Here is a 227,752-nt window from a genome sequence, read left to right as displayed (position 1 = left end):
GCAGGTGCGCTACCAGGCTGCGCTATACTCCGTCACTGGCGCAGGCCCGAAAGGCCTTGCGATGCGGCGGGTTATACCCGCGCTTCCCCTCCCGTTCAAGCGCTTCCACAGGCGAATTATCCTTGGCTCCGTCATTATTGCGAAGCACCCACAAACCGTGTAGGAACCGCGCCAGTTGGGGCGTCGCCAAGCGGTAAGGCAGCGGCTTTTGATGCCGCCATTCCCAGGTTCGAATCCTGGCGCCCCAGCCAACTTTTTCTAAGCTTTGAAATTAATGATAAAAGTACGCTCTTCTGCGCCGTAGTTTAGTCAGTGGCACGCCATTGGGGGACACGGGTAGGCCACAGACGCTTCCAATGGCAAATTCGAGTCGCGAAAGTGGCTGGTTGTTCGTCTGATGAGCAGCGCTGGGCGAAGTCGCCTTCGGTTGTGTTTGCAGACAAACGAGCCGGCAGAGGCGCGGTTTCTGGCGTCGCAGTGATGCGAACGCCGATCAGGTTCTTATGGCCGGGCCAAAGTCGATGACCATGGCGCTCATATCGTCCGCTCCAAGCGCCAAGACCAAATTGGCCGCAACCGCGATGGGAGCCACCGTCGCGAGAACTGCGGCTCTCAACGCACTTGGTTCCTTTGCTGGCGGCTGCGCAGCGGTCTTTAGCCGGCGGTTGTGACCGGTCCCAGACGTCCCAACTACTTCAGCAGCCCGGGTGACACTGAGCCCTGTAGCTGGCGCTGGAAGATGATGTAGGTGACGAGCACCGGCAGCACCGTGATCACCACCGCCGCGAACAGGGAGCCAAAGTTCACCGCATAGCCGGCCTGCGAGGCGAACGAGGCCATGCCCTGCGACAGCACGTAATTGTTGGAATTGGTGTTGAGTGCGATCGGCAGCAGGAACTGGTTCCACAGCCCGAGGAAGTTGAAGATCGCCACCGATGCGATGCCCGGCTTGGCCATGGGCAGCATGATGGTGAAAAAGATGCGCCACGGGCCTGCGCCGTCGATCATGGCCGCCTCCGCGACCTCTTGTGGCAGCGTCTTGAAGAAGGCGAACAGGAAGAACACCGTGAACGGCAGCGCGAAGGCCACATAGGTGATGATCAGGCCGGGAAAGGTGTTGAGCAGGCCAAAGCCCTTGAGCGTCTGGAACAACGGCACGACGGCCAGAAAGACCGGGAATGTCAGGCCGGCCAGCATCAGATAATAGATCACCTTGCTGCCCTTGAACTCGTAGCGCGCCAGGTAATAGGCACACATCGAACCGAGCAGCATGACGATGACGAGCGCGCAGCCAACGACGATGACCGTGTTGAAGAAATAGGTGCCGATGCTCGCCGAGGTCCAGGCCGACACGTAATTGTCGAAGTTGAAGCTGGTGGGCAGCGTGAAGGGCGACTGGAAGATTTGCGAGGTCGTCTTGAACGAGCTCATTAGCACCCACAGCAATGGGGCGCAGATGACCAGAACCCAGACGATCAAGGCGACGTGCGAAATCGTGGCGACGGTCGTGTCCGTCCAGATGGTTGCGCGCGTCACCGCGCGCTTGAACGGGACAGCAGCTGTTACCGGCGTCGCGACAGGCACGGTCCGCACGACAGGAGCAACCCGAACGACAGGCTCGGCTACCGTGCTCACCCTGACCGATTTGGGGGGGCGACCAGTCCACCAGAATACGAAGAACACCAGCGCGGCGAAGACCAGCGTGATGACCGCCAGCGTTGCGCCCATCGATGTCGCGTAGCCGAACTTGCCCTTCTTGAAGGCCGTGTTCAGCAGGTGCTGGGAAATCACCACGGTGGAATTGGCCGGGCCGCCGCTCGGGTTCAGCGCCTGCATGTAGACGAATGCGTCAAGCGCGAGGATGCCAAGATAGACATAGGCCGTGCGGATGCTGTCGCGGATCATCGGCACGGTGACACTGATCGCGGTGCGGAAGCGCCCGGCGCCATCGACGCGCGCGGCTTCATAGATCTCGGACGGGATGCCTTTGATGGCGGCGATGAACAGCACCATATAGAAGCCGACCATCGACCAGGTTATGACGAAGATCGAGGCGCCCATGGCCGTGCGCTCATCGCCGAGCCAGGCGAAGGACTTGAAAAAATCAAAGCCCATGCCGGTCAGAATGCCGTTCAGCAGGCCGCTGGACGGATCATACATCTGCGCCCAGAGGATGCCGATGACGATGGCGGGGACCGTGTACGGGAAAAACGAGATGACGCGGTAGATGCCGGAATGCTTGAGACCCCGGATTTCTCCACGGTTGGCGCCGCCGATGGTCACGAGGGTCGCCAGCGTCAGCGAGAGGATAATGACCAGCGGCGGCAGCACCAGGACCAGCACGATACTGTTATAGACAGCCTTGATGAAGACTGGGTCATGCATAAGCGCGACATAATTGGCCAGGCCGACGAAGTTCATTGACTTCGAAAAGCCTGACCAATCGGTCATGGAATAGTAGAAGGCCTGCACGAATGGCGAGATCACGAAAATAACGTAAATCGCAAGCGGCAGCCCGAGGAACACCAGCATGAAGCTGGCGTTCTCGAGGTTCCGCAACTTCCACCGTCGCTTGACGGCGGGAGCTCTCGCCATTGTGCCATCCATCACTTCACGACTACCTTAGTGACCGATGCGTCGTTGTAGACGGCATCGGTGATCGCCTGCAGCGCGGCGGTGAAGGCCGCCACATCGAGCTTGCCATCGAGGAAGCTGTTCCACGCCACTAGTTCGTCCTGGTTGGTGCCGTAGAGGTCGAACGAGTTCCAGGAAAACACGTCGTTGCCGGCATCGGCCAGCAGCTTGCTCTGCGAGACCAGCGCGGACGAGCCGAAACCGTCGGCGGGCACAGTGTCCTTGACGATGGTTGGCGCCAGCTTGGTCTTGGCGAAGTTCGCTGCCGCTTCCTTGGACAGCATGGTGCGGAGCAATTCCTTACCACCAGCAAGATTGAGGGCACCCAGCGGAATGATGAACGGCTCGCCGGCCGTGGAGTGAACGGCGGTCTTGGGCAGCTTGCCGTTGTCGGAGACAGAGAGCTCCGGCATGCCGGTCATCTTGAAGCCTTCCTTGGTGGCCGACTTCATCTCGTTCTCGATCCACGAGCCCGAGGGATAGAGCAGGAACGACTGGTCGTTCGACCATTGCGCCTGGGCAGCGGTAAACTGCGTGCCTGCGCCGCCCGGCTTGACCATGCCGCCCGAGATGATCTCGTACATCGCGCTCAAGACAGACTGCATGGCCGGAAGCGACCAGCAGCCGGGGGTGAAGTTGTCGATGGCCAGGCGCACTTCATCACCGCCCTCCTTGATCGCCGAGGCGACTGCGGTGGTGCGGTAATAGGTGGCGGCTTCCTTGCCCCAACCAAACAGGTAGATGTTCTTTTCCTTGGCCTTCTTGCCCAGTTCGATCGCTTCGGCCCAGGTGGTCGGCGGGGTCCAGCCGTTGGCCTCGAACAGGCTGGCGGAATACCAGATCGCGTAAACCGTCATGACGTAGTTGAGCGCGACAAACTTGTCGCCAAAGGTGCCGGGCAGTTCGACGCCGCCGACTAGCGTGTCGCGGATCTTGACGCCTTCCAGGTTCGGCGCATCGAGCACCGAATTCATATCCTCGAGCTGGTCGATAATGGCGCTGAAGCCGATAGCCTGGGCGCCGGAGTTGTCGATCAGATCAGGCGGGTTGCCGCCGAGGAAACGCGGCTGCAATTCCTGGGCGATCTGCGTCGACGGCGAGACCTTCACAGTGACGTTCGGGTGGTTCTTCTGCATGAGGGCGGCGGCGAACTCGACATAATCGATGCCGTAGCCGCCGTTGAAGATCACCGCATCGACGGTCGAGCCGTCGGCAAGGCCGAACGGATTGGCCGCGTCCTGCGCAAATGCGGCGGTGCTGAACGCCGTTGAACCGAGCAGGCCGGCAAACGGCGCCGTCGCTACAAGTGCCGTCGTTCCCTTGAGGAACGAGCGGCGATCGAAAGTGTCATTCATCCTAGTTCTCCCTGTTATAATTATTGGACTAGTTCACTCCACGTCGAACGCTCCCGCAAGCTGGTTATGCCTCCCTGCGGATTCGCGCGCCGTACAGATTCTCAAGAGCGGTGTTGTGCTCGTCGCCGCCCGGAATGTTCGCGGAAATGTAGACCGGGGGCGTTTTACCGCGTTGGCGCATCGTCTCGGCGACGCCGATGGTGATGCGCTGGGCGATAAAGGCTGCGGTGAGCGAGGATACGGCGCCGATGCCGATCCCACCCTGGAGCACCATCGTGCTGTCGCCGAAGGGCGCCAGATTGTCGATGGTAACGTCGGCGACCTCGCTGAGGCGTTTGCCGCTCGGATGCTTGGGCGTCACCTTCATGGTGTGATCGAGGCTGGTCAGCGCGATCACCTTGTGGCCGCGCGCCTTGGCGGCGAGCGCTACGCCCAGGATCGATCCGTTGACGCCGGAATTTGAGGCGATCATGAAAATATCGTTCGGCTGGACGTCAAACAACGAAATCAGGTTCTCGCCGACATTGGGGTCACGCTCGAATTCGGCGCCGCCCAGCGCCGAAATATCGCGCCCGCCGCGCAGCACCAGCGTGCGCAGCGCGATACGATTGGTGGCGATCAGACCGCCGGCGCGACCGGCAATCTCCATCGCGAAGGCCTCGGAGTGACCGGTGCCGAAGGCCTGAATGACGCCACCGGCCTCAAGCGCATCGGCGGTGAGCCTGACGGCCTCGTCGATCGCCGCATTCGGGCCCGCAAGGCGCTCGAGGCGGGTCGTGACTTCATGCAGAAACTGGGCGGTAAGGGTGGTCATAGTGAACTCGGTTCCTTGGGGCGTTCGGCCACCGCAAGACCTGCGGCGGACTGGGAAAAGGCGCCGCGGCGGAACGGCCGGCGCCGGGGCGCTACAGCGGCGCCGGAGGCGGCAAGCAGGCGGGTGGTGCGATCGTAGTCGAGCTGCGCGATCAGCAGATAGAGCAGGTCGACGACAAACAGCTGGCAGTGTCGCGCGGACAGGTCGGCGGGCTGTAAATAGCCATTGGGCGAGGCCGCGATGAGGACATCATGGGCAAGCTTGGCCAGCGGCGACGCCGGGTTGGCGGTGATCGCCACCGTATACGCACCGGCTGCCTTGGCGACCGCCAGCATCTGGATGGTTTCTTCGGTGCGGCCCGTGTTTGAGATACCGATGGCGACACAGTGCTGGTCGAGAATGGCGGCACTGGTGAGCCCGTCGTGGATTTCCGACCACGCGTGCACGCCGATGCCGATGCGATAGAGCCGCGCCTCGGTTTCAAGCGCGGTCAGTGCGCTGCCGCCAACGCCATAGACATCGAGGTGGCGCGACGCAACGATGGCCTTGGCGATGCGAACGGCGGTGGGGATGTCGATCAGGCCGGCCGTCGTCTGGAGTGACAGCATATGGGTGTTGAACAGGGCGTCGCGGATGTCCTCGGGTGGATCGTCCGGGCCAAAGGAACGGCCGATATCGGCGATCCAGGCGGCTTGGGAGCCACCCCGACCGACATCTTCGGCGATGCCAACACGCAGGTCGGAGAAACCCGCATAGCCAATCAGCCGGCAGAAGCGGGTGACGGTGGCTGCGGAAGTGCCGGCGCGCTTGGCGAGCTCGGTGATCGACAGAGCCAGCGGGGCCCTGGGATCAGCGATAAGCACCGCCGCAATCTTTGCCATCGTGACCGGCATCTGCGACTGATACGTCACGATGCGGTCCACCACGCTGAACGTCTTTGCTGCCCCAGTCATCGCATGTTACGAGCCTATATTGAAAATCAATCTCAAGACGGCCGACAATCGCTGAAAACAATTCTTACCCAGCAAGTATAGTGCTGGCAAGCGGGTGGATAGCGAAATGATCACAGCTCTGTTGGCCCTCGACATCGGCGGTTCGACGTCCCGCGCGACGCTGGTGGACATGGCGGGCAACTGCCTCGGCCAAGGCAAGAGCCGCGGGGGCAATCCTGGCTCGAACCCGCCGGACCAGGCTGCCGCCGCGATCATCGCTGCCGCCGAAGCCGCCGTCGCCGATGCCGGCGTGCCGCTCAACATCGTCGTGGCATTGCTCGCCATGGCCGGCCCCAACGTGAATGCCGCACGGACGCGGATTGAGGCGGCCTTTCGCGCGCTCGGCCTCAGCGGTCCGCTGGTTTTCAGTGGCGACCTCAACGCCCTGCTGCCGTCCGTAACCGCCGCGACGAGCGGCTATTGCGTCGTCTGCGGCACCGGCGCGGGCGCGGTGCGCGTCCGTGACGGCGAGATCGAGCGCGTCGCCGACGCGGCCGGCTGGCTGCTCGGCGACCTGGGCTCGGGCTATTGGCTCGGGCACCAGGCCGCCATCGCCATCACCGCCGCGCTCGAAGGCCGCGGTCCCGAGACTGCCTTGACCAAGGCCATCCTCGGCGCCCTCGACATTCCCCTTACCGGCGAGCGCGCTTTCGATGGGCGTCCGCTGCCGCTGCGCCTGCTGATTGACGCCATCTATGCGATGCCGCCGATCGAACTCGCCAAATTTGCGCCATTGGTGATCGCCAACCGCGACGATGCGGTTGCAGCGGGGTTGCTGGCCCAATCCGAGCGTTACCTGCTCGCCGATTTCCAGCAGGTGTTCAACCCCGGCATGCCGGGGCCGGTGGTGTTGGCTGGCGGCATTGCCGCCCATCTCACCGGCCTGCCCGCAGCTATCGCGCAGGTGATGCGCACTGCCGGCCACGAGCCGGACATCCGCCTTTCGGGGGACGGTTCGGTCGGTGCAGCGGTGCTGGCGCTCCGCCACCAGGGAGTGACCGTCGACGAAGCGATGCTCATCGCCATCGCCGCATCGGTAAAAGCCCGTGCCGCCAAGGCGATCACGCCGGCTTAAGTCTCCTCGATCTCGTGCATGCGCAGGTTGAGCGCGCGGGGCACCGGATGGGTTTTGAGGTCGGCCTTGATCTCATCAACGGTAGCGGGACGTTTGAGCTGCGCCTCGAGCCGCCCGCGGCGGAGGCGGATCCACAGATCGGACAGCAGCGTCTCTCCTTCGCGAATGGTCGCAAAAGGTCGATCAAAGAGCAGGCGTTCGAGTTCGTCGAAATCACCGTCGTTGGCCGCGACGGCAGCACGGGCGAGGATGATGCGTTCGTTGGCCCGGATGTGTGCCGGCAGCCCGTCAACGAAGGCTTTGAGTTCACCCGAAAGCCGCGTGGTCACGAAATACTGCGCGATTTCGACTGCCAGCTCCGGCGGCGCGTCGCTGGCGTTCCACGCGCGCAGATAGCTGCTCGATGCATCCCCTGCATCGTTGGCCAACAGGGCTTCGAGGCGATAGGCGGCCCAGCTTGGCTTGAGCGCGAGGGACTGCGCCACGTGCTCGCGTGCCGCTTGGCGATCATTGCGATCGAGCGCGGCGGTGGCCAGGGTCAGTTCGCCCAGCCATGTCGGCGCATTGGCTTTGAGCCGCTCGATCCACCGGGGCGACAGGGCGACGCCGTCAGGCATGTCGCGCAGGTTCGAGGCGGCGATGGCGGCGCCACGCGCCAAGTCGTCCCAGAAGTCGTTGGCCCCGTCCACGCTGAAGTCAAGACCGGCTGCGAGGGTTTTGCCGATCAGGCGTTCCTCTCGCGCGCCCCAGCGCTCGCCAGCCGAGTGGCGAACATCGAGAGGAAGACGGGCCTGTTCGGCCAAGAAGGCGTCCACCTGCGCCAGTTCATCGGCGGGTATTGCCCGCGCGATGGCGTTGGCAGCATGGGTGGTCGCCGCCCGATAGTCGGGGTCGTGGGCTGTCGCGTCGAGCTGGAGCGGCGTGAACGCCTCCGTCCATTCGCGCTCCTCGTGCGCACCAAGTTCGAAGCGCTGGTTCTGCGTCGGCGTCATGCCGCTCTGGATTTCGAGATAATTGCCCTCGCCGGGCCTGGACAGATAATCCATCCAGTTCTGACCGCCGGCCCCGCTGCCGAAATAGAAGAACTTCCGACCCGGCATTTCGCGCGTACTGCATTGTTCCAGGCCGTAGCCATCGCGATCGATGGATGCAATGAAGAGGCGCGGCGCGGACGGCGCGCGGAAGAACACCGACGTCGCGTTCTCCCAGTTCTGCGGATAGGATGCGTCCCAGTCGTCACGAGGGAAGTCGCAGCGGCCCAGATTATTGCCGGGCCAGATGTGCTCGATCGAATAGTCTGCCGGGCTCAGCACGCGCGTGCCCGGCGTCATCGGCACGGCGACATTGGTCCACCAATAAGCCAAGCGGGCGGTGTCCGACGGGTTGACGATACGGCCATGAGCGAACAGGACGGCGGAGTCCGCCGGCAGGAACAGATCAATCTGCCAAGTGGCTTCCACGATGCGGTCGAATTCGTAGAGCCGCAGGACGGGCCCGCGCGGCGTCTCACGCACACCCGCAAACACCGGCGCGCAGGTGAACGGCGTATGCCCGGGAATGAGACCATTCCACTCGATGCCGCCCGAGAACCAGGCGTTGAGCGACGCGAGGTTGGCGGGCTGCAACACCGGATTGCGAAACACCAGATCGCGGCCTGTGCTCAGGTCCTTGAGCTCGAGCAGGCGACCGCCGAGCGAGGGCGCGATAACGGCCCGAAGGCGCGCGTTTTCGATCACGAGGACCTCGAGCGTGCCGGGCTTCAGGTCGCGATCGTAATCGTCGGATACCTGGTAGGGCAGTATCGAGTCCTTGCCCCAGCTGAAGCCGTGACTGCTCTCATCGGCCGAGAGACCGAAGTTCGGTGGCGTCTCCGTGTCGGGTATGGGTTGTTGCCAGCGGAAGCGTGGAACATTGCTCGGCCGGCCCAGGCGCGATGCAGGCAGGCTCAATGTCTCGGCGTGAATAGAGGTCGTCATTGGATCATTCGTCCTTTGAGGATCAGTTCAACGATCATCCTACGACGTCGGGCTCCTTGAACAGGGGGGTAAGCGGTGTCCGCCCCCGATTCTCGCCAGCGAATTCGGTTAATTGACCCACGTCCCGCTGGCACTGGTCGGGCTTCAGCTCCATTTTTGCGGAAGCCCGGTTCCGGTCCGCGAGTGTACAAGACGCTTCAGGCGCCGGTGACGTCGATGGTCCACAGGACGGTCCACGGGCCCAACCGGTGTTCGTCGACGAAGCCCTGCAGCCACAGGCGGCGGCCGACGATCGGGGGGACATCCTCCTGCGCCTCGCTGCACAGGTTAAGGTAAAGCCGCAGGATCGAGCCGTCGCCGAGGCGCCAGTCCACCAGCACGGAATTGTCGCCCAGCACTTGGTGATGACTGGAAAATCCTTCCATCCGCACCAGCCGGGGCGCGATCTCCATGTGCCGCAGGTCGATTAGCGTACGGTAATAGTTCAGCCAGTCGCGGTGTTCGGGCTGCCGCAGCGCGGCCCAGTCCAGCTTGGCTGAGGCGAAGGTGTTGGGGCTGGTTGGATCGGCGGTTTTGCTGACATCGGCCTTTTTGGGGTTCTCGTGCTCTGGCGTCTGTTTCAACTCCTCCTGCCGCCCCTCGCGCGTGATCTGGCGCAGGCTGGCGGGAACGTCAGAAAAGAACGGAAATGGCTGCTTGGCCGCCCATTCCTCGCCCATGAACAGCATGGGGATTTGCGGGCCGAGGAGGTAGACCGAGATCAGCGCTTTGACGGCGTCGGGGCTAGCCAGTTCCGTGATCCGGTCGCCCATGATGCGGTTGCCGATCTGGTCGTGGTCCTGGATATAGGTCACGAAGGCGGTGGCGGGCAGGCCGTTGCTCGGCTCGCCGCGGGCCATGCCTTCGCGCTTCTTGAACTCGCCCTGATAGGCAAAACCCTCCGCCAGCGAACGGCCCAGCTTGTCGCAGCGCGAGCGCAGGTTGTCGAAATCGGAATAGTAGCCGGTGTTCTCGCCGGTCGCGGCGGAATGGAGCAGATGGTGCATGTCGTCGTTCCATTGCGCCGTATAATGCACCGGCTGCAGGCCGCTATTGCGCTTGAGCCAGCGCTCCTGGTTTTCCGAATTCTCCACAATCAGATGGGTGTAGCGCTGCGGGCGGGCCGCCAATATCCGCGCGGCGAGAATTTCCAGTATATGGGTGGTGCTGTCATCCGTGATGGTGTGCACGGCGTCGAACCGCAGTCCGTCGAGATTGAATTCGGTGACCCAGTAGAGCGCACTTTCGATCGCCAGTTCGCGCACCACGGCGGCGCCTTTGCCGTCGAAATTGATGGCCTCGCCCCAGGGGCTCTTATGGGCCTTGGTGAAGATCGGTGCGATCGATGGCAGGCTGTTGCCCGTGGCGCCGAAGTGATTGTAGACCACGTCGACGAACACCATCATCCGGCGCTGGTGCGCGGCGTCGACGAAGGCTTTCAGATCTTCGGGTCGCCCATAGGCCGACGAGGGTGCGAACCACAGCACGCCATCGTAGCCCCAGTTATAATCGCCATAGAACTCGGCCAGTGGCATCAGCTGGATCGCGGTGATGCCCAGCGCTGCAAGATGATCGAGACGCTGGGCGGCGGCAGCGAAAGTGCCGGCCGGGGTGAAGGCTCCGACATGCAATTCATAGATGACAGCCTCCTCCCAGGGCCGTCCGGCCCAGTGCGTGTCGGCCCACACGAAAGCGGTCGAGTCGATGACTTCGCTGAAATCCTCGACATTGTCGGGTTGGTAACGGGAGGCCGGATCCGCAATCTCGGTGCCATCGGGCAGCACATATTTATAGCGCGTGCCCGCGCCGGCATCGGGCACCTCCAGGCGATGCCAGCCATCGCCCTGGGGCAGCAAATCGAGGACCTTGTGGCGGCCCTTGAGCTTGAGGCGGACCGATTTGCAGAGCGGAGCCCAGAGCTTAAACCGCGTTGTTTCGGCCCGCACTTCAGCGCCGAAACGCATTTTGTGGGCGCGGGCGATATAAGGGGAACGCCGAGAATTCTGATGCACAATGAAGGCCTATAGCTGGAGGGTGCCGAAGGATCACGACAAGGACGACGCGTGAACTGAGGCAACATGGTCGCCAATGTTGCCGAAGCGTCCCTGGTTCCCTTACTCGCGAAGCAAATTGACAATATCGACGCTTTGCTTAGCGAGGGCAGGGAGCCGTTCGAGGTGAACGCCGTGGCCAGCGCCGACCCGCACGCCTAGATCGTTCTAGTGCCTTGGAATTCGCTTACGCTCTCTGCAACTGCGATGATCGGCGAAACGCCAATGAACTCGCCTCCGACCGCCAAAGCCGCGGGTCGAGTGAGTAGACCTGAGGTGTCCGGGATCGAACAGGCGCTTCCTGCGCCCTTGCATATTGTGGTCCACCTGTTAAACTGAACTACATGGTTCAGTATCATCAAACTCGCTTCGACGCTTCCTTCGCCGCGCTCTCGGACGCCACCCGCCGGGGCGTTCTGGAACAGCTTGGCCGTTCGGACGCTTCGATCACGGACCTTGCCGAGAAGTTCCACATGACGCTGACGGGCATGAAGAAGCACGTCTCCGTGCTGGAGCAGGCAGGGCTCGTCACCACCGAGAAAATCGGACGCGTGCGCAAATGCAGGCTTGGCCGGAGCCGGTTGGAGGAGGAGGCGGGGTGGATCGAGCGCTATCGCCAGCTTTGGGACGCACGCTTCGACGAGTTGGACAAGATTGTCGAAGAACTTAATCAGAAGGAGAAGACCGATGGACGCAATAAGTGAACGCACGAATATCGAACGCACCTCCGAGCGCGAGCTGGTCGTTACGCGAACCTTTGCCGCTCCGGCCCACATCGTATTCGAGGCGTGGAGCAAGCCCGAGCTGTTCAAGCGGTGGTGGGCACCGAAATCGATCGGCATACCCCTGCTGTCCTGCGAGATGGATGTTCGCACCGGGGGCACATACCGTCTCGAATTCGGCCATGATGCGTCGACCTCCTGGGTTTTCTACGGCAAGTACATCGAAGTGATCCCAAACGCGCGGCTGGTCTGGACCAATGAAGAAGCTGCGGACGGCGCCGTGACTACGGTGACCTTCGAGGAAAAGGACGGAAAGACGCTGCTGGTGGTGCACGACCTCTATCCCACAAAGGACGCTCTCGACGAAGCAGTGGCCTCCGGCAGCACGGGTGGGTTTGGCGAGCAGTTCGAGCAACTGGACGCGCTACTCATTGCCTTGGGGGCAATCCCCGTGGAGCGCTAAAGTCCCTGCGGTGGCTGGGATTCCCAGCCGGTCAGGGCGCCCTCCCAGCCGGGAAACCATTCCAGCAGGACGATCTGGGCTGTACGGTCCCAGCCCAGCCAAATGGCCAGGCCCGTCAGCACCAGCACGATGCCGAAGACGCGCTGGATCGCCGTCGCATGGCTCTGGAACCAGTTGAGCCGGCGCACCAGTTGCCTGCCGCCGAACAGCACCGCCGCCATGGGCAAAGCTGTGCCCAGCGAGAAGGCAAGCGTGATGGCAATGGCCCCTGGTCCGACGGCCTGGTTGAGCGCCAGGGTGATCACCGAGGCCATCATCGGGCCGACGCATGGCGTCCAGGCCAGGCCCAAGCCCACGCCCACAGCGAGCCCGCCCCCGAAGCCGGCGCCGGCAGGTGCCGGAGCGCGCCCGGCCAGGTTGCCGGTCCAGCGCTCGAACGCTAACTGCAGGCCCGGCACGATCAGCACCAGTCCCAGCACGGCCAGGACAATTGCGCTCAGGGTGCGATTGACGTCAGGCGGTACGCCCAGCGTGCGCACCAGCAGGCTGAGCGCCAGCGTGGCTGCGCTGAAAGCAGCGACGAAGCCGAGGATGACGCCGAAGGGCCGCGCCCTGCCGTCCTGCGTCGCTGTCGCCAGAATCATCGGCAGCAGCGGCAGTACGCAGGGCGAAAGGATAGTGATGACGCCGGCAAGAAAGGCGAAGGCCAGGGTCAGCGCCATGCCGATCAGAGGCTGGCGTGCTGGTTAAGGCCGTTAACGCCGCCACTGTTCCAGACGTCCACGCCCTTGCCGGTATTGTCGAGCAACACGAAGGTGTCCTGATAGGTGACGCCGAACTTGGCCTTGAGCGCCTGCTCCTTGTCATAGTCGGCAATGACCAGGGTCAGGCCCGGGGTAACCTCGCTCCAGCGCGCGTTCAGCTCGGTGACCGTTGCACGGCAGTTGGGGCACCAGGCCGCATAGAAGAAGACGACCGTCTTGCCCTTGGCGGCGAGGGCGTTGAGCTGGGCCTCGTTTTCGAAGGAGATCACAGCGGCGGCCGGCGTGGCGGTTGCGGCTGCGTCCTCGGCCATGGCGGGGGTCAGCGTGACAGGCAGGGCGAGCAGCAGGGCGGCGAGCAGGAGGCGGGCGAGGAAGGTCATCAGGATATTCCGAAGATTGTGCCGGCATTATCGCCCGGCCCGCCGGATATGCCTATGGCATCCCCGAGAAATTGATTGTCGTGCATCGGGCATAGTTAGGATCGAAAGTTTCCGGCGCGGCCTCGATTTGGAATGGTGTAGGCAGCCTTGGTGGGAGCGAGGCCCTATGATGGCGCCAGTTCAATTCCATTGGGATCCTCCAAATGCGTTTCAACATCCTCGCCACCGCGCTCGTGCTCGGCCTTGCCGCAGTCGGCAGCGCGCATGGGGAGCGCCTCACCGATCAGCCCCTGGTTGACGCCACCTGGCTCAACAGCCAGCTTGGCCAGCCCGGCCTCGTGATCATCGACATTCGCGACAAGCCCAAGGACGGCACCGCCCCCTATGCCGCCGGCCATGTGCCCGGTGCCGTGGAAGCGCAATATTCCGCCTATGGCTGGCGCGCGAGCATAGACGGTGCGCCCGGCATGCTGCCCAAGCTCGATGACATCACCGCCAAGATCGCGGCGCTCGGCGTCAGCAACGACACCCAGGTCGTTATCATTCCGGCCGGCAGCGATGTCAGCGAATTCGGCGGCGCCACCCGCGTCTACTGGACCTTCAAGGTGCTGGGGCACGACAACGTGGCCATTCTCGATGGCGGCTACAAGGCCTGGACCGCAGCCGGCGAGCCGGTCTCGACCGATGCCGTGACCCCCGGCACAGGCAGCTTCACCGCGGCCCCGCGGCCAGAGCTGCGTGCAGCGGTGGCCGAGGTGCAGGAGGCGATCGCCAGCGACGTGAACCTGATCGATGCTCGCACCGTGGCGCAGTTCATCGGCAAGGAGAAGACCGCGACCGTGAAGGAACTCGGCACTATCCCAACTGCGGTCAATCTCAACTTCGACAGCTTCTGGGACAAGGATAACGGCCGCTTCGCCAGCAAGGCGACGGTGGACGCTCTGGTGAAGGCGGCCGGGGTCACCGACACCAACGGCATCATCACCTTCTGCAATACCGGTCACCTGGCGTCCATCGCCTGGTTCGGCCTGTCCGAGGTCGCCGGCCTCAAGGGCGTGCGGCTCTATGATGGGTCGATGTCGCAGTGGACCCTCGATCCGCAGCGCCCTGTCGTCGTGCAGAACTAGCCATTGCTGCAACTAGTAACAGCGCCCGGGATTGCGGTCCCGGGCGCTGGCGTTTAGAAAATTCGCGGCCCGGCTCGGCCGTTACTCCAGGACCAGTTTGCCCGTGACCGACTTCAGCGCATCCCCATCGTCGCCCTCGTTTGCCTGGCCCAAGCTCGACCGCGGGCCTGTCGTGGTGGCTCTTGGGATGCTGGTGATCGGCACTGTGTTCATCGCGCAAATCGTCGACCTGCGGCAGGCCGCGCTGTTCCTGATCGGCGGCCTGTTTGGGGCAACGCTCTATCACGCCTCGTTCGGCTTCACCGGCGGCTGGCGCCGGCTGGTTGTCGAACGCCGTGGCGGCGCGGTGCGGGCACAGATGCTGATGGTGGCAATCGCCGCGGTGGTCTTCATCCCGCTGCTGGCGCAGGGCAGCGTGTTCGGTCAGCCGCTCGCCGGCGCGGTAGCGCCGGTAGGCGTATCGGTGCTGGTCGGCGCGGCGATGTTCGGCCTGGGCATGCAATTGGGCGGCGGCTGCGGCTCGGGCACCCTGTTCACCGTGGGCGGCGGCAGTGCCCGTATGCTGGTGACGCTGGCGTTTTTCATCCTCGGAGCATTGGTGGGCACCGCGCATTTGCCGTGGTGGCTGACGCAGCCATCGCTGCCGACGATCAGCCTGGGCACCAGCCTTGGCGCACCGGTCGCGGTGGTGGTCACGCTGGTGGGATTGGCGGCGGTCGCCGCGATCACTGCGCTTATTGAAAGGCGGACGCATGGTGCATTGGAGCGTTCCCCCAAGCCGAAAACGCGCGGCCTGTCGCGACTGCTGCAAGGGCCGTGGCCGCTGGTGGGCGCCGGCGTGCTGCTGGCGCTGCTCAACATCGCCACGCTGCTGATCGCCGGGCATCCGTGGTCGATCACCTATGGCTTTGGGCTTTGGGGCGCCAAGATCGCCCAATCGGTCGGAGTTCCGGTGGCGAGCTGGGAATTCTGGAGCGCACCAGCCCAGGCGCTGGCGCTCAACCGCAGCGTGCTGTTCGATATTACGTCGGTGATGGATTTCGGCACCCTGCTTGGCGCGGCACTGGCCGCCGGGCTGGCGGGAAAGTTTGCGCCGAAGGCCGACCTGCCGCTCAAATCGGCGCTTGCCGCCGCGATCGGCGGGGTGCTCATGGGTTACGGCGCACGCCTATCGTTTGGTTGCAATATCGGGGCGCTGTTCAGCGGCATCGCCTCGGGCAGCGTGCACGGCTGGGTGTGGTTTGCCGCGGCGTTCCTCGGCAGCTATGTCGGCATCGCGCTGCGGCCCGCCTTTGGCATGGACGGATTCAAGAAATGAGCGGCACGCGAAACACCATACTGTTCGGCGCCGCGCTGCTCGCGGCGACCGCGGCGGTCGCTGCGGATCAGGTTACGCGGGGGAGCGGCGAGGCAGCGCCAGCGGCCATGGCGGCCGGAGCTGATGCGGTGCCGACGAGCGATGCCGCGGCCAGCCCCTGCGCTGCGAACGCACCCTGCGCTGCCGCTTCCCCCTGTTCTGCCGCTGCACCTTGCGCGGCGGCTGCACCCTGTGCCGCAGCAGCACCGTGTTCTGCCGCTGCGCCCTGTGCTGCAGCAGCCCCTTGTGCCGCGGCCGCTCCGTGCGCGGCGGGCGGCGTGTAATGCCTGTGGACGACGATCTGGTTCGGGCGGCGCAGGAAGCGTTGTTCTGCGAACAGGTGCTATCGAAGGGCGGCGAAACTGTGCTTCGCGCGACGCTTCGGGATGCGCCCGTGGCGGCATGGACGCACTATCCCGCCAATGATGTGTTCGACCCGGTCTCGGGCGGACAATGGTACTATCATTGCCACCTGCCGCCGGCAGAGGCCGAGCATGGACATTTCCATTGCTTCGTTCGACCCGACGGCAAGGATGGGCCGGTGCATCATCTGGTGGCTGTTGGCGTTGATGCTCATGGCCGGCTGCAGCGACTGTTCACGGTCAACCAATGGGTCGTGGGCGACACATGGCTCGATGCCGAGCCGAGCATTGCCCTGCTTGAACGCTTCGACATGCAGATGCCGCAGCCATCATACCTGACCAACCGTTGGCTCACCGCGGTCGTGCGGCTCTATGGGGCAGAGATCGCCACCCTCATCCGCCAGCGCGACGTCGCCCTGGCCGCCCACCCTACAACAGACGGAACTCCGGCACGCGAAGATCGGACGCTGGAAGTGACGTCGGAATTGCGGGTTGATCTGATGTCCAGGGTCAACGATCTCGGCTTGTAGCGCGCGGCAAGCGGGCAAGAGTGACGGTAAGCTCGTCTATCCCGCCGCCAGCACAAGCTCGGCGGCGCGTTCGGCGATCATGATCACGGGCGAGTTGGTATTGCCCGAAACGATAGTGGGCATGATCGAGGCGTCAACCACGCGCAGGCCCGCGAGGCCATGGACTCTGAGCCGGTCATCGACCACGGCCATCGGATCGGCGCCCATCTTGCAGGTGCCCACGGGGTGGAAGATGGTCGTGGCGATGTCGCCGGCCTTGGCGGCGAGCTCGGCGTCGCTGGCGAAGTGAGGGCCGGGCAGGAATTCCTCGGGCTCAAACCGGGCCACGGCCTTGGTTCGCATCAGAGCTCTGGCATGGCGGATGGAATTGGCGGCCACGAGCCGGTCGTTCGGCGTCGTCAGGTAGTTGGGCCGGATCTTGGGCGCCTGCGCGGCGTCCGGGCTCTCCATGTGGATTGAACCGCGGCTTTCGGGACGCAGGTTGCAGACCGAGACTGTGACGGCATCAAACCGGTGCAGCGGCTCGCCCAGCCGATCGGTGGAGAGCGGCTGCACGTGATATTCCAGATCCGGCGTGGCGAGCCTGTCATCGGACTTGGCGAAAATGCCCAACTGGCTAGGTGCCATCGACAAGGGCCCACTGCGCTTGAGGGCATATTCGAGCCCCATGCCGGCTCGCGATAGCAGGTTGTGGTAGCGAGTATTGAGTGTCTGCGCATTGCGCATCTTGAAGACGGTACGAATTTGCAGGTGGTCCTGCAAATTTTCGCCCACCCCATCCAGCCGATGCTGGACCGCGATGCCGAGCGGACCCAGAATGTCCGGCCGGCCGATGCCGGACAGCTCCAGCAGTTTGGGTGAATTCACCGCGCCAGCCGAGAGCAGCACTTCCCGTCCGGCCGTGGCGGTGACAATCTTGCCATTATGGCGGATGCGCACGCCGGTTACCCTTGCGCCTTCAAGCACCAGGGCTTCGGCCTCTGCATTGGTCAGCACGCGCAGGTTCGGCCGCTTCAGCGCCGGCCGCAGGAAGGCCTTGGAGGTATTCCAGCGCACGCCGCCGCGCTGGTTGACCTCGAAATAGCCCGAACCGAAATTGTCGCCGCCGTTGAAATCGGCAACGCGCGGAATGCCCAGTTCTTCCGCCGCGGCCTGGAAGGCATCCAGCACCGGCCAGTTGAGCCGTTGCTGCTCCACCCGCCATTCGCCGTCCGCCCCATGCCCGTCGCTGGCCCCGCCATGATGGTGCTCGGACTTGCGAAAATAGGGCAGCACATCGTCCCAGCCCCAGCCGGCATTGCCCATTTGGCGCCAGCCGTCGTAGTCGGCCGCCTGTCCGCGCATATAGATCATGCCGTTGATCGAGGAGCATCCGCCCAGCACCTTGCCGCGCGGATAGGGCAGGGCCCGGCCATTGAGGCCCGCCTCGGGCTCGGTCTTCATCATCCAGTCGGTACGCGGATTGCCCATGCAGTAGAGATAGCCGATGGGGATATCGATCCAGTGATATCGGTCGCTGCCGCCCGCTTCGAGCAGCAGCACGCTACGCCGCGGATCGGCACTCAGCCGATTGGCAAGGACGCAGCCGGCCGAGCCGGCGCCGACGACGATATAGTCAAACGTACCCAGATCGTCGATCACGGCCGACCCATTTCCGCCCAGATCGGGCCCATCGCACGGGCGAGCTTTCCATAAAGGCCATAGCGTCGTCCATAGTGCGAGCCGGCTTCGGTGACAGGCTGATACTGGCGCGCCGGCGCGGTCATCGCCGCGACCCCTTCCGCATAGTCGGCAAAGAGCCCAACGCCCGTACCCGCCGCGATGGCGGCGCCGAGTGCGCCGGTTTCCTGGCTGCGCGCCACCGTGACCGGCAGGTCCAGCGCATCGGCGAAGATTTGCGGCCAGATGGCGCTTCGCGAGCCGCCGCCCGACAGCGTCGCCGAAGCGATGCTCGCCCCGGCACCACGCAAAACATCAACGTGCCGCTTGTGCTCGAACACCACGCCTTCGAATAGCGCACGCACCAGGTGCGCCTGCGTATGCCAGCCGCCAATGCCGTAGAATCCGGCCCTGGCATTGCCATCCTGCTGGGCGCCGTAGAGGAAGGGATGGTAGATTGGCACGTCGGCCGATGCCGGAACCGAGGCCACCATATCGCCGGCCCGGCCAAAGGCATTGCCCTCGCCGTGCCCCATGAACTGGTGCACCAGCCATTCGAGATTGGCAGCCGAGGTGGCGCTCGACTCGATGGCCAGCCACCGGTCGCGATCGAACGTCGAGAGCATGAAAACCGAGGGGTCACACAGCGGTTCGTCGCAGACCACCTGGTTGATGCTCCAGCTACCCGCGATGATCGAGGCCGCTCCGGTGGCTTGCACCCCCGAGCCGAGCGCACTGGCTACCACGTCGAACAGCCCGGCCACCACCGGCGTGCCGGCGGCCAGTCCGGTCGCCTTGGCCACCTCCGGCGTTATCCACCCGGCGATGTCGGCGCTTTCCAGAACCTCTGGCAGCATGGGCATGGCATCGGCCAGCCCGTAGGCCGCCAAGAGATCGGCGGAGTAGCGGCGGTCGGGAATGCCAAGCAAGCCGCAGCCCGACATATCCGAGGTGTCGGTGACGCGCGCGCCCGTCAGCCGGCCAACCACGAAGTCCTTGCACAGCAGTACCGTGCCGATCTCACCATAGAGGTCGGGCCGATGCCGCTTGACCCAGGCCAGCAGCGTCGGGGTCTGCGCCACCCAGGGTTTTTGCAGGCAGATCGGATAGGCTTGCTCGCCCACCGCCTCCGCGGCCCATTCGGCTGTGATACCAGTGGCCCGCGTATCGAGGGACTGTATGCCGATCAGCGGCTTGCCGGCCCGGTCAAGCGCGTAAAGGCCATTGCCGTGCCCGGCGCAGCCGATCGCCCTTATGTCACGGGCGTCGATGCCGGCCTTGGCGATGCAGTCGCCGATGACGGCGACGGCGTTGGTCCACAGTTCATCGAGATCGCGCTCGACATGGCCGGGAGCCGGCATGGTGGCGCGGCCATCGCGAACCGCATAGGCCAGCTCACGCCCATCGGCAGCATCGAACAGCACGGCCTTGATGACGGTATTGCCCGCATCGAGCCCCAGAAGGTAGTCGGTCATTGATCAGCCTTTTTGGTAGGTCGCCCAGGCTTCCGCCCCGCTGGCGCCATCGTGGATCAGGGTCATCAGGGCGCGCACGACGGCGGCCGGGTTGGCGTGCTGGTAGATATTGCGGCCATAGACCATGCCGTGGGCACCCTGGCCCATCAGCGCGGCCGATTTGTCGAACACCGTATTGAGGTCTTCCTTGCCGCCGCCGCGAACCAGCACCGGGCAGCGCGCCGCCTCGACCACCTTGTGAAAGTCCTCGGCATGGGTGGTGGGGTCGGCCTTGACGATATCGGCGCCCATTTCGCGAGCCAGGCGGGTCAGGGTCACGATCTTTTCGGCGTCGCCGTCGACCATGTAGCCGCCGCGTTCCGAATTGCCCAGCATCACCAGCGGCTCGATCATCAGCGGCATGCCGTACTTTTCGCAGTCCGCGCGGACCCGCGAGATGTTGCCAACGCACTGCCTGAACAGCTCCGGCTCGTCGGGCAGCATGAACAGGTTGAGCACGACGCAGGTGGCGTCCATCTGCAGCGCCCCGATCAGCGGCTCCGCCTCGTTCTGCAGCATGGCCCACATGCTGCGGTGGCGCTGCTTGTTATAGGGATTGCCCATGTCCAGCCGCATCACCAGCGCGGGCTTGTCCTTGCCCGGAACGGCTTGCAACAGGTCGGCCTGGCCATAGTTCATCTGGATGGCGTCGGGACCGGCGCTGACCAGCGCCGAAACCACCGCCGGCATGTCTTCCAGCCCGTCGAGAAAGCTCGGCTCGTTGCACACGCCATGGTCGATCGCCACGTCGAGGCATTTGCCCTTGCCGAACAGGCGGTTGAGGCGAAACTTGTGGCTGGTCATGCGATAGTCCTTTGGTCGCGAGAAACAAGCGTGGCGCGGTCGAGGCCGTGCCGGGTCAGGAGTTCGGCGAGAAACGCGTCGCGTGCCGTTTCGCACTTGCTGGGAGACCAGCCTTTGGCCTCTGCCAGCAGGGCGAGACAGGTGTCGATCACGCGCAGCGAAAGCGCGCCGGTGATGGCGATTGTGGTGCGGCGCAGCAGCAGGTCGGCGAGCGTCTCGACGTGTTCGCTCGTCACCAGGAATTCCAGCTCCGCGCGGGAATGGCCGGCGATGTCGTCACTGGAACCGGCGATTTCGGCCATGGAACCCGCCGCCGAGCCGTAGCGGTCCAGCAGGGCCGCGACCCGGCTCGTTGACAAGCCGGTGCGGCGGGCAGTCGCCGCAATCCAGGCCGCGGGCTCGTCCGGAAAATCCTTGCCGCCACCGATCGGCAAATTCTCGGTGTCGACAGTCCGTGCATGCCCCAACCGGTCGAAGACCATGTCGGCGGCCATCGCGCCGAACGAGCGGAACGTCGTCCATTTGCCGCCGATCATGCACAGCACGGGCGGCTCGCCCTCGATCACCTCGCAGAAATGATCGCGCGGAATGCTGCCCGTCACGGCGGCATCGCTGGTTGGCAGCGGCCTTACGCCGGCGAACTGGAAGACGATCTCCGCCGGGGCGATGGCAATGGAGGGGAACACGACGGCCAGCGAGGCCAGGATATAGGCCTGCTCCTCGGCCTCCCACCGCACTGTATCGGGATTGTCGACGCGTACATCGGTCGAGCCGACCAGCACATTGCCCAGATACGGGAAGGCAATGCAGATGCGCCCGTCCTCGTTCTCGTAGTAAATCATGTGGCCGTCGAGCGCTTCGGAAAGCGCCCGGTTGGCGATCACCAGATGCGAGCCCTTGGTGCCGCCCATCAGCTTCTGGCTGGTCGCTCCGATCTCCACATTCGTGAGGTCGATCCAGCCGCCGGTGGCGTTGATCACCAGATCGGGCGCCACAGGGATGTCCTCGCCGCCGATGGCGTCGCGCAACATCAGGCCGTCATTGGTCCGCACGACTGCTGCGTGGTTGAGCGCCAAGCCCCCGGCCGCGATCCCTTCCTGCAACATCTCAATGCCCAGGCGCTCTGGGCGGCTGACCCAGGCGTCAAAATACGTTGCCGAGGCGCGGACCGCGGGGTTCATGGCTGGCCAGCGGCGAACCGTATTGCGGCGGCCATGGAACTGGTGCGGCGGCAGCACCCTTCGCCCGCCAGTGAAGAAATCGTACAGCGTCAGCCCCGTCTTGATGACGACGGCGCCGCGCCGGCCCTGCCGTCGGGTCAATCCCAGGAAGCGCAGCGCGCCATGCGCGAGGCCGGCAAAGGTGTCGAAAATCGGCACCGTCGTCGGCAGCGGCCGCACGAAATGGGGCGCGTTGGCGAGCAGTCGATCCCGCTCCAACAGGCTCTCGCGGACCAGCTTGAACTCGCCGTTCTCAAGGTAGCGCAATCCGCCATGCACCATGCGCGACAGGGCTGCGCTCGCGCCCGAGCAGAAATCGTCCTTGTCGGCCAGCACGACGTCGATGCCGTTGAGCGCCAGCTCGCGAAAAACCGAGATACCGTTGATGCCGCCACCGATGACGAGCACGGTGGTCCCCGGCCGATCCTTGAGCCGTGCAATTGTTTCCGGGCGGATCATGGAATTGCCGACAGATAGCTCGTACGCGCCGCGTCGATGGCCGCCAGTTCGTCGGTGGCGAGCGTGAGCGTGCCGGCTCGCGCATTGTCCCGCGCCTGGCGAGGGTCGCGCGCGCCACAGAGCGCAAACGTAATGCCTGGCTGGCACAGCGTCCAGGCGATGACGAGTTGCGAGATGCTGGCCTGGTGCTGGTCCGCAAGTGGCCGCAACGCCGCCGCGAACTGCGCCACGAGCTGCCGGTTTTCAGCCGAAAAGCGCGGATTGCCCAACCGCTGGTCGTCTCCCTCGAACTGCCGGTCCGCACCAACCTTGCCGGTCAGCAGCCCCAGCGCCAGCGACGAATAGCTCAGCGTCGATGCGCCCGCCGCCGTGGCGATGGGCAGCAGCGTCCCCTCGATTTCGCGATCGAGCATGGAATAGCGCTCCTGGATAGCGTCGAGCTGCCCGGCCGCCGCATAAGCGCGCAGATCGTCTTCGCTCAGGTTGCTGGCGCCGATGGCCCGGATTTTGCCCGCCTGCTTGAGCCGCACCAGCGCCTCCATGGTCTCGGCGACCGGCGTCGTCGGGTCCTGCCAGTGCGTGATGTAGAGATCGATATAGTCGGTCCCCAGACGCCTCAGGCTCTGTTCCACCTCGAACACGATGCCGTCGGCGCCGAGGTAGCGGTGCACCGGCTTGCCGGCTTCGTCGAAGAAATGGTTACCCTTGCCGTGATGCCAGTTGAGGCCGCACTTGGTGGCAATCACCACACGGTGGCGCTTGCCCCGAATGGCCGTGCCGACCAGTTCCTCGCTATGGCCAAGGCCGTAGGCGGGCGCCGTGTCGATCAGGGAAATGCCGGCGTCGATGGACGCTTCGATCGCCTCGATGGCGGCGGCTTCGTCGGTGCCGCCCCACATCCAGCCACCGATGGCCCAGGTCCCCAGTCCCACCGCCGAGGCGGTTATGCCCGAGTGGCCGATTTCGCGTGTAAGCTGGTTCATGCTGCTTCCGCCAGGTCGATGATTTTGCGGGCGGTGGCCTCGTCGGTCACCAGCGTGTCGAGATAATTGCCGCGCATCGCTGCCAGCACTGGCCACGCCTTGTTGGGTCCGCTGGCAATGCCGATGGTGCGCGGAATAGCCGCCAACTCATCGAGCGTCAGCGCCACCAGCGAACGATTGGGTGCGTAATCGGCAACCTGTCCGTCGCCGTCCACCAGATGGGCTAGCAATTCGCCGGTTGCCTTGGACTGCTCGATGGCATGGCGATCTGCGGACGACGAGGGGTGCAGGTCGTAATAGCTGCTGTCGTCCGACAGGATCGAGCCAATGCCCACGATGGCGATAGTGGCTTCCCGCGCCCGCCGGAACACGTCGGCCACCGAGCGCATGTGCATCACCATCTCCCGCTCCTGCGGGCTGTCGGCGAACAGAGGCGCATGCATCTGGTAGGAGCGGCCGCCCAGCCGATCGGCCAGCATCGTCGCCACGTGATTGACGTCAGTATAGTGCTTGCCCTGCACCAGCCCCGTGGCCGGCACGACCTCCACGTCGTAGCGCCGAGACGGCGTCAGTCCCGCCACGATCGCGCTCACGCCCTTGCCGCCGCTGATGCAAATGCGGTCGCCATCGACGAGGCTCTCGAGCAGCAGATTGGCCCCCAGCGCGCCGACGTCCAGCAGCGTCGTCTCGACATTGTCGCTCACCGCCGGCGCCACCACGGCGCGGCTGATGCCGCCGATGGCCACCAATTGTGCCTCGACGCCGACGAGATGCTGGATCGGCGATTTCACCTTGATCTCGACCAGCCCTAGCGCCCGCCCGCGCTTGATCAGGCGGTTGACCGTGGCATGGCTGAGGCCGAGCACCTTGGCGATCTCGGCCTGGGTCTGGCCCTCGATGAAATGCAGGACCAGCGCCTGGTGCATCTGCCGCGCGGCCGTGATGTCGTCGTTTGTGGGAGGCATGGAATGGACCTTCGTGAACAGAGACGCGAGGCGTCAGGCCGACCGGCCGCGATGCAGGAAATGATCGATGGAAACCGCCGATAGCAGGATACAGCCGCGGATGACGTCCTGCCAGTAAACCGGCACATTGAGCAGGATGAGCGAGGAGGTGACCACCGAGAGCAGCCCGATCCCCAGGATCGCGCCAAAAATGCTGCCCGAGCCACCCGTCAGGGATGCGCCGCCGATGACCGCCGCGGCGATGATATTGAGCTCCATGCCCACCCCGAACGTGGGCGTGGCCGAGCCGAAGCGGCTCATGTAGACGATCCCCGCCAGCCCAGCGAGCGCCGAGCACAACACCGTCACCCAGAACTTCACCTGGTTCGTCTTGATGCCGGAATACTGCGCGGCCTTCTCGTTGCTGCCGGTGTAGAACACCTTGCGGAACGCCGTGGCCCGGCGCAGCAGGAAATCGAAGATCACCACGACCGCAAGGAAGATGATGATGACGATGGGAATGCCGTAGAACTCGCCCTGGCCGATCGCCTTGAATTCGGGCGGCAGCGTAAACAATGACAGCGGTGTGCCCTTGGTGATCAGCAGGCACAGGCCGCGCACGATCACCATCGCGGCGAGCGAGGTGATGAAATGGCTGAGGCCCACCACGGTGACGAAAAAGCCGCTGACCGCGCCCACCATGGCGCAGGCGCCGATGGCAATCAGGCTGGCTGTCCAGGGATCGAGGCCCATCAGGAACAGCGATCCGCCCACCACCATGGCGAGGCAGACGACCGAGCCGACGGCCAGATCGATGCCGCCCACGATCAGCAGCACGGTCATGCCCACGACGACGATCCCCTCGACCGAGAAGCTCATCAGCATGGCGCGCACATTGCCCCAGGTGGCGAAGTAGGGCGAGGCGAAGCTCATCGCCACGCACATGGCCACGATGATGGCGATGAGCCCGGCTTCGCGCATCGAGCCCAGCGATCTCAGCGAGAAGCGGGGCGGATTGAGCGGCGCGGCAACCATTGGCCGGTCCCCCTGGCTAAGCGACATGGTGTAATTCCTCCTTGAGGCCTGAGGCGAGGCGGATCACCGCTTCCTCCGTTATGGTCTGGGCCAATTCGCCGGCTACCTGGCCCTCGCGCATCACCAGCACCCGATCGGCAATGCCGATCAGTTCGGGCAGCTCGGACGAGATGACGATGATCCCGGTGCCGGCATCGGCGAGTTGCCGCAGCAGTTTGTGAATTTCGGACTTGGCGCCGACATCTATGCCGCGCGTTGGCTCATCCATGATGATGACCTTGGGCTTCACCGAAAGCTGCTTGGCGATGGCGACCTTCTGCTGGTTGCCGCCGGAGAGCGAGGCAACCTTATCGGCAATGCCCCCCATCTTGATCGCCAGCCGTGTCGCCAGCGAAATGGCTTGTGCGGCTTCGGCACGCCGGTCGATGAGGCCGCTACGGGTGAGCTTGCCGAGGTCGAGCACCGATATATTCTGGGCAATCGAAAGGTCGAGGAACACACCGGAATGCTTGCGATCTTCGGACAGGTAGACGAGGCCCTGGCGAACCGCGTCCGCATAGGTGCCAATGTCGACCGCTTCCCCGGCCAGGCGGACGGAGCCGCCCGTCTTGCGTGTCAGACCACAAAGGGCCAATGCCAGTTCCGTCCGGCCCGAGCCGATGAGGCCGCCAATGCCCAGGATTTCGCCGCGCTTGAGCGCCAGCGACACCGGGCCGACATCGTCCGACACCAGGTTGTCGACCGCCAGCAGCGTCTCCGCGCCGATCGCCTGCGCCTTGGGTGGGTACATCTGGGTGATCTCGCGTCCGACCATGCGGCGCACGACATCGTCAGGTGTCATGTCGGCAACGCGATCGGTCGACACATGGCGTCCATCGCGCAGCACGGTGACGCGGTCGCATAGCGCGAAAATTTCGGCCATGCGGTGGGAAATGTAGATGATCGAAATGCCGCGTGACTTGAGTTCGCGGATGATCCCGAATAGCGCCTGGGCTTCGCTTTCAGTCAGCGCCGCTGTCGGTTCGTCAAAGATCAGCACGCGGCAATCGAGCGTCAGCGCCTTGGCGATTTCGACCAGTTGCTGATTGGAAATGGAAAGCTCTGCCACGCGCCGGGTCACCGGTATGGGCGCGAGACGGTTCATCACCTGCTGGGCGTCGGCATTGAGCTGGCGGTAGTTCATCAGCGGCGCGCGGCGCGCATTGGTGGCGGGCATCAAGATATTTTCGGCCACCGTCGCATCGCGGCAGAGCGCGATTTCCTGGTGCACGAGGCCGATGCCGAGCCTTTGGGCTGCGGCCGGCGAGGCGATGGTCACGGCTTGTCCGTTGAGCACGACATTGCCCGAACTCGGTTGCAGGATGCCGGCGATGATATTCATCAGCGTCGACTTGCCGGCGCCATTCTCGCCGCAGAGCGCGTGAACTTCACCTGGCGCCAGCGAGAAGGACACGTCGGTGAGTGCCTGGACCGGACCGAAATTCTTGGAAATGTTGCGGATTTCGAGAACGCTTTGGTCGCTCATGATCGTCCTCCCTGTTGAGGTTCCCGGGGCGTCGTGGCGCTCCGGGAGTTCGTGGCTGGATTACTCTTCGATACCCTTGGTGCCGCGGCGCTTCAGATAATCGTCCCAATAGAAGTCGTCCGCGTTTTCGGCGGTGACGATCGAGAAGCCGTTATCGACGAAGGGCACGGTCATCGCATTGTCGCCGGAACGGGCATAGTCGTTCATCGGATCGATCAGCTCGGGGTGAGCGGCCATCCACAGCAGCATGAAGCCCATATAGCCCTGCATGCCCTGGTTCGGATTGACCGAACCGAAGATGTCGCCGGCCTTGATCATGTCCAGGATGTTCTCGTTGACGTCGGCCAGCATGACGCGGACCTTGCCGCCGCTTTCCTTGCTGGCCTGCGCCGCGCCGATTGCCGAATTGGCTTCCGGCATGAACACTGCGCCCAGGTTCGGATTGGCCTGGATCAGGCTGAGGACAGCCTGGTAGGCTTTGGCGGGATCCTGGTTGGAGGCAGCGCGGCCGACCAGCTTCATGTCGGGCCACTTGGCTTCCATGCGGGCGATAAAGGCGGAGACGCGCTTGTCGTGGTTGTCCTGGCCCGGATTTTCGAGCACGGCATATTCGCCCTTGCCGCCCATGTCTTCGGCAACGGCGTCGGCCGCATAGGTGCCTTCAGCCAGGTTGTCGGAGGTGATGAAGGAGGTGCGCTTGGAATTGGGCGAGTCGGCTGCGAAGGTCACAACGGCCACGCCCTGGTCGACGGCGCGATTGATCGGCTCGACGAACGGGTCAGAGTTCATGGGATGGACCAAAATGCCGGCCGGGTTCTGTGCCAGTACCTGGTCGAAGCTGGCGATCTGCTTGTTGACGTCATATTCGGTCGTGCCGGTATATTCGGTCTCGCAACCGAACTGCTGGCCGGCCTGCTTGAACATCTCATAGACCGGGAACCAGTATTCGACGCCCGAGACCATCACGTTCATGACGTATTTCTCGCCCGGTTCGCACTTGAACGGATTGACCGTCTGTGCGGCGGCGTGCCCGGCGCCGAGCCCCGAAGCCATTGCCGTCATTGCGAGCATGCTCAAAATTTTACGCAAGATTCCTCCCCACGGCCGAAGCCGTTTGCGAAATTGACCTGCCGCCAGCGCGTGCCGGCAGCTGATATCTGAAAACCTCGGCTCCTCCGAACCTCAGCGAGCGGACACTTGCACGAGCAAAATACGAGCGTCAATAAAATTCATCACGTGAAATATCTTTCACAGTATGGCGCTGTGATTGCCCGCGGTGGCACCGGCTTTGGTGCTGATCCGCCCCCTCTGAATCGTTGGTCGACGTATTGTGAGAGTTACGACAGGGCCGGGGCGCGCGTGGCCTAGGCGGTCGACTTGTCGGGTTCACGCATTGGCGCCGAGTCCCCTCGGCCGAACTTGGCAAAGCAATTTCGGGCGCGGCACCTCGCCCCGCCGAACAGCTACAAGTCGCGCAGGAGCCGAGCCGGTCGCGAGGATGCAGCGCGCAGGATCGTCATGGATCCCAAAAGGGCTGTGATGATCGCTGCCACGGCCAGAACGGCCAGCAGGGCATCGGCGTCGAGCGTAAAATCGACCTCCAGCATGACCAGTCCTACGAGCCATGCCAGACCAGTGCCAAGGACCGCTGCGGGGATGGCGGCAAGCAGCGCCAGGATGAAATACTGCACGAAGGCGGTCGCCAGCAGTTCGAACCGAGTGGTGCCCAGCACCTTACCGATCACTGCATCGGCTTCGCGCTGACGCCTCCCGGTCGCGAGGCTCCCGATCAGCACCAATAGGCCATTGCCCACGGCCAAGCCGCCGACCAAGGTCGCCGCGAAGGACAACTGACCCAGCGCATTGGTGATCTGCTCCAGCGTGTCGCCGATGGCGACGAAGCGGATATCGGGCAGGGCGGTTGCAAGAGCACGCTTCACGGGCTCGTCACGCCCCGGTGCGGCCGTGACCGCGGCAAACAGTGTTGTCGGATAAGCATCGAGCACGCCCGGCGAGAACGTGGCGAGGAAATCGATGCCGCCCTGCCAAGAGTAATCGCGGAAGCTGGCGACTTTGACGGTCACCGTGTCCCCGAAGATCGCAAAGGTCAGTGTATCGCCAAGATTGACGCCGAGCCCGGAACGCAGGCTCTGATGCAGCGACACAAGGCCCGGACCCGTATAATCGGCGGGCCACCACTGCCCATCCACCAGCTTGGACGATGCCGGCATTTCCTGCCGGAACGTCAGCGGCACTTCGCCCGACAGCAGGAACGTGGCCTCGGGACCGCGCGTGCGGATGGTATCGACCGGCACCCCGTTGATCTGTGTGAGCGCGCCGCGCAGCATGGGGGTAGACACGAACTTGGTGATGTCCGTGCCCGGACCTGACATGGCCGCGAGCGTATCCACCTCGTCGGGGAACAGGTCCGAGGCCACGAAGGTCGGAACGTCGAACGACGAAGCGCCCAAAAATTCCTGCCGCAGATTGCCCTGCAACACCAGCACGACCGTGAGCATGGTCAGCGCCATGCCGGCCGCCACCACGACCGCCGCGGTATTGGAGCCGGTATTGGCAATTCTGCGCAAGGCGTGGCGCAGGATGCGGTTGGACGGCGTCGGCACGCGGCGCAAAGCCCATTGTGCAAAGCCGACGAAAAGCTGGAACACTAGTACGGCAGCGGCGCTGGCTGCAGCAAATGCCCCCACCAATGACACGTCGCCCGTCATGGCAAATGCCAGCAGCAGGAACGCCACGAGGGCCACCACCATGGGCAATACCTGCCAGGACGTCAGCAGGCTGCGCCACTCCACCGGCGGAGCCGAGAGCCCCTTGGAGCGGAACAGATGTACCGGCCGGATGGCCTGTGCCTGCTGCAGCGGCAAATACGCAAAGCCGAATGCCGTCACGAAACCCGCCGCGGCGGCGACCACCAGAGGCTGCAGATGCAGCGCCGGCAACAGGCTGATACCGACAGCCTGCCCAACCAGCGGCAGGATGCCATAGGCAATGCCGCCGCCGACCAACAGGCCAATGCCCACGCCGATGGCGGCCAGCATGGCAACCTGGGCGAAGAAGTGCACGAACACCCGCCAGCGATCGGCCCCCATGCTGCGCAGGATGGCGATCACCGTGGCGCGCTCGGCAATATAGGCCTGCATGCCGGCCCAGACGCTGACACCTCCTATCAGCAGGGAGCCCAAGCCGACAATGAGGAGGAAGCGCATGAACAGATCGTAATAACGCACCATTGGCCCCAGCGCATCGCGCGCCGAGCGCACGGTCCAGCCGCTATCGCCGAACTGGGTTTCAAGTGCCGCCTTGGCCTCATCCGCATCGCGCCCGTCGAGCAAAATCTTGTAGCGGAACCAGCTCCCCAGGCCGGGCAGGGGCGAGGTGCGGTCCGACACCATCGAAAACCCCTCGGCGGTGATCAGCGTCGTCAGCCCGAGCCGGAAACCGCGCACCGGTGCATCCGGCAATTTCGCCAGCGTGCCACGCGCCTGGAACGTCGTACCGCCAAGCTGGAACTCGTCGCCAACCGCAATGCCGAGCTGGTCCAGCATCAGCGGATCGACCAGCGCTCCGGGCACTTCGTCGCGGAGCCCGAGAAGCTGGGACACCGACGTGCCGGCCGGCAATTCGGCGCTTTGAACATGCCCAACCAGCGGATAGGTGTCACCCGCTGCCGCCAGATCGACGAAGGCGTCGCCCTTGTCCGTCTGCGCGCGTAGATTGGTATCGACCACCGAGGCGATGGAACCGAACCCGGCCATCGCCTGTAATTCGTCGCCATTGGCCGGCCGGTCCGCGCGGGACAGTTCCAGATCGCCGCCCATCAATTCAGCCGCGCTGGCGTCGATGGCCTGCGCAATGCTGGTGCCCACCGAGTTGACCCCGGCGATCAGCGCGGTGCCCACCGCCAGGCACACCACCAGCAGCACGAAGCGCCGAATATCGCCGCGCAGGTCCAGCAGGCCGACGCGGATCGCAGCCCAAACCGCGCGCATCAATGCGCCGCCGTGGTTTCGGTCAATTCGCCGCTGGTCATGGTGAAAACCCGGTCTGCCCGTGCGGCCAGGCCCGGATCATGGGTAATCAGCACCACCGCAGTTTTTTGCTGGCGCGCCAGGTCGAACATCAGATCCACCACGACGGCACCGGTCTGCTGATCGAGGTTCCCCGTTGGCTCATCAGCCAACAGCAGTGGCGGATTGGTCACCATGGCCCGGGCCAGTCCCACGCGCTGCTGCTCGCCACCCGACAATGCCGTCGGGCGGTGATCGAGGCGCTCGCCCAGCCCCACGGCACGCAAGGCTTCGGCGGCGGCCTCGTGGGTTTGCTTCAGGCTCAATTCGGGGGAGGCAATCTCCAGCGCCAGCGCGACATTGTCGAGCGCCGTCAGCGACGGGATCAGGTGAAAACTCTGAAACACGATGCCGAGCGACTTGCGGCGAAAGCGCGCCAGATCGTCCTCGCCAAGCTGCGACAGGTTCTGCCCGCGAACCTGCACCAGTCCGGACGATGCGCGCTCCAGTCCCGCCAGCAGCATCAGCAACGAAGTCTTGCCGCTGCCCGAAGGGCCGACGATCGCCACCACTTCGGCCGGCGCCACGCGCAGCGATACGCCTTTGAGAATATGCAATGGCCGGCCGCCGATCTCGAGGCTGTAGGTTACGTCGGCGGCGTCGATGATCGGGGTCTCAGTCTCGGTCACGGCAGGCAAATCCCTCATGCCAGCACATGCAACCGGCGCATGCGCACTATGATCGGTTATCGGGCAAAAGGAACAGAGGCTCGCAGCACATCCCCGGAATTGTTGAATTCGACCTCGAAATTGACCGTAATGTTGCCGTTTATCAGCATGATCTGCGAGCCGATCCGAACATCGCTGCCGCTACGATCCTTCTGGCGCTCTTTCAGATCAAACGTAATATCATCGCCGCGCAACCTGCCGACCGCCAGACCGGTAAAACCGGCATTGGAACTCATTGCCGCTTCGTATTGATCTTGCGCATCGTTGAAAGCGATGGTGCCGCTGATCGACAGGTTGGCGCTGATCAGGCTGCATCGCCCCGTATAGGTCACTTTCGACATGTTGCCCTTGGCGATCGCCAAACGGCAGCGGAACGGCTCCGGCTTGTCGCCGCCCACCAGGGCGCCTTCGCCCTGCCAGTTCCCGATATAGGACGTCAGGACGGCCAGCTCGGTCTCACCGGCGGCGACCTGCGAGGCGCCCAGCGTCGTCAACTGCAACAACAGCGCGACCCCGACTACCTTGAAAAAAGCATGCATTACTATCCGCCCTGTCTGTTTGATTGGTACCAGCTTCATGTTTGAAAAGGTAGCGGCCGTCCTCGAACCTATGAATCAACTCTTACACGTCAGTGGGCGCCGATTTCTACTGCCAACTTTGGCCAATCCACTCCACAAGTTTATGCGCCAGATCTATGCCATTGCACGGACCGAAGACCACTGCGACGGCCAAATCACCGGTTGCCCCATAATTGTCCATCATGCCCGGCGCCGGGTGACCCTAACCCGATCTCGCAAACCCGGCGGGTATGCCACGGCTAGTTTCTGGCACGTTCCTTGAAGTACATCCAATCCCGGGTCTATTGCTGGGCTGCGGCGATCAGCTCGAACGAGCGCAGGCGGGCAGTATGATCGTAAACGTCCGAGACGACGATCAGTTCATCGACGCCGGTCTCGGCCACGAACGCCGCCATTCCTGCGCGCACCGTATCGGGGTTCCCGACAATCCGTCGCGCCAGCATCTGTGAGGCCTGCGCCTTCTCCTGTGGCGTCCAATAGGTCTCGATATCGTCGATCGGTGGCTGGCTCAAACCCCGCGCGCCGCGGAAAATATCGGCAAACGACATCAATTGGGTCGTCGCCAGCCGGTGCGCCTCGGCATCGGTATCGGCGGCCACGATATTGACGCCGGCCATCGCATAGGGCTCCGCCAATTGCTCGGACGGCTTGAACCGCTCCCGGTAGAGCGCCAGAGCGGGCATGAGCTGTGCCGGAGCGAAGTGGGAGGCGAACGCATAGGGCAGGCCAAGCTCCGCCGCGAGCACCGCGCCGAACGTGCTCGATCCCAAAATCCAGAGCGGCATCTCAGTTCCTGCCGCCGGCACGGCCTGCAACCGCTGGCCGGGCACCGCCGGCGCGAAATAGGCCTGCAATTCCAGCACGTCATTGGGGAAATTCTCGGCATTCTCGGGCGAGCGGCGCAGCGCGCGCACGGTCATCTGATCGGTGCCGGGCGCGCGCCCCAGCCCAAGATCGATCCGCCCCGGAAACAGGCGGGCCAGCGTGCCGAACTGCTCGGCGATAATATAGGGCGCGTGGTTGGGCAGCATGATGCCACCCGAGCCAACACGGATGGTCTTGGTGCCGGCGGCGATATGGGCGATCACCAGCGCTGTGGCGGCGCTCGCAATGCCGGGCGCATTGTGGTGTTCGGCGACCCAGAAACGGCGATAGCCCCAGCCTTCCGCATGGGCCGCGAGATCGCGCGAATTGTCGAGCGCGCCGCGCGCATCGGTGCTCTCGCTGATCCGCACCAGATCGAGGATGGACAAGGCAGTCATGGGGAAATTCTCCGAGGTCGGAATGCTTATATCGGCAAACGACGATGCGTCTACGTAAACCTCTGGCGCATATGGGGCGGGGCGCACGCGTTTGCCACCGCAGGCACCAAATTAACCCGCTGAGCCGGAACATTTCCGACGTGCCCAGGTTGCAGCAGTGTCCCGGCTGGGCCATTCCAGGTTGCAGCAGTGTCCCGGCTGGGCCATTCTAGAATATCACACAGAGTATCCCGGTGACCGAACGCGCTTCGCCTCTCGCCCCTTTCGCCCATCCTACTTTCCGCAGCATCTGGCTGGCCAATCTGGCGTCCAGTTTCGGCGGGCTGATCCAGAGCGTCGGCGCCGCCTGGTTGATGACCTCGATTGCCTCTTCGGTGGACATGGTGGCGCTGGTCCAGGCCTCGATTTCCTTGCCAATCATGCTGTTTTCGCTGGTGGGCGGCGCCATCGCCGATAGCTTCAATCGCCGCCGCGTCATGCTGGCGGCCCAGTGTTTCATGGTGGCCGTGTCCGCTGCCCTGATGGTGCTGACCTATCTGGGCATGATGTCGCCCTGGGTGTTGCTGGCGTTCACCTTCCTGCTCGGCTGCGGCACCGCCATCAACAATCCATCCTGGCAAGCCTCGGTGGGCGATCTGGTGCCACGCGATCACCTGCCCTCGGCAGTGGCGCTCAATTCCATCGGTTTTAACCTGTCCCGTAGTGTCGGCCCGGCCGTAGGCGGCATCGTGGTGGCAGCGGCCGGCGCGGCCGCGGCCTTCGCCATCAATACGCTGAGCTATCTTGCACTGATCGTCGTGCTATTCCGCTGGAAGCCCGGCAATGCCGTGGCGTTGCTGCCGCGCGAGTCCATGGGCGCGGCCATGCTGTCGGGCATCCGCTATGTCGCCATGTCGCCCAATATCTACCAGGTCATGCTGCGCAGCTTGATCTTCGGCTTCACCGCCATCGCGGTGATGGCGCTGCTGCCCGTCGTGTCGGCGACGCTGCTTGGCGGCGGGCCGCTGACCTACGGCCTGATGCTGGGCGCGTTCGGGCTGGGTGCGGTGGGCGGCGCCTTGCTGGGCAATCGGCTGCATCAGCGCTTCAGCAGCGAGGCCGTGGTGCGGATGGCCTTTATCGGCTTCGCCGTCTGCGCCGCCGTCACCGGCATCAGCACCTCGCCCTTCTTGACCGGTGCCGCTCTGCTCATTGGCGGCGCCGGCTGGGTGCTGGCTTTGTCGCTGTTCAATGTTTCGGTCCAACTGGCCTCGCCGCGCTGGGTCGTGGGGCGGGCGCTATCGCTCTATCAGACAGCGACTTTTGGCGGCATGGCGCTGGGCAGCTGGCTCTGGGGCGTCGTCGCTGAGCTTTATGGCCTGCAGCTGGCGATGGGCGGGGCAGGGCTGTTGATGCTGGTTGGGGCCGCTCTTGGCCTGTTCCTGCCGTTGCCGCAGCGCTCGACACTCGATCTCGATCCGCTCAATCGCTGGAAGGAACCGGCGCTTGAACTCGACCTCGAAGCGCGTAGCGGCCCGATCGTGATCCAGATCGCCTACATCATCAAACCGCAGCATCTGGCCGAGTTCCTGCGCGTCATGGCCGACCGCAAGCGCATCCGCCGCCGCGATGGTGCCCGCCACTGGACCCTGCTGCGTGACCTCGGGCATCCTGACGTATGGGTCGAGCGCTACCAGACGCCCACCTGGACCGAATATGTGCGCCACAACCTGCGCATGACCAAGGCGGACGCCGAAGTTGGCGACCACGTGCGTGCTCTGCATGAAGGCCCCGATGCACCGGTGGTCACGCGCTTCGTCGAGCGCCCGACCGATTGGCTGACCGCCATCGCCGAGCCGCGCAGTACCATCGATCCGCCGTGAATATGGAGGCCTCGCCCTGGACTTGAACCAAGGGTGTGGGGAGTTGCAATCCCCCGCGTAACGCTCCGCCACGAGGCCATGGCGCACACTAGTCCCGCGTGTGTTATTTAAGTCTTTAAAGTTACCCGCAGATCATGACTTGGAACTGACGCCGCTAACTTGCGGCGATCAGTTCGCGCGTATAGCTCTGGGCAATATCGCGGCTGCGCAACTGCTCGCGACTGAGCGTCTCCACCGCCTCCGCATTGCGCATCACCATTAGCCGGTCGCACATGTAGGAAATCACCGCCAGATCATGGCTGACGATGACGAAGGTCAGGCCCAGCTCCTTGCGCAACTGATTGAGCAGGTTAAGAATTTCTGCCTGTATCGATACGTCCAGCGCCGAAGTCGGCTCGTCCAGCAGCAGGATTTTCGGGTTGAGCGCCAGCGCCCTCGCAATCGCCACGCGCTGTCTCTGCCCGCCCGAAAGCTCATGCGGGAAGCGGAAGCGGAACTGCCCGGGCAGGCCGATCAGGTCCAGCAATTCAACCGTGCGCTTCTCCGGATCGGGCAGCTTGTTGATCCGCATCGGTTCGGCAATCGCCTGGCCGATGACATAGCGGGGGTGCAGCGACGCATAGGGGTCTTGGAACACCATCTGCGCCCGCCGCGCCAGATCGGTGCGGCTGGTCGATTTGGTGTCCTGCCCGTCAATCTTGATCGAGCCGGACCAATCCGGATTGAGCCCCATAATGGTGCGCAAAATTGTCGACTTGCCCGATCCGCTCTCGCCGACCAGTCCAAAGCTTTCGCCTTGTGCCACCGAGAAGCTGACATCGCGCACAGCCACGGAAGGCCCAAAATTGACCGTGAGGTGATCGACCTGGATCATGGCCGCGCCTCCAGCCAACTCGCCTGGCGTTGCAGCACGGGCAGGGGGTCGAGCGGCCCGTCGATGGTCGGCAGGCAGGCGAGCAGGCCGCGTGTATAGGGATGGCTCGCCTCGTTCAGCCGATCGGCGCGCAGCGTTTCGACGATCTGGCCGGCATACATCACGATCACCCGGTCGCAGAACCGCGACACCAGCCGCAGGTCGTGGCTAATGAAAATCAGCCCCATGCCACGGCGGGTCACCAATTCATCGAGGATGGAGAGAACTTGCGTCTGCACGGTGACGTCTAGGGCAGAAGTTGGCTCGTCGGCGATCAGCAGGTCGGGCTCGCGCACCACCATCATGGCGATCATCACGCGCTGGCCCATTCCGCCCGAAAGCTCATGCGGATAGAGCGAAAACACCCGCTCGGGATCACGGATATGCACAGCCTCAAGCACGGCCAGCGCCTGCTTGAACGCCTCGCGCTTGGGCAGCTTCTTGTCGCCAATACGAATAGCCTCGACGATCTGCAACCCCACCCGCATCACCGGATTGAGCGAGAATTTGGGGTCCTGCAGAATCATGCCCATCCGCCCGCCGCGCAGCGAGCGGCGCAGCTTTGGCGAGGCGGCGGTCAGGTCGATGCCGTCGAAGACCATCTTGTCGACGCTGATCTTGGCATAGGACGGCAGCACGCCCAGCAGCGCTCGGCCGGTCAGGCTCTTGCCCGAACCGCTCTCTCCCACAATGCCCAGCTTTTCCCGCCCCAGCGACAGCGACACGCCACGCACGGCGTCACTCATGCCGCCCTCGCGCGGAAAAGCGATGCGCAGGTTTTCAATCTCGACCAGGTTCTCGCTCATCGGCGCTGCCTCAGATGCGGATCGAGCAGGTCGCGCATGGCGTCACCCAGGAGGTTGAAGCCCAGGCTGACGATGAAAATGGCAAAGCCCGGCACGGTCGCCACCCACCACTGATCGAAGATGAACTTGCGCCCCGTCGAGATCATCGCGCCCCATTCTGGCAAAGGCGGCTGGGCGCCGAGGCCGATAAAGCCGAGGCCTGCCGCGGTCAGGATAATGCCCGCCATGTCGAAGGTCATGCGCACGATGACCGACGACAGGCACATCGGCATGATGTGGTAGACGATGATGTGAAAGTCCGATGCACCGGCGAGCCGGATCGCATTCACATAGTCCGAATTGCGCACAATCAGCGCCTCGGCCCGCGCCAGCCGCGCGTAGGGTGGCCAAGCCGTGAGCGTGATCGCCAACGCGGCGTTGACGATGCCCGGTCCCAGCGCCGCGACGAAGGCCAGCGCCAGCAGCAGCTTGGGAATGGCGAGGAACACGTCGGTGATGCGCATGAAAATGCGGTCGACCCAGCCACCGTAATTGCCCGCGATAGCGCCGATCACCAGCCCCACCGGCGCCGACGTAACGATCACCAGCCCCACGATCAGCAGCGTCAGGCGCGAGCCATAGATGATGCGCGAATAGATGTCGCGGCCCAGCTCATCGGCACCAAACCAGTATTCGGCACCCGGCGCAGCCAGCCGGTCGCTCAAAGCCGGCAAATAGGGATCATGTGTCGCCAGGATCGGCGCCAATGCGGCGCAGACCAGCAGCGCAATGACGATGACCAGCCCGACCATGCCGAGCGGGTTGCGCATGAAGCGGCGGGCGAAGCTTTTAAACTCGGCAATCCGCGCGGCGCGGAGGGCGCGCTTGGGATCGATGATGGGATCGGCAATAACGCTCATGGTTCCCTCCTATCGCGAACGCGGATCGAGCGTGCGGTAGAGCACGTCCGACAGCATGTTGAGGAACACGAAGACCACGCCGACCAGTAGCGTGCCGCCGAGCACCGCATTCATGTCGGCCGCGAACAGCGACGAGTAGATGTAATTGCCGATGCCAGGCCATGAGAAGATCGTCTCGATCAGCACCGAGCCTTCGAGCAAGCCGCCATAGCTCAGCGCGATAACGGTGACCAGCGGAATGGCCGCGTTGCGCAGGGCATGGCCCATGACCACGCGGAATTCGCTGGCGCCCTTGAGGCGCGCCGTCAGCACATATTCGCGCGTCAACTGGTCGAGCATCACCGAGCGGGTCATGCGCGAAATATAGGCCAGACTGTAGTAGCCGAGCAGGATGGTCGGCAGCGTCATGTGGCTGATAGCGTTGAAGAAGATTTCCCACTGGCCCTGCAGCGCGCTGTCGATCAGGATCGAGCCGGTCCAGCGATCCACCACGCCGACGAAAAACACATCGAGCTGGCCCGGACCCGAGACCCAGCCGAGCCGATAATAGAACACGAATAGCCCCACCAGCCCGAGCCAGAAGATCGGCACCGAATAGCCGATCAGCCCAACGATGCGGATCAGATGATCCGGCCATTTCTCATGCCAATAGGCCGAGGCGACACCCATGGGCACGCCAAGCACCACGCCTAGCAGCAGCCCCAACGTCGACAGCTCCAGCGTCGCGGGGAAGAAGTTGAGCAGGTCGGTGAGTACCGGCCGCGTTGTCGAGAACGACGTGCCGAAATCGCCGCGCAGGATTTTGGTGATGTATTCCCAGAACTGCTGCCAGAGGGGTTTGTCGAGCCCCAGTTCAAGAAATACGCGCTGATAAACCTCGGGCGACGCCTTTTCGCCAACGATCTTGAGCACCGGGTCGATCGGCAGCACGCGCCCGATAAAAAACGTCAGCGCCGCCAGCCCCAGCAGCGTGATGGCCACGGTGAGCAGCCATGAGGCAATGCCGTAGATTATGCGGAGCGATCGGGGAAGAGGTTTGTTCAAGCGGTCTGGCCGATCATTCAAAGAGGAACCGGGGACGCGAACGCCCCCGGCGAATAGTGCAGATTATTCCTTGGTCACCGCGCCATAGCGGTCGTCCGAGAAGGTGATGCCGAGCACGACGCCCTTGACGTTGGAGCGCATGGCAACCTTGCGGCTGTCCTGGAACATGTAGACGAACGGCGAACTGTCAGTATGCGCGCGCTGGATAGTGTCGTACATGGCCTTGCGCTTTTCGACGTCCTGCTCCTGCACGGCGGCGAGGACTTCGTCCGACAACGGACCCGAATCCCAGCCGAAGCGGTCGGCGAGGTTGCCGTGCTGGCCATCGGGATTGGCCTTGTCGTTGACCGTGAACGCCTTGGCATTGGAATGCGGATCGGGATAATCCGGACCCCACAGACCGAACCAGATATCCAGGTCATGGCTGCGATAGCGATCCAGCCACTGGCCGCCATCGACAACCTGCAGGTCCAGTTCGATTCCGGCCTGCGCCATGGTCGCCTGAACGGCCTGGGCATATTCGGTATAGGGCGAGGTATTCCACACCACGGTGGCCAGCTTGATCGGCAGCGCGACGCCGCTCTCGGCGATCAGGGCCTTGGCCTTCTCGACGTTGAGCGAATAGGGGTTGTAGTTGATGTTGCCGCCCAGGAACCCATCAGGGATCATGGTCTGGTGCACCTTGACCGTGCCGCGGCCGATGCTGTCGGCAATGCCCTGGTAATCCACCAGGTACTTCATTGCTTCCACGACCTTGGGATTGCTGAGCGCGGGATTCCGCACGTTCAGGCCGAAATAATAGATGGTCGAGGAATTGCCTTCCATGATCGACACATCCGGATTGGCCGAAACGGCGCCGATATCGTCGGGACCCAGCTTGTTGGCGATGTCGATATCGCCCTTTTCCAGCGCCAGGCGCTGTGTCGCGCTTTCCGGCATATGCTGCAGGAAGATGCGCTCGACGCCGGGCGCAGCACCCCAATAGTTCTTGTTGCGCGACAACAGGATCGAAACCTTCGGATCCCACTTGGTCAGCTCATAGGGGCCCGAGCCGGCCGAATGCTCGCTCTTGAGCCAGGCATTGCCATAGTCGTTGCCGCCAGCGGCCAGTACGCCCTCATGCTGCTTGACCAGCACGGAGTCGACGATGCCGCCGGTATAGGACGACAGCACGTAAAGCACGAAGCTCGGGGAATATTTCTGGTCGACCTTGAGCACCAGCGTCTGGTCATCGGTCGCCTTGATATTCTCGGCGACGTTGTCCTTGGTCAGGCCGAACTGCGTCAGGATGAAGGAAATACGGCTATCGATCAGGATAACGCGCTGCAGCGAATATTCGGCGTCGTGCGCCGTCACCGGATTGCCCGAGGCAAACTTGGCGGCCGGGTTCATCTTGAAGGTAAAGGTCTTGCCGTCTTCCGAAACGGTCCAGCTTTCAGCGAGCACGCCGAAAATCTTGGTCGCATCGGCGGGGTCGAAACTGACCAGCGGCTGGTAGATCTGCTGGCTGGCAAGCACGCCGCCAACTTCGCTGACTTCACCCGGATCGAGGGTGATGATATCGTCGATCGCGTCCGCGATCACGAGGGTATTCTTGGGCGTCTCGGCTATTGCTCCGGAAACGGTCAGCACCGCTCCGAAGGCGACAGCCGCGAGCGTCTTGAACAGGCGCATGGCAGTCTCCCTGGTTGTAGGATTGTCGGTCCGGCGCGAGCGGCCGGTTGCAGGCGCGTACATCATCGCTCGCTGATCCCCTCAAAGGTGAAGATGAGCGCGGCAATGGGCAGAAGAGTATTGATTTCGGCAAGGATCGCCGGGGTGAAAATGCCCGCGTCGCCCAGCAGCGCCACCACGCCGCGCACCTCGCCGGCGATGATGACGGGAAAGCACGATGTCGCCCCGTAACCCATGGCGACCAACTGGTCGGTTTCGGGAATGAACGCCGCCATGCCGGGCACATCGTTGCCGATGACGGGCTGCCGGTCGCCGAAGATGCGCCGGTTCCAGGCACCGTCGTCGATCGGATCGACATTGCCGACCGGGAAATCAACTGGATTGGAGGTGCCGATGCGGTGGGTCACCGAATGGTCCGGCGCCGTGGCGATAAAGGTCGCGGTGCGGATGCCCGGGATGATCGTAAGCAGCTCGGACAGCACGACGAACAGTGCCTGCGGTCCGGCAGCCAGCGCTTCGGACAATTTCGCCGCAATAGCTGGATTGAGCACGGTCATTCCGGAAACAGCCTCATCGTGCCAACCCACAGTTCGACCGCGGTCTCGGTCCCGATATTCGCACCGCGATGCGGCTTGTGCGAGTCGAAATGCAGCGTATCGCCGGGGCCAAGCAGATAGGTTTGGCCATCGACCTCGTAACGCATCGAGCCAGAGACAAGATAGACGATCTCCTCGCCCTCGTGGCTCATCATTTCGGTCAGATGACCGGGCGGACAATGCGACAAGCAAGCATTCAGCTTGGCCTCAGGAAAGCCGCGCTCGAGAAATTCATAGAACCGCGCCGTGCCGCCGACCCTGTAGATCTGGCGCTGGCCCGAATGGCTGACAACGCTATGGCTGCGCGCCGGGGCTTTGGAGACGAAGTGATCGACGCTGGTTTCGAGCGCCTTGGCGACATTGTACAGCGAGGCCAGCGAGGGGGTGGAAATGCCGCGCTCGATCTGGGAGATAAAACCCACGGTCAGGGACGATTCCGTGGCCACCTGCTGCAGGGTCTTGCCGATGGCCTTGCGGCGGGCTCGCAGCCGCTGGCCGAGCGTCATATCGACGGCAGACTCGGCTTTCGCCCCACGCTCGGCAATCAACTCCGACAATACACACCCCAGGCAACAAAGATTTTAGCCAGACTAAATTATGGCGAGACTTTGTCAACGCCCGTGAGTCAGTTTTGCGATAGCTCCCACGCAATGGTGCGCTCCAGCGCCGCGCGCTCGCTGATCGTTTCGGCATAGCCAAGCTCGGCCCGGATGCGGGTGCTGTCCAGGGTCAACGGATAATCCATGTCGGACGCTTCCGCGCGGTCGAACATGATGCCCTTGGCATCCGGCGAAACCTCGGAGATCTCGGCCTCAACCCCCATGACATCCAGGATGGTCTGCGCCCATTGCCGCACCGTGCGCAGATGGGCCTGGGCGGCATTATACGTCCGTCCGGCCGCCGCGGGATGAAGCGCTCCCAGCGCCAGCGCCTCGGCCATATCATCGATATAGCCATAGGAATTGAGCGCCCGAGCCGCCCGCGCGTCGATGGCGAACGGCTCGCCCGCCGCCGCGTTCTTGATTGCCCAGGCGAAGCGGTGCTGCTTGTCCTCGGGGCCAAAAATCATCGGCAGGCGCAGGATCGTGGTCTCGAAACGTGGATCTGCACGAGCTGCATCTTCGATGGGGATCTTGTCATATTCGTCGAACAGGGCGTCATCCACGCCCGTGGGCCGGCGGGGATTGCCGCGATAGGGAAATCGGATTTGGCGCAGCGGAGAGTCTTCGGTTGCTGGCTCCAGCCGGACCGCCGGATTTTCCTTTTTCAGCAGCCCGGCATAATTGGAATAAACGTCAGTCGAACTGACCATAACGTAGCGGCCACCGACGGTGCCGACCGCGTCCAGTACCGGTTGGGTATTGCGCAGGCTGAGCGTGAAAATATCGATGACGGCGGTGACGTGATGGGCCTTGAGCAGGGGGGCAATGGCTGCCGAATCCATCCGGTCGGCTGCCGCGAAGCGCACTTCGGGGGGCAGTGCGACCGGCTCGTTGCCCCGCGCGATCACCAGCACGTCCTGCCCATGGGCCAGGAGACGCTTTGCCACCGCCGTGCCGAGAAAGCCGGTGCCGCCAATAATCGCAACCGTCAAGATGTCACTCCTCGATAAAGTGCCGCCGCAGTTCCCCGCGACGGCACCAACATTTCAGGCGTTTATTCGGCGATCTTCGCGTCGCGGAAATAGGGCACGTTGAGCGTCGAACGCCAGAAGCCGGTCACCTTGGGGCTCATCATCATGTAGTTGTTGCGATGATACTCGGGCAGGATGATGTGCTCGTTCATCACGATCGCCTCGGCGGCGCGCATGTCCTTGAGCGACTCGGCTTCATCGCCCGTGGCCTTGGCTGCGGCGACGTCGGCGTCATATTCGGCGTTGGACCAGCCGGCGAGATTGTTCGGGCTGCCGGTGACGAAATTGTCGAGGAAGGTCATCGGGTGCGGATAGTCGGCGCCCCAGCCCATCTGCGCAATCTGGTACTGCACCTTCTGCACTTCGGGGTAAAACACCTGCCACTCGCTGGCCTGGATTTTCACGTCGATGTTGAGGTTCTTCTTCCACATCTGCTGAATGGCTTCGAGCAGCTTCTCGATCGGCGGGGACGAATAGGTGACGAACACCGTGTCGGGGAACCCCTTGCCATCCGGATAGCCGGCCTCTGCGAGCAGTGCTTTGGCACCATCGACCTCGGCAGTGGGCGCCAGGCCAAAGGTATCGCGACCCTCGGTGAATTCCTGACCGTCCACGATCATGCCCGGCGGCACGACGCCCATGGCCGGGATATCGGCCGATTGCAGCACGAACTCGACGATTTCCTCGCGGTCGATCGCCATCGACAGCGCCTTGCGGACGCGCACATCATCAAGCGGCTTCTGCGCCGGGTTGAAGAACGCATAAGTGGTGCCGAGCGCCGGCACGACCATGAAGGCGTCGCTCTCGACCGACAGGCGGGGAATTTCCGGGGCAGGCACCGCCTCGATGCCATCGACATCGCCCGCTTCCATGGCGGCCAGAGCCGTTGCGGGATCGGGGATCAGCCGGAACGTGAGCTTGTCGAGGCTCACTGCCGCGGCGTCGTAATAGTTCGGGTTCTTCTCGAACACCACCGACTCGCCAGCATTGAACTGGGTGACACGAAATGGTCCGGTGCCGATAAAGGTCGCCGGATTGCGCGTCCATCCTTCTGGATCGGCCGTGACCACATCTTCGCGCACCGGGAAGAACGTCGTGTAAGTCAAAAGCTGCATCATGTAGGGGACGCGGGCTTTGAGCGTGAAGGTCAGCGTCTTGTCATCAGGGGCGGAGACCGAGATGTCGCCCTTGCCGGCGGCATTGTAATGCTCCTCAGCACCCACGATGGGGTAGAGCATGGCCGAATTCATCGCCCCGGTCGCTGGATCGAGCACGCGGGTCCAGGCGTAGACGAAATCGCCGGCAACCACCGGCTTGCCGTCGCTCCACTTGGCGTCGCGCAGGTGGAACGTATAGGTCAGCCCGTCCTCGGACACTTCCCATTTTTCGGCCAAAGCCGGGACAATCTCGCCCGCCTTGTCGAAGCGCACCAGACCTTCGAACGTGTTGCCGATGATCGGCGCCGCAAAGGTCTCGGCGGTGGTGCCTGGATCGTATTTGGCGCTCTCATTGTTGACCACATAGGTCAATTCGCCCGCGGCCATCGCCCAGGCGGTGCTGGCCAGCAAGGCGGCTGTCACCAATGGCAGTATCAGCTTGTGCATGCGTCTCTCCTGTTGTTGGCCGGTTCGATCCGGCCTGGTTGATGGCGGGCTGCGATCACGCAGCCTGTCCCGTTTGCATGGCCGTGTCACCGGCATAGTGGCAGGCGGCGAGGTGCCCCCCGCCGATATCGCGTAAAGGTGGCTCCTGCGCCGCGCAGAGTTCGGTCGCCAGCGGGCAGCGCGTGCGAAACCGGCATCCCGAGGGAATATCGATCGGGCTGGGGATTTCCCCGAGCATCGGCTCCGCCGCGCTGCGCACTGTCGGATCGGGCACCGGAATGGAGGCCAGTAGCGCCCGCGTATAGGGATGGCTGGGCCGCGCATAAAGATCGTGATTGCTCGCCAGTTCGACGATCTTGCCCAGATACATCACCCCGATGCGGTCCGAGATATGCCGCACCATCGACAGGTCATGGGTGATGAACAGGTAGGTGAGCCCCAGTTCGTCCTGCAAATCCTCCAGCATGTTGACCACCTGCGCCTGGATCGACACATCCAGCGCCGAAATCGGCTCGTCGCAGATCACCAGGTCCGGATTGAGGGCGATGGCGCGCGCAATGCCGATACGCTGGCGCTGGCCGCCGGAGAATTCATGAGCAAACCGCGTTGCATGATCGGGATTGAGCCCAACCCGCCGGAGCAGTTCGAACACCCGTTCGGTCCGGCTTTGCGGCGTGCCGATCCGCGCGATTTCCAGCGGCTCCGCAATCAGGTCACGCACCGTCATCCGCCCATTGAGCGACGCATACGGGTCCTGAAAAATCATCTGCATCCGGCTGCGAAACGGTGCTAGCGCCCGCTCACTCAGCGGCGCGATATCGGTCCCGTCAAACACCATTTCCCCAGCCGTTGGCCGATAAAGCCGGATCAGCGTCCGCGCCAAGGTCGACTTGCCGCAGCCGCTTTCACCGACGAGGCCCAAGGTTTCGCCGCGGCGGATATCCAGATCGACGCCGTCCACGGCACGCAGGACGGCGCGGTTGCGCCCGAGCAGGTTGCCGCCGAGGTGGAAATGCTTCTTGAGGTTGCGCAGGGCAACGAGGGGCGCGCCAATATTGCTCACAAACGCCTCCCCATATGCGATCCAATCCCCTGCCCCTTGAGGGGAGGGTTAGGGTGGGGGTGTCGGCCTGTCCAAGGAACCGGTGCTAGAGGCGAACACGACACCCCCACCCCAGCCCTCCCCTCAAGGGGGAGGGGGCAGACTGCGCCTGTTGCAACATCAGTTCTCACGCCGCCACCCCGCCAGCATTCACCCCAACCACGCGCGGCGCTTCGGGATGCTGCAACCAGCACCGTGCCCCGTCGAACAGCGGCGGCGTCACCGCGACGCACTGCCGCATCGCATGCGGACACCTTGGCGCGAACGGACACCCCTCCGGCGGATGCGCCATATCCGGCGGCGACCCCGGGATCGGCGTCAGCCGATGATGCGTGTCATCCCGCAAATCCGGCACTGCCGCGAGCAGCCCTTGCGTATAGGGGTGGCGCGGACGGGCGAACAGGTCGCGTACATTGCCCTGTTCCATCACCATGCCGCCATACATTACCACGATGCGGTCGGTGACTTCGGCGATCACTCCTAGATCATGCGTTATCAAAATCACCGCCATGCCCAGCCGGGTCTGCAATTCCTTCAGCAGCATCAGAATCTGCCGCTGGATCGTCACGTCCAGCGCCGTCGTCGGCTCGTCGGCGATCAGCAGTTTCGGATCGCAGCTCAGCGCCATGGCGATCATCACCCGCTGCCGCATGCCGCCGGAAAACTCATGCGGATACGACTTGAGCCGCTGCGCCGCAGAAGGAATGCGCACCAGCTCGAACAGCTCGATCGCCCGCTGCCGCGCCTGCGCCCGCGTCACCCTGCGGTGCCGCAGGACAGTCTCGATGACCTGCTCGCCCACCGTCAACGTCGGGTTCAGGCTCGTCATCGGGTCCTGGAAGATCACGGCGATGTCGTTGCCGCGCAGGTCGCGCATCGCGTCTTCATCAAGCTTGAACAGGTCGCGCCCGTCGAACAGTGCCTCGCCCCCCTTGATCCGCCCATTGGCCTTGAGCAGCCGCAAGATCGACATGCAGGTGATCGACTTGCCCGAGCCGCTTTCCCCCACAATGCCCAGCATTTCGCCAGCCGCCACATCGAAGCTGACCCCGCGCACCGCCTGCACCTCGCCGCGCTGCGAAAAGAAGCTGGTGCGCAAGTCTCTTACCGACAGGATCGGACCACTCATTTGCGCAGCCTCGGATCGAGCGCATCGCGCAGCCCATCACCCAGGAAATTGAACGCAAACATGGTCAGGCTGATTGCCGCCGCCGGAAAGAACAATTGATGCGGATAGGCCCGTAGCGTCTCCACGGCTTCGGAGGTTAGCGTCCCCCAACTCGCCAGCGGCGGCGTCACGCCCAGCCCGATAAAACTCATGAAGCTCTCGATGAAAATCGCGCTCGGGATCAGCATGGTCAGCGTGACGAGGATCGGCCCCACCGAGTTGGGCAACAGATGCTTGGTCAAAATCCGTCCGGTCCCCGCGCCCATGGTCCGCGCCGCCGCCACATAATCCTGGCTCTTGAGCATCAATATCTGCCCGCGAACCATCCGCGCCATATCCACCCAAAACACCGAGCCGATGGCCACAACAATGGAAATCAGCCCGCTATCGAGCACTACCATCAACAGGATCACATACAGCGTCAGCGGAATGGTCGAGATGATCTCGACGATACGCATCATCACCGCGTCGGTCTTGCCGCCGATATAGCCCGCAATGCCGCCATAGAAGATGCCGATGAAAAAGTTCACCAGCGTCGCCACGAACGCCACGGTCAGCGAAATCCGCGCCCCGATCATCTGCCGCACCAGTACGTCGCGCCCAAGCTGGTCGGTGCCGAACAGATAGGTCATGTTCCACTGCAGCCCTTGCGGAAGCAACACGCTTCCGTCGGCGTTCAGCAGCTTGGCCGGCAGGCTGGAATAGTCCAGCGTGATCGCCTGATCCCCGAATTTGAACGCCTGCTGCTTCTTGAGCATGTCCTTGCGCTCGCCGCGGATGATCCCCTCCACCTGGCCGCCTTCGGACACTTGGTAGAGGTTGAAATTGGACGCATTGAGGAAAAACCGGGTCGACGCGCCGCTGCTATCGGTAACCCGATACGGCTCGAACACCGGCGGCAAGTTCGCCAGCTTCAGGTTCTGGTCGGAATAGGAAAACGGGCTGAAGATCGGCCCGAAGATCGCGGCCAGGATCAACAGCACGATAAACCCGATGCTGACCACTGCCGGTTTATTCGCCCACAACCGCTTCCGCACATCCTGCCAATAGGTCAGGCTCGGCGTGGCGATTAGCTCGGTCTCCGACGCCGAGCGATCCAGCTTCTCCCACATGGCCGGGGCGATCGTGTCCTCGCTCATGCCGATTGCCTTGAGAGTTTGATGCGCGGATCGAGCCACAGATACAGCAGGTCCACGATCAGGATCATCACCATCAGTAGCGCCGCATAAAAAATGGTGATGCCCATGATCGCCGTATAATCGCGATTGGTGATCGACAGCACAAAATGCCGTCCGATGCCGGGCAGGGCGAAAATCTGCTCGATCACGAACGAGCCGGTGACGAGATTTGCTACCACCGGCCCCAACACCGTCACCACCGGGATCAGTGAATTGCGCAAGCCGTGCTTGAACAGCACCTGGCCGGGCCGCAGCCCCTTGGCGCGCGCCGTGGTCATGTAGTCCTGCTCGAAGGTTTCGAGCAGGCTCGACCGCGATAGCCGCGCGACGAAGGAAATCCAGAACCCCGCCAGCGCCAGCACCGGCAGTATATAGCCGCGCCAATCGTCCAGCCCGAAAGTCGGTACCCAGCCGAGCTTGAACGCGAACACGTAAAGCAGCACCGTGGCGATGACGTAAGACGGAATAGCGACACCCATCGTGGCCAGCAGCATGACGCCGGTGTCCGGCCATTTATTGCGGTTCAGCGCTGCCACAATCCCCATCGGCACGCCCAAGGCCACCACGCAGATCACCGCCAGCAGGCCCAACCGCAGCGTCACCGGCAGCCCATCTGCAATCATCTGGTTGACCGACACGCCGGGATATTTGAACGACGGCCCCAGATCAAACATCGCAATGCCGCGCAGGTAATGCAGATATTGCAGCCAGATCGGATCGCTCAGCCCGAACTTGGCATTGAGCGAGGCCTCGATTTCCGGCGCCAGCATGCGCTCGGACACGAACGGCCCGCCCGGCACGGCATGCATCAGGAAAAACGTTAGCGTGACGATGGCGAACAGGGTCAGCAGCATCAGCCCCAGCCGCTGGATGACATAAGTTGCCATCTAGTGCGCCTGCCCGACTGCCCATTGGGCAATCGCGTCGGGCAGCAATGGTCGGGCAGGGGATAGCGGGCTAATCATGCCGCCATACCAGCACCTTAGGGGCCGCGGTTCAATAGACCCGGCACAAAATTTTAGTGTGCCTAAAGCGTAAAATGCCTGCGCAGAATCAGAAACGTGACAACGGCTGGCACGATCAGCGCCTGTGCCGCCTCGGCCTTGTCCGCCGTATAGCGTCCTTCGGCGTCGAGCGCATTGATGGTCCCGAGGAGCTCATTGCCCGCCATTGCTGGCACGCTGATCGAGGCGTTGCAGCCCAGCGTGCGGATAAGGTCGAGATCGCCGAAGTTGCCTTCCATCCCAGCGGCGGTATTGATCACGTCGATCGCCCGTTCCGTCCGCATCCGCTCGAACCAGTCGTCGATCTCCAGCGGCTTGGTGCCGAGCAGGGGATAGACATCCTCATGGCTGGAATAGACCCGCCGCACGTGGCCCGCTTCCATATTGATCGCCGTGAGCGTGAACACCTTGACCCCGATCACCGCCTCGGCCAACCGATGCAGCGCCGCGCCAACCTCAATCGGATCAGTGTAGCGCGCCAGGGTTTGCTCAAAGGTACGCAGCACGGAAGCAGTGGTCATAAGCGATGTCTCGACGGTTCGATTCGACAGGCGATATACCTATGGCAACTGGCGCAATCGCTCAACCTGCCATGACGAAGGCGTCTGCGTCGAACGCCACCAGGCGGTCGCGACCCTGCGTCTTGGCGGCATAGAGGCGCCGGTCGGCTGCGGCAATCAGGTCGTCGGCCTCGCCGCCGGTTCCGGCAGCCAGGCCGATGCTGGCGGTGACCCTGAGGTCGGCGGCGATGTCGGACCAATCCGTATCGGCAATGGCCATTCGGATCGTGTCGCAAAACACTGAGGCGTTGGCGGTGACTGCGCCAGGAAATATCAGCGCGAATTCCTCGCCACCCAGACGGACCGCGTGACCATGCACGCCGATCTGCTCCACCATGATTCGCGCCACCCGACGCAGCACGGTATCGCCGACCTGATGCGAGAAGCGGTCATTGACCGACTTGAAATGGTCCAGGTCCAGCATGCCCACCGCATAGGGAGTGCCATCCAGCCGGCTCAGGATTTGATCGAAACACCGCCGATTGGCGATGCCGGTCAGCGGGTCGAGCATGACCTGCATGCTCAGTTCCTGGGCCCGCGCCCGCAAGTGTTCGCTCTCGAGCTGGATTTCGGCAATCTTGGCGCGGCGCCGCGTGGTTTCCCCCGATTGCCGCACGTAGAGGGCATGAAAGCGCCGGTGCAGCCCCAGCGCCGTCTCGAATTGCCCCAATGCCTCGTGCACGTCGCAAAGTCGCTGGACGGCGTTGAGCTGATGGTCGACCTGGTTGCCCATTTCGGCCTGGGCCAGCGCTTCGGCACAGGTATTTCGCGCGTCTTCCAGCCTGCCGACCCGCAATTGCACGTCGCCCAGCGTATAAAGATAGTGGATGCGCAAGCCAGCGCCCGGATCGCCCGGCAACGCCGCCCAAGCATCGAGATACGCCATGGCCTGGTCCAGATTGCCGCTCCGGGCCTGGTATTCGGCCCCGTTGGCCAGCGCAGTGCGTAATGTCCAGGCATCGCCACACAGCCGGGCGGCAGCGATGGCGGCGTCATTGGTTTCAATCGCCAGGTCCAGCCAATGACGGCCCTCTGACGCTCGCTCGCTCATCTCGGCATCGTCGACGAGTTGAATCTGGCAAAAACCCAGATTGAGCAGATGAAAGGCGCGGTCGGTTTCCTCATTGGCACCCTGCGTCAGCGCCACGGCGCGCTCCAGCAGCTTGGCGCCAAGTTCCGGCTGTCGGCACAAGGCGAGGATCACGCCCTTGACGTTATAGGCAAACGCCGTGGCGGTATCCTCGCCAGCCGCTTCGGCACTGGTGACAGCCAGTTCGGCGGCCGCGAAGGCCTCGTCGCTCAAGCCCAAATCCAGCAGCAGAAAGGCCTCGATCGCATGGGTCCGCGCTTGCTCGTCGCCATCGTCGCCGCGCTGATCCAGCCGCCTGGAACCGATCAGGCAATCCAGCCCGGTTTCGGGATCGCCAAGCCTCATGCAACACCAGGCGAGTTGCACCAGCGCGCGTGACATCAGCGCCTTGTCACGGCGGTTTTCGGCTTGCGCAAAAACTTGTTTGGTGGCGGCCAGCGCCTCCACGCACTGCCCTTTGGCCAGCAAATGCCGGGCCAGGACGAGTCCATCGTGATGCGGGGCGGAGGCGATGGGCAAGGGCGATACTCTGGTCAGTGTGAGGACAAGTCTAGATCGATTCTATCGACTAGTTCCTAATGCATGGCTGGTTTCTGATCACGCCTGAGTGGCCTTGGAGCAGCACCCACAAGCAATTTTGTAGGGGCAGCGCGCGGCGCGGTTTGCAGTTGGCCGCCATGCCTGATAGGCACGCGCACCCATCAGAACCAGGAGCCGAGCCCCGTGTCCCCCACCAAGGTTATTTTCGATACCGATCCCGGCATCGATGACGCAATGGCGCTGCTGTTCCTCAAATCCTCGCCGGCGCTGGACCTGCTGGGGATCACCACCGTGCTCGGCAATGCCTCGATCGAGACCACCACCCGCAACGCCCTGTTCCTGCGACAGCACTTCGACATAACCGCGCCCGTCGCCCGCGGCGCAGCGGCCCCGCTCAACGGCGTTATCGCCGACGTGCCCGAAATGGTGCATGGCGCCAACGGCCTCGGCGATATCCCGCTGCCCGAAGTCGACAATTCGGGCCTGCACGCGCTGGACGCCGCCCATTTCCTCATCGAAACGGTGCGCGCCAATCCGGGCGAAGTGACCATCATCGCCGTCGGCCGCATGACCAACCTGGCGCTGGCGCTGCGGCTCGATCCCGATTTCGCCCCACTGGTCAAATCCGTCGTCATCATGGGCGGCGCTTTCGGCTTCAAGGGCCATAGCGGCAATGTCACCCCCGTTGCCGAAGCCAACATCCACGGCGATCCACTCGCCGCCGACGAAGTCTTCGCCGCCAACTGGAAGGTCGTCGTCATCGGCCTCGACGTCACCCAGGAAGCCCTGATGACCAATGCCTATCTGGCTCAATTGCGCGATGGCGCCGGCGCCAATGGCCAGTTGATCTGGGACATGACCCGGCTCTACGCCAAGTTCTACAACGACGTGACTGGCGTCGATGGCGTCTTCGGTCATGACTCGCTGGCCGTCGCGTACGTCATCGCGCCCGAGCTGTTCACCACCCGCTCCGGCCCGATCCGTGTGGTCACCGAAGGGCTTGCCGAGGGCCAGACCATCCAGCAGCCCGATATCCGCAAGTTCCCGCCCAGCCCGTGGAGCGGCCTGCCATCGCATGATGTCTGCATCGACTGCGACACGCCCGCCATTCTCGATCTCTACATGAAGGCCATTGTGGACGCGGCTTAGAGCCCGCTATCGCTCAATACCGCGGACAACCACGCAACCGCCTCCCTCCCCCTTGAGGGGAGGGATTGAGGGTGGGGGTGTCGGCGGCTCAGCAATCTGATGGCGATGAGTGTGCTCGACCCTCGACACCCTCACCCTAACCCTCCCCTCAAGGGGAAGGGACAGATCGCGCCTGATCCTAATCCCGCCCCCTAAACCGGCGCTGATAATCCGGATCGTATAACGCACTCTCGCGAAAATCCTCGGACGAGAGACCCGGGCCGACAAAGATGATCGCCGTCCGCTCGATCGGGTCCGCGGCAACCTTTGCCTCGATGTCCCCCAGCGTCCCCCGCACCACGCGCTCGTCCGGCCACGATGCCCGGGCGACTATCGCCACCGGGCAGTCGGCCCCATAAAGCGGCGTCAATTCCGCCACTACCCGATCCAGCGCATGGATCGCCAGATGGATCGCCAGCGTCGCCCCGGTCGCCCCAAACCTCGCCAGTGTTTCATCTGCCGGCATCGGCGAAGCCCGCCCGGAAACCCGCGTCAGCACCAGGCTTTGTGCCACGCCCGGAATGGTCAGCTCCCGCCCCAGTGCCGCCGCTGCCGCCGCAAAAGCCGGCACACCCGGTGTCAGCGTATAGCCAATCCCCAGCCGCTCAAGCCGCCTGATCTGCTCGGCCACCGCGCTCCACACCGACAGATCGCCCGAATGCAACCGCGCCACATCCTGCCCAGCCGCCTCTGCCGCCGCATATTCCGCCTCGATATCATCCAGCGACAGCGGCGCCGTATCCACGATTCGCGCGTCGGACGGACAATAGGCCAGCAATTCTTTGGGCACGATCGAGCCGGCATAGAGACACACCGGACACCGCGCCAGCAGGTCCCGCCCGCGCACGGTAATCAGATCCGCCGCGCCGGGCCCAGCGCCGATGAAATGCACCGTCATGGCTTGATCCAGCTCCACTGCGTAATCGGCATCGCCGGCCGCCACCCCGTCATGCCGCCAATCGGCGCCGCGCGGTCGATGGCGATGCGCGTCAGTTGCCCACCGAGTTCGGCATGCCGGGCTAGCAGCAGCGCCTCCATTTGTGTGGTCACCGCATTGGCCACCAGCCGCCCGCCACAGGGCAGGGCCGCAATAGCCGCCTCAACCACCCCCGGCTCCGTGCCGCCGCCGCCAACAAAAATGGCCGCCGGCTGCGGCAGGTCGGCAAGCGCCTCCGGAGCCGCGCCATGAACCACAAGCAAATCCGGCACGCCGAACATCACCGCATTGCGCCCGATCCTGGCCACCCGCTCGCCATCGGCCTCGATAGCGACGGCGCGCAAACTCGGATCGGCCAGCATCCACTCAATACCGATCGAACCCGAACCCGCGCCGATATCCCACAACAATTCGCCCCGTCGCGGTGCCAGCGCCGACAAGGTCAGCGCCCGCACCTCACGCTTGGTGATCTGCCCGTCGTGCTCGAACAGCGCATCGTCCCGCCCGATTGTAAGCGGCAAAATTCGCGCGCCCGATGCAGCGGCAACCTCGATTGCGCAGATATTCAGCGGGTTGATGTGGAGCAGGCCAAACCGCGCGGCCGTTGCCATCCGCACTGTCTCCTCCGGCCCGCCCAGCGCCTCCAGCACGGTGACCGTCGAACCGCCAAACCCGGCCCCATCAAGCAATTGCGCCAGCATTGCCGGCCCCGCTTCATCCGACGTCAGCGCCAGTATCCGCGCGCCAGGGTGTAGATGCGGCCGGATCAGGTCGAGCGCGCGCCCATGCAGCGACAGGCAAATGACATCCTGCAACGGCCAACCCATGCGCCCGGCTGCAAGGCTGAATGAGGATGGATGCGGAAACACCTCCATTTCGCCTGCCTCGACATGGCGCGACAGCGTCGCCCCAACGCCGTAGTGAAACGGATCGCCCGAAGCCAGCACGCAGACCCTACGCCCGCGTTCCGCCAGCACCGCCTCGATCGAGCGGATGAATGGGCTGTCCCACGACCGCCTCTCCCCGGTGATGATGGCGCCCGCCAATTCCAGATGCCGTGCCCCGCCAAAAACGATATCGGCGTCGGCAATGCGCTTACAGGCAGCTTCGCCGAGCCCCGCAATCCCGTCCTCGCCAATCCCCACAATGGCCAGCCATCTCACGGTGTCGCTCCGCTCGAACGCGGTGAATACACCAGCGGTTGCCGCCCCGGCCGCTCGATGAGGCGGGTCTCGGGCGAGCCGATGATGACGCATGTCGCCATGTCGGCGCGCGCCGCGTCGGCATCTGCCAGCGTGGTCACCGCAATCGCTTCGTCCGGCCGCCCCGCCGCCCGCCCAAAAATAACCGGCGTGGTCCAGGGCAGCACTTCGCGCAGAATGGCGAAGGCCGAGCCGAGCTGCCACGGCCGCGCACGGCTGATTGGATTATAAAGCGCGATCACGAGCCCGGCCGTCGCCACCGCGCGTAGCCGCTGCTCGATCACCGCCCACGGCTTGAGGTTATCGGACAGCGAAATCGCGCAGAAATCATGCCCCAGCGGCGCCCCCGCTCTCGCCGCCACTGCCAGCATTGCGGTCACGCCAGGCACCACTTCAAGGTCGATTTCACGCCAGGATTCCACATCCTCCTCGATGGCCTCACACACCGCCGCCGCCATGGCGAAAACCCCCGGATCTCCCCCCGAAACCACACAAACATGCGCTCCGCCCGCCGCCGCATGCAGCGCTGCCTTGGCGCGGCTCAGCTCCTCGCGATTATCCGAAGCAACGCGTTTCTGGTCGGGCCGCAGCGCCAGCCGGTCGAGATAGGGCCCGTAGCCGAAAAACACTTCGGCGGCCGCGACGGCCGCGCTGGCCTGCGGCGTGATCTGCTCCGGGTTGCCCGGCCCGAGCCCAACGATAACCAACTTCCCATTCATGGCCGCGCCGCCCAACCGGGCAACAGGATCAGCGCAAAATAGGGCGCCTCATCATCCGGCTTGTCAGCGAGCCGCATCGAATGCCCATTCGCCATCGTGCCGCGCTCGACGTAAATCGCGCTATCCAGCTTGCCGGCCTCCGCGATGGCACGGCGTATCTTCGGCAAGTTCCGCCCCACCTTCATGATTACCGCCCCGCCGGTATCGCCCAGCCGCCGCGTCAGTTCGGCCTCGCCCAACGTGCCCGGCAGCACGCTCAAAATATCGTCGCCCTGCACCAGCGGCATCCCCGCCTGCGACCAGCATCCCGACATGGCGGTGATGCCCGGAATAACCTCCGTCTCGAACCGCCTCGCCAGCCGCACATGCAGATGCATATAGGAGCCATAAAACAGCGGATCGCCCTCGCTCAACACCGCCACCGTGCGCCCGGCGCTCAGATGCCCCGCCACCCGCTCCGCCGCCTCGGCGTAAAATCCATCGATGGCCGCGCCATAATCGGCATGATTCCGCGCAACCTCCGTCGTCACCGGATAATGCAGGGGCTCCTCGATCTGCCCCTTAAGCAGGTCGGCAACGATGGCCCGCGCATTGCTGGCATTGCCGCGTTTGGCGAAATACGCCACCACATCGGCGTGCTCGATGGCCCGCACCGCCTTGAGCGTCAGCAATTCCGGATCGCCCGGCCCGGTGCCGACCCCGATCAACTTTCCGCTCATAGTCCCGGCCTCGCCAGTGCATTGAGCGCCGCCGCGGTGATGGCGCTGCCCCCCAACCTCCCGCGCACGATGGCGAACGGCACGCCATAGGAATTATCCGCCAGCGCATCCTTGGACTCGGCCGCGCCCACAAACCCCACCGGCATTCCCAAAATCGCCGCTGGCTTGGGCGCGCCATCGCGCAGCAGCTCCAGCAGATGAAACAGCGCCGTCGGTGCATTGCCGATGGCCACCACCGAACCCTCCATGCGCTCAACCCACAGCCGCAACGCGGCGGCCGAGCGGGTATTGCCGATCTCCGCCGCCATACCCGGCGTACGCGGATCGCGCAGCGTGCAGATGACTTCGTTATTCGCCGGCAAACGTGCTGCGGTCACGCCCCGCGCCACCATTTCGGCGTCGCACAGGATGGGTGCGCCACCCTGCATTGCTGCCCGCGCCGCCGCCACAAATCCGGCTCCGAACACGAACTGCCGCGCCGCCTCCACCAATCCGGCGGCGTGCACCATGCGCACGGCGATATCGGTCTCCTCCGACGAAAAGCCCGAAAAATCGGCCTCCGCCCGGATGATTGCGAACGACGCCCGATAGATCGCGTCACCATCCTTGATGTAGTCGTAGTCTGTCATTGCCGTCCTTGCCGAACCGTCGCGGCGATCGAGGCCGCGCCGAGCCGCTTGAAGCACGAAGCGACGGATTCTCCCAGCTTTCGTTCGTCGCGCCACAGCGTTGCCAGCCGCTCCATGGCAAGCGGCACGGCGTCGCTCGCCATGCGCAACGCCGGCGCGCCTTTGGCGTTGCCATCCACGACCAGATCTACCCCGTCCTCACTGCCCACCAGCGTCAGCAGCGACGGACCCGGATGCGCACAGCCCTTGCCACACCCCGACACATGCAGCGCAAACGAGCCGTCAAAGAAATGCGGCTCGGCCCGCGCCAGCGTTTCCGCCACGCGCCGCGCCGCGATCGTGCCTGACGCACAGCCCTCGCTGCCAATGCAGGCGCTCACCGTACGGCGCGGATCGGCCGAGGCAGTGATGAACCCCAGCGCCCCGGCCGCCTGCGCAAAGCGCGCCGCATCCGCCTCCGCCGCGCAGATCGCTATCACCCGATGCTGCGGCGCCAGATGAAACTCCGCTATGCCGACCGCCTCCGCTGCATTCGCCAATGCCGTCAACGCCGCCGCATTTGCCGCGCCAAATGCCAGGCCCACAGCCGCGCCAACGCGCCCATCGACCAGCTCGATCCGATCCTGCATCGGCCGGGCAAGGGGATGTTGCGGCGCCTCGGCAACGAGGATCGGCGCGAGGGCCTGTTGCATGGCCCTCCCATCCAGATCGCGTCCTCGCCCACGCGGCCCGAGCCTGGCGATCAAACTGAGTGCCGCCCAAACCGCACCGGCAGCATCTTCAGCCCGAAGCAGCCCGATTCCGCTCCCGCCCACCTCAAGCGCCCACATCGGCGCATCCGCAGAACCTACCGCCGTCAGCCGAACATCAGCCGACAGCGCTTCGCGCCCGACGCGACCGCCACCATCAACCACCACTGTCACTTTCGGCCCCAGCGCCGCTTCCAGCGCGCCATTGGCAACCGCAAGCCGGATCGCCTCCGCCAGCAGCCGTGGATCGGCAATTTCATGCCCATCAAGCCCCGCCAGCGGCGATGTCTCGATCACCAACCCGCTTTCAATCGCGACGACCGCCTCGATACCCCGCGCGAACTCCGCTACGACTTCGGCCGTCACCCCCCGGACCTGCATATTGCCGCGTGCGGTCACTTCAATCTGCCCATTGCCGAAGCGTTCGGCCAAAGCCGCTACGGCCCGCAACTGGCCCGGCGACATCACCCCGCCCACCGGCCGCAACCGCGCCAATAACCCATCCCCAGTCTGCATCGGCTCGCGCAAGGTCGGGCAAAAGCCGCGACGCTGGTCGTGGGCAGGGATCGACGCCGATGCTGCAAGGTTAAGCTGAGTCAAAGGGGGAGGTCCGGCAGATTGGGGTTCAATCTTTATACGATCCTACGGTCGCCACAAAGTCGCGCGTTACTCCCGCTCCCGCAGCAGATACGTATCCATAATCCAGCCATGCCGCTCACGCGCCAACCGCCGCGTCTCGACAATGCGCTCCGCGACATCGCGCAGCCGGCCGCTGATCAGCAGCTCATCGGCCGTTCCCAAATACGCACCCCAGAAGATATCCAAATCGGTATCGACGCCAGCAAACGCCGTCTGCCCATCGAGCATCACTAGCGTATCTCCGTGCCGGTCGCCCTGCGCCAGCCGCCTCCCGGTGGTGATATGCACCGGCTCGCCAATCCGGTTCAGCGCAATCCCATGCGCGGCCGTCAGCGCCTGGATGCTGCTGATGCCCGGAATAATTTCGAGACCATAGGCATCCGGCGCATCGGCCTGCAGCCGATCGAAAATCCGGATCGTGCTGTCATAAAGCCCCGGATCGCCCCACACCAGAAACGCCGCAATCCCGCCATCGCCAACGTGCTGATCCAGCAACTGCCCGAACTGCCGTGCCAGCTCCCCATGCCAATCCGCCACCCGTTCGGCGTAATCGGGCGTACCCGCATCGCGCACGGGGGGCGCAAATTCCACCGATCGGCTCGCCGGATTGGTGACATACCGCCCCACGATATCGCGGCGCAACTGCGCCAGCTCGCTCTTGCTCTCGCCCTTGTCGGGGATCAGCAACACGTCGGCACGGTTAAGTGCATTGATGGCCTGGATGGTGACATGCTCCGGATTGCCGGTGCCGACGCCCACGAGCAGAATGGTCTTCACAGCTTGCTTTCGGGCTCTTCGTCGGCGGTGGCGGCGAGGAAATCGCCCAGCCGGTCCAGCCGCTTGACCCAATTGGTGCGGCGCTCGTTGATCCACTGCTCGGCCTGGCTCAACGCCTCCGCCTCGATGCGCACCGTGCGCACCCGCCCGACCTTTTCCGAACTGACCAGCCCGCTGGCCTCCAGCATCTGCAAATGCTGCACCACCGCCGGCAAGCTCATCGCGAACGGCCTGGCCAATTCGCTGACCGACACGGGACCCTGGCTGAGACGCTCCACCATGCCCCGTCGCGTCGGATCGGCCAGAGCCTGGAACATGAGGTCGAGATTCGGATGCGACTGTTGGTTAAGCATAGTCTTAACTAACAATTCTGTCCCATTATGTCAATGCGAATGCGCGTGAACCTGCGGCACCGCCTGGGGCAGGGGGCAGGTGCCAACCGAACCGCGCCAGTCGATTTCCACCGTGGCATGCCCGATGGCGTAGCGCTCCGCCAGCACCGCCTTGACCCGCTCGGTCGTCGCCGCCGCGTCGGCGCCGTCGGCGAGCGACAGTTCCAGCGTGGCCGCCGGCTTGCCCGAGGTGATCGACCAGATATGCATGTGCGAAATCGCCTTGACGCCCTCGACCGAGGACAGCGCGCCGCGCACCTCATCGACCACGACATTGCCCGGCACACCCTCCATCAGGATATTGAGCGAACTCTTCAGCAACGCCCAGCCGCTGCGCAGGATCAGCGCCGACAGCAGCACCGACAGGATCGGATCGATCGGCGTCCAGCCGGTCAACCAGATCACGATCGCCGCGCCGATGGCTGCCACCGAGCCCAGCAAGTCGCCCACCACATGCAGCATGGCGCCCTTGATATTGATGTGCTCCTTGTCGCCGCGCGTCAGGATAAAAAACACCAATCCGTTGACGACGAGCCCCGCAACCGCGACCGCCAGCATGGGGCCGGCCAGGATATGACCCTCGCCCGACAGCAGCCGCATCGCCGCCTCGTAGACAATCCACACCGTCAATCCAAGCAGCGCCAGCGCGTTGACAAACCCCGCCACCACTTCGAACCGCAGATAGCCAAACGTCCGCTTGCCATCCGAGGCGCGACGCCCGAGCCGAAACCCGGTCCAGGCCAGCGCCAGCGCCGCGGCATCGGTCAGCATGTGCCCGGCATCGGCAATCAGCGCCAGCGAGCCCGACATGGCACCGCCGATGATTTCCACCACCATGAACCCCGCCGTCAGCACCAGCCCGGCCAGCACCACCTTTTCGTTGGTGTTGCTGACGGCAGGCGCGTGGCTATGCCCCTCATGGCCATGATCATGGCCAGCGTGATCATCCCCCCCATGGTCGTGCCCAGAATGGTCATGGTCGTGGGTGCTGTGGTCGTGAGCGGTCATGGTCGATCCGTTTTGCTTCGTGACATATGAATACACGTTCATATGATTTGTTCAACCCACGCACTGTTCTGCGGCGAAAAACTCTGGCGCTCCGGCGGGCTTGACCTTCCCACGGGTCAACACCGCACAACCGCCGCACCATCCTAAAAGGAGAACGCCCATGAAACCCCTGCTGCTCGCATCCGCTCTCATCCTGGCCCTCGTTCTGCCCGCCGCGGCGCAGGAGATGAAGATGGATCATGGCGCCATGGCCACCGATAGTGCCGCGACCACGGCCTACAAGGCCGCCAACATGGATATGCATTCCGCTATGGAGATCGACTATTCGGGCGACGCCGATATCGATTTCGTCCGCGGCATGATTCCCCATCATCAGGGCGCTATCGCCATGGCCAAGATCGTGCTGGAGCACGGCGCCGACCCCGAGATCAAGAAACTGGCGCAGGAGATCATCACTGCCCAGGAAAGCGAAATCGCCTGGATGCAGGACTGGCTGACGAAACATCCAGCGAAATAAGAAGCCGCCTTCCCAAGGACCAAGCTCTCCCACTCACACGCCCCCGGCGTCATTCCCGCGAACGCGGGAACCCATTCTCTCCCGATCAGCCGAGAATGGGTTCCGCCTGCGCGGGAATGACGCCGTGGGGTATGGAAAGCGAAGTCCAGCTACCGCTCATACCCCGGCCGGCTAACGGAGTTCCGCACAATCAACTCGGCGCGAAGCAGCACTTCCGGTTCCTTCGGTGGCTTGCCTTCCAGCAGCGCCAGCAGCAAGTCCATCGCCTTCTCGCCAATTTTCAGTCGCGGCTGCTTCATCGTCGTCAGCGCGGGCGTCACAAAGCTGGCGAAGGAAATATCGTCGAAGCCCATGATCGAAAAATCACGCGGCAGGTCATACTTGCGCGTGTTGAGCGAAATGATCACCCCAAGCGCCGTCGCGTCGTTGACGCAGAGGAACGCGCTCGGCAGCACGTCGCGCACGAACATATGCTCGGCCGCCGCACGCCCGCTTTCCGTCGTGCCGTCCCCATCCAGGATCATGCGTGGATCGACCTCGATCCTGGCTGCCTGCAGCGCCGCGCGATACCCCTTTTCGCGCAACATGTTGACCGCCTTGCTGGTCGAGTGCCCGATAAAGGCGATGCGGCGGTGCCCCTGTGAAATCAGATGCTCGGTGGCCACCCGCGAGCCCTCGAAATTGTCCACCCCAACGAACGGCACGTCCGCATTGGCCACCGGCTCGTTGACCGCCACCATCGCCGGCAGCCGCGCTTCGCCACCCTCCTGGCCGAAGCCATAGGGCAAGTGGCCGGTGAACAGGATCAACCCGTCGGCCTGGTTGGAACTGATGAAGCGCAGATAGTCGGTCTCGCGGGTCGGATCGTTTTGCGTATTGCCGATCAGCACCCCATACCCGCGCTTGCTGGCCTCGGTTTCCAGCCCGACCAAAATATTGGAAAAGTTTGGGTCGCCCACGTCGGGCGCCAGAATCAGGATCATTTTGCTGCGCCGCATCCGCAGCGAGCGCGCCATGGCATTGGTGGTGTAGCCGGTCTTGGCGACCGCCTCCGTCACCTTGCGGCGCGTGGCGTCGGCCACCTTGGTCGGCTCGTTGATAGCCCGGCTGACCGTGGCGATCGACACGCCGGCCAGCGCCGCGACATCCTCGATGGTGGCCAGTTTCTGGTGCTGCACGCTGCGCTCCACCCCGCGCGGTCTCGTGTCGGGTTGGGGCACCCATCGCGGCGCGAGCCTCTTAGCAGGCCCTTTAAACCGCGCGACATCAATTGTGCGAGGCTTATACAGATTTGCCTCTATGTAAACCTTTACATGATTCATGAAAACCTTTACATCGATGATCACGGGACGAATGAGCAGGCGCCAAGCCAGCCGCGTCAGGGGAGGGGTTCAGGTCAATGGCGAGCAGTGTCGGCGAAAGCGCGCCCATCATTTTGGCCGCCAGCCGCGTCAGCAAATCCTTCGGCGAAATCCCGGTGCTGTTCAGCATCGACTTCGATATTCGCCCCGGTGAAGTGCATGCCGTCATCGGCGAAAATGGCGCCGGCAAGTCGACGCTGATCAAGATCCTGTCCGGCCTCGAACAGCCCACTTCTGGCTCTATCATCTATGACGGTGAGACCGTGGTACTGCCGCCCAATGGCGCCGCCGAAGCCATGGGCATCGTCCTCATCCACCAGGAAATGAACCTGGCCGAACACCTGACGGTGGCGGACTCGATCTTTCTCGGCCGCGAACTCAAGAAATTCGGCTTCCTCGACGTCCGCGAGATGCGCAAGCGCGCCGCTGCGGTCATGGAAACGCTGCACGTCCATGTCGATCCAGACGCGCGCATCAATACGCTCTCGGTCGCCGACAAGCAGATGGTGGAGATCGCCAAGGCCATCAGTCGCGACGCTCGCGTGCTGATCATGGACGAGCCGACAGCCGTGCTGTCCGTCGGTGAAACCCAGACGCTGTTCGAGCAGATCCGCCGCCTCACAGCGCGCGGCGTCGCGGTGATCTTCATCTCCCACAAGCTTAACGAAATCATGGAACTGGCCCAGCGCGTCACCGTGCTGCGCGACGGCCAGTTGATCGCCACCGTGGGCACCGAGGCGCTGACGCCAGACTCCATCGCCCAGATGATGGTTGGCCGCGAATTGTCCAACCTTTATCCGCCCAAGCACGAGCCCGATGTCGACGCGCCCGCCGTCCTCACCGTGCGCAATCTCAGCGCCGCTGGCGTCAGCGATGTCTCCTTCGACCTGCGCCGTGGCGAAATCCTTGGCTTTGCCGGGCTGATCGGCTCCGGTCGCACAGCTGTGGCCGAAGCGATTGTCGGCCTGACCCACCGCACCGGCGGCGATATCACGCTTGACGGCAAGCCGGTCGATTTCACCCGGGTGGTCCAGTCGGTCGATGCCGGCCTCGCTTACATGACCAAGGACCGCAAGGGTAAGGGCCTGCTGCTCAATATGGGCCTGCGCCCCAACCTGACCCTGCTGACGGTCAAGAAACACCTCCGCGCCGGCTTCCTCGATAGCGCCAGCGAAACGCGCGCGCTCGAACGCGCCGTCCGCCGCTTCGACATCCGCGCCCGCGACGCCTCCGTCGCCGTCGGCCGCCTCTCGGGCGGCAATCAGCAAAAGCTGATGCTGGGCAAGACCATGGAGAGCGAGCCCGACATCATCATCATGGATGAGCCGACGCGCGGCATCGATGTGGGCACCAAGCAGCAGATTTATCACATCATCGCGGCGCTCGCCGCCGAGGGTAAGTCAATCATCCTCATCTCCTCGGAGCTGCAGGAAGTGATCGGCCTCAGTCATCGCGTGGTGGTCATGCGCGGAGGGCGCCTGGCTGGCGTGCTCGAAGGCGCCGAGATCACCGAGTCCGAAATCATGCGGTACGCCGCGGGCATCAAGCAGAGTGGAAACGATGAGCGCATCAGCGCCTGATACAGCGGCAAAGCCCCGGCGTGGCTTCCGCATTGATTTGAAAACAGCCGGCCCGCTGCTGGCGCTGGCTCTGCTGGTGCTGCTCGGCATCACGCTTAACGAGAATTTCCTGAGCTACAGCAACCTCACCAACGTGCTGGCGCGCTCGTCCTTCATCGGCATCATCGCCATCGGCGCCACCTTCGTCATCACCGCCGGTGGGCTCGACCTGTCCGTCGGCTCGATGGCCGCGGTCATTGCCGGCGTCATGATCATGGTGATGAACTGGCTGATCCCCACCATGGGTATCGGCTGGGGCGTGGTCCTCGCCGGCATGTTGGCGGGAATCCTGCTCGGCGGCGTCGCGGGCGTCTTCAACGGCTTGATGATTACCCGTGGCCGCATCGAAGCCTTCATCGTCACGCTGGGCACCATGGGCATTTTCCGCTCGCTGGTCACCTTCCTCGCCAATGGCGGCACGCTGTCGCTCAATTTCAACGTCGCCGACGTCTACCGGCCGGTCTATTACGATGGCGTTCTGGGCGTGCCGTGGCCGATCATCGTCTTCGCCGTGGTGGCGATTGCCGGCGAAATCGTCATGCGCCGCACCGCCTTCGGCCGCTACTGCGCCGCCATCGGCTCCAGCGAGCAGGTCGCCCGCTATTCCTCGATCAACGTCGATAACGTGCGCCTGCTGACCTACATCCTGCAGGGCGTGCTCGTCGGCGTCGCCGTGCTGCTCTATGTGCCGCGCCTTGGCTCGGCCTCCAGCACCACCGGCGTGCTCTGGGAACTCGAAGCCATTGCCGGCGTGATCATCGGCGGCACCACCCTCAAGGGCGGCTATGGCCGCATCTGGGGTACCGTGGTTGGCGTCGTCATCCTCGGCCTCATCGGCAACATTCTCAACCTGCAAAGCCTGATCAGCCCCTACCTCAATGGGGCGTTCCAGGGCGTCATCATCATTCTCGCCGTGCTGCTGCAGCGCGAACGCCGCACCAGTTAAGCGACCACAATTTTACATCGCCCAAAACGGGCACTTACGGGAGGACTGCAATGAAACTGGCAAAAACTCTATTGGCGGCGGCGGTTGTCGTCGGCAGCCTCGGCGGCATCGCCGTGGCACAGGACAAGGTCGTTATCGGCGTTTCCGTACCGGCTGCCGATCACGGCTGGACCGGCGGCGTCAACTATTTTGCCCAGCAGGCTATCGATCGCCTCAAGGTGACCTATCCGAACGCCGAATTCGTCTTCGCTTCGGCCCCTGATGCGCCCAAGCAGATCGCCGATATCGAAGACATGGTCGCCACCCGCGGCATCGATGCGCTCGTTATCCTGCCCGGCGATCCGGACGCGATGACCTCGGCCATCAAGCAGGTCAAGGACGCCGGCAAGTTCGTCACCGTCGTTGATCGCCAGCTCTCGATCAATGGCGTGGAAAACCTCTACGTCGCCGGTGACAATCCGGGCCTCGGCGCCAATGCGGCTGCCTACTTCAAGGAAGCTCTGCCGGATGGCGGCAATATCGTCATCCTGCGCGGCCTGCCGATCCCGATCGACCAGCAGCGCTTCGACGGCTTCATGGCCGGCATCAAAGACACCAATCTGAAGGTGCTGGACGACGAATTCGCCAACTGGAACCGCGATGACGGCTTCAAGGTGATGCAGGACTTCCTGACCCGCTTCCCCGATATCAAGGGTGTGTGGACCCAGGACGACGACATCTCCCTGGGCGCTATCGAAGCCATCAAGCAGGCTGGCCGTGACAAGGACATGTTCGTCGTGGGCGGCGCCGGCATGCAGCAGATCATCCAGGCCGTCGCCGCTGGCGACAAGCTGACCCCCGTCGACGTCAGCTACAGCCCGGCCATGATCGCCACCGCCATCGAGCTGACCACTGCGCACCTCGTCAGCGGCGTTCAGGTTTCGGGCCGTTACGTGCTCGACTCGACCCTGATCACCAAGGACAACGCAGCCGGTTTCCTCGACGCCTCCAGCCCATTCTGATCGGGCAGGATCAGAGTACGGAAAGGGCGCCTTGGGGCGCCCTTTCTTTTTGTGCAGATACCTCAGAGATCCCTACACCGCCTCCGGCGTATACCCCGCTTCGCGAATAGCCTCGGCGCCCTTCGCCGCATCCCCCACGAACTCCGCCCGATGCGTCGCCAGATCTACCGAAACCTCTGCCCCTGGAAATGCCTCCTCCAGCGCCCGCTTCACCGTCCCGACGCAGTGACCACACGTCATGTCGTTCACTGCAAAAACCGTCTTCCCGCTCATCTCAATGTCCTTTCGTCTTGATTGCTTCGCCCGCCAGATCGTCCAGGATCGGGCAATTCGGCCGCTCGTCGCCGCCGCAGCAATGGGCCAGGTGTTTCAGCGTCTTCACCATGCTTTGCAGCTCGACGATCTTGGTTTCCAGCGCCCCGATATGGCCTGTGGCGATGGCCTTGACCTCGGCGCTGGCGCGCTCCTTGTCCTGCCACAGCCCCAGCAGCGTCGCCGTCTCCTCCACCGAGAACCCCAGCGTTCTTGCGCGCTTGACGAAGCGCAACGTGTGCACCTCGTCGCTGCTATAAACCCGGTAATTGCTCTCGGTGCGCAGCGGCGCCCGGATCAGCCCGATGGATTCGTAGTAGCGGATCATCTTGGCCGACACGCCCGTGGCGCTCGAGGCCTCTCCGATATTCATAGCTTTGCTCCTTTCACGCCACGCAGGCGTTGCGCATTGCCCACCACGAAGACGCTCGACAGCGCCATCGCCCCGGCCCCGATCATCGGCGACAGCAGGATGCCGAAAGCCGGGAACAACACCCCCGCCGCCACCGGGATCAACACCACGTTGTAGCCAAACGCCCAGAACAGGTTTTCCCAGATGTTCTTCATCGTCGCCCGGCTCACCGCGATGGCATCGAGCACACCCTTCAGATCGCCGCCCAGCAGCACCACGTCGGCGCTCTCGATCGCCGCATCCGTACCCGTCCCAACCGCGATCCCGATATCGGCCGCCGCCAAAGCCGGCGCATCATTGATCCCGTCCCCCACATAGGCGACCTTTCGGTCCCCCTCACGCAACGAGTTCAGCGCTTCGATCTTGCCCGCTGGCAAAACTTCCGCCCGCACTTCATCAATGCCCAACTGCCGCGCAATGGCTTCAGCCGTGCGCCGATTATCGCCCGAGATCATCGCCGTCTTGATGCCCTTGGCATGCAGCGCCGCGATCACCGCCTTGCTGCTTGGCTTGATCGTATCGGCCACCACGATTGCCGCGGCCAGCTTGTCGTCAATCACCGCAAACACCGGCGTCTTGCCCTCATCGGCCAGCTTTTGTGTCGCGGCGTCGAAATCGGCGAAATCGAGATGCGCGAACTGCCGCTGCGCCCCGATGGCGACCAGCCGTCCGTCCACGCGGGCCTGCACACCCCGGCCCGGCAAGGAATTGAACTCCGTCACCTCACCTAGCCGCAGCCCAGCCTTCTCCGCCGCCGCCACGATGGCCGCACCGATTGGATGTTCCGACCGCGCCTCCACCGCCGCCACCAGCGCCAGCACCTCGTCATGCTCGAAATCATCATCGAGAATGATGTCGGTCAGCTCCGGCTTGCCCTTGGTCAGCGTCCCGGTCTTGTCGAACGCCACCACCGTCACGTCGCGCAACTGTTGCAGCGCTTCGCTCTTGCGGAACAGCACGCCCAGCTCAGCCGCGCGGCCCGTGCCGACCATGATCGAGGTCGGCGTCGCCAGTCCCATGGCACACGGGCAGGCGATGATCAGCACCGCGACCGCATTGACCATGCCGAACACATAAGCCGGCTCCGGCCCCCAAATCGTCCACACACCAAAGGTCGCCACTGCCAAGGCGATCACCGCCGGCACGAACCAAAGGGTGATCTTGTCCACGACCGCCTGGATCGGCAACTTGCCGCCCTGCGCTTCCTCCACCATGCGGATGATCTGCGCCAGCATGGTGTCCCCGCCCACCTTGGTGGCGCGGAAATTGAAGCTGCCCGAGGTATTCAGCGTGCCGCCGACCACCAGCGCGCCGACGCCCTTGGAGACGGGCAGGGGCTCACCCGAAATCATGGATTCATCGATATTGCTCTGCCCGTCGACAATCTCGCCATCGGTGGCGATCTTCTCGCCGGGACGCACCACGATGATATCCCCGGCCACGACCTGCTCGATCGGCAGTTCAACAGTTTGCCCGTTCCGCTGCACCCGCGCCGTCTTGGCCTGCTCGCGCACCAGCCGTTGAATAGCTTCGCCGGTGCGCCCCTTGGCCAGCGCTTCAAGCAACCGCCCGACCAGGATCAGCGTCACGATCACGGTGGCCGATTCGTAATAGACATATTGCGTCTGCGCCGGCAGCCATTGCGGCGCGAACGTCACCACCACCGAGAACAGGTAAGCCGCGCCGGCCCCCAGCGCGACCAGCGAGTTCATCTCCGGCGCCCCGCGCAGCAGCGCCGGAATACCGATCTTGAAAAAGCGCCAGCCGGGCACGAACAGAACGATGCTGGCCACCACGAAATACGCAATATACAGCGCCTGCTGCGGCACCAGGCTCAGCAGCGCCATGTGGAAGTCCATGAAGAAATGGCTGCCCATTTCCAGCACGAACAGCGGCAGCGTCAGCACCGCGGCGATTGTCACGTCGCGCTTGAGCACGCCGGCGTCCTCGTCATGGTGCTGGTGGCCGCCATGCATATGCTGGCTGTGATCGGTCTGCTTGCCCGTATAGCCGGCCTTTTCGATTGCCTTGAGCAGCGCGTCCACATTGCTGGTATCGGCCAGTTGCACGGTGGCGCGCTCGGTCGCCAGGTTGACCGATGCGGCGGTCACCGATGGCACCTTGAGCAGCGCCTTTTCCACCCGCGACACGCAGGAGGCACAGGTCATGCCCTCGATATCGATGGAAATGGGTCGGGTTTTTAGCTCTATGTCAGTCATGATTTCACCTCGTCCCACAGCATATAGAGGTTCCCATCATGGGAAGGTCAAGGGCCAGGGCGAGGATTAGCGGATTAACCGGATTAAGGGTGCGTTAACCTTCGAATAGTGCATAGCTGGGCTGACGTAACTCTATCTACTCGGTCGGCAATAACGGCCCTAGATATAAGTCACCAAACAGAAGGGGAAATTGAAATGAACATCCGCCAGAAACTTGCCCAGTTCGCTCAGTATCAGCAGACCGTGCGTGAGCTCAACGCTCTCGACAACCGCCAGCTCCACGATCTCGGCATCAGCCGCACCGATATCAAGGCTGTTGCCCGCGCTGCTCGCTAAGCCGAACACTCTCTACCAAAGCTGAAGATGAAGGCGTCCATTCGGGCGCCTTTTGTCTTTTCAGGACTCTAAAACCTGAATCCAGTGTGAACGTCCTGCCTCATTCCTGTGCACCAAATGCATAATAGATGTGCATAGAGTCCATCTTCTAATCACGACCCCACGGCTATAGATAAGGGCCATCAACCGAAGGGGAAATGAAAATGACCATCCGCCAACGCCTTGCACAATTCGCCCAGTATCAGCGCACGATGCGCGAGCTCAGCAACCTCGACAACCGCCAGCTCAACGACCTGGGCATCACCCGCGCCGATTTCAAGGCGATTGCTACCGGCAAGCTTGCTCAGTAATCACTGCTGATTTTAGTGCTGTAGATGAAGGCGTCCATGCGGGCGCCTTTTGTCTTTTCTGGGATCAGCGGATCACATCCGCCGGCTTCGCTTCCAGCGCCGCAATCGCGTCCTCAGGCTTCATGCGCACCTGTAAGCCGCGCTTCCCGCCATTCATGAAAATCTCTTCAAGCAGCACCACGGTTTCTTCGATCACCGTGGGCACCTTGCGCTTCTGCCCGAACGGGCTGATGCCGCCGACCTTGTAGCCTGTCAGCCGCTCGGCATCGACGGGCTTCATCATTGCCGCATGCTTGCCGCCAACGGAAGCGGCGAGCTTTTTCATATTCACTTCCTCGTCCGACGGCACCACGACACAAACCGGCTTGCCGTCGACTTCGGCCATCAGGGTCTTGAATACCACGCCGGGCTCCACGCCCATGGCCTCGGCCGCCTGCAGTCCGACGCGGTCAGCATTCGGGTCGTAATCGTAACTGGCCAGCGTGAAGGGCAGGCCCGTTTTGGTAATGGCGACGGTGGCGGGCGTGGTCTTGTGCATCGCCCATTTCTAGCCGATTGCGCCACCCGATCAAGCGGCGCACTACCAGCGGCGCTCGGTGAAAGTCAGCTTGTCGAGGCCAAGATCACGCTGCAAACTCTCCGAGGCAAACCGCAAATCGACCGTTGCTCGCCGCTGACGGCGGGTCGGGCGGGCGTCCAGCCACGCCTTGACGCGGGCGAGCAGGGTGGGCTTGCAGGGCTGGGCATGAGATGATGCAATCAAGGTCATAGCTCTAACGGCCCTTATGCCGGGCCGCCTCCTATCCATTCCGATGCACCAGATTTATGGCTAACCAGGCTGTTTATCCAATCGAAGCTCGACTACCATGCATAAGGAGAGGTTATGCATCATGAGCCAGTCGCTGCCGCCATTAACCGCCATCCGCGCCTTCGAGGCGACGGCCCGTCACCTCAGTTTCACCAGGGCCGCCGACGAGTTGGGCATGACGCAGGCCGCCGTCAGCTACCAGATCAAACTGCTCGAGGAGCGGGTGGGCGCTCCCTTGTTTCTCCGCAAGCCGCGCCAGATCGCGCTCAGCGAGCTGGGCGCAAAACTGGCCCCCGAAGTGACGCGGGCCTTCGATACAATGCGCGAGGCTTTCGCCGATACGCGCGGCCGCGCCGACGGCACGCTCGCCATTTCCTCGGTGCCCATCTTTGCCAGCCATTGGCTGGCGCAGAACGTCGGCCTGTTCCAGGTCGATCATCCCGACATTGCGGTGCGTATCGAAAGCGATGTGCGGCTGACCGATTTTGCCGCTGACGAGATCGACGTGGTCATCCGTGGCACGCGCAAAATCCTGCCCGGCCTGGTCGGCCACCTGCTGATCAAGGCCGATTTTACCCCCATGCTCAGCCCCGGCTTGGCCGCGACCATCGGCGGTATTCGCGAACCGGCGGACCTGTTGAAACTGCCCTTCGTCAACAGCGGGGACGACTGGTTCGAGCTGTGGTTCGAACAGGCCGGTGTCAAGGATCGCACCGTGCCCCAACGGCCAATTAGCCTTTTGGGATCGCAGAATCTGGAGGCCGCCGCAGCCATTGCCGGACGCGGTATTGCCATGCTGTCTGCCGGGTTCTACCGCGATGAACTGGCCTCCGGGCGCCTCATCCAGCCCTTCGACCTGCTGGCCACCGATGGCCATGGCTATTATCTGGTCTATCCCGAGACCCGGCGCAACTCCCCCAAGATCCGCGCCTTCCGTGATTGGATCGTGGCGGCCACCGCCCCGCTTCGCGCGGAGGGCTAATCAAGCGAAAATCGCCCGCTCCCGCGCCACGACTTCGCTCAGGAATTCGGCCACGACAGCCACCCTGCGGATCATCCGCAGATCCTCGTGCACCACGGTCCAATAGCTGCGCTTGAGCGTGTGCTCTGCCAGCACCGGCACCAGCGCCGCGTCGCCCCGTGCCATGAAGCCGTGCAGAATGCCGATTCCCGCGCCCGCCCGAACCGCCTCGGTCTGCCCCATGGCCGACGACACCGCAATGCTGGAGCGCCAGTCCTTGAGGAACTCGGCCGTGTAGTCGAGTGATGCGGTGAACAACAAATCCTCCACGTACCCCACCAGCCGATGCCGCCCCAGATCGGCCAGCGTCCTTGGCTCACCATGCCGCGCCAGATAATCCGCCGAAGCATACAGCCCCAGCCGATAATCGGTCAGCTTGAGCGCCACCAGTCGCCCTTCGCTCGGCCGCTCCAGCGTCACCGCGATATCCGCCTCCCGCCGCGACAGCGAAAACGTGCGCGGCACCGGCACCAGCTCGATCCGCAACCCCTGATGCCGCTCCACCAGTTCCCCAATACGCGGCGCCAGAAACGCGACCCCAAACCCATCCGGCGCCCCGACCCGCACCGTCCCCGCAATCCCGCTATCGGCCCCCGCTGCCTCGCGCGCCGCCAGCATCTCGCTTTCGATCCGCTCGGCATGGATAAGAAATTTTTCCCCCTCCGATGAAAGGTCGCTGCCATTGGTCTTGCGCACGAACAGCCGCGCGCCCAGCGCTTCCTCCAGCGCGGTCAGCCGCCGCGCCACGGTGGCATGGTTCAGCGCCAGCGCCTTCGCGGCCCCCAGAATTTGTCCCTGCCGCGCCACGGCCAGGAAAATCCGCACGTCGTCCCAATTCATCGCGCTACACTTTCCGCACAACCGATGGCAAATCTATCGTGTTGCCCCGCAAAATTTATAGCCTCATGACTCCTCCCCAACAAGAGGAGCTCTTATGCGCACCATCGGCCATTTCATCGACGGCGTCGAAACCACCGGCCACAGTGCCGAATACCAAGACGTGTTCAACCCTGCGACCGGCGAAGTGCAGGCCCGCCTGGCCCTCGCCACCGAGGCCGATCTGGACGCCGCCGTCGCCTCGGCCCTCGCCGCGCAACCCGGCTGGGCCGCCACCAATCCGCAGCGCCGGGCCCGGGTGTTCTTCAACTTTGTGGCCCTGCTCAATCGCGATATGGACGCCCTGGCCGAACTGCTCAGTGCTGAACACGGCAAGACCTTCGACGACGCCAAGGGCGACATCATGCGCGGCCTCGAAGTGGCTGAATTCGTCACCGGCGGCCCGCACCTGCTCAAGGGCGAATTCACCGAAGGCGCCGGCCCGGGCATCGACATGTATTCCATGCGCCAGCCGGTCGGCGTCGGTGCCGGCATCACGCCGTTCAATTTCCCCGCGATGATCCCGCTCTGGATGCTCTGCCCCGCGATCATGGCCGGCAACGCGTTCATCCTCAAGCCCTCCGAGCGCGACCCCTCCGTGCCCGTCAAGCTGGCCGAACTGATGCTCGAAGCCGGCCTGCCCAAGGGCATTCTCAACGTCGTCCACGGCGGCAAGCCCACCGTCGACGGCATCCTCGCCCATGAGGGCATCGCCGCCGTCTCCTTCGTCGGCTCCACCCCTATTGCCCGCTATGTCTATGCAACCGCCGCCGCCCACGGCAAGCGCGTCCAGGCCTTTGGCGGCGCCAAGAACCACATGATCATCATGCCCGATGCGGACATGGAAAAGGCCGCCGATGCGCTGATGGGCGCCGGCTATGGCGCCGCCGGCGAGCGCTGCATGGCAGTCTCCATCGCGGTCCCCGTGGGCGACGCCACCGCCGACAAGATCATCGCCGCGCTGCGTCCGCGCATCGAAAAGCTCAAGGTCGGCCCCGCCACCGACCGGGCCACCGAGATGGGTCCGCTCATCACCGCCGCCGCCAAGGAACGCGTCCTCGGTCTCATCGACAAGGGCGTGGAGCAGGGCGCAACCCTGGCCGTCGATGGCCGCGGCCTCTCGCTGCAGGGCTATGAAGGCGGCTACTTCGTCGGCGCGACACTGTTCGACAACGTCACCGCCGATATGGACATCTACAATGAAGAAATCTTCGGCCCGGTCCTCTCGGTGGTGCGCACCAAGACCTACGAGGAAGCGCTCAAGCTGACCATGGACAACCCCTATGGCAACGGCACCGCCATCTTCACCCGCGACGGCGACGCCGCCCGCGATTTCGCCACGCGCGTGAATGTGGGCATGGTGGGCATCAACGTCCCGGTCCCTGTGCCTGTCGCCTATCACAGCTTCGGCGGCTGGAAGGCCAGCTCGTTCGGTGACCTCAACCAGTATGGCACCGACTCGATCCGGTTCTGGACGCAGATCAAGACCGTCACCGCCCGCTGGCCATCCGGCATCAAGGACGGCGCGGAATTTCAGATGCCGGTGATGAAGTAGGGCGGCGCACACGACCTTCACCTCTCCCTGGGGGGAGAGGTGAAGGTCGTGTGCGCCGGGTGAGGGGGCCTTTACTGGGCTCGGTGTTTGAGAAAGGCCCCCTCACCCGCCCCGAAGGCGGGTCGACCTCTCCCCCAAAGGGAGAGGTGACAAAAGGCCCGGTGATCTCTCACCGGGCCTCCGTATTTCATCCAAGGTCAGCAGATCAAACGATCCCGCTCGACCCCGCCTCGATCGCCGGCCGGATCGCCCCGACCTTCGCCCGATACCCAGCCTGACGATACGCCGCCACCGGATCGATCGCGCCGCCAGCTTCCAGCCGTGCCATCGCCAGGATCGGCTCGACATCCGTGCGGAACGCCTGCTTCAGCGTCTGCGTCGCAGCCAGCGCGTCATTGCCGGTCTGATAGCCTTCCAGCGCCTTGCGATCAACAATCAGCGACTGCGCATAGGCGCGCTGAACTTCGGTGGCGCTCAGCATCAGCGACTCGATCGGATCGGTGACATTGTGCGACTGGTCCAGCATGTGCGCCGGGTTGAAATCGGGATACCGGTTCTCGGCATCCACCAGCTCGTTGAACACCAGGAACAGCCGATACGGATCGATCGAGCCCGCATCCAGATCGTCATCGCCATACTTGCTGTCGTTGAAGTGGAAGCCACCCAGCTTCCCAAACTGCGCCAGCCGCGCCACGATCATCTCGATATTCACATTCGGCGCATGATGCCCCAGATCGACCAGGCAATACGCCTTGTCGCCGAGTTCCTTGGCGATCAGGTAATTGGTGCCCCAGTCCTGCACCACCGTCGAATAGAACGCCGGCTCATACATCTTGTGTTCGGTGTAGAGCCGCCAATCGTCCGGCAGCTCGGCATAGATCGACTTCATCGCCTCGAGATAGAACTCGAACTGCTTGGTGAAATTGACCTGCCCGGGGAAGTTCGAACCATCCCCGATCCACACCGTCAGCGCCTTAGAGCCGATGGTCTGGCCGATCTCGATGCATTCCAGATTATGCTCGATCGCCTGGCTGCGCGTCTCTGCCTGATAAGCCGCCAGCGAGCCGAACTTGTAGCTCTGCAACTGCCCCTTGGCATCGGCAAAGGTGTTGGAATTCATCGCATCAAAGCCCAGGCCAAACCGCGATGCTGCCTGCTTGAGCCGATTGGGATCGGCCTTGTCCCACGGAATATGCAGCGACACAGTCTTGGTCGCCTGCGTCAACTGGGCGATGACGGCGCAATCCTCGATCTTGTCGAAAATATCGCGCGGCTCGCCAATGCCGGGGAAGCGGGCAAAGCGCGTCCCGCCGGTGCCGACACCCCAGGACGGGACGGCCACCGAAAACGCCGCGATCTTGGCCTTGATGTCGTCGATAGCGACCCCGCGCCGGTCAAGCCGCTCGCCAAGCGTGTCATAGTCGACATTGAGGTCGGCCAAGCGCTCGGCGTTGCTGGCTTCGACGGTGGATTGGTCGATGATGGTATCGGTCATGTGTTTCCTCCCTAATGGCCGCCCCACCGATAGGCCCCCTCACCCGGCCCAAGAGGGCCGACCTCTCCCCCAAAGGGAGAGGTGAAGAGGCGCTCGATGCCCACCTCTCCCTTTGGGGGAGAGGTCGCCGCATAACGGCGGGTGAGGGGGCCTTGTTGTTACTTACCGTGTGAAACTCTGCGCGTTGCCAGCGTCCACATTGATGATGTTGCCCGTCGACTTCGCCGACATGTCAGACGCCAGGAAGTAGATCGCTTCAGCGATATCTTCCGGGAACACGCTCCGCTTGAGCATCGAGCGCTGGCGATACATTTCCTCCAGGCCATCCTTGTCGGTCTTGTAGGTCGATGCGCGCTGCTCGAGCCATTCGCCCGCCCAGATCTTGGAGCCTCGCAGCACTGCGTCCGGGTTCACCGTATTGACGCGGATCTGCTCTTCCGCGCCTTCCAGCGCCAGGCACCGCGCCAGATGGATTTCCGCCGCCTTGGCCGTGCAATAAGCCGCCGCATTCGGCGAAGCGGCCAAGCCATTCTTGCTCGCCACAAACACCACATTGCCGCCGATCTTCTGCTTGCGGAACAGGCGGAAGGCCTCCCGGGAAACGAGGAAATAGCCCGTGGACAGGATGTCCATGTTCTTGTTCCACAGCTCCAGCGTCGTCTCCTCGATGGGTGCCGACGAGGCGAGGCCGGCATTGGACACCAGAATATCCAGCCCACCGAATTCCACCACCGCATGAGCGAAGCCGGCGATCACTGCGTCTTCCTTGGTCACGTTGATATTGACCGGCCGCACGAAGTCCACACCGAACGCCTTGCCGAGCTCGTCATTGGCCGCAGCCAGCGCCGTCTCGTCGATATCCGCCAGCACCACGCAGGCGCCTTCGCGCAGCAACCTGGCGGCCGTCGCCTTGCCGATGCCGCCAGCCCCGCCGGTAACCAGCGCGATCTGGCCCGCCAGCGATTTCGGCTTGGGCATCCGCGCCAGCTTGGCCTCTTCAAGCAGCCAATATTCGATATCGAAGGCTTCCTGCTCGGGCAGCCCCTGATAGGTCGAAACCGTCGAAGCGCCGCGCATCACGTTGATGGCGTTGACGTAGAACTCTCCGGAAATCCGCGCCGTCGCCTTGTCCTTGGCGAAAGTGAACATGCCCACGCCCGGCATCAAATACACCACCGCATTCGGATCGCGTACGGCCGGCGAATTGGCGTGCTTGGAGCGGTCGTAATAGGCCTGATAATCGACTCGATAGGCGGCGATGTCCTCGGGAATCTTGGCGATCACCGCGTCAACATCGGGATTGGCCGGATCGAATTCGATCACCAACGGCCGGATTTTCGTGCGCAGGAAATGGTCCGGGCACGACGTACCCAGCGCCGCCAGCGGCCGCAGATTGTTGGAATTGACGAATTCCAGCACCGCCGCCGAGTCATCGAAATGCCCCAGCTTGTGGCTGTCTTCCGAGATTAGCCCGCGAATCTTCGGCATCAGCTTGGCCGCGATGGCCCGACGCGCATCGGCATCCAGCGACTTGACCGCTTCACCACCAAAAATGGTCTTGCCCGAGGTCTGCCCTTCAAACCATTCGATCGCCTGGTTGATGATGGCGATGGTCGTTTCGTAGCATTCCTTGGGGGTGTCGCCCCAGGTGAACAGGCCATGCGACTCAAGGATCAGCCCCTTGGAGTTCGGATTCTCCTCGCAATACTTGCCCAGCCACAGGCCCAGCTCAAAACCAGGCTTCTTCCACGGCAGCCAGCCTATGGTGTCGCCAAAGATCTGCTTGGTCAGTTCCTTGGAATTGACCGATGCCGCGATGGCGATGATCGCGTCGGGATGCATGTGGTCCACATAGGCATGGTTCACATAGGCATGCAGCGGCGTATCGATCGAGGCGGCGCGCGGGTTCAGGTTGAACGTGGCGTGGGGCAGGTAGCCCACCATTTCGTCTTCATAATCCAGCCCACGATAGAGCCCCTTGAGCGCCCGCAGCTTGTCCATATAGAGCGTCGAAAAGCCGTCGAGCTTGATCGAGGCGCTGTCGCCGCCCGAACCCTTGACCCACAAAACCTCGACCGTCTCGCCCGTCAGCGGGTCCTTCTGCATGATCTTGGAGGAGGTATTGCCGCCGCCGTAATTGGTGACGCGCTTGTCGCTGCCGAGCAGGTTCGAGCGGTAGACGAGACGCTCGGGCTCGCTCATGGCGGCCGCTTTTGCGTCGTCCCAGAGGTTGGCGAGGCGCTTGGGCGCGGTGGTGGACATGGGGGCTCCTCCAAGAGATTGGCAGCAAAATTGTTGGCCGGACATGGCCACAGATCGTCGCAGGCTGTCAATCACAAACGATCAGGTTCAATCATGACGTTAGTATAACAATCAGAAACGGCAAAATCATGATTGACACTGATTGGAATTGATGGGAGCAAATGGCCAGGGAGAACGCCTTTGCACGAAACCGAGCGCCACAGAGTCATTCTGGCTGCCGTCCAATCGCGGCCGCTCGCAACCGTGACTGATTTGGTCGACATGACCGGAACGTCTGAGGCGACGATCCGTCGGGACATCGCGGCTCTGCATGTGCAGGGCCAATTGCGCCGGGTGCGCGGCGGCGCCGAGGCGGTCAATCCCCCAGAGCAGGGCGGGCTGATGGGCCGTCCGTTTTCGGTCAACGAAACCATCAACATGACCGCCAAGCGCGCCATCGCCCGCGAAGCTGCTGCTCTCTGCAAGGATGGCGAGCCGATCATCATCAATGGCGGCACCACCACCTACCAGATGGTGCATCACCTCGCCTCGCGCCGGCTCAGCGTCTTCACCAACAGCTTCGCCATCGCCGAGCACCTGATCCACAATTCGCGCAATTCCGTCGTCATTCCCGGCGGCACCGTCTATCGCGAGCAGAACGTCATTCTCTCGCCCTTCGGCGGTGTCGTTGCCAGCCACTTCTATGCGCGCAAAATGTTCATCGGCTGCCAAGGCATCGGCCAGCACGGGCTGATGGAAGCCGATCCCATGGTCGTGCAGTCCGAGCTTGGCCTGATCGGGCAGGCGGACGAGCTGATCGTGCTCGCTGACTCATCCAAATTCACCTCTCATTCGAGCCTCATCCTGTGCGGGCTCGACCGAATAGCCACCGTCATCACCGACGGCGGCATACGCGACGAAGACCGCCAAATGCTCGAAACGGCAGGCGTGCGGCTCATCGTGGCGGACACCAGCGCCCAGAGCGATCGCCAAGCCATCGCCTGAGCCAACTAAAACCAAAACTATCCCAGGGAGGGATCCTCATGAAACTGCTCAAGACTCTGGCCATCACCACCGCGCTCGCCGCGCTGTTTGCCAGCCCGGCCTTCGCCCAGACCCGCATCGCGCTGGTCGTCAAGTCGCTCGGCAACGGCTTCTTCGATGCCGCCAACAAGGGCGCCCAGGAAGCCGCCAAGGAACTCGGCGATGTCGAAGTCATCTATACCGGCCCGACCGCTGCCACTGCTGAAGCCCAGATCGAAGTCATCAACTCGCTGATCGCCCAGCAGGTCGACGCCATTGCCATCTCGGCCAACGATCCCGACGCGCTGGTTCCGGTCCTCAAGAAGGCCATGGAACGCGGCATCAAAGTGATCTCGTTCGACTCGGGCGTTGCTCCCGAAGGCCGCCAGGTTCACCTCAATCCATCCGAAACCAACCTGATCGGCGAGACCATCATCAAGCTTGCCTCCGATTATCTGCCAGATGGCGGCGACGTAGCCATCCTGTCGGCATCCTCAACCGCGACCAACCAGAATGCCTGGATCGAAGCCGCCAAGGCTGCGCTTCCCAAGGAATTCCCCAAGATCAACCTCGTCGCTACCGTTTATGGCGATGACGACTCGGTCAAGTCGACCGACGAAGCCAAGGGCCTGATCGCGTCCTACCCCAACCTCAAGGCCATCATTGCCCCGACCACCGTCGGCGTCGTGGCTGCCGCCCAGGTCGTCACCGACATGGGCCTGATCGGCAAGGTCAACGTGACCGGACTCGCTCTCCCCTCCGAGTTCAAGCAGTTCATCGACAATGGCGCGAGCCAGGCCGTTGCGCTGTGGAACCCGATCGATCTGGGCTACTCGGCCGTGATGATTGCCGATGACCTGGTCAAGGGCGGCGAAGCCAAGCCGGGCGCAACCTTGGCCATCGGCCGCATGGGCTCGATCACGCTCGACGACACCAACTCCGCCGCAATGGCGCCTCCCTTCACCTTCGACAAGTCCAACATCGAAGAATTCTCGAAGATCTATTGATCTTCTTCACCTCTCCCTCTGGGGGAGAGGTCGACGTGAAACGTCGGGTGAGGGGGCCTTTCCAAGTGTAAGAAGGCCCCCTCACCCTACCCCTCTCCCCCAAAGGGAGAGGGGACCAGATCGAGCGCGTGGCTAGTTTTCGTTCACGCGAAGGAAATCCATATGACCGCACCCGTCCTCACCCTCTCCGGCATCACCAAAACCTTCCCCGGCGTGCGGGCGCTCCACAACGTCTCGCTGGAACTCTTCGCCGGCCAGGTCACCGCCCTGATCGGCGAAAACGGCGCGGGAAAATCCACCCTGGTCAAGGTCATGACCGGCATCTACCAGCCGGACGCTGGGGAAATCACCGTCGCCGGCAAGCTCGTCACGCTCCCCACCGCCCACGCCGCCTTCGAGGCCGGCGTTACCGCCATCCACCAGGAAACCGTGCTGTTCGATGAACTGACCGTGGCTGAAAACATCTATCTCGGCCACGCGCCGCGCAATCGTTTCGGGATGATCGATTGGCGCAAGATGCGCGCCGAGGCCCGCGAGACGCTGGATTCCATGGCCGCGGGGATCGACCCCGATATCAAGCTCAAGGAACTCGGCATCGCCAAGAAGCACCTCGTTGCCGTGGCGCGGGCGCTCAGCATCGATGCCCAGATCGTCATCATGGACGAGCCGACCGCCGCCCTCAGCCAGAAGGAAATCGAGGAGCTGTACGTGCTCATCGAACTGCTCAAGCAGGACGGCAAGGCGATCCTGTTCATCTCCCACAAGTTCGATGAAATCTATCGCATCGCCGACCGCTTCACCGTCTTTCGCGATGGCGAAATGGTCGGCACCGGCCTCATCCAGGACACGACCCAAAACCAGATCGTCCAGCTAATGGTCGGCCGCTCCGTCGACCACATTTTCCCCGCCCGCAATGCGGTGATCGGCGATACCGTGTTTGAAGCCAACGGCCTCAGTCACCCCACCGAATTCGACGACATCTCCTTCGCCGTCCGCAAAGGCGAAATCCTTGGCTTCTATGGCCTCGTCGGCGCTGGCCGCAGCGAGGTCATGCAGGCCGTCTTCGGCATGACCACGCTATCCTCCGGCTCCATGACCTTGGACGGCCAACCGATCGCCCCCAAATCCGCCGCCGACGCCGTCGAAGCCGGCATCGTCTATGTCCCCGAAGAACGCGGCAAGCAGGGCGTCATCACCGGCCAGCCGATTTTCCAGAACGTGTCGCTGCCCTCGCTCAAGAAAACCTCCAGCAACGGCTTCCTGCGCGCCGCCAAAGAGTTCGACCTCGCCCGCACCTATACCGAGCGCCTCGACCTGCGCGCCTCCTCCCTCAGCCAGAACGTCTCCACCCTGTCGGGCGGCAACCAGCAGAAGGTGGTGATCGCCAAATGGCTGGCCACCAACCCCAAACTCATCATCCTCGATGAACCCACCAAGGGCATCGACATCGGCTCCAAAGCCGCCGTGCATGGCTTCATGGGTGAACTCGTCGAGCAGGGGCTGTCGGTCATCATGGTCACCTCCGAGCTGCCCGAAGTGCTCGGCATGGCCGACCGCATCGTCGTCATGCGCGAGGGCCGCATCATCGCCACCCTCGAAAACAAGGGTCTCAAGCCCGAAACCCTGGTGCGCCTCGCCGCCGGTATCGCCGAGGAAGCCGCAGCATGAACCGCCTCCTGAAACACCGCGAAATCTTCCTGGCTCTGGCCATCCTGCTGCTGCTCGTGCTGGTCACCGCGCGTTTCCCGCGCTTCGCCGCGCCCGGCAACCTGCTGACCATTTTCAACGACACCTCGATCCTGATGATGCTGGCCCTCGGCCAGATGACTGTCATCCTCACCCGCTCCATCGATCTATCCATGGCCGCCAACCTGGCGCTCACCGGCATGATCGTCGCCATGACCAACGCCGCTTTCCCCGGTGTGCCGATCCCGCTGCTCATCGCCGGCTGTGTGATCGTCGGCGGCATCCTGGGCGCGTTCAACGGCGTGCTGGTGTGGAAGCTCAATATTCCCCCCATCGTTGTGACGCTGGGCACGCTGACCATCTATCGCGGCCTGATCTTCGTCATTTCCGGCGGCGCCTGGGTCAATGCCGCCCAGATGAGCCCCGATTTCGTCGCTCTCCAACGCGGCGCCTTCCTCGGCCTGCCGATCCTCAGCTGGTTCGCCATCGTCGTCGCGCTGCTGTTCTGGCTGCTGATGACGCGCACGCCCCTCGGCCGCTCGCTCTACGCCATCGGCGTCAATCCCACAGCCTCGGTCTATACCGGCATCGATGTCGGTCGCACGAAATTCCTCGCCTTCACCATTGCGGGCGCCGTCTCGGGCCTTGCCGGGTACCTCTGGATTTCCCGCTACGTCATCGCCTCCACCGAAGTCGCCAGCGGTTATGAACTCACCATCATTGCCGCCTGCGTCATCGGCGGCGTCTCCATCGTCGGCGGCATCGGCACCGTCACCGGCGTCCTGCTTGGCGCCCTCTTCCTCGGCGTCATCAACAACGCCCTGCCGGTCATCAATATCTCGCCCTTCTGGCAAATGGCCATTTCGGGCAGCGCCATCCTCCTCGCCGTCATCCTCAACGCCCGCGGCGAACGCCAAAAAGGTCGCGTGATTTTGAAGAAGGCGGAGGGATGATGGGTCAGCGTTTGATCCACCCCCACCCTCATTCCCTCCCCACAGGGGGGAGGGAAGCCTGTTCCTTGGCTCGCTTGTTTCCGAGCAAACACCATGCTTCGATTGAGCAGAGGACGCGCAGCCATCGTCTCCCTCCCCCTTGTGGGGAGGGACGGCGCGCAGCGCCAAGGGTGGGGGTTCGTTTGAGCATCGAACGCGCGCGAGAACTCCGCAAACGCATGCCCGCACCCGAAGCCAAATTGTGGAACGCCCTGCGCGAAATCCGCCCGCTCGGCTTCCACTTCCGCCGGCAAGTCCAACTCGGCCCGTACTACGCCGACTTCGCAATTCACGCTCAACGCCTCGTCATCGAAATCGAGGGCGACACGCACGGCTCGCAGGCGACCATAGCCTATGACACCCGGCGCGACGCGCTTATCGCCTGCCAAGGCTATCGCGTGCTGCGCTTCACCAACGAGGACATCATGCGTCACCTTGATGGTGTGATGACCGTGATCTTGGGTGCGCTCGAGACCCCCACCCTCACTCCCTCCCCACAAGGGGGAGGGAAGCCCGCCCGGCGTTTGCTGGACGATGAAGGCCAATCCAAATGACCGATACCCCCGCACCCCGCCATCTCCCCAACCGCCTCGATAACCCCCTCCGCTCATCCATCCTGAGCTGGGAGAGCCTCCTCATCGCCGTGGCGGTGGTGATTTTCATCATCAATTCCTTCGCCTCGCCCTATTTCCTCAACGCCTATTCGCTGAGCGACCTGACGTTCAACTTCACCGAAAAGGCGCTGATCGCGCTGGCGATGGCATTGCTCATCATCTCGGGTGAAATCGATCTGTCGGTCGCGGCAATCATCGCGCTGGCCTCCACCCTTATGGGTTTTGCGCTGCAATTCGGCGCCGATACGCCCGTCCTCGTCGCCATCGGCATCGGCACCGGCATCCTCTGCGGCGCCTTCAATGGGTTTCTGGTCACCGGGCTCAAGCTGCCCTCGATCGTGGTCACCATCGGCACCATGAGCCTGTTCCGCGGCATTTCCTTCATCATCCTCGGCGACCAGAGCTACAAAGGCTATCCGGCCAGCTTCGCCTGGTTCGGGCAGGGCTATGTTTATTGGGTCATCTCGTTCGAGCTGGTGCTTTTCCTCGTCATGGCCGTGCTCTATTACGTGCTGCTACACCGCACCAATTTTGGCCGCCGCGTCTATGCCATCGGCAATAACGACATCGCCGCGCAATTCTCCGGCGTCCGCGTCGCCCGCACCAAGTTCATCCTGTTCTGCCTCACCGGCGTCATGAGCGGCATCGCCGCCGTGCTGCTAACCGCGCGCCTCGGCTCCACCCGCCCCTCCATCGCCGAGGGTTTCGAGCTGGAAGCCATCACCATGGTGGTGCTCGGCGGCGTGTCGATCCTTGGCGGGGCAGGGTCTATCCTCGGCGTGGTTCTGGCCGCGCTCATCGTCGGCCTCGTCACCTTCGGCCTCGGCCTGCTCAATGTGCCCGGCATCGTCATGACCATCTTCACCGGCTCGCTGCTGATCGTGGTCATCGCCCTGCCGATCCTGTTCCGGCAGTGGCGAAACCGGCGTCCAGCTTAGGACTGATAGTTTCCAACGCCGCAACGGCCACCGGCCTGCCTCCCTCCCCCTTGAGGGGAGGGATCGAGGGTGGGGTGTCGCGGGCCGCGCAAACTCAAAGCCCGCGAGATTGGCGAGCCTCCGACACCCCCACCCTAGCCCTCCCCTCAAGGGGGAGGGTACTGATCGGGGCTCTCCGGCAGCATGCCTAAACCTTCCCCGCCAAAAACGCCCCCAGCCGATCCAGCCGCGCGATCCACTCAGCTCTGCGGCTTTCGATAATCTGATGCAAAAGTGCAGCCATGGCGTCACCTCCTGATCGTTTAAGCATACGCTTAACCGATCGACGCTTCAACGCTTAAATCATCACTTAAGCGTTGGCGGCACGTGCGAATTACGCACCGCCCGCGCCATCAGCCACACCGCGAGCACTACGAACGGCGCTGCAATCGACAGCGTCATGGTCTTTTCAAAGTGCCATTCCTCCAGCGGCCCGGCCAGCAGGTAGCTCAATATCCCCAGCAGGTAATAGCTGATCGCAATCGTCGACAACCCCTCGACCGTCCGCTGCAGGTGGAACTGGCTGTTGGCCGTTTGCGCGATATTATCCAGCACCGACTTGTTCTGGATCTGCATGTCCAGCCCGATGCGCACATTGAGCAGCCCGATAGCGCGCTCGATCTTGTCCGACAGCACGCTCAGCCGCTTTTCCATCGCCGCGCAGGTGGCCAGCCCCGGATCAACCCGATTGCCAATATAATGGGTCAGGCTCGAACCGGCTCCGGTCGAGCTTTCCCGCAACCCCGCCAGCCGCGTCCGCAAAATATCCCCATAGGCATGGCTAGCGGCAAAGCGATAGCCCAGCCGCTCCGACAATTGCCCGGTCCGCACCGACAGCGCATGCAGCGCAGCTAGCGCCGTCTGCACCGTCTCCGGCGTGGTCGCGGTGGATAGCGTTTCGATCAGCGCCGTCAATTCTATCTCGGTGGAGCGCAAGGCGGGCGATTGCTCGCGCGCCAGCGGCAGGCCAAGCAGCGCCATGGTGCGATAGGTTTCCACCTCCAGCAGCCGCCGCACGATGATCGAGCGGCGCAGCACGCTCAATTGCCCGGCGGCCAGCTCGAACCGCGTGAAGTTTTCCGCGTCCGGCACGAAGTCGGTCGCCACCTGCGCGCGGCCAGTATCGAGGTCGGAGACGCAGAGGCTCGCCAGCGCGAAGCCGGGCAACAATCGTTCGGGCACCTGCGCATCCGCGATCACGTCGAGGCGCATCGCCCCAATCAGCAGGCTTTCGCCCAGCGCCTGCAGGCCGATATCCTCGGGCCAGTTCTCCATATCGTGCAGGTCGGCGCGCCAGGTCACCGTGACGAACTCGGTGTGGAATTCCCAAGTCACGTGGCGCGCGCCGATGTCGAAGCCATATTGCCGGCTGGCCACGGCGGGCGTCGGCACGCCGGCCTCGTGACAAAACTGCTCGAACCGGGCAAAAACCTTTGTCATCGCGCCAGCCTCTGGCGGCATGACAAAGACCAGCCGCCGAATACGGCCGGGGCCGGGGACGATTTCCACCGGGCGCGCGTGCACCTCGTCCATGATGGCATGGCGATAAGGATGATCGATCGGGCGCGGCAAGGCCATCTGAGTCTCCGAAAGCCAGGATGCAACGGCTGTCACATATGACAAGAGCCACGATCGTCCGGTTTGGCAATGCGACCTTCGCGCAGGCGAGACAAGGCGTCGCAGGCTCAGCCGCCCTCGATCATGGCCGCGATCGCCTGCGCTATGCCCTTGCCCCCCCTGGGCCAGCACAGCCAGAAATTCATGTCATAACGCGGGGGCAGGGCCACCTGCCGCAAGTCCCCCGCGATACGCGCCACCGAGGCCTGCGGCAGCACCGAGACGAAGCCGTGATGCAGCACCATATTGAGGATGACCGGGATCGAGTCGATTTCCACCAGCCGCACTTTCGCGCGTTCCGCGGGCGTCATGGTCTCCTCGATGATGCGGTTGATGCGCTGCCGCAACCCGCTGCGCGAACTCGGCACGGCGAGCGGTGCAGAGAGCAGGGCGGTGGTGCTATCCCCAACCGCCGCGCCCACGATGGCCAACGATGTCCGCGTAATGATCCGGCCATCGAGGTCCGGTGGCAATTCCTCGGTATCCAGCAGCGCCGCGTCGAACTGCCCGTTCTTGAGCCCGCGCAACAGGTCCTCGGCCGTAGTCGAACTCACGAACAGCGGAATCCGTGGTCGCTCGTTATGCCACCGCGCCACGAGGCTCGCCAGCAGCCGCGCTATTTCGCTTTCATACCCCAGCGGAATGACCGACCCCAGCCGCGCCGTCGCCGCGGTCTTGCGAAACCGATCCTCCGACGCCAGCGACAGCCGCCGCCACGCCTGCAGCAGCGTCGCGGCCCGTTCGGCCAGCGCCATCCCGTCGGCGGTCAACGACGAGCCATCACGGCTGCGCTCCAGCAGCACCGTGCCAAAAGCCAGCTCGAACTGTGCCAATTGCCGCGTCAACTGCGGCTGCCCCAATCCCATCACCCGTGCCGCCCGCCTGATGCTGCCCTGCGCCGCCACCTGGGTAAATCGCTCCAGCGTCTCCAGCTTGATCGTCCCGCTCGCTCCAAGCTCGCGCGCCAATAGCGCTGCCGCCGCAATTTCCGGCCCTAGCCGCACCGCCTCCAGCGTTGTCACCAGCCCGGCACCGGCGCGCTCGACCAGTTTCACCGAGATTTCGCCCTCAAGCCGCGCTATGGAAACCGCAATGCTCGATACCGGCCGGCCCAAGGCGCGCGCGGCCCCGCGCACGCTGCGCTCGCGCAGCACCACATCCATGGCGATCAGGGTCGCGGTATCCATTGTCCACCCTTTGGGCAGGCGGTGCGGTTGCCTAAGAAACCCGCATAGGCCTGTTCAACAATTGGGATATCCCATGAACCAGAACTATCCAATAGCGTGCTGATATGAACCACGTTGCGATCACGTCGACCGGTCCCGCCATTCGCCTCAACGGCAAGCCACTGAGCTTTTCCGATATTGCCCGCATCGGCGCCCGCCGCGCTCGTCTCGTCGCCGACGAAGCCGCCCTGCAGCGCGTCGCCGAAGCCCGGATCGTGGTCGAGGACGCCATCGCCGCCGGCCAGCCCGTCTACGGCTCCACCACCGGCGTCGGCGCCATGAAGGATGTGGAGTGGTCCGCCGACGAGCTTGACGCTTTCAATCTCGGTCTCGTTCGCGCCCATCATTTCGGCACCGGCGAAGCCTTCCCCGCCGACGTCATCCGCACCGCCATGGCCATTCGCGTCAACATGGCGCTGACGGGCCGCGTCGGCTGCACCGTCGATCTGGTCGAAGCCTATCTGGCCCTCCTCTCCAACGATGTCGTCCCCGTGGTGCGCCGCACCGGCTCCATCGGCTGCGCCGATATCGGCTTGATGGGCCAGATCGGCGCTGTGTTGACCGGGGCGGGGGAGGCCCAGTTCAAGGGCATCCGCATGCCCGCCGAAGACGCTCTCGCCGGTGCCGGCCTCAAGCCCTTCAAGCTCGCTCCGCGCGACAGTCTGGCCTCCATTTCCACCAACGCGGTGGGCTATGCCGCCGCCGCCAATGCCCTGCGCAGCGCCGCCGACGTCACCCGCGTTCTCCTCGCCACCGGCCTCACCACCGCCGGCGCGCTCGGCGCCTCGCGCGACCCGTGGAAGGCAGTCGCCCATGTCGGCACCGATCGCGAAGCGGGCATCGGCGCCTGGCTCTATTTCAACGCCAAGGGCTGGGACTGGCCCAGCGCTACCCACATTCAGGACCCGCTCAGCCTGCGCATGATGAGCCAGGTCTTCGCCACCGGCTTCGAAACCCTCGTCGTCGCCGGCAAGACCCTGCTCGCCGCCACCGGCCGCACCGACGACAATCCGGTCGTCGCGGGCGGTCAGGTGCTCACCTCCGGCGGTTCGCTCCCCCTCGACGTCAGCGTCTTCATGCAGACCGCCCAATTGGGCCTCACCCACATCGCCCGCAATTCGTTCAACCGCTGCGTGCTGCTCGGCAATGGTGGCCGCCGCGACCTGCCGGTCAACCTCGTCCCCCACGGCACCATCGCCACCGGTTTTGGCCCCATCATCAAGCTGGCCGGCGAGCTCTACACTCGCGTGCTGACCCTCACCAATCCCATCTCCGCCAATTCGCTCGTGGTCGCCGGTGGCCTCGAGGATGAGGCGACCTTCCTCCCCCTGATTGTCGAGCGTCTCGAGCGTCAGGTGCTGGCGCTTCGCCGCCTCGCCGCGATCGAGGGCATCCTTTCGGCCCAGGCCATGGACATCTCCCTTGACCGTCCGGGCAACGTGCCGGGCATCATCTACAACCTGGTCCGCCAGCATGCTGACAGCTATTGGCAGGACCGCCCGCTATCGGCGGAGGTGGAGGCAGTTGAACTCGCTCTGGGCTCCGATGACCTGATGAGCGAACTTATTTCCCACTCGAAGATTATGGAGTTGGACGAGTTTTTCGCCCTGGGGCCGGTTGCGTAGTATTTTCCGCCCTAGCTGAATGCCGACAAGACGATAGGTTAGGGACAGACCGGGTGGGAATCCGGACAACAAGGAGAATTCAATGCGCCTCTCTACCAAAATCCTGAGCGCCGCTCTCGCGCTCGCCATGACGGTGACCGCCGCGCAGGCCCAGGTCGTCGTTTCTTCCAAGATCGATACCGAAGGCGGGGTGATCGGCAACATCATCAAGCAGGTGCTTGAAGCCAACGACATCGCCGTCACCGACAAGATCCAGCTGGGCACCACCCCGATCGTGCGTGCCGCCATCATTGCCGGCGAAATCGACATCTATCCCGAATATACCGGCAATGGCGCTTTCTTCCTGACCCAGGAAGCCGGTGCCGATCCGCTGCTGTGGAACGACGCCACCAAGGCCTACGAAGAGGTCAAGAAGCTCGACTACGAGCAGAACAAGATCGTCTGGCTGCAGCCCTCGCCCGCCAACAACACCTGGGCCGTCGCCATCCGCAACGACGTCGCCACCGCCAACAATATCAAGACCTTCTCCGATTTCGGCAAATGGGTTGCCGGTGGCGGCGAAGTCAAGCTGGTCGCCTCGTCCGAGTTCGTGAACTCGCCCGGCGCCCTGCCCAAGTTCCAGGAAGTCTACGGCTTCACCCTGAAGCCCGAACAACTGGTAACGCTCTCCGGTGGTGATACCGCCGCCACCATCGCCGCCGCTGCCCAGCAGACCAACGGCGTCAACGCCGCCATGGTCTACGGCACCGACGGCGGCATCGCCCCCTCGGGCCTGACCGTGCTGGAAGACGACAAGGGCGTGCAGCCCGTGTACCAGCCCGCTCCGATCATCCGCGAAGCCGTGCTGAAGGAACACCCGGAAATCGAAACCCTCTTGGCCCCCGTCTTCGCCAAGCTTGATCTGGTGACCCTGCAGACCCTCAATGGCCGCGTCCAGGTCGGCGGCGAAGCCGCCGCCGCCGTCGCGACCGACTTCCTGACCACCAATGGCTTTCTGAAGTAAGCAGGCTTTGGGGTGGAGGTTTGCCCAAGCGGACCCCCACCCTTAATCCTCCCCACAAGGGGGGGAGACAGATCGTGCCGCGCTATCATCCTGCCCATCCGCCGACGCGATGGGATTTCCCTCCCCCTTGTGGGGAGGGGTTAAGGGTGGGGGTTCCTCCCCGCAAACACCAAGCCAAGGGAGCCACATGAGCATCGCCATCACCGCCGCTCCATCCCGCCCCGCCTGGCTGTCGCTCGACAAACTCGGCGTCCTCATCGCCCTGATCGCCGCCTTTGGCGCGACCCAGCCCTTCGCCCTGTTCCGCGCCAACCGCATCGTCCTCGGCGAACCCCGCACCCCACTCACCGCGCTGCCGGAATCCGCCGCCACCTTCGTCGCCGCAGTCCTCGTCATCGGCTTCATCATCGCCCTGATGCGCTTCCCCACCCTGGTCAAGCTGATCGGCGGCTTCCTCGTGCTGGCGGTCCTCTTCATCTCCGTCGGCTGGTCCGGCCGATATCTCACCCCCGAAGGCGACACCTTCGCGCGCATTTCGCCCGGCTCCGGCTTTTGGCTCTTCGTCTTCGCTTTCGCGCTGCTCGTCACCGATGCCCTGACCCGCCTGCGCCTGAAACCCTGGCCGCGCATCGCCATCCTCGTCGGCGTCGCCCTCGCGCTCGGCCTGCTGCTGTGGAGCGGCGCCTGGAACGACCTCTCCATCCTCAAGGAATATTCCACCCGCGCCGCCCCGTTCTGGCAGGAGGCGCGCACCCACCTGATCCTGGCCTTCGGCTCCGTCGCCGTCGCCACCATCATCGGCGTGCCGGTCGGCATTCTCTGCTACCGCGTCAAACCCGTGCGCGCCGCCGTGCTTAACGTGCTCAACATCGTCCAGACCATTCCCTCGATCGCGTTGTTCGGCCTCCTGATCGCACCCCTGGCCTGGGTCGCCGCCACCGTGCCCGGCGCCAAGTCCATCGGCATTTCCGGCATCGGCATCGCGCCCGCTCTGGTCGCCCTGTTCGCCTATTCGCTGCTGCCCATCGTCTCCAACACGGTCGTCGGCCTGCAAAGCGTCTCCCCCTCTGCCATCGATGCCGCCAAGGGCATGGGCATGACCGGCCGCCAGCGCCTGTTCGGCGTCGAACTGCCGCTGGCCTTCCCGGTGATCCTCACCGGCATCCGCATCGTCTTGGTACAAAACATTGGCCTCGCCACCATCGCCGCCCTCATCGGCGGCGGCGGCTTCGGCGTCTTCGTCTTCCAGGGCATCGGCCAAACGGCGATGGACCTCGTCCTGCTCGGCGCCGTCCCCACCGTGGCTCTGGCCTTCGCCGCCGCCGTGGTGCTGGACGCGGCAGTTGAAATGACTTCAGCGGGGATGCGCGCATGATGGCCGCGACCCCCACCCTCATTCCCTCCCCACAAGGGGGAGGGAAGCCTGGCCAGTGCTTAGCCGATATTGTGCCACTGGCCGTCGTCCCATCGTCTCTCTCCCCCTTGTGGGGAGGGATCAAGGGTGGGGGTATCTCGCCACATATGCCGGAGTTGGTGCCATGATCGAAATCGAAGACATCACCAAGATCTACGGCGAAACCGCCGTCGTCGACCGCGTTTCACTGGTCATCGATCCGGGCACCATCTGCGTCATTGTCGGCACCTCCGGTTCCGGCAAGACCACCCTGATGCGCATGATCAACAAGCTGGTCGAGCAAACCTCCGGCGCCATCCGCATCGATGGCGAGGATATCGCCGGCATCCCCGCCTATGAACTGCGCCGCCGCATCGGCTACGCCATTCAGGGCCACGGCCTCTTCCCCCACCGCACCGTCGGCCAGAACATCGCCACCGTCCCCAAACTACTCGGCTGGGACAAGAAGCGGATCGCCGACCGCGTCGAGGAACTGCTCACCCTCTTCCAGCTCGATCCGGCCCAGTATCGCGATCGTCTGCCCAATGAACTCTCCGGCGGCCAGCAGCAGCGCGTCGGCGTGGCTCGCGCGCTGGCGGCCAAGCCCAACATTCTCCTCATGGACGAGCCCTACGGCGCGCTCGACCCGGTCATTCGCGCCAAGGCGCAGGAGGATCTGCTCGCCGTCCAGCGCCAGTTCGAGACCACCATCGTGCTGGTCACCCACGACATGGAGGAAGCCATCCACCTCGGCACCAAGATCGCCGTGATGGACAAGGGCAAGCTGCTGCAACACGACGTGCCGCAACAGATCATCGCCAATCCCGCGACCCCCTTTGTCGCCGAACTCATCGGCAGCGCCGAACGCCCCTTCCGCCTGCTGTCGCTCGGCAAGGTCGCCGATCATATCGAGCCCGGTGAAGTCACCGGCACCCCGCTCGATGCCGGGGTCACCCTGCGCGATGCCTATGCGGAACTGCTCTGGTCGGGCCGCCCGGCGCTTCCGGTCACTCGTGATGGCAAGGTGATCGGCCAGGTAACGCTCGCCCAATTGGCGCGGTTGGCGGCGCGTCCGCAATGAGGATCGGCCTGCTCATCCGGCTGATTGTCCTGGCGGTGCTGCTGGTGTTCCTGTTGCGGCCGGAGACGTTTGCCGGCTTCTTCAGCCTGTTCGCCAAGGCGGGACAGCCGCCCATCTACAATCAGGGCAGCCTGCTCGATATCACGCTCAACCACCTCGCCATCGTGCTGACGGCGACCGTGGCCTCCACCGTCATTGCCGTGGGCCTCGCCATTGTGGTCACGCGCCCCTTCGGCGCTGAATTCCTGCCTTTGTCGCGCTCGCTCGCCAATGTCGGCCAAACCTTCCCGCCCGTCGCCGTCCTGGCGCTGGCCGTGCCCATGCTCGGTTTCGGTACCGCCCCCACTTTGGTGGCGCTCTTCCTCTATGGCCTGCTGCCCATTTTTGAGAACACCCTGACTGGGCTCACCAATCTCCCGCCCGCCGTCACTGACGCCGCCAAGGGCGTCGGCATGACCGGCTGGCAGCGCCTGCTCAAGGTCGAATTGCCGCTGGCTTTGCCGGTCATCCTCGCCGGCATCCGCCTCTCGACCGTTATTTCGCTGGCCACCGCCACCATCGGCTCCACCGTCGCCGCCCGCACTCTGGGCGAAGTCATCATCGCCGGCCTCACCGCCAACAACACCGCCTTCGTCCTCCAGGGCGGCCTTATCGTCGGCGTCCTCGCCGTCTTGATCTACGACGCCCTCTCCGCCCTCGAACGCTTCCTCATGGCCCGTACCGGCCAACTCGGCAGGGCCGCAGCGTGAGCCCACTCGCCAAACCATCGGCTCCTGCGTCTCCCTCCCCCTTGTGGGGAGGGACGGCGCGCAGCGCCAAGGGTGGGGGTTCTCTCCGCCCACTCGATACCGACCACACCCCCACCCTCACTCCCACTCCGAGTTTGTGGAAGCAATAAATGTCCGATTTCGACCTCGTCCTCTCCGGCACCATCGTGCTGCCCACCACCATTATCGAAAACGGCTACGTCGCCGTCCGGGACGGCAAAGTCACCCATGTCGGCGAAGGCACGCCCCCGTCCGCCCGTGAACGCCACCTCCTCGGCAACGCCCTGATCCTGCCCGGCGCCATCGACGCCCAAACCCACTCCCTGAGCCAAAAAAACCAGGAAGATTTCATCTGGTCCACCCGCTCGGCCGCGGCCGGCGGCGTCACGACCATTGTCGACATGCCCTATGACGAGGGCAATCTCGTCGCCTCCGCCGAAGCCGTGCGCATCAAGGTCGGCCACGCGTCGCCGCAGGCTCGCGTCGATTTCGCCCTCTATGGCACCGTCAACCCGGAGGAGGGCGCCGCCCGCATCCTCGAACAGGTCGAAGCCGGCGTCGCCGCCTTCAAATTCTCCACCTTCGGCACCGACCCCATCCGCTTCCCCCGCATCCCACCCGCTTTGCTCGAAGAATGCTTCGCCGCCATAGCCCCCACTGGCCTCACCGCCGGCGTCCACAACGAGGATGACGAAGCCGTCCGCGCCGCCATGGCCAAGGTCAAGGCGCTGGGCATCACCGATTATCGCGCCCACGCCCTCAGCCGCCCCCCGCTGACCGAACTGCTCGCCTCCCTACAAATCTACGAAACCGGCGCCGCCACCGGCTGCCCCGCCCATGTGGTGCACTGCTCCCTCGGCCGTGGCTACGACATCGCCAAAAGCTACCGCGACCAGGGCTTTGCCGCGACCATCGAGTGCTGCATCCACTATCTCGTCCTCGACGAGGAACACGACGTCGCCCGCCTCGGCGGCAAGGCCAAGATCAACCCCCCCATCCGCCCCCGCGCAGAAGTCGAAAAGCTCTGGGAACACGTCCGCGCCGGCAATGTCACGCTGGTCTCCACCGATCACGTCAGCTGGTCGGAAAACCGCAAGACCAATCCCGACATGCTCGCCAACGCCTCCGGCGTCCCCGGCCTCGAGGCCATGGTGCCCCTCTTCGTCAAGGGCGCGCTGGAGCGCAACATCCCCCTGACCTGGGCCGCCAAGCTCATGGCCGAGAACCCGGCCCGCCATTTCCGCCTCGACCACGTCAAGGGCGCGCTGACCGCCGGCAAGGACGCCGACATCACCGTCCTCTTCGATCGCCCCAAAACCTACGACGCCGCCGCCAGTGGCAACAACGTCGTCGGCTGGTCGCCCTACAACGGCATCGAGCTCCCCTGGACCGTCGGCCTCACCTACCTCCGCGGCCAACTCGCCTTCGATGGCACCACCGTCCTCAGCCAACCCGGCACCGGCCGCTTCGTTCGGCCGGAGCGACGCGCATGAGCAAGGCTACCCCCATCCTCATTCCCTCCCCACAAGGGGGAGGGATGCGCAGAGCCGGACCTCTTGTGGAAACACCGACCGTCGTCCCATCGTCTCCCTCCCCCTTGTGGGGAGCGATCAAGGGTGGGGGTTTCTCGGGTAGCATGCGGAAAGCAGTATGATCCCCAATTCCCCCATCCGCCCCGACCGCATCGCGGCCAACATCGACGCCCTCGCCGCCATCACCGAACCGGGTCGTCCCTACACCCGTCGCGCCTTCACGCCCAAATTCCTCGAAGGCCGCGCCTGGCTGCAACAAGAAATCCAGCGTGCTGGCTTTTCCAGCCGCATTGACGCCGCCGGAAACCTCATCGCCACCATAACCGGGACCCGCCCGGACCTGGGCACGATCATGCTCGGCTCCCACTCCGATACCGTCCCCGACGGTGGCCGTTTCGACGGCGTTGCCGGCGTCGTCGCTGCCCTCGAAGTTGCAAGAGCCCTGAAAGACCAAGGCATTACACTCGAACACACGCTTGAAATCGTCGATTTCCTCGCCGAGGAAGTCTCTATCTTCGGCGTCTCCTGCATCGGCAGCCGGGGGATATCCGGCACCCGCCCGCCCGAATGGCTCGCTCGCAGCAACGATGACCTGACCCTTGAGACCGGCATCACCCAAGTCGGCGGCACCCCCGCCATCGACGCAAAGCGCAATGATATCAAGGCCTTCCTCGAACTCCACATCGAACAAGGCCCGGTCCTGCAGGACGAATATCTCGATATCGGCGTCGTCACCGCCATCGCGGGGATAACCCGCATAGAAATCATCGTCACCGGCCGTGCCGACCACGCCGGCACTACCCCCATGGGCTCCCGGCAGGACGCCCTGACCACCGCCGCCTGGATCGCGCTCGGCGTCGAAGAACTCGGTAAAGCCTTGGCGCAGAACGAGTTTCACTTCGCCGCCACGGTTGGCGAATTCGTCATGGAGCCCAATGCGGCCAATGTCGTGCCCGCCAAAGTCCGCATGCTGATCGACGCCCGCGCCGAATCGCGCCCGGACATGGAGCGCTTCATCGACGAACTGGGCCGCGGCGTCGCCGCCATCGCGGATAAAACCGGTGTCACCGTCTCCGAACCGCGCATCGTCTCCGACAATCAGCCCACGCCCTGCGACGAAGACTTGCTCGATGTCCTTGATATTGCTTGCGATACTGCCGGTGCCACGCATCGGCGCATGGCCTCTGGCGCCGGCCACGACACCGCCTGGATGGCGAGGATAACGCGAGCAGCCATGATCTTCATCCCCTGCCGCGACGGCCGCAGCCACGCGCCGGACGAATTCACCACCACCGAAGCGATCGCCCAAGGCGCCGCTGTCCTGCTCGACGCCGTCGTCGCGCTCGACAAAAATCTGCAAGAGGATCAATAGCATGGGTCGTATTCTGACCGAAAAAGACGTCGAGCCCGCAGTCAAGGGCGGCTCCGTCTACGCCGCCGGCGGCGGCGGCTGGGCCGATCATGGGCGCATGCTAGGCTATGCCGCCGTCGGTATCGGTAAGCCAGAACTCGTTGATATATCAGAGCTTTCCGACGACGATTGGGTTGCCACCGCCGCCGCCATCGGCGCTCCCGCCTCAACCACCCCTTGGGAAATGCAGGGCGTCGATTACATCAAAGCCGTTTCGCTCCTCCAGGACACCCTTGGCGAAAAACTCAGCGGCCTGATGGTCGGCCAGAATGGCAAATCTTCGACCCTCAACGGCTGGCTCCCCTCCGCCGCGCTGGGAACCAAGGTGGTCGACGCCGTCGGCGACATCCGCGCCCACCCCACCGGCGACATGGGCAGCATCGGTCTGGCGGGTTCGCCCCTGCAGATGATCCAGACCGCCGTAGGGGGTAACCGCGAAGAAAATCGCTATATAGAGCTGGTAGTTAAGGGTGCGACCGCCAAGGTGTCGCCGATCCTGCGCACCGCCGCCGACCAGTCCGGCGGCTTCATCGCCTCCTGTCGCAACCCCGTCCGCGCCACCTACGTCCGCGACCACGCAGCCCTTGGCGGCATCTCTTTGGCACTGACTTTGGGTGAGGCCATCATCGCCGCCGAAGGCAAGGGGCCGGGCTCGGTGATCGACGCCATCGTCAAAACCACCGGCGGCACCATCCTGGCGCGCGGTACGGTCACCGCCAAGGACGTCGTCTACACCAAGGACGCCTTCGATATCGGCACCATGACGCTGGGCGAGGGCGACACCGCCTCGACGCTGCATTTGATGAATGAATACATGGCAGTAGATAATGCCGGCGGCACGCGGCTCGCGACTTTCCCCGATGTCATCACCACCCTCGACGCCTCCGGCACGCCGCTCTCGGTGGGCCAGGTGCGGGTCGGCATGTACCTCTTCGTCCTGCACGTCCCTAAGACCATAATCCCATTGAGTTCCAGCGTGTTAGATCCAACTGTCTATCCCTATGTCGAAAAATCCATGGGCATCGAGCTGGCCAAATACGCGCTGGATGGGGCCAGTCGCTGACATGGCACGCGACGCCGGCCTCGAGGAACTGGTCTGGGAGGACCTCGGCGGCCTGACCGGGCTGACCACCAAGGTCATGTTCGGCGGCCTCGCCTGGATGCTGGACGGCCACCTGCTCTGCGGCGCCCGTGATGTCGGCCTGATGGTCCGGCTCGGCAAGGGCAACGACACCTGGGCGCTGGACGAGCAAGACATCGAACCGCTTTCCATGTCCGAAAAGTCCATGCCCGGCTGGGTGCGCGCGGGTCTCGATACCTGCGCCGACGACGACTTGCGCAAGCGCCTGCTCGATGCGGCGGTGGCGTTCGTCAGGACACTGCCGCCCAAGCTTTGACGGCGGCGCACGATAATTACCGAGGTTTTCAACATGCCCACACCCAATCCGCGCCACCCCAATTTCCCCATTCCCGGCGGCTCCGAACTGCGCGCCAAGGGCTGGCGGCAGGAGGCACTGCTCCGGCTGCTGGAGAACGTGCTGGCAGTGGGCGAAAATCCAGACCAGATTATCGTTTACGCGGCTTTGGGCAAGGCGGCGCGCAATTGGGCGAGCCACAAGGCCATCGTCGAAACCTTGCTGCGCATGGACGAGGACCAGACGCTCATCATCCAGTCGGGCAAACCGATCGGGCTGCTAAAAACCCACGCCAAGGCGCCGCTGGTCATTATGGCCAATTGCAACATTGTCGGACAATGGGCCAAGGCCGAGGTGTTCTATGAACTGGAGAAAAAAGGCCTGATCTGCTGGGGCGGGCTGACCGCCGGCGCCTGGCAGTATATCGGCAGCCAAGGCGTTATCCAGGGCACTTATGAGATTTTCATGCGCATCGCCGAGAACCGCTTTGGCGGTTCGCTGGCCGGTCGGTTCATCCTGACCGCTGGCCTTGGCGGCATGGGCGGGGCCCAGCCGCTGGCCGGGCGCATGGCGGGGGCGGCTATTCTGTGTGTCGATATCGATGCCGAGCGAGCCGAGAAACGCAAGCAGATCGGCTATCTGGAGGAGATTGCACCGGATCTGGATACGGCGTTGGCGATGATCGACAGGGCCGTCGCGGAGAAGCGGGCCACCTCCATCGGGCTGGTCGGCAATGCCGCCGAAATCTATCCCGAGATTTTCCGCCGCGGCATCGTGCCGGACATCGTCACCGACCAGACGTCGGCGCATGACCTAGTCTATGGCTACGTGCCCAAGGGCATGTCGCTCGCCGAAGTGCGGCGCCTGCGCGAGGAAGGCCCGGCCCAGTTGATGGCCGCAAGCCGCGCATCTATCGTCGATCATGTGCGCGCCATGCTGGCCTTTCAGCAGGCCGGGAGCGAAGTGTTCGACAACGGCAATCTGATCCGCACCCATGCCAAGGCCGGCGGGGTCGAAAACGCCTTCGATATCAAGATCTTCACCGAGGCCTATCTGCGGCCATTGTTCGCCAAGGCCATCGGCCCGTTCCGCTGGATGGCGCTGTCGGGGGATCCACAAGACATCGCCAAGATCGATGACAAACTGCTGGAAATGTTCCCGGACAATCATATTGTCACCAACTGGATCGCGTTGGCGCGGCAGCATGTGCCGTTCGAGGGTCTGCCGGCCCGCATCGCCTGGCTTGGCCACGGCGAGCGCACGGCATTGGCGCGGGCGGTTAACACCATGGTGGCGGATGGCACGCTGGCCGGGCCTGTCGCCTTCAGCCGCGACCACCTCGATGCCGGCGCCATGGCGCATCCCAATATCATGACCGAGCGGATGAAGGATGGCTCCGACGCCATCGCCGATTGGCCGCTGCTCGATGCCATGCTGCTGTGCTCGTCCATGGCGGATCTGGTAGTGGTGCATTCGGGTGGCGGCGGCTACGCGGGCTACATGACGTCAGCCGGCGTTACCGTAGTCGCCGACGGCACCGAAGCCGCCGATGAACGGCTGGAGCGGGCGCTGACTAATGACACCGCGCTCGGCGTCATGCGCTACGCGGACGCGGGGTATGAGGAGAGCTTCGAGGAGATCGCAGCGAAGGGGATCGGGCACATCAGGGTGGATTGAAATTCTGGTCAGACCTGCTATATTCTAGTCAGAACGGAGATGTGCGATGACCACTTGGCAGGTGCAGCAGGCAAAGAGCCACTTCAGCGAAGTGATCGACAAAGCCCAGCATGAGGGACCGCAGACGATCACTCGGCATGGAGTGGAGACGGCCGTAGTGCTTTCGATGGAAGAATATCAGCGGATCATTGGCGAGCGACCGCGTACAATCATCGATCTGCTGTTGGGGGGACCTAAGTTCGACGATAGTGAAATGCCCGATTTTAGCCGGCAGAAAGACTTGCCGCGCGATATCGACGGCCTTTTCGACGACGAATGAATTATCTTCTCGATACCAACGTGCTTTCTGAAACGCGTCGCAAATCAGGCAATGCGAAGGTTCAGGCCTTTGTCGCCGGACTGCAGCAAAGCAAAGTTCACCTTAGCGTTCTCACGCTTGGTGAGATCCGGCGCGGCATCCTGGCCAAACAAAAGGCTGATCCAAGGTTCGGAACTCAGCTTACTGAGTGGGTTGCTGAGATCGAGCGTGTGAACGCTGGGCGAATTCATGCGGTCACACTCGACATTGCTTACCGATGGGGTGAACTTACCTCAGGCCGGACGCGAGCGGGGACCGATGCGTTATTAGCCGCTACGGCGTCTGTGCACGGCCTGACGGTGCTTACTAGAAATGTCCGGGATTTCGAGGATTTCGATGTCCCTGTCCTAAACCCGTGGGACGTCTAGACCTCGTTCCGCCAGCTATACTGCGGCGAATAGCCCAGCATGCGCTTGGCTTTTTCGATGCTCAACAGCGTGCCGTTCTGGGTGAGATTGCCCTTGGTGGGTACACCGGGAAACACCTCGGCCAGCAGGGACATGTTGGAGCGGCTCATCACCGTATCGGCATTGGCGATGATGAAAGCCTCAAAGCCGGTGAAATCGGCCTGGATCGAGCGGCGGACGGCTTGGGCGCCGTCGCGGGCATCGATATAGCCCCACAGGTTCCACTTGCGGCCGCGCGGATCGGCATCGAATTTGGGGAAGGCGGCGTAGTCTTCGGGGTTCATCACATTGGAGAAGCGCAGGCCGACAATGCGCAATGACGGGTCCCAGCGGCAGAACTGGGCGGCCATCGTTTCATCCAGCAGCTTGCCGAGCGAATAGGCGCTTTCGGGGCGGGGGAAGTATTCCTCGTCCACCGGCGCGTAGGGCGGCGGCGTATCGAACGGTAGGCCGAGTACGGTCTCGCTGGAGGCGAAGACGATGTTCTTGATGCCGGCGAGGCGGCTGGCCTCGAACACATTGTAGGTGGTCGGCACGTTGTTGGCGAAGGTCTTGGCGTTGGCGGCGAGGCCCGGCGCCGGAATCGCTGCCAGATGCACGACGGCCTCGAACGGCCCGCCGCGCTCATCGACGCCGCCCAGGATGGTGCTGGCAACCTGGCCAAAATCGGTCAGATCGACGCGGACGCTTTTGCAGATCGGCTCGGGCAAAGCCTGCTGATCGATGTTGAGAACATCGTAGCCATGGGCGACGAGGTCGCGCAGAACCGCTCGTCCAAGCTTGCCGCTGCCGCCCGTCACCAGAACCTTGGCCATCGTTTCCTCCAGTTTTTTGAAGCACTTGGCTACGTGCCTTCCCATCAGCTTAGGCTCGAATAGCAGTGCTGCCAACCCGGCTCAACTGTAAACGAATTATGAACGGCGCCCTCAGAAGGGGTTCAATGCCGAGGGCGCTTTATGACGATCAAGGGCGGCCAGGCGGTCGCCAGAACCGGCCGGTGCTCCAAGTGGGCGCCGCCACCAGAGGAGCCTCAAATGCAAAAATTCGCAATTATCACCGCCATCGCCACCCTGACCATGGCCTTCACCACGATCGCCAGCTCGGCTGCCATCGTGCGGCCTCGCCATCCTGCAGCCCCGTCGCAGACCAGCCATACCGAATGCATCGAGAGCCTGGGCCATTTTCGCAGCGTTCACCGCGACGATATCGATGCTATCGACGGCCAGTCCGTCATGGTGATCCATATCTGCGACGAGAATTCCCTGCTCAGCGACGCCTCCTATGGTTCGCTGTTCATCGACGGCAATGTCAACACGTTGCGCCGGCCGATCGCCCACAACTACACACTGATGAGCGCTCTCGATGAGGAAGGCCTCGACCAGAATGACGTTGTCTCGCTGCGCTTTGGCGGCAATGACTCCATCGTCCTCTACGTCTACGACCGCGATATGCGCTAGGCGGCAATCGGAGAGTTTGCCGCCCCAGATGAACACTTTCTGAACAGCAATTTCAGCATGGGTTCAAGGCGAGTGCGGCAAACTCCAATCATCGATACCACCACGCCGCTGAGGGAGACATGACATGAACAAGCATCAGGAAAAAGTTTTGGTCGCCACGCTCTGCGGCCTGGTTATCACTGCCGCCGCCGCTTTTGCCGTGCAGCCTGCAATGGCCGCCGGATATGGCGTCGATCAGCTGGCCCAAGTCAGTGGCGTCGCCGGCTGGGATCATCTGAACGTGCGCAAATGGCCCGCTGCCTATTCGCAGAAAGTCGGCGCGTTTGATGCACAAACCCACGTCTGGGTCGATCGCTGCATCGAAGTTGCCAATAGCGCCGATTGGTGCCTGGTCGATCGTGCTGGGCTCAAGGGCTGGGTCAATTCGAAATTCCTCACCCTGGCAAGCGACGACTGGGACATCTGACCCTGCTGCCTGCCCCCGCCGGGGCGGTGGTCCATCTGCCGGATCAAGCGATCTTCGCCGCACGATCCGCAAAGTCCGTGTAGATGGACTTCCACCCCTACGGGTTCTGCCACGTGCCTGCCTCTTCCCAAGTCTTGTTGACTTTTCCGGTCTGGTGCTGTTCGCAAGACAGCCTGGACCGGAGTTTTTTTATCATGGACGCCAATCCCATCCTGGCCGAGCTAACGCGCGGCAACTGGGTTGAGAATATCTTCCGCGGCGCTTTCGCGGTGGTCGATGCGGACGGCACCATCATCGCTGCCGCCGGAGATATCGAGCGGGCGGTGTTTCCGCGCTCGGCGATCAAATCCATGCAGGCACTGCCGATTTTCGCGCGTCACGCTGAGGACAAGTTCCATCATAGCACCGAGGAACTGGCGCTGGCCTGTTCATCCCACCATGGGCAGGACGTCCATGTGGCGGTCGCGTCTGGCCTGCTAAGCCGGCTGGGCCTTTCGGCGGCCGATCTGGAATGCGGCGCCCATGCGCCAACCAACGCGGCGGCGCGCGAGGCCTTGCGGGCAAGCGGCGGCGAGCCCAGCCCGCTGCACAACAATTGTTCGGGCAAGCATTCCGGCATGCTGAGCGTGGCGCTGGCCATGGGCGTGCCCACCGCCGGCTATGTCGGTCGCGAGCATGAGGTGCAGCGCGCCGTGCGCACGGCAGTCGAGACCGTGATCGGGGAGAACCTGACCGAAGGCAAATGCGGCACCGATGGCTGCTCCATCCCCACTTACGCTGCGCCGCTGCGAGCCTTCGCCTATGGCTTTGCGCGCATGGCGACGGGCAAGGGCCTGCCGGCCGAGTATGCCAATGCGGCGCAGCGCCTGTTTGACGCGGCGACAAGCCATCCGCAACTCGTGGCGGGCACAGGCCATTCCGACACCCTGATCATGCAGGCCTTCGGCGGCCGCGTGATGCAGAAAATCGGCGCCGAAGGCGTGCAATGCGGTGCCATCCGCGACAAGGGCTGGGGCTATGCGATCAAATGCGACGACGGCAACACCGCCGCCTCGCAAGCCATGCTGGCCGGCCTGCTGCTGGCAATCGCCGATCCCGACGAAGCGCAGCGGGCTGTGCTTGAGAAATTTGCCAACCAGATCATCCGCAGCGTGCGCGGCGCCGATGTGGGGATGCTGGAATCGCGCATCGCGGTTTAATTTTGCAGTGTTCCAACAGTTATCCGGAGGTTTGCTGGAAACTGTTGGAAAGGCCGAACGAGTTGTGCCAATCCTGTTCCAACAGTAATTCAGTAAAACTAGGTCAAGTGTTGGAACTTCGCGGGATAGAAGAGTTCAACAACGATCAGCGGCGAGAATTCGTCAATACCCAGCAACGCTTTAGCGCCTGGACGTCAGCGCGGCGTCGCTTGCTGGAAACACGGGGGTCCATGGTCTGGCAGGCCAAAAAAGGGTCCGATTACCTTCTGCGCAGCTACTATGACAAATCCCGTCTACGCCGCCAACGCGGCTTGGGCGTGCGGTCGGAGCAAACTGAAACGCTCAAACGCGAGTACGAAAACAGTCGCGATGAAGCCAAGGCACGTTTCAAGGAGATAGACGCGGTGCTGGCCCGGCAGGCGGGGATAAACCGCGCGTTGGCGCTTGGGCGCGTTCCGATGCCGACCGCTCGGATCATGCGAGCGCTGGACGACATCGGTGCATTGGGCGCTGGCATCCGGGTCGTAGGCACGAACGCCATCTACGCCTATGAGGCGGCCGCTGGGGTCGTTGTTGATGCTGGCATCACCGCCACCGGTGACATCGATCTGTTGTTCGACAGCCGCGGGGGACTGCGTTTCGTTATTTCCGACGATATTTCGGAACCTTCCCTGCTTGCCGTGCTCCAAGGCGTGGACAAGACCTTCCATTGGACTGCTCAGTCCTTCCGCGCGGAAAACGCCGAAGGTTACATGGTCGATCTGATCAAACCGATGCGCAATCCACCCTGGAAGCCGGATAGGACGACGTTAGGGGGCGATGACGCCGACATAGTCGCTTCGGAGATCGAAGGCTTGGTTTGGCTGGAGAATGCCCCGGTATTCGAAGCGATCGCCATCGATGAACGTGGCTTTCCGCTGCGGATAGTCGCCGCCGATCCACGCGTGTTCGCTGCGCATAAACACTGGGTGTCGCAGCGGGTTGATCGCGAGCCGATCAAGCGGCGGCGAGACGCGGATCAGGCGGTGATCGTTGGTGGTATCGTCGGGCAATACCTGACCTATCTGCCGTTCGAGATGGCGGATTTGAAGATGCTGCCCAAGACAGTCGCCAAAGCGGCCGAGCATCTGCTCGCCACGGCATAGGCGAGCGCAAACCAGCCGCTACACGCCCTGGACTTCGCCTACTGTATTGTTGGCGATCGTCAGCAGGGGGTATTTGGCGGCGTTGGCGATGAGGTCGGGTTCCACCATGTCGGCCCAGGCCATGCCGACGACGGCGTGTTCAGGGTCGAAGATCATGTTGTTGGCGATTTGTGCGTTGCCCGCGCCGGGGGCGACGCTGACGGCAATCCCGATCAAAATGTCGTACATGACATTGCTCGCGATCAGCACGTTGCTGAGATAGGGGCCGTAACCCGCAACGAAAGCCGGGCCGGGAACGCGCGTGACCGTGTTGCCGGTGACGGCCGCCTCGGCTTCGGCGGCGATGCCGAATGGCGTCGTATCTGGGTTCACCAGTGACTTGGGCGCGATGTTGCGCACGATATTGCCGGTGCATATCGCGAGATGGCCGCCCTCGTTGTAATTGGTCATCGAAATGCCGCCAGCGGCCCCATCAACGATGTTGTTGGCAATGACCGAGCCGGAAAAGGCGAACTCGGAAAAGATCGCGACTTCGCCCGAGTTGAGGCAGGTATTGCCGCTCACATGCGTGTTGTTGGTGGTGTTGAGCCGCACGGCGGTGAAGGCACAATCGGCGATGTGATTGTCGCTGACGATGACCTCGTCGGCCTTGAACACGTTGATGCCATTGCCGTTTTGGCCGTCGCCGCCGTCATTGGCCTTGATGTCCCAGATGCGGTTTTCGCTAATGATCGAGCCATCCGGCCCACTCTGAATGCGCCAGATGCGGATGCCGGCATTCCCGCAATCGCTGATGCGGTTGCCGGTTATCAGCAGGCCTCGATTGTCCAGCGCATGGATGGCTGCGTCGGCATGGCCGCGGAAATCGCAGTCGGAAATGGTGACGGCCGAATCCGTGATGAAGAGGCCGGTAGTCAGGCTATCGAAGAAGCTGCACTGCGTGAAGCTGACAGACCGGCTGCTCACCACCGCTAGGATGGCGCTCAAGCCGTTCGCCGCGTCGCGGGTGCCACCGGCGAAGATCACATTGGCGACCTTGGCGTCACTGACACTGGTGAACGCGCCGATCGAGCCGCCATTCCAGCCGGTGAGCTGGGTGGATCCGGGCGTGCCCTCGATGGCGAGCCGACCGGAGAACGCGATATTGGCCACGAAGATGGGGCCGGGCGGCAGGACCAGCTTTTGCCCGCTCGCCGCAGCTGCCAGGATTGCGTCCTGCAGGAATTTGCTCTGGTCATCGGCAATGCCGGGGACAACGCCGAAATCGACGGCATAGAGCGCGTCGCCAGCACGGGAGAGGGCCGGTGCAAGAACCCCGGTGGCGCCGAGGCTGGCGAGGAAACGGCGGCGGGTCAGGTGTGTCATGGCGGCAGTGTGCCGCGATGTCTGCAGCGAGGGAAGAGGCGAGGGGCGGGATGGTAAAGCAGAGGGATTATTGGGCGTCGCCATCACACTGCCTTGTCCCGCGTCGTCGCGAACGGCTATAAGCCATGCGAACGATTTGACGGGGGCGCCGGCCATGCTGCTTGATGACAAGATCTACCTCGGACAAAGCACGCGGCCGGAATATCTGGCGCTGAAATATGGCAATCGCCATGGACTGATCACCGGGGCGACCGGCACTGGCAAGACGGTGACGCTGCAGGTGCTGGCCGAGGGCTTTTCGGCCGCCGGCGTTCCTGTGTTTGCCGCCGATATCAAGGGCGACCTGTCGGGCGTCAGCAAGATGGGCAAGGCGCAGGGCTGGCAGACCCAGCGGGCGCAGGACATCGGCTTCGACGATTACAAGGACGACGTGTTCCCGGTGATTTTCTGGGACCTGTTCGGCCGCCAGGGGCACCCGATCCGCGCCACCATTTCAGAGATGGGCGCGCTGCTGCTCAGCCGGATTCTGCAGCTCAACGACACCCAGGAAGGCGTGTTGAACATCGCCTTCAAACTGGCCGACGACGAGGGCCTGCTGCTGCTCGACCTCAAGGATCTGCGCGCATTGCTGGTGGATATCCAGGAGCGGGCCAAGGATGTTTCGGTGCGTTACGGCAATGTCACCACCGCCTCGATCGGCTCGGTGCAGCGGGCGCTGCTGGTGCTGGAACAGCAGGGCGCGGAAAACTTCTTTGGCGAGCGGGCGCTGGAAATCGCCGACCTGATGCGCACCGACCGCGATGGCAAGGGCTTCATCTCGATCCTGGCGGCGGACGAATTGATGCGTGCGCCGCGCCTCTACGCGACGTTCCTGCTGTGGCTGATGTCGGAGCTGTTCGAGGCGCTGCCCGAAGTGGGCGACCTGGACAAACCCAAGCTGGTGTTCTTCTTCGATGAGGCACATCTGCTGTTCGATGACGCGCCCAAGGCGCTGGTCGATAAAGTCGAGCAGGTGGTCAAGCTGGTGCGCTCCAAGGGCGTCGGCGTCTACTTCGTCACCCAGAACCCGGTCGATATTCCCGAGGCCGTGTTGGCCCAGCTCTCCAACCGCGTGCAGCACGCGCTGCGCGCTTACACGCCGCGTGAGCAAAAGGCGGTCAAGGTGGCGGCCGATACTTTCCGCCCCAATCCCGCATTCTCGACCGCCGAGGTCATCACCCAATTGGCCACCGGCGAGGCGCTGGTTTCGGTGCTGGAGGACAAGGGCATTCCCTCGATGGTCGGACGCACGTTGATCCGGCCGCCATCGGCGCAGGTTGGCCCGATCCTTCCCGAGGAGCGGCGCGCCATCATGGCCAACTCGCCGGTGGCGGGGCTCTACGACACCGTGGTCGACCGCGACTCGGCGTTCGAAGTGCTGGCGCGCAAGACGCGCGACAAGCAGCTGGCCGAGGAAAAGCAGCGCCAGGACGATGATCTGGCCAAGGCGGCCAAGACCCAGCGCGCCGAACGCACCTATGACGATCGCCCGCCCGCGCGCCGCGCCTCGACCCGCCAGAGCCCGGCCGAAGCTGCGATGAATTCGCTGGCGCGCACCATGGCAAATCGCCTGGGGAGCGCCCTGGTGCGCGGCATCCTTGGCGGCCTGAAGCGCGGTCGCTGAGCATGGCGATGAGCAGCCCGGTATTGGCGGTTTTTGCCTCGGACAAGGGGCCGGGCGATGCCGAGCGCGCCAGCATCATGACGCAGGCCGGCATGTATTTCGCCCGCCATGGCGCCAGCATCGTCTGCGTCGCCGAAAATCGCATGATCCCGGTGCCGCTGCTGACCGCAGCGCGGGCGGCGGGCGGCGCGGTGCAGATCATCGCCGATGAATCGATCGTGCTGCCATCGGCCCTGGCCGACGTGGCCATTGAAGTGGTGGGCGACCAGCCCGAGCGCATGCAGCGGGTTGCGGCGCTGGCCGATGCCTTCGTGGCGCTACCGGGCTCGCTCGCCTCGGCTTCGGCGCTGTTCGGCGCCTGGAGCGCCGGCAAGGCGCTGGGCAAGGCCGCGCCCGTGGTGATGCTCAACCGCCATCGCGCCTTCGAGGTCATGCGCGGCTATGCGGGGGACGTGCTGTCCCATGGCCTGCCGGGATATGAGCGCTCGGTACAGTTCGCCGATACCATCGAGGACCTGTGGAGCCGGGTCAGCCGGCTGATCGGCGAGCGGTAGTCACGCCTCTGCTTCGCGCGCCCTCAATTCGGCAAGATAGGTTCGCAGGAGCACGGCTCGTCGGGGGCGGAAGCTGGTTCCTGCAGCGCTGAGATCGATGATGCGTTCGACGCGGAACATCCGAAATGCCTCGCGTAGGCAGCACCAGGCCAGCACGGTCAGCGCCCGGTCGGTATAGACGATCGCCAGGGGAAGGATGGTGCGCTCGGTGACCGCGTGGCCCTTGTCGGCGTAGCGGATCACCAAGGCTTCCTCTTGCCAGCAGGCCTGCCTTATGGCGTCCAGATCACGTGCTTGGCTGTAGCGCGCATCGGGGCGATAGACCTGCGAGATGGCATGGAACAAGTGCTGCTCGCGATCATCCGGCAAGGTAGCGGCGACCTTGGCCAGCACCGAAATGGCGGCCTTCGCCAAAGCCGGATCGCCCATGTGCTGAACCTCGGCCAAGCCGAGCGCAATGGCCTCGATCTCGGCGCGATCGAAAGTCTGCGGCGGCAGCGCATAGTCCTCGATCAGCCGATACCCATAGCCGCGCTCGCCCTCGATACGGGCACCGGCTGCGCGCAGGCTGTCGATATCGCGGTAGAGCGAGCGCAGCGACACGCCGGTTTCCTCGGCCAGACGCGCGGCGGTGATCGGCGCGGGCATGACGCGCATCGCCTGGACCAGTCGGAAAAGTCGGTCGGATCGGGCCATCACTCAACTGTCGGAAACTGGCAGTTGGGCTCGGATATAACAGCTCCATCAGTTCAAACAAAGGAAGCTGTGATGACCGTTCAATCGACGACCCATTTGAATTTCCGGGGCGATGCCCGCGCTGCTCTGGCTTTCTACCAGTCCGTGTTCGGGGGGCAGCAGATGGTGATCTCCTATAAGGACGCCGCGCAGGTCCAGGACCCGGGCGAGGCCGATCAGGTGATGTGGGGTCAGCTGGCCGCGGATAGTGGTTTCCGGGTGATGGCCTATGACGTGCCGTCGCGCATGGGGTGGAACCCGGGCGAAATCCCGTTCTTCGTCTCGGTGCGCGGCAGTGCCGCTGACGAAATTACGGCGTACTGGGGAAAACTCGTCGACGGCGCGACTATCGTGCAACCGCTGGCGCCCTCAGGCTGGTCGCCGCTCTATGGCATGCTCAAGGATCGTTTTGGCGTGACCTGGGTGCTGGACGTCGAGAGCGCTTATGCAGCCTGATAGGCGGTGATTGAGGCGGCGCATGATCGATGCGCCGCATTCTGCCTGCTGGAGCTAGTGCTCCAGCCCAGGATGTCTCGGCTTACGTCGGTCGGGAAACAGCTGCACCACATTGTCCGAGGCGCGACGGCCTTGCTGGACCAGTGGCAACAGAGGTGGAACCCGGTTGCGCCGCTCAGGGCCGCGATAACCGCTCGGCGTGCTGATGACCGGGCGGGCGCGCAGGCGCGCCTGCACACGCTGCAGCAGGTGGCGCGGCGACATCGGCTTGATCAGCACTTCATCGATGCCAGCGCTGATCGACTGGTGGCGCATCGGCGGGGTGATGGTGCGAGTCAGGGCAATGACCTGCACGTCCTGCGACTCTATAGAGTTATCGAGGCGAATGCCTTCGACCATCTCATAGGCGGGTCGGCCTTCGCGGTCGAAATCGCAGACCAGCACATCGACCGGGGCCAGTCGCATATAGGCCAGCAGCGCCAGATCGCTATCGAACTGGCGCACGCGCAGCCGTGCATCGCCGGCCAGCACCATTGTGAGGATGGACGATAGCGCGGGCGTTGCGGCGATGACGGCGACGGTCTTCAGCGAGTCAGGCACCGATGTCCCCCAATGGTAAACAATCGGTTACCATGGGCGAGGGCAGGGCAGAAGAGGCGAGATTGGGGAATGGCTAACGAGCGGGGGATATCTGGGAAGTCTTCACCTCTCCCTTTGGGGGAGAGGTCGGCGCGCAGCGACGGGTGAGGGGGCCTTTACTGGGTGCGGTGCCTACGGAAGGCCCCCTCACCCGACCCAAGAGGGTCGACCTCTCCCCCAAAGGGAGAGGTGAAGAAGCCTCAGACCTTGACCACCTCCACGGCGAAGGCGAAGCACATGGCGGTTTCCTTGAGGCGGTCGAAACGGCCGGAGGCCCCGCCATGGCCGGCGCCCATATTGGTGCGCAGGTAAAGCGGCGCGTCGCCGGTGCGGGTGGCGCGCAACTTGGCAACCCATTTAGCGGGTTCCCAATAGGTGACGCGTGGATCGGTCAGGCCCGCCAAGGCGAAGATCGGCGGATAGTCCTGAGCGGCGACCTGCTCGTAGGGCGCGTAGGCGGCGATGCGGGCATAGTCGTCGGCGGAAGCCAGCGGATTGCCCCATTCGGGCCATTCGGGCGGGGTTAGCGGCAGGGTCTCGTCGAGCATGGTGTTGAGCACGTCCACGAAGGGCACCTGGGCGATGATCCCGGCCCAGAGATCGGGGCGCAGATTGGCGATAGCGCCCATCAGCATGCCGCCGGCCGAGCCGCCTTGGGCGACGATCTTGCCATTGGACGTGAAATTCTTGGCGATCAGCATTTCGGCCGAGGCGATGAAATCGATGAAGGTATTGGTCTTGTGCTCGCGGCGGCCCTGCACGTACCAGCGATAGCCCTTTTCCATGCCCCCGCGAATGTGGGCGGTGGCGTGGATGAAGCCGCGATCGACCAGCGACAGTGCCGAAATCGAGAACGCGGCGGGCATCGACATGCCATAGGCGCCGTAGCCGTAGAGCAGGGCCGGTGCGGTACCGTCGAGCGGCGTGCCCTTGCGGTAGAGCACGGTGACGGGGACCTGCTCGCCGTCGGCCGCGGTGGCGAAGAGCCGGCGCGTGACATAGTCGTCCGGGTTGTGGCCGGAGGGCACTTCCTGCTCCTTGAGCAGGGTGCGGGTGCCGGTCTCGAGATCGACATCATAGGTGCGTGACGGGGTGGTCGGCGAGGAATAGGTCAGGCGGAACACCGAGGTATCGAACTCGTAGCCGACCGACATGCCCAGGGAATATGCCTCCTCGTCGAAGTTCACGGTCTGCTCAGCATTGGTGCGCAGGTCGTGCACGATGATGCGGGGCAGTCCCTCATAGCGTTCGAGGCGGAGCAGGTGGTTCTTGATGACCACGGTATCGAGGATCAGCACGCCCTGCTGATGCGGGACAAGATCGGTCCAGTGCTCGGCGCCCGGCGTGGCGACAGGGGCCGTGACGACCTTGAAGTCCTCGGCGCCATCGGCATTGGTGCGGATGAACAGCACGCCGTCGCGCTCATCGATATCGTATTCGCGATCGGTGAGACGCGGCGCGACGAGGCGGGGCGCGCCGCCGGTTTCGGCATCGATAAGCCAGGATTCCGAAGTCTGGTGGTCGTGCGCGTCGATCACGATGAACTTGTCGCTGAGGGTACGGCCCACGCCGACGAAAAAGCCGGGATCGCTTTCCTCGAAGATAATCGCGTCATCGTCCTGCGGCGTGCCGATAATGTGCAGCTTGACGCGGAACGGGCGGTGGTTGTCGTCGTACTCAGTGTAGTAGATCGCCGAGGAATCGTTGGTCCACACATAGGAGCCGGCGGTTTCGGCAATGACTTCCTCGCTGTCCTTGCCGGTTTCCAGGTCACGGATGATGATGTCGTAATATTCCGAGCCAGCGCGATCGGCGGCCCAGGCTAGGTAGCGGTGGCTGCGGTCGTGCTCGGCGCCGGCAAAGCCAAAATAGCCCTCGCCCGCTTCGATATTGCAGTCCAGCAGCACGGTTTCCGGTCCGCCATCGCGCGGCGTGCGCACGACTTGGGCGTATTGCTTGCCCTCGAGCATGCGAGAATTATAGGCGAACGGCCCGTCATTGCTAGGAATGCCGCTATCGTCCTCTTTGATGCGGCCGCGAATTTCCTTGTAGATCGCGTCCTGCAGCGCCTGGGTAGGCTTGCCGAAATGCTCCTCGAAATAGGTGTTCTCGGCATCGAGATAAGCGCGGATTTCGCCGTCCAGCGTCTCGGGGGACTGCATCACTTCCTGCCAGTTTTCTGCGCGCAGCCAATCATACGGGTCCTCGCGGACGATATTGTGGTGCGTGGCGGAATGCGGCTTGCGGGCCGCGATGGGGGGATTGGTCATGTGCTGGGTCCAGTCAGGAGGCAATGTTGGCGCAGATGTAAGCGGACAGGCGGGAGAATGCTACCCGGCCGGCTGGCAAAGCATGGTCGAGCGTGGCAAATAGCACTACCGAACACGGAGAACGCGATGCGATCCTGGGACCCTATGCGCAATTTTCCCGAACTTGACGCGCTGCCTTATGCCGAGGCCAAGGCGCTGGTGATCAAGACCCAGCGCGAGGTATCGCGGCGACCGATGGTGTTGCTCGGGCTGTTTGTCACGCTAGTGGTTGCGGGCGTCGCTATCTTCTATCTGGTGCCGCTGGGTGGCCTGACCGGTGGGGCCATCATGGGCGCATTGGTGGCACTGTTCGGCATCGCCTATATGGTCGCGGTGATCAAACCCCGCATGCAGGCAGAATTCCGCAAGCAGGGATTTCCGCGCTAGGACCGGCAGAACTGTTGCCCTGTTGTGACGATGAGCATCGAACGGTGGACACCGGGTCGCATGCTCCCGTTTTGACTTGTCCTTGACTGCCCAGCCGCTAGTTTGATTGCGGGCCGGCCTTCAGAATCGGTCAATGCGAGAGCCATGATTTGGGACTGTCCCTCGACGCCAGCATAGTGCTGATGGCGCTAGCGCCATTCGCGGCTGCCCTCCTGGCGCCGCTGGTGCAGCGCATTGCTGCCCCGTTCGCGGGCTGGGTTCTAGCTCTGGTTCCCGCTGCGGTCTTTGTGTTCCTGCTCGGCTTTGTCGAACCGATCGCCGCGCACCGCTTCGTGCAGGCGGGCATTGACTGGGTGCCGGCCTATGGGCTGACCCTGTCGTTTTTCATCGACGGATTGAGCCTAACCTTTGCGTTGGCGATTTCGGGGATCGGTACGCTGATCCTGATCTATTCGGGCGCCTATCTGCGCGGCCATCAGCATCTGGGGCGGTTTTTCGGCTTCATGCTGGCCTTCATGGGCGCCATGCTGGGGCTGGTGCTGGCTGACAACATGCTGGCGCTGTTCAGCTTCTGGGAGCTGACCACGGTAACGTCATTCCTGTTGATCGGTTTTGACCATTCCAGGCAGGCGGCGCGGCGCGGCGCGATCCAGGCGTTGGTGGTAACCAATATCGGCGGCATGGGGCTGCTGTTCGGCGTGATCCTCGCCCAGCAATTGACCGGGCAGTGGAACCTGAGCGGGCTGCGCGACTTTGGCGACGCGATGCGCCAAAACCCGGTTTACCCGGTGGTGCTGATCGCGTTTCTCGCCGCCGCCTTCACCAAATCGGCACAGTTTCCGTTTCATTTCTGGTTGCCCAACGCCATGGAGGCGCCGACGCCGGTGTCGGCGTTTCTGCATTCGGCCACCATGGTGCAGGGCGGGGTCTACCTGCTGCTGCGGCTGACGCCATTTCTGGGCGGAACACCGGCCTGGACGATAACCTTGGTGGCGTTTGGCGGTTTTACGCTGCTGTGGGGCGCGCTGGGGGCGATCCGCCAGACCGATCTCAAACAGGTGCTGGCGCAGAGCACGATTGCCTCGCTCGGGCTGCTGGTGCTGCTGATTGGGCTCGGCACCGAATTGGCAATCACCGCGGCGATCCTCTATTTCATCGCGCACGCAGTGTATAAAGCCGGGCTATTCATGGTGGTCGGCAATGTCGATCACGGCAGCGGCAGCCGCGATATCGTGGCGCTGGGTGGCCTTGGCGATCCGATGCCGGTTACCTTCATCGCGGCGGCCCTGGCAGCGCTGTCAATGGTCGGGCTGCCGGTGACTGCCGGGTTCCTCGCTAAGGAAGAGATGTATTTGGGGCTACTGGGGCCGGATTGGCCGCAGATCCTGGTGGTGATCGTGTTGGTCATCGGCAATGCGCTGTTGGCCGGCGTGGCGCTGAGCATTGCGATCCGGCCGTTCCTCGGCGCCCTATTGCCGAGCCCGAAGGTGCCGCATGAGGCCCCGATCGCCATGCTGGCGGGGCCGGTGGTGCTAGGCGCGGCGGGGATACTGCTGGCGCTGAACGCTGGTCGGTTGGGGCACGATATCGTGGTGCCGACGATCGCCGCGGTGCTTGGCGTGGCGGCGGAAAGCCACCTTACCCCGGCGGTCGATTTCACCAGCCCGGCGCTGTGGCTATCGGCAGCAACCATTGCGCTGGGCATTCTGGTGCATCTGCAGATGGCGGCGATCCGCAGCATCTTGCGCCGGATTGGCACGGCGCTGGGATGGACCTTCGATCACGGCTTCGATGTCGCCATGTTCGGGCTGATCCGTTTCGCCGGAGCGATAACGCGGCTGCTGCATCACGGGCGGCTGGAGCTGTATCTGGTGCTGGTGTTTGCCGGCTTTGCGCTGGCGGTGCTGGTGCCGGTCTTCGGCATGGGTGGCCTCGAAGCGCTGCTGCCCAATGCTGAACTGGGCGATTGGTCGGCCAAGCTGGCCTGGCCACACTTGCAGGTGCATGAATGGGCAGTGCTGGCGCTGGCGGTCGTGGGTCTGGGTGCGGTGCTGTTTGCCCGCAGCCGGCTGGTGGCGATCCTGGCGCTCGGTGTGCAGGGGGCGGCGGTAGCGCTGATTTTCCTGTCATTCGGTGCACCGGACCTGGCATTCACCCAGTTCATGGTGGAAATCCTCTCCGTCGTCATCCTGGCGCTGGTGATGACGCGGCTCAAGTTGGACGAGGCCGATCACCGCCAGTTCGAGGATCTGGCACGCGACGGCACCCTGGCAGTGGTCGGCGGCGCCGGTGTCAGCCTGTTGCTGATGGTCGTGCTCGCAGGAGCCTTCGATCCGCGCCTCGGCGATTTCTTTGCGACCACCAGCGTGCCCATCGCCCACGGAGCCAATATCGTCAATGTCATCCTGGTCGATTATCGCGGCTTTGATACCCTAGGCGAAATCTCGGTGGTGCTGGGCGCGGGGATTGCCATTCTGGCGCTGTTGCGGCGCCGGGGGGCGAGCACATGAACACGCTGATTTTCCGCACCATGGCGGGGCCGATCGTGACCGTCATGCTGATCTTTTCGGTGTTCATCTGCCTGCGCGGTCACAATGCGCCGGGCGGCGGCTTTATCGGTGGGCTGATCGCGGCGGCAGCCCTTGCCGTGTTGGGCATTGCGGGTGGCACAACGGCGGCGCGCCAGGCCTTGCGGGTTGATCCGCTCGCCATTGCCGGGTTCGGCGTCGTCATCGCGGCGCTGTCGGGACTGGCCTCAATGTTCACCGGTTCGCCCTTCCTGACCAGCATCTGGGCTTATTGGCCACTCGGGGAGGTCACTGTGCCGCTGTCGACGCCGATGATTTTCGACATCGGCGTCTATTTGGTGGTATTCGGCGCCATTGCGGCCATTATGCTGGCGCTGGCGGAGGATGGACCATGAACTTCGTCCTCGCCGGCCTCGTTGGGGTGTTCATCGCGGTAGCGATCTATTTCCTGCTGTCGCGCTCCTTGATCCGCATGTTGCTGGGCATGGTGGTGCTGGGCAATGGCATCAACCTGCTGATTTTCACCGCTGGCCGTATCAGCAATGACCCGCCGCCAATCGTACCGGGCGGGCTGGAGCAGCCAGTGGGCGCCATTGCCAATCCGCTGCCGCAGGCGCTGATCCTGACGGCCATCGTCATCGGCTTTGCCATGTTCAGCTTTCTGCTGGTGCTGGCATTCCGGGCCTATCAGGCGATGGACGCCGACAATACCGATAGCATGCGGCTGGCTGAGCCGGAGGACGCCCCGCGTCCGCCACTGAGCTATTAGGGAAGGGGCAGCGCTATTTTCGACCTTTCCAAAGCCATGTTTGCCGGAACCACGGCGCTGGCCGATTGGGTCATCGTGCTGCCCGTCGTGCTGGGGCTGCTCGGGGCCGCGCTGGCGCTGATGCTGCGGCGCGCCGGGGCCGGCATTGCGCTGGTGGGCGTGGTCGCGATCATCGTTTGCGACGTCTTGCTGGTGCAGCGGGTGCTCGATGGTGGACCGCTGAGCATGACCATGGGGCGCTGGCTGCCGCCATTCGGCATCAGCTTCGCGGTCGATATGTTCGGGGCTGGCTTTGCGCTGGCGGCGGCCCTGGTGACGCTGGTCGTGCTGGTCTATTCCCTCGGAGAACGGGCGGAGGATGGGTTCTATCCGCTGGTGCTGCTGCTGCTGGCGGGGGTGAGCGGGGCGTTCCTGACTGGCGACCTGTTCAATCTCTATGTCTGGTTCGAGGTCATGCTGATTGCCTCGTTCGGGTTGATCGTGCTGGGCGGACGACCGCTGCAGCTCGATGGCGCGGTCAAATACGGCTTCATCAATTTTCTCGCCACCAGCTTTTTCCTCGCGGCGCTCGGGCTGCTATACGGGCTGGTCGGCACGCTCAATATGGCCGATATCATCGGGCGCGCGCCCAGTGCCAACCCTGCGGCGATAGCCGGTGTGGCTGCGTTGATGGTGCTTGCCTTCGGCATCAAGGCGGCGGTGTTTCCGCTCAATGCCTGGTTGCCGGCCAGTTATCATACGCCGCCGGCCGCGGTTTCAGCGCTGATGGCGGGCCTGCTGACCAAGGTCGGCGCCTATGCCATGCTGCGGGTGCTCGTTATGCTGCTGCCGGCGGCGCGCGAACAGCTTGATTGGGTGCTGGCGGCGCTGGCCATTGCCACGCTGGTGATCGGGCCGCTAGGCGCAATCGCGGAGACCAATCTGCGGCGGGCCATAGGCTTTCTGGTGATCGGCGGTATCGGCGCCATCATGGCGGGCATTGCCATGCCGAGCCTGCACGGCGTCGGCGGCGCAGGACTCTATATCGTGCACGCCATGCTGACGCTGACGGCGCTGTATCTGGTGGCCGGGCTGGTGGAAAAGCTGACCGGCCAAATCGACACCCGCAAGATGGGCGGGCTTTACGCGGCGCATGCCCCGGTCTCCATCCTGTTCTTCATCCTGGTGCTGGCGGTGGCCGGCGTGCCGCCGTTCCTGGGCTTCTGGCCCAAGCTGCTATTGCTGGAGGGCGGGTTGGGCGATGCCGACCTGCGCGGGGCAGGGGAAGCGGGCGTGGACTGGTTGAGCCTGACGATCGTTTTCGCGCTACTGGTCAATGCGGTGCTGACGCTGATCGCCGGCACGCGGCTTTGGGCGCATATCTTCTGGCGCGAAGGGCAGGAGGGGCAGCATTCCGAATACCGGAGCGAGCTCCTGAACGTGCTACCGGTACGTGAGCGCTGGTTCGGCTTTGGTGCGGTGGTGGTGCTGGTGGCGGTAATCGTACTGGCAGGGCTGTGGCCGGACTGGTTGTTCCAGGCGGCCCTGAGCGGCGCAGGCGACATTGTCGAGCCGGCCGGATATATCGCCGCCGTCGGGCTGGCAGGAGGCGGGCCATGAATTTCGCGCTGCTGACGATAGTGCTGGCGCTGCTCTGGGCCGCTCTAACCGGCAATTTCAGTGGGCCAAACCTGCTGCTGGGTGCGGCGATCGCGCTTGCGTCACTGCTCCTTTTGCGTGGCCGCATCGGCCAGCCAAGCGGCCTGCGCCGGGTCATTCCGGCGATCCTGCTGGCGGTGGTGTTCCTCCACGAACTGCTGCTCAGCGCCATAAAGGTGGCACTGGTGGTGATGGCGCCGAACCTGCGGGCGCAGTTGCGGCCAGCCATCGTGGCAGTGCCGCTGACGGTGAAATCGGATCTCGAAATCACCCTGCTGGCCAATCTAATCACGCTGACGCCAGGAACGCTCAGCATTGACGTGTCCGACGACAAGAGTGTGCTCTATGTCCATGTGCTGATACTCGAGGACCGTGCCAGGCTGATCTCAGGGATCGCCCAAGGCTTTGAAAAGCGCATCATGGCGGTATTCGCATGAGCGGCGCAGAGGCAATAGCGACGGCAAGTCTGATCGCAATGGTGCTGTTGGGTGCCGGCTTGTTGCTTTCGACCATAAGAATCATAATCGGACCGACTGTGGCGGACCGCGTCCTCGCTTTGGACTTATTGACAACGGTGGCTTTGGGCTTTGTCGGCGCGCTGACGATCCGCACCGGATTTACGCTCTATCTCGACATCGCCATCGCGCTCGGCCTGCTGGGATTTTTGGCGACCATCGCTTTTGCCCGCTATATCCTGATGCGCTCGCGCCCTGTTGCTGAACAATCGAATCAGGAGCAAGCACCGTGATGGCCGAAATCGCGCTCTATGCCGGCGCTGTGCTGCTGCTGGCCGGCGCTTTATTTAGCCTTATTGCAGCTTTGGGTGTGCTGCGCCTGCCTGATCTCTATACGCGCATGCATGCCGCCTCCAAGGCGGGCGCCGTTGGCGGGGGTATGATCTTGCTGGCGGTGGCATTGGTGTCGTTTGACGGGGCCATAACAGTGCGGGCGCTGATCGGTATAGCGTTTTTGCTGCTGACCACCCCAGTAGCGGCCCATCTGCTCGCGCGGGCACATTATCAATCCGGGGGGCGGCCGGGGCAGATCACTGTCAGCAACGACCTCGATATTGTAAATAAGGCGGCCCGCGACAATTAATCCAGGTAGTTGGTAACATGTTAATTTGACATGCCGGGTTGCACGGAACAGTAAAGAACCGTACAAAAACACATGGCCTCGACTGCCCTCGTCCCGGCCCAATAAAAACAATGAAAGGTTGAATTATGAACGACACCGCTGGCGCGGCGACCGGTTACGAGAGCGACTTGATCGAACTCAGCACTGAAATCGTCTCAGCCTATGTTAGCCATAACGCCGTGAGCCCGACCGATCTGCCCAAGCTGATCGCCGAAATTCATGGCGCCCTTCGTGCCTTGCAGACCAACGAAGCACCGGTTCCGGTTGAAGAGTTGAAGCCTGCTGTCCCGGTCCGCAGGTCTGTTGCGGCCGACTACATCATCTGTCTCGAAGACGGCAAGAAGTTCAAATCACTGAAGCGCCATCTTCGTACGCACTATAACCTCTCGCCCGAAGAATATCGCGAGAAGTGGGGCCTGCCGGCCGACTACCCGATGGTTGCCCCCAATTATTCGGCAACCCGCTCCAAGCTCGCCAAGGATAATGGCCTCGGCCGCAAGGCAAGCTGACGGGCGCTTTTCCCGGATACTGCCCCGCCGCCGTCCCCAAGGACCGATGCGGCGGGATTTGTTCTGTCGATCAAACGGCCGCTCAGTGAGCGGCCGTTTGATTTTCACGACCGTCCGGCCGGAAACAAATTAAGCTATCCCACTTATCCCCGTCTGGCTTTCTCGACCGCAATGTGTAGGAATAAATTCCTTGATTGCGGTGGAGACTGACGATGTACGAGATGATGGGGAACGCTGGTGACGGGCGCTCGAGCCGTAGCGTCACTGGGCTGGCCCACGGCCACGACGCGCAGTGCGATACGGTTATCGCATTGGTTGCACAGGAGAAACGTATTCCGATTCGTCTGCTGATGCACAAATCACGCTGCCGGATGGGTGCTGCGCGGGCTCGGCAATTGGCGATGTATCTCTGCCATGTGACCTTGGGGCGCAGCCTTCAGGAAGTAGGGGATATCTTCGGCCGAGATAGGACAACAGTCTCATATGCCTGCGCGTTGATGGAAGATATGCGCGATGATCGCAGTTTCGACGACGCCGTGGCGGCGCTCGAACTTCGGATCGAGGCGGCTGTAGGAGCGGACGATCATGGCACGCGCTGATGTCCGTGCGCTGCGGTTCGTGCGGGCGTTGCTGCCCGACCATGCGGCGCGGATTGAAAATGGCAGCTATTCGGTCGAACGGACGGATCGAGTAGCACGGCTCGATCGCGGAGCGGCGGCGGAACTCGCCGGGGCAGGGGTGCTGATGCTGAGCGAGGCGATCTGCGTAGCCGGGCCGCGAGCACGCGATTGGCTGGCGGCCGAGGGACGCGGCAAGAGAGATCTGCCGCCCGAGGCCGCGCCCGACGTGGCGCCATCGGTGTTGTATTCGCTGGATGAAAGTCCGTTGGCGCGGCTGGCGGTGGCGCGGGATGGGGAGGTGGCCTTCCTGCTGGCGCATCAGGTCGCGGCGGGTGAGCGGGTGCGGAAACTGGTGGAGCGGGCGCGGCTCAGCCCACGAATGACGATGAGTTACGACGCCAACCGTATCGCGGGTGGCGGCGGGCCGGCGGCGGCCAATGACCTGTCGGACAGCGCCGTCGATGCGCGGCGCAAGCTCGACGCGGTGGCTGCGCTGCTACCAGCCGATTGCCGGGGCGTGGTGTTTGATGTGTGCGGACTGCTCAAAGGGCTGCAGACGGTGGAGACCGAAAGGGGCTGGCCGCGTCGTAGTGCCAAGATGGTGCTGAGGATCGGGCTGGAGCAGCTTGCTGTGTATTGGGGATTGTCGGCGCATGCGCGTGGAAATGAGAGCGGACGGGTCGGCGGCTGGCTGGAGGCGAGACTGCCGCTGTTCGGCGACTAACCCCGCTCTAGCTCAGCGCCTTGGCCTCGTTGCGGATGCGGTTGACCATGGCGACCAAGCCATTGGAGCGCTGGGTGGTCAGGTGTTCACGCAGGCCCATCTTGTCGAACAGCGCGATAGCGTCGGTTTCGGCGATTTCCCTGGCCGGGCGGTCGGAATAGAGCGCCAAGAGGATTGCGACCAGGCCCTGCACGATCATGGCATCGCTCTCGCCGCGATACTTGAGCATCGTCTGGCCATCGCGCGGCTCGGTCTGCGCTGCCAACCACACCTGGGAGACGCAGCCGTTGACCTTGTTCTCGGCGGTCTTTTCGGCATCGGTCAGCTTTGGCAGGGCTTGGCCCAATTCGATCAGATAGCGGTAACGATCCTCCCAATCGTCGAGGAAGGAGAGGTTTTCGGCAATGTCCTGGAAGGCTTGGGGTTCGCTCATGGTCTGTACTTAGTGCAACCGTGGCTCAACTTCCAGACGGCTTCGGTCGGACTGGCGCGACAGGTCGCGATGGGGTGTTGGTCGCAAGCCAAATGACATGACGCGAGCCCCGGCTCTTGCCATTGGCGCGGACCCGTTCTTCCTCGACAGCGAAGCCGGCGCGTTGCAGGCGCTGAGTGAACGCGCGATCGGGCGCCGAGGCCCAGATTGCCAGCACGCCGCCCGGACGCAGCGCCGCCTTGGCCGCTTTGAGGCCGGCCATGCTGTAGAGCGCGTCATTGGTCTCGACGGTTAGCCCATCGGGGCCGTTATCGACGTCGAGCAATATCGCGTCGTAGGTCGCCTTGGCGGAATTGATGACGCGGCGCACGTCATTAACCTTGATATCGACGCGCGGATCATCGAGGCAGTCGCCAAAGATGGGGGCCATCGGCCCGCGCGCCCAAGCGACAACAGCAGGCATCAGTTCGGCAACGGTAATCTTGACCGTTGCCGGCAGTTCGGCGAGCGCGGCACGCAGGGTGAAACCCATTCCCAGCCCGCCGATCAGCATATGCGCTTTAGGGCGATCCTTGATGCGGGCCCAGGACAGGCCGGCCATGGCTTCTTCGGAGCCGCTGAGGCGGCTGTTCATCAGCGCGATCGTGCCCAGCATGATCGAGAATTCGTCGGCCCGCTGGATCAGGCGGATGTCGCCACGGCCATCGGGCAGCGGCACGGTATCGATCAATACCCAGGGGTTCACGGCGGCGCTTTCGACGAGAAGATTTGTGCCCTGTCTCTATCGGCGGTGCGTGGTCCGGCGCAAGCAAAAGCCGCGTCCGGACCGAGGAAGCCTCACCGGTTCTTGAACACCAGGAGCAGCGAAGGGCGCAACCCAACCGCGATGGGCAGCTTGATGTTGACTGGAGCAGGTCAGCCATTGCTCGGCGCGCTTCGACACAATCCTAAAGGCGGAGGGAATTCTCATGAAACACTGGATATTTGCAGGCACACTCTCATTGGGTGCGCTGATGACAGCAGCGGCGGCCATGGCGCAGGACGCCGCGCCGTTGACCGGCAAGGACGCTTATGGCGATTGGGAAAAAGATGCGCCCGGCGTGACCCGGCATCTCGTGCCCAGCGACCTGGAAGCGCCGAACCTGACTAAGTCGGCATCCAATTCGCCCTCCACCGTACCCATGCCCGAGGGCGCAATGCCCAAGGTGCCTGATGGCTTCAAGGTGGAAATGGTGGCCAGCGGCATCGAAAATCCGCGCGCCATCCGCTTCGCGCCCAACGGCGACCTGTTCGTGGGCAATTCGGAAGCCGGCAATGTGCTGGTCTATCATTTCGAGAACGGCGCGGCCAAACCGGCCTCGGAGGGCGTGTTTGCCGAGGGGCTCAACCAGCCCTACGGCGTGGCGTTCTATCCAGCGGGCAACGATCCTCAATGGGTCTATGTGGCGGAAAGCAACGGCTTGAAGCGCTTCCCCTATAAAAGCGGCGACATGAAAGCCAGCGGCGCGCCCGAGACGCTGTTCGACAATATCAACCCGGATCATCACTGGACCCGCGACGTGACATTCTCGCCGGATGGCAAGACGATGTATTATTCGGTCGGCTCTGGCTCAAATGTCGGCGACGGCACCATGGACCCCGAACCCAAGGGTGGCGTCGATGCCTGGGCGTCAGCCCATCCGCTCGGTGTTGCCTGGGGCGAGGAAGAACGCCGCGCGGCGGTGCTGGCCTTCGACCCGGATGGGAAGAATGAGCGCTACTTCGCTACCGGCCTGCGCAATTGCGCCGGCATGACCATCCAGCAATCGACCGGCGCACCATGGTGCGTGGTCAACAATGTCGATGAACTGGGCGACAACGTCCCGTTCGAGTTCGCCACCTCGGTGAAGGACGGCGCGTTCTATGGCTGGCCCTGGTACTACAATGGCGACAACCCAGATCCGCGGTGGAAAGACAATCCGCGCGAGGACCTGAAGGGAAAGGTCACCGTCGGCGACGTGCAGTTCCAGGCGCACTCGGCGCCGTTGAATATCACCTTCTATGACAATGATGCCTGGGGCGCCGACTATAAGGGTGACGCATTTGTCGCGATGCACGGCTCGTGGAACCGCGGCCAGCGCACCGGCTATAAGGTGGTGCATCTGAATTTCGACGCCAGCGGCAAGCCTGACGGTACCTATGACGACTTCATGACCGGCTTCGTGATCGATGCCAACAGTGTCTGGGGGCGTCCGGTGGGTGTCGCGGTGGCGCCAGATGGTGCGCTGTTCGTTTCCGAAGATGGCAGCGGCACGATCTGGCGAGTCACCAAACAGTAGTTAACCAATTATTACAGTGAAACCCGGGTGGTGCCCGGGTTTTTCTTCGTCATGCTCAGTAGCAATGTGACACGCAGGCCAGCAACTGAAAAGCATTTTTCAAACAGCCATCGTAATTTAAGTAGCGATTAACCATTCTATTGCACTTTGAATTAACCATAAAAGTTAATCCAGGGTCGAGTAGATGAGTGTGAAATTGTACGCCGTGCTGCTGTCGGCATCTCTGGCGTCTACTGCGGCTTTCGCTCAGGATGCTCCGGCGAGTGCGTTCGGTGCCACGCTTGGCGCGACGTTTTTCACCATGCCCCATATCGACAAAGGCATCGCCTTTGGGGCTCCGGGGGCGACGTCCTCGTCAGTAGGCGGCGGCGGTGTCGGCGCAACCTTCGGGCTGAGCGGGGGCCTGAGCGTTGGCAAGTTCGGCGCTTTCGACGCCGCGATCGGCCTGTCCAGCTTTGCGACCATCGGTCAGTCAAATTCAACGGTCGTGGACACCTTCACCGGTCCGGGTACAGTCGCCATCGGTGGCTATACGACGCCGGCAAACGCCAATGTCGTGCTGACGACCAACAGCGCCCCGGGCAACTCCGCTGCGAGCTCGGTTATCACGCATACCAATCCTCAAGGTGGTGGCGAGGCGATCAACGTAAACAATCCAGTCAATGCGGGTGGGGTCGTGAACAACTATGCCGCCTCCGTTGCGGCCGGCAACAATAGCTTCGCCTTGGGCGGTGTTGTGACCCAGCAGGGCGCCGTGAACAGCGCCGCCGCTTATGCAGCAGTGGCTGCGTCGGATGGTGGCGTATTTTTCGCAGCGGGTGATTTGACCGGGCTCGCGATAACGACGAATGTCAGGCGCAATGTCGTCTATACGGGCGCCGATCTAAGCGTTGCCATGTCCACCAATACAGGCGGAATGGCTGTTCAAGGCTATGCCGGACCCAGCTATCGGCTGCTCGACCAATCGAGCAAAACCACCATCAGCGTGGACATCCCCGAGGCGAGCCCTGCTGCGACGACCTTCCCGACCTATTCGATGGCTCGCGACGAGCAACTGACCTCGAACTATTTCGGCGGCGTGGTCGGTCTTAACCTCAGCAAGCCGATTGCGGACAACATGACATTCTCACTGGGCGTCGAGGGCGGCGTCTACTATGTGCATGACAATATGGAGGGCCGCGAAAGCTACTCCATCGCCGGTGGGGCGCCCACATCCGTGCCGCTGACCACCGTCAACAACGCCAATGGCATCGGCATGGAGGCTGATGGTGTGGCCTGGTCGGCCAAGCTCGCGCCGTCGATTACCGTTGCCTTGGCGTCCAACCGCCAACTGACATTCGGGGGTACTGTCGATTATTTGTCGCGTGTCGCATCAGTGGCGCGGGATGGCTCGGTCGCCTCGGCCACCAATACCTATGCGGGCACCGACGACGGTACTCTCAACTATAGCGCGTCATCGCAGACGGCACACTCGCTGAGTTTTGCGCCAATGTGGAGCTTTACGCCGACGGTATCCTATACCGGCCAGTTCTGAGCGTCAGACGCACCTTAAGGCAATACGGCGGGGCAGGACCCCGCCGTATTGCTTTTCGAGTATGGATCAGTAGGCAATCTGGGTCGTCGTCGAGACGTTGCCAAGGCCAGACTGGCTGACCGAAGAATAGTTGTTGCCGCCGCCAGCTGCTGCCTGGTTGGTCAGCGACAGGTTGGCAATACCGGTCTGGATCGTGGCCGAGTAATTTTCGCCGCCATTGATGGCCAACTGGTTGGTCTGCGCCTGGTTAAACAGGCCCAACTGGTCGATGTCGGCCTCGTTGAAGCCCTTAAGGGCTTGCTGGTTCAACTGTGCGTTGTTGAGCACGCCGGTCTGGTAGGTGCCGCCCAGGTTGACGCCATCAAGTGCGGTCTGGTTCACGTTGGAAGCATTGCGTGCACCGTTCTGGCCGACGTTGAGCCAGTTGTAGCCGGCCGCGTTAGTCTGAGTTTTTGTCGAGTCGTTCAGAAGCCCGTGCTGATCGACGGCCAGATCATTGTGGCCTGCGAAGAAAACGGTAGGCTTGGTGAGCAACGCAATATTGGCTGCATTTGCAGCGGTTACACCAAAAGCCAAAACGGTTGCGGCGATTAAAATGGTACGCATAACTCTTCCCTTAATTTAAACAATGACGCAGGGTTTCCCCATCCCGCGGCCTCGCCATGGGTAAGCAGAGATGCGCAGATGTCCGAAAATAAAGGAAGTCTTAACTATGTAGTACTGCGGGTAAACGATTATTAACCTTACCTATGCAATATGTGATTAATAGATACGGTTTGATTTAAATTTTATATTGTCTAGTGTGCAAAATCGACTGGCGGCGGCGCACAAAAGTGCTGCGCTGTTAATCGGCGCCGGTTTAAACAATGTGCGCGACTTTGCTCCGACCCCCGGCCACGAAGTTGGGCCCTTGGTGCCAGACATAGACTAGGCTTGGGCCTAGCGACGCGATGGTCTTTGCACGAAAAAGAAAAGCCGCAAGCACGGGGCAGCGTGCTTGCGGCAGGGGCCAGGGTCGCTGGGCGTCTGGGGAAGACGCGAGCCCTGGGTTGTTGGCGAGCGCTTTGGCCGCTCGCTATCCCGCCCGGCGCAGACGTGGCATGGGGTATGGCACATCCTTGCCTGTCGGCTGCTCCTGCATGGTGGGGCCGACTGGCGTTGTATCTGGAAGGCTGGGCAGCACGGAGGCGAGCACGGCTTTGCCCCCGAAGCACTGCAAATTATCGCACTGAATGGCATCGACCTGTTCGGATACAAGCTGCTGGCCAGCGACCATGGCCTGATTGGCGGCGGCATGGGGATCAAAATCCATCCCGGGCCGGATCACCATATAGGCCACCAGTAGCCAAAACACTGAACGCACCAAAAACATCGTCTTATCCGAATCAGAGGCAGGCGAACTCGTCCTGCCGCACCAAGCTAGGCAGCCCGGTTTAAGCGCTGCTGCGCCAATTCGATAAAATTTGAAACAAATACCCACGATGTCCTGCTGGGTCAGGGCAAGACCTTGTTTACGCTAATCGGGGAAAGGCCGCGTTGTGGGCCCTCGATCGAGCTTGGGGAGTGTCGCATTTAAGGCCGTCTTAGTGTGTCGGACGCAGTGTGATCACCAACAAGACCTGAATCCAATTCAGGCAATTGCAGGCGAATGCCTGCCTGTGCGGCGTTGATTGGCACAGCAGTACAAGGCGTCGTGGAAGTGAGTATTGTGTATGCGTAGCCTGTTCTCTTTCGGCGCGAGCAAAGAGATGAGCCTAGCCGTCGCCGGCTCCGGTCACCGACCGGAAATGCTGCGGCGCAAGACTCTCGCCACCAATGCGCGCCTCGGCATTATCGCCAGCGCGATCCTCATGCTGCCAGCCATCATCTGCCTGGTCATGGGCACGGCACTGCCATTCGTCATCGCGGCGATCGGGCTGGCCGCCGGCATGATCAGCCTCGCCATGCACCAGCGCGCCCAGTTTGAGCAGGCCGTCGCGGCGCAAGTGTATGCCATCATGGCTATCGGGTTGATCCTGACGCTGGCCGACCCTCACCTGGCCGATGCGGGCCTTGCCATCGCGGTATTGGGGCCGGTCCATGCCTCGCTGCTGGCGCGTAACGTCATGCGCCGCCAGAGCTGGGTAGCGCTCGCCGGCATCGGCATGTTGGCATTCATCGCCTCAAGCTTTGGGTTGCAGGCGATCGCTGTTGGCGTGGCCCCGCTGATGGCCACCTGCGTGCTGGCTTTCACCGTTTGCGCCGGGATCGTGGCTCATTCGGCCAACCGGATTGGCGCCGCTTATGAAGTTTACGACCGGTCCCAAGTAACAGCGTACCGGCACCTCATCGAGCATGTGCAGGACGCGGTTTTGAGGTTTTCCAGTAGCGGCGAAGTGCTGCTCGCTTCCAAGACGTCGGAGGCCCTGTTCGGCTGCCCGCGTTATGAGCTGACCGGCTCCGGGCTTGGCGAGCGGCTGCATGTGCTGGACCGGCCCAGCTATCTGACGGCTTTCGCCGATGCCAATCAGGGTGGCAAGACGCGCATGATCGAAGTGCGGATGCGCCAGGATGATCCTCGGTCCAGCCCACGCGTGCCCCATTTCATCTGGGTCGAAATCAGCCTGTCGCCGGTGATCGATCCCGATTCGAATGACCAGCGGCACGAAGTCGTGGCGCTGTTTCGCGATGTGACCGAGCGCAAGGACACCGAAGCCGCCATGACGGAAGCGCGGCGCGTTGCCGAAGACGCTTCCAACGCCAAGTCGCATTTCCTCGCCACCATCGGGCATGAACTGCGCACGCCGCTGAACGCGGTGGTGGGCTTCTCCGAAATGATGACTACGGGCATTGGCGGCGACTTGTCGCCGACGCACAAGGAATATGCCGGCCTTATCCACCAAAGCGGCAAGCACTTGCTCGAAGTCGTGCGCATGCTCCTCGACATGTCCAAGATCGAGGCCGGCAAGTTCGAAGTGCAGACCGAGCCATTTGCCCCCGATACCCTTGTCGAAACATGCTTCAAAATGGTCGAGGGGCTGGCGCGCGAGCGTAATATCAAGCTTGTTGCCGATATCGCCAACAATCTGCCCGCGCTGGTGGCCGACGAACGCGCCTGCCGCCAAGTGCTGCTGAACCTGCTGTCGAACGCCATCAAGTTCAGCCATGACGGCGGGACCGTGACCGTGACCATGAAGCGCCAAGGGCAGAGTCTGAATATCTCGGTGGCCGATAACGGCATCGGCATGGCGCCTGAATCGCTGCAGCGCGTCGGCGAGCCGTTCTTCCAGGCCAATGAGGGGCTGTCGCGCCGCTATGAAGGCACGGGGCTGGGCCTGTCCATCGTCAAGGGTCTGGTCGATCTGCACGAGGGCACCTTGCGGGCGATGTCGGAAATTGGGGCAGGGACAACCATGACAGTTTTACTTCCTATAAACGGTCCGGCAATAAAGACGGAGGACAGTGCAGTGGTAACGCCGCTGCATCGTGAACCGGCCCCATTGCAAGCGACCCCATGGCAAAACGAAAAAAGAAAAGCGCAATGACGGATTCCACGCTCACACGCCTGCCACTGCTGGCTGGTGGCGCTGTCGCGGCCTCGCTGAGCCGCGCCGGTCTCTGGACGTTCTCGCGCTATATGCGAGCCCCTCTTGCCTCCACGGCCCTGTTGGCCATGGTGACGCTGACGGCGCTGGCCGGCAGCAATGCGCTGTATTTCCAGACCGCGCGTCATCCCGCGCCGTTGTTTGCCCCAGCCCCCGACGTGCCGGAGACGGCTGCTATCGAGCAGGTGCCCGAAGCGCCGGCTTTGCCACAACTGCGCCAAGCCGAAGTGCCGCAGCCGATTTCTCAGGAAACCACCAGCAGCGTGGCGCAGCCTGCGCCCGTGGTGCCCGATGCCCCCGTCGGCAACGCCCAGGTTTTCGAGCTGCAAAAGAAGCTGACCGAACTCAAACTGTTCGATGGCACCGTCGATGGCTTTTACGGACCCATGACGGCTCGGGCGATCCGGGCGTTCGAGGAACATAACGGCATGACGCCCACCGGCGCCATCTCGCCCGGCCTGGTCGACGCGATTCTGCGCGCCGATACCATGGGCATGGCGCCGCAACGCGTGCAGGTGGCCGAAGTCGCGCCGCAGCCCGCGCCTGTGCGCACGATTCGCGCGGCCAAGGTGCAATTGCCGCCGATGCCGTTGGCACCAGTCAACGCCGTACAGGCCCCGACGCCGGTGGAAGACGCGTTCGACACGGTGACCAGTTCGGCGGCGCAGACGATTGATTCGATCGTCGCAGCTGTCGATGGTAGCCGCGTCACCCCTGCGACTGCAACTCTTCGGCCGACGGCGGCGCTACCCTTGATGGCCGCTACGGCCCAGCCGATGCCGGCGCCGGTGCAGCATGTCGCTTCATTGGAGCCAGTTGCTCCCCCCGCCGTTATCATACCGCAGCCGGAAGCCACCCGGCAGGCCGCAATTGCCCCTGCTGCGGCGGCTACCCCCACCAGCAATGCTCAGTTAATCGAACAGGTCCAACGTGGTTTGGCGAGCCTGGGCTTCCTGCAGGGCGCCATCGACGGCAAGCCCGGCGAGGCAACCGCCAAGGCTATCCGCGCCTTCGAGATTTTCCACAACTACGCCCCCACTGGCGAAGTGAACCCCCAACTGGTGGGTCTGCTACGAGACGCCGGCGCCTCGATCTGATGAGCGCGCTGCGCAGCGACCTATGGTGCGCCGCTTTTGTGCGGCGGCACAATGATCTGGGCCATATGTGCGTGGTCTCACGCCTCGGCGACCCCATCGCTGGACAGGTGTGGATCGAGGTCGATCACCTGAATGGCAGCGTCTCGCTGTTTACGCCGGCCCCTTTGGCCAGCCGCACCGATGATACGGCGGGGCTGGTATTTCAGCGCCGGTTTGCCCGCGTCGAGCCGGGCAAGGTTCGCGACCGCATTGCCCAGGAAGCAAGGTTCGACCCCGATTTCTGGGTGCTGAGCATCGACCTGCGCAGCGACGATGTCGGGATCGACGTGATCGCTTAGCTGGCGCGTTTGACGCCGATGCGGGCCAGGGCCTCGATGGTCTGGTTGATCACCGGGTTTTGCGATGCCGACAATGGCGTACGGCGGCTGCTTTCGGTGAACGGCTTGTATTCGGGCTTGGCCAGCTCCAGCAGGTTCACTTCGCCGCGCCAGGCGCTCATCAGATAGGCCATGGCGTCAGGCTCGACGCTGCCGAACATGGTGGCGAAATCGGCAAGCGCGCGCGAGCGCTCGCTGTCATGTGCAGTGGCGTGGATCAGCACCTTGAGCCCGTCATAGGCGCTGCACCCGAAGGCGCGCAGGATAACGAACAGCGAAGCCCCGGTGACGTCGTGGGCAATCTGGCCGCACCGCACTTCGTCGAGGCCGGTGATCTGGCTCAACAGCTTGGTGACTTCCGGGCGACGATTTTCGGAGAACAGCTTCATCAGCGCCTTGGTCAGACCCTGGGTCGCCACGGTAATCTGCTCGATGGTCTTCTTGATTGGCGCGACCGGGGTCTGGCGATTGGCAAAGGCCTTGATCACCTTGATGCGATGATCGTCGGAAAGGTCGAAGAAGGCCGGTGCCAGAAGCGCCGCGTCGAAATCGTCACGACCAGCCAGCGATTCGGCGACCATGTAGTCCATCTGGGCCGAGCGGGCCAAGGCACTGAGATAGGCGCCCCGTGGCACGATGGCTGTGTTGGCGGCCAAGGCGCGGTACACCTTGCGCGAGTTCATCTGGAACAGCTTGGCCAGCACCACATTGGTGAGGTCGGCGCGACGGGCCATGGTGGCCGCCGCTGCGATATCGTGACGCGCGATCACATCCAGCATGGTCGCTTCAGACAGCGCGGGAGCGGCATCCAGAAAGCCGTTGAGATCTTCGCCGATGTGCTCGACTACCAGCGCTTCGAGCACCGGGGAGAGGGCTTCGGCACGTCCCAGGATGGCGGCGCCCTTGGCACGAGCCTGCGGGCCGGCAATGGGAAACAGACGGGTGGCGAGGGCTTCGAACTGCTCGGCCTCGGGCGCCGTGGGCCGGCCGCGGCGCGCATAAGCGTCGCAAGCTGCGATCAGCAAAGTGTTGGTGCGGTCCACACCGCCGGTTTCGATCAGGAGTTGGAAGGTTTCGTAAGGTTGAAAACCAAGCATGTTTTGGGGACCGTCGACTCAGAGAGCACCTCTATTAGGCGCATTTATACTCTTGCCGGCAATTCGTTAGCAGACTGTTAACCTTGACGATCTCTTAATGCACAGGCGTGTGGGGCGTCGCGCGCTGTCATTTTGATACATGTTGCTTCCGGTAGGGACGGAAGAACTGCATTTTTGGAGGCAAGCTTGGGAAAGCTCGTCAAATTCGATAGTCGCCGCCGGCCCGCCAGCGGAGCTTTGCAGCCAGCAGGGAACGCCCAGATTCTTATTTTTACCGGAGTACGGTATGAGCGCGGTACGCCTGTGGCGCCGAACAATCGCATCGATCCGCCAAGACCAAAGCGCAAGCGTGTCTGAACGTCTCCGCCAGTTTTTCGGCGCCGCGGTCATCATTGGTGTCGCGGCTTTGGCCGCGGGCTGCGTTTCGCGCCCGGTGGGAGATTTCGGCCGGGCCGATCCCAGCTTCTCCCACGACGTGATGATGCCCACCATAGGCAACTCGCTGGCCAAGGGGCATCATGAGCCGGTTTCCAATTTCAATCAGACCGATCAGGAAAAGGAGATGCACAACCGCGTCTGGCGTTTCCTGGTCGCGCCGCATGCCAAGGACTGGTTCTACGATGTCGCCGTGGAGCTGCAGCGCACCAGAATCACTGGCGAGACCGACCTGCGGTTTTCAATCGACCGCTATTACACCTGGCTGAAGCGGGCGGACTACGGATCGTCACGAACGCGCTATTCGACCGTTGGTCGCCATATCCAGGCCGATATCGATACGATACCGACGACCTTCATCTCGATCTGCCAGGTGCAGGAGGTCGATCGCCAGCGCGGCGTTGCCGAGGACGGATTGAGCGGGCTGGAACCCGATGTCCGGCGGGACGTCGCCGCGCGGCGTGCCGAGAACGACATGCACATCAACTGGTTCGTAAGGGCCCTGGATTATCGCTACCAATCCTACGACTACGCGCTGAACCATCTGCTGGTTGAAACGCCCCATGAGCAGTCATTGGCGGTGGACGATGCGCTGGCGCAGATGAAGGTCTATCTCGATCGCGCCACTCGCGGCGATTTCTGCAGCGGGCAGGGGCTCATCATCGGTAGTCAGCAGGCGGTGATTCCGTCGCGCTACGGTTCGCGCAACTACGGCGTCGAGCACGTGGACCTGAAGTAGGCGTCAGGCTGGATTGGCTCGGACGATGCCGACCCAGCGCCCGAACGCGGTCATGAATTTGGCCAGGAAGGCCGCAGTGTCTTCGTTGATAAGCGCGCCGGTCTCATCGAACAGTTCGCCGGCCCCGCCGATATAGGCCTCGGGCTGCTGCATCGGCAGCAGGTTGAGGAAGACGAAAGTCTGGCGCAGGTGGTGGTTGGCGCCGAAAGCGCCCAGCTTGTAGGGCGTGATGCTGACGACGCCGGCAGGCAAGCCATCGAAAACGCTCTTGCCGGCCGGGCGCGAGCCGACGTCGAGCGCGTTCTTGAGGCCGCCTGGCATCGAGCGGTTATACTCCGGAGTGACGAACAGGATGGCGTCGGAACTGGCGATATCCGCGCGGAAACGCGTCCAGGTGGCGGGGGCGTTAGCCTCGAGATCCTCGTTATAGAGCGGCAGGTCACCAATTTCGACGATGCGGCAGTGCAGTCCATCAGGGGCCTTCGCCATCAACGCCGTGGCTGTCTTGCGGCTGAGGGAGGCAGCCCGCAGGCTACCAACGACGATGGCGACTGAATGGGGCTCGCTCATGGTGCTCTCCGATGTTGAGGCAGGAAGAATGTGCGGCGGGCGGCATTCGTTCCGGTTCGGATGCGTTCACCATGACGCCGCCTAGGGGGCCGTGTTAAGATTGCATCCCTGCAGTAGCGCTGCCGCTTGAGCGCCTAGGAACGGAACTGACATCATGACTCCGCTGGTCGGGCTGCTCATTATCATCGGCCTGATCGGCGTCAGTGTCGTCATTTCGCTGTCGGAAATTGCCTTTGCGGCGGCGCGCGAAGTGCGCATTCGCGCGCTGGCGGAAGCGGGGAACAGGCAGGCGCAGCGCTTTGTGGCGTTGCGGGCGGATGCAGGGCGGGTAATCACCGCGCTGCAAATCTGCACCAACGCGATTTCCATCCTGGCCGGCGTGGTCGGTGACGGTTTCCTCGGGCCAATCTTCTCGGAAATCTTTGTTCGGCTGGGCGCCGGGGAGATGGCGCCCAATGCCGGGGGCATCGTCGCCTTCTGCGTGGTCACGGCGCTGTTCGTGCTGTTTGCCGATCTGGTGCCTAAGCGGATTGCCCTGCTGATCCCCGAGGAAGTGGCGCTGTCGGTGGGCTGGTTTCCACAATATGCGGTGATTGTGCTGCGTCCGCTGGTGTGGGTGTTCAGTGGCGTTTCCGACTGGATCATCGCCCGGCTCGATCTGCATCCGGCGGTGCCGCACGATCACGTCACGACCGAGGATTTCCGCATGATCCTGGCGGGCGGCGAGGCTTCGGGCGCGCTGATGAAGAATGAGCACCGGCTAATCGAGAACGTGCTGGCGCTGGAACTGCGCAGCGTCACCTCGGTGATGACCATCCGCGACGATATCGTCTATCTCGACATGCGCGATCCGCCGGAGGTGCAGCGGGAGAAAGTGCAGCGGCGGCCGTTCTCCTATTATCCGATTTGCGATGGCGGCATCGATGCGGTGATCGGGTGCGTGCGGGCCGAGGACGTGCTGGCGACCTCGATCGAGCAGCCGGGACCGATCGATTTCGGCAAAGCACGGCGCGACGTGCTCAGCGTGCCCGACAGCCTCAATATTTGGGAAGTGCTGGCCGAGTTCCAGGCCCAGAGCACCGGCTTTGCGCTGGTCGTCAGCGAATATGCGCTGGTCGTTGGGGCGGTGACCTTCAAGGATTTGATGGGCGCGCTGATGCACGGGCTAGCCAATCCGTTCGAGGAGGAAGCCATCCTGCGGCGCGACGACCTGAGCTGGCTGGTCGATGGCGTGGCGCCGCTGGTGGATGTTACCCGCACGTTGGGCCTCAAGACACTGCCCGAAGGACCCTATGAAACCATTGGCGGTTTCATCGTGCACCGGCTGCGCCGGGCGGCGCGCAAGGGCGATAAGGTCGAAGAGTCGGGTTTTGTGTTCGAGGTGGTCGATGCCGACCGCACCAGGCTCAACCAATTGTTGGTGACCAAGGTCGCGGCCAAAATAGCACCCAAGGTGACGGCCAAGTAATTTGCAGCGACGGCGCGTTGCCAGAGGCAGGATTTGCTGGCAAGTTCGACTTGCGAGTGTGGGATGGGCTGTAACATCGACGCGGGCGTAACAGCCCGCGGAAGGAATGCTATGCGCACTTTTCTGGTCTTCGTTTTTCTCGCCCTGTTCCCCACTATGGTGTTCGCTCATCCCGATCCGCTGCACGCAGTGGGTCTGGTGCATGGCTTCGAGCATCCCCTTGGCGGGCTGGATCATATCCTGGCCATGGTAGCGGTCGGCGTCTTTGCCTTCGTGCTGGGCGGGCGCGCGCTGTGGCTGGTGCCGCTCAGCTTTATTGCCATGATGGTGGTTGGCTTCGCGCTGGGGATCAATGGCGTCGACCTGCCATTCGTTGAACTGGGGATTGCGCTATCCAGTGTGGTGATCGGTGGGGCGGCGGCCTTGAAGGCGCCAATGCCCGTTGCTGGCGCCATGGCGCTGGTCGGGGTGTTTGCAGTGTTCCATGGCCACGCCCATGGCGCCGAAATGCCGGAAAGCGCCGGTGGGCTGCTCTATGCCGCCGGCTTCGTGGCAGCCACGGCGGCTTTGCATGGCGCCGGCATTGGCGCGGCGCTGGGCGTCAGCAAGCTGGCTGGCAAACATGGAGCAATGGTCGCTCGGATCGCTGGCGGCGCTTTCGCGCTTGGCGGTATTGGTGTGCTGTTCGGCTGGCTCTAAGCCACCGCCGCGTCGATGAATTTCTGCTTGGCGTCCGTATAGGCGGCGCGGTTATCGGCAAACTCCACGGCCAGGCGGTCCTTGAGAGCCTCGTAGTCCCGCGCCAGCGCGGCATCGGCCAGCAGCCGGTCCCGGAAGCGGATATTGCGGTGCCATTTGGGGCCGTCATGGGCGACGACATGCAGCAAATGTGTGCGAGGCTCGCCCTTGCCGAACACATGGTTCGGCACTCCGGCATTGGCAACGTATTCGTAGCCGATGCCAGCAAGGACTGGCGCTAGCAGTGGGCCCTGATCAAAGTCTGCGATGCCGAGCATGACATCGAGGATGGGCTTGGCACGGATGGTGGGAATGGACGTGCTGCCGAAATGCTGCAGGTCGATGACTATGGGGCCGACAGCGGCGCGGATGCGTGCGTCTTCTTCAGCGAAAGCCTGCTGCCAGTCGGGGTTGTGATCGACCAAGAGCACGATGCCCTTGCGCAGACCAAGGCCCCATTGGTTCTTCTCGTTCATGCCAATCTCCTCAAGAGGAGTTTGCCCTTGGGGCGCGGTCGAAGGCAACAGTCTCAAGCCGGCGCTGGCGCCGGGGTCTTGATGCCGCATTTAACCTTCGCCAACTCGTCTTCGAAACGCTGGCGCATCGCCTGGTGGGGAGGGGCGAGGCGGACCAGCACGAAAATATCGTCGTCAACCGACTCGACCACCAGCAAGCCCTCGGCAATATCGAGCTGTTGCTGGGCCAGCAGCCGCGTCTGGTCGGCGTTGAAAATGCCCATTTCGAGTGTCTGCCCGATGCCGTCGCGATTAGTGGTCGAATAGGTGATGATGCCCTGCTTGTTGAACAGCGCCACCGACCAGAACGCATCGGGCATGATGCCCGAAAGATAGGCCGGGCCGGCATTGAGGTCGATCTGGCAGACGCCGTAGGCAACATCGGGGTCCAGTCCAAGCGGATTGGGCTCGCCGGGCACGACCTGGGGCAGGATCACCATTTTGTTTTGCGCCTTGAGCGCGGCGATGCGCGTCCAGATGGTGTCTTCGGCCAAAGCCGGTAGGGTCAGGATCACCACGAGGTGGATGATGCCGCCCAGCATGGCGCCGCCGAGCAGCCAGAGCAGGGTGCGGATCATGCGCAACCCTCGCGCTGGATCGACGGCATGGTCTCGCCCCCGGTGCCGAAACCGGAAAATACTGCGGTGTCGTAGAGCGTCAGCACCAGCCGGAAATTGCCGGTGCCGGTGAGTTCGAGCCAGTTTTGCGGCGCCAATTGCTTGCCCACATAGATCAGGATGGCGCCGTCATGGGCACGCGCGATGGCGTTCGAGCGCATGGCCGCATCCTCGCCGGGGCGGGCGAGATTGACGCCGTCAGCATCGAGGGCCACCAGGGTCCAGAACGTCGCCAAAGGGGTCTTGCCAGCGATGCGATAGGTGCAGGCCAGCGATAGGGTGTCCCCCGCGCTATCTGTGGTGGCGGTGAACTGCAGGCCTTCGCTGAGGCCGAGTTGTAACCCGGCGGTACGAGTCAGGTGACCGCGCGTATAGGGATTGGGCGCCGCGGTGCCGACATCGGGCCAAGCGATCCAGGGACCAACCACAGCGGCGCCGAACAGGCGGCCATCGGTCAGCGCGTAATAGCTCAGCCCGAAGCCAATGCCGAGCGCGACCGTAACCAGCAGCAGGAGGTGGATGACGAAACGCAAGGATCAGGTGTCGAAAGCGGTGGGAAGGGACATGGATGGCCTGGTCGCTGCAACTTTAGGTATTGGCTATAGCAATGGGTGGCGGTGGGCGGAAGCGGGATTTGAATTGCGTCAGGGTTGGGGGCTGATTTAGCCCGACCCAACACCTACAACCCGTTCGTTTCCGCCGGGATCGGAGTGCTGGCCTGATCGGTGAGCGGCATAGTGGCGCGGAGCGTCGTGCGCAGCATGTCGGCGACATCGACGAGCTTGCGGGCAGCGGCGGGCTTGAGGGTCGGTGGCCGCTCGGCGGGCGGCTCCTCGACCTGGCTGGGATCGGTCGCGGCGATGATAACCTTTTCGGGCACGAAATCGACGCCGAACACCGGCAGGATCTCGATATTGGTGTGGGCATAGGCCATGAATTTCTGCCAGGCGATTGCCGGTAGAGTGCCGCCAGTCAGCGTTTTGGTGGCGTGGTAATCGTCATTGCCGAACCAGACTGCGGCAACGTAATTGCCGGTGAAGCCGCAGAACCAGGCGTCGCGATAGGACGAGGTGGTGCCTGATTTACCCACCGTGGGGACGCCCTCGATTTTGGCCCTGGTGCCGGTGCCGCCGGTAACGACGCCGCGCAGCATCTGGTTCATGCCCTTGACCGTGGTTTCGCTCAGGATGCGCTCGCGCGGGGCGTCCGGATGGGCCTCGAAAATCACCTCGCCGGTCAACGAACTGATGCGGTTGATGCCATAAGCAGGGGTTTTGTAGCCCTCATCGGCTAGCACGGCATAGGACGAGGCCATGTCGAGCACCGAAACCGAGGCCACGCCGAGCGCCAGCGAGCGGGTCACGGGATAGTCGGCGCGTAGGCCCATGCGGTGGCTCAACTCGGCAATCGAGTCACGGCCGGTCTTGATCGACAGCGTGACGGCGACCGTATTGAGCGATTGGGCCAGCGCACTGGCCAGCGTGACCTGGCCTTTGTAATTGCGGCCATAATTCTGCGGGCACCAATCGCCGATGCAGACCGGGCGATCGGTAATCAAGCTCTGCGGCGTCAACCCCAATTGTTCGAACGCCTCGGCATAGACGAAGATCTTGTAGGATGAACCGGGTTGGCGGTTGGACACGATGGCACGGTTGAACTGGCTCTTGCCGTAATCCACGCCGCCCACCATGGCGCGCACGGCGCCCTTGGTATCGGTGACCACCATGGCGGCCTGCTCGACATCGTAGCGTTCCCCGCTATCGCGAATGGTCGAGGTGACGGCGTCCTCGGCGTACTTCTGCAGCGTGGTATCGATGGTGGTGCGGACCACGAAATTGTTGGACGTGTGCCGGGACCCTTCGATGATGGTCTTGGCCTCCTCGAAGGTCCAATCGAGGAAATAGTTCGGCGAGTTGACATCGGCGGTGCGGTCGACCGGCGAGGCGGGGTGGCGGCGCGCGGCGGTGACCTGGCCCTCGGTGAGGAAGCCGGCGGCCACCATATTGGTCAATACCAGATTGGCCCGGGCACGGGCGGCTGCCAGATCGACATGGGGGGCATATTTGGTGGGGGCCTTGAACAGGCCCGACAGCATGGCGGCTTCAGCAAGACTGATGTCCTGCACCTTCTTGCCGAAATAGAAGTCCGAGGCCGCGACGACCCCGAAATTGCCGCCGCCCATATAGGCGTGGTCGAAATAAAGCTTGAGAATCTGGTCCTTGGAATAATGCCATTCCAGCCAGACGGCGAGGAAAGCCTCGATCACCTTGCGCTCGATGGTGCGCTCGGAGGAGAGAAACAGGTTCTTGGCCAATTGCTGGGTGATCGACGAGCCGCCCTGCGTGCCGCTATCGCCCGAGGCATTGCTGGCGATGGCGCGCAACGTGCCGACGACGTCGATGCCGAAATGCTCGTAAAAGCGCCGGTCTTCGGTGGCGAGGGTCGCCTTGATGAGGTAGTCGGGCATGTCGGCCAGCGCAACACTATCGTCCGAGCGGATGCCGCGGCGGCCGATTTCGTTACCGTAGCGATCCTGGAAGACGACGGAATAATCCTCGGCCTTGTTGAATTCGCCGGTGGCGGTGGCGTCAAAGGCCGGCAAAGCCAGGGCTGTCAGCAGCACTGCGCCGATGGCGCCGAAGGTAAAGGCGTCCGACAGCAGTTCGACAAACAGGCGCATGATGCCGCGAACGCGGAAGACGGACATGATGTCCTGGAACTTGGTCCAGCCGCGACCGGCCGACTGGCCCATGTCGTAGAGCGAGGAATCCAGCCACGCATCGGCAGCCAGCATGCTGGATTTCTTGACGCGCTTTTCTTTGGTATAGAAGGGATCCTGCACGTCGATCCTCGCTGGCGGGGTCACGGACCTTTGTCCGTGATTGTCCCCATAGGCAACACAATCGCTGGAATATGATTGCCCTTGGCACCGCACAAGAGCAAACCGGCAACACCATAAACTGGCTCAGGTTAAAATGGCCTTCTGGGAAGAAAAATCGCTAGCCGAGATGACCCCGACCGAGTGGGAGTCGCTGTGCGACGGCTGCGGTCGCTGCTGTCTGATCAAACTGGAGGATGAGGACAGCGGGTTGCTGATCACCTCCGACGTGCGTTGCCAGCTATTGGACGGCGATACCTGCGCCTGCACTGACTATCCGGGCCGGCAGAAGAAGGTGCCGGACTGCATCAAGCTTGATCCCGAGAACGTCGTCTCGATCAAGTGGATCCCCACCACCTGTGCCTATCGCCGCATTGCCGAGGGAAAGGGGCTGGCCTGGTGGCATCCGCTGGTCTCGGGCGATCCGCAGACGGTGATCGATGTCGGCGTCTCGGTGAAGGGGCGAACTTTCCTCGAAACCGATGTCGATCCCGACACTTGGGAAGAGCATGCGGTCGATTGGCCGGAATGGGAACCACCCGAAAGCCTCTAGGGGCAGTGCTTAGCGGTGCGATAACCGCCGGTTAACCGCAGTTGTAAACCGACTGTTAACCATGATGTGGCCAGATCGTGGCACGCGCAGCGTATGGCGAGCCCAGAACAGGCATCAACATGACCGATACCGTGACGATGAAGGTAACTGCCGATCCGTTCTGGACTCGGGTCCGCATGGCATTGGGCGCCGCGCGCCCAGCACCACAGGAGCGGTTGCCAGCTTACGGCAAGGCCGCGATGGCGCGTTCGATCGGCATGAAGCCGCGATTGGGCACCCGGCTCGAGGAAGAGCTGGTGATGGCCTGGATGCGCTCGGCCGAACGCAAGGTGTCGTTGAGCCTGCTGGTCATCGAACTGGACCGCTTCAAGGAATATTGCACCGCCTATGGCAAACTCGAAACCGAGGATTGCCTGATGTCGGTGCGCGACGCGATCCGTGCGGTGCTGCCGCGCGAGGGCGATAGCGTGCTGCGGTTGGGGCAGGCCTCGTTCGTTGTGGTGCTGCCCGATTTTCCCGTGCTGATGGCGCGGGCCACGGCACAGAAGATCGCCAGCGCGGTGCGCGATCTCGGCCTTGCGCACAAGGAAAGCCATGCGGGCATCGTGACGACCGGCATTGGCCTGGCCGTCGGCAATCCGCGCGGCAATTATGATCGCAAATTCTTCGAGACGGCAGCCGAGGCGCTGATCAAGGCGCAGAAGCGTGGTCTGAACCGGATCGAAGCGGTCGACCTGAGGCCGGCACAAGAACGCAAGCGCAAAGCTGTATAGTGGGCGGAGGGGTTCCCTCCGCGCCTCTCAGCCTCTAAGAAGCCCGTCCTTCTGCCGCCCGGCGCGCGGCGCAATGCACGGAAATCCTCATCATGGCCACCGCTTGCGGGCTCGACTTCGGCACGTCCAATTCGACCATGGGCACTGCGACTCACCACGGCGGTCCGCGCCTGCTGGCGCTTGAGGACGGCAAGCCGACCATTCCGAGCGTGCTGTTTTTCGGCTTCGAGGATGACACTATCCATTTCGGCCGCGCCGGTGTCGCCGAATATGTGACCGGCGCCGAGGGACGGCTGATGCGCTCGCTCAAGAGCGTGCTGGGCACATCGCTGATCGGCGACAGCACGCGAGTGAAGGCGCGCAGCTATGGTTTTGTGGAAATTCTGGGGATTTTCATCGCCGAATTGAAGCAGCGCGCCGAGACCGAACTGGGCGAGCCGGTGGACAGCGTCGTGCTGGGGCGGCCGGTGCATTTCGTGGATGACGATGCCGTGGCTGATGCCGAAGCCCAAAAACAGTTGGAAGGCGCCGTGCGGGCGCAGGGTTTCAAGCACATCGAATTTCAGTTCGAGCCGATCGCGGCGGCGCTCGACTATGAGCGGCAGGTGAGCGACGAGCAATTGGCTCTGATCGTCGATCTGGGCGGCGGCACGTCGGATTTTACCGTGATCCGGGTGTCGCCGGAGCGATCCAAAAAGCCGCAGCGCGCCGACGATATTCTGGCGACGGCCGGCGTGCATGTCGGCGGCACCGATTTCGACCGGCTGCTGTCGGTGGCCAAGGTGATGCCCGAACTGGGGCTGGGCAGCGAAACGCGGGACGGCAAGCGCTACCTGCCGGTGGCGCCGTATCATGAATTTGCCACCTGGCACCGGATCAACCGGCTGTATCACGCCAAGCCGCTGCGCGACCTGATCGGGACGCGCAACGAGGCGCGACGGCCCGACCTCGTCAGCCAGTTCATCGCGCTGGTCGAGGAGCGGCAGGGGCACCGGCTGGCCGGGGCGGTGGAAGCGGCCAAGATCGCATTGTCGGATGCGGACGAGTACCGGTTTCACTTTGAGGGACGCGGCGCGAAGATTGATGCGGTGATGACCAATGCCGACCTGGCGCGGGCGCTGGACAATTCGGTGGAACGCATCACGGCGACGATCGACGAGACGCTGGTGCGGGCAGGGGTGGGCGCCGAGGCGATCGATAGCCTTATCCTGACGGGTGGCTCGACGCTGGTGCCGGTCATCGTGGCGCGGTTGCGGGCGATGTTTCCCGATGCGGCGCTGGTGCGCACCGACGTGCTGGGCAGCGTGGGTTTGGGACTGGCCATGGAAGCGTCGAGGCGTTTTGGCTGAGCGCGCGTGGTTAGCAGCTCGTTCACCAGAACGATGGTATTTGCCGCGTCCAATCACACATCGGCCTGAATTCGGCGTCACCGAGCGCGGCAACGCGATCCGGTGGACATGTCCCCGAGGCTCAAGGAAGACATATGACACTTTTGCAGACCTCCGCCGCGCTGCTACTCGCCCTCGGCATGGTTGCGCCCGTGGCGGCGCAGGATCTGAGCCCGGTTGGGACCTGGCAGACCACGACCGGGGAGTCGCGCTATAAGGTGAGCCTGTGCGGCGACGGCACACAACTCTGCGCCAAGCTGACCTGGCTGCGCGCCGATGCTCGGACGCCGAAAAACCTGGCGATGCTGAACAAGCTGGTGGTGCAGAACGCCAAATCGATTGACGAGAACAAATGGCGCGGCATGGTGAAGTATGACGGCCATGAGGTTTCGGGCTCGGTGACGCTGGTGAATGCGAACCAGATGAAGCTGTCGGGATGCCAATTGGTGGCGTGCAAGCAAGTGGACTTCGTAAGGCTGTAAGCTTGGGTTTTGGCGAAGGTTTGGCCCCGTTCTGCGAAAGCAGGGCGGGGTTTTTATTGGCTGGCGCTCGCGAGTGTTCCTCCCAGACGCGACGTCATCCCCGCGCAGGCGGGGATCTATTCTTGGGTTCGCTGGCACCCAAAGAATGGGTTCCCGCCTGTCCGGGAATGAGGCTGTGGGTGGGACTGAACAGCGTAAGGCCGAACAAACTTATGCAACAAATCCCCGCGTGACGGTGGCGTGTTAGCTTTTGGGCATGATCGAGAAATTGGGTCAGGCAGCGATGATGCAGGACGGCGACGAGAGCATCAGCCCCCGCAGTTGGCCGCATGTTCGCGAGGCGTATGAAAGCGGCGACGGCACCATCGACGACGTTTGCGAGCGTTTCGGGGTGACCAAGGGCGCCCTGGAATATCATTGCCGGCGTGACGGCTGGCTCAAGCGATCGGAACGCGATCCGACCGCGCGTTCGCTGCTGCTGGGGCGCATGTTCAAGGTGTTGGATCAACACATAACCAGACTGGAGAATTTGTCGATGGACGAACAAGACGGCAAGGAGGTCGGCCTGCTGAGCGTGGCGGTTCGTACCTTCGAGAAGCTGGACGAGCTCAATCGCGGTGAGCCGGGCAATGTGCCCAAGCAGAAGAAGGATATGCGCGATCTGCGCGACAAGCTGGCCCGGCGCCTTGACCAGCTCAAGCAGCGCTGAGTCAGTCGCCGAAGTCGCAAAGCTGACCGATAAACAGGCCGAGGCGAAATATTATGGCTGGGCCCAAGTGTGGGCCCGAGCCGATCAACTTGCGCCGGACGGCGACTGGACGACCTGGCTCATGCTGGGCGGGCGCGGCTCGGGCAAGACCAGGGCCGGTGCTGAATGGGTGCGCTCCCTGGCGGCGGCGAAAGTGACGCCGATCGCCTTGGTGGGCGAAACCATGACCGAGGCCATCGCCGTGATGGTCCGGGGTGAGAGCGGGCTACTGAACGTTCACCCGGACGAGGCACGGCCGGTGCTCAAGGGCACCAGCCTGATTTGGCCCAACGGGGTCGAGGCGATGGTGATGTCGGCCTCCGATCCGGACCGGTTCCGGGGGCCGCAATTCGCGGCGGCCTGGTGCGACGAGGTGGCCAAATGGCCTGATGCGGAAGCGGCGTGGGACATGCTGCAGTTCGGCCTCCGGCTGGGCGACAAGCCGCGCCAACTGGCCACGACCACGCCCAGGCCGACGCGGCTTCTGAAACGGCTACTGGCCGATCCGCTGACGGCGGTGACGCGGGCGAAGACGGCGGATAACCGAGCGCATCTGGCGCCAAGTTTCCTCGACGCGGTGGTGGGGCGCTATCGGGGCTCGGTGCTGGGGCGGCAGGAGCTCGATGGCGAGATGATCGAGGACATGCCAGATGCGCTGTGGCAGCGGGGCATGTTCGTGCCGGTGGGGCCGGTTTTGTCCGAGCGCATCGTGGTGGCGGTCGATCCGCCGGTGACGGGCAATGAGCGCTCGGACGCCTGCGGGATCATCGTGGCCGGACGGGTTGGCGAGGGCGCCGTGGTGCTGGAGGACCGGACGCTGAAGCCGGCGGCGCCGCTGGCCTGGGCCCGGCGGGCGGTGGCGGCGTTTCATGCCCATGGGGCCGACGCCATTGTGGTCGAGGTCAATCAGGGTGGCGACCTGGTCAAATCGGTGATCGCGCAGGTCGATCCCAATGTGCCGGTGCGAGCCGTGCGGGCGACGCGGGGCAAGTGGCTGCGGGCGGAGCCGGTGGCGGCGCTTTATGGACGAGGGCTGGTGCGGCACCTGGCGGGGCTGAGCGAACTGGAAGACGAGATGTGCGCATTCGGCAATGACGGGCGCAGCGATGGGCATTCGCCGGACCGGGTGGATGCGCTGGTGTGGGCGATCACGGAGCTCTTGCTGGTGGATATGACGCCGCGCGTTCGGCGGATTTAGCAAAACAAGGAATTTGACATGCCGAACTGGTTCAACCGCCTGACCGGCGGGCGCGACAACACGCCTGCCGAACGCAAGGATTTTGCCGGGCATTCGGTGCTCAGCCTTAGTCAATTGGGCGCGGCGAGCTGGAGCAATCGCGGGTTTGCGAGCCTGGTGAACCAGGGGTTTGCGAAAAATCCAGTGGTCTATCGCTGCGTTCGGTTGATCGCCGAGGCGGCCAATCGGGTGCCGTTGGTGATCGAGGAGAACGGGCGGCTGGTGGATGAGCATCCACTGGCGAGCCTGCTCGGGCGGCCCAATGGGCGGCAGTCCGGCGGGGAAATGCTGGAGGCGGTGTTTGCCTATTTGCAGACGGCGGGCAATGCCTACTTGCAGGCCGGCGTGGTGGACGGCGAGGTCAAGGCGCTGTTCTGCCTGCGGCCGGACCGGATGCGGGTGGTGGCGGGCGGCGACGGTTGGCCGGTGGCCTATGATTACACCGCGGGCGGCAAGACCACGCGGCTGCGGCAGGACAGCTTGCCGGTGCCCGATGTGCTGCACATGGCGCTGTTTCACCCGCTCGACGACCATTACGGCATGGGACCGCTGGAGGCGGCGCAGACGAGCCTCGATATCCACAATGCCGCCGGGCAGTGGAACAAAGCACTGCTCGATAACGCGGCGCGGCCAAGCGGGGCGCTGGTCTATTCGGTGGCGGGCGGGAATTTGACCGCCGAGCAGTTCGAGCGGCTCAAGACCGAGCTGGAGCAGGGGTTTTCCGGGGCTTCGAACGCCGGGCGGCCGATGGTGCTGGAAGGCGGGCTGGATTGGAAGACCATCGCGTTGTCGCCCCGCGATATGGATTTCATCGAGGCCAAGAATGCGGCGGCGCGGGATATCGCACTGGCCTTCGGGGTGCCGCCAATGCTGCTCGGGATACCGGGCGATAACACCTACGCCAATATGGCCGAGGCTAATCGCGCGTTATGGCGGCAAACGCTAATCCCGCTGGTGCTGCGGGTCGCGGAGGATTTGAGCAATTGGCTGTCGCCGGCTTTTGGCGGCGCGGTGATCAAGGCCAATTTCGACGATGTCGAGGCGCTGGCCGAAGATCGCGCGGCGCTGTGGGCGCGGGTGGGTGGCGCGGAGTTTCTGAGTGACGCGGAGAAGCGGGCGATGCTGGGGATTGGACCATGATGACGTCCGGTGGCAAGGTTGAGATTGCGGCACTGCTTGCTGAGCTGAAGCTCACTCTTTGCTTAAGGCGTCTTGACCGTGCCCTTGGCGATATGATGCGGAAATATCGTTCGGATCTCAAGGTGGACAATGGATCACCGCAGGTGGGGCACAACCGGGGACGCGGACAAGAATAGCTCTTGCTGCTGTCCTGCTTACACAACGGGTTGGCGTTGGCGATCAGGGACTAATCAGGCATTGTATTTATCAGGACATGCTTGGTCGGCAACGTACCCTTGAGTTGGATGCAGCCGAGATTTGTCCCCAACAATACCGGCATTACGCTAGGAGCAATCGTCATGCTGCGGATCAACAATATTGGTGTGACAGAACGAGCCGCTCTCGTATTGAGAAAGCAGCGTGACGGCTTTGTTCCCCGGGATCCTGGCGACGTTTTTGCTCTGGCTTACATGTCGCGTTTTGTAAATTCGGATGGCACGACTGTTGCGGGTTTCGTCCCCGGATATGGCCGTCATTCTGTTTCGCCTGCGGGGAGAGGCGATATGTGGTTGCTCGCCCAGCCTTTTGGCGCGCCAGAATTCTTGTTCATGCCGAGGTTCACATGGAGCGCCGACGAGCGGTACGTCATCGACGTTGCCAGTGAGCAGTATGAGCTTTTGTCGATAGGGCCAGCGGACACGCGGTAAGCCACGGCCCTACTTGATTACGACGCCTTAAAAGCCCCTCCCGGGGCTTTTTTCATTTCGGGAGCAACGAACATGGACGAGCTGACCAAAACCGTCATCGAGCGCGGTGACCTGGCGCATTTGGCGCTGTTTTTGTGGGCGTCGGGAGCCAGTGCGCTGCTGGTGTGGACGCTGCGGGAACTGGCGGCGGCCAATAAGCGGTTCAACGACTTCGTACACGAAATTGCCAGCCTCAACCGGCTGTTCAAGAAGGGAGATTGACCTGTGGCGGACAAGCAGAACCGGGACGATGCGCAGCAGACGTTCCGGCAATTTGCCTGGAACTTGGCAGGCACGCTGGCCAGCGTCAAGGCCGGGGTAAAGCCGCCGGCCAGCAAGCCGGGCAAACGCTGATGGCGGGGGCAGGCAGAATTCCCATCGACGCGGATGGGCGGTTTTCAGGCTATGCCAGCCTGTTCAATACGCTCGATGCCGGCGGCGACATGGTGATGTCGGGCGCGTTTTCCGCGAGTCTCGCCAAGCGGCGCGGGCGCATTCGACTGCTGTTCCAGCATGATCCCAAGGAGCCGGTCGGCATCTGGGAGAGCCTGGGCGAGGATGCTCGCGGGCTGTTCGTCAGCGGGCGGCTGGTACCGGGCGTGCCGCGGGCCGATGCGATCCGGCGGCTGATCGAGAGCCGGGCAATCGATGGGCTGTCGATCGGCTTCCGCACCGTCAAGGCGACCAAGCAGGGTGGGCATCGAAAGCTCTGGACCATCGACCTGTTCGAAATCTCGATCGTGACTTTTCCCATGCTGGAGGACGCGCGCATCGCGGCCTCCGCTGACCATTCGACCGGCGCCGCAATCGCGGCGGCGATTTCCGTTCTCCGCAACCCTTAAAGGATTTTCCATGGACCGGACCGACGACAGTTTTGAAATCAAGGCAGGCACCGGCGGCGATGTCGCCGGCATGTTCGCTGAATTTTCCTCGGCCTTCGAGGAGTTCAAGCGCACCAATAACCAGCGCATTGGCGAAATCGAAAAGCGCGGCAGCGCCGATGGCCTGCTGGAAGGCAAACTCGACCGGCTCAATGCCGTGCTCGACGGGCAGAAATCGGCGATGGATCGCGCGCTGGCCGACAAGTCGCGGCCGCTGCTCGATGGCAAATCGGCCGGCCAGGGCAATGAATACAAGGACGCCTTCTCAGCTTATGTGAAGCGTGGCGAAGAGAAGGCGCTGTCGGTGGGCGTCAATGCCGATGGCGGCTATGTGGTGCCAGCGGAAACCGAAACCGAAATCACCCGCATGCTGACCTCGGTATCGCCGATCCGCGCCATTGCGGGCGTACGGCAAGTGTCGGGTTCGATCTACAAGCGGGCCATTTCACTGACCGGGCCGGCAACGGGCTGGGTGGGTGAGACGGCAGCGCGCCCGACCACCAATTCGCAGACGCTGGGCGAGCTGAGCTATCCGACCATGGAACTCTACGCCATGCCTGCGGCAACCTCGGCTTTCCTCGACGATGCGGCAGTGGATGTCGGGCAGTGGATCGCCGACGAGGTCAATGCGGCGTTCGCGGCGCAGGAGACCACGGCGTTTGTCAGCGGCGACGGGGTCAATAAGCCCAAGGGCTTTCTGGCTTCGACCACGGTGGCCGAGGCGAGCTGGAGCTGGGGTAATCTGGGCTATGTCGCCACCGGCGCAGCCGGCGCACTTCCGACCACCAGCGCCAGCGACGTGCTGATCGACCTGGTCTATGCACTCAAGGCCGGCTACCGCCAGAACGCCAACTGGGTGATGAATCGCAAGACGCAGGGTTCGCTGCGCAAGCTCAAGGACGCCGACGGCAACTATCTGTGGCAGCCGGCGGTCAGTGCGGATGGCAAGGCCCGGTTCATGGGGTTCGAGCTGGTGGAGGCCGAGGACATGCCGAATATTGGGGCAAGTTCGCTGTCGGTGGCGTTCGGCGATTTCAAGCGCGGGTATCTGATCGTGGATCGCCAGGGCGTGAGCGTGCTGCGCGATCCGTTCAGCTCCAAGCCGTATGTGCTGTTTTATACGACCAAGCGGGTCGGTGGCGGCGTGGCGGACTACGACGCGATCAAGCTGCTGAAGTTCGCCGTCTCGTAAAGTCCGTGATCCTGGCCATCTGGCTCGAAGGCCCTGCGCTCCGGTGCTCACGTACAGAACGTACGCTCCGCTCCGGTGCTCAGGCCTCCACTCCATCTGACTCAGGCTGACGGACTTTTCATCGCGGCGCGGTGGCTCAGCCGACGACCGCGAACGCCACATACTCGGTGTCACCCCGGCGAAGGCCGGGGCCCATCCTGAGATCATTCCGTGCTTATGAACTGCCCAGTCATCTCAGGATGGGTTCCGGCCTACGCCGGAATGACACCGTGGATTGGGCGGCTGCCGGGTCAAACCCAACAATCAGGAAAATCATCATGACGTCATACCTTCTCGCGGGGCCCGCGGAGGAGCCGGTTTCGCTTGTCGAGGCGAAGGGTTTTCTCAAGGTCGAGGACGAAGCCGAGGATGGGTTGATCAGCACGCTGATCAGCGCGGCGCGGCTGCATATCGAGGGTGTCACCGGGCGGGCGCTGCTGGCGCAGAGCTGGCGGGTGGTACTGGATCGGTGGCCGGTCAGCCGGATGGTGAAGTTGCCGGTAGGGCCGTTTGTCAGCCTCACTGAGATCAATGCCTATGACGATGGCGGCGGCGCGCATGCGATCGGGATGGCGCAGTTTTTTGCTGAGCCGGATCGGTTGCTGCTGCCGCTCAATGTGGCCGGGATGCCAAGCCTGCGCGAGCGGCAGGGGCTGGAGATCGACTATGTGGCGGGGTTCGGAACGGAGCCCGGGGAGGTGCCGGTCGATATCCGTCAAGCGCTGCTGGTGCTGGTGGCGTACTGGTTCGAGCATCGCGATGCGGTGATCGTGGCAGGGTCCGGCTCGGTGGTGCCGACAGGGTTCGACCTTCTCGTGTCCAAGCATCGGCAGGCGCGGCTATGAGCGAGCGCATTCCACCCATTGGTACGATGACGGACCGGGTGCAGATCCGGCGCAAGGAAATGACCGGCGAGGGTGAGGGTGGGCACACCACGCTCTATGTGCCGATGGCCACGGTGTGGGCACGCGTGCGCAGCTTGACGGGGCGGAGAATTGAGCAGGCAGACGGGCGTGCGGTTGGCATTTCGCACAGCGTGGTGATGCGGTTCCGGCCTGATCTGGGGCCGGGCGATCGCATCGTCTATCGCGGACGCAATCTCGATGTGGTGACGGCGGCGGACCTCAATGGGCGACGGGCGTATTTGAGCTGCGCCTGCAATGAAACCAGTTTTGCGGGGTAGACCATGCACGCCATTGTTGAGCTGCAGGGCGCGCTGGTGGGGGCGCTGAATGCAGACGCCGAGCTGGTGGCGCTGATCGGCGCCGGCGCGGTGTTCGATGCGCCGCCCAAGGGGCGGAGTGGGGCCTATATCGTGGTGGCGCGGCATGATGCGCTGGCCCGGGATGGGGATTCTGCGCCGGGACATGAACACCGGGTGCTGCTGCATGTGTGGCATGGCGAGGCCAGCCGCAAGGCAGTGTTGGCGGTGGCCGAGCGGGTGGTGGCGGTGGCGCTGGGAGGTTTTAGCGCGGCCGGGCTGGCGGTGACGCATCGGCAGCATGTGCGCACGGACACGGCTATCGAGGGCGGGCAGGCGCGGGCGGCGGTGACGCTGCGGTTTTTCAGTGAAGCGGGGTAGGGCACTGAGTTTCGGCTCCGCTCCCGCTCGAGCTTCCCCCCACCCTGGCCCTCCCCTCAAGGGGGAGGGGATCGCATCGAGTAGGCGGCGATATCTAACTCAAACACAGGACACATCTCATGGCGGCCCAGAGCGGCAAGGACATGCTTTTGAAGCTCGACCAGACCGGGTCGGGCAGTTTTCTGACGGTGGCGGGACTGCGTACGCGGGCGCTGGCGTTCAATGCCTCGACGGTCGATACGACTGACCAGGAAAGCGCCGGGCGCTGGCGCGAATTGCTGGCCGGCGGCGGGGTGAAGAAGGCCTCGGTGAGCGGCTCGGGGATTTTTAAGGATGGCGCGTCGGATGCGCAAATCCGCACGCTGTTCTTTGGCGGGACCATTCGGAACTGGCAGTTGATCATTCCGGATTTCGGGGTTGTCCAGGGGCCATTTCAGATCACGGCGCTGGAATTTTCAGCGGATCATGCGGGGGAAGTGACGTTCGACCTGGCGCTGGAAAGCGCGGGGGAAGTGACGTTTACGGTGATTTAGGGCGGCGATTTTTCCGCCGAACTCTCCCATCCAGCGGTCCTTCCCGCGGACCTGATCCGTGGGTCTTTCAACGCCCATGCCCTGCTGCGAGTGGCCCCCGGATCAAGTCCGGGGGAAGGACAGTGGGCGGAACTGCATGGTCATACATATCAGGGGAAACACGATGGCTAATACGCAACGTGGCGAAGTCGATGCGGTGATCGGGGGCGAGCGCAAGACACTGTGCCTGACCCTCGGCGCGTTGGCCGAACTTGAAGCGCGGCTGCAGGCGGGAGACCTGGTCGGGCTCGCCGAGCGATTTTCCGGCGGTCGCGTCTCCGCTCGGGACCTGACCGCCATTCTCGGCGCCGGCCTGCGCGGGGGTGGCAATGCGATCAGCGATGACGACCTGGCGCGGCTGAGCATCGAGGGCGGGCTCAAGGGCGCGGCGGAGATTGCCGGAAGGCTGCTCAAGGCGACGTTTGGAGAGGCGGCGTGACGCCGTTTCCCTGGGAGGCAGCGATGCGGTTCGGGTTTGGGGTGCTGCGGCTATCGTCGGAGGCATTCTGGAAACTGACGCCGCGGGAGTTGGCGGCGGCCTGGACCGCAATTGCCGGCGAACGCATCACGCCACCGGCGCGCGCTGGGCTGGACGAATTGATGGAGAGATTTCCCGATGGCCGATGAGACGCTTTTCGATAATTTCCGCGCGGAAATGAGCGATACCGAACGCGAACTGGACCGTCTCCGGGACCTGGGGACCGGTGTTGCGCGCACGATCAGCACGTCGCTTCATGGCGCTATCGGCGACGGTAAATCGCTCAAGAGCCTGCTCGGCGACATCGCCAAGTCCTTCACCGATATCGCGCTCAAGGCGGCGCTTAGGCCGGTGGGAACGCTCGTGGGTGGACTCGTGGAGAACCTGTTCACGGCGACCAATCCCTCGGTGAAACCCTTTGCCAAGGGCGGGGTGATTGCTTCGCCGGGATACTTCCCCATGAATGGCGGTCTGGGGCTGGCGGGCGAGGCTGGGCCGGAGGCGATCATGCCGTTGCAGCGAGGCAGCGATGGGCGGCTTGGCGTGAGTGGCGGCGGCGGCGGGGTCAACGTGACGTTCAATGTGACGGCGAGCGACGCGCGCAGTTTCATGACCAGCGAGGCTGATGTGAGTGCGATGCTGCTACGGGCGGTGAAACGCGGCACTCGGGCCTCCTAGAGGCGTCTAGCGACAATCCATAAATCGATAGGATTCTTCACATGGCTTTTCACGCTGTGCGCTTTCCGCTGGACGTTGCGCTAGGGGCGCGGGGCGGGCCGGAGCGCAGGACTGATGTGGTGACACTGGCGAGCGGGGCCGAGGAGCGCAATGGGCGCTGGCGGCATTCGCGGCGGCGCTACAATGCCGGCTATGGCGTCAAATCGCGGGCGGATATGCAGGCGGTACTGGCGTTTTTCGAGGAACGGCGCGGGCGGCTGCATGGGTTTTTGTGGCGTGATGGGCTGGATTATTCCTCGGGCGGTGCCGTGCCGGGGGCGAGCGATCAGCGGATCGGGACTGGGGACGGTAGCCAGACCAGTTTTCAGTTGAGCAAGACGTATGGGGCGAGCTTTGATCCGTATTTGCGGCCGATTACGCGGCCGGTGGCGGGCTCGGTGCGGGTGGCGGTGGCAGGCAGCGAACTGCTGAGCGGGTGGACGGTGGATGTGGCCACTGGGGTCGTCGGGTTTTCCGTGGCACCGGCCAATGGGGCGGCGGTGACGGCGGGGTTTTTGTTCGATGTGCCGGTGCGCTTCGATACGGATCGGCTGGATATCGAACTGACCAGTTTTGACGCGGCGGAGGCGCCGAGCATTCCGCTGGTGGAGATTTTGCCATGAGGACGCTGGAGACTGGCTTCGCGACGCATATCGCCGTCGGGGAGACAACGCTGGCCAATTGCTGGCGGATTAGGCGCAGCGACGGCGTGGTGATGGGATTTACCGACCATGACGGGACGCTGAGCTTTGACGGCACCGATTTCGAGCCGGCGCATGGGCTGGATGGGGCTGAGGCGCCGGCCAAGCTGGGCGGGCAGGTGGACACCAGCCAGGTGCTGGGCGTTTTGCATGCCGACGCCATCAGCGAGGACGATATTCTGCTTGGGCGCTATGACGGGGCGGAGGTCGAGAGCTGGCGAGTCAATTGGGCCGATGTGAGCCAGCGCCTGATGCTGCGGCGCGACAGCATTGGCGAGATCGTGCGCGAGGATGGGGTATTTCGCGCGGAACTGCGTTCGAGCCAGCAGGGGCTGAATGCGCGGCATGGGCGGATTTATCAGGGGCTGTGCGACGCTGAGCTTGGGGATGCGCGCTGTGGTGTAAACGCCGCGAGTGCAGCGTTTCGCGGGGTGGCGACGGTGGAGGCGGTCGAGGACGCGTATCGGTTGCGGGTCAGCGGGTTGGGTGGATTCGATGCGGGTTGGTTCGCGTTCGGGTCGGCGCTATGGGGCGCGGGGCGACGGGCGGGATTGCGCGACGGGGTCATCGGGCATGCCCGCAATGGCGGGGTCGATGTGCTGGCGTTTGGCGTCGCGGTGGGTGAGTGGGTCGACGTGGGCGATACGCTGGCGGTGACGGCGGGGTGCGATCGCCGGTTTAGCACCTGCAAGACCAGGTTCGGCAATGCGGTCAATTTTCGCGGCTTTCCGCATATTCCGGGTAGCGATTTCGTGTTGCGCCATCCGCGCGCCGGCGATGCGCTGGACGGGCGGGCGGTGGTGAAATGAACACCGATCTGGTGGTCGAGGCGGCGCGGGAATGGCTGGGCACGCCCTATCGGCATCAGGCGGCGACGCTGGGCGCGGGGTGCGATTGCCTGGGGCTGCTGCGCGGCGTGTGGCGAACGCTTTACGGCGATGAGCCGATGGTGGTGCCGCCCTATCGGGCCGATATGCGCGATCCGGCGCATGCGGGGGCGCTGCTGGCGGCAGCTGAGCGGTTTCTGGTGCCCGTGGGCGGTGAACTGGTGGCGGGGCAGGTGCTGTTGTTCCGGCTCAATGGCATGGCTGAGGCCAAGCATTGTGGGATCTTGGTTTCAGCCGAGCGGTTCATTCATGCGCAGGAGCGGCTGGGCGTGGTCGAGGCGGCGCTGACCGAGGCCTGGGCGCGGCGGGTGAGTGGGCGGTTCGGGTTTCCGGCGGCCAAATAGCCCATTCTTTTCAGAACAAGGACAATCCATGGCAACGCTTGCGCTTTCGCTGGCTGGCAATTTCGTTGGTGGGCTGGTGGGTGGGCCGATTGGCGCGACCATTGGGCGGGCGCTAGGGGCGCTGGCAGGCAGCGCTATCGACGGCATGTTGTTCGGCGAGGACAAGCCGGCGACGACGGGCAGCGATGTGCGGCTGCAGGGCTCCTCGGAAGGCGGGGCGGTGCCGCGGCTCTATGGCTGGAGCCGGCTGAGCGGCAATATCATCTGGGCGCGCGAACTGGAAATGCTGAGCGTCGAGAATGCCGGTGCCAAGGGCATGGGCCAGGAGGAGAGCGAGGACGAAGTCGGCGCCAGTTTCGCCGTGGCGTTCTGCGAGGGCGAGGTGCATCGGCTGGGTCGGATCTGGGCCGATGGGCAATTGCTCGAGACTAATGGGCTGACGCTGCGGTTTTATCGCGGCACCGAGACCCAGTTGCCCGATGGGCTGATCGAGGCGACGCAGGGCGTGGCGCCGGCCTATCGGGGACTGTGTTACCTCGTGGTCGAGCAATTGCCATTGAGCAAGTTCGGCAACCGCATTCCGCAACTGAGTGTGGAATTGTGCCGTGTGGTGGGGGACCTGGAGCCGGCCATCAGGGCGGTGACGGTGATCCCGGGGGCGACCGAGTTTGGTTATGACCCGACGCCGCGCGTGCGGCTGATGGGGCGGGGCGAGACCGCGGGCGAGAATACGCATGTGGCTAAGGGCGTTAGCGACTGGAGCTGGTCGATCGACGAGCTGATGGCGCTGTGTCCGAACCTGGAGCGCGTGGCGCTCGTGGTGGCCTGGTTTGGCAATGATCTGCGGTGTGGCCATTGCACGATCGGGCCACGGGTGGAGAGCGCCAGCCGGACAATCGAGGGAGCGACGTGGAGCGTCGCCGGGCTGGGGCGTGGCGCGGTGCCGGTGGTCAGCTTCCATGGCGGCGGGCCGGCATATGGCGGAACGCCGTCCGACGCGGCGGTGAAGGCAGCGATTGTGGATCTGCGGGCGCGCGGCATCGCGGTGACGCTCTATCCGATGGTGCTGATGGATGTGCCGAGCGGTAATGGCTTGCCGAACCCCTATGGCGGGACCGGGCAGGCCGCCTATCCGTGGCGCGGGCGGATCACCTGCGATCCGGCGCCGGGGCGGGTAGGGTCGCCGGACAAAAGCGGCGCCGCGGCAGTGCAGGTGGCCAGCTTCGTGGCGGCCGGCTATCGGACGATGATGCTGCACTATGCGCAATTGGCGCAGAGCGCCGGCGGGGTCGATGCGATCCTGATCGGTTCGGAAATGGTCGGGCTGAGTACAGTCCGCGGCGCAGCAAACAGCTTTCCGTTCGTCGATGCACTGGTGACGCTGGCGGGTGATGTTCGGGCGGTCGTGAGTGGCGGCACCAAGATCAGCTACGCGGCCGACTGGAGCGAATATTCGGGCTATCAGCCGAGCGGGGAGAAGTTCTTCCATCTCGATCCGCTGTGGGCGTCCGCCAACATCGATGCGGTGGGCATCGACAATTACATGCCGCTGGCGGATTGGCGCGATGGCACCGGCCATGCCGATGCGGCGCTAGCAGCGACGGGCTATGAGCTGGATTATCTGGCGGGCAATATCGCCGCGGGCGAGGGGTTCGACTGGTATTATGCCAGCGATGCCGACCGGCAGGCGGGGACGCGCAGTGCCATCAGCGACGGGGCGTATGGCGAGCCTTTTGTCTATCGCGTGAAGGATATTCGGGGCTGGTGGGGCCGCTATCATTACAACCGGCCGGCAGGAGTGCGGGCCGCTGCGCCAACGGCCTGGGTGCCGGGCAGCAAGCCAGTTTGGCTAACGGAACTGGGCTGCGGCGCGGTCGACAAAGGTGCCAATCAGCCCAATATTTTCGGCGACGAGAAGAGCGCCGAAAGCGGGCGGCCGTATTTCTCCAGCGGCATGAGCGATCCGCTGATCCAGCGGCAGTTTTTGCGGGCGCATCAGCAGCATTGGCGTAACCCGGCGAACAATCCTGCGGGCATGGTCGATGTCGGGCGGATTTATCACTGGACCTGGGACGCGCGGCCATTTCCGGCGTTTCCGGCGCAGACCGATGTCTGGGCGGACGGACCAAACCACCGTACCGGCCATTGGCTGACCGGGCGGCTGGGGGCCATGAGCAGCGGCGAAATGGCGGCTGCCGTGGCGGCGGACCACGGCGTGACGCTGGTGGGTGAGCCGGCGCTGCCGCTGGTGCATGGCTTTGTGCTGGATCAGACCACGACCGGGCGCGATGCGCTGGAGCCGCTGATCGCGGCGAGTGGATTGAGCCTGCGGGCGTCCGCTAGCGGGTTGACGTTGGGACAGCCTTGGCGGGCGGCGGCGGGCGTGGTGGTTGCTGACAATCTGGTGCGTGACGATGGTGCGGTGCTGTCGCGACGGCGGGCCGACCCGGCGGAGGCGGCGGGACGGTTGGCACTGACCTTTGTCGATCGCGAACGCGATTATCAGGTCGGTACGGTGACGGCGCTGCGCGGTGCGGGGCCGGTGGCGAGCAAGGCGCTGCCGCTAGTGCTCGACCTGGGCGGGGCCCGGATCGCGGCGGAGCAGGGGCTGCTGGCCGAGAGTGGCCAGCGCGAAAGCCTGGAATTCAGCCTGCCGCCGAGCGCTTTGGCCGTGGAGCCGGGCGACGTCATCGACCTGGGGATTGCCGAAGGGCCGTCCGAGGTGACGGAAATTCGCGATGGCGCGGTGCGGCGAGTGACGGCGCGGACGCTGGTGGCGCCGGTGCCGATCGCAGTGGCGGTCGATGGCGCGCGCACGGGCGGCGCGAGCAGTTTCACGGCCTCCCGGCCGGTGGTGGTGGCGGCGCATCTGCCGCCGGTGCCGGAGGATGCAGGGCGGACGCGGCTGGCGCTCGCGGCGCATGCGCAGCCCTGGCCGGGTGTGGTGGCGATCGCCGATGGCAATGGCGCGAGCCTGGCGCGACTGGGTCGACGCGCGGTCATGGGCGAGACCGTGGGCGGGCTGGTGGCCGGGTCGGCCGGCGTTTGGGACCGGGCCGGCACCCTGACGGTCAAGCTCTATGCCGGGCATCTGGCGGCGCTGGACGAGTTGGCGGTGCTTGCAGGCGGCAACCGGATTGCGGTGCAAACCACTGGTGGCGATTGGGAAGTGATCGGCTTTGCGCAAGCGGAGCTGATCGCGTCGGCGACCTATCGATTGAGCCAACTCTTGCGCGGGCAGGCAGGCACGGTGCCGGCGATCGGGACGGTGGCGACCGGCGCTGCCGTGTTGCTGCTGGATTCGCGGGTTGGTGTGTTGCCGGTCACTGCGCAATGGCTGGGCACGGAAGCGAGCCTCGTGGCCTACGGGGGAGGCGATGACCTAATCGGCACTGGGTTCGCGGCGGATTTCGGGATGGCTCCGGTTCTGCCACTGGCACCGGTGCATCTGCGGGCCATGCGGGCGGGCAGCGATATTGCGCTGAGCTGGACTCGGTGCAGCCGGGCCGACGGTGACGGCTGGGGGGTAGTTGATGCGCCGCTCGAGCATATGCCGGAGCGCTATTCGGTCAGCATTTTCGATGGAACGACGCTGCTTCGCAGTTTCGAGCGCAGCGTGTCGGCGGGAGCCTATTCGGCCGCCGATCAGATCAGCGATTTCGGCGGGCCGGCCTCGGCATTCCAATTCACGGTTCAACAGATCAGCCCGGTCTTTGGGGCCGGTCATAGCGGCAGGGGACAGTATAATGGCTAGGACGCGGTTCGATATCTGCCTCGATCAAGTGCTGCAATTCGAAGGCGGCTATGCCGATCATCCCAGCGATCCGGGCGGCGCCACCAATATGGGGATCACCCGCAAGACGCTGGCGCGCTGGCGAGCAGTCACGCCGTGGTGGGGCCTAGCCAAGAGCGAGGTGCAGAACCTGGATCGCGCCGAGGCGGCCAAAATCTACAAGGGCAGCTATTGGGATCGCAGCAATGCAGGCCGGCTGCCGCCGGGGCTCGATCTGGCGCTGTTCGACTTCGCCGTCAATTCGGGACCGGACCGGGCCATCAAGACATTGCAGGGGCAACTCAATGTGGTGGCCGACGGGCAGGTCGGGCCGCTGACGCTGGGCGCGATCAAGACCGAGATCGCGCTGCGCGGGGCGGCGGGGCTGATCGACGCGCTCTGCAACAGACGCCTCGATTTCCTCACGCGGCTGGCGACCTTCGCGGTCTTCGGCAAGGGCTGGACGGCCCGAGTAGCCGCCATCCGCAAGGCCGCGCTCGCTGCGGCGGGTGCCCAATCTTCGACCACTGTTCAATCACCAACCTGGAGTGACACCATGGCTATTTTGTCGGGCTACAAGACCTATATCGTTGCCGCCTTCATGCTGATCGCAGGCCTCGCCCAAATGCTGGGTATCGACCTGCCGACGCTCGACAGCAGCTCTGCGGGTCACCTGATCATGGAGGCGCTGGCGGTGATCTTTTTGCGCAAGGGGCTGAAGAGCGATATCGGCAACGCTTGACCGCTGCCGCGAGCGGCGTAGATGTGGGTGACCCGATTGCCTATAGTGGCAACGGGTCGCCCAAAGCGGCGTTGGGAACCGGCGTAACCGTTTTCCGAAAGAGGCGAAATTTTGAAGCTCATGAAGATTTTGTCGTATTCATGTCCCATTCAGCAACCTCGTCCTAAGTTGCGAGCATGAAAACCCTGACCCAGAAAATCCTTGCGTCGCTGGTGCTATTTCTTGTCCTGGCGACGACGATCAGCACAGCACAGGCTGCATGCCTGTCTCCGCTCGAAGCCCAGAAGGCCGCCGAGTCGGGGGAAATCAGATCGTTCGACCAAGTATTGGCGCAAGCGGGTATTGACGACAGCGTCAAAATTCTCAGTCGTCAAGTCTGTGACGAAGGCGGACGCCTCGTCTATATTGTCGGGATCTTTAAAGACGGACAAGCCCAGAACCTGGTGCTTGACGCTCAATAAGGCTGGCATGGGTTACGGGGGCAAACAATGCGCATTCTGGTCGTTGAAGACGATACCAATCTGAATCGGCAGCTCAAGGAAGCGCTGACCGAGGCCGGCTATGCGGTCGACGTCGCCTTCGATGGCGAGGAAGGCCATTTCCTGGGCGATACCGAACCCTATGATGCGATCGTGCTCGATATCGGGCTGCCCCAGATGGACGGGCTTTCGGTGCTCGAGGAATGGCGCCGGGCGGGCAAGACCACGCCGGTACTGCTGCTGACGGCACGCGACCGCTGGAGCGACAAGGTGCAGGGCATCGACGCCGGCGCCGACGATTATGTGGCCAAGCCATTCCACATGGAAGAAATTTTGGCGCGCATCCGCGCCTTGGTGCGGCGTGCCGCAGGGCTTGCCTCCAACGAGATCGTGGCGGGCGCTGTGCGGCTCGATGCCCGTTCGGGCAAGGTTACCGTAGATGGCCAATCGGTGAAGCTGACCAGCCACGAATTGCGGCTGCTGAGCTACCTAATGCACCACAAGGGCAAGGTGATTTCGCGCACCGAGCTGACCGAGCATCTTTACGATCAGGATTTCGACCGCGACAGCAATACGATCGAAGTGTTCGTCGGCCGCCTGCGCAAGAAGCTGCCAGAGGATTGCATCCAGACGGTGCGCGGGCTCGGATATCAGATCGCCGAGGATTAATCGTGAGGCCGGGCGGGGCTGACTGATGCGCAAGGGTTCGATCGCGGCATCGCTGTTCTGGCTGTCGGCGGGCTGGCTCATCGTGGCGCTGGTGGCGACGGGCTTTTTGCTGACCGACCTCTATTCGCGCGCGCTCGACACCAGTCTGTCCGAGACGCTGGAATTTCACGTCGAAAGCCTGGCCGGTGACCTGCTGGAGAGCGGTGATCCGCTGAGCACGGCCATTGCACTGACCGATCCGCGCTTCGATCGGCCGCGGTCGGGTTGGTATTGGACCATTCGCGATGCGGATGGACAGCTCTACAATCTGTCCACCTCCGTGGTCGGCATTGTGCTGCCGGCGATCGAGGGGCTGGCCGACGCCTCCGGCCTGCGCACCGGCGTGGTGGATGATGCCTTTGGTACCCGCATCCGCGTGGTCGAGCGGGCGGTGACGATCGGCGCCAAAACCTACGAAATCGTGGTGACGGGCAGCCTGAGCGAAGTGCTCAAGCTGGTCGACGACTTCCGCGGACAGACCTTTATCGTGCTGGGCGCGGTGGGCGCGATGCTGGCGATCATGAGCGTGATCGTAGCGCGCATCGCCATGCGGCCGATTTCGCGGCTGAGCAAGGCCATCGAGCGGGTGCGCGAGGGCGACGCGGTGGCAGTGGACGGCAACTATCCCAACGAAATTGCCCCGCTGGCCGAAGAGGTCAACGAATTGCTGCGCTCCAATGCGCAGATCATCGAGCGAGCCAAAAGCCAGGTCGGCAATCTGGCTCATGGGCTCAAAACCCCGATCGCCGTGCTGCGCAATGAAGCGGCCGCCAAAAAGGGCGCGTTGGCAGACGTGGTTTCCGCCGAAACCGAGAAGATGAGCACCATGGTCTCCACCTATCTGGAGCGGGCCCGGCTGGCGGCGCGCACCTCGGTGGTCGGCAAGAAGGCCGACAGCACCATGATCATGCTGCGGCTGACGCGGGTGATGCGCAAGATTCATCCCGATGTGACGGTGGCATTCCAGCGCCCCGACGCGTCGCTGCCCTGGTTCCGGGGGGACGAGGCCGATCTTGAGGAAATGGCGGGCAATCTGCTCGACAATGCTTGCAAATGGTCCAAGGGGCAGGTGGGGGTGCGCCTGTCGGCTGAGCGCGGCGATACCGGGGTGATGCTGCTGGTCCGAATCGATGACAACGGGCCGGGGCTTTCCGAGGAAGACGCCCAGAAAGTGTTGCGTCGCGGTGTCAGGCTGGACGAGAAAACGCCCGGAAGCGGACTAGGGCTCGATATCGTCAAGGAACTGGTAGATGTGTATGGCGGCAGCCTGCAACTCACGCGTTCGGCGCTTGGCGGCCTTTTGGTGGAACTGCGTCTGCCCACGTCCAGGCTCACCGGGATGACCAAGAGCTGATACAACTGGAACCAACCGACGCACTTTCGCCTTAATGCGAAAACATCAAGCCTAGACGCTTCAGAGACCCAGATATGACCCTTGCCCTCCGCTTCGCTACCCCATTGCTCGTGCTGACTCTGGCCGCCTGTGCTAGCACCGGCACGACCACCCAGGTAGCGCAGGCACCCATGGCGCCTGCCGCGCCACAATTTATCGCCCCGGTGGGGCCCAACCCGGCGCAGGCCACCCAGATCGCAATGGCTGCGACCAGCATTGCGAATGGCTTTGTCGACCCTACGGCGCTGCCACTGATGACCGCTAAGGATTCGGCGGAAGCCAATAGCGCGCAATTTCGAGCGCTGCAGTTCGGACGCCCCGGCGCGCCAATCCAATGGTCGGGCGACCAGGGTTCGACCGGCGCCGTTGCTGTCGGTCCGATGGTTAAGGTCAATAGCCTAGATTGTCGGAATTTCACCCATACCGTCACAATTGGCGGCAAGGCTTATCCCAAGGCGGGCATGGCTTGCCGCGAGAACGGCAACAACTGGACCGTGGTTCAGAGCGCAGCCTGATCGGTAACAATCGAGGGCCCAAAGCTCAAACATTGTTTACTTCGGCGGGGTAGGGTCAGAGACCTCTAGTTCCTAACCCCGTCTTTTTCCATGTCCTCACTTGCCGACCGTGACCTTGCCAGTGCCCCGCTGGAACAACGCCAGCCGACGGCGGCGCCCCGCCCTTTTCTGGGGCTGATCGAGGCAGTCACCGTCGAGGACCCGGTCCTGTTTCCGTTCGATGGCTCGATTTTGCGCAAACATGCGCAGAATGCCTGGATCTGGGCAGCGCGCGATCTGTGCCCGGACCTGCTCGGCGATATCGAGGCCGTCTCTAAAGCCAATCTTGAAGCGCTGATGCCGCAGGTGGTAACCCGCATGCGCGATGGCCTGAAGCAGGCTGAAGATTACGAAACCGGACGTCGGTTGCGGGCCCAGTTGGGTGGTCCCGAGGCGCTGGAGCGCCTGCCGTTCGTGATCAACGCGCTACATAGCCGTGCCTTGCTGGTGAAAGCCGAAGCGTTCGGCAAGGCCGTTAATGGCATCGACAACGATCATACACTAGGCGCTGCCCTGCAGGCCATGCCGCTGCAGGATGTGTCGGCGACGGCGCTGCTGATGCATGTGGCCATCGGCCAGATTAGTAACCCCACAAGACTGGTGACGACGGCGCTGCGCCTATCCGGTGGCGGCAGCGAAGCAGCCATCCAGCGCGGTGGTTTTGCCCCGCTGGTGGATGCCATCCTGGCCCATGCGCAGAACCAGCTTCATGCCTTGCAGCAAACCGGCCCATTCGCCGACGTCGATATGACGTGTCGGGCGCTGGACCGCTTCCACAGGCTCGTCCGTTCGCTGACGGGCTATGTCGAATTTGCGCGCAATAGCCGCTGGACCATGGTGCTGGCGGCGCTGACCAAGCACACGTCGGACCGCATTGAGCAACGCCTTAAGGACGTGGTGCCCGATCTGAACCAGGCACTGCGCAAAATGCCGGGTACGGACCGGCTGGATCATGATCGGCTGCTGTCTGCACTGAATGGCATGTATCTGCTGGCGGCGGTGCGTGACAGCCGCGACTCGTTGGCTGTCAACGCGCTGTTCGACCTGGCCTGGAGCCAGTCGGGCGAGGCGCTGGAACTGCACCTCGCGCGCAATCTGGAGCTCTTCAAGCTCAATCCGGATGACGTGCTCATCGGTACGCGGCTCGACGCTGCGATCAAGATGGCCGAAATCCGTTTTAATGCTGAATATGCCGAGACGCTACGCCGGGCTCGGCACACTGCTGAACGCCGCGCCTGATAGTGGTGTGGTGACCGGTTCGATGAGCCTGATCGCTACGGAACGGCCTTGGTCGCGCAGGGTCAGGCCTTCGCCGGCTTGCGGCGATGCCTTGCCGATCAGTGCGATGGCGCCGTCGCCCTCGTGACCGACCACCGCGCCGATCGCGTGGCGAGAATCGGTCTGGTCGGAATTGACGAAAATCAGCGCACCGACGGGTAGGATGCGCGGCTCGGCCGCCGCCACGATCCACACCCGCGGCTCGGAACCGAAGCGGCCGACCAGGTACGCCGGAACGCGCGAAGCGGGCGGGGCGGGGCGCAGATCGGGCAGAAGAGCCAAGCGTGCGGCATCGATGAGGTCTCCACTGGCCACGGTGCGCTCCTGCGCCACGATGCCGGCGCTCTCGACCGGTATGCCCCCCAGTTGTACGCCCGCCGCAACATCCACAATCCCGAGCGAACGCGGCTGGTCGGCGAGCGACCACGTCGGCTCGGATCGGCGGAACGGCCACCAGGAACGCTTGGTTGACGGGCGCGGATCGGGCGGCTGGATCAGGTTCAGGCCGGCGTCCAGATAGCTGACCTGCTCTGTGGTTTCGGAGCGTGGCACTTTGGGTGTTGGCGCGTCGAGGGTTTCGTAGGCTGGGTCGATGGTGAGTTCGACGACCGGGGTGCGCGGCGCGCCGAACAACCTATCCACCGCATCCTGGCCACTCAATAGGCACGCATGCTTGCTGAAATGGCCGGCGGCGCTGCCCGCAAGGGCGATCTGGGGCAGGACGCCGATGGGCTCGATGCGGTGGCGTTCGGCATTCCAGCGGCTGCGGCCGCCTGCCATGTGCCAGAGCGTCAAATCCGGCTGCCAGCCGCCACACACCAGCAGCAGATCGGTGGGAACCGGCGCCTCGGCATGGGCCGCGTAACCGTCGAAGGATAGCTGCAGGGTGACCGCGAGACCAAAGCCCTTGGCGGCAGGCGCGGCCAATGCCGGAATGGTGCCGCCAGCCTGCATGATGCCATAGGCGCGGGAAAATTCGATGAACCGCGATTGCGGATCGGTGCGAGCGTCGGCGATCTTGTGGGTCGCGACGCCGGCATCTGTCAACAGCATCGGCAACCGATAAGCCGCACTGTGGACGGTGGCGAGGATTGCCGATCGACCGAGCCATACGCCATAGCGCTCGGCCAGCAGATAGGCCTCCAACGTCGTCATCACGCGGGGCAGGCGATTGCCAGGAAACACCGGCAGTCGCTCGATGGCGCCGGTAGCGAGGACGATGCGTGGCGCCGCGAGGTCCACGACCTCGCCGGTGACTGTAGCGCCGTCCACGAGCACGCGGTGCGCCCGGACCCGGCCGGAATGCACCGCGAGGACCTGGCTGCGCAGCACGACGGTAATCGCGTCGGTCGCGATGATCGCGGCGGTGAGCTGGCTGATTGTCTGATCGGGCGTCTCGTCACCCTCCTGCGACCCAAAATAGCCGGCGCTGCCGCCCAGCAGCGGCGAGGCTTCGAGCAGCATCACGCTGGCGCCGGTGCGTGCAGCCGCCAGGGCTGCGGTCATGCCGGCCACACCGCCGCCGACCACGATCACATCGGTGGTGATCAGCGCGTGCGGCGGCTGGTCGTGCCACGGAGAAGCGATTGCGGCGTGGTCAAGATTCTGCTGCAGCGAGCGGCGTCTGTTGCCTAAAGCCGGTAGGCGCAATCGCCGGAGGCGGCCGCCGAAGGTGTGGAATTCGGCACCGTCGAGGGCAGGGGTGCGCTGCATCGGCAAGGTCTGGGCAGCCTTTCCTTGCCCCAGCGTGATAGCGGGGGAGAACCGCCCGCTGAGCGCAATCGGCTGGCCACCAAATTCTCCAACCATATCGACGCCTGACGCCAAGATGGCGCTGAGCACCGTGTCGCCGGCAAAACCGGAAATGGTGCGGCCATCCAATCGAAATTTCAGCGACTTGCGGCGGTCGACTTCAGTGCCGTGGAAGGCGTGCTGCTTGTCGATGTCCAGGCGATTGGGCTGCCCTTTCATGCGGCGGCCAAGGCTGCATGCGGCGCGTAGTCGGCGACGATGGACGGAGCCGTCGCCCGGCCCGGTATCCTGGCGGCGAAATAGCTCAGCTCGTCTTGCGTCGCAGCGCCCACGAACCAGCGGGCCAGCGCCGGCGCGAGGAATGCCCCCGTTGCGCCGAGGCCCGCCAACAGTTCGGGGCCGGTTCCATCAATGCTGCCGACAACCGGCGCGCCATCGTGGCTGCGCAGGCTCTCATGGCTGTTGCCGCCGGCCTGGCGCAATTGGCGATTGGCGCCAAGCAGCACGCCGATATGGGAGACGCAGGCATCGTGGCCGCCAGCGCCGATGGCAACGACGCCCCCGTGACTGCCCTGCATGAAGCTCAAATCCGCATCGATCTGCAACATGACCCGCGCCGATAGCTGGAACGTCGGCTCGGTCAGGATCGTGGTCATGGGCCGGCGCTCGAACAGGCGCGCTATCGTCTCGGTCGGCAGATGGGCTAGGATGGCCTCGTCATCCGCCAGAACAGCGCGGGTTGCCGCGGTGACCGTGCCATCCAACTCCATGCTGGCGCTGCCATTGGGGGCGATGTGCAGATGAACCTGAGCCGGCGGCACGCGGGTCACGCCAAGGCCCTCCAGCCAGCGATCCAACACCGGTTCTAGCCGGTCGCGCTGCAGATAAAGGGCGTCGCGCAGCACAATGCCCTTGCGGCCCTTGCCGAGATGCCCGCTGGGCAGGGGCTCGATGGCCGCACCGAACCCGGCCGCGCTGCTGCACACAAAAGCCATGGCCTGCTGGCCAATCGGCGTATCGGCGAAAAAGATCGGATCGAGCCGCATCATGCTTGCCTTGCCCCCGGCCTTGGCCAGCAGCTTGACCGTTTCGGGCACGGTCTGGCTCAGCAGCGCCCACGACTCGGGCCGCGTCATCGGCCCGAACGACAGGTCGATCCCGCGGGGCAGGCGAAATGCCGCGTGGCTGTCGCCGATCCAGATGACCCGTTTGCCATGCACGCTGGCCAGCAGGCCCGCAACCAGCCGTGCCAAAGGGGTCGAGCCCACCACGGCAAAATCGGCTGGGGCCTCGCTCATGGCGTCGGCCGGCCCTGTGGCAATGCGTCCGCCTCACCCTTGCGTGTTTTGGTGGTTTTTCGCCGCAGTTGGCTTATAGCTCGCTTCTCTTGCCGCATGACGGCGTCAAGCATCTCAGGGCCCATGCTTTTCTGGTTTATTGCCATCGCCGTAACCGCCATTGCTTGCGCTGCACTGTATTATGCGGCGGCTGGTCGCATGGTCAACGCAACTGGACCCGATTCACCGCCTGCCAACAACCATTTTCGCCTTGTGCTGGCGGGGATTGACGCCGATTTGGCCAATGGCAAGCTCGGCGAACCCGAGGCCATCGCCGCCAGGGGCGAACTGGCGCGCGAAATGCTGCGCCAGCAGGCCGAGGTGGACGCCAATGCCAAGCCCAAAGCCGAGATTGGGCGAGGCACGATCGCCGCGTTTCTTGGGGCCGTCGCGGTGTTGAGTCTGGTGACCTACTGGATGCTGGGGAGCCCCGAATTGCCAAGCCAGCCCCTCGCCGGACGCACCGAAGCTGCGGCCCAAGACATCGATCTTCCAGCCGCCATCGCGCGCATCGAGAAGCAACTGACGGTCACGCCGGACGACCTGCGCGGCTGGTCGGTGATTGCCCCGGTCTACCTGCAAACCGGGAAATATCCCGAGGCTGAGCATGCCTATCGCCGCATCATCGAACTGGGCGGCGGCAATGCCGATATCCAGACGGCTTTGGCCGAAACCCTGATGCTGCAGTCCAATGGCAGCGCCGCCGGCGAGGCACTGTCCCTGCTGCAAAGCGCGGCCGCGAGCGATCCCACCCACGTGCTGTCGCGGCTTTACATTGCCGCTGAACTGACCCGCAGCGCCCAATATGACGACGCGGTTAAGGCCTGGGACGCGGCCTTGGCGCTGTCCAAAGGCGACGAGCCCTGGGTCACGGCCGCCAGCGAAGGCCGGGCCGTCGCGCTGAACAAGGGCGTCGCGCCCGCCGGAACACCTACCCCCACCTCCGATGCTATCGCCAGCATGGTCGCCGGCCTCGCCGCGCGGCTCGATACTCAAGGCGGCTCCATCGAGGAATGGACGCAGCTGGTGCGCGCCTATGTGGTATTGAAGGACTTGACCAAAGCGCAGGCAGCCTATGACGATGCGCTCAAGGCCTATCCGAAGGCGTTCGATCGCGGCGATCTCGATGCCGTAGCGCTGGAAGCCGGGCTTAAGGGAGCGACACCATGACCATGCCATCGGCTGTCCGCCGCAAGGGCTGGACCCGCAAGCAGAAACGCCTGGGGCTGATCGCCGGTCTCGCCATCGTCCTGGCACTGGCGACTACGCTGGTGTTGGTGGCTTTGCGTGACCAGATCGTGTTCTTTTATTCGCCATCCGATGTGGCGACTCGCGAAGTCGTCGCCGGCCAACCGATCCGGTTGGGCGGCCTGGTCAAGGACGGCTCCTGGGTGCGCAATGGCGACAGTAACGTGTTCGTGGTTACCGACGGCAAATCCGAACTCACCGCCTCCTATACGGGCATTCTGCCTGATCTGTTCCGCGAGGGGCAGGGCGTGGTCGCCGAGGGCAGCATGACGCCGGACGGCAAGTTCGCCGCCACCAATGTGCTGGCCAAGCACGACGAAAACTACATCCCCAAGGAAGTGGTCGAGGCGCTCAAGGCCAGCGGCGAATGGCGTCCGGAAACGGCGGGAGCGACCAACTGATGTCGATCGAACTTGGACATTTTGCGCTGATTCTGGCCTTTGCCATCGCCACCATTTCCACCATTGGCGGCTACATGTTCTGGCGCACCGGCGAGCGTATTTCGCTGTTCCTCAGCCAAGGCGCGGTGCTGCAATTCGTGCTGGTCGCGGCTTCCTTTGCGGCGCTGATTCAGGCCTTTGTCACCTCCGATTTTTCGCTGAAACTGGCGGCGGATAATTCGCATTCGCTGAAACCCCTGATTTTCAAGATTTCTGGCGTCTGGGGTAATCACGAGGGCTCAATGGTGCTCTGGGTGATGATCCTGGTCGCCTTTGGCGCCATGGTGGCGGCCTTTGGGCGGCGTCTGCCGTCCGACCTGCTGTCGCTGGTGCTGGCGACGCAGAGCATGCTGGTCGCGGCCTTTGCCGGGTTCACCCTGTTCACCTCCAACCCGTTCGCGCGCATGATCCCGCCGCCACTGGAAGGCGCCGATCTCAATCCGGTGCTGCAGGATATCGGCCTCGCCATCCACCCGCCGCTGCTTTACGCCGGCTATGTGGGCTTCTCGATCTGCTTCTCATTCGCCATCGGTGCGCTGATTTCTGGCCGCATCGACCAAGCCTGGGCGCGCTGGGTTCGGCCGTGGGCCGTGCTGAGCTGGATGTTCCTCACCCTGGGCATCGCCATGGGCTCCTACTGGGCCTATTACGAGCTTGGCTGGGGCGGCTGGTGGTTCTGGGACCCGGTCGAAAACGCTAGTTTCATGCCCTGGTTGGCCGGCACCGCGCTGCTGCATTCGGCGCTGGTGATGGAAAAGCGCAATGCGCTGAAAATCTGGACGGTGTTTCTGTCCATCATCACCTTTTCGCTGTCGTTGCTCGGCACCTTCCTCGTGCGCTCGGGCATCCTGACCTCGATCCATACGTTCGCCAGCGATCCGACGCGCGGGCTGGTCATCCTGGCGCTGCTGGCGCTGATCATCGGCGGCGCCTTCATCCTGTTCGCCATGCGCGCTTCTGCGCTACGCACCGGCGGCCTGTTCGCGCCGGTCAGCCGTGAAGGCGCTTTGATCCTCAATAACCTGTTCCTCGCCACGGCGATGGGCGCGGTGTTGGTCGGCACGCTCTACCCGCTCCTGCTCGACGCCATTGCGGGCACCACGATTTCGGTGGGGGCGCCGTTCTTCAACCTGACCTTTGCCGCGCTGATGGTGCCATTGTTGATCGTGCTGCCATTCGGCCCGATGCTGGCCTGGAAACGGGCTGACGTCCTTGGCGCAGCACAACGCCTGATCGGGGCGGCGGCGCTGGCAATTTTCCTCACCATCCTGATTTCGGCTCTGGGTGGCATCTCGATTTCGCTGGCGCCGCTGGGCCTGCTGCTGGGTTTCTGGGTTGCGTTCGGCGCAGTCGCCGAACTGATCGACCGCAGCAAGCTGGGCCGCATTCCTCTGGCTGAAAGCTGGCGTCGGCTTATCGGTCTGCCGCGCTCGGCTTACTCGACGGCTATCGCCCATTTTGGCATTGGCATTGCCGTGCTCGGCATCGTGGCGACGACGGCGTGGGAAACCGAACTGGTGACCACGCTCAATCCCGGCGAAACCGCGCAATTGTCCGGCTACACCATCGCCTTCGACAAATCCTCGCAGGTGCAAGGCCCCAATTACATTGCCGACCAGGGCGATTTCACCATCACGGCGCCGGGCGGTGGCACACGGACCATGGTGGCCCAGCGCCGCACTTATGTGGCCAGCGGCATCCCCACCACCGAAGCCGCCATCGGCACCTACGGCTTCTCCCAGCTCTACCTGCAACTGGGCGAGCCGCTGAAGGACACCCATGTCGTCCGCATCTGGCACAAGCCGTATATCACGCTGATCTGGCTCGGCGCCTTGCTGATGGCCGGGGCAGGGGCGCTGTCGCTTACCGATCGCCGCCAGCGCATCGGCGCACCCCGTCGCGCCCTCAAGGCCATGCCGGAGCCCGCAGAATGAGCTGGCTGCGCTCGCTGCTGCTCTGCGCGCTGCTGGCGATCACGCCCACCGCGTGGGCCGTCAATCCAGACGAAATGCTGGCCGATCCGGCGCTAGAACAACGCGCCCGCGATATCTCCACCGAACTTCGATGCCTCGTCTGCCAGAACGAATCGATCGACGATAGCGACGCCGACCTTGCCAAGGACATCCGCGTCCTCGTGCGCGAACGCCTGACAGCCGGCGATACCGACGATCAGGTGCGCCAATTTCTCGTGGACCGTTACGGCGAATTCGTGCTGCTACGTCCTCGCGTCGAAGGCCACACGCTGCTGCTGTGGTTCGCCGCTCCAGGCCTGCTGGTCATCGGCCTGATCGTTCTCGTCATCATGGCCCGCCGCCGCCGCAAGCCGGTCGCCGTGGATGAGTTGAGCGCCGAAGAACAGCGGGCATTGGACTCCCTGGACGGTCCGCAGGCTTAGTCCCCACCTTCTTTCCGACTTACTAAACTTTAATGTCGGCGCAACCTCGCAGCAAGGCGAGGGCTTTCATAACTACAGCCACAAGCTGTTGAGAGCTTATCCAAGGAGACCGATTCTCATGCGCCCGACTCTTCTTTCACGTACCCGCCGCTGGCTCGGAGCGTCCATGCTGGCGCTGATCGTGGGCATTGGCGGGGTGTCCACCGCCTACGTGCTGACTGGCCTGCCCGCAACCGCTCAGGTCCAGAAGGCCGCCCAGATCGTCGTGCCGGAAGCCGCGCAGCCGCAGTCCGGGTTCGCTGACCTCGTCGAAGCCGTCAAGCCAGCCGTGGTGTCGATCCTGGTCGAGGCCACCGAGGGCCCGCAGGACGTGCAGCGCGGCGGCGGCAATTTCAATATGCCCGACCTGCCCAAGGATCATCCGTTCCACGATTTCTTCCAGCAGTTTGGTGACCAGTTCGGTGGCCAGGGCGGTGATCAGCAGGAACAGCAGGCTCCCCGCAAGTTCATGGCGGCCGGCTCCGGCTTCGTGATTTCGAGCGACGGCTACATCGTCACCAATAACCACGTCGTCGAAAACGCCACCAAAGTCACCGTCGTGTTCGACAATGGCGACGAAGAGACCGCCAAGATCATTGGCACCGATCCGCGCACCGACCTTGCCGTGGTCAAGATCGAGGGCAAGGATCTGCCCTTCGTCAGCTTCGAGACCACGCCAAGCCGCGTTGGCGACTGGGTGGTTGCCGTCGGCAATCCGTTCGGCCTCGGCGGCACGGTGACGGCCGGCGTGATCTCCGCCAAGGGCCGCAATATCGGCGGCTCCAATTATGGCGATTTCCTGCAGATCGACGCCGCGGTGAACACCGGCAATTCGGGTGGCCCGACTTTCAACACCAAGGGTGAAGTGGTCGGCGTCAATACCGCCATCTATTCGCCGAATGGCGGCAATGTCGGTATCGCCTTCGCCATCCCGGCCTCCACCGTCAAGACCATCGTTGACCAGCTCAAGACCGGCAACGGCATTACCCGTGGTTATCTCGGCGTGTCGATCCAGGACGTGACCAAGGACATCGCCGATGGCGTTGGTCTGCAGCACGCCAAGGGCGCCATCGTGCGTGAACCCACCGCCGACTCGCCGGCCGGCAAGGCTGGCGTCAAGTCGGGCGACATCGTCACTGCAGTTGACGGCACGCCGATCGACGATGCGCTCGGCCTGAGCCGTACCATCGCCGGCAAGGCTCCCGACTCCACCGTCGAGCTGACCATCTGGCGCGACGGAGCCGAAACCAAGATCTCGGTCAAGCTGGGCACACTGACGGAAGACGCCGCCCAGAGCGAGCCGTCCAAGCCAACGCCTCCCGCCGAAGTCAAGCCTGCGCCGTCCAGCGTCGGCCTGACCTTGGTACCAAACTCTGACGGTTCGGGGGGCCTCCTGATCCAAGACATCGACGAGAACAGCCCGGCCGCTGAAAAGGGCTTTGCTGTCGGCGACGCGATCCTGGAAGTCGACAATAAGCCGGTGGCAACCGTCGATGAGTTCGAAACCGCTCTTGCGGCCGTCAAGGCCAAGGGTCTCAATACCGCCCTGATCAAGGCCAGCCGCGGTGGCGAAGCCCGCTTCATCGGCCTGCCGCTCGGCGACGGTAAATAACCACGCTGGCGCCGGTGCTTGCACCGGAGCCAGCCCTACAAGCTCAGCAGGCTCCGGTGTTCGCACCGGAGCCGATCTTTCACACTCAGGAGCCCGCGGTGAAAATATTACTGATCGAAGATGATCGGGAGGCCGCGAGCTACCTCATCCAGGCGCTCGATGAGGCCGGCCACGTCACCCACCACGCCGCCGACGGCGAAACCGGGTACGCCATGGCGTCCGGCATGGACTATGACGTCTTGATCGTCGACCGCATGCTGCCCCGCCGCGACGGCCTCTCCATTGTCGAGAGTCTTCGTGCCGAAGGCGACAAAACCCCCGTCCTCATTCTCTCCGCCCTTGGCGAGGTCGACGACCGCGTGACGGGTCTGCGTGCCGGCGGCGACGACTACCTGACCAAGCCCTATGCCTTCACCGAACTTTTGGCGCGCGTCGAAGTCCTGGCCCGCCGCTCCAGCCCCTCGGAGGCCGCCACCAGCTATGACGTGGGCGACCTGTCGCTCGACCGGCTCAGCCGCAAGGTCGAGCGCTCTGGCGAAGCCGTGCTGCTGCAACCGCGCGAATTCCGCCTGCTCGAATATCTGATGAAGAATGCCGGCAAGGTCGTGACCCGCACCATGCTGCTGGAAAATGTCTGGGATTATCATTTCGATCCGCAGACCAATGTCATCGACGTGCACATGTCGCGCCTGCGCTCCAAGATCGACAAGGGCTATGCCACCCCGTTGCTGCACACTGTGCGCGGCGCCGGCTACATGATCCGCGAGTAGGCTTTGTATCGGCTTTCCCAACTCTGGCGCACCTCGACGGTCAGGCTGACGGCGACGTTCATCCTGATTTTCGTGCTGTTCGCCATCCTGCTGCTGGCCTTCATCACCTGGCAATCCAGCGTGCAGATTCAGCGCCAGCAGACCGACGACATCGACCGCGAAATCCGCCAGTTGCAGCGCATCGAGAGCAATCAGGGCATCCGCGCGCTGGCCTTCGCCGTTGAGCGATTTTCCAGCCGGCCGGGGCCGGGGGTCTACTACCTGGGCGACGCCGCCGGCCAATACCTGCTGGGCAATGTCACCCAGATCCCGGTCGAGGCCCTCCGCGATCCCGGCGTCTACAGTTTCGATTACGAGCCCGCCAATCCGGTCGCCGACGATGGCGAGACCGACGACCGGCCGCCACGACCCGGCTTTGCCGTGGTGCGCTCGGTGCAACTCGATAATGGCATGGTGCTGGTCGTCGGGCGCGACGTGGTCGAGCGCCGAGGCTATTCGGCCATCATCGTACAGAGCTTCCTTGTCGGCGTGATCGGCATCATCCTGTTCTCCGTGGTTGCCGGCGGCATCACCGCCCGCCGCGTGCTGCGCCGTATCGACGCAATCCGCGATACCTCCACCAAGATCATGTCCGGCAATCTCTCCGAACGCGTGCCGATCACGAAGCGCAATGACGAGTTCGATGGCCTCGCCACCAACCTCAACGCCATGCTCGACCGCATCGAGCAGCTATTGCAGGGCCTCAAGGAGGTCACCGACAACGTCGCGCACGACCTCAAGACGCCGCTGACCCGCCTGCGCAACCAGGCCGAGGCGGCCCTGCGCGATGGCGCCAGCGACCAGTCCCGCCAGAACGCACTGGAAACCACCATCGCCGAGAGCGACCGCCTGATCCAGACCTTCAACGCGCTGCTGATGATCGCCCGCGCCGAAGCCGGCGCCCCCTCGGGCGCACTGGCCGATGTCGATGTGAGCGCCGTCGTCGCCGATGTGGCCGAGCTCTACGGCCCGGTGGCCGAGGACGAAGGCATCACCATCGAAACCGCGATCACCCCTGATGTGCATCTGCACGGCAATCGAGAACTGATCGGCCAGGCTATGGTCAACCTGCTCGAAAACGCCGTCAAATACGCCAAGCCCCTGGCCGGCCCCGCCGGTCGCATCACCGTCGGCCTCCGCCAGGCTGACGGCCGCGTCATCATCGAGGTCGCCGACAACGGCCCCGGCATTCCCCCCGAAGACCGCAAGCGCGTCATCGAACGCTTCGTCCGGCTCGATGTCAGCCGCACCGAGACGGGCTCCGGCCTTGGCCTGTCCCTGGTCGATGCCGTGACGCGCCTCCACGGCGGCACCTTCACCATCGAAGACAACGCGCCGGGCGTGCGTGCGGTGATGGATTTGCCGGGGGCTTAGCGTGCGCTTGTCCACTCGGACTCCCACCGGACCGCCTCCTTCCCCTTGAGGGAGGGGTTGAGGGTGGGGGCGTCGGCAGTTCAGCAATCTGATGGCGACGAGTTCGGCCGGGCCTAGACACCCCCACCCTAGCCCTCCCCTCAAGGGGGAGGGGAACAGACTGAGCGCGCGGGAGGATTGCTGGCAGCTAGAACATCGGTGGTCCACGCATGGCACAATTCCACTCTGCCTTGCCCCCGATCGCCCTCCAAGCTATCCCTCGCTCATGGCCATTAACCTCTCCCCGCTGCCGCCCATCCCGCATCCCCGCTTCGACGCTTGGCTTGCCAGCCTGCCGTCCGAGGACCGCGACACCATCGCGCCCGCCGCCCCCACGCTTGGCCCTCTCCTCGAATCCGCCCCCTACCTCTTCGATCTTGCCCAGGCTAATGCTGGCTGGCTCGCGACCACCCTCGCGCTTACCCCCGACACCGCCTTCGCCACCATCCTCGATACCGTCACCAATGCCGGCCAAACTGCCGCCGACGAGGACATCCTCTCCCCCATCCTCCGCACCGCCAAAGGCCGCACGGCCCTCCTCGCCGCCATCGCCGAAACCGGCGGTGCCTGGACCACGGCCCAATCCACCGCTGCCCTGTCCGATCTCGGCGATGCCGCCCTCGACGCCGCCCTCAATGTCCTGATGCGCCAGGCCCACGCCAAGGGCTTGCTCGCCATCCCCCTTGAACAAGCCACTGCCGCCAATTCCGGCCTCGCCCTCTTCGCCCTCGGCAAGCATGGCGGCCGCGAACTCAACTACTCCTCCGATATCGACATCGTCGCCTTCTACGATCCCGAAAAGCCGGTTCTGGCCGATCCGTCCGAAGCCGGGAAAGCCTATTCCCGCATGGTGCAAAAGCTCGTCGGTCTGATGGAGGAGCGGCGCGCCGGCGGCTATGTGTTCCGCACCGACCTGCGCCTGCGTCCCGATCCAGGCTCGACCCCGCTGGCCCTCTCGTTCGACGCCGCGCTCGCCTATTACGAGAGCCGCGGCCAGAACTGGGAACGTGCCGCCTGGATCAAGGCCCGCGCCTGTGCTGGCGATAAATCCGTCGGCGAGGCCTTCCTCAAGCAGCTCACCCCCTATGTGTGGCGCAAGCATCTCGACTACGCCATGATCGCCGATATCCAGGCCATGAAGCGCCAGATCAACATCGCCAAGAAGGTCGGCGATATCCGGGTCGAGGGCCACAACGTCAAGCTCGGCCGCGGCGGCATCCGCGAGATCGAGTTTTTCACCCAGACCCAGCAATTGATCGCCGGCGGCCGCGACCCCGACCTGCGCGTCAAGCCGACTGCTTTTGCGCTGGCGGCTCTGGCCAAGGCCAACTGGATCACCACCAAGGCCGCCACCGAACTCACCCAAACCTATTGGTATCTCCGCGCCGTCGAAAACCGCCTGCAAATGCTGCGCGACGAGCAGACCCACATCATGCCCTCGACGCCCGGCGAGGTCGCCGTCATCGCCCGCCTCATGGGCGAACCCGATCTGCAAAAATTCGAAACCGCCTACCGCGCCGCGCTGGAGCTGGTGGCCAGCTATTACGCCGAACTCTTCACCGAAGGCGAATCCCTGGGCAGCGGCGAAGGCAACCTCGTCTTCACCGGCAGCGACGATGATCCGGAAACGCTGGAAACCCTGGCCCGCATGGGTTTTGCCGACGGCCATCTCGCCAGCGAAACCGTCCGCAAATGGCATTATGGCGGTTACCCCGCCACCCGCGCCGCCGCCGCCCGCGCGCAACTAACCGAACTGTTGCCGGCCCTGCTAGCCACGCTCGGCACCGCCGGTAATGCCGACGAGGCGCTGGCGCGTTTCGACAACTTCCTGTCGCGCCTCCCCTCCGGTGTGCAGCTCTTCGCCCTGTTGCGCACCCACCCCCAGTTGCGCACGCTACTGGTGCAATTGCTGGCCTCGGCCCCCCGCATGGCGGAGTCCGTCATTCACCGCGCCCATGTCATGGATGGGCTGATCGATCCGGCCTTCGCCGACGACATCACTCGCCGCGAAGTGCTGGTCGGCAAGGTCGACAGCTTTCTCGCCGAAGCGCGCTCCTATGAGGAGATCATCGACCGCGCCCGCATCATCGGCCAGGAGCAGAAATTCCTGATCGCCGCCGGCCTGCTCTCGGGCACCGTAACCGCCACCATGGCCGGAGAGCAGTTTACCGCCCTCGCCGAAACGCTTCTGCAACGCCTGTTCGGCAACGTGCGCGCCGAGTTTGAACGCCGCCATGGCGCCATTCCCGGGGGCAGGGTGGCACTTCTAGCCTTCGGCAAGATGGCGAGCCGCGAGATGACGGTTACGTCGGACCTCGATTTCATCATGCTCTACGACGCCCCCGACGCCGAGTCGGACGGCGCCAAGCCCCTCAGCACCAATCACTACTTTACGCGCCTCACCCAGCGCCTCGTCGCCGCCATCACTGCGCCAACGGCCGAGGGCGTGCTCTACGAGGCCGACATGCGCCTGCGGCCCTCCGGCAATGCCGGCCCGCTCGCCACCGGACTGCCGGGCTTCCGCAACTATCACCGCGATAATGCCTGGACCTGGGAGCATCTGGCGCTCAGCCGGGCGCGCGTCGTCATGGCTGATGGCGAGCTTGGCTACGAGGTCGACGCTGCCATCGCCGAGGTCATGCAGCGTCACCGCGACGTCGAAAAGACGATCGCCGAGGTGGTCTCGATGCGCGCGCTAATGGCCCGCGAACGCCCGGCCCGCCATCCCTTCGATCTGAAGCTCGCCGAGGGCGGCCTGGTCGACCTCGAATTCATCGCTCAATCCGCCCAGCTCGTCGCCGGCGAAACCATACGCTTGCCACAAGCCCTCACCGCCCGCGTGCTGGCCCGCCTCGGCGAAACTGGCCTCGTGCCCGAGGGCGCCCGCCTGGCGGAAATCCACGATGTCTATTCCACCGTGCTCCAGGTCATGAGCAGCGCCCTGGTCCATCCCTTCAAAGACGAAGCCTGGACCGAAGCCTTCAAGGAATTGCTCGCCAGCCTCACCCACTACCCCGATTTCGGCCGGCTGGAACTAGACCTGAAATCCATGCAAGCCGAAGCCAAAACGGCCGCCGAGCTGTGGTACGCCAAGGCCCGAGCGCTCTGATCTTCACCTCTCCCTTTGGGGGAGAGGTCGACCCTGTTGGGTCGGGTGAGGGGGCCTTTACTGGGTGAGGTGCCTGCGGAAGGCCCCCTCACCCTTCGCTGTGCGCCGACCTCTCCCCCAAAGGGAGAGGTGAAGAAGGTCACTCCGCAGCCACCATTGTCGCGGCTACACTCTGCAGCGGCAGGGAAATCGCCACCGTCGTCCCCAGCGACAAGCTGGAATCGATGGCGATGCGTCCACCGCTGAGTTCGGCTATGGCACGGGCGATGGATATGCCCAGGCCGGGCCCCATGCCCTCGCGCGTAAAAGTCGCGTCCCCCAAGGCGAACGGGTGGGACAGCGTTGCCAGCCGTTCTTCACTCATGCCCAGGCCAGTATCGGAGATCTCGATCACGAGGCCATCCCGCGCCGCATAGGCCGCCATGGTCACGCTGCCGCCGCTGGGGGTAAACCGGATCGCGTTATCCACGATGTTGCCCAACATGCGTTGCAGGCCCAATCCATCGCCATGCAGCACTGCGCCAGTCGCTGCGCCCATGATGACATTCACGCCGGCCCGCGCTGCCTGGCCACGGAAGCGTTGGGCCACGCTCTCGATCAGCCCATCCACCGCGATCGGATCGACGCGCAGTTCCTTCTGGCCGCTTTCGAGTTCGGTGAAGTCGAGAATGGTCGCGAACGAGGCCAGCAGCCGCTCGCCGCTTGTCTTGATCGACTGCACGTAATCGGCATAGCGCGCGTCGCCCAGCGGCCCATAGGTCTGGTGCCGCATCAGCTCGGCAAAGCCGATGATATGGTTGAGCGGGGTGCGGATATCGTGGCTGAGATGGGCCAGGAAGTTGGTCTTGGCGACGCTCGCAGCCTCCGCCTTGAGCTTTTCCTCGTGATAGCGCCGGGCCAGCAGGCGCTGTTCCTCGCGAATGGACCGCAGCATGCTGTCGGTCCGTTTGCGTTCCGTAACGTCGCTGACCAGCGTCATGAAGCTGCCGTCGCCGATCGGGCGCTCGTCGATCAACAGGCACGTGCCGTCCTCGCGATGCAGTTCCAGCAAGCGGTTATTGTGCTCGCCGTTGACCAGCTTCATGTGGCCCCCGGCGATCAATTGTTTGACCACCTCGGGATAGGCCAGATCCTTGCCGCCCAGCATGAGGCCGTCGCGATATTGTTCATTGCAGAGGATCAGCTTTCCAGCGGCGGTCCAGCACGCGACACCCATCGGAATGACCGACGCCATGGTCTGGTAGTTCTGCCTCTGCATGGCGTTGGGCGTCTGGGCCGTCCTGGCGCGGAAATAGGCAAGCCCGATAATCAGGAAAGCCACGAGATAAGCGCCCAGCCCACGTTGCCATACGCCGGCAAGCGCCTCGGTCTGCTCCCGTGCCAGCGACAGCACGCCCAAACCCCCGGCGGGAATATCCTGGCTGATCAGGCCGCCCTCTGCCGGGGCATCGACCGGGCGAAAACTGGCGCGCATGGTGGGCGAGTAGCGGCCGACGGCGCCCGATAGTCCGGCCTGGGCCGTATCGGGCGATAGGTCGGCAATATCCCGCAGGATCGAACGCCCGATGCTGGACAATTCCCCACGCGCGTCATGCAGGGTGCGGATGCCGTCGAAGATCACAAACAGCGTAGCGGCCAGGATTGCCGTCAGCGCGACCGCGGACGTCACGGGCGAAAGTCCTTGCCGGATTGCCGGCCTGGATTTCGGGGCGGTATTGCCCCGTTTTCCGCGCATGTTTACCGCTCCTTCGTCAACGCTGAATCGTTCAGCGCCGACGCCGGACAAGTCCGCCGACCGCATGCAAAACTCCATGAATGTCAGGGAAATCAGCCCACCCGATTTGCCCTTAACAAACAATGAATCAAGCCACCCCACCCTGTCCAGAGTCGCTTTCTGTACAGTTCAGGCGGCCCGCGAAATTCACGAGTCGCCTGAATCACTTAGCCCGAAAGAAAAATTTTGCTACCGCAGGGGAACTTAACCCGCCAGCGTGCGGGTCAGGATGTCCGCCGTGTTGCGGCTCAAGCCGCCCTTGGATTGCAGCGTCGTTAGGGCGGATTTTGCTGCTGCCCGGCGCACCGGTTCGAGCATCGGCCAGATGCGGAAGCCCGTCAGCACCCGTGCGGCAACCTGCGGATTGCGCGTGTCCACGTCGGCCACAAAATCCGCCACGAAGCGGAAGCCCGCGCCGTCCGGCCGCGCAAATTGCGTTGGGTTGTTCATCGCAAACGCCCCCACCAATGCCCGCAGCCGGTTGGGGTTGTTCTTGGGGAAGTTCGGATCGGCCAGGATCGCCCTGACCCGCTCCAGCACGCCATCGTCCTGCGCGCTGGCCGATACGCTCAACCACTTGTCCAGCACCAGCGGATCGCCGCCGAACCTGGTGCGGAAATCGGCCAACAGCACCGGCGCCTCTCCCGTCCACGCCGCGCCGGAGACGGCCAAAGCCGCGAAGCGGTCCGTCATGTTGGAAGCGTCAGCATATTGCTGCGCCGCCAGCTTCGGTCCCTCGGACGCGCCACTGGCAACCAGCAGGCCCAACAGCCTGTTGCGCAGCGCCCGGCGCCCCGAACTTGCCGCGTCGGGCGCATAAGGCAAGTCGCTCGTCAGCTTGATATAGGCCGCGGTCACCTGGCTCGTCAGCGGCCCGAACACGGCCCGGTTGAGCTGGTCGCGCACATCGTGGATCTTGGCCGGATCGATATCCTTGCCGATCGTCCGCGCGATCAGCGCTTCCCCCGGCAGGACCAACGCCAGCGCCTTGAACGCGTCGTCCAGGTTGTCATTGGCCAACGTATCGGCCATCGCCTGGCGCAAGGCAGTGACCGCGTCTTCCGCCCACGGCGTGCCATTCACCGCGCCCACCGCCAGCGCCATGCTGACATCCTGCAGCGCCTGCCAGCGACCAAACGGATCGCTGTCATGCCGCGCCAGGAACAGGCGGTCGTCCTGCGTCAGCGTCGTGGTCATATTGACCGGCGCCGAAAACCCCCGCAGCAGCGACGGCACCGGCCGGTTAGCCACGCCGGTAAAGACGATCTCCGCGCTATCGCCGCTCAGCACGATCATGTCGTCGCGCACATCGCCGCCGCTCACATGGCTCCAGCCCATCGGGCTGCCATTTGGCCCGATCAGCCCGAACTTGATGGGCATGACCAGCGCCTGCTTGGTCGGCTGGCCCGGCGTCGGCTCGGTCTTTTGCTCCAGCTTGAGCCGATAGGTCTGCGCCGCCGCGTCATAGCTGTCGCTGACGGTCAGCTTGGGCGTGCCCGCCTGCAGATACCAGGTCTGGAACTGGCCGAGATCGATCTGGTTGGCCTCGGCGAACACCGCTAGGAACGCTTCGATGGTCGTGGCCCGTCCATCATGGCGCTCGAAATAAAGGTCCATGCCCTTGCGGAACCCAGCCTCCCCAAGCAGTGTCGCCAGCATGCGCACGATTTCGGCGCCCTTTTCGTAGACCGTCGCCGTGTAGAAATTGTTGATCTCGCGATACTGGTCCGGCCGGGCAGGGTGGGCCAGCGGCCCGCCATCCTCGGGGAACTGCGCACTGCGCAATGTCTGCACGTCCGAGATGCGCTTGACCGCCCGCGAGCGCTCGTCGCTGGTGAATTCCTGGTCGCGGTAGACCGTCAGCCCTTCCTTGAGGCAAAGCTGGAACCAGTCGCGGCAGGTGATGCGATTGCCGGTCCAGTTGTGGAAATATTCATGCGCGATGACGCGCTCGATATTCTCGTAGTCCCCGTCCGTCGCCGTGTCCGGCTTGGCAAACACCAGCTTGTCGTTGAAGATATTGAGGCCCTTGTTCTCCATCGCGCCGAAATTGAAATCACTCACGGCGACGATGTTGAAAATATCGAGATCATATTCCCGCCCGAACCGGCGCTCGTCCCAGCTCATCGACCGCTTGAGACTGTCCATGGCCCAATGGCACTGGTCTTCCTTGCCATGCTCGCAATAGATCGCCAGGTCCACTTTGCGGCCCGATGCGGTGGTGAAATTGTCGGTGATCGAGCCGAGATCGCCCGCCACCAGTGCGAACAAATAAGCCGGCTTCAGATGCGGGTCTTCCCACACCGCATAATGCATGCCGTCGCCGGCATCCCCGGCAGCAACCTTGTTGCCATTGGCCAGCAGCACCGGCGCGATATCGCGCGGCGCCGTCATCGTCACCCTAAACACCGCCAGATTGTCCGGCCGGTCGAGATAATACGTGATGCGCCGAAACCCCTCGGGCTCGCACTGCGTGCACCAGGTGCCGCTGGAGCGATATAGCCCCATCAGCCGCGTATTGGTCTCGGGTTTGAGGCTAACCTCAGTCTCCAGCACAAACCGACGCAGCGGCGGTTCCACGATCGTCAGGCTATCGGCATCGGCCGCATACGACGACACCATCAACGGCGCCCCATCGATCGCCACCGAGGTCAGCGTCAGCTCATTGCCGTCCAGCACCAGCGGCGTGCCCGGTTCGGTCCCCTCGCGCGGCTCCACCGTCAACAGCGCGCGCACCCGCGTGCCCTCGGCGGTGATCCGAAAATCGAGATCGACCGCGACGATCGTATAGGGGCTGGGCGTATAGTCCTTGAGGTAGATCGTGTGTTCGCTGTCGGTGCGCATGAGCGGGTCCGTTAAATCGATACTCTTGAAATCGACTGTGGCCAGCCCGCAACAGCAGACTCGACACAATCGTGTACTCTGGGCGGCTAGCGACCGCGACAGCATTCTTCTACGCCAATTGGGACGGCATTGGGGAGGGGGTATCGCGGGTGGCGCTACACCGCTCCTCTGCGCAATTGTGCGTATCGAACGGTACCCAAAATTTTCCCGTCGGCGTCGTTTTGCCATCGGCCCATTCGTCCTTGACCTCAGCCACGCTTGAGGTTGTACGAGCTGTGGCCATGTCAAATGATCCCGCGGGACCAGAACTATGGTGATCTCGATGCTGCGTTGGTTTGAACGACGACTCGATCCGTATCCGGCGAACGAGCCCAGCGAGCCTCCCAAGGGCCTGCTGGCCTTTTGCCTCTATTACAGCCACGGCGCCAAGAAGTGGCTGGCCCTGATGGCCGTCACCGCCGGCCTGATCGCCGCAGGCGAAATCACGCTGTTCGGTTTCATCGGCGACGTGGTCAATTGGCTCGCCGCTGCCGACAAAACCACCTTCCTGGCCACCGACGGCTGGAAGCTCGCCCTGATGGGCGCCTTTATCGCCATCGTGCTACCGGGCCTGGCGCTCATCAGCACCATGACCATGAACCAGACCCTGCTGGGCAACTTTCCCCAGCGCATCCGCTGGATGAGCCACCGCTACCTCATTCGCCAGTCGATGAGCTATTTCCAGGACGAATTCGCCGGCCGCATCGGTGCCAAGCTGATGCAGACTTCGCTCGCCGTGCGCGAGGTGGTGATGAAGATGCTCGACATGCTGGTCTATGTCGTCGTCTATTTCACCGGCGCGGTGGTGCTGGCTGCCGCGACCGACTGGCGCCTGGCCGTACCGTTTCTGGTCTGGCTGGTCGCCTATGTGTCGATGATGCGCTACTTCATTCCGCGCATGGGCAAGATTTCCCAGGCGCAGGCCGATGCGCGATCGTCCATGACCGGGCGTATCGTCGACAGCTACACCAATATTGCCACGGTCAAGCTGTTCTCCCATTCCAACCGGGAGGAGAGTTACGCCCGCGAGGCGATGGATGAGTTCCTGCAGACCGTTTACCGGCAGATGCGCATGTTCACCGTGCTCAACATGCTGGTGATCTGGTCCAATGCCTTGTTGCTGGCCTCGGTCGGCGGCGTCGGCATCTGGCTGTGGCTCAACAATGCCATGTCGCCCGGCGCGCTCGCCGTATCGCTGGGCCTGGTCATGCGCTTCCAGGGCATGAGCCAGTGGGTGATGTGGGAAATGTCCGCGCTGTTCGAGAATATCGGCACGGTCAAGGACGGCATTTCGTCCTTTTCGCTGCCGCGCGTCGTCTCCGACCAGAAGGGCGCGCAGCCCATTGGCGCGATCAAAGGTGACATCACCTTCGAGGACGTTGCCTTCCATTATGGCAAGGCCAGCGGCGTCATCGAGGGGCTGAACCTGCATATCAAGCCGGGCGAGAAGATCGGCCTCGTCGGCCGCTCCGGCGCCGGCAAGTCCACCATCGTCAACCTGCTGCTGCGCTTTTACGATCGCGAGTCAGGCCGCATCCTGATCGATGGCAAGGACATCGCCACGGTCACCCAGGATTCGCTGCGCGCCAATATCGGCGTGGTGACGCAGGATACCTCCCTGCTGCATCGTTCGGTCCGCGACAACATCGCCTATGGCCGCCCCAATGCGACCGAAGCCGATATCCAACACGCCGCCGAGCAGGCCGAAGCCTCCCTCTTCATCGAAACCCTCAGCGACTTCAAGGGTCGCGTGGGCCTCGATGCCCATGTCGGCGAACGCGGCGTCAAGCTCTCTGGCGGTCAGCGCCAGCGCATCGCCATCGCCCGCGTGCTGCTCAAGAACGCGCCGATCCTGGTGCTGGACGAAGCGACCTCCGCGCTCGATAGTGAGGTGGAAGCGGCCATCCAGAGCCAGCTCCAACTGCTGATGGCCAACAAGACCGTCATCGCCATCGCTCACCGCTTGTCCACCATCGCCATGATGGACCGCCTGGTGGTGATCGACGGCGGCACCATCATCGAGCAGGGCACCCACGCCGAACTGCTCGATCTCGGTGGCGTCTATGCCAGCCTTTGGAACCGCCAATCCGGCGGCTTCATCGACGCCGACCAAGTCGAGGACGCCGCTCAGTGACAGAGCTTGCGAAAATGATATGTGCTGTCCGGGAAATGCGCCCCACACTCGACGTTCCCGCGGACTTGATCCGCGGGCCTCTCCCCGCCTCGCTGGCGGGAATAGTGACCCCCGGATCAAGTCCGGGGGCAGCCCGGTGATGTGATATCATCGTGCCTTACTGCCCAAAACCCAACCCAACCAAGGAGTACCCAAATGAACAATCCCGGAATCGATATCGCCTCTGGCCTGCAGCTCACCCGCAAACCCATGGACCGATACCGACCCTGATCTGAGCCCAGAAACCTCAGACAGGCGCGGCTCACAATAACGAGCTAAAAATGTTCAACCGCGTCATCACGTTCTTCGACAATCTCTATTCGCCCGTAGCGCTTGCCAAAAACCGGCAGCCGCCAATGGGCCTCACGCCCTTCGTCAAATACTTCATCGGCCAGTTCAGGATCGTCTTCCTGATCCGCATGGGCCTTGTCGCAATCGGCTCCATCGCCGACGCCCTGATGCCGGTCTTTGTCGGCCTCGTGGTCGGCATGCTGGCCACCACCGCGCCAGGCGAAATCTTCAACGTCCATGGTCAGACCCTGCTCTGGATGATCGTCGTCGTGGTGCTGGTGCGCCCGTTGACCTTCATGCTGGATACGCTGGTTCGCAACCACGCCATTGTGCCGAACCTCGTCAATCTGGTGCGCTGGCAGAGCCACTACCACGTCATCCGCCAAAGCTGGACCTTCTTCCAGAACGACTTTGCCGGACGCATCGCCAACAAGATCATGCAGGCCGGCGATGCCATCGAAACCGGGGTGAACCTGGCCATCGATGCGGCCTGGTACGCGCTGATCTTCGTCGTCGTCGCGGTCGTCGTGCTGGCCCAGCTCGATCTGGTTCTGCTGGTGCCGATCGCGGTCTGGCTGCTGCTCTACGCGATCCTGTTTTCCATCACCATGCCGCTGATTGCCCGCTATTCCGAGGAGATGTCGGAGAGCAAATCGGTGATGACCGGCCGGATCGTCGACAGCTATACCAATATCCAGACGCTCAAGACCTTCTCCACCGGCGAGCACGAGGACGTCTACGTCTCGGACTCGATCACCGAGCACACCGTGTCGTTCCGCAAGCTGATGCGGGTCTTCACCTATATGTGGTCGATCCTGTTCATGCTGAACGCGGGCCTGGTGGTTTCGATCACTTGGCTGGCTCTGGCCGGCTGGAATAATGGTTTCCTGACCGCCGCGGCCGTCGCCACCGCCATCCCGTTCGCCCTGCAGATCATGAACATGAGCGGCTGGATTCTGGAAATCGGCTCCAACATCTTCCGCCAGATCGGCACCATCCGCGACTCGATGGATACCATCGCCCAGCCGCTGACCATGCTCGACATCCCCGATGCCAAACCCATGGTCGTGACCAAGGGTGAGCTGGTCTATGACAATGTCAGCTTCAACTACTGGCGCGGCAAGCAGGGCAGCGTCATCGACAACTTCGACCTGACGGTCGCGGCGGGCGAAAAGATTGGCCTCGTCGGCCGCTCCGGCTCCGGCAAGTCGACGCTGGTGAACCTGGCCCTGCGCATGTTCGACGTGCAGGACGGTGGCATCCGTATCGACGGGCAGGACGTGCGCAACGTCACTCAGGAAAGCGTCCGCGCGGCCATTGGCCTCGTCAGCCAGGACACCTCCCTGCTGCACCGCTCGATCCGGGAAAACCTCAAATATGGCCGCCAGACCGCGACCGACGAGGAAATGATCCGGGCCGCCGAGCAGGCCAAGGTGCATGACGTCATCCTGGCCCTGACCGATCCCAAGGGTTTTACCGGCTACGACGCCCATGTGGGCGAGCGTGGGGTCAAACTCTCGGGCGGCCAGCGCCAGCGCGTCGCCATCGCCCGCGTCCTGCTCAAGAACGCGCCGATCCTGGTGCTTGATGAAGCCACCTCCGCCCTCGACAGCGAGGTGGAAGCGGCTATCCAGGAACAGCTCACGACGCTGATGCAGGGCAAGACGGTGATCGCCATCGCCCACCGCCTGTCCACCATCGCCGCCATGGATCGTCTGGTGGTGCTTGAGCAGGGCCAGATCGTGGAGGAGGGCACCCACGCCCAACTCCTCGCCTCAGGCGGGCACTACGCCCATCTCTGGGAACGCCAGTCCGGCGGCTTCCTCGATCTGGATACCGTCGCGGCGCAATAACTGCCCGGCGCGGGGACGGCAACATCAGCCGCCCCGCGCTGACCTTTCTGCGAATTAACCTCGGCTGTCCAAGAACAGCTGGACCCGGACCTGTTGCGGAACCACAATCGCCCCGCACAGTTCCGGATATCCAATGAGTCTCTTCGACCCCCTCCATCGCATCTTCGAGTCCTGGCTGGACCCCTTCAAAACCCCAGCCAATCTGGAACCGCCGCTCGCGACGCCGCGCTTCTTCTGGCACTTCATCAGCCAGGCCAAGCTGCCGTTTCTGGCGCTGCTGGTCCTGGGGGGCGCGGTGGCGCTGGTCGAAGCCGCGCTGTTCTATTATGTCGGCCGCCTGGTCGATATTCTCGACGCTGCCAACCAGGCCGATGGCTGGGCCGGCCTCATCGCCGGCTACGGCCCCGAACTGGTGATGATGCTCGTGGTGACGCTGGGCATCCGCTTCATCGTCACCTGGCTGTCGGCCACTGTCGAAGAGCAGACTGTCAATCTGGGCTTCTATAATCTGGTCCGCTGGCAGGCCTATGCCCATGTCATCCGCCAGAGCCTGTCCTTTTTTCAGAACGATTTCTCCGGCTCGATCGCCTCAAAAGTCTGGCAAAGCGGCGGCGCTGTCGGTGATTTCATGGTCGCCCTGCTGCAGGTGGTCTGGTTCATCGCCATCTACGCGCTGACCACCGTCGTGCTGGTCGGCCAACTCGACTGGCGGCTCGCCGCCGCGGTGATCCTGTGGATCATCGCCTTTTCCGGCCTCGCCCGCTATTACGTGCCCCGCATGCGCAAGCGCTCGGCCGCAGCCGCCGAAGCCGCCTCCGCGCTCACCGGCCGCATCGTCGATAGCTACAGCAATATCCAGACCCTCAAACTGTTCGGGTCCGCCGATGAGGACGACCGCTTCGTCAAGCGCGGGTTCGTCAGCTTCATCGCAGCCATGACCACGCTGGCGCGCACTCTGGTCGGCGTCCGCACCGCCATGGGCATGCTCTCCGGCATCGCCATCGCCGGCATCGCCGCGCTCTCCGTGCAGCTATGGACGCAGGGCCTCATCACCGTCGGCGGCGTCGCCTTCACCCTCGGCTTGGTGCTGCGGCTCTATAACCTGCTCGGCCGCATGATGAACCAGCTCAATGGCCTGATGCGCAACTACGGCACCGCCCAGAACTCCGCCGAACTCATTGGTCGCCCGCTCGGCCTTATCGATATCCCCGACGCCAAGCCGCTCGCCGTCACCGCGGGCAATATCCACTTCGACAACATCTCCTTCCACTATGGCAAGGACACCGGCGTCATCGACAACCTCGAACTCGATATCCACGCCGGCGAACGCGTCGGCCTGATCGGTCGCTCCGGGGCCGGCAAGTCCACCCTGGTCAGCCTGCTGCTGCGCTTTTACGACCTGCAGGGCGGTCGCATCACCATCGACGGGCAGGATATTTCGCAGGTCACCCAAGCCTCGCTGCGCGCCAATATTGGCGTCGTCACCCAGGATACATCGCTGCTGCACCGTTCTGTGCGGGCTAACATCGTCTTCGGCCGCCCCACCGCCAGTGAGGAGGAAATGGTCAGCGCCGCCGAAATGGCCGAAGCGGACGAGTTCATCGCCAACCTGTCCGACCTGCGCGGCCGCACCGGCTACGACGCCCAGGTCGGCGAGCGCGGCGTCAAGCTTTCGGGCGGCCAGCGCCAACGCGTCGCCATCGCCCGCGTCCTCCTCAAGAACGCGCCGATCCTCGTGCTCGACGAGGCCACCTCCGCGCTCGACAGCGAAGTCGAAGCCGCCATCCAGGGGCAGCTCGAAAACCTGATGACCGGCAAAACCGTGATCGCCATTGCCCACCGCCTCTCCACCATCGCCTCGATGGATCGCCTGGTGGTGTTGGATCAAGGCCGCATCGTCGAAATGGGCACCCACGCCCAATTGCTCAAGCAAGGCGGCCATTACGCCAGCCTCTGGGTGCGCCAGTCGGGTGGTTTTCTCGATCTCACCGATACGGCGGCCCAGTAGGGGGCCGATGTCACCCCACCGCCCAAAATGGAAGCTGGGGTGAGCACCCAAATGCTCCACCCACTCGATCTTCCCGCGGGCTTGACCCGCGGGCCTCTATCAGCAAGCGCGGTGGTGTGGTGAGAGGCCCGCGGGTCAAGCCCGCGGGAAGGGCGGTGTGTGGGGCGATTAAATCCGCTAACTCGCCACATCCAGTAGCGCCGGCGCATAAATGCCGTCGCCGCGCTGCTCCCGCGCATGATGCTGCAGCACCATGTCCTCGCTCATCGGCCGGCCGAACAGATAGCCCTGCATCACCTTACCGCCGAGCCCCACCAGCACGTCCAATTGCTCCTCGGTCTCGATGCCCTCGAACACGCAGGAAATCCCCAGATTGCGGCACAGATCGACGGTGGTCTTGATGATCGCCCGGCTGGTCGGATCACTGGTCACTTCGGCCACGAAACTGCGGTCCACCTTGATGCGGTCCAGCGGCAGCTTCTGCACATAGGTCAGGCTAGAATGGCCGGTGCCGAAATCGTCCAGCGCGATGCGCGAGCCCAGCGACAGCAGCGACACCAGCGCCGCATTGGCCTGGGCCATGTCATGCATGACCGATGTCTCGGTGATTTCGAAGTCGATGCGGCACGGCACCCCGAAGCTTTCCACCAGCGCCACGATCGCCTCGATGGCGGTATGCGACGCCAGGTCGTGCGCCGACAGATTGACCGACAACCGCAGCGGTCGCGGCAATTGCTCGACCATCACCAGCGCTTTGCGCAGCACCGTCTGGGTAATCTTGGAAATCACCCCGATCCGCTCCGCCATCGGAATGAAATCGACCGGCGAAATCTCGCCCAGCACCGGATGGCGCCAGCGCGCCAGCACTTCATAGCCGGTGGTCCGGTTCTGCGACATGTCGAACTGCGGCTGGAACAGGATGTAGATTTCAGCATCGAGGTCCGCCGTATGCAGCGCGTGCTCCAGCGCCCGGACCCGGCTGATATCGCTGGCATGGCGATCGGAGAACACCACGGCATTGCCACGGGATTCCTGCTTGGCTACGAAGATCGCGTAATCCGCCCGGTCGCACAGCGCCTCGGCAGTGTCGTTAGGGCGAGATGCGGCAAACCCCGCGGATGCCGAAACATGCGGATTGGCGCCAGGCAGCACAAAGGGCTGCCGCACGGTCAAACACAGTAGCTCGCCACAATCGGTCAGCCGCTTTTCGCTGATCGGCCCCTGCAGGATCAGCCCGAAGACGTCCGCCTCGAGCCGCGCCACGAATGTGGTTGGGCTGCGCAGCGTCATCACTCGGCGCGCCATTTCGATCAGCACGCGATCGCCGGTTGCATGGCCGAAGATATTGTTCACCGCCTTGAAGCCGTCGATATCCAGCCGCGCCACCGCGATATCGGTGCCGTCGGCCTTGGCCTGTTCCAGCATCAATCCCAGGGCATGATCAAACTGCCGGCGGTTGGGTAGCCCGGTCAGCGCATCGATATTGGCCAGTCGCTTGTTCTCGTCGCTCAGGTGCTGCGTTTCATCCTGCCGGCGCACCATCTCGCCGCGTGACGCCACCAGCTCGGCAAAGGTCTTGAAATTCAGCGACGTCACGAACAGCAGGGCGCACACTATGATGATCAGGTTCAACGCCATCGCGATGAAAATCGGATTGCCCTGGATCGCCACGAATACCGTGAATGGGATCATCACACAAAGCGCGGCCGTCAGCGCTGCCGCGCGCAGATGCATCAGGCAGAACACGCAACCAACCGAAGTGATGCCGATATAAAAGACGACATGCGCCTGCTGGAAGGCATTGCCATAGGGGAAGAGGCTCAAGGCCCAGGCACAAAATCCGAAGCCGAGTACGGCCGACACGGGCACGGACAAGTTCAGCAATTTGCGCGCTTGCACGTCACTGATGGGGACATTGCGCCTGCCCCACAGCTGGGCGATGCGGATCAGGCAGATAACACCCAGGATAGTGGGCACGACCATGCTCAAGGCGGGCGGGGCGCTCAAATGGGTCAATGACAGGATGGCCGCGTTGACCAGCAGGATCGCGTACATCAGCGGGACCTGACGGGTAAATCCGTGTGCCTGCGACTGGATCAGTTCTGGATTATCCGGCGGCACGGAAAAGAACCTCTCAAGGTTCTTTAGTAGCGTCATGGCGGTCCCCTCATGCGGCCAACCTACGCGTAGAAATCCTAACACAAATGTAAATGCAGGCCCTGCAATTGCCTGTCATTGCTGGAAATGTCCCTTTAGATAAAATATTCCCGAAAACTGCCGCTTTTGCCGGCTGGAAACGGTTTCAGAGGCTGTTTTCGTGCTTTTTTACCGGCGCTAACCAGGGAGCTCATCGCGCGAAAATAACCCAGGGCCCATTGGCACTCGAACCGAGTCCGATTAGAAGCGATGGAGGAGTGCAAACGATTGCATTTGTCGCCTTCGTGTCGGAATATCGTTAATACAAGACGCTGGCGGTCATGCGGCGCAGGGGAGAATACAAGTGTCGGAACTCATGTCACGCAGCGCGGCCACATCGCTCGATTTGGCCGGCGCTTTCGTGTTGACCTCGCCAGCCAATGACACGCGCGTCCCCATTGTCTTGCCGGGCGATGTGCATGGCGCCCTGCTGGCCGCCGACAGGATTCCGGATCCCTATTTCGGCGAAAACGAGAAGGTCGTCGATTGGGTCAACCGCACCCAGTGGCACGTCGAACGCAGCTTCACCGCCACGCAAGCCGATGTCGATGGCTACCTGACGTTGACCCTTGCCGAGGTCGATTGCATCGCCACCGTCCTGCTCAACGGCGAAGTCGTCGCCAAGACCCAGAACTCCTTCATCCGCTATGATCTCGATGTCACCGGCAAGGTCCATCCTGGCGACAACACGCTGCGCCTTGAATTCGAGGTCACCCGCGATGTTGCCGAGGCCCGCTCCGACGCCCACCCGTTCCCCATTCCCTTCACCTACAACTACCTGACCAATGGCCTTGAAGGCGTGCACATGAATTTCGTGCGCAAGGCCGCCTGCCATGCCGGATGGGATTGGGGCGTCTGCCTGATGCCGATCGGCATCTACGGCACCATGAGCCTGCGCAAGACGCGTCTCGCCCGTCAGGACAGCGTCCAGGTGGACCAGGCTCACGGCGCCCATTCGGTCGAGCTGGCGATCAAGACCCACATCTTCGCCTTCGCCCATGGCGAAGTCGAAATCCAACATTCCATCGACGGCCAGACCATCACCGACAAGGTCGCCGTCCGCCCGGGCGACAACGTCGTCACCCACAACATCACCATCCATGACCCCAAACTGTGGTGGCCTGCCGGGCAGGGGGAACAGCCCATCTACGAGCTGACCACCAATCTGGAAGGCGAAAAAACCACCCGCAAGATCGGCCTGCGCAAGCTGGAATGGATCATCGAAAAGGACGAGATCGACCACTCGTTCAAGTGCCGCGTCAACGGCCGCGACATCACCATGATGGGCGCCAACTGGATCCCCGCCGACGCCATCCCCTCGCGCATCACCCCCGCCGTCATCCGCGACCTGCTGGAAAGCGCCAAGGCCGGCAACATGAACATGCTGCGCATCTGGGGCGGTGGCCAGTATGAGCCCGACTATTTCTACGACCTCTGCGACGAACTCGGCCTGCTGATCTGGCACGATTTCATGTTTGCCTGCATGAGCTACCCGTCCGACCGCGACTTCCTCGGCGACGTGCGCACCGAAATCACCCAGCAGGTCCGTCGCCTCAGCCACCACGCCTGCATCGCCCTGTGGTGCGGCGATAACGAAGTCATCGGCTCGCTGCACTGGTACCCCGAAACCAAGGCCGCGCCCGAACGCTACGTCGCCAACTACGACCGCCTGAACAATATGCTCGGCAACATCGTCGAGGACGAAGACCCCATCCGTCGCTTCTGGCCGTCCTCGCCCTCGCAAGGCTACATGGATTTCTCCGACGGCTGGCAGTCAGATACCCGCGGCGACACCCATTATTGGGACGTCTGGCACTCCGCCAAATCCTTCGAGGCTTATCGCACCGTCAATCCGCGCTTTGCCTCCGAATTCGGCTTCCAGTCCTTCACCTCGATGAACGTCATCGAGACCTTCTCCGAGCCCAAGGATCGTAACCCGTCCTCGCCGGTCATGGAAATGCACCAGCGCAACAATGGCGGCAATGCGCGCATTCTCGAAACCATGACGCGCTACTTCCGCTTCCCGCGCGATTTCGACCAGATGGTCTTCCTCAGCCAGGTCCAGCAGGGACTCGCCATCAAGACCGCCATCGAATACTGGCGCTCCACCAAGCCGCGCTGCATGGGCACGCTCTATTGGCAAATCAACGACATCTGGCCGGTCGCATCCTGGTCGAGCCTGGATTACGGAGGGCAGTGGAAGCTGCTGCACTACATGGCCAAGCGCTTCTACCTGCCCATCAACGTCGTTGCCGTTCCCAATAAGGAAAACACCCAGATCACCCTCAAGGGCATCAACGACATCGGCCGGCCGGCTTCGATCCGCCTGCAGGTCCTGGCTGTGCGTGTTGGCGGCGGTGAACGCGTGCTCTACGAGCGCAACGCCGCCATTGGTGCCGACGCGGCTATCGGGTTGACCACGATCGACGCCAAAGCGTTGGAGAGCGACGAATTCCTGCTGTTCTCCTGGCGCGATGCGCACGGCAATCTGCTGGGCGAAAACGACTTCTTTCCCAAGCCCTACAAGGCCTATGAAATCGTCGTTCCCGCCATCACCACCGAGTGGTCGACCGTCGACGGCAAGCCCGTGCTGACCCTGACCGCCGACAAGCCGGCCCTGTTCACCACCGCCACCGTCGACGCCCCCGGCTATTTCTCCGACAACGCCGTCACCCTGCTGCCGGGTCGCCCGACCGTGCTGACGTTCAACGCCCGCCACGGCGCTACGCCCTCGGTGGATACGCTCGCCGCCAGCCTCAAGGTCCGCGACCTGTCCCAGACCTTCTAGGGGCCTCGGCATTAACCCTTTCTTCCCGCGGTCTTGACCCGGGCCTCCGTCCGCACGGCACAAGCGACCAATGGCCCGCGGACCCAGTCCGCGGGGAGGGCGGTGGGTGGGACCGTACGTGCCCCATTAAGGCTCATGTCTCAGCCAAACAAATCGCCTCTTTCCGGGGAAGGAGGTTCTACCATACAAGAATCCGCATCCCGCCATTGACAACCCCAACCCGATCTCGCAACGGTGAGCCGGGCGCATCCTCCTGCCGCCTGTCGGAAGTGTCATGTCGAGCAATATCGCGCCCCTCGAGGAGCGCCGCCTGTTGGGCATCGGCCTCGTGCTGGGCGCCTTTTTCTTTTTCACCTGCATCGACAGTTCCGCCAAATGGCTGGGCCTTGCCGGCCTGCCGGTGATGCAGATCGTGTTCATGCGCTATGCCGGCAGCCTCGTCATCGTCTCGGCAACTTCGCTGTCGCATCAGGGCACTGGCTTCGTCCGCTCCGCCAATATCGGTATCGAGATTCTGCGCGCGCTGGCTCTGCTCGGCTCATCGTTGTGCAATCTGACCGCCGTGCAATACCTGCCGCTGACCGTTACCGGCTCCATCGCCTTCACCATGCCGCTGATCCTGTGCGCCCTGTCCGTGCCGCTGCTGGGCGAGCACGTCGGCTGGCGCCGCTGGACCGCCATCGCCATCGGCTTCGTCGGCATCCTCATCATCGTCCAGCCCGGCACCAGCGCCTTTCACCCGGCGGCACTGCTCTGCATCGGCGGAGCCTTCTTCTCCGCTCTCTATTTCCTGCTCACCCGCCGCCTTGCGGGCGTCGACTCCACCGCCACCCAGCAGTTCTACGGCAATGTCATCGCCGCTGTGGTGCTGGCCCCGTTCGCCATCGTCCATTGGGTCTGGCCCACCCGCCCCGTGGATTGGGCAGTGTTCGCTTTCATCGGCGTCGTGGGCTATGTCGGCCACCAGTTTTCCACCATCGCGCATCGCTTCGCGCCCGCCTCGACCCTGGCGCCGTTTGCCTATCTGCAGATCATTTTCATGGCCCTGTCAGGCTGGCTGATCTTCGGACAGGCGCCGGAGTTTTCGCTCTATCTCGGCGCGCCCATCGTGATCGCCAGCGGCCTTTACATCTGGCTGCGCGAACGGGCTCTGTCCCGCCCCGTGACCCCGATCGCGGAGGAACGCTAGGCCATGGCCATCGCTCCCGTCGAAGAACGCCACAATACCGGCATCGGCATCCTGCTGGCGTCCCAACTGATCCTGATCTTCCTCGATACCTCGGCCAAATGGATGTCCACCCAGGGCATTCCGACCGGCGAGATCATTTTCATCCGCTACGCCGTCCATGTGGCGCTCATCCTGGTGTTCGTCTGGCCGCTGCGCAGAACCGCGCTCTTCCATACCGCCAATTGGAAGCTTGAAGTCCTGCGCGGCGTCTGCCTGCTCGGCACCACTGCCGGCAATTTCCTGGCCATGCGCTTTCTTCCACTCACCGTTACCGGCGCGCTGATCTTCACCAGCCCCCTGATGGTCTGCGCCATGTCCGGCCCCTTGCTCGGGGAAACCATCGGCTGGCGACGTTGGCTCGCCATCGGTGTGGGCTTCATCGGCATCCTGATCATCGTGCGCCCTGGCACCGAGGCGTTCCAGCCCGCCTCGCTTCTCGGCCTCGGCGCAGCCTTCTTCGTCGCGCTGTTTTCTATCGTCACCCGCAAGCTCGCCGGGGTCGATACCGCCATGACCCAACAGTTCTACGCCGGAGCGGTGGCGCTCGTGCTCGTCACCCCCTTCGCCTTCACCGGCTGGACCTGGCCCAGCAACACCATTACCTGGCTGGCCTTTTTCGGCGCCGGCACTGTCGGCATGGTCGGCCACATCCTGATTTCGGTCGCCCACCGCTTCGCGCCGCCCTCGACCCTGGCGCCGTTCAACTACCTGACCTTGCTCTACCTCGCCTTCGTCAGTTGGATCGTCTTCAGCCAGCCCCCCGACGCCTGGTTCTTCCTCGGCGCCGGCATCATCATCGCCAGCGGCCTCTACATCTGGCTCCGCGAACGCTCCCTCAACAAACGCACCACATCGGTGGACGAAGCGATCGTCGATTAGGGCTTGTTATCCCCCTGCGTAATCAGCCGCGCACTCCTTTGCCCGCTCAAATAAATCCACAGCCAGCTCAGCACCACCGCGATGCGGTTCTTGGTGTCGATCAGGAAGTAGATGTGCGCCAATCCCCAGGCCCACCAGGCGATCCAGCCCTTAAGCTTGATCCAGCCAAAGTCGATCACCGCAGCGCGCTTGCCGATCGTCGCGAGGTCCCCCGCATGCTTGTAGTGGAACGGCTTGCTCGATGTATCGCCCGCCAGCCGCGCCTTGATGGTCGCCGCTGCATGCTTGCCGCCCTGCTTGGCCGCATCGCCGACGCCGGGCACCGGCTTGCCATTCGGCATGACAATGCTTGCCGTGTCCCCAACCACGAAAATCTCGCTGTGCCCTGGCACCGTCAAGTCTGGCTCGACCTTGACTCGTCCGGCCCGGTCGGCCTCCAACCCCAGCCATTTCGCCGCCGGCGATGCCTGCACGCCCGCCGCCCACAGCACCGTCTTCGCGGCAATCCGCTTGCCGCCATACTCGACGCCCTCGGCATCGATCACCGTCGCCAGGCTGCCCAGATCGACCTCAACGCCAATATCGGTCAGCGCCCTATGCGCGTACTCCGACAGCTCGGGCGCAAAATTGCCCAACACCGCCTTGCCGCCCTCGATCAGCACGACGCGCGCTTCGTTCGACGCGATACTGCGAAATTCCCCGCGCAAACTGGTATGCGCCAGTTCAATAATCGCCCCGGCCAGTTCCACCCCGGTCGGCCCGCCGCCGATGATCACGAACGTCAACAGCGCCTTGCGCAATTCCGGATCGCCTGTGCGCTCGGCCTGCTCGAACGCCAGCAATAGCTTGCGCCGGATCGTCGTCGCATCTTCCAGCGTCTTGAGGCCGGGAGCAAACTGCTCCCACTCGTCATGGCCGAAATAAGCATGCCGCGCCCCGGTCGCCAGGATCAGGCTGTCGTAGGGCACGCTGCTGCCGTCATCGAGTTGCACCACCTTGGCGGCCTTATCCACGCCGACCACACTTGCCAGCAGGGTCCGCACATCCGCACGGTGCTTCAAGATATGCCGGATCGGCCACGCAATTTCCGACGTGCTGAGCGAGGCCGTCGCCACCTGGTAGAGCAGGGGCTGGAATAGATGATGATTGCGCCGGTCGATCAGGGTGATGTCCACACCGGCGCCCCGCAAAGCCTGCGCCGCCGCGAGCCCGCCAAAACCCCCGCCGACGATCACCACACGATGCCTGCTGACGCTCATCACAGCCTCCTATGTTCCCACTATAGATCGTGGTTGGCGCAGCCGCCCACAACGACTGCGCAGGCATTGCAGGCTTGCATTCAGAGCCGCTGGCGCCATCGCGCGCAATAGTCCTCGAACCCCTCGGCCTGCAGTGGTGTGCGTTGCAGTCCGGGCGCTGCCGTCGCATGCGTTCCCCCAAACAACATGCTCGCGCCCAGGCTGGTCCCGGTCGCGTCACCCGAGGCGCTGACCGGAACACCAGTAAGCCGCGCCAGCGCCTGCCCAAACAGCGCATTGCGTGCCAGCGGGCCCTCAATGACGATCTGCTTGCCGACACCAGCCAGATCCAGACAGGCCTGCGTCACCAGCGCCAGATACAGCGACACCGCCGCCGTCCGCTCGCCGGCGCTCAACTGCTCGGGGCTTTTCGTCCAGCGACCGATCGAGCCGGGGAAGGGCCCCACACCAGCCATGAAACTGGGCAGCGCCTGCACATCCCCCGCAATCACCTTGGCGATATCGGCGGCACTCGGCTCAACCGCCCCCGGCGCCAGCATGTCGAATTCCCGCCCACCCATGAACCGCGCCGTCGGCACGGCGCGCCCGAACGCATCCACATTGGCCAGGCTATCCCGGCCCGCATCCAGATGCGTGGTGTCGCCGCCTACCGTCATCGCAATCACCCACGTCCCCGTCGACAGGATCGTGAACGGCGCCTCATGCGCCCCCAGATGCGGGATCAGCGACGCATTGGAATCATGAATGCCGCACGTCACCGGCGTCGTCTCGGGCAACCCAGTGGCCGCCGCCATCTCGGGTAAAATCGTGCCCAACACCGAGTTGGCTGGCTTCACCGCCGGAAACAGTCCCGCCCAGCCCCGCTCCGCCACCATGCTGGAAAACGCCCCCGTTTGTGGTGCCCACAAATCAGTATGGCACCCAAGCGACGTGACCTCGCTCGCCATCATCCCGGTCAGCCGCCACGCCCAATATTGTGGATACGCCAGTATCGCCGTGACCTCGGCGAACCGCTCTGCAAACACCTGCGACTGCCAGAAAATCTGCGCTCCCAGGTTGAGCCCGTTCGGCAAACGCGGCGACAGGCTCTCGCTGAAGTCCGGCCGTACCTTGCCGTAAGCCACGCTGGTTTCCTCCGGTCCGCCATGCTCGTAGTCCAGCACCGGCATCGCCAGCCGTTCACCCGCCATCAGCGCCCCAGTCGCCCCATGCGTGGTGATCGAAATGCCGTCCACGCCATGCTCGGCGTGGATATCTTTCAGGCTATTGGTGATGAAAGTCGCCAGCCGTTCCACATCGGCGTGCGGATAAAGCCCATCCTGCCGTACTGTGTTCGGCGTGCTCCGCGCCGCCAGTTGGGCGCCGGTTTGCGCATCGATCAGCACCACCTTGGCATTGGTCTTGCCGATATCGATCACGGCGATCAAACGGGGTGCAGTCATGAAAATACTCGACGCTGGATTGGGAACAGCGCGCCAATACCGCACTTTCGCCCGCCGCGCGATAGCTGACATGTTAGCCCCCCGCAACCCAGCCCTGCCGCTGCGGTCTAGCCTCTGCCGCCCAAATCCTGTATTTCGGCCGCATGAACGATGCTTTGACCCTTGGCCGCCGCTTTTCCGTTGCCCCCATGATGGACTGGAGTGACCGCTATTGCCGGTTTCTCCACCGGCAATTGTCGCGCCATGCGTTGCTGTTCACCGAAATGGTCACCAGCGCCGCGATCATGCATGGCGATACCGAGCGCCTTCTGGGTTTCGATCCCGTGGAGCAACCCGTTGCCGTACAATTGGGCGGCTCCGACCCCGCCGAGCTCGCCAAGGCCACCTCCATCGCCAGCGCCTTCGGCTATGCCGAAATCAACCTCAATGTCGGCTGCCCCTCTGACCGCGTGCAGTCCGGTCGCTTCGGCGCCTGCCTGATGGCCGAACCCGAGCTGGTGGCCGAATGCGTTCGCGCTATGCGCGGCGCCACCGATCGCCCCGTTACCGTCAAATGCCGCATCGGCATCGATGACCAGGATACCGAGGAAAGCCTCGATCGCTTTGCCGACGCGATGGTCGCCGCGGGGGCCGACGCGCTCTATGTCCATGCCCGCAAGGCCTGGCTCAAGGGCCTGTCCCCCAAGGAAAACCGCACCATCCCGCCGCTGGATTATGACCGCGTGCATCGCCTCCACGCACGCCTGCCGATCCCGACGATGATCAATGGTGGTATCGAGACCCTGGACCAGGCCGAAACCGAACTGACCCACATGGATGGCGTCATGCTCGGCCGCGCGCCGTATCAAAATCCAATGCTGCTTGCCGAAGTCGATAGCCGCATTTTCGGCGACACATCGGCGCCCGTGACGCTCGACGCCATCATGCACATCATGGCCGATTACGCCGCCCGCGAAATGGCGCGGGGCACCCGCATCAACCAAATCACCCGCCACATGCTGGGTCTCGCCAATGGCCTTCCCGGCGCGCGCCAGTTCCGGCAGATCCTCAGCGTCGAAGCCTGCCGCCCTGGCGCCGGCCCCGAAGTGATCGAATGCGCCCTGGACGCCGTCCAGCGTCAGTCCGTCAGTTCCAGCGAATTGCTGGTCACCGCATAACGCGTCAGCGTTTCCAGGAACGTCATCCCCAACAAGCTCGTATCCAGCGCCCCGGCCTCCGCCACGAAAGCGCGGACGCCTTTGCGCTTGATCCCGCCCACTTCGATCCCATCCAGCGACACCCGCGCCGCTTGCCCGGTGCCATTGGCCGTCGAAACCGGGATGGTGAACGCCAGCGTCGACGTATCGATCCCCGCCGCCTTCGCATCCGCCAGCGTCAACACCACCGCACTGGCGCCGGTGTCGAAAATCATCGGCGTGGAATGCCCGTTGATGTCGGCCATCAGCTCGAAATGCCCGCCCGGACCCCGCCGGAATGTCGCCGTGCTGCGCTCGTCATCGACCACGGCGACGCTCGGCCGCAACTCCCCCGCGACCCGCCCCACCAGCCCATTCAGCTCGTCCCGATAGGCATAGGTCACGCCCGCCAGCGCAAAAATGCCGATCCACAACACCAGGCTCCCCAGCAGTTCCTTCACCCGATGGGACCGCCCGAAGGCACCCCCGGCGAAAATGATGAGGATCAGCACCAGAGGAATGACCTGAGCCGTCTGCATTTGCGTCAGTCCGACCAGGCTGCCGGCGTCCGTGCCAACGATCAGCGCCAGCCCGCATGCAACCAGCAGGGCGATCCCAATGAAAATCATGCTGTAATCGCCCCGTCCTGCGCTCTCGTCTTCATCATAAAGGCACGCGCCGCGGTATTTTCAAGGCGTTAGCTCAAACGAACAGCAACAGCGCCGTCAGCACAGCGATTTCCACCAGCGCGCCCAGAGCCCCGATCAGGTCCCCGGTCTGCCCGCCCACCAGCCGCTTGCACCACGCCGTCCACCCCGCCATGACGCCAACGGCCAGCACCACGGCCACCACCAGCCCCAGCACACTCGTCGCCGGCCCACCCAGCACAAACAGCAGTATCAGCGCCAACACTGCCCCCACCGCAAAATTCCGCACCCGCAACTGCCCCACCGTCGCCGCCGCCCCATCCGTCCGCGCCGGCGGCAGCGCCACCGCCAGCCACAACGCTCCCGACCGTCCGACAATCCCGCTCGCCAACCAGATCGCCGCCGCCGCCAGCGGATTGATCGCCGCGACGCTCCCAATCCCCACCACCCGCAACATGATAAACAGGCACAGCGCGGCCACCCCATAAGTGCCGTGCCGGCTATCCTTCATGATCTCCAGCCGCCGCTCGCGCGTAGTGCCGCCGAACAGCCCATCGGCGCTATCCGCCAGCGCATCCTCGGCCATCCCGCCACCCGCTATCACCGCCGCCCCCACCGCCAGCGCCCCCGCGAAATACGCCGGCAAACCCAACAGAGTCCCCCCAATCAACAACAGCGCCGGCAAAATCCCGATCGCCAAGCTCGCCAGCGGCAGCGCCATCGCAATCCGGTTCAGATCCGGCACCTCATGCGGGCTACCCCCTGTCGGCAACCGCGAGAAAAACCGCAACGCCATGACAAAATCAGCCGCCAGCCCGCCCCCGGGCTTCGCCCCCAGCGGCACATGTGGCTCGCGCACCGCGCTCTCGCCAATGGTCTCCCCGCCCTCGTCGTTCAATTGCTTTTCCCGCCCGATTGCGCCACAAGATCGCACCTTCCTAACACCATCACGCCGGACCTGCCATGTCAGCAAATCTGCACGCCGCCTATGCCGATGTCCTAGAATTGCTGACCATCGTCCCCGATGGCGACGAGGCCGCGGTGGCCGCCGTACGGGCCCGCGATGCCCAGCTGACCAAGCCCGCCGGCTCGCTCGGCCAGCTCGAAAAACTGGTCGAATTCCTCGCCCGCTGGCAGGGCCGCGCCAAGCCGCGCCTCGATAATCCCATGGTCACCATCTTCGCCGGCAATCACGGCGTCACCGATCAGGGCGTCTCGGCCTTCCCGCGCGAAGTCACCGCGCAAATGGTCGCCAATTTCACCAATGGCGGCGCGGCCATCTCGCAAATCTGCGCCCTGCACGAGATCAACCTGCGCGTATTCGAACTTGCCCTCGAACTCCCCACCGGCGACATCACCAAGGAAGCTGCGCTCGACGACAAGATGTGCGCCGCCACCATCGCCTATGGCATGGAGGCGATTGCAGGCAAGCCGGATCTGATCTGCATCGGCGAAATGGGCATCGGCAACACCACCGTCGCCGCCGCCATCTATGCCGCGCTCTATGGCGGCACCGGCGCCGACTGGGTCGGCCGCGGCACCGGCGTCGATGATGCAGGCCTCGCCCGCAAAGCCGACGCCGTCGACCGCGCCTTGGCCTTCCATGGCGATGCCCTCGACCACCCCCTCGCCATCCTGGCTCGCGTCGGCGGCCGCGAAATCGCCGCCATGCTGGGCGCGCTCCTCGCCGCCCGCCACCAGAAAGTCCCAGTCATCATCGACGGCTTCGTCGCCACCTCGGCCGCGGCCATCGCCCACGCCGTCAATCCAGCCGCCATCGACCACTGCATCTTTGCCCACGTCTCGGCCGAAAGCGCCCACGCCCGCGCCCTCGACGCCATGGGCCAGACCGCGCTGCTCGATCTCGGCATGCGGCTAGGGGAGGGCAGCGGCGCCGCCCTGGCCGCCGTTCTCGCCAAAACCGCCCTGCACCTGCACAACAACATGGCCACCTTCGAAAGCGCCGCCGTCAGCGGCAAGGAAGGCTGAAGGTCCTGCCATTGCCTGTCAGCATGCACTGCTAGGCATTTCGCCGCGATCACCAGATCGCCGGGAAAGGACTGCCTATGCAAGATTTGATCCATCGCCTGATCGCGGCAACCAACGCCTTCGACGTCAAAGCCGCGCTGGAGGTGTTTGCGCCCGATGCGGTGATCGATGACGTTTCTGTCGGCCAAACGTTTGCAGGCTCGGCTGGTGTCCGCCGATATCTCGAACAATTCTTCGTCGGCTACCACACCGTCAGCAAGGTGCTCTCGATCGATTCACATGGCGAAAACCAGGCACTGGTTCGCCTCGATTTCAGCGGTGATTTCGGCCAAGAGACTGGCCGCCTGGATGTCACCACCAATGCCGACGGGCTGATCGCCGCCATCGACGCCGACCTCGATTAGGCCCTAACCCGCTTCCGAGAAAATCTCCAACCGGTTCCGCTTCTCCACCACCGGCGCCAGCGCATCCATCACCCGCGCCCGCGGGAACGTGCCGATGACTTCGGTGCCAAAGCGCAGTTTCGAGAACAGGTCGAACCGGCCCTGATGCAGGTCCATGATTTTCTGCACGATCGGCAGGCCCAAGCCCGCGCCCTGTTCGGCGGTCTTCTGCGCCAATGAGCCCTGGCCGAACGACGATAGCACCGTGGCGATTTCGTCCTCGGGAATGCCCGGGCCATTGTCCTTGACCGAAACCATCTGCCCGCCATCGACGCTGCGCGTCACCATCAGCGTGACCTTGCCATGCTGCGGCGTAAACTTGATGGCGTTGGACAACAGGTTCAGCACCACCTGGCGAATGGCGCGCTCATCGCCCCACAGTTTTGGCAGGTTATTGCCGAAGGTATAGACCAGCTCGATCCCCTTGGACTTGGCGCGCAGTTCCATCATGCGGCGGCAGTCCTCGGCGATATCGACCAGCGACACCACTTCCTCGTTCAACTCATACTTGCCCGCCTCGATGCGGCTAAGATCGAGCAGTTCGTTGATCAGGTTCAGCAGATGCTGGCCGCTGGAGTGAATGTCGCCCGCATATTCCTTGTATTGCGGCACGTGGTGGGGCCCCAGCAGTTCCGATTTCAGCACTTCGGAAAAGCCGATAATGGCGTTGAGCGGCGTACGCAGCTCATGGCTCATGGTGGCGAGAAACTGCGATTTGGCGATGTTGGCCTGCTCGGCATGGCGCCGCGCCTCGTCCGACATGTGCCGGGCTTCTTCCAGCTCGCTGATCAGGGAGTCTTTTTCCGACTGGTGGGTGATGGTTTCCAGCTCGGACGCATGCAACTGCCGCGCCAGGTAGACGAAGAAGATTTCCCCGAAAATGGCAACGGCGCCGAGGGTATAGTTCAGCGTGCCGCCCAGTGCGATCAGGTTGATCGATGCCGTCAGCGTGACCGGCAGCGTGCTCATCAGGGTCGCGGGGGGCAGCGTATTGGTGGCTACCGCATTGGCGGCGACGCCGACCAGCACCATGGCGAACATCACGGGCGTCAGCTCGGCCGGATCCGCCACCAACGTGAACAGCGCCAGCAGCGACCATGCCAGCCCATAAACGGTTTCGCCGAACACGAAGCTGGTCGTCCACTGACCGGCATTGAATTTGGATGGATCGCTCGATTTGAACCGCTGCGCCATCAGCACCAGCGTCAACAGGCTGATCAGCACCATCCCGGCCCAGAGCGCGGTGAAGATCGCCGGCACCCAAAAGCTGGAAACGAATGCCAGGATGCCCACGATCACGGCGATCGGCAGGGCCGATGCCAGGCGCGAGCTGGCATAATCGTGCATCAGCTCGAAATCATAGGAAGCGCGCGTGCCTGAGCTGGACGTCAGGCGCTGGCGCGCGTCGAGCACGGTTTTGTTGGCGCTGCGCTTGCTGTCCCGTCCCATCAGGGAACGGACGTCCGCATCGATGTCAGCCGGCTGGGACGGCATCAAACTCTTACTCGTTACTAAAAGCCGCGAACAGGGTACGCATTCGCACGGGATATCAAAATCAGCTCGGGTCGAAACGGTGGAAGCGCGAACCCCGCCATTTGCAGCCGGGCACCACCGGAATATCGGCAGACCTTGGGCTGGTGAATAAACACTAGCGATGCGTAGTTAACGGGCGGTGAAGTGCGGCTATCAAACCTCATGCACGGGCGACCTTTTCGTGGCCGTTTTGGCGCTGTGCTGGCGATTCTGATTTTGGCGGCCTGCGCGCTGCTGGTTGATCGGCTCACGCCTGCCGAGCCGCCGGTTTCCGGCCGCGCCCGGATCAGCGACGGCGACAGCTTTCACCTGGGCGACGAGCGTATTCGACTGCTGGGCATCGACGCGCCCGAGCTCGACCAAACCTGCGCCGATGCCCAGGGCCGCGACTGGACCTGCGGCCGCACGGCGCGTGAAAAGCTGGTCGCGCTCGTCGCCGGAAAGTCACCGCTCTGCCAACCGCATGGGCATGATCGCTTCGGGCGCATCCTCGCCGCCTGCAGCGTCAATGGTCACGATCTGGGCGCCCAAATGGTCGAGGCGGGCCTCGCCATCTCCTCCGATGATTACGGCCACGAGGAGAGCGCCGCACGCAATGCCAAGCGCGGCCTCTGGGCCGGCACGTTCGATTCCCCGCGCACCTGGCGCGACCGGCATGGGCGCGAAGCTGAAACCAATGCCGGCTGGGACTGGCTGCCGCGCTTCTAAGGACGCGGCGAAGGGGCAGTATCGGTTCCTCCACCCCCCACCACCGTAATCACCTGGCTTGTCCCGGTGATCCATCTTACGCCACTCACCAGAAAGCTGCGTTGCCCGGACAAGCCGGCGATAACGGTGAGGAGGGGATCTCGCCTTACGACGCTTCTAAGAAAGGCTTAACAAAACAGCCTGGCTTTGCATTTGCGCGTTTCACGCAAGATTATTGCGCGCAAACGGGAGATGTGGCACTCATTAAGAAAATTGACGAAGATTTCGCGCTAATGCCGAAATCTGATTTCGGGGGCATGATGGCGCTGGACAAGATAGATCGCAAGATTCTCACACTGCTGCAGAAGGATGCCACCATGCCGGTGGCCGAAATCGGCCGCAAAGTCGGCCTGTCCACCACGCCATGCTGGCGCCGCATCCAGAAGATGGAAGAAGACGGTGTCATCAAGCGCCGCGTCGCTGTCCTGGATCCGGCCAAGGTCAATGCCGGCGTCACCGTGTTCGTTTCCGTCAAGACCAACGAACACAGCGAAGGCTGGCTGCGCAAGTTCGCGACGGTCGTTGAGGATTTCCCCGAGGTGGTCGAATTCTATCGCATGAGCGGCGACGTGGACTACCTGCTGCGCATCGTCGTGCCCGATATCGGCGCCTATGACAGCTTTTACAAAAAGCTGATCGCCAAGATCGCGCTGACGGATGTCAGTTCGTCCTTCGCCATGGAGCAGATCAAGTACACCACGGCCCTGCCGCTCGATTACGCCCTCATCACCGACGACGACAAATGACCGAACTGCTTGGCTTCGAACATATCGGCATGACGTCGGGCGATCTCGATCGCACCATCGCCTTCTATTGCGGCCTGCTTGGCTTCAAACTGGTCTTGCGCAAGCCGCAGATCAAAGGTGAGGCCGCGTTCCTCGACGCCGGCGGCGGCATGCTCGAAGTCTTCGCGCCCGGCGCCGTCGATCCGGCCCGCGATGTGCCGCCGCACGAAGCCGGGGTTCGCCACCTCACCTTTGCCTTTACCGACATTGGCATCATGATCGAAAAGCTGGCCGCCGCCGGCGTCGAAATCATCGAACAGCCGCGCATCGCGCACAACAAGGAGATGTTCAAACGCGTCTCCTTCGTCCGCGACCCTGACGGCATCATCGTCGAACTCGTGGAACGCGCCGACGGCAGGTGAGGGGGCTACTGCTGGTTTTGCGGCAGGCCGTCGGCAATGTCGTAATAGTCGCCCTTGTCGGCCACGAAGATATGCATTGAGAGTTTCGTGTTGGTCGGCGTATCGAATACGCCCATCGAGATGCCGAGCCGGTCGGCAGGGATCACATCAAAGAACAGCGACGACCCGCAGACCGAGCAAAACCCGCGCCGCACTATCTCCGACGACTGAAACCAGGTCAGCTTGTCCTCGCCCGTCATGGTGACAGCCGAGCGCGGCACATCGGTGCCAGCCTCAAAATGTCCCGTATGCTTGCGGCACTTGGTGCAATGACAGGCCGTCGGCGGCGACAGCTCGCCCTCAACCTCGAAGCGGATGGCGCCGCATAGACATGATCCCTTGTGCATCGTCTCCGCCGCCAATTCAGTTACCCCCCGGTCACCGACATATGCCGCCCTAGCGCCGGCTGCGGCCGCGCCCGGTCGATGACGAAATCATGCCCCTTGGGCTTGAGCAGCATGGCGCGATCCAGCGCGGCATCAAGCCCGTCCATCCCCTCGTCACGCAAGGCGTCGCGCAGGTTGACCTGATCGTCCTGGCCCAGGCACATGAACAACTGCCCCGTCGCCGTCAGCCGAACACGATTGCAGCTCTCGCAGAAATTATGGCTCATCGGTGTGATGAAGCCGAGCACGCCGCCGGTCTCGGCCACCCGCACATAGCGCGCCGGCCCGCCGGTGCGCTGGTCGAGCTTTTCCAGCGTGTAGCGTTGCGCCAGCCGGTCATGCAGTTCCTTAAGCGGCAGATAGCTATCGACCCGGTCGATCCCGACCTCGCCCAGCGGCATGCCCTCGATCAGCGTCAAGCCCATCCCGCGCCCATGGGCCCAGGCCATCATCGGCTCGATTTCGTCGTCGTTGACACCGGCCATCGCCACCATGTTGATCTTGACCGCCAGGCCCGCCGCCTGCGCCGCGTCGATGCCCGCCATTACGTCGGCCAACCGTCCGCGCCTTGTAATGGCCGCAAAACGGTCACTATCTAGGGTGTCGAGCGACACGTTCAGCCGGCGCACTCCTGCGTCAGCAAGAAATCCAGCATGCTTGCTCAATTGGCTGCCATTGGTGGTGATGGTCAGCTCATCCAGCCCATGCCCGATATGCCGCCCCAGCGAGCGCACCAGATCGAGGATATCTTTTCGCACCAGCGGCTCGCCGCCGGTCAATCTTATCTTGTTGACCCCGCGCGCCACGAACGCGGTCGCGATGGTCTCGATTTCCTCAAACGACAACACGTCCTTCTTGGGCAGGAAGGTCATGTTTTCCGCCATGCAATACACACAGCGAAAATCGCAGCGGTCGGTCACCGAAATGCGAAGATAGGAAATATGCCGTCCGTAGCGATCGACAAGCGGTCTGGTGGTCGGCGCAATACTGGCGGCGGAGAGGTTCATGGCCTAAATCTAGCCCTCGCCACGCAATTTTCAAAGCTATAAGCAACATAAAAAAAGCCAGCCCGAAGGCTGGCCTTTTCAATTATTCGGCACCGTCTAGTGGTGCACGACCACCAGCGCGCCGACCTTGACACGATCATAGAGGTCGATCACGTCTTCATTGGTCAGGCGAATGCAGCCCGAGGAGACGGCCTGGCCGATCGACCAGGGTTCCGAGGTGCCGTGCAGGCGATAGAGCGTCGAGCCGATATACATGGCGCGGGCGCCAAGCGGGTTGTCGGGGCCACCAGGCATGTATGCGGGCAAATCCGGAACGCGCTTGCGCATCTGTGCCGGCGGGGTCCAGCCCGGCCACTCCGCCTTGCGGCTCACGCGATGGGTGCCGGACCAGGTAAAGCCGTCACGGCCGACGCCGATGCCATAGCGCAGGGCGCGGCCATCGCCGAGCACGAAATACAGGCGCCGCTCTGCGGTTTCGACGATGATCGAGCCCGGAGCATAAGTGCCGTCATAGGCGACTTCTTCGCGCGGAATGGCGCTACGGCCATGGCCGCGCTGGGCAACCACAGCAGGTTCTTCCCAGGTATTGGTATCGGCGTTGTAGACACGCGCCGCCATCGACGGCGTAACAAGAGCGAAGGATAGAAGTATCGACAGCGCGACCGCTATCGTGGATTTCAACTTGGACATTGCCGACTTTGCCTCTGACAGTTGAACAAGCCGCAACGATTCGGGCCGCTCAAGAATTTGTGTTGCATACGCGGTTCGATCAATAGCGGGAAGGGAAATGCCGTTTTTCCGCCACAGTCTGGTTAGCTTCCCCAAATTGTGTTGCCGCCAAGTTACAATCTCCGTTCACTAATGCGTGATGCCTGGGTTGACACGGCCTCGGCGCAACGCCATGACGGCCCGAAATGGCAGCGGGGATAAGTCGGTGAGCGAAGCACTGAAGCGGCAAGCGGCGGCAATGGCGCTCAATGATATCCGCTCCGGAATGCGCCTGGGGCTGGGTACCGGATCCACAGCCAGGCATTTTGTCGACTTGCTGGGCGAAAAAGTTGCTGCAGGGTTTGAATGCCTCTGCGTGCCGACCTCCGAAGTTACCGCTGCCCAGGCGCGTTCCCTCAATATTCCGCTGACCGATCTGGATACCATCGATCGTCTGGACGTCACCGTTGATGGCGCCGACGAAATCGATCCAGGCCTGAACCTGATCAAAGGCGCCGGCGGCGCGCTGCTGCGCGAAAAAATCGTTGCCGCCTCTTCCGACATGATGATCGTGATCGCCGATGCCTCCAAGCTGGTCGAGACGCTGGGACGCTTCCCGCTGCCGATCGAGGTCAACCGCTTCGCGCTCGGCGCCACGCGGCGCTCGCTTGAGGCCGTTTTAGCCCAGCATGGCGCAGAGGGCGGCCTGCGACTACGGCAGACGGCCGCGGGCGACAGCTATGTCACCGATGGTGGGCACTTGATCCTGGATGCATTTTTTGGCCGCATTTCGCAGCCAGAAGCGCTGTCTCGCGCATTGCTGGACGTTCCCGGCGTGGTGCAGCACGGGCTGTTCCTCAACATGTGCAAAAAGGCTTATGTGGCAACGGCGGATGGCGTAAGAACCATTCTGAGTGAACACTGATCCAGAGCATGGCTCTGGACAAATGGGGTATTGCAGGATGACGGGTGTTTTGACGCGCGCCAAGGCGCTGTTCGCAGTGGTGCTGAGCGCAACGATTATTGCGCTGGCGGTGCCGGCGATCGCGCAGGAAGTGCCGCCCGAGCAGTTGGCGCTGGCGCGTAAATACGTGGACCTGACCGACAAGTCGGCGATCTATGAGACGACCCTGGTCGAAACTGCCGTCCAGACGATGAAGCAGATCATCCAGCAAAATCCGGAGATTTCGGACCAGACCAACGATGCCATCTCCAAGGTTCTGGAAGAATACAAGGGCCACAAGGGCGACCTGCTCGATCAGTTCGCCCGCGTCTATGCCATCCGCTTCTCGATGGAAGAACTGCAGCAGATCGTCGATTTCTATTCGTCGCCCACCGGCATGAAGCTGGCGCAGGGCAATTCCGAGATCAATACCGATCTGCAGCGCGTGATGCAGGTCTTCAGCGGCAATGTTAAGCAGGAATTCTTCGCCAAGGTGCGCTCCGAACTGCGCTCCAAGGGCGTCGCCATCTAGGCGCCTTACCGCTGACGAGACCCTGGACCCCGCCTTGTGCGGGGTCTTTTTTTATGCGATGCGCCACCCAATGTAAGGCGTCCCTGCAGGAGTTCTCCCCATGAGTGATGGCTATGATTTGGTCGTGATCGGCGCCGGTTCCGGCGGCGTTCGCGCAGCGCGCATGGCCGCAACCTATGGGGCGCGCGTTGCTATCGTCGAGGAGTTCCGCGTTGGCGGCACCTGCGTTATCCGCGGTTGCGTGCCCAAGAAGCTTTACGTCTATGCGGCGCGTTTCACCGAACTGTTCGACGTTGCCCAAAGCTTTGGCTGGCAGGTCGATGCCAAGTTCGATTGGCCAACCCTGGTGGCCAATAAAGAAAAAGAGATCACCCGGCTGGAGCAGGCCTACACGGCCAATCTGGAAAAGCCCGGCGTCGAGATCATTCGCGACCGCGCCGTGGTGACCGGCCCGAATTCGGTGCACATGGTCAATGGCAAGCGCGACCTGCAGGCCAAAACCATCCTGATCGCTACGGGCGCGCAGCCGTCCATTCCGGCGATCCCCGGGGCCGAGCTTGGCATCAGCTCCAATGAAGCGTTCGATCTGCCTGCATTGCCTCATTCGATCCTGATCGAGGGCGGCGGTTACATCGCGGTGGAATTCGCTACCATCTTTGCCGGGCTTGGTGTCGATACCACCATCATCTACCGCGGCGACTGCATCCTGCGAGGGTTCGATGACGACATGCGCCGTGGGCTGGAAGCGGGATTGCAGGATCGTGGCATCAAGCTGATCTACCAGACCACCATCAAGTCGCTGGCCAAGGTTGGGAGCGATATCGCCGCGACCTTCAGCGACGGCGTCGTCGCGCCCTACGGCGCCGTGATGTTCGCCACCGGCCGCGTGCCGAACGTCAAGCATCTGGGGCTGGAAACGGCCGGCGTTAAGTTGACGCCGGCGGGCGCCATCGCCGTCGATGGCTATTCGCAAAGCTCGTGCCCCTCGATTTACGCGGTAGGCGATGTGACCGGGCGTGCCGCGCTGACCCCAGTGGCGATCCGCGAGGGCTGGTACTTTGCCGAGACGGTGTTTAACAACAATCCCATGATGGTGGATCACTCACAGATCCCCACCGCGGTGTTCTCCGATCCTGAAATCGGCGTCATTGGCCTGACCGAGCCCGAAGCCGCCACCCATGGCGATATCGACGTCTATGTCGCCCGCTTCCGTCCGATGATGAATACACTCTCCACCAAGACCGAGCGCACCATTCTCAAGCTCATCGTCGGCGCCAATGGTGGCAAGGTGCTGGGCGTTCAAATCCTGGGGCCGGGCGCCGCCGAGATGATCCAACTCGTCGCTATCCCGATAGGCATGGGCGCCACCAAGGCCGATTTCGATCGTGCCATGGCGCTGCATCCCACCGCTGCCGAGGAACTGGTGACCTTCAAGGAGCAGACCTACACCTATCGCAATGGGGCCAAAGTCTAGGCCGGATTGCCCTTGGCATGGGCGTCCGGCCTTGATAGACCGCCCGCACTGGCCCGCGGGCCACTTTGAACGGCGTAAGCGAGGCGTAAGATGAGCAACTGGACCCCGGCAAGCTGGCGCGACAAGCCCATTTCGCAGGTCCCGGCCTATCCGGACCTTGCAGCGCTGCAAGAGGCCGAACGCCAGCTGTCGACCTTCCCGCCATTGGTGTTTGCCGGCGAAGCGCGCGATCTCAAGACCCGGCTGGCGGCCGTGTCCCGTGGTGAGGCGTTCCTGCTGCAGGGCGGCGATTGCGCCGAAAGCTTTGCTGAACACGGCGCCGATCACATCCGTGACTTCTTCCGCGTCTTCCTGCAAATGGCGGTGGTGCTGACCCATGGGGCGTCCAAGCCCGTGGTCAAGGTCGGCCGCGTCGCGGGCCAGTTCGCCAAGCCGCGCTCGTCCGATACGGAAATCATCGATGGCGTCGAGCTGCCCAGCTATCGCGGCGACATCATCAATGCCATCGAGTTCAATGAAAAGGCCCGCGTGCCCGATCCCGATCGCATGCTGCAAGCCTATCGCCAGTCCGCTGCCACGCTCAACCTGCTGCGCGCCTTCGCCTATGGCGGCTATGCCGAACTGACGCGCATCCACGAATGGACCGTTGGGTTCATGAAAGGAAGCAACTGGAACACGCGCTACGAGGAAGTGGCGCGCAAGATCGACGACGCCATCACCTTCATGGCGGCGCTTGGCCTCAACCCCGACAACACTCCCGCATTGCGCCAGACCAGCTTCTTCACCAGCCACGAAGCCCTGCTGCTTGGCTATGAAGAGGCTCTGACCCGCCGCGACAGCATCACCAACGACTGGTATGCCACCTCCGGCCACATGATCTGGATCGGCGACCGCACGCGCCAGCCCGACGCGGCTCATGTCGAATATTTCGCCGGCATCAAGAATCCTATCGGCATCAAGTGCGGTCCGTCCCTGGGCAGCGACGACCTGCTGCGCCTGCTCGACCGGCTCAACCCACAAGACGAGGCCGGTCGCATCACCCTGATCGCCCGTTTCGGCTCCGACAAGATCAACGAGCATCTGCCGCGCCTGATCGAGACCGTGCAGAAGGCCGGCCGCACCGTGGTGTGGTGCTCCGATCCAATGCACGGCAACACCATCAAGGCCTCCAACGGCTACAAGACCCGCCCCTTTGACCGCGTGCTGTCTGAGGTTGGCTCGTTCTTCGAAATCCATCGTCAGCTCGGCACCTATGCGGGCGGCGTGCATATCGAGATGACTGGCGACGATGTTACCGAATGCGTTGGCGGCATGTCGGCGGTCACCGAGGCTTCGCTGTCGGACCGCTATCACACCTATTGCGACCCGCGCCTCAATGCCAGCCAGGCCCTGGAACTGGCCTTCCTCGTCGCCGAGGAAGTCGGCCACCAGCAGCCCGCGCGGCCGCGGCTGGCCGCGGGCGAATAAAGCCCACGAGCCATCGAACTCTCCGCTAGGCCGCGCGTTCCCTCAACGGTGCGGTTCTCATTGATGTGATGCGGTGCCACTGTGTTTATGAGGCCCGAGTCCATCAATGCCGAAATCCTTATTCCCCGCGGCCTCTCCCGACACGCGCGCTCGGCTCGAGCAAAGCCCGACGCTCAAGCTGGTCAATGACTTCGACTGGACGTCGACCCCCCTTGGCCCAATCCCCGAATGGCCCGACAGCCTGAGGGGCGCCGTTCGCGTCATCATGGCTGCCTCCAGTCCCATGGTGATCCTGGCCGGCGCCCGCGGTACCCTGATTTACAACGATGCCTATGCCGATTTCGCTGGGGATCGACATCCTGAGATCTTTGGCATGGCAGCCGAAGCCGCCTGGCCGGAAGTTTCAGACTTCAACCGCGACAAGATCGAGATGGGCTTCCGCGGGGAAGCGGTGACGCTGCGCAATCAGGAACTGACGCTGGATCGGCATGGACAGCTCGAAACGGCGTGGATGGACCTGCAATATAGTCCGATCTATGGCGATGACGGGCTAGCCATCGGGACATTTTGCGTCGTTCATGAGACCACTGATGGCGTGCTCGCCGAACGCGCCTTGGCGCGGAGCGAGGAGCGGCTGTCGTTGGCGCTGGGCGGCTCCAACATCGTGGGCACCTGGGATTGGGACGTGCCGAACAATGTGGTTACGGCCGACGACCGCTTCGCGCTGATGTTTGGCATTGATCCGCTGCGCGCCGGCCTTGGCGTCGCGATCGAGCAATTCGTCGGCGCCATCCATCCCGAAGATCAACAACGGGTAACCGAAGAGATCAACACCGCGCTGGCCACGGGTGCCGATTACCATTCCGAATATCGCCTGCGAGGCGCTGACGATGTCATTCGCTATGTCGTCGCCTCCGGCCGGCCACGGCTGGATGCCGAGGGCAGGGCGGTTCGGTTCCCCGGCGTGGTGGTCGACATAACCGATCAACGCCGCATAGCTGAAGCCCTGACTGAGAGCGAACTGCGCTTCCGCACGCTGGCCGACACCATGCCGCAAATGGTGTGGTCGACCCTGCCGGATGGCTTTCACGACTATTACAACGCGCGCTGGTACGAATTTACCGGCGTCCCAGTCGGCTCGACCGATGGCGAGGGCTGGAATGGCATGTTCCATCCCGATGACCAGGAGCGCGCATGGGCAGCATGGAACCACTCCCTGACAACGGGCGAGCCCTACCAGATCGAATATCGCCTGCGTAATCGTTCCGGTGAATATCGCTGGACGCTCGGACTTGCCCTGCCGATACGCGACAGCGAGGGCACTATCGTGCGCTGGTTTGGAACCTGCACCGATATCCATGCCACCAAGTTGGCCGCCGAGGAGCGCGAGCTGGTGGCCCAGGAACTCAGCCACCGCATCAAGAATATCTTCGCCGTGCTAACCGGCATCATCGCCCTGTCGGCGCGCAGCCAGCCCGAAATCAAGCCCTTTGCCGATCAGCTGCGTCAGCGGATATTTGCATTGGCCGAAGCCCATGATTTCGTCCGGCCACATAGTCAGCAGTCCCAGCCCGGTGAAACCCAGACTTCGCTGCGGGCCCTGATCGGGCGATTGCTGATGCCCTATAGCCAAGACGAGCAACCGCGCTTCCAATTCCTGGGCGAAGATGCCGAGATCGACGAGGGCGCGGCTACGCCTCTGGCCTTGCTGGTGCATGAACTGGCGACCAATGCCTCCAAATACGGCGCGCTGTCGACGCCGGAAGGTCGTATCGTGCTGACCGGCGCACGCAACGAGGATCGCTATCATCTGTCCTGGAAAGAAATCGGCGGCCCGGCTATTGCCGCGGGTGACTTACCGGAAGGGTTTGGCTCGCGCGTTATCTCGCTGAGTGTCGAAGGGCAGTTGCGGGGCCGGCTTGAGCGGATTTGGGAGGCGGATGGGCTGCGTGTCGAGGCAGTACTTCCGCTCGAAGCACTGCGCCGCCCGGCCAAGCTACAGGGTGGGCAAGCGGGCTAGGCCTCGGCGACTACAGACCCGTTGCCGCCGAACAACTGCAGCCGGCGCGGCGGATGCCCATCACCATCGCGGCGATGCGTAACGACGAAATCCAATGCCTGCTTGAGTTCGCGATCAGTAACCGGCTTCGGCAACACGCCCAGCGTACCAGGTATGCCGTCGCCGAGTTGCGCCGGATTGGCCGTCATGAACAGCACGGTCACGCCATGCGTCTGCGCCAGTATGCGGCCGATGGCAATGCCGGTGGGGCCATCTTGCAGGTTGAGGTCGACCAGGGCGATGTCTGTATCAGGCGCCAAACTCAAAGCGGTGCGCCGATCCGCCGCGATTCCGACCGGCTCGTGCCCGAGTTCGGCGATCACCTGCTCGATCTCGGCGGCGACAAAAATCTCGTCCTCAACCACGAGTATTCTATAGCTCATAGCACTCTACCTTCAGTAGGTCTTCGTCTTACGGTAGAGGCCAAACTCGTCACCGTCCGATCAGTTGCCTCATGGCAGCCATTCAACGAGTTTTGCACAACTTCCTGATCGGCGCCGGCCGACAGAACCCCAGTAACGTCCTGATATCGCGCGTTTAGCGGAACATTAACCCTAATGGTCCATAAATTTTACTCTAGGCCGGGAAGGCTAATTGTACGGGAGTTTTCATCATGCCCCGCTCGCTGAGTTGCTTATGCGCGATCGCTGCATTGGGTGTCGTCACGCCATCGCTGGCGGCCGACTACAACGACTATCCCGATCTGAGGCCTGCCTATCCCGATAGCTGGGAGAACAGCGCCGACAACCCGCTGCATTTCGAGGCGGGCGTGCGCTATTGGTATTCCATCGGCCAGCAGAAAATGGCGATCGGGCCGAACACGCAGACCGTCGATACCAAGACCCATTCGGGCGAAGCCTTCGTGCGCATCGACGACGACAGCACCAGCACGTTCGTTGAAGCCACGGCGGGCTATGGCATTGCCCATGAGGGGACCTACTCCAATAATGGCGGGGCCGATTTCACCATGCCGGCTGCACGGCTGGGCTATGTCGGCACCGATTTCGGCTGGCTGCCGTTTGGCGATCCCAAGAGCGGATTTGGCCTGGGTGCGGTGGTTGGCTATCAGTACACCAATGACAGCCCCGATACTGGTCGCGCCAACTTCACCACCGCCAAGTCGGCGGCGGATATCAGCTGGTCGCCAACCACCGGCAACTGGAGCGTCGGCGGCGACAGCGAGATCAACAATTTCGAGATTCATGAGGCCAAGATTGGCTTGGCCGCGCGGGCCGATATGGGCGCGTTCGACCTGACCGGCGAGGCGACCGTTACGCCATACGCTTGGGTGCATGGCACCTATGGCGCTGCCGTCACGGGCCCTCAGGGGCCGTTTGGCGGCGGGCCCGGTGGTATAACGGAACTGCAGGCTTCCGCAGCGCAGATCAACGGCTATGCCTATGGCGTCGGCGGCAAGATGTTGGTGGGGTTCCATCCGACCGACAATCTGACGCTCAGGGTTGGCGGACGCGCGTCCTATCTGCAAGGGGCGTATGACGCGACCTATGATAAGGTCGTGGTCAACGGACCAGCCGGCGCTGGGCCCTATACGGATCCAACGCTGTCGCGGCAGCGATATATCGTCAACAATAATCCATTCTCGATGTTCCGTTACGGCGCTCTGGTCGAAATCTCCGGCCGCTTCTAGCGCGTCCCAGCCATGCCGTTGTCCGCTTGCCCTTGCCGGGGCGAGCGGATAAGTCTTGCGCGCATTCGGGCAGGCACCCACATGCGGCAATTCAACTAGCCAACGGGCTTTTCCAAATTGACAGACCGCCTCCGCATTGCGCTCGCGCAGCTCAATCCCAAGGTCGGCGCGCTGGCCGCCAATCTGAACCTCGCCCGCAAGGCTTTGGCCGATGCCGAAGCGGCCGGCGCCGATATCCTGATGTTCTCCGAGCTGTTCCTGACCGGCTATTTCCCCGACGACTTGCTGTTCAAGCCGCAATTCGTCGCCGATGCTATTGCCGCGGCCCATGAACTGGTCGCCGCCACCGCCAATTCTCAGGTATCGCTGATCCTGCCGACCATCTGGCAGGACAATGGTGGGCTGCACAACGCCGTCATCGTTGCCGAGCACGGCGCGATCATCGCGACGCGGCTCAAGCGCGAATTGCCCAATACCGACGTGTTCTATGAGCGTCGCTATTTCGAGCCCGGCCCGCTGGCGCATCCGGTGACCATCAAGGGCGTCTCCATCGGCATCCCGATCTGCGAAGATATCTGGCACCAGTGGGTGTGCGAACATCTGGTGCGCGAGGGTGCGGAAATCCTGCTCTGCCCCAATGGCTCGCCGTATTGGAAAGACAAGCAGAGCACGCGCTACAAGCTGGTTCGCGCCCGCGTCGAGGAAGACGACGTGCCGATGCTGTATCTCAACCAGGTTGGCGGGCAGGACGAACTGGTGTTCGACGGCGCCTCCTTCGGCATGGAGCCCGGGAACCGGATCGTGTTCCAGGGCAATTCCTTCGCCGAGGATTTCATCGTCTCTGACTGGGAACGGCGCGACGATCGATGGACCTGTGTGCAGGGTGAGGTCAAGGCGCTAACCTCGATCGACGAAGCTCCATGGCGCGCTGGCGTTCTCGGACTGCGCGACTATGTTCATAAGACCGGTTTCAAGCAGGTCGTGCTCGGCCTGTCGGGCGGCATCGATAGCGCCGTTGTTGCCGCTATGGCAGTGGATGCGTTCGGAGCCGACAACGTCCACTGCATCATGCTGCCCTATCGCTACACGTCCGAGGCCAGCCTGACCGACGCCAAGGACTGCGCAGAACGCCTGGGCGTGCGCTACGATGTCGTCGCCATCGGCGAGCCGGTCGACAATGCGCTGCATGAACTGGCGCCCATTTTTGGTAACCGCCCGGTCGACTTGGCCGAGGAGAACATCCAGTCCCGCATGCGCGGCGTCTACCTGATGGCCGTCTCCAACAAGCTGGGCTCGATGCTGCTGACCACTGGCAACAAGTCCGAGATGGCCGTCGGCTACGCAACCATCTATGGCGACATGAACGGCGGCTACAATCCGCTCAAGGACATGCTGAAAATGCAGGTCTATGCGCTGGCCGACTGGCGCAACAAGCATATGCCCGGCGATTGCCTCGGGCCGGAAGGCGAAATCATTCCGCAGGCGATCATCGACAAGGCCCCCAGCGCCGAACTGCGCCCGGACCAGAAGGATCAGGACAGCCTGCCACCCTATCCGGTGCTTGACGCGATCATCGAGGCCATGGTGGAGCAGGAATTGTCCATCGGCGAGATCGTCGCCAAGGGGTTCGATCTGGCGCTGGTGCAGCGCATCGAGCGGCTGGTCAATATCGCCGAATACAAGCGCCGCCAGTCCGCGCCGGGCCCCAAGCTGACTGCCAAGGCCTTCGGCCTGGGCCGTCGCTATCCGATCACCAATGGCTATCGCGACGGGACCAAGGGATGACCATTGTCCGCTACGCCCCATCACCGACCGGCCGCATCCACCTCGGCAATGCCCGCCCGGCGCTGCTGAATTGGTTCTTCGCCCGCGCCCACGGCGGCCAGTACGTGCTGCGCATGGACGACACGGACCTAGCCCGCTCGACCCGCGAATCCGCCGACGGTATCGAGCTCGACCTGGCCTGGCTCGGCATCACGCCCTCAATGCTGGTGCGTCAGTCCGAACGCACGGCGCTTTACGATGCGGCGGTGGCAAAACTCAAGGCCTCCGGCCGGCTCTATCCCGCCTACGAGACGGAGGGTGAACTCGACCGTCGCCGCAAACGCGCCCGGGCGCTTGGCAAGCCGCCGATCTATGACCGTGCCGCGCTCAACCTGACCGACGCCGACCGCGCCAAACTAGAAGCCGAAGGTCGCAAACCGCATTGGCGCTTCAGGCTCGACGGCAAGCCGGTGCAATTCGATGATCTCATCAAGGGCCCGCAGACGGTCAATACCGCTTCCATGTCCGACCCGGTTCTGGTGCGTGGCGATGGCAGCTATCTCTATACGCTGCCCTCGGTGGTCGACGATATCGATCTTGCCATCACCCATGTGATCCGTGGCGAGGACCACGTGTCCAATACCGGCACGCAGATCGAGATATTCGAGGCGCTCGGTGGCGCCGTGCCGCAGTTCGCCCACCACAACCTTTTGACCGATGCCGAAGGGCAGGGCTTCTCCAAGCGCCTCGGCTCGCTCTCGATCAGCGATTTGCGCGACCAGGGTTATGAGGCCATCGCCGTCGCCATCATGGCCACTCTCACGGGCACCGCGCTCCCGATCGAAGCCTATACCTCGCTCGACGAGATTGCCCAGAAGCTCGCCTTCTCCGCCATTTCGCATGGTCCCGCCCGCTTCGATCCCGCCGAACTCGACAGCCTCAATGCCCGCATCCTGCACGCGATGAGCTACGAGACCGCACGGCCGCGGCTGGCCAAGCTCGGCCTTGAAGGCGAGGACCTGTGGCTGCTGCTGCGCAACAATCTCGCCAAGTTCGATGACGTCGCCGAATGGGCCAAGCTGATCACTGGCCCGGTCGCCTCGGTGATTGCCGACGAGGACCGCGAATTCATCGCCATCGCCCGCGACCTGCTGCCTGCCGAGCCTTGGTCGCTCGACACCTGGGCTCAGTGGACCGACGCGCTCAAGACTGCGACAGGGCGCAAGGGCAAAACCCTGTTCCTGCCGCTGCGCATGGCGCTGACCGGCCGTCACGATGGGCCCGAACTTAAGAGCCTGCTCCCGCTGGTTGGGCGTAAGGCGTGTCTGGACCGACTACTCTGACAACTTTGTTGCCGAACTGCACCAGCCGCATTTCGCTATCGGCGTTCTGAACCACCGGCTTGACGGCGGGCGCTTCGCCCGGCCCGGGTGGGCGCGGCCGGGGCAGGGGGATATCCAGCATCGCCACCGTCGCGGCCGGAACCGGAACCTCCGCTGGCGTCACTGTCTCGACGGGCATCGGCCGTCGTGGATCGCGCATCGGCAGCGGAAAATTGGCATCCCCCACAGCCACGATACTGCGTGTTTCTCCGTCTGGCGCGTCCACGCTGGTGATCGACCCGCCCGCCGGTTTGGTACTGCAGGTGCTCGTGGTATCGATCGCCTCGCGATACGCAAATGCGCTCGGCAGGGCCGTATAGGGCGCCCCCGCCATATTGCGCATCTGCTCGGTGTCCTGCCCCGGATTGTCGTAGTAATAGAGATCGACCGGCGTGTTGGGACACTGCGAATGGCACATGGCCGCGTCATTGGGCAGGTATTCCTGCAGCGTCGAATAACTGATCGGCCAGAAATAGCCGTCGGTTATGCGCACACAGACGGTGCGCACCGTGGAGCCGCCGGAGCCCCAATAGCCCCCGTCTTCCATCATCTGGCCATCACTGAAATCGCCTTCGGTCGTGCTGCCGAAAATGCGGTCGAACACGCTCTGGCGATCAGTGGTCATGGTGGCGCTGGAACCCTGATCGGCGCCGCAACCGAACCGCGCCAGTTCCTGCAGGATGCCTTCGCGCTGCTGGGCGACCGCATTGGCAGTATTAACCGACTGGTTCACATTGGCCGCCTGCTCGCGCAGCCGCAGCACATCACGACCCATCTGCTGGCATTGCCGCGATAACACGCGGCCGGCCTTGGCGTCGGCATTACAGCCATTGCGAATGTAGGAGCTTTCGGCGTCCTGCACCTGCTGTTGCAGCCCGCGCGCATTGCCCGAATTGCTCTGCATGTTCTGGAAATCGCTATTGCGATCGAACTGGCGCAGCGTCGCCTGCAGCCGCGAGCAACTGGAGGATTGGGCATAGGCGTCGTTGGCGTCCAGTCCGACGCAAACCATGGCGACCAGCAGGGCCGCCAGGGCCCGCCAGCCATTTCGAGCGATCGTCACCATCAATTCCCGTCTGTTCGCCGCAAAGCCAACTCGCCATAAAGGAGGGGCGAGTCACTATGCAACAGTATAGTCCCCGCGGCGCTGTCGTGATAGCACCGCTCCTGTCACACCCCCGCGACGAGGCCTGGCCGCATGAAATTTGCAACACTTCGCAATGGCCGTCCCGATGGCCAACTCGTCGTGGTTTCGACCGATCTGCAGCGCTACGTCTCGGCCGGCCGGATCGCACCGACCCTGCAAGCGGTACTGGATGACTGGGATTCGCTGACCCCGGCGCTGGGCGCCCTGGGTGCGCAACTCGACGCCGGCGCCATTTCCGGCCAGCCATTCGATCCCGCGCTGGCCATGGCGCCATTGCCGCGGGCCTATCAGTGGATCGACGGCGCCGGCTATATGGGCCATCTGGAACGCGTCCGCTCGCTGCAGGGCAGTATCGATACGGCGCTGCAATCGACGCGGCCGCTGCTCTATCAGGGCGGCTCCGATTCCCTCTCCGGGCCGACCTATCCCATCATCATTCCCGAAGATGGACTGGCGCTGGATTTCGAAGCCGAGGTCGCCGTGATCCTCGGCCACGTGCCGATGCGCGCCACCCGCGAACAGGCCGCCGCCGCCATCCGACTGCTTACGGTCTGCAACGATGTTTCGCTGCGCCGGCTGGTGGCCGACGACCTGCAGAATGGGTTCGGCTTTTTCCACGCCAAGCCATCGACCAGTTTTGCGCCCATCGTCATCACACCCGATGCCTTGATCGGCAGCTGGCGCGACAGCCGCCTGCATTTGCCGGTGCGGATCACCGTCAACGACGCGCTTTATGGCCAACCCAATGCCGGCGTTGATGTTCACTTCGATTTCCCCACGCTGATCGCCGAAGCCGCCCGCACCCGCACGCTGGCGGCGGGCACCATTATCGGCTCGGGCACCATCGCCAACCATCATGACGAAAGCCTGCCGATCAAGCGCGATGGCATCGGTTTCGGCTGCATTGCCGAGGCGCGCACCGTCGAAAAAATCAAGTATGGCAAGGCGCGGACGCCGTTTCTCAAGCCCGGCGATATCGTGCGCATCGGCGCCGTGGGAGCGGATGGCCAGACCGTGTTCGGCGATATCGAGCAGCGCGTCGCCCTGCTAACGCGCTGATTGTTCGATAACATTGCTGTGTGCAGGGTTGGGCCGTCATACAAGCCGTGCAACTCTATTTTCGTATCGCCTCCAAAGCGATTGGGCGACACGCGAGTGCCGCCCTTTTTTGCCTTTCGATTTGCGCTTGATTTTCGTCGACCCTCCGGCCAAGTTGGCGCCATGAAGACCCTTCGCGTTAATCCCATTAACGGCTGCATTATTACCTGCTAACCACTCGTTGGCGGCGCGGTCTTCTTCATGCAAATTTCCTGACCCAAGAAGAGCGCACTGCCTGCCTATTCGCATGGCCAGGACGCTCATATGACCTCGGGACCGCCGCCTCTTTCGCTCTACAATACCCTGACCCGCAAGAAGGAACCCTTCGTTCCCATCGATGTGGCCAATGTGCGCATGTATGCCTGCGGGCCGACGGTCTATGACTTCGCCCATATCGGCAATGGCCGCATGGCCATCGTCTTCGACCTGCTGTTCCGGCTGCTGCGTCAGGTATACGGGCCGGACCACGTCACCTATGTCCGCAACATCACCGACGTCGATGACAAGATCAACGCCCGGGCAGCACGCGACTTTCCTGGCCTCGATCTGAACGAGGCGATCCGCAAGGTTACGGAAAAAACTGCCGCGCAATACCAGTCCGACGTGACCGCGCTGGGGTGCCTCGAGCCGACGATCCAGCCGCGGGCAACTGACAACATCGAGGGCATGCAGTCGCTGATCAGCGCGCTGATCGCGCGCCATCATGCCTATGAGGCCAATGGCGAAGTGCTGTTCGAGGTCGGCTCCATGCCCGATTACGGCAAGCTCTCCGGCCGCAATCCCGAGGACAATCTTGCCGGCGCTCGCGTAGCTGTCGATGCGCATAAGAAGAACCCAGCCGATTTCGTACTGTGGAAACAATCCAGCGCCGAGGAGCCGGGCTGGGACAGCCCTTGGGGCCGTGGCCGCCCCGGCTGGCATATCGAATGCTCGGCAATGAGCGAACGCTATCTCGGGCAGCTCTTCGACATCCATGGTGGCGGGCTCGACCTCATCTTTCCGCATCATGAGAATGAAATCGCCCAATCCCGCTGCGCCCACGGCACCCATGCCATGGCCAATGTCTGGATGCATAATGGCTTCCTGCAGGTCGAGGGGGAGAAGATGAGCAAATCGCTCGGCAACTTCTTCACCATCGCCCAATTGCTGGAGACGACCGACTTCGGCGGCCGAAAATGGCCGGGCGAAGTGCTGCGGCTGGCCATGCTGATGACGCATTACCGCGAGCCGATTGATTTCACCGTGCGGCGGCTGGAGGAGGCGGAAGGTAAGCTGCGGAGCTGGCAACAGGCGGCGCTTGGCGCGTCTGGTGCCGCCCATGAACCCGACGCTTCGGTGGTCGCCGAACTGGCGGATGACCTCAGCTTCCATCGCGCTTCGGTGGCGCTCGACGCCATCGCCCGCAAGGCTAGTCGCGAAGGCGGCGAGCAGGCCAGGAATTGCCTCGCGGCAACGCTGGCCTTTCTAGGATTCACTTCGGACTCGCTGCTGGCTTCGGACGATAGCGCGGACACCGCTGGCATCGAAGCCGCCATCGCCACCCGCCTCGCGGCCTTCGCCAACAAGGACTTCTCCACGGCCGACCGCATTCGTGCCGAACTAGCCGAACAGGGCATTGCCCTGATGGACTCCAAGGACCCGGAAACGGGTGAACGCCGCACCAAATGGGAGATCAAGCGATGAGCATTTTCGATCACATGGGCTACGCCGTTGGCGATTTCGCCAAATCCGCTGCGTTTTATGACGCGGCCCTCGGACCGCTCGGCATCAAGCGCGCCGCCGCGTTCGAATATCCCGGCGGCCAGATCATCGGCTATGGCGCCGAGCGCCCCGAATTCTGGGTCAATTCCGGCGAAGCGCTCAGGGACCGTATCCACATCGCCTTCGCGGCCCCAACCCGTGCGGCCGTCGACGCCTTCCACAAGGCCGGCCTCGCCGCCGGTGGCAGCGACAATGGCGGGCCGGGCATCCGCGAACAATACAGCTCCAACTATTATGCGGCCTTCGTCATCGATCCCGACGGTCACAATATCGAAGCCGTCTGCCATGCCGCCGAATAGACCGGCCGATCTGACCGGCGGGTGCCAATGCGGCGCTGTCCGCTTCCGCGCCCGCCTGCTTGGTCGCGGCTCCATCTGCCATTGTCGCATGTGCCAAAAGGCGTTCGGCGGGTTTTTCGGCCCGCTGATCACCGCCCATGATGCCAAGTGGACCCGGGGCGAGCCGAAGTGGTTCCAGAGTTCCAATGCCGCGCGCCGCGCTTTCTGCGGCGAGTGCGGCACGCCTTTGGCGTATGAAACCCGCTTCGGGTTGGAACTGGCGATAGGCGCGTTCGACGATCCCGAACTGGCGGCGCCCAGCATACAGGTGAACCTCGCCGACAAGCTGCCGTTTTTTGACGGGCTGACCAGTCTGCCGGTGCGCAACGACGACGGCGAATGGCGCGATTTTCTTGCCGGCATCCACTCCAACCAGCATCCCGACCACGACACCGACGATTGGCCGCCCAGGGGAGACGCCGCTTGAGCCATCTGCGCACCTACTATCCCGAGATCGAGCCTTATGCCTCGGGTCATCTCGATGTCGGCAATGGTCATATGGTCTATTGGGAACGCGTCGGCACACCCGGCGCCAAGCCGGCCGTGTTCCTGCATGGCGGCCCAGGGGGCGGACTGAGCCCGAACCAGCGGCGTGTGTTCGATCCGGCGCGCTACGATGTCCTCCTGTTCGACCAGCGCGGTTGTGGGAAATCCACGCCGCATGCATCGCTGGAGCATAATACGACCTGGGATCTGGTGGGGGATATCGAGAAGCTGCGCGCCATGGTGGGCGTCGAGCAATGGCTGGTGTTCGGCGGCTCGTGGGGCTCGACGCTGGCGCTGGCCTACGCGCAGACCCATCCCGACCGCACCAGCGAACTGGTGCTGCGCGGCATCTTCACCCTGCGCCGGGCCGAACTGCTCTGGTATTATCAGGAAGGCGCCTCCAACATTTTCCCCGACAAGTGGGAGGCTTTCCTGGCCGCCATTCCCGAAGCCGAACGTCACGACATGATCGCCGCCTATCGCCGGCGCCTCGTGGGCGACGACGAGGCCGAACAGCTCGCCGCCGCCAAGGCCTGGGCCACCTGGGAAGGCGAGACGCTCACGCTGCTGCCCGATCCGTCGGTCAGCACCGCCTTCTATGATGGCCACTTCGCGCTGGCGTTCGCGCGCATCGAGAACCACTATTTCGTGCATGCCGGCTGGATGGATGAGGGGCAGTTGATCCGCAATGCCGGTCTGCTGCGCGATATCCCGGCCGTCATCGTTCAGGGCCGTTATGACATGGCGACCCCGCCTGTCACCGCCTGGGACCTGCACCGAGCCTGGCCCGAGGCCGAATTCCACTGGGTTGAAGACGCGGGGCATGCGCTGAGCCAGCCCGGCATTCTGCACGAGCTGATCCTGGCCACCGACCGCTTTGCCGGAGGGGAGTTCATATGAGCGAAGACTATCGCTTTCAGCAATATTCGGGCGGCTGCCAGTGTGGCGCCGTGCGCTTTCACGCCACCGAACTGCGCGACAATCCGCATGTCTGCCATTGCCGCATGTGCCAGAAGGCGGCCGGCAATCTGTTCGCGGCACTGGTTGGTGTTCGGCTTGAGCATCTGACCTGGACACGCGGTACGCCGTCGAACTTTCGCAGTTCGGCCAATGTCGACCGCGGCTTCTGCAGCCAATGCGGCACGCCGCTCTATTACGGGCATGTCGAAAGCCAGCACGTCTCGATGAGCATCGGGGCCTTCGACGAGCCGTATCGCATTCCGATCCTGTACCAGATGGGACTTGAAGGCCGCCATCCATCGCTCGCACATCTCGATGCCGGCGAGGAGGTTGGCACCACCGAGGAAAACGACGGCACTGAAACCATAGCGGCCATCAAGGCCAGCAATCATCAGCATCCCGACCACGATACGGCCACTTGGCCGGAGACGAATTAGAGTATTCGCGTAATGACCAAAGACCGCCTCTATATCTTCGATACCACGCTTCGCGACGGCGCCCAGACGGCCGGCATCGAGTTCTCGCTGGAGGACAAGATTTCCATCGTCTCGCTGCTCGAGCAGATTGGCGTCGACTATATCGAAGGCGGCTATCCCGGCGCCAATCCGGTCGATACCGAGTTTTTCAGCCAGCGACGAACGAGCCGCGCAACCTTCACCGCCTTCGGCATGACCAAGCGGGCAGGGCGCTCGGCCGCCAACGATCCGGGCGTGCAGGGCATTCTCAATTCTCAGGCCGACGCGGCGTGTTTTGTCGCCAAGACCTGGGATCATCAGGTCGCGACGGCGCTCGAAATCTCGCTCGAAGATAACCTCGCCAATCTGCAGGAGACGGTCCTCGCCAGCGTTGCCGCAGGTAAGGAAACGCTGATCGATTGCGAACACTTCTTTGATGGCTTCAAAGCCAACCCGGACTATGCGGTGGCCTGCGTCAGAACCGCGATCGATGCCGGCGCCCGCTGGGTCGTGCTGTGCGATACCAACGGCGGCACGATGCCGTCCGAGGTCGCCACGATTGTTGGCCAGGTGCTGGCCGTCGCGCCGGGCAGCAAGCTGGGCATTCACGCGCATGACGATACCGGGCAGGCGGTCGCCAACACGCTGGCCGCAGTGCAGGCCGGAGTGCGGCAAATCCAGGGGACGCTGAATGGTATCGGTGAACGCTGCGGCAATGCCAACCTCGTGACGTTGATCCCCACTCTAGTGCTGAAACCGGCCTTCGCGGATAAGTTGGAGACGGGCATCGACGCCACAAGACTTGCGCGGCTGACGCAGATTTCCCGCGCCTTCGACGACCGGCTCAATCGTGCTCCGGCGCGGCAGGCGCCTTATGTCGGTGCTTCGGCGTTTGCCACCAAGGCGGGAATTCACGCCTCGGCGTTGCTCAAGGATTTTTCCAGCTACGAGCATGTGCCGCCTGAAAGCGTCGGCAATGAACGCGCCATCATGGTCAGCCAGCAGGCCGGCAAGTCCAACCTGCTGACAGCTTTGGCCCGGCATGACATCGTGCTCGCCAAGGACGATCCGCGCCTCGAATCACTGCTGGCGACGGTCAAGGAGCGCGAGGCGATCGGCTATTCCTACGACGGCGCCGACGCCTCCTTCGCCGTTCTGGCGCGGCGGGTATTGGGGACACTGCCCGATTTCTTCCAGGTGGAAAGCTATCGCGCCAGCGTCGAGTTGCGCCACAATGCCCGGGGCGAGGAGGCGATCGTCACCGAGGCGGTGGTGAAAATCCGCGTCGAGGACGAGCTCCTGATGTCGGTGGCCGAAGGTAACGGCCCTGTCAATGCGCTCGATCTAGCGCTGCGCAAAGATCTCGGCAAGTATTCGCGCGATATCGAGGATCTGGAGCTAGTCGATTTCAAAGTCCGTATTCTGGACGGCGGCACGGGCGCGGTCACCCGTGTACTGGTCGAAAGCCGCGATGGCACGGGGGAGCGCTGGTACACGATCGGCGTTTCGCCCAACATCATTGATGCGTCCTTTGAGGCACTGTATGAATCGATTACATATAAACTGTTGAAGGCCGCGGCGGCACAGGCCACAACAGGAACACCTGTTTAATCGGCGACGATACGGATGACGTATCCACGCTTATCGTCCTGGAGGACAAACTGGCCGACACCGCATCGAAACAACCTCTCGCTCTGACACTCGGAGCAGCCGCGGTCACTCTTCTGGTCATTATCGGCGTGCTTGCCGGTCCTTCCGTTGTCAACTGCTTCAACAGCAGCGATGGGATGGGCATGTGCCTGCGAGGCAAAATGGTCGATGTCGGCATTCTGCCCCAGCCGGCCGTCGCCATTGCCGAGACCGCTCCGGCAACGCCAGCGCCCGAGACGGCAGCGGTGGCCGAGCCTGAGGTTGCAGTCGCCGAACCCGAGCTAGACGTGACGCCTCCGGCCCCAGCCCCCAAGACTGCACCCGATACGTTGATCGCTGCGACGTTCGGGCTGCTGCGGGCGGAACCGGACGGCTCGGTGGTCATCGCCGGCAGCGGCACGCCGGGCAGCGAAGTCGAGGTCTATTCCAACGATCAATTGCTGGGCAAGGCCAAGGTCGAAGCCAGCGGCGACTGGGTTTTGGTCCCCGATGCACCAATCCCGCCGGGCGGTACCGAGCTGACGCTGGCCGAGGCAGGCAAGGATGGCCGCGCCGCAGAGTCCTTCGTTGTCGTCGTCAATGACGACAAGAAGACCGAGCCACTCGTGGTGGCCAGCACGCCGGGTGCCGCCAGCGATATCCTACAAGGCCTGAAGCGGCCAGCCCCTGGCACGACGACTGCGGTTGCTGCCGCCGAACCAACAGCCCCAACCCCAGCCGTCGATACGGCGGTAGCAGCGCCGGACGCTGCGACACCGACCACCGCCACTGCGGGCACCACGACGCCAATTGAGCCCGTTACGGCGGAAGCTGTACCGGCAAGTGAGCCCGCTGCTGCAGATATGCCGGCAACCGACCAGGCGGTCGCGGCCGCCGAGCCTGTGGCCCCGACCGCCGATGTCGCCGCGACAACGCCAGGCGCCGAGACTCCCGCAACTGCGGCCCCTGTTGCGGCCGCTACGCCTGATCTTGCCGTCGCCGCGGTTGAGCCGACCGCGCCTGCCAAGCCCGCTCCCGATATTGCGGTGACCGGCGTTCCGCCGACCATCGACGCCATCGAGATCGAGGGCGACAAGTCGTTCTTCGCCGGCGGCGGTCCGGAAAGCGCTGTCATGCGTCTCTACATCGACGGCAAATATATCGCCGATGCGGCCGTTGCCGATGGTCGCTGGCTGATCGTAGCCGGCAAGGTTTTGACCAAGCCAACCCAGCGCATCCGCGTTGATATGCTCAAGCCCGGCACTGCCGACGTGACGGCGCGCGCCGAAGTCGATTTCCAGGTGGAGCTGCCAGCCGACAAGCCGACAGCAATCGCGGCGGCCGAACCGGCCAAGCCGGCAGTGGTGGCCCCGGCGGAAACGGCCCCTGCGTCTGACCTTGCCGAAATTGCCACTCCTTCCACCACGCCTTCCGCCGATGACAAGGCCACACCAACTGACCTTTCGGCAAACACTGTAGCGCCGTCTGCAACGCCAGGGGATAAGTCGGGCCAGGCAGAAAGCCGAGTCGCGTCGCCAGCGTTTGTTGCCGACGTGAAGCCGGACGAACAGCCGGCTGCGGCGATCGACAATGCGATCAAGCCGGATGCGGCAACGACCGTTCCCGTCGAGACTGCCACTGCCCAGACGCCGACGCCAGCCGTACCCGCCGTGGCGAGCGAGCCTGCGGCGCCGGTTGCTGCCACCGAGCCCGCCGTAAAGCCGGCTGCACCGGCGGTGCAAACTGCCGAAGCCACGCCGGTCGAGCCGGTAGCCGAAGGCGATGTGCCCACTATGGTGGCGGTTGCGGTCGGCGATCCCGAAACGGCGCGTTTTGCCTCCGGCAAGGCTATCATCCGCCGGGGCGACAATCTGTGGACCATTGCTCGTCGCGTCTATGGCGCCGGCATCAAGTACACGACGATCTACGAGGCCAATAACGGCCAGATCCGCAATCCGAACCGGATTTATCCCGGCCAGGTCTTCGATCTGCCTGACAACGCCAACTAGAATTTTCGGTGGCGGGCGGTGCCTTTGGGTGCCGTCCGCGCCCGTTTGACCTTGCGTCGGGCGGTGCCTTCTTCTATCGTAAAACACCGATCAAAGAAGTGTGCCATGCGCGACGACGACATTGCTTCCATCATGCGGGCGCTGGGCCATCCGGTGCGCCTCAATATCCTGCGGATCCTGGCGACCCAGCAGCAGGGGCAGTGCTGCTGCGCTGATGTCACCGAATCCCTGCCGCTGGCCCAGTCTACCGTCTCCCAGCACATCAAGGTGCTGCTCGACGCCGGGCTGATCGTGCGCCAGCCTCGGGGCACGCGCAATTGCTACATCGTCCAGCATGACCGGTTGCAGGCGCTCGGCGCCGCTTATTCCGGCCTGCTGGTTGGCCTCACTCCAAGCGGCCAACTACTGGAAGCGGAACCAGCTTAATGGCTATCGATCAGAGCGGGGATAACAAACCGACGGTGAGCGCGGACGAAAATTCGTTGTTCGCTACGGTCAAGAACCTTTGGCCCTATATGTGGCCGGAGGGCAGGCCGGACCTCAAGCTGCGGGTGATCCTGGCGATCGGCGCGCTGCTGGTCTCCAAGGTCGCCACGACGCTGATCCCATTCGCCTATAAGGGCATTATCGACGGGCTGGACGGCACCGCACCCGACAATGCGCTGGTCATGGGCATAGCCGTGCCGGTTGTGCTGCTGGTGGCCTATGTACTGGGCAACGTCATCGACGCCGGTTTCCAGCAATTGCGCGACGTCTTGTTCGCCAGCGTTGGCCAGCATGCCGTGCGCAAGCTGGCGCTGCAGACGTTTCACCACATGCACCGCCTGTCGCTGCGCTTCCATCTGGCGCGGCGGACCGGCGGGTTGAGCCGGGTCATCGAGCGCGGCACCAAGG

The 227,752-nt window shown here is 63.4% G+C and carries 214 protein-coding genes, 2 tRNA genes and 1 pseudogene (2 of these 217 cut by a window edge); 130 read left to right on the top strand and 87 right to left on the bottom strand.

What is annotated here, in order from left to right:
- Positions 1-32 (bottom strand) — tRNA-Pro (locus ABIB57_RS04005); it reaches 45 nt to the left of the window's first position.
- Between the two features lie 144 nt (positions 33-176).
- Here ABIB57_RS04005 and ABIB57_RS04000 point away from each other — a divergent pair.
- Positions 177-251: transfer RNA gene (locus ABIB57_RS04000), tRNA-Gln, on the top strand.
- A 439-nt stretch (positions 252-690) separates the two neighbouring features.
- Here the strand turns inward: ABIB57_RS04000 and ABIB57_RS03995 are convergent.
- The 4 genes from ABIB57_RS03995 to ABIB57_RS03980 form a co-directional block, all read right to left on the bottom strand.
- Positions 691-2,595 (bottom strand): ABC transporter permease, encoded by a 1,905-nt coding sequence (locus ABIB57_RS03995; RefSeq protein WP_354038611.1) that lies wholly within the window; start codon positions 2,593-2,595, stop codon positions 691-693.
- An 11-nt stretch (positions 2,596-2,606) separates the two neighbouring features.
- Positions 2,607-3,989, bottom strand: coding sequence for an N-acetylglucosamine/diacetylchitobiose ABC transporter substrate-binding protein (gene ngcE, locus ABIB57_RS03990; protein WP_354038609.1), 1,383 nt, complete (start codon positions 3,987-3,989; stop codon positions 2,607-2,609).
- Between the two features lie 64 nt (positions 3,990-4,053).
- Positions 4,054-4,803 carry a sugar isomerase domain-containing protein gene (locus ABIB57_RS03985; RefSeq protein ID WP_354038607.1) on the bottom strand — a complete coding sequence of 250 codons (750 nt, stop codon included), beginning with the start codon at positions 4,801-4,803 and terminating at the stop codon, positions 4,054-4,056.
- Positions 4,800-5,756 carry a MurR/RpiR family transcriptional regulator gene (locus tag ABIB57_RS03980; protein ID WP_354038606.1) on the bottom strand — a complete coding sequence of 319 codons (957 nt, stop codon included), beginning with the start codon at positions 5,754-5,756 and terminating at the stop codon, positions 4,800-4,802. Before ABIB57_RS03980 ends, ABIB57_RS03985 begins: the two co-directional genes overlap by 4 nt.
- Positions 5,757-5,862: 106 nt before the next feature.
- Between ABIB57_RS03980 and ABIB57_RS03975 the strand changes: the two genes are divergently transcribed.
- On the top strand, positions 5,863-6,870 hold the full coding sequence (locus ABIB57_RS03975; RefSeq protein ID WP_354038604.1) for an N-acetylglucosamine kinase: 1,008 nt from the start codon (positions 5,863-5,865) through the stop codon (positions 6,868-6,870).
- Here ABIB57_RS03975 and ABIB57_RS03970 read toward each other — a convergent pair.
- On the bottom strand, positions 6,867-8,846 hold the full coding sequence (locus tag ABIB57_RS03970; RefSeq protein WP_354038602.1) for a DUF5107 domain-containing protein: 1,980 nt from the start codon (positions 8,844-8,846) through the stop codon (positions 6,867-6,869). The two genes, ABIB57_RS03975 and ABIB57_RS03970, sit on opposite strands and share 4 nt — an antisense overlap.
- A 197-nt stretch (positions 8,847-9,043) precedes the next feature.
- Entirely contained in the window at positions 9,044-10,849 is a 1,806-nt protein-coding gene (treZ, locus tag ABIB57_RS03965) for a malto-oligosyltrehalose trehalohydrolase (RefSeq protein ID WP_354038601.1), read from the bottom strand.
- Positions 10,850-10,963: 114 nt separating this feature from the next.
- Between treZ and ABIB57_RS03960 the strand changes: the two genes are divergently transcribed.
- The 3 genes from ABIB57_RS03960 (at position 10,964) to ABIB57_RS03950 (ending at position 12,121) form a co-directional block, all read left to right on the top strand.
- The gene (locus ABIB57_RS03960; RefSeq protein ID WP_354038599.1) at positions 10,964-11,098 is read left to right on the top strand and encodes a hypothetical protein; all 135 of its coding nucleotides are present in this window, start codon (positions 10,964-10,966) and stop codon (positions 11,096-11,098) included.
- A gap of 182 nt (positions 11,099-11,280) precedes the next feature.
- Positions 11,281-11,640, top strand: a complete 360-nt coding sequence (locus tag ABIB57_RS03955) for an ArsR/SmtB family transcription factor (protein WP_354038597.1) — start codon at positions 11,281-11,283, stop codon at positions 11,638-11,640.
- Positions 11,624-12,121 carry an SRPBCC family protein gene (locus ABIB57_RS03950; protein WP_354038595.1) on the top strand — a complete coding sequence of 166 codons (498 nt, stop codon included), beginning with the start codon at positions 11,624-11,626 and terminating at the stop codon, positions 12,119-12,121. The genes ABIB57_RS03955 and ABIB57_RS03950 overlap by 17 nt, the downstream gene beginning before the upstream one ends.
- Here ABIB57_RS03950 and ABIB57_RS03945 read toward each other — a convergent pair.
- Positions 12,118-12,843, bottom strand: a complete 726-nt coding sequence (locus tag ABIB57_RS03945; protein WP_354038593.1) for a cytochrome c biogenesis CcdA family protein — start codon at positions 12,841-12,843, stop codon at positions 12,118-12,120. The two genes, ABIB57_RS03950 and ABIB57_RS03945, sit on opposite strands and share 4 nt — an antisense overlap.
- A 5-nt stretch (positions 12,844-12,848) precedes the next feature.
- Positions 12,849-13,265: a TlpA family protein disulfide reductase gene (locus ABIB57_RS03940; protein WP_354038592.1), complete on the bottom strand. Its 417-nt coding sequence runs from the start codon at positions 13,263-13,265 to the stop codon at positions 12,849-12,851.
- A 203-nt stretch (positions 13,266-13,468) separates the two neighbouring features.
- Here ABIB57_RS03940 and ABIB57_RS03935 point away from each other — a divergent pair, with 203 nt between their 5' ends.
- The 3 genes from ABIB57_RS03935 (at position 13,469) to ABIB57_RS03925 (ending at position 16,641) form a co-directional block, all read left to right on the top strand.
- On the top strand, positions 13,469-14,392 hold the full coding sequence (locus ABIB57_RS03935; protein WP_354038591.1) for a sulfurtransferase: 924 nt from the start codon (positions 13,469-13,471) through the stop codon (positions 14,390-14,392).
- 103 nt (positions 14,393-14,495) lie between these two features.
- Positions 14,496-15,710, top strand: a complete 1,215-nt coding sequence (locus ABIB57_RS03930; RefSeq protein ID WP_354038590.1) for a YeeE/YedE family protein — start codon at positions 14,496-14,498, stop codon at positions 15,708-15,710.
- Between the two features lie 328 nt (positions 15,711-16,038).
- Positions 16,039-16,641 carry a DUF6969 family protein gene (locus ABIB57_RS03925; RefSeq protein WP_354038588.1) on the top strand — a complete coding sequence of 201 codons (603 nt, stop codon included), beginning with the start codon at positions 16,039-16,041 and terminating at the stop codon, positions 16,639-16,641.
- A 36-nt stretch (positions 16,642-16,677) separates the two neighbouring features.
- Here ABIB57_RS03925 and ABIB57_RS03920 read toward each other — a convergent pair whose 3' ends face one another.
- The 13 genes from ABIB57_RS03920 to ABIB57_RS03860 form a co-directional block, all read right to left on the bottom strand.
- The gene (locus tag ABIB57_RS03920) at positions 16,678-18,282 is read right to left on the bottom strand and encodes a GMC family oxidoreductase (protein WP_354038586.1); all 1,605 of its coding nucleotides are present in this window, start codon (positions 18,280-18,282) and stop codon (positions 16,678-16,680) included.
- Entirely contained in the window at positions 18,279-19,775 is a 1,497-nt protein-coding gene (locus tag ABIB57_RS03915; protein ID WP_354038584.1) for an FGGY-family carbohydrate kinase, read from the bottom strand. The genes ABIB57_RS03920 and ABIB57_RS03915 overlap by 4 nt, the downstream gene beginning before the upstream one ends.
- A 3-nt stretch (positions 19,776-19,778) precedes the next feature.
- On the bottom strand, positions 19,779-20,618 hold the full coding sequence (locus ABIB57_RS03910; RefSeq protein WP_354038582.1) for a class I fructose-bisphosphate aldolase: 840 nt from the start codon (positions 20,616-20,618) through the stop codon (positions 19,779-19,781).
- Positions 20,615-22,297: a glycerol-3-phosphate dehydrogenase/oxidase gene (locus ABIB57_RS03905; RefSeq protein ID WP_354038580.1), complete on the bottom strand. Its 1,683-nt coding sequence runs from the start codon at positions 22,295-22,297 to the stop codon at positions 20,615-20,617. The genes ABIB57_RS03910 and ABIB57_RS03905 overlap by 4 nt, the downstream gene beginning before the upstream one ends.
- On the bottom strand, positions 22,294-23,280 hold the full coding sequence (locus tag ABIB57_RS03900) for an aldo/keto reductase (protein ID WP_354038578.1): 987 nt from the start codon (positions 23,278-23,280) through the stop codon (positions 22,294-22,296). Before ABIB57_RS03900 ends, ABIB57_RS03905 begins: the two co-directional genes overlap by 4 nt.
- Positions 23,277-24,245: a sugar-binding transcriptional regulator gene (locus ABIB57_RS03895; RefSeq protein WP_354038576.1), complete on the bottom strand. Its 969-nt coding sequence runs from the start codon at positions 24,243-24,245 to the stop codon at positions 23,277-23,279. The genes ABIB57_RS03900 and ABIB57_RS03895 overlap by 4 nt, the downstream gene beginning before the upstream one ends.
- 33 nt (positions 24,246-24,278) lie before the next feature.
- A complete protein-coding gene (locus ABIB57_RS03890) occupies positions 24,279-25,259 on the bottom strand; it encodes an ABC transporter permease (RefSeq protein ID WP_354038760.1) in 981 nt (326 codons plus the stop codon).
- Between the two features lie 16 nt (positions 25,260-25,275).
- On the bottom strand, positions 25,276-26,784 hold the full coding sequence (locus ABIB57_RS03885; protein WP_354038575.1) for a sugar ABC transporter ATP-binding protein: 1,509 nt from the start codon (positions 26,782-26,784) through the stop codon (positions 25,276-25,278).
- A 60-nt stretch (positions 26,785-26,844) separates the two neighbouring features.
- Positions 26,845-27,873, bottom strand: a complete 1,029-nt coding sequence (locus ABIB57_RS03880) for a substrate-binding domain-containing protein (protein WP_354038573.1) — start codon at positions 27,871-27,873, stop codon at positions 26,845-26,847.
- 374 nt (positions 27,874-28,247) lie between these two features.
- The gene (locus ABIB57_RS03875) at positions 28,248-30,794 is read right to left on the bottom strand and encodes an ABC transporter permease (protein ID WP_354038571.1); all 2,547 of its coding nucleotides are present in this window, start codon (positions 30,792-30,794) and stop codon (positions 28,248-28,250) included.
- On the bottom strand, positions 30,794-31,519 hold the full coding sequence (locus ABIB57_RS03870; RefSeq protein WP_502914339.1) for an ABC transporter ATP-binding protein: 726 nt from the start codon (positions 31,517-31,519) through the stop codon (positions 30,794-30,796). The genes ABIB57_RS03875 and ABIB57_RS03870 overlap by 1 nt, the downstream gene beginning before the upstream one ends.
- A 38-nt stretch (positions 31,520-31,557) precedes the next feature.
- Complete coding sequence (locus ABIB57_RS03865; RefSeq protein WP_354038568.1) at positions 31,558-32,118, bottom strand: heme-binding beta-barrel domain-containing protein; 561 nt, start codon at positions 32,116-32,118, stop codon at positions 31,558-31,560.
- Positions 32,119-32,399: 281 nt separating this feature from the next.
- Positions 32,400-33,380, bottom strand: coding sequence for an LLM class flavin-dependent oxidoreductase (locus ABIB57_RS03860; protein ID WP_354038566.1), 981 nt, complete (start codon positions 33,378-33,380; stop codon positions 32,400-32,402).
- A 233-nt stretch (positions 33,381-33,613) separates the two neighbouring features.
- Here ABIB57_RS03860 and ABIB57_RS03855 point away from each other — a divergent pair, with 233 nt between their 5' ends.
- On the top strand, positions 33,614-35,242 hold the full coding sequence (locus ABIB57_RS03855; RefSeq protein WP_354038564.1) for an MFS transporter: 1,629 nt from the start codon (positions 33,614-33,616) through the stop codon (positions 35,240-35,242).
- Positions 35,243-35,396: 154 nt separating this feature from the next.
- Here ABIB57_RS03855 and ABIB57_RS03850 read toward each other — a convergent pair whose 3' ends face one another.
- From ABIB57_RS03850 to ABIB57_RS03780, 15 genes are all read right to left on the bottom strand, one after another.
- Positions 35,397-36,116 (bottom strand): ABC transporter ATP-binding protein, encoded by a 720-nt coding sequence (locus ABIB57_RS03850; protein ID WP_354038562.1) that lies wholly within the window; start codon positions 36,114-36,116, stop codon positions 35,397-35,399.
- Positions 36,113-36,961, bottom strand: coding sequence for an ABC transporter ATP-binding protein (locus tag ABIB57_RS03845; RefSeq protein WP_354038561.1), 849 nt, complete (start codon positions 36,959-36,961; stop codon positions 36,113-36,115). Before ABIB57_RS03845 ends, ABIB57_RS03850 begins: the two co-directional genes overlap by 4 nt.
- The gene (locus ABIB57_RS03840; protein ID WP_354038559.1) at positions 36,958-37,860 is read right to left on the bottom strand and encodes an ABC transporter permease; all 903 of its coding nucleotides are present in this window, start codon (positions 37,858-37,860) and stop codon (positions 36,958-36,960) included. Before ABIB57_RS03840 ends, ABIB57_RS03845 begins: the two co-directional genes overlap by 4 nt.
- A 9-nt stretch (positions 37,861-37,869) precedes the next feature.
- Positions 37,870-38,904, bottom strand: a complete 1,035-nt coding sequence (locus ABIB57_RS03835; protein WP_354038557.1) for an ABC transporter permease — start codon at positions 38,902-38,904, stop codon at positions 37,870-37,872.
- Between the two features lie 63 nt (positions 38,905-38,967).
- Entirely contained in the window at positions 38,968-40,578 is a 1,611-nt protein-coding gene (locus tag ABIB57_RS03830) for an ABC transporter substrate-binding protein (RefSeq protein ID WP_354038555.1), read from the bottom strand.
- A gap of 62 nt (positions 40,579-40,640) precedes the next feature.
- A complete protein-coding gene (locus ABIB57_RS03825) occupies positions 40,641-41,135 on the bottom strand; it encodes a hypothetical protein (protein ID WP_354038554.1) in 495 nt (164 codons plus the stop codon).
- Positions 41,132-41,731, bottom strand: a complete 600-nt coding sequence (locus ABIB57_RS03820) for a helix-turn-helix domain-containing protein (protein WP_354038552.1) — start codon at positions 41,729-41,731, stop codon at positions 41,132-41,134. Before ABIB57_RS03820 ends, ABIB57_RS03825 begins: the two co-directional genes overlap by 4 nt.
- A 68-nt stretch (positions 41,732-41,799) precedes the next feature.
- Positions 41,800-42,768 (bottom strand): NAD-dependent epimerase/dehydratase family protein, encoded by a 969-nt coding sequence (locus ABIB57_RS03815; RefSeq protein WP_354038550.1) that lies wholly within the window; start codon positions 42,766-42,768, stop codon positions 41,800-41,802.
- A gap of 62 nt (positions 42,769-42,830) precedes the next feature.
- Complete coding sequence (locus ABIB57_RS03810) at positions 42,831-44,411, bottom strand: peptide ABC transporter substrate-binding protein (protein ID WP_354038549.1); 1,581 nt, start codon at positions 44,409-44,411, stop codon at positions 42,831-42,833.
- A gap of 55 nt (positions 44,412-44,466) precedes the next feature.
- Positions 44,467-45,465: an ABC transporter ATP-binding protein gene (locus ABIB57_RS03805; protein WP_354038759.1), complete on the bottom strand. Its 999-nt coding sequence runs from the start codon at positions 45,463-45,465 to the stop codon at positions 44,467-44,469.
- A gap of 175 nt (positions 45,466-45,640) precedes the next feature.
- The gene (locus ABIB57_RS03800) at positions 45,641-46,642 is read right to left on the bottom strand and encodes an ABC transporter ATP-binding protein (RefSeq protein WP_354038547.1); all 1,002 of its coding nucleotides are present in this window, start codon (positions 46,640-46,642) and stop codon (positions 45,641-45,643) included.
- Entirely contained in the window at positions 46,639-47,820 is a 1,182-nt protein-coding gene (locus ABIB57_RS03795; protein WP_354038545.1) for an ABC transporter permease, read from the bottom strand. The genes ABIB57_RS03800 and ABIB57_RS03795 overlap by 4 nt, the downstream gene beginning before the upstream one ends.
- Entirely contained in the window at positions 47,817-48,746 is a 930-nt protein-coding gene (locus ABIB57_RS03790) for an ABC transporter permease (protein WP_354038544.1), read from the bottom strand. Before ABIB57_RS03790 ends, ABIB57_RS03795 begins: the two co-directional genes overlap by 4 nt.
- 140 nt (positions 48,747-48,886) lie before the next feature.
- Positions 48,887-49,384 carry a GAF domain-containing protein gene (locus tag ABIB57_RS03785; RefSeq protein ID WP_354038542.1) on the bottom strand — a complete coding sequence of 166 codons (498 nt, stop codon included), beginning with the start codon at positions 49,382-49,384 and terminating at the stop codon, positions 48,887-48,889.
- Positions 49,385-49,445: 61 nt separating this feature from the next.
- The gene (locus ABIB57_RS03780) at positions 49,446-51,032 is read right to left on the bottom strand and encodes a tetratricopeptide repeat-containing diguanylate cyclase (protein ID WP_354038540.1); all 1,587 of its coding nucleotides are present in this window, start codon (positions 51,030-51,032) and stop codon (positions 49,446-49,448) included.
- A gap of 204 nt (positions 51,033-51,236) precedes the next feature.
- Here ABIB57_RS03780 and ABIB57_RS03775 point away from each other — a divergent pair, with 204 nt between their 5' ends.
- Positions 51,237-52,202, top strand: a complete 966-nt coding sequence (locus tag ABIB57_RS03775; protein WP_354038539.1) for a nucleoside hydrolase — start codon at positions 51,237-51,239, stop codon at positions 52,200-52,202.
- 178 nt (positions 52,203-52,380) lie between these two features.
- Here the strand turns inward: ABIB57_RS03775 and cobM are convergent, their stop codons facing one another.
- From cobM to ABIB57_RS03730, 9 genes are all read right to left on the bottom strand, one after another.
- Complete coding sequence (gene cobM, locus ABIB57_RS03770; protein ID WP_354038537.1) at positions 52,381-53,139, bottom strand: precorrin-4 C(11)-methyltransferase; 759 nt, start codon at positions 53,137-53,139, stop codon at positions 52,381-52,383.
- Positions 53,136-54,341: a precorrin-6y C5,15-methyltransferase (decarboxylating) subunit CbiE gene (cbiE, locus tag ABIB57_RS03765; protein WP_354038535.1), complete on the bottom strand. Its 1,206-nt coding sequence runs from the start codon at positions 54,339-54,341 to the stop codon at positions 53,136-53,138. The genes cobM and cbiE overlap by 4 nt, the downstream gene beginning before the upstream one ends.
- Positions 54,338-55,099: a precorrin-3B C(17)-methyltransferase gene (locus tag ABIB57_RS03760; RefSeq protein WP_354038533.1), complete on the bottom strand. Its 762-nt coding sequence runs from the start codon at positions 55,097-55,099 to the stop codon at positions 54,338-54,340. Before ABIB57_RS03760 ends, cbiE begins: the two co-directional genes overlap by 4 nt.
- Positions 55,096-55,818 carry a precorrin-2 C(20)-methyltransferase gene (locus tag ABIB57_RS03755; protein WP_354038531.1) on the bottom strand — a complete coding sequence of 241 codons (723 nt, stop codon included), beginning with the start codon at positions 55,816-55,818 and terminating at the stop codon, positions 55,096-55,098. Before ABIB57_RS03755 ends, ABIB57_RS03760 begins: the two co-directional genes overlap by 4 nt.
- The gene (locus ABIB57_RS03750; protein WP_354038530.1) at positions 55,815-56,447 is read right to left on the bottom strand and encodes a precorrin-8X methylmutase; all 633 of its coding nucleotides are present in this window, start codon (positions 56,445-56,447) and stop codon (positions 55,815-55,817) included. The genes ABIB57_RS03755 and ABIB57_RS03750 overlap by 4 nt, the downstream gene beginning before the upstream one ends.
- Entirely contained in the window at positions 56,444-57,796 is a 1,353-nt protein-coding gene (gene cobG / locus ABIB57_RS03745) for a precorrin-3B synthase (protein ID WP_354038528.1), read from the bottom strand. Before cobG ends, ABIB57_RS03750 begins: the two co-directional genes overlap by 4 nt.
- A gap of 66 nt (positions 57,797-57,862) precedes the next feature.
- Complete coding sequence (cobF, locus tag ABIB57_RS03740; protein WP_354038527.1) at positions 57,863-58,612, bottom strand: precorrin-6A synthase (deacetylating); 750 nt, start codon at positions 58,610-58,612, stop codon at positions 57,863-57,865.
- On the bottom strand, positions 58,609-58,965 hold the full coding sequence (locus tag ABIB57_RS03735) for an ArsR/SmtB family transcription factor (protein ID WP_354038525.1): 357 nt from the start codon (positions 58,963-58,965) through the stop codon (positions 58,609-58,611). The genes cobF and ABIB57_RS03735 overlap by 4 nt, the downstream gene beginning before the upstream one ends.
- A 30-nt stretch (positions 58,966-58,995) precedes the next feature.
- Positions 58,996-60,012: a cation diffusion facilitator family transporter gene (locus ABIB57_RS03730; RefSeq protein WP_354038524.1), complete on the bottom strand. Its 1,017-nt coding sequence runs from the start codon at positions 60,010-60,012 to the stop codon at positions 58,996-58,998.
- A 160-nt stretch (positions 60,013-60,172) separates the two neighbouring features.
- Between ABIB57_RS03730 and copM the strand changes: the two genes are divergently transcribed.
- Positions 60,173-60,529 carry a CopM family metallochaperone gene (gene copM / locus ABIB57_RS03725; protein ID WP_354038522.1) on the top strand — a complete coding sequence of 119 codons (357 nt, stop codon included), beginning with the start codon at positions 60,173-60,175 and terminating at the stop codon, positions 60,527-60,529.
- 149 nt (positions 60,530-60,678) lie between these two features.
- Here the strand turns inward: copM and ABIB57_RS03720 are convergent, their stop codons facing one another.
- Positions 60,679-61,707: a LacI family DNA-binding transcriptional regulator gene (locus ABIB57_RS03720; RefSeq protein WP_354038520.1), complete on the bottom strand. Its 1,029-nt coding sequence runs from the start codon at positions 61,705-61,707 to the stop codon at positions 60,679-60,681.
- Between the two features lie 221 nt (positions 61,708-61,928).
- Between ABIB57_RS03720 and ABIB57_RS26815 the strand changes: the two are divergent.
- From ABIB57_RS26815 to ABIB57_RS03705, 4 genes and pseudogenes are all read left to right on the top strand, one after another.
- Positions 61,929-62,447, top strand: a pseudogene (locus tag ABIB57_RS26815) (ATP-binding cassette domain-containing protein); the annotation flags it as partial.
- Positions 62,442-63,470 (top strand): sugar ABC transporter ATP-binding protein, encoded by a 1,029-nt coding sequence (locus ABIB57_RS03715; RefSeq protein WP_502914343.1) that lies wholly within the window; start codon positions 62,442-62,444, stop codon positions 63,468-63,470. The pseudogene ABIB57_RS26815 and the gene ABIB57_RS03715, both read left to right, overlap by 6 nt.
- Positions 63,451-64,455, top strand: coding sequence for an ABC transporter permease (locus tag ABIB57_RS03710; protein WP_354038517.1), 1,005 nt, complete (start codon positions 63,451-63,453; stop codon positions 64,453-64,455). The genes ABIB57_RS03715 and ABIB57_RS03710 overlap by 20 nt, the downstream gene beginning before the upstream one ends.
- A 50-nt stretch (positions 64,456-64,505) precedes the next feature.
- A complete protein-coding gene (locus tag ABIB57_RS03705; protein ID WP_354038515.1) occupies positions 64,506-65,456 on the top strand; it encodes a substrate-binding domain-containing protein in 951 nt (316 codons plus the stop codon).
- 72 nt (positions 65,457-65,528) lie between these two features.
- On the opposite strand, the gene ABIB57_RS03700 is transcribed toward ABIB57_RS03705, so the two are convergent.
- From ABIB57_RS03700 to ABIB57_RS03690, 3 genes are read right to left on the bottom strand one after another with little or no spacing between them, the layout of a single operon-like run.
- Positions 65,529-65,729 (bottom strand): heavy-metal-associated domain-containing protein, encoded by a 201-nt coding sequence (locus ABIB57_RS03700; protein ID WP_354038513.1) that lies wholly within the window; start codon positions 65,727-65,729, stop codon positions 65,529-65,531.
- 1 nt (position 65,730) lies between these two features.
- Positions 65,731-66,141, bottom strand: coding sequence for a Cu(I)-responsive transcriptional regulator (gene cueR / locus ABIB57_RS03695; RefSeq protein WP_354038512.1), 411 nt, complete (start codon positions 66,139-66,141; stop codon positions 65,731-65,733).
- On the bottom strand, positions 66,138-68,399 hold the full coding sequence (locus tag ABIB57_RS03690; protein WP_354038510.1) for a heavy metal translocating P-type ATPase: 2,262 nt from the start codon (positions 68,397-68,399) through the stop codon (positions 66,138-66,140). Before ABIB57_RS03690 ends, cueR begins: the two co-directional genes overlap by 4 nt.
- Positions 68,400-68,594: 195 nt before the next feature.
- Between ABIB57_RS03690 and ABIB57_RS03685 the strand changes: the two genes are divergently transcribed.
- Both ABIB57_RS03685 and ABIB57_RS03680 read left to right on the top strand, forming a co-directional pair.
- The gene (locus ABIB57_RS03685; protein WP_354038508.1) at positions 68,595-68,735 is read left to right on the top strand and encodes a DUF1127 domain-containing protein; all 141 of its coding nucleotides are present in this window, start codon (positions 68,595-68,597) and stop codon (positions 68,733-68,735) included.
- 203 nt (positions 68,736-68,938) lie between these two features.
- Positions 68,939-69,085 (top strand): DUF1127 domain-containing protein, encoded by a 147-nt coding sequence (locus ABIB57_RS03680; RefSeq protein WP_299729924.1) that lies wholly within the window; start codon positions 68,939-68,941, stop codon positions 69,083-69,085.
- 64 nt (positions 69,086-69,149) lie between these two features.
- Here ABIB57_RS03680 and ybaK read toward each other — a convergent pair whose 3' ends face one another.
- Both ybaK and ABIB57_RS03670 read right to left on the bottom strand, forming a co-directional pair.
- Positions 69,150-69,623 (bottom strand): Cys-tRNA(Pro) deacylase, encoded by a 474-nt coding sequence (ybaK, locus tag ABIB57_RS03675; protein ID WP_354038507.1) that lies wholly within the window; start codon positions 69,621-69,623, stop codon positions 69,150-69,152.
- Between the two features lie 42 nt (positions 69,624-69,665).
- Positions 69,666-69,848: a hypothetical protein gene (locus ABIB57_RS03670; RefSeq protein ID WP_354038505.1), complete on the bottom strand. Its 183-nt coding sequence runs from the start codon at positions 69,846-69,848 to the stop codon at positions 69,666-69,668.
- Between the two features lie 127 nt (positions 69,849-69,975).
- Here ABIB57_RS03670 and ABIB57_RS03665 point away from each other — a divergent pair, with 127 nt between their 5' ends.
- Positions 69,976-70,875, top strand: a complete 900-nt coding sequence (locus tag ABIB57_RS03665; RefSeq protein WP_354038503.1) for a LysR substrate-binding domain-containing protein — start codon at positions 69,976-69,978, stop codon at positions 70,873-70,875.
- Here the strand turns inward: ABIB57_RS03665 and ABIB57_RS03660 are convergent, their stop codons facing one another.
- Positions 70,876-71,754, bottom strand: coding sequence for a LysR family transcriptional regulator (locus ABIB57_RS03660; protein ID WP_354038502.1), 879 nt, complete (start codon positions 71,752-71,754; stop codon positions 70,876-70,878).
- A gap of 94 nt (positions 71,755-71,848) precedes the next feature.
- Between ABIB57_RS03660 and ABIB57_RS03655 the strand changes: the two genes are divergently transcribed.
- Positions 71,849-73,345, top strand: coding sequence for a CoA-acylating methylmalonate-semialdehyde dehydrogenase (locus tag ABIB57_RS03655; RefSeq protein ID WP_354038500.1), 1,497 nt, complete (start codon positions 71,849-71,851; stop codon positions 73,343-73,345).
- A 205-nt stretch (positions 73,346-73,550) separates the two neighbouring features.
- Here the strand turns inward: ABIB57_RS03655 and rhaI are convergent, their stop codons facing one another.
- Positions 73,551-74,840, bottom strand: coding sequence for an L-rhamnose catabolism isomerase (gene rhaI / locus ABIB57_RS03650; protein ID WP_354038499.1), 1,290 nt, complete (start codon positions 74,838-74,840; stop codon positions 73,551-73,553).
- A gap of 162 nt (positions 74,841-75,002) precedes the next feature.
- Complete coding sequence (locus tag ABIB57_RS03645) at positions 75,003-77,102, bottom strand: bifunctional rhamnulose-1-phosphate aldolase/short-chain dehydrogenase (protein WP_354038498.1); 2,100 nt, start codon at positions 77,100-77,102, stop codon at positions 75,003-75,005.
- A 180-nt stretch (positions 77,103-77,282) separates the two neighbouring features.
- Here ABIB57_RS03645 and ABIB57_RS03640 point away from each other — a divergent pair, with 180 nt between their 5' ends.
- The 6 genes from ABIB57_RS03640 (at position 77,283) to ABIB57_RS03615 (ending at position 83,341) form a co-directional block, all read left to right on the top strand.
- Positions 77,283-78,086, top strand: a complete 804-nt coding sequence (locus ABIB57_RS03640; protein ID WP_354038497.1) for a DeoR/GlpR family DNA-binding transcription regulator — start codon at positions 77,283-77,285, stop codon at positions 78,084-78,086.
- Between the two features lie 38 nt (positions 78,087-78,124).
- Entirely contained in the window at positions 78,125-79,111 is a 987-nt protein-coding gene (rhaS, locus tag ABIB57_RS03635; protein ID WP_354038495.1) for a rhamnose ABC transporter substrate-binding protein, read from the top strand.
- A 162-nt stretch (positions 79,112-79,273) separates the two neighbouring features.
- Positions 79,274-80,779, top strand: a complete 1,506-nt coding sequence (locus tag ABIB57_RS03630) for a sugar ABC transporter ATP-binding protein (RefSeq protein WP_354038493.1) — start codon at positions 79,274-79,276, stop codon at positions 80,777-80,779.
- A complete protein-coding gene (locus ABIB57_RS03625) occupies positions 80,776-81,750 on the top strand; it encodes an ABC transporter permease (protein WP_354038491.1) in 975 nt (324 codons plus the stop codon). Before ABIB57_RS03630 ends, ABIB57_RS03625 begins: the two co-directional genes overlap by 4 nt.
- Before the next feature lie 182 nt (positions 81,751-81,932).
- Positions 81,933-82,343, top strand: a complete 411-nt coding sequence (locus ABIB57_RS03620; protein WP_354038489.1) for an endonuclease domain-containing protein — start codon at positions 81,933-81,935, stop codon at positions 82,341-82,343.
- Entirely contained in the window at positions 82,340-83,341 is a 1,002-nt protein-coding gene (locus ABIB57_RS03615) for an ABC transporter permease (protein ID WP_354038488.1), read from the top strand. Before ABIB57_RS03620 ends, ABIB57_RS03615 begins: the two co-directional genes overlap by 4 nt.
- Positions 83,342-83,686: 345 nt before the next feature.
- Here the strand turns inward: ABIB57_RS03615 and ABIB57_RS03610 are convergent, their stop codons facing one another.
- Positions 83,687-84,958: a DUF3422 family protein gene (locus ABIB57_RS03610; RefSeq protein ID WP_354038487.1), complete on the bottom strand. Its 1,272-nt coding sequence runs from the start codon at positions 84,956-84,958 to the stop codon at positions 83,687-83,689.
- 107 nt (positions 84,959-85,065) lie between these two features.
- Positions 85,066-86,184: a LysR family transcriptional regulator gene (locus ABIB57_RS03605; protein ID WP_354038485.1), complete on the bottom strand. Its 1,119-nt coding sequence runs from the start codon at positions 86,182-86,184 to the stop codon at positions 85,066-85,068.
- A gap of 104 nt (positions 86,185-86,288) precedes the next feature.
- On the opposite strand from ABIB57_RS03605, the gene ABIB57_RS03600 reads away from it, so the two are divergent.
- From ABIB57_RS03600 to ABIB57_RS03545, 12 genes are all read left to right on the top strand, one after another.
- Positions 86,289-87,848 carry an aromatic amino acid ammonia-lyase gene (locus tag ABIB57_RS03600; RefSeq protein ID WP_354038483.1) on the top strand — a complete coding sequence of 520 codons (1,560 nt, stop codon included), beginning with the start codon at positions 86,289-86,291 and terminating at the stop codon, positions 87,846-87,848.
- Positions 87,849-87,930: 82 nt separating this feature from the next.
- Positions 87,931-88,851, top strand: coding sequence for a glycine betaine ABC transporter substrate-binding protein OsmF (gene osmF / locus ABIB57_RS03595; RefSeq protein ID WP_354038481.1), 921 nt, complete (start codon positions 87,931-87,933; stop codon positions 88,849-88,851).
- Between the two features lie 187 nt (positions 88,852-89,038).
- The gene (locus ABIB57_RS03590; protein WP_354038480.1) at positions 89,039-90,226 is read left to right on the top strand and encodes an ABC transporter permease; all 1,188 of its coding nucleotides are present in this window, start codon (positions 89,039-89,041) and stop codon (positions 90,224-90,226) included.
- A 163-nt stretch (positions 90,227-90,389) separates the two neighbouring features.
- The gene (locus ABIB57_RS03585; RefSeq protein ID WP_354038479.1) at positions 90,390-91,325 is read left to right on the top strand and encodes an ABC transporter ATP-binding protein; all 936 of its coding nucleotides are present in this window, start codon (positions 90,390-90,392) and stop codon (positions 91,323-91,325) included.
- Positions 91,322-92,074: an ABC transporter permease gene (locus ABIB57_RS03580; RefSeq protein WP_354038477.1), complete on the top strand. Its 753-nt coding sequence runs from the start codon at positions 91,322-91,324 to the stop codon at positions 92,072-92,074. Before ABIB57_RS03585 ends, ABIB57_RS03580 begins: the two co-directional genes overlap by 4 nt.
- A gap of 149 nt (positions 92,075-92,223) precedes the next feature.
- On the top strand, positions 92,224-93,585 hold the full coding sequence (ertD, locus tag ABIB57_RS03575) for a hydantoin-5-propionate amidohydrolase (protein ID WP_354038476.1): 1,362 nt from the start codon (positions 92,224-92,226) through the stop codon (positions 93,583-93,585).
- A gap of 157 nt (positions 93,586-93,742) precedes the next feature.
- Positions 93,743-94,996: a Zn-dependent hydrolase gene (locus tag ABIB57_RS03570; protein WP_354038474.1), complete on the top strand. Its 1,254-nt coding sequence runs from the start codon at positions 93,743-93,745 to the stop codon at positions 94,994-94,996.
- 1 nt (position 94,997) lies between these two features.
- Entirely contained in the window at positions 94,998-96,098 is a 1,101-nt protein-coding gene (gene ertC, locus ABIB57_RS03565; RefSeq protein ID WP_354038472.1) for a thiohydantoin desulfurase, read from the top strand.
- Between the two features lies 1 nt (position 96,099).
- Complete coding sequence (locus tag ABIB57_RS03560; protein ID WP_354038471.1) at positions 96,100-96,432, top strand: TfoX/Sxy family protein; 333 nt, start codon at positions 96,100-96,102, stop codon at positions 96,430-96,432.
- A gap of 33 nt (positions 96,433-96,465) precedes the next feature.
- Complete coding sequence (gene ertB, locus ABIB57_RS03555) at positions 96,466-98,127, top strand: thiourocanate hydratase (RefSeq protein ID WP_354038470.1); 1,662 nt, start codon at positions 96,466-96,468, stop codon at positions 98,125-98,127.
- A 46-nt stretch (positions 98,128-98,173) separates the two neighbouring features.
- Positions 98,174-98,446, top strand: coding sequence for a type II toxin-antitoxin system Phd/YefM family antitoxin (locus ABIB57_RS03550; RefSeq protein WP_354038468.1), 273 nt, complete (start codon positions 98,174-98,176; stop codon positions 98,444-98,446).
- Positions 98,443-98,853: a type II toxin-antitoxin system VapC family toxin gene (locus ABIB57_RS03545; RefSeq protein WP_354038467.1), complete on the top strand. Its 411-nt coding sequence runs from the start codon at positions 98,443-98,445 to the stop codon at positions 98,851-98,853. Before ABIB57_RS03550 ends, ABIB57_RS03545 begins: the two co-directional genes overlap by 4 nt.
- On the opposite strand, the gene ABIB57_RS03540 is transcribed toward ABIB57_RS03545, so the two are convergent.
- Positions 98,850-99,707, bottom strand: coding sequence for an NAD-dependent epimerase/dehydratase family protein (locus ABIB57_RS03540; RefSeq protein ID WP_354038466.1), 858 nt, complete (start codon positions 99,705-99,707; stop codon positions 98,850-98,852). The genes ABIB57_RS03545 and ABIB57_RS03540 overlap by 4 nt on opposite strands.
- Positions 99,708-99,926: 219 nt before the next feature.
- Here ABIB57_RS03540 and ABIB57_RS03535 point away from each other — a divergent pair, with 219 nt between their 5' ends.
- The 4 genes from ABIB57_RS03535 to ABIB57_RS03520 all read left to right on the top strand — a co-directional run bounded on the left by ABIB57_RS03535 (position 99,927) and on the right by ABIB57_RS03520 (position 103,159).
- Entirely contained in the window at positions 99,927-100,349 is a 423-nt protein-coding gene (locus ABIB57_RS03535) for a hypothetical protein (protein ID WP_354038464.1), read from the top strand.
- 124 nt (positions 100,350-100,473) lie between these two features.
- Complete coding sequence (locus ABIB57_RS03530) at positions 100,474-100,815, top strand: SH3 domain-containing protein (protein WP_354038463.1); 342 nt, start codon at positions 100,474-100,476, stop codon at positions 100,813-100,815.
- Between the two features lie 194 nt (positions 100,816-101,009).
- Positions 101,010-102,014, top strand: coding sequence for an asparaginase (locus ABIB57_RS03525; protein WP_354038461.1), 1,005 nt, complete (start codon positions 101,010-101,012; stop codon positions 102,012-102,014).
- 110 nt (positions 102,015-102,124) lie between these two features.
- Positions 102,125-103,159 carry a GSU2403 family nucleotidyltransferase fold protein gene (locus tag ABIB57_RS03520; protein WP_354038459.1) on the top strand — a complete coding sequence of 345 codons (1,035 nt, stop codon included), beginning with the start codon at positions 102,125-102,127 and terminating at the stop codon, positions 103,157-103,159.
- 18 nt (positions 103,160-103,177) lie between these two features.
- Here ABIB57_RS03520 and ABIB57_RS03515 read toward each other — a convergent pair whose 3' ends face one another.
- Positions 103,178-104,524 carry a TIGR03808 family TAT-translocated repetitive protein gene (locus ABIB57_RS03515; RefSeq protein ID WP_354038458.1) on the bottom strand — a complete coding sequence of 449 codons (1,347 nt, stop codon included), beginning with the start codon at positions 104,522-104,524 and terminating at the stop codon, positions 103,178-103,180.
- Between the two features lie 154 nt (positions 104,525-104,678).
- Here ABIB57_RS03515 and ABIB57_RS03510 point away from each other — a divergent pair, with 154 nt between their 5' ends.
- Both ABIB57_RS03510 and ABIB57_RS03505 read left to right on the top strand, forming a co-directional pair.
- Complete coding sequence (locus ABIB57_RS03510) at positions 104,679-106,187, top strand: helicase HerA-like domain-containing protein (RefSeq protein ID WP_354038456.1); 1,509 nt, start codon at positions 104,679-104,681, stop codon at positions 106,185-106,187.
- Positions 106,188-106,189: 2 nt separating this feature from the next.
- A complete protein-coding gene (locus ABIB57_RS03505) occupies positions 106,190-106,741 on the top strand; it encodes a hypothetical protein (RefSeq protein ID WP_354038454.1) in 552 nt (183 codons plus the stop codon).
- Here ABIB57_RS03505 and ABIB57_RS03500 read toward each other — a convergent pair whose 3' ends face one another.
- Positions 106,742-107,437, bottom strand: a complete 696-nt coding sequence (locus ABIB57_RS03500) for a helix-turn-helix transcriptional regulator (protein ID WP_354038452.1) — start codon at positions 107,435-107,437, stop codon at positions 106,742-106,744.
- A 72-nt stretch (positions 107,438-107,509) separates the two neighbouring features.
- On the opposite strand from ABIB57_RS03500, the gene ABIB57_RS03495 reads away from it, so the two are divergent.
- The gene (locus tag ABIB57_RS03495; protein ID WP_354038450.1) at positions 107,510-107,932 is read left to right on the top strand and encodes a VOC family protein; all 423 of its coding nucleotides are present in this window, start codon (positions 107,510-107,512) and stop codon (positions 107,930-107,932) included.
- A 54-nt stretch (positions 107,933-107,986) separates the two neighbouring features.
- Here ABIB57_RS03495 and ABIB57_RS03490 read toward each other — a convergent pair whose 3' ends face one another.
- Both ABIB57_RS03490 and ABIB57_RS03485 read right to left on the bottom strand, forming a co-directional pair.
- The gene (locus tag ABIB57_RS03490; protein WP_354038448.1) at positions 107,987-108,532 is read right to left on the bottom strand and encodes a response regulator; all 546 of its coding nucleotides are present in this window, start codon (positions 108,530-108,532) and stop codon (positions 107,987-107,989) included.
- Positions 108,533-108,771: 239 nt separating this feature from the next.
- Entirely contained in the window at positions 108,772-110,841 is a 2,070-nt protein-coding gene (locus ABIB57_RS03485) for a S9 family peptidase (protein WP_354038446.1), read from the bottom strand.
- Positions 110,842-110,967: 126 nt separating this feature from the next.
- Here ABIB57_RS03485 and ABIB57_RS03480 point away from each other — a divergent pair, with 126 nt between their 5' ends.
- The 11 genes from ABIB57_RS03480 to ABIB57_RS03430 all read left to right on the top strand — a co-directional run bounded on the left by ABIB57_RS03480 (position 110,968) and on the right by ABIB57_RS03430 (position 119,192).
- Positions 110,968-111,267: a hypothetical protein gene (locus tag ABIB57_RS03480; RefSeq protein WP_354038444.1), complete on the top strand. Its 300-nt coding sequence runs from the start codon at positions 110,968-110,970 to the stop codon at positions 111,265-111,267.
- A 149-nt stretch (positions 111,268-111,416) separates the two neighbouring features.
- Positions 111,417-113,777 (top strand): hydrogen gas-evolving membrane-bound hydrogenase subunit E, encoded by a 2,361-nt coding sequence (gene mbhE, locus ABIB57_RS03475; protein ID WP_354038442.1) that lies wholly within the window; start codon positions 111,417-111,419, stop codon positions 113,775-113,777.
- Positions 113,774-114,190, top strand: a complete 417-nt coding sequence (locus tag ABIB57_RS03470) for a Na+/H+ antiporter subunit B (RefSeq protein ID WP_354038441.1) — start codon at positions 113,774-113,776, stop codon at positions 114,188-114,190. The genes mbhE and ABIB57_RS03470 overlap by 4 nt, the downstream gene beginning before the upstream one ends.
- Positions 114,187-114,564, top strand: a complete 378-nt coding sequence (locus ABIB57_RS03465; protein ID WP_354038440.1) for a Na+/H+ antiporter subunit C — start codon at positions 114,187-114,189, stop codon at positions 114,562-114,564. Before ABIB57_RS03470 ends, ABIB57_RS03465 begins: the two co-directional genes overlap by 4 nt.
- Before the next feature lie 36 nt (positions 114,565-114,600).
- The gene (locus ABIB57_RS03460; protein ID WP_354038439.1) at positions 114,601-116,163 is read left to right on the top strand and encodes a proton-conducting transporter transmembrane domain-containing protein; all 1,563 of its coding nucleotides are present in this window, start codon (positions 114,601-114,603) and stop codon (positions 116,161-116,163) included.
- The gene (locus ABIB57_RS03455; protein WP_354038438.1) at positions 116,160-116,639 is read left to right on the top strand and encodes a Na+/H+ antiporter subunit E; all 480 of its coding nucleotides are present in this window, start codon (positions 116,160-116,162) and stop codon (positions 116,637-116,639) included. The genes ABIB57_RS03460 and ABIB57_RS03455 overlap by 4 nt, the downstream gene beginning before the upstream one ends.
- A complete protein-coding gene (locus ABIB57_RS03450; RefSeq protein ID WP_354038437.1) occupies positions 116,636-116,950 on the top strand; it encodes a cation:proton antiporter in 315 nt (104 codons plus the stop codon). The genes ABIB57_RS03455 and ABIB57_RS03450 overlap by 4 nt, the downstream gene beginning before the upstream one ends.
- Entirely contained in the window at positions 116,950-117,300 is a 351-nt protein-coding gene (gene mnhG / locus ABIB57_RS03445; RefSeq protein WP_354038436.1) for a monovalent cation/H(+) antiporter subunit G, read from the top strand. The genes ABIB57_RS03450 and mnhG overlap by 1 nt, the downstream gene beginning before the upstream one ends.
- A 125-nt stretch (positions 117,301-117,425) precedes the next feature.
- Positions 117,426-117,848, top strand: a complete 423-nt coding sequence (locus ABIB57_RS03440) for a Ros/MucR family transcriptional regulator (protein WP_299730052.1) — start codon at positions 117,426-117,428, stop codon at positions 117,846-117,848.
- A 212-nt stretch (positions 117,849-118,060) separates the two neighbouring features.
- Positions 118,061-118,447 carry a helix-turn-helix domain-containing protein gene (locus tag ABIB57_RS03435; RefSeq protein ID WP_354038435.1) on the top strand — a complete coding sequence of 129 codons (387 nt, stop codon included), beginning with the start codon at positions 118,061-118,063 and terminating at the stop codon, positions 118,445-118,447.
- Positions 118,434-119,192, top strand: a complete 759-nt coding sequence (locus tag ABIB57_RS03430) for a DUF6456 domain-containing protein (RefSeq protein ID WP_354038433.1) — start codon at positions 118,434-118,436, stop codon at positions 119,190-119,192. Before ABIB57_RS03435 ends, ABIB57_RS03430 begins: the two co-directional genes overlap by 14 nt.
- Before the next feature lie 7 nt (positions 119,193-119,199).
- On the opposite strand, the gene ABIB57_RS03425 is transcribed toward ABIB57_RS03430, so the two are convergent.
- The gene (locus ABIB57_RS03425) at positions 119,200-119,625 is read right to left on the bottom strand and encodes a SufE family protein (RefSeq protein ID WP_354038432.1); all 426 of its coding nucleotides are present in this window, start codon (positions 119,623-119,625) and stop codon (positions 119,200-119,202) included.
- A 25-nt stretch (positions 119,626-119,650) separates the two neighbouring features.
- Positions 119,651-120,370: a spermine/spermidine synthase domain-containing protein gene (locus ABIB57_RS03420; protein ID WP_354038431.1), complete on the bottom strand. Its 720-nt coding sequence runs from the start codon at positions 120,368-120,370 to the stop codon at positions 119,651-119,653.
- A 223-nt stretch (positions 120,371-120,593) separates the two neighbouring features.
- Here ABIB57_RS03420 and ABIB57_RS03415 point away from each other — a divergent pair, with 223 nt between their 5' ends.
- A complete protein-coding gene (locus ABIB57_RS03415) occupies positions 120,594-121,943 on the top strand; it encodes a PQQ-dependent sugar dehydrogenase (RefSeq protein WP_502914338.1) in 1,350 nt (449 codons plus the stop codon).
- Between the two features lie 184 nt (positions 121,944-122,127).
- The gene (locus ABIB57_RS03410; protein ID WP_354038430.1) at positions 122,128-123,477 is read left to right on the top strand and encodes a hypothetical protein; all 1,350 of its coding nucleotides are present in this window, start codon (positions 122,128-122,130) and stop codon (positions 123,475-123,477) included.
- A 66-nt stretch (positions 123,478-123,543) separates the two neighbouring features.
- On the opposite strand, the gene ABIB57_RS03405 is transcribed toward ABIB57_RS03410, so the two are convergent.
- Together ABIB57_RS03405 and ABIB57_RS03400 are read right to left on the bottom strand one after the other, a co-directional pair.
- A complete protein-coding gene (locus tag ABIB57_RS03405; protein ID WP_354038429.1) occupies positions 123,544-124,083 on the bottom strand; it encodes a hypothetical protein in 540 nt (179 codons plus the stop codon).
- A gap of 469 nt (positions 124,084-124,552) precedes the next feature.
- Positions 124,553-124,849, bottom strand: a complete 297-nt coding sequence (locus tag ABIB57_RS03400) for a hypothetical protein (RefSeq protein ID WP_354038428.1) — start codon at positions 124,847-124,849, stop codon at positions 124,553-124,555.
- A gap of 376 nt (positions 124,850-125,225) precedes the next feature.
- Here ABIB57_RS03400 and ABIB57_RS03395 point away from each other — a divergent pair, with 376 nt between their 5' ends.
- The 3 genes from ABIB57_RS03395 to ABIB57_RS03385 are packed head-to-tail and all read left to right on the top strand — an operon-like array spanning position 125,226 to position 128,496.
- A complete protein-coding gene (locus tag ABIB57_RS03395) occupies positions 125,226-127,001 on the top strand; it encodes a PAS domain-containing sensor histidine kinase (protein WP_354038426.1) in 1,776 nt (591 codons plus the stop codon).
- Entirely contained in the window at positions 126,998-128,158 is a 1,161-nt protein-coding gene (locus ABIB57_RS03390; RefSeq protein ID WP_354038425.1) for a peptidoglycan-binding domain-containing protein, read from the top strand. The genes ABIB57_RS03395 and ABIB57_RS03390 overlap by 4 nt, the downstream gene beginning before the upstream one ends.
- Positions 128,158-128,496, top strand: a complete 339-nt coding sequence (locus ABIB57_RS03385) for a DUF1491 family protein (protein WP_354038424.1) — start codon at positions 128,158-128,160, stop codon at positions 128,494-128,496. Before ABIB57_RS03390 ends, ABIB57_RS03385 begins: the two co-directional genes overlap by 1 nt.
- On the opposite strand, the gene ABIB57_RS03380 is transcribed toward ABIB57_RS03385, so the two are convergent.
- Positions 128,493-129,632 (bottom strand): DUF2336 domain-containing protein, encoded by a 1,140-nt coding sequence (locus ABIB57_RS03380; RefSeq protein ID WP_299730081.1) that lies wholly within the window; start codon positions 129,630-129,632, stop codon positions 128,493-128,495. The two genes, ABIB57_RS03385 and ABIB57_RS03380, sit on opposite strands and share 4 nt — an antisense overlap.
- Positions 129,633-129,981: 349 nt before the next feature.
- Here ABIB57_RS03380 and ABIB57_RS03375 point away from each other — a divergent pair, with 349 nt between their 5' ends.
- On the top strand, positions 129,982-130,806 hold the full coding sequence (locus ABIB57_RS03375; RefSeq protein WP_354038423.1) for a hypothetical protein: 825 nt from the start codon (positions 129,982-129,984) through the stop codon (positions 130,804-130,806).
- Between the two features lie 3 nt (positions 130,807-130,809).
- On the opposite strand, the gene ABIB57_RS03370 is transcribed toward ABIB57_RS03375, so the two are convergent.
- The gene (locus ABIB57_RS03370) at positions 130,810-131,376 is read right to left on the bottom strand and encodes an NADPH-dependent FMN reductase (RefSeq protein WP_354038422.1); all 567 of its coding nucleotides are present in this window, start codon (positions 131,374-131,376) and stop codon (positions 130,810-130,812) included.
- A 154-nt stretch (positions 131,377-131,530) separates the two neighbouring features.
- On the opposite strand from ABIB57_RS03370, the gene ABIB57_RS03365 reads away from it, so the two are divergent.
- Both ABIB57_RS03365 and ABIB57_RS03360 read left to right on the top strand, forming a co-directional pair.
- The gene (locus tag ABIB57_RS03365) at positions 131,531-132,844 is read left to right on the top strand and encodes a hemolysin family protein (RefSeq protein WP_354038420.1); all 1,314 of its coding nucleotides are present in this window, start codon (positions 131,531-131,533) and stop codon (positions 132,842-132,844) included.
- Positions 132,845-132,955: 111 nt separating this feature from the next.
- On the top strand, positions 132,956-133,543 hold the full coding sequence (locus ABIB57_RS03360; RefSeq protein WP_354038418.1) for a HupE/UreJ family protein: 588 nt from the start codon (positions 132,956-132,958) through the stop codon (positions 133,541-133,543).
- On the opposite strand, the gene ABIB57_RS03355 is transcribed toward ABIB57_RS03360, so the two are convergent.
- From ABIB57_RS03355 to ABIB57_RS03340, 4 genes are all read right to left on the bottom strand, one after another.
- Positions 133,540-134,058 (bottom strand): GrpB family protein, encoded by a 519-nt coding sequence (locus ABIB57_RS03355; RefSeq protein ID WP_354038416.1) that lies wholly within the window; start codon positions 134,056-134,058, stop codon positions 133,540-133,542. The genes ABIB57_RS03360 and ABIB57_RS03355 overlap by 4 nt on opposite strands.
- 53 nt (positions 134,059-134,111) lie before the next feature.
- Positions 134,112-134,675, bottom strand: coding sequence for a DUF1254 domain-containing protein (locus ABIB57_RS03350; protein WP_354038414.1), 564 nt, complete (start codon positions 134,673-134,675; stop codon positions 134,112-134,114).
- Positions 134,672-135,247 (bottom strand): DUF1214 domain-containing protein, encoded by a 576-nt coding sequence (locus tag ABIB57_RS03345; protein ID WP_354038412.1) that lies wholly within the window; start codon positions 135,245-135,247, stop codon positions 134,672-134,674. The genes ABIB57_RS03350 and ABIB57_RS03345 overlap by 4 nt, the downstream gene beginning before the upstream one ends.
- Before the next feature lie 146 nt (positions 135,248-135,393).
- The gene (locus tag ABIB57_RS03340) at positions 135,394-137,580 is read right to left on the bottom strand and encodes a transglycosylase domain-containing protein (RefSeq protein ID WP_354038410.1); all 2,187 of its coding nucleotides are present in this window, start codon (positions 137,578-137,580) and stop codon (positions 135,394-135,396) included.
- A gap of 109 nt (positions 137,581-137,689) precedes the next feature.
- Between ABIB57_RS03340 and ABIB57_RS03335 the strand changes: the two genes are divergently transcribed.
- From ABIB57_RS03335 to ABIB57_RS03195, 29 genes are all read left to right on the top strand, one after another.
- Positions 137,690-138,145, top strand: a complete 456-nt coding sequence (locus ABIB57_RS03335; protein WP_354038409.1) for a YcgN family cysteine cluster protein — start codon at positions 137,690-137,692, stop codon at positions 138,143-138,145.
- A gap of 77 nt (positions 138,146-138,222) precedes the next feature.
- The gene (locus ABIB57_RS03330; RefSeq protein WP_354038408.1) at positions 138,223-138,918 is read left to right on the top strand and encodes a diguanylate cyclase domain-containing protein; all 696 of its coding nucleotides are present in this window, start codon (positions 138,223-138,225) and stop codon (positions 138,916-138,918) included.
- A gap of 92 nt (positions 138,919-139,010) precedes the next feature.
- Positions 139,011-140,267, top strand: coding sequence for an Hsp70 family protein (locus ABIB57_RS03325; RefSeq protein ID WP_354038407.1), 1,257 nt, complete (start codon positions 139,011-139,013; stop codon positions 140,265-140,267).
- Positions 140,268-140,401: 134 nt separating this feature from the next.
- Positions 140,402-140,788, top strand: a complete 387-nt coding sequence (locus ABIB57_RS03320; RefSeq protein ID WP_354038406.1) for a DUF2147 domain-containing protein — start codon at positions 140,402-140,404, stop codon at positions 140,786-140,788.
- A gap of 250 nt (positions 140,789-141,038) precedes the next feature.
- Entirely contained in the window at positions 141,039-141,497 is a 459-nt protein-coding gene (locus ABIB57_RS03315) for a hypothetical protein (RefSeq protein WP_354038405.1), read from the top strand.
- The gene (locus ABIB57_RS03310) at positions 141,475-142,734 is read left to right on the top strand and encodes a DNA-packaging protein (RefSeq protein ID WP_502914337.1); all 1,260 of its coding nucleotides are present in this window, start codon (positions 141,475-141,477) and stop codon (positions 142,732-142,734) included. The genes ABIB57_RS03315 and ABIB57_RS03310 overlap by 23 nt, the downstream gene beginning before the upstream one ends.
- 18 nt (positions 142,735-142,752) lie before the next feature.
- Positions 142,753-143,913 carry a phage portal protein gene (locus ABIB57_RS03305; protein WP_354038404.1) on the top strand — a complete coding sequence of 387 codons (1,161 nt, stop codon included), beginning with the start codon at positions 142,753-142,755 and terminating at the stop codon, positions 143,911-143,913.
- Positions 143,914-144,251: 338 nt separating this feature from the next.
- Positions 144,252-144,599: a hypothetical protein gene (locus ABIB57_RS03300; RefSeq protein WP_354038403.1), complete on the top strand. Its 348-nt coding sequence runs from the start codon at positions 144,252-144,254 to the stop codon at positions 144,597-144,599.
- A 72-nt stretch (positions 144,600-144,671) separates the two neighbouring features.
- Positions 144,672-144,860, top strand: coding sequence for a hypothetical protein (locus tag ABIB57_RS03295; protein ID WP_354038402.1), 189 nt, complete (start codon positions 144,672-144,674; stop codon positions 144,858-144,860).
- Between the two features lie 3 nt (positions 144,861-144,863).
- Entirely contained in the window at positions 144,864-144,992 is a 129-nt protein-coding gene (locus ABIB57_RS03290; RefSeq protein WP_354038401.1) for a hypothetical protein, read from the top strand.
- On the top strand, positions 144,992-145,480 hold the full coding sequence (locus tag ABIB57_RS03285) for an HK97 family phage prohead protease (RefSeq protein ID WP_354038400.1): 489 nt from the start codon (positions 144,992-144,994) through the stop codon (positions 145,478-145,480). The genes ABIB57_RS03290 and ABIB57_RS03285 overlap by 1 nt, the downstream gene beginning before the upstream one ends.
- A gap of 10 nt (positions 145,481-145,490) precedes the next feature.
- On the top strand, positions 145,491-146,711 hold the full coding sequence (locus ABIB57_RS03280) for a phage major capsid protein (RefSeq protein ID WP_354038399.1): 1,221 nt from the start codon (positions 145,491-145,493) through the stop codon (positions 146,709-146,711).
- A gap of 317 nt (positions 146,712-147,028) precedes the next feature.
- Positions 147,029-147,595 (top strand): head-tail connector protein, encoded by a 567-nt coding sequence (locus ABIB57_RS03275; RefSeq protein WP_354038398.1) that lies wholly within the window; start codon positions 147,029-147,031, stop codon positions 147,593-147,595.
- Complete coding sequence (locus ABIB57_RS03270) at positions 147,592-147,933, top strand: phage head closure protein (RefSeq protein ID WP_354038397.1); 342 nt, start codon at positions 147,592-147,594, stop codon at positions 147,931-147,933. The genes ABIB57_RS03275 and ABIB57_RS03270 overlap by 4 nt, the downstream gene beginning before the upstream one ends.
- 3 nt (positions 147,934-147,936) lie before the next feature.
- Positions 147,937-148,332, top strand: coding sequence for a tail completion protein gp17 (gene gp17, locus ABIB57_RS03265; protein ID WP_354038396.1), 396 nt, complete (start codon positions 147,937-147,939; stop codon positions 148,330-148,332).
- Between the two features lie 119 nt (positions 148,333-148,451).
- Positions 148,452-148,865, top strand: coding sequence for a phage major tail protein, TP901-1 family (locus tag ABIB57_RS03260; protein ID WP_299730146.1), 414 nt, complete (start codon positions 148,452-148,454; stop codon positions 148,863-148,865).
- A 163-nt stretch (positions 148,866-149,028) separates the two neighbouring features.
- Positions 149,029-149,343 carry a gene transfer agent family protein gene (locus tag ABIB57_RS03255; protein ID WP_354038395.1) on the top strand — a complete coding sequence of 105 codons (315 nt, stop codon included), beginning with the start codon at positions 149,029-149,031 and terminating at the stop codon, positions 149,341-149,343.
- Positions 149,340-149,531, top strand: a complete 192-nt coding sequence (locus ABIB57_RS03250) for a rcc01693 family protein (RefSeq protein WP_354038394.1) — start codon at positions 149,340-149,342, stop codon at positions 149,529-149,531. The genes ABIB57_RS03255 and ABIB57_RS03250 overlap by 4 nt, the downstream gene beginning before the upstream one ends.
- Positions 149,521-150,060: a phage tail tape measure protein gene (locus ABIB57_RS03245; protein ID WP_354038393.1), complete on the top strand. Its 540-nt coding sequence runs from the start codon at positions 149,521-149,523 to the stop codon at positions 150,058-150,060. Before ABIB57_RS03250 ends, ABIB57_RS03245 begins: the two co-directional genes overlap by 11 nt.
- 41 nt (positions 150,061-150,101) lie before the next feature.
- A complete protein-coding gene (locus ABIB57_RS03240; protein WP_354038392.1) occupies positions 150,102-150,722 on the top strand; it encodes a phage distal tail protein, Rcc01695 family in 621 nt (206 codons plus the stop codon).
- Positions 150,719-151,609, top strand: coding sequence for a phage/gene transfer agent baseplate hub protein (locus ABIB57_RS03235; protein WP_354038391.1), 891 nt, complete (start codon positions 150,719-150,721; stop codon positions 151,607-151,609). The genes ABIB57_RS03240 and ABIB57_RS03235 overlap by 4 nt, the downstream gene beginning before the upstream one ends.
- Entirely contained in the window at positions 151,606-152,031 is a 426-nt protein-coding gene (locus ABIB57_RS03230) for an NlpC/P60 family protein (RefSeq protein WP_354038390.1), read from the top strand. Before ABIB57_RS03235 ends, ABIB57_RS03230 begins: the two co-directional genes overlap by 4 nt.
- Positions 152,032-152,059: 28 nt before the next feature.
- Positions 152,060-155,785, top strand: coding sequence for a baseplate multidomain protein megatron (locus tag ABIB57_RS03225; RefSeq protein WP_354038389.1), 3,726 nt, complete (start codon positions 152,060-152,062; stop codon positions 155,783-155,785).
- Entirely contained in the window at positions 155,778-156,545 is a 768-nt protein-coding gene (locus ABIB57_RS03220; RefSeq protein WP_354038388.1) for a glycoside hydrolase family 108 protein, read from the top strand. The genes ABIB57_RS03225 and ABIB57_RS03220 overlap by 8 nt, the downstream gene beginning before the upstream one ends.
- Before the next feature lie 176 nt (positions 156,546-156,721).
- Positions 156,722-157,006 carry a hypothetical protein gene (locus ABIB57_RS03215; protein WP_354038387.1) on the top strand — a complete coding sequence of 95 codons (285 nt, stop codon included), beginning with the start codon at positions 156,722-156,724 and terminating at the stop codon, positions 157,004-157,006.
- A 27-nt stretch (positions 157,007-157,033) separates the two neighbouring features.
- The gene (locus ABIB57_RS03210; RefSeq protein ID WP_299750815.1) at positions 157,034-157,693 is read left to right on the top strand and encodes a response regulator transcription factor; all 660 of its coding nucleotides are present in this window, start codon (positions 157,034-157,036) and stop codon (positions 157,691-157,693) included.
- Positions 157,694-157,718: 25 nt separating this feature from the next.
- Positions 157,719-159,086, top strand: a complete 1,368-nt coding sequence (locus ABIB57_RS03205; protein ID WP_354038386.1) for a sensor histidine kinase — start codon at positions 157,719-157,721, stop codon at positions 159,084-159,086.
- A gap of 74 nt (positions 159,087-159,160) precedes the next feature.
- Entirely contained in the window at positions 159,161-159,640 is a 480-nt protein-coding gene (locus tag ABIB57_RS03200; protein ID WP_354038385.1) for a hypothetical protein, read from the top strand.
- A gap of 90 nt (positions 159,641-159,730) precedes the next feature.
- Positions 159,731-160,918, top strand: a complete 1,188-nt coding sequence (locus tag ABIB57_RS03195) for a hypothetical protein (RefSeq protein ID WP_354038384.1) — start codon at positions 159,731-159,733, stop codon at positions 160,916-160,918.
- On the opposite strand, the gene ABIB57_RS03190 is transcribed toward ABIB57_RS03195, so the two are convergent.
- Positions 160,880-162,928, bottom strand: coding sequence for an FAD-dependent oxidoreductase (locus tag ABIB57_RS03190; protein WP_354038383.1), 2,049 nt, complete (start codon positions 162,926-162,928; stop codon positions 160,880-160,882). The two genes, ABIB57_RS03195 and ABIB57_RS03190, sit on opposite strands and share 39 nt — an antisense overlap.
- Complete coding sequence (locus ABIB57_RS03185; protein ID WP_354038382.1) at positions 162,925-164,007, bottom strand: hypothetical protein; 1,083 nt, start codon at positions 164,005-164,007, stop codon at positions 162,925-162,927. The genes ABIB57_RS03190 and ABIB57_RS03185 overlap by 4 nt, the downstream gene beginning before the upstream one ends.
- Positions 164,008-164,130: 123 nt before the next feature.
- Here ABIB57_RS03185 and ccmI point away from each other — a divergent pair, with 123 nt between their 5' ends.
- The 8 genes from ccmI to ABIB57_RS03145 all read left to right on the top strand — a co-directional run bounded on the left by ccmI (position 164,131) and on the right by ABIB57_RS03145 (position 175,111).
- Positions 164,131-165,216, top strand: coding sequence for a c-type cytochrome biogenesis protein CcmI (gene ccmI / locus ABIB57_RS03180; protein WP_354038381.1), 1,086 nt, complete (start codon positions 164,131-164,133; stop codon positions 165,214-165,216).
- On the top strand, positions 165,213-165,695 hold the full coding sequence (ccmE, locus tag ABIB57_RS03175; RefSeq protein WP_354038380.1) for a cytochrome c maturation protein CcmE: 483 nt from the start codon (positions 165,213-165,215) through the stop codon (positions 165,693-165,695). Before ccmI ends, ccmE begins: the two co-directional genes overlap by 4 nt.
- The gene (locus ABIB57_RS03170; protein WP_354038379.1) at positions 165,695-167,668 is read left to right on the top strand and encodes a heme lyase CcmF/NrfE family subunit; all 1,974 of its coding nucleotides are present in this window, start codon (positions 165,695-165,697) and stop codon (positions 167,666-167,668) included. Before ccmE ends, ABIB57_RS03170 begins: the two co-directional genes overlap by 1 nt.
- Complete coding sequence (locus tag ABIB57_RS03165) at positions 167,665-168,129, top strand: cytochrome c-type biogenesis protein (RefSeq protein WP_354038378.1); 465 nt, start codon at positions 167,665-167,667, stop codon at positions 168,127-168,129. Before ABIB57_RS03170 ends, ABIB57_RS03165 begins: the two co-directional genes overlap by 4 nt.
- 118 nt (positions 168,130-168,247) lie before the next feature.
- Positions 168,248-169,780 (top strand): Do family serine endopeptidase, encoded by a 1,533-nt coding sequence (locus ABIB57_RS03160; RefSeq protein ID WP_354038377.1) that lies wholly within the window; start codon positions 168,248-168,250, stop codon positions 169,778-169,780.
- A gap of 98 nt (positions 169,781-169,878) precedes the next feature.
- Positions 169,879-170,550 (top strand): response regulator transcription factor, encoded by a 672-nt coding sequence (locus ABIB57_RS03155; RefSeq protein ID WP_299730202.1) that lies wholly within the window; start codon positions 169,879-169,881, stop codon positions 170,548-170,550.
- A gap of 3 nt (positions 170,551-170,553) precedes the next feature.
- Positions 170,554-171,963: a sensor histidine kinase gene (locus tag ABIB57_RS03150; RefSeq protein WP_354038376.1), complete on the top strand. Its 1,410-nt coding sequence runs from the start codon at positions 170,554-170,556 to the stop codon at positions 171,961-171,963.
- 265 nt (positions 171,964-172,228) lie between these two features.
- The gene (locus ABIB57_RS03145) at positions 172,229-175,111 is read left to right on the top strand and encodes a bifunctional [glutamine synthetase] adenylyltransferase/[glutamine synthetase]-adenylyl-L-tyrosine phosphorylase (protein ID WP_354038375.1); all 2,883 of its coding nucleotides are present in this window, start codon (positions 172,229-172,231) and stop codon (positions 175,109-175,111) included.
- A gap of 139 nt (positions 175,112-175,250) precedes the next feature.
- Here ABIB57_RS03145 and ABIB57_RS03140 read toward each other — a convergent pair whose 3' ends face one another.
- Complete coding sequence (locus tag ABIB57_RS03140) at positions 175,251-176,780, bottom strand: sensor histidine kinase (RefSeq protein WP_354038374.1); 1,530 nt, start codon at positions 176,778-176,780, stop codon at positions 175,251-175,253.
- A 309-nt stretch (positions 176,781-177,089) separates the two neighbouring features.
- Positions 177,090-179,729 (bottom strand): aminopeptidase N, encoded by a 2,640-nt coding sequence (gene pepN / locus ABIB57_RS03135; RefSeq protein WP_354038373.1) that lies wholly within the window; start codon positions 179,727-179,729, stop codon positions 177,090-177,092.
- Between the two features lie 322 nt (positions 179,730-180,051).
- On the opposite strand from pepN, the gene ABIB57_RS03130 reads away from it, so the two are divergent.
- From ABIB57_RS03130 to ABIB57_RS03120, 3 genes are all read left to right on the top strand, one after another.
- Positions 180,052-181,902 (top strand): ABC transporter ATP-binding protein, encoded by a 1,851-nt coding sequence (locus tag ABIB57_RS03130; protein ID WP_354038372.1) that lies wholly within the window; start codon positions 180,052-180,054, stop codon positions 181,900-181,902.
- A gap of 320 nt (positions 181,903-182,222) precedes the next feature.
- Positions 182,223-184,085 (top strand): ABC transporter ATP-binding protein, encoded by a 1,863-nt coding sequence (locus tag ABIB57_RS03125; protein ID WP_354038371.1) that lies wholly within the window; start codon positions 182,223-182,225, stop codon positions 184,083-184,085.
- A gap of 133 nt (positions 184,086-184,218) precedes the next feature.
- The gene (locus ABIB57_RS03120) at positions 184,219-186,093 is read left to right on the top strand and encodes an ABC transporter ATP-binding protein (protein ID WP_354038370.1); all 1,875 of its coding nucleotides are present in this window, start codon (positions 184,219-184,221) and stop codon (positions 186,091-186,093) included.
- Positions 186,094-186,270: 177 nt separating this feature from the next.
- On the opposite strand, the gene ABIB57_RS03115 is transcribed toward ABIB57_RS03120, so the two are convergent.
- Entirely contained in the window at positions 186,271-188,250 is a 1,980-nt protein-coding gene (locus ABIB57_RS03115; RefSeq protein WP_354038369.1) for a putative bifunctional diguanylate cyclase/phosphodiesterase, read from the bottom strand.
- Positions 188,251-188,593: 343 nt separating this feature from the next.
- Between ABIB57_RS03115 and ABIB57_RS03110 the strand changes: the two genes are divergently transcribed.
- The 3 genes from ABIB57_RS03110 to ABIB57_RS03100 all read left to right on the top strand — a co-directional run bounded on the left by ABIB57_RS03110 (position 188,594) and on the right by ABIB57_RS03100 (position 193,184).
- The gene (locus ABIB57_RS03110) at positions 188,594-191,077 is read left to right on the top strand and encodes a beta-mannosidase (protein WP_354038368.1); all 2,484 of its coding nucleotides are present in this window, start codon (positions 188,594-188,596) and stop codon (positions 191,075-191,077) included.
- 274 nt (positions 191,078-191,351) lie between these two features.
- Complete coding sequence (locus tag ABIB57_RS03105) at positions 191,352-192,266, top strand: DMT family transporter (protein WP_354038367.1); 915 nt, start codon at positions 191,352-191,354, stop codon at positions 192,264-192,266.
- Between the two features lie 3 nt (positions 192,267-192,269).
- The gene (locus ABIB57_RS03100; RefSeq protein WP_354038366.1) at positions 192,270-193,184 is read left to right on the top strand and encodes a DMT family transporter; all 915 of its coding nucleotides are present in this window, start codon (positions 192,270-192,272) and stop codon (positions 193,182-193,184) included.
- Here the strand turns inward: ABIB57_RS03100 and ABIB57_RS03095 are convergent.
- Together ABIB57_RS03095 and ABIB57_RS03090 are read right to left on the bottom strand one after the other, a co-directional pair.
- Positions 193,181-194,443, bottom strand: a complete 1,263-nt coding sequence (locus ABIB57_RS03095) for an NAD(P)/FAD-dependent oxidoreductase (RefSeq protein WP_354038365.1) — start codon at positions 194,441-194,443, stop codon at positions 193,181-193,183. The two genes, ABIB57_RS03100 and ABIB57_RS03095, sit on opposite strands and share 4 nt — an antisense overlap.
- 80 nt (positions 194,444-194,523) lie before the next feature.
- A complete protein-coding gene (locus tag ABIB57_RS03090; protein WP_354038364.1) occupies positions 194,524-195,885 on the bottom strand; it encodes an FGGY-family carbohydrate kinase in 1,362 nt (453 codons plus the stop codon).
- A 143-nt stretch (positions 195,886-196,028) separates the two neighbouring features.
- Between ABIB57_RS03090 and dusA the strand changes: the two genes are divergently transcribed.
- Positions 196,029-197,042: a tRNA dihydrouridine(20/20a) synthase DusA gene (gene dusA / locus ABIB57_RS03085; protein WP_354038363.1), complete on the top strand. Its 1,014-nt coding sequence runs from the start codon at positions 196,029-196,031 to the stop codon at positions 197,040-197,042.
- Here dusA and ABIB57_RS03080 read toward each other — a convergent pair.
- Together ABIB57_RS03080 and ABIB57_RS03075 are read right to left on the bottom strand one after the other, a co-directional pair.
- Positions 197,003-197,689 carry a retropepsin-like aspartic protease family protein gene (locus tag ABIB57_RS03080; protein WP_354038362.1) on the bottom strand — a complete coding sequence of 229 codons (687 nt, stop codon included), beginning with the start codon at positions 197,687-197,689 and terminating at the stop codon, positions 197,003-197,005. The two genes, dusA and ABIB57_RS03080, sit on opposite strands and share 40 nt — an antisense overlap.
- A 73-nt stretch (positions 197,690-197,762) precedes the next feature.
- Complete coding sequence (locus ABIB57_RS03075) at positions 197,763-198,605, bottom strand: adenosylcobinamide-GDP ribazoletransferase (protein ID WP_354038361.1); 843 nt, start codon at positions 198,603-198,605, stop codon at positions 197,763-197,765.
- Between the two features lie 65 nt (positions 198,606-198,670).
- Between ABIB57_RS03075 and cobT the strand changes: the two genes are divergently transcribed.
- Together cobT and ABIB57_RS03065 are read left to right on the top strand one after the other, a co-directional pair.
- Positions 198,671-199,696 carry a nicotinate-nucleotide--dimethylbenzimidazole phosphoribosyltransferase gene (cobT, locus tag ABIB57_RS03070; protein WP_354038360.1) on the top strand — a complete coding sequence of 342 codons (1,026 nt, stop codon included), beginning with the start codon at positions 198,671-198,673 and terminating at the stop codon, positions 199,694-199,696.
- 77 nt (positions 199,697-199,773) lie between these two features.
- Positions 199,774-200,100 carry a nuclear transport factor 2 family protein gene (locus ABIB57_RS03065; RefSeq protein WP_354038359.1) on the top strand — a complete coding sequence of 109 codons (327 nt, stop codon included), beginning with the start codon at positions 199,774-199,776 and terminating at the stop codon, positions 200,098-200,100.
- A gap of 3 nt (positions 200,101-200,103) precedes the next feature.
- Here the strand turns inward: ABIB57_RS03065 and ABIB57_RS03060 are convergent, their stop codons facing one another.
- Complete coding sequence (locus ABIB57_RS03060; RefSeq protein WP_354038756.1) at positions 200,104-201,633, bottom strand: sensor histidine kinase; 1,530 nt, start codon at positions 201,631-201,633, stop codon at positions 200,104-200,106.
- 201 nt (positions 201,634-201,834) lie between these two features.
- Here ABIB57_RS03060 and ABIB57_RS03055 point away from each other — a divergent pair, with 201 nt between their 5' ends.
- From ABIB57_RS03055 to ABIB57_RS03045, 3 genes are all read left to right on the top strand, one after another.
- The gene (locus tag ABIB57_RS03055) at positions 201,835-202,380 is read left to right on the top strand and encodes a thermonuclease family protein (RefSeq protein ID WP_354038358.1); all 546 of its coding nucleotides are present in this window, start codon (positions 201,835-201,837) and stop codon (positions 202,378-202,380) included.
- A gap of 305 nt (positions 202,381-202,685) precedes the next feature.
- Positions 202,686-203,165, top strand: coding sequence for an Lrp/AsnC family transcriptional regulator (locus tag ABIB57_RS03050; protein ID WP_299730360.1), 480 nt, complete (start codon positions 202,686-202,688; stop codon positions 203,163-203,165).
- Positions 203,162-203,566 (top strand): VOC family protein, encoded by a 405-nt coding sequence (locus ABIB57_RS03045; protein ID WP_354038357.1) that lies wholly within the window; start codon positions 203,162-203,164, stop codon positions 203,564-203,566. Before ABIB57_RS03050 ends, ABIB57_RS03045 begins: the two co-directional genes overlap by 4 nt.
- Positions 203,567-203,571: 5 nt before the next feature.
- Here the strand turns inward: ABIB57_RS03045 and ABIB57_RS03040 are convergent, their stop codons facing one another.
- The 3 genes from ABIB57_RS03040 to ABIB57_RS03030 form a co-directional block, all read right to left on the bottom strand.
- Entirely contained in the window at positions 203,572-203,952 is a 381-nt protein-coding gene (locus ABIB57_RS03040) for a GFA family protein (RefSeq protein ID WP_354038356.1), read from the bottom strand.
- Positions 203,953-203,972: 20 nt separating this feature from the next.
- Entirely contained in the window at positions 203,973-204,998 is a 1,026-nt protein-coding gene (gene moaA, locus ABIB57_RS03035) for a GTP 3',8-cyclase MoaA (RefSeq protein ID WP_354038355.1), read from the bottom strand.
- A gap of 96 nt (positions 204,999-205,094) precedes the next feature.
- Positions 205,095-205,688 carry a L,D-transpeptidase gene (locus tag ABIB57_RS03030; RefSeq protein WP_354038354.1) on the bottom strand — a complete coding sequence of 198 codons (594 nt, stop codon included), beginning with the start codon at positions 205,686-205,688 and terminating at the stop codon, positions 205,095-205,097.
- Between the two features lie 211 nt (positions 205,689-205,899).
- Here ABIB57_RS03030 and rpiA point away from each other — a divergent pair, with 211 nt between their 5' ends.
- The 5 genes from rpiA to ABIB57_RS03005 all read left to right on the top strand — a co-directional run bounded on the left by rpiA (position 205,900) and on the right by ABIB57_RS03005 (position 212,142).
- Complete coding sequence (gene rpiA, locus ABIB57_RS03025) at positions 205,900-206,631, top strand: ribose-5-phosphate isomerase RpiA (RefSeq protein ID WP_354038353.1); 732 nt, start codon at positions 205,900-205,902, stop codon at positions 206,629-206,631.
- Between the two features lie 37 nt (positions 206,632-206,668).
- On the top strand, positions 206,669-207,181 hold the full coding sequence (locus ABIB57_RS03020; RefSeq protein ID WP_354038352.1) for a DUF2059 domain-containing protein: 513 nt from the start codon (positions 206,669-206,671) through the stop codon (positions 207,179-207,181).
- Between the two features lie 100 nt (positions 207,182-207,281).
- The gene (gene gor, locus ABIB57_RS03015) at positions 207,282-208,655 is read left to right on the top strand and encodes a glutathione-disulfide reductase (protein WP_354038351.1); all 1,374 of its coding nucleotides are present in this window, start codon (positions 207,282-207,284) and stop codon (positions 208,653-208,655) included.
- Between the two features lie 90 nt (positions 208,656-208,745).
- The gene (locus tag ABIB57_RS03010) at positions 208,746-210,122 is read left to right on the top strand and encodes a class II 3-deoxy-7-phosphoheptulonate synthase (protein ID WP_354038350.1); all 1,377 of its coding nucleotides are present in this window, start codon (positions 208,746-208,748) and stop codon (positions 210,120-210,122) included.
- Between the two features lie 106 nt (positions 210,123-210,228).
- Positions 210,229-212,142, top strand: a complete 1,914-nt coding sequence (locus ABIB57_RS03005; RefSeq protein ID WP_354038349.1) for a PAS domain-containing HWE histidine kinase family protein — start codon at positions 210,229-210,231, stop codon at positions 212,140-212,142.
- On the opposite strand, the gene ABIB57_RS03000 is transcribed toward ABIB57_RS03005, so the two are convergent.
- The gene (locus ABIB57_RS03000) at positions 212,139-212,564 is read right to left on the bottom strand and encodes a response regulator (protein WP_354038348.1); all 426 of its coding nucleotides are present in this window, start codon (positions 212,562-212,564) and stop codon (positions 212,139-212,141) included. The genes ABIB57_RS03005 and ABIB57_RS03000 overlap by 4 nt on opposite strands.
- Positions 212,565-212,794: 230 nt before the next feature.
- Here ABIB57_RS03000 and ABIB57_RS02995 point away from each other — a divergent pair, with 230 nt between their 5' ends.
- From ABIB57_RS02995 to gltX, 3 genes are all read left to right on the top strand, one after another.
- Complete coding sequence (locus tag ABIB57_RS02995; protein WP_354038347.1) at positions 212,795-213,829, top strand: hypothetical protein; 1,035 nt, start codon at positions 212,795-212,797, stop codon at positions 213,827-213,829.
- Positions 213,830-213,946: 117 nt separating this feature from the next.
- On the top strand, positions 213,947-215,614 hold the full coding sequence (locus ABIB57_RS02990; RefSeq protein ID WP_354038346.1) for an NAD+ synthase: 1,668 nt from the start codon (positions 213,947-213,949) through the stop codon (positions 215,612-215,614).
- Positions 215,611-216,936 (top strand): glutamate--tRNA ligase, encoded by a 1,326-nt coding sequence (gltX, locus tag ABIB57_RS02985; RefSeq protein ID WP_354038345.1) that lies wholly within the window; start codon positions 215,611-215,613, stop codon positions 216,934-216,936. Before ABIB57_RS02990 ends, gltX begins: the two co-directional genes overlap by 4 nt.
- Here the strand turns inward: gltX and ABIB57_RS02980 are convergent.
- A complete protein-coding gene (locus ABIB57_RS02980; RefSeq protein WP_354038344.1) occupies positions 216,881-218,038 on the bottom strand; it encodes a DUF2865 domain-containing protein in 1,158 nt (385 codons plus the stop codon). The two genes, gltX and ABIB57_RS02980, sit on opposite strands and share 56 nt — an antisense overlap.
- Positions 218,039-218,173: 135 nt before the next feature.
- Here ABIB57_RS02980 and ABIB57_RS02975 point away from each other — a divergent pair, with 135 nt between their 5' ends.
- From ABIB57_RS02975 to ABIB57_RS02930, 10 genes are all read left to right on the top strand, one after another.
- On the top strand, positions 218,174-219,181 hold the full coding sequence (locus ABIB57_RS02975) for a fumarylacetoacetate hydrolase family protein (protein WP_354038343.1): 1,008 nt from the start codon (positions 218,174-218,176) through the stop codon (positions 219,179-219,181).
- 303 nt (positions 219,182-219,484) lie between these two features.
- The gene (cysS, locus tag ABIB57_RS02970; RefSeq protein ID WP_354038342.1) at positions 219,485-220,903 is read left to right on the top strand and encodes a cysteine--tRNA ligase; all 1,419 of its coding nucleotides are present in this window, start codon (positions 219,485-219,487) and stop codon (positions 220,901-220,903) included.
- On the top strand, positions 220,900-221,280 hold the full coding sequence (locus ABIB57_RS02965) for a VOC family protein (RefSeq protein ID WP_354038341.1): 381 nt from the start codon (positions 220,900-220,902) through the stop codon (positions 221,278-221,280). The genes cysS and ABIB57_RS02965 overlap by 4 nt, the downstream gene beginning before the upstream one ends.
- A complete protein-coding gene (locus tag ABIB57_RS02960; RefSeq protein ID WP_354038340.1) occupies positions 221,267-221,746 on the top strand; it encodes a GFA family protein in 480 nt (159 codons plus the stop codon). The genes ABIB57_RS02965 and ABIB57_RS02960 overlap by 14 nt, the downstream gene beginning before the upstream one ends.
- Positions 221,743-222,705 carry a prolyl aminopeptidase gene (pip, locus tag ABIB57_RS02955; RefSeq protein WP_299730313.1) on the top strand — a complete coding sequence of 321 codons (963 nt, stop codon included), beginning with the start codon at positions 221,743-221,745 and terminating at the stop codon, positions 222,703-222,705. Before ABIB57_RS02960 ends, pip begins: the two co-directional genes overlap by 4 nt.
- Positions 222,702-223,202 carry a GFA family protein gene (locus ABIB57_RS02950; protein ID WP_354038339.1) on the top strand — a complete coding sequence of 167 codons (501 nt, stop codon included), beginning with the start codon at positions 222,702-222,704 and terminating at the stop codon, positions 223,200-223,202. The genes pip and ABIB57_RS02950 overlap by 4 nt, the downstream gene beginning before the upstream one ends.
- Before the next feature lie 12 nt (positions 223,203-223,214).
- Positions 223,215-224,831, top strand: coding sequence for a citramalate synthase (gene cimA / locus ABIB57_RS02945; RefSeq protein ID WP_354038338.1), 1,617 nt, complete (start codon positions 223,215-223,217; stop codon positions 224,829-224,831).
- Between the two features lie 182 nt (positions 224,832-225,013).
- Positions 225,014-226,858 carry a LysM peptidoglycan-binding domain-containing protein gene (locus ABIB57_RS02940; RefSeq protein ID WP_354038337.1) on the top strand — a complete coding sequence of 615 codons (1,845 nt, stop codon included), beginning with the start codon at positions 225,014-225,016 and terminating at the stop codon, positions 226,856-226,858.
- A 105-nt stretch (positions 226,859-226,963) separates the two neighbouring features.
- Positions 226,964-227,284: an ArsR/SmtB family transcription factor gene (locus tag ABIB57_RS02935; RefSeq protein WP_354038336.1), complete on the top strand. Its 321-nt coding sequence runs from the start codon at positions 226,964-226,966 to the stop codon at positions 227,282-227,284.
- A protein-coding gene (locus ABIB57_RS02930; protein ID WP_354038335.1) for an ABCB family ABC transporter ATP-binding protein/permease crosses the window boundary here: on the top strand, positions 227,284-227,752 show its start. It continues 1,430 nt past the right edge of the window; only the first 469 of its 1,899 coding nucleotides appear in the window; its start codon is at positions 227,284-227,286; the stop codon falls past the right edge of the window. The genes ABIB57_RS02935 and ABIB57_RS02930 overlap by 1 nt, the downstream gene beginning before the upstream one ends.

Source organism: Devosia sp. UYZn731, assembly GCF_040546795.1.
Lineage (GTDB): Bacteria > Pseudomonadota > Alphaproteobacteria > Rhizobiales > Devosiaceae > Devosia.
The sequence above is the reverse complement of the archived record's forward strand: the minus strand, read 5'-3'. Positions and strand labels throughout refer to the sequence as shown.

Excerpts from the sequence above, each read along its gene's own strand:
- ABIB57_RS03380 (WP_299730081.1), bottom strand. The coding sequence starts at position 129,632 with ATGCTTGGTTTTCAACCTTACGAAACCTTCCAACTCCTGATCGAAACC.
- copM (WP_354038522.1), top strand. The coding sequence starts at position 60,173 with ATGAAACCCCTGCTGCTCGCATCCGCTCTCATCCTGGCCCTCGTTCTG.
- ABIB57_RS03915 (WP_354038584.1), bottom strand. The coding sequence starts at position 19,775 with ATGACCGACTACCTTCTGGGGCTCGATGCGGGCAATACCGTCATCAAG.
- ABIB57_RS03995 (WP_354038611.1), bottom strand. The coding sequence starts at position 2,595 with ATGGCGAGAGCTCCCGCCGTCAAGCGACGGTGGAAGTTGCGGAACCTC.
- ABIB57_RS03045 (WP_354038357.1), top strand. The coding sequence starts at position 203,162 with ATGACCGAACTGCTTGGCTTCGAACATATCGGCATGACGTCGGGCGAT.
- ABIB57_RS03665 (WP_354038503.1), top strand. The coding sequence starts at position 69,976 with ATGAGCCAGTCGCTGCCGCCATTAACCGCCATCCGCGCCTTCGAGGCG.
- ABIB57_RS03570 (WP_354038474.1), top strand. The coding sequence starts at position 93,743 with ATGATCCCCAATTCCCCCATCCGCCCCGACCGCATCGCGGCCAACATC.
- ABIB57_RS03895 (WP_354038576.1), bottom strand. The coding sequence starts at position 24,245 with ATGCCTCCCACAAACGACGACATCACGGCCGCGCGGCAGATGCACCAG.
- ABIB57_RS03245 (WP_354038393.1), top strand. The coding sequence starts at position 149,521 with ATGGCCGATGAGACGCTTTTCGATAATTTCCGCGCGGAAATGAGCGAT.
- moaA (WP_354038355.1), bottom strand. The coding sequence starts at position 204,998 with ATGAACCTCTCCGCCGCCAGTATTGCGCCGACCACCAGACCGCTTGTC.
- ABIB57_RS03000 (WP_354038348.1), bottom strand. The coding sequence starts at position 212,564 with ATGAGCTATAGAATACTCGTGGTTGAGGACGAGATTTTTGTCGCCGCC.
- ABIB57_RS03660 (WP_354038502.1), bottom strand. The coding sequence starts at position 71,754 with ATGAATTGGGACGACGTGCGGATTTTCCTGGCCGTGGCGCGGCAGGGA.
- ABIB57_RS03205 (WP_354038386.1), top strand. The coding sequence starts at position 157,719 with ATGCGCAAGGGTTCGATCGCGGCATCGCTGTTCTGGCTGTCGGCGGGC.
- ABIB57_RS03055 (WP_354038358.1), top strand. The coding sequence starts at position 201,835 with ATGCACGGGCGACCTTTTCGTGGCCGTTTTGGCGCTGTGCTGGCGATT.
- ABIB57_RS02950 (WP_354038339.1), top strand. The coding sequence starts at position 222,702 with ATGAGCGAAGACTATCGCTTTCAGCAATATTCGGGCGGCTGCCAGTGT.
- ABIB57_RS03605 (WP_354038485.1), bottom strand. The coding sequence starts at position 86,184 with ATGGATACCGCGACCCTGATCGCCATGGATGTGGTGCTGCGCGAGCGC.
- ertC (WP_354038472.1), top strand. The coding sequence starts at position 94,998 with ATGGGTCGTATTCTGACCGAAAAAGACGTCGAGCCCGCAGTCAAGGGC.
- ABIB57_RS03790 (WP_354038544.1), bottom strand. The coding sequence starts at position 48,746 with ATGGCAACTTATGTCATCCAGCGGCTGGGGCTGATGCTGCTGACCCTG.
- ABIB57_RS03580 (WP_354038477.1), top strand. The coding sequence starts at position 91,322 with ATGAGGATCGGCCTGCTCATCCGGCTGATTGTCCTGGCGGTGCTGCTG.
- ABIB57_RS03500 (WP_354038452.1), bottom strand. The coding sequence starts at position 107,437 with ATGGCCCGATCCGACCGACTTTTCCGACTGGTCCAGGCGATGCGCGTC.
- ABIB57_RS03200 (WP_354038385.1), top strand. The coding sequence starts at position 159,161 with ATGACCCTTGCCCTCCGCTTCGCTACCCCATTGCTCGTGCTGACTCTG.
- ABIB57_RS03845 (WP_354038561.1), bottom strand. The coding sequence starts at position 36,961 with ATGAGCGAGAACCTGGTCGAGATTGAAAACCTGCGCATCGCTTTTCCG.
- rhaS (WP_354038495.1), top strand. The coding sequence starts at position 78,125 with ATGAAACTGCTCAAGACTCTGGCCATCACCACCGCGCTCGCCGCGCTG.
- ABIB57_RS03440 (WP_299730052.1), top strand. The coding sequence starts at position 117,426 with ATGAACGACACCGCTGGCGCGGCGACCGGTTACGAGAGCGACTTGATC.
- ABIB57_RS02975 (WP_354038343.1), top strand. The coding sequence starts at position 218,174 with ATGAAATTTGCAACACTTCGCAATGGCCGTCCCGATGGCCAACTCGTC.
- ABIB57_RS03230 (WP_354038390.1), top strand. The coding sequence starts at position 151,606 with ATGAACACCGATCTGGTGGTCGAGGCGGCGCGGGAATGGCTGGGCACG.
- ABIB57_RS03365 (WP_354038420.1), top strand. The coding sequence starts at position 131,531 with ATGACTCCGCTGGTCGGGCTGCTCATTATCATCGGCCTGATCGGCGTC.
- ABIB57_RS03910 (WP_354038582.1), bottom strand. The coding sequence starts at position 20,618 with ATGACCAGCCACAAGTTTCGCCTCAACCGCCTGTTCGGCAAGGGCAAA.
- ABIB57_RS03385 (WP_354038424.1), top strand. The coding sequence starts at position 128,158 with ATGAGCGCGCTGCGCAGCGACCTATGGTGCGCCGCTTTTGTGCGGCGG.
- ABIB57_RS03010 (WP_354038350.1), top strand. The coding sequence starts at position 208,746 with ATGAGCAACTGGACCCCGGCAAGCTGGCGCGACAAGCCCATTTCGCAG.
- ABIB57_RS03415 (WP_502914338.1), top strand. The coding sequence starts at position 120,594 with ATGAAACACTGGATATTTGCAGGCACACTCTCATTGGGTGCGCTGATG.
- ABIB57_RS03730 (WP_354038524.1), bottom strand. The coding sequence starts at position 60,012 with ATGACCGCTCACGACCACAGCACCCACGACCATGACCATTCTGGGCAC.
- ABIB57_RS03515 (WP_354038458.1), bottom strand. The coding sequence starts at position 104,524 with ATGACACACCTGACCCGCCGCCGTTTCCTCGCCAGCCTCGGCGCCACC.
- ABIB57_RS03190 (WP_354038383.1), bottom strand. The coding sequence starts at position 162,928 with ATGAAAGGGCAGCCCAATCGCCTGGACATCGACAAGCAGCACGCCTTC.
- dusA (WP_354038363.1), top strand. The coding sequence starts at position 196,029 with ATGAACGATGCTTTGACCCTTGGCCGCCGCTTTTCCGTTGCCCCCATG.
- ABIB57_RS03355 (WP_354038416.1), bottom strand. The coding sequence starts at position 134,058 with ATGAACGAGAAGAACCAATGGGGCCTTGGTCTGCGCAAGGGCATCGTG.
- ABIB57_RS03405 (WP_354038429.1), bottom strand. The coding sequence starts at position 124,083 with ATGCGTACCATTTTAATCGCCGCAACCGTTTTGGCTTTTGGTGTAACC.
- ABIB57_RS03975 (WP_354038604.1), top strand. The coding sequence starts at position 5,863 with ATGATCACAGCTCTGTTGGCCCTCGACATCGGCGGTTCGACGTCCCGC.
- ABIB57_RS03435 (WP_354038435.1), top strand. The coding sequence starts at position 118,061 with ATGTACGAGATGATGGGGAACGCTGGTGACGGGCGCTCGAGCCGTAGC.
- ABIB57_RS03905 (WP_354038580.1), bottom strand. The coding sequence starts at position 22,297 with ATGATCCGCCCGGAAACAATTGCACGGCTCAAGGATCGGCCGGGGACC.
- ABIB57_RS03270 (WP_354038397.1), top strand. The coding sequence starts at position 147,592 with ATGAGCGAGCGCATTCCACCCATTGGTACGATGACGGACCGGGTGCAG.
- ABIB57_RS03955 (WP_354038597.1), top strand. The coding sequence starts at position 11,281 with ATGGTTCAGTATCATCAAACTCGCTTCGACGCTTCCTTCGCCGCGCTC.
- ABIB57_RS03825 (WP_354038554.1), bottom strand. The coding sequence starts at position 41,135 with ATGACCGTGCTCAATCCAGCTATTGCGGCGAAATTGTCCGAAGCGCTG.
- ABIB57_RS03525 (WP_354038461.1), top strand. The coding sequence starts at position 101,010 with ATGGACGCCAATCCCATCCTGGCCGAGCTAACGCGCGGCAACTGGGTT.
- ABIB57_RS03160 (WP_354038377.1), top strand. The coding sequence starts at position 168,248 with ATGCGCCCGACTCTTCTTTCACGTACCCGCCGCTGGCTCGGAGCGTCC.
- rpiA (WP_354038353.1), top strand. The coding sequence starts at position 205,900 with ATGACGGCCCGAAATGGCAGCGGGGATAAGTCGGTGAGCGAAGCACTG.
- ABIB57_RS03480 (WP_354038444.1), top strand. The coding sequence starts at position 110,968 with ATGCGATCCTGGGACCCTATGCGCAATTTTCCCGAACTTGACGCGCTG.
- ABIB57_RS03940 (WP_354038592.1), bottom strand. The coding sequence starts at position 13,265 with ATGACCTTCCTCGCCCGCCTCCTGCTCGCCGCCCTGCTGCTCGCCCTG.
- ABIB57_RS03185 (WP_354038382.1), bottom strand. The coding sequence starts at position 164,007 with ATGAGCGAGGCCCCAGCCGATTTTGCCGTGGTGGGCTCGACCCCTTTG.
- ABIB57_RS03125 (WP_354038371.1), top strand. The coding sequence starts at position 182,223 with ATGTTCAACCGCGTCATCACGTTCTTCGACAATCTCTATTCGCCCGTA.
- ABIB57_RS03690 (WP_354038510.1), bottom strand. The coding sequence starts at position 68,399 with ATGACTGACATAGAGCTAAAAACCCGACCCATTTCCATCGATATCGAG.
- ABIB57_RS03260 (WP_299730146.1), top strand. The coding sequence starts at position 148,452 with ATGGCGGCCCAGAGCGGCAAGGACATGCTTTTGAAGCTCGACCAGACC.
- ABIB57_RS03715 (WP_502914343.1), top strand. The coding sequence starts at position 62,442 with ATGGACGAGCCGACAGCCGTGCTGTCCGTCGGTGAAACCCAGACGCTG.
- ABIB57_RS03800 (WP_354038547.1), bottom strand. The coding sequence starts at position 46,642 with ATGAGTGGTCCGATCCTGTCGGTAAGAGACTTGCGCACCAGCTTCTTT.
- ABIB57_RS03335 (WP_354038409.1), top strand. The coding sequence starts at position 137,690 with ATGGCCTTCTGGGAAGAAAAATCGCTAGCCGAGATGACCCCGACCGAG.
- ABIB57_RS03395 (WP_354038426.1), top strand. The coding sequence starts at position 125,226 with ATGAGCCTAGCCGTCGCCGGCTCCGGTCACCGACCGGAAATGCTGCGG.
- ccmE (WP_354038380.1), top strand. The coding sequence starts at position 165,213 with ATGACCATGCCATCGGCTGTCCGCCGCAAGGGCTGGACCCGCAAGCAG.
- ABIB57_RS03885 (WP_354038575.1), bottom strand. The coding sequence starts at position 26,784 with ATGAGCGACCAAAGCGTTCTCGAAATCCGCAACATTTCCAAGAATTTC.
- ABIB57_RS03850 (WP_354038562.1), bottom strand. The coding sequence starts at position 36,116 with ATGATCCAGGTCGATCACCTCACGGTCAATTTTGGGCCTTCCGTGGCT.
- ABIB57_RS03505 (WP_354038454.1), top strand. The coding sequence starts at position 106,190 with ATGGCGATGAGCAGCCCGGTATTGGCGGTTTTTGCCTCGGACAAGGGG.
- ABIB57_RS03600 (WP_354038483.1), top strand. The coding sequence starts at position 86,289 with ATGAACCACGTTGCGATCACGTCGACCGGTCCCGCCATTCGCCTCAAC.
- ccmI (WP_354038381.1), top strand. The coding sequence starts at position 164,131 with ATGCTTTTCTGGTTTATTGCCATCGCCGTAACCGCCATTGCTTGCGCT.
- ABIB57_RS03470 (WP_354038441.1), top strand. The coding sequence starts at position 113,774 with ATGAACACGCTGATTTTCCGCACCATGGCGGGGCCGATCGTGACCGTC.
- ABIB57_RS03060 (WP_354038756.1), bottom strand. The coding sequence starts at position 201,633 with ATGCCGTCCCAGCCGGCTGACATCGATGCGGACGTCCGTTCCCTGATG.
- ABIB57_RS02935 (WP_354038336.1), top strand. The coding sequence starts at position 226,964 with ATGCGCGACGACGACATTGCTTCCATCATGCGGGCGCTGGGCCATCCG.
- ABIB57_RS03065 (WP_354038359.1), top strand. The coding sequence starts at position 199,774 with ATGCAAGATTTGATCCATCGCCTGATCGCGGCAACCAACGCCTTCGAC.
- ABIB57_RS03655 (WP_354038500.1), top strand. The coding sequence starts at position 71,849 with ATGCGCACCATCGGCCATTTCATCGACGGCGTCGAAACCACCGGCCAC.
- ABIB57_RS03865 (WP_354038568.1), bottom strand. The coding sequence starts at position 32,118 with ATGAAGCTGGTACCAATCAAACAGACAGGGCGGATAGTAATGCATGCT.
- ABIB57_RS03005 (WP_354038349.1), top strand. The coding sequence starts at position 210,229 with ATGCCGAAATCCTTATTCCCCGCGGCCTCTCCCGACACGCGCGCTCGG.
- treZ (WP_354038601.1), bottom strand. The coding sequence starts at position 10,849 with ATGCGTTTCGGCGCTGAAGTGCGGGCCGAAACAACGCGGTTTAAGCTC.
- ABIB57_RS03040 (WP_354038356.1), bottom strand. The coding sequence starts at position 203,952 with ATGCACAAGGGATCATGTCTATGCGGCGCCATCCGCTTCGAGGTTGAG.
- ABIB57_RS03700 (WP_354038513.1), bottom strand. The coding sequence starts at position 65,729 with ATGAGCGGGAAGACGGTTTTTGCAGTGAACGACATGACGTGTGGTCAC.
- ertB (WP_354038470.1), top strand. The coding sequence starts at position 96,466 with ATGCCCACACCCAATCCGCGCCACCCCAATTTCCCCATTCCCGGCGGC.
- ABIB57_RS03980 (WP_354038606.1), bottom strand. The coding sequence starts at position 5,756 with ATGACTGGGGCAGCAAAGACGTTCAGCGTGGTGGACCGCATCGTGACG.
- gp17 (WP_354038396.1), top strand. The coding sequence starts at position 147,937 with ATGCACGCCATTGTTGAGCTGCAGGGCGCGCTGGTGGGGGCGCTGAAT.
- ABIB57_RS03870 (WP_502914339.1), bottom strand. The coding sequence starts at position 31,519 with ATGAGGGATTTGCCTGCCGTGACCGAGACTGAGACCCCGATCATCGAC.
- rhaI (WP_354038499.1), bottom strand. The coding sequence starts at position 74,840 with ATGACCGATACCATCATCGACCAATCCACCGTCGAAGCCAGCAACGCC.
- ABIB57_RS03625 (WP_354038491.1), top strand. The coding sequence starts at position 80,776 with ATGAACCGCCTCCTGAAACACCGCGAAATCTTCCTGGCTCTGGCCATC.
- ABIB57_RS03170 (WP_354038379.1), top strand. The coding sequence starts at position 165,695 with ATGTCGATCGAACTTGGACATTTTGCGCTGATTCTGGCCTTTGCCATC.
- ABIB57_RS03080 (WP_354038362.1), bottom strand. The coding sequence starts at position 197,689 with ATGATTTTCATTGGGATCGCCCTGCTGGTTGCATGCGGGCTGGCGCTG.
- ABIB57_RS03685 (WP_354038508.1), top strand. The coding sequence starts at position 68,595 with ATGAACATCCGCCAGAAACTTGCCCAGTTCGCTCAGTATCAGCAGACC.
- ABIB57_RS03875 (WP_354038571.1), bottom strand. The coding sequence starts at position 30,794 with ATGCGCGCGGTTTGGGCTGCGATCCGCGTCGGCCTGCTGGACCTGCGC.
- ABIB57_RS03795 (WP_354038545.1), bottom strand. The coding sequence starts at position 47,820 with ATGAGCGAGGACACGATCGCCCCGGCCATGTGGGAGAAGCTGGATCGC.
- ABIB57_RS03300 (WP_354038403.1), top strand. The coding sequence starts at position 144,252 with ATGCTGCGGATCAACAATATTGGTGTGACAGAACGAGCCGCTCTCGTA.
- ngcE (WP_354038609.1), bottom strand. The coding sequence starts at position 3,989 with ATGAATGACACTTTCGATCGCCGCTCGTTCCTCAAGGGAACGACGGCA.
- ABIB57_RS03460 (WP_354038439.1), top strand. The coding sequence starts at position 114,601 with ATGTTTGCCGGAACCACGGCGCTGGCCGATTGGGTCATCGTGCTGCCC.
- ABIB57_RS03210 (WP_299750815.1), top strand. The coding sequence starts at position 157,034 with ATGCGCATTCTGGTCGTTGAAGACGATACCAATCTGAATCGGCAGCTC.
- ertD (WP_354038476.1), top strand. The coding sequence starts at position 92,224 with ATGTCCGATTTCGACCTCGTCCTCTCCGGCACCATCGTGCTGCCCACC.
- ABIB57_RS03860 (WP_354038566.1), bottom strand. The coding sequence starts at position 33,380 with ATGACTGCCTTGTCCATCCTCGATCTGGTGCGGATCAGCGAGAGCACC.
- ABIB57_RS03280 (WP_354038399.1), top strand. The coding sequence starts at position 145,491 with ATGGACCGGACCGACGACAGTTTTGAAATCAAGGCAGGCACCGGCGGC.
- ABIB57_RS03255 (WP_354038395.1), top strand. The coding sequence starts at position 149,029 with ATGGCTAATACGCAACGTGGCGAAGTCGATGCGGTGATCGGGGGCGAG.
- ABIB57_RS03275 (WP_354038398.1), top strand. The coding sequence starts at position 147,029 with ATGACGTCATACCTTCTCGCGGGGCCCGCGGAGGAGCCGGTTTCGCTT.
- ABIB57_RS03425 (WP_354038432.1), bottom strand. The coding sequence starts at position 119,625 with ATGAGCGAACCCCAAGCCTTCCAGGACATTGCCGAAAACCTCTCCTTC.
- ABIB57_RS03020 (WP_354038352.1), top strand. The coding sequence starts at position 206,669 with ATGACGGGTGTTTTGACGCGCGCCAAGGCGCTGTTCGCAGTGGTGCTG.
- ABIB57_RS03100 (WP_354038366.1), top strand. The coding sequence starts at position 192,270 with ATGGCCATCGCTCCCGTCGAAGAACGCCACAATACCGGCATCGGCATC.
- ABIB57_RS03235 (WP_354038391.1), top strand. The coding sequence starts at position 150,719 with ATGAGGACGCTGGAGACTGGCTTCGCGACGCATATCGCCGTCGGGGAG.
- ABIB57_RS03550 (WP_354038468.1), top strand. The coding sequence starts at position 98,174 with ATGACCACTTGGCAGGTGCAGCAGGCAAAGAGCCACTTCAGCGAAGTG.
- ABIB57_RS03130 (WP_354038372.1), top strand. The coding sequence starts at position 180,052 with ATGCTGCGTTGGTTTGAACGACGACTCGATCCGTATCCGGCGAACGAG.
- ABIB57_RS02965 (WP_354038341.1), top strand. The coding sequence starts at position 220,900 with ATGAGCATTTTCGATCACATGGGCTACGCCGTTGGCGATTTCGCCAAA.
- ABIB57_RS03945 (WP_354038593.1), bottom strand. The coding sequence starts at position 12,843 with ATGGCGCTGACCCTGGCCTTCGCCTTTCTTGCCGGCGTCATCACTATC.
- ABIB57_RS03755 (WP_354038531.1), bottom strand. The coding sequence starts at position 55,818 with ATGAGCGGAAAGTTGATCGGGGTCGGCACCGGGCCGGGCGATCCGGAA.
- ABIB57_RS03760 (WP_354038533.1), bottom strand. The coding sequence starts at position 55,099 with ATGAATGGGAAGTTGGTTATCGTTGGGCTCGGGCCGGGCAACCCGGAG.
- ABIB57_RS03370 (WP_354038422.1), bottom strand. The coding sequence starts at position 131,376 with ATGAGCGAGCCCCATTCAGTCGCCATCGTCGTTGGTAGCCTGCGGGCT.
- ABIB57_RS03530 (WP_354038463.1), top strand. The coding sequence starts at position 100,474 with ATGAACAAGCATCAGGAAAAAGTTTTGGTCGCCACGCTCTGCGGCCTG.
- ABIB57_RS03430 (WP_354038433.1), top strand. The coding sequence starts at position 118,434 with ATGGCACGCGCTGATGTCCGTGCGCTGCGGTTCGTGCGGGCGTTGCTG.
- cobM (WP_354038537.1), bottom strand. The coding sequence starts at position 53,139 with ATGACGGTGCATTTCATCGGCGCTGGGCCCGGCGCGGCGGATCTGATT.
- ABIB57_RS03630 (WP_354038493.1), top strand. The coding sequence starts at position 79,274 with ATGACCGCACCCGTCCTCACCCTCTCCGGCATCACCAAAACCTTCCCC.
- ABIB57_RS03165 (WP_354038378.1), top strand. The coding sequence starts at position 167,665 with ATGAGCTGGCTGCGCTCGCTGCTGCTCTGCGCGCTGCTGGCGATCACG.
- mnhG (WP_354038436.1), top strand. The coding sequence starts at position 116,950 with ATGGCCGAAATCGCGCTCTATGCCGGCGCTGTGCTGCTGCTGGCCGGC.
- ABIB57_RS03485 (WP_354038446.1), bottom strand. The coding sequence starts at position 110,841 with ATGACCAATCCCCCCATCGCGGCCCGCAAGCCGCATTCCGCCACGCAC.
- ABIB57_RS03560 (WP_354038471.1), top strand. The coding sequence starts at position 96,100 with ATGGCACGCGACGCCGGCCTCGAGGAACTGGTCTGGGAGGACCTCGGC.
- ABIB57_RS03295 (WP_354038402.1), top strand. The coding sequence starts at position 144,672 with ATGGACGAGCTGACCAAAACCGTCATCGAGCGCGGTGACCTGGCGCAT.
- ABIB57_RS03215 (WP_354038387.1), top strand. The coding sequence starts at position 156,722 with ATGAAAACCCTGACCCAGAAAATCCTTGCGTCGCTGGTGCTATTTCTT.
- ABIB57_RS03810 (WP_354038549.1), bottom strand. The coding sequence starts at position 44,411 with ATGCACAAGCTGATACTGCCATTGGTGACAGCCGCCTTGCTGGCCAGC.
- ABIB57_RS03735 (WP_354038525.1), bottom strand. The coding sequence starts at position 58,965 with ATGCTTAACCAACAGTCGCATCCGAATCTCGACCTCATGTTCCAGGCT.
- ABIB57_RS03585 (WP_354038479.1), top strand. The coding sequence starts at position 90,390 with ATGATCGAAATCGAAGACATCACCAAGATCTACGGCGAAACCGCCGTC.
- ABIB57_RS03705 (WP_354038515.1), top strand. The coding sequence starts at position 64,506 with ATGAAACTGGCAAAAACTCTATTGGCGGCGGCGGTTGTCGTCGGCAGC.
- ABIB57_RS03120 (WP_354038370.1), top strand. The coding sequence starts at position 184,219 with ATGAGTCTCTTCGACCCCCTCCATCGCATCTTCGAGTCCTGGCTGGAC.
- ABIB57_RS02960 (WP_354038340.1), top strand. The coding sequence starts at position 221,267 with ATGCCGCCGAATAGACCGGCCGATCTGACCGGCGGGTGCCAATGCGGC.
- ABIB57_RS03105 (WP_354038367.1), top strand. The coding sequence starts at position 191,352 with ATGTCGAGCAATATCGCGCCCCTCGAGGAGCGCCGCCTGTTGGGCATC.
- ABIB57_RS03145 (WP_354038375.1), top strand. The coding sequence starts at position 172,229 with ATGGCCATTAACCTCTCCCCGCTGCCGCCCATCCCGCATCCCCGCTTC.
- ABIB57_RS03590 (WP_354038480.1), top strand. The coding sequence starts at position 89,039 with ATGAGCATCGCCATCACCGCCGCTCCATCCCGCCCCGCCTGGCTGTCG.
- ABIB57_RS03195 (WP_354038384.1), top strand. The coding sequence starts at position 159,731 with ATGTCCTCACTTGCCGACCGTGACCTTGCCAGTGCCCCGCTGGAACAA.
- ABIB57_RS03970 (WP_354038602.1), bottom strand. The coding sequence starts at position 8,846 with ATGACGACCTCTATTCACGCCGAGACATTGAGCCTGCCTGCATCGCGC.
- ABIB57_RS03830 (WP_354038555.1), bottom strand. The coding sequence starts at position 40,578 with ATGCGCCTGTTCAAGACGCTCGCGGCTGTCGCCTTCGGAGCGGTGCTG.
- ABIB57_RS03535 (WP_354038464.1), top strand. The coding sequence starts at position 99,927 with ATGCAAAAATTCGCAATTATCACCGCCATCGCCACCCTGACCATGGCC.
- ABIB57_RS03465 (WP_354038440.1), top strand. The coding sequence starts at position 114,187 with ATGAACTTCGTCCTCGCCGGCCTCGTTGGGGTGTTCATCGCGGTAGCG.
- cysS (WP_354038342.1), top strand. The coding sequence starts at position 219,485 with ATGACCTCGGGACCGCCGCCTCTTTCGCTCTACAATACCCTGACCCGC.
- ABIB57_RS03220 (WP_354038388.1), top strand. The coding sequence starts at position 155,778 with ATGGCTAGGACGCGGTTCGATATCTGCCTCGATCAAGTGCTGCAATTC.
- cueR (WP_354038512.1), bottom strand. The coding sequence starts at position 66,141 with ATGAATATCGGAGAGGCCTCGAGCGCCACGGGCGTGTCGGCCAAGATG.
- ABIB57_RS03785 (WP_354038542.1), bottom strand. The coding sequence starts at position 49,384 with ATGACCACTGCTTCCGTGCTGCGTACCTTTGAGCAAACCCTGGCGCGC.
- ABIB57_RS03680 (WP_299729924.1), top strand. The coding sequence starts at position 68,939 with ATGACCATCCGCCAACGCCTTGCACAATTCGCCCAGTATCAGCGCACG.
- ABIB57_RS03950 (WP_354038595.1), top strand. The coding sequence starts at position 11,624 with ATGGACGCAATAAGTGAACGCACGAATATCGAACGCACCTCCGAGCGC.
- ABIB57_RS03350 (WP_354038414.1), bottom strand. The coding sequence starts at position 134,675 with ATGATCCGCACCCTGCTCTGGCTGCTCGGCGGCGCCATGCTGGGCGGC.
- ABIB57_RS03400 (WP_354038428.1), bottom strand. The coding sequence starts at position 124,849 with ATGTTTTTGGTGCGTTCAGTGTTTTGGCTACTGGTGGCCTATATGGTG.
- ABIB57_RS03510 (WP_354038456.1), top strand. The coding sequence starts at position 104,679 with ATGCTGCTTGATGACAAGATCTACCTCGGACAAAGCACGCGGCCGGAA.
- ABIB57_RS03360 (WP_354038418.1), top strand. The coding sequence starts at position 132,956 with ATGCGCACTTTTCTGGTCTTCGTTTTTCTCGCCCTGTTCCCCACTATG.
- ABIB57_RS03320 (WP_354038406.1), top strand. The coding sequence starts at position 140,402 with ATGACACTTTTGCAGACCTCCGCCGCGCTGCTACTCGCCCTCGGCATG.
- ABIB57_RS03710 (WP_354038517.1), top strand. The coding sequence starts at position 63,451 with ATGAGCGCATCAGCGCCTGATACAGCGGCAAAGCCCCGGCGTGGCTTC.
- ABIB57_RS03410 (WP_354038430.1), top strand. The coding sequence starts at position 122,128 with ATGAGTGTGAAATTGTACGCCGTGCTGCTGTCGGCATCTCTGGCGTCT.
- ABIB57_RS03750 (WP_354038530.1), bottom strand. The coding sequence starts at position 56,447 with ATGACAGACTACGACTACATCAAGGATGGTGACGCGATCTATCGGGCG.
- ABIB57_RS03495 (WP_354038450.1), top strand. The coding sequence starts at position 107,510 with ATGACCGTTCAATCGACGACCCATTTGAATTTCCGGGGCGATGCCCGC.
- ABIB57_RS03890 (WP_354038760.1), bottom strand. The coding sequence starts at position 25,259 with ATGGTTGCCGCGCCGCTCAATCCGCCCCGCTTCTCGCTGAGATCGCTG.
- ybaK (WP_354038507.1), bottom strand. The coding sequence starts at position 69,623 with ATGCACAAGACCACGCCCGCCACCGTCGCCATTACCAAAACGGGCCTG.
- ABIB57_RS03030 (WP_354038354.1), bottom strand. The coding sequence starts at position 205,688 with ATGTCCAAGTTGAAATCCACGATAGCGGTCGCGCTGTCGATACTTCTA.
- ABIB57_RS03610 (WP_354038487.1), bottom strand. The coding sequence starts at position 84,958 with ATGGCCTTGCCGCGCCCGATCGATCATCCTTATCGCCATGCCATCATG.
- gltX (WP_354038345.1), top strand. The coding sequence starts at position 215,611 with ATGACCATTGTCCGCTACGCCCCATCACCGACCGGCCGCATCCACCTC.
- ABIB57_RS03540 (WP_354038466.1), bottom strand. The coding sequence starts at position 99,707 with ATGGCCAAGGTTCTGGTGACGGGCGGCAGCGGCAAGCTTGGACGAGCG.
- ABIB57_RS03985 (WP_354038607.1), bottom strand. The coding sequence starts at position 4,803 with ATGACCACCCTTACCGCCCAGTTTCTGCATGAAGTCACGACCCGCCTC.
- ABIB57_RS03325 (WP_354038407.1), top strand. The coding sequence starts at position 139,011 with ATGGCCACCGCTTGCGGGCTCGACTTCGGCACGTCCAATTCGACCATG.
- cobT (WP_354038360.1), top strand. The coding sequence starts at position 198,671 with ATGTCAGCAAATCTGCACGCCGCCTATGCCGATGTCCTAGAATTGCTG.
- ABIB57_RS03545 (WP_354038467.1), top strand. The coding sequence starts at position 98,443 with ATGAATTATCTTCTCGATACCAACGTGCTTTCTGAAACGCGTCGCAAA.
- ABIB57_RS03935 (WP_354038591.1), top strand. The coding sequence starts at position 13,469 with ATGCGTTTCAACATCCTCGCCACCGCGCTCGTGCTCGGCCTTGCCGCA.
- ABIB57_RS03390 (WP_354038425.1), top strand. The coding sequence starts at position 126,998 with ATGACGGATTCCACGCTCACACGCCTGCCACTGCTGGCTGGTGGCGCT.
- pepN (WP_354038373.1), bottom strand. The coding sequence starts at position 179,729 with ATGCGCACCGACAGCGAACACACGATCTACCTCAAGGACTATACGCCC.
- ABIB57_RS03455 (WP_354038438.1), top strand. The coding sequence starts at position 116,160 with ATGAATTTCGCGCTGCTGACGATAGTGCTGGCGCTGCTCTGGGCCGCT.
- ABIB57_RS03645 (WP_354038498.1), bottom strand. The coding sequence starts at position 77,102 with ATGTCCACCACCGCGCCCAAGCGCCTCGCCAACCTCTGGGACGACGCA.
- ABIB57_RS03615 (WP_354038488.1), top strand. The coding sequence starts at position 82,340 with ATGACCGATACCCCCGCACCCCGCCATCTCCCCAACCGCCTCGATAAC.
- ABIB57_RS03090 (WP_354038364.1), bottom strand. The coding sequence starts at position 195,885 with ATGACTGCACCCCGTTTGATCGCCGTGATCGATATCGGCAAGACCAAT.
- ABIB57_RS03115 (WP_354038369.1), bottom strand. The coding sequence starts at position 188,250 with ATGACGCTACTAAAGAACCTTGAGAGGTTCTTTTCCGTGCCGCCGGAT.
- ABIB57_RS03960 (WP_354038599.1), top strand. The coding sequence starts at position 10,964 with ATGGTCGCCAATGTTGCCGAAGCGTCCCTGGTTCCCTTACTCGCGAAG.
- ABIB57_RS03305 (WP_354038404.1), top strand. The coding sequence starts at position 142,753 with ATGCCGAACTGGTTCAACCGCCTGACCGGCGGGCGCGACAACACGCCT.
- ABIB57_RS02940 (WP_354038337.1), top strand. The coding sequence starts at position 225,014 with ATGTGCCTGCGAGGCAAAATGGTCGATGTCGGCATTCTGCCCCAGCCG.
- cimA (WP_354038338.1), top strand. The coding sequence starts at position 223,215 with ATGACCAAAGACCGCCTCTATATCTTCGATACCACGCTTCGCGACGGC.
- ABIB57_RS03840 (WP_354038559.1), bottom strand. The coding sequence starts at position 37,860 with ATGAGCGTTATTGCCGATCCCATCATCGATCCCAAGCGCGCCCTCCGC.
- ABIB57_RS03285 (WP_354038400.1), top strand. The coding sequence starts at position 144,992 with ATGGCGGGGGCAGGCAGAATTCCCATCGACGCGGATGGGCGGTTTTCA.
- ABIB57_RS03450 (WP_354038437.1), top strand. The coding sequence starts at position 116,636 with ATGAGCGGCGCAGAGGCAATAGCGACGGCAAGTCTGATCGCAATGGTG.
- ABIB57_RS03240 (WP_354038392.1), top strand. The coding sequence starts at position 150,102 with ATGGCTTTTCACGCTGTGCGCTTTCCGCTGGACGTTGCGCTAGGGGCG.
- osmF (WP_354038481.1), top strand. The coding sequence starts at position 87,931 with ATGCGCCTCTCTACCAAAATCCTGAGCGCCGCTCTCGCGCTCGCCATG.
- ABIB57_RS03095 (WP_354038365.1), bottom strand. The coding sequence starts at position 194,443 with ATGAGCGTCAGCAGGCATCGTGTGGTGATCGTCGGCGGGGGTTTTGGC.
- gor (WP_354038351.1), top strand. The coding sequence starts at position 207,282 with ATGAGTGATGGCTATGATTTGGTCGTGATCGGCGCCGGTTCCGGCGGC.
- ABIB57_RS03225 (WP_354038389.1), top strand. The coding sequence starts at position 152,060 with ATGGCAACGCTTGCGCTTTCGCTGGCTGGCAATTTCGTTGGTGGGCTG.
- ABIB57_RS03900 (WP_354038578.1), bottom strand. The coding sequence starts at position 23,280 with ATGAACCAGCTTACACGCGAAATCGGCCACTCGGGCATAACCGCCTCG.
- ABIB57_RS02995 (WP_354038347.1), top strand. The coding sequence starts at position 212,795 with ATGCCCCGCTCGCTGAGTTGCTTATGCGCGATCGCTGCATTGGGTGTC.